Source organism: Curtobacterium sp. MCBD17_008 (assembly GCF_003234475.1).
Classification (GTDB): domain Bacteria; phylum Actinomycetota; class Actinomycetes; order Actinomycetales; family Microbacteriaceae; genus Curtobacterium.
The window spans coordinates 1-181,029 of sequence record NZ_QKTK01000006.1 but is presented as its reverse complement, the minus strand read 5'-3'; the positions used below and the strand labels follow the sequence as shown (position 1 = coordinate 181,029).

Annotated in this window: 177 protein-coding genes, 1 other RNA gene and 1 pseudogene; 95 read left to right on the top strand and 84 right to left on the bottom strand. The window is 71.5% G+C overall.

Features of this window, described 5'->3' with window-relative positions; all coding sequences use genetic code 11:
• Positions 1 to 915: 915 nt before the first annotated feature.
• The gene (locus DEI95_RS16670) at positions 916 to 1,134 is read right to left on the bottom strand and encodes a hypothetical protein (RefSeq protein ID WP_181436241.1); all 219 of its coding nucleotides are present in this window, start codon (positions 1,132 to 1,134) and stop codon (positions 916 to 918) included.
• Positions 1,135 to 1,542: 408 nt separating this feature from the next.
• Here DEI95_RS16670 and DEI95_RS08115 point away from each other — a divergent pair, with 408 nt between their 5' ends.
• Positions 1,543 to 1,782, top strand: a complete 240-nt coding sequence (locus DEI95_RS08115) for a hypothetical protein (RefSeq protein ID WP_111059927.1) — start codon at positions 1,543 to 1,545, stop codon at positions 1,780 to 1,782.
• Between the two features lie 43 nt (positions 1,783 to 1,825).
• Here DEI95_RS08115 and DEI95_RS08110 read toward each other — a convergent pair whose 3' ends face one another.
• The 4 genes from DEI95_RS08110 to DEI95_RS16445 all read right to left on the bottom strand — a co-directional run bounded on the left by DEI95_RS08110 (position 1,826) and on the right by DEI95_RS16445 (position 4,010).
• Positions 1,826 to 2,518 carry a hypothetical protein gene (locus DEI95_RS08110; protein WP_111059926.1) on the bottom strand — a complete coding sequence of 231 codons (693 nt, stop codon included), beginning with the start codon at positions 2,516 to 2,518 and terminating at the stop codon, positions 1,826 to 1,828.
• A 40-nt stretch (positions 2,519 to 2,558) separates the two neighbouring features.
• Entirely contained in the window at positions 2,559 to 2,759 is a 201-nt protein-coding gene (locus DEI95_RS16450) for a hypothetical protein (RefSeq protein WP_146243626.1), read from the bottom strand.
• Positions 2,760 to 2,846: 87 nt separating this feature from the next.
• Complete coding sequence (locus tag DEI95_RS08105) at positions 2,847 to 3,470, bottom strand: hypothetical protein (RefSeq protein ID WP_111059925.1); 624 nt, start codon at positions 3,468 to 3,470, stop codon at positions 2,847 to 2,849.
• A gap of 108 nt (positions 3,471 to 3,578) precedes the next feature.
• A complete protein-coding gene (locus DEI95_RS16445; protein WP_146243625.1) occupies positions 3,579 to 4,010 on the bottom strand; it encodes a hypothetical protein in 432 nt (143 codons plus the stop codon).
• Positions 4,011 to 6,424: 2,414 nt separating this feature from the next.
• Here DEI95_RS16445 and DEI95_RS08085 point away from each other — a divergent pair.
• The 10 genes from DEI95_RS08085 to DEI95_RS08040 all read left to right on the top strand — a co-directional run bounded on the left by DEI95_RS08085 (position 6,425) and on the right by DEI95_RS08040 (position 12,760).
• Positions 6,425 to 7,192, top strand: a complete 768-nt coding sequence (locus DEI95_RS08085) for a DUF4839 domain-containing protein (RefSeq protein ID WP_220036636.1) — start codon at positions 6,425 to 6,427, stop codon at positions 7,190 to 7,192.
• Positions 7,193 to 7,229: 37 nt separating this feature from the next.
• A complete protein-coding gene (locus DEI95_RS08080) occupies positions 7,230 to 8,066 on the top strand; it encodes a hypothetical protein (RefSeq protein WP_111059921.1) in 837 nt (278 codons plus the stop codon).
• 71 nt (positions 8,067 to 8,137) lie between these two features.
• Positions 8,138 to 8,620 carry a hypothetical protein gene (locus DEI95_RS08075; RefSeq protein WP_111059920.1) on the top strand — a complete coding sequence of 161 codons (483 nt, stop codon included), beginning with the start codon at positions 8,138 to 8,140 and terminating at the stop codon, positions 8,618 to 8,620.
• 2 nt (positions 8,621 to 8,622) lie between these two features.
• On the top strand, positions 8,623 to 9,327 hold the full coding sequence (locus DEI95_RS08070) for an alpha/beta fold hydrolase (RefSeq protein ID WP_111059919.1): 705 nt from the start codon (positions 8,623 to 8,625) through the stop codon (positions 9,325 to 9,327).
• Between the two features lie 23 nt (positions 9,328 to 9,350).
• Positions 9,351 to 10,037, top strand: coding sequence for a hypothetical protein (locus DEI95_RS08065; RefSeq protein ID WP_111059918.1), 687 nt, complete (start codon positions 9,351 to 9,353; stop codon positions 10,035 to 10,037).
• Positions 10,038 to 10,101: 64 nt separating this feature from the next.
• A complete protein-coding gene (locus DEI95_RS08060; protein WP_111059917.1) occupies positions 10,102 to 10,800 on the top strand; it encodes a hypothetical protein in 699 nt (232 codons plus the stop codon).
• A gap of 61 nt (positions 10,801 to 10,861) precedes the next feature.
• Positions 10,862 to 11,194, top strand: a complete 333-nt coding sequence (locus tag DEI95_RS08055) for a hypothetical protein (RefSeq protein ID WP_146243624.1) — start codon at positions 10,862 to 10,864, stop codon at positions 11,192 to 11,194.
• Positions 11,195 to 11,242: 48 nt separating this feature from the next.
• A complete protein-coding gene (locus DEI95_RS08050) occupies positions 11,243 to 11,647 on the top strand; it encodes a hypothetical protein (protein ID WP_111059915.1) in 405 nt (134 codons plus the stop codon).
• A gap of 52 nt (positions 11,648 to 11,699) precedes the next feature.
• Positions 11,700 to 12,278 carry a hypothetical protein gene (locus tag DEI95_RS08045; protein WP_111059914.1) on the top strand — a complete coding sequence of 193 codons (579 nt, stop codon included), beginning with the start codon at positions 11,700 to 11,702 and terminating at the stop codon, positions 12,276 to 12,278.
• A gap of 257 nt (positions 12,279 to 12,535) precedes the next feature.
• Entirely contained in the window at positions 12,536 to 12,760 is a 225-nt protein-coding gene (locus DEI95_RS08040) for a DUF4190 domain-containing protein (RefSeq protein WP_111059913.1), read from the top strand.
• Positions 12,761 to 12,788: 28 nt separating this feature from the next.
• On the opposite strand, the gene DEI95_RS08035 is transcribed toward DEI95_RS08040, so the two are convergent.
• Positions 12,789 to 13,604: a thioredoxin domain-containing protein gene (locus tag DEI95_RS08035; RefSeq protein ID WP_111059912.1), complete on the bottom strand. Its 816-nt coding sequence runs from the start codon at positions 13,602 to 13,604 to the stop codon at positions 12,789 to 12,791.
• A 201-nt stretch (positions 13,605 to 13,805) separates the two neighbouring features.
• Here DEI95_RS08035 and DEI95_RS08030 point away from each other — a divergent pair, with 201 nt between their 5' ends.
• Complete coding sequence (locus tag DEI95_RS08030; RefSeq protein WP_111059911.1) at positions 13,806 to 16,568, top strand: DNA methyltransferase; 2,763 nt, start codon at positions 13,806 to 13,808, stop codon at positions 16,566 to 16,568.
• Here DEI95_RS08030 and DEI95_RS08025 read toward each other — a convergent pair.
• A complete protein-coding gene (locus DEI95_RS08025) occupies positions 16,536 to 16,823 on the bottom strand; it encodes a hypothetical protein (protein WP_258367525.1) in 288 nt (95 codons plus the stop codon). The two genes, DEI95_RS08030 and DEI95_RS08025, sit on opposite strands and share 33 nt — an antisense overlap.
• A 139-nt stretch (positions 16,824 to 16,962) precedes the next feature.
• Positions 16,963 to 17,124 (bottom strand): hypothetical protein, encoded by a 162-nt coding sequence (locus DEI95_RS16665; protein WP_181436239.1) that lies wholly within the window; start codon positions 17,122 to 17,124, stop codon positions 16,963 to 16,965.
• Positions 17,125 to 17,458: 334 nt separating this feature from the next.
• Here DEI95_RS16665 and DEI95_RS08020 point away from each other — a divergent pair, with 334 nt between their 5' ends.
• The 5 genes from DEI95_RS08020 (at position 17,459) to DEI95_RS08005 (ending at position 19,717) form a co-directional block, all read left to right on the top strand.
• Positions 17,459 to 18,001, top strand: a complete 543-nt coding sequence (locus DEI95_RS08020) for a hypothetical protein (protein ID WP_146243623.1) — start codon at positions 17,459 to 17,461, stop codon at positions 17,999 to 18,001.
• A gap of 90 nt (positions 18,002 to 18,091) precedes the next feature.
• Positions 18,092 to 18,256: a hypothetical protein gene (locus tag DEI95_RS16660; RefSeq protein WP_181436238.1), complete on the top strand. Its 165-nt coding sequence runs from the start codon at positions 18,092 to 18,094 to the stop codon at positions 18,254 to 18,256.
• A gap of 3 nt (positions 18,257 to 18,259) precedes the next feature.
• Positions 18,260 to 18,451, top strand: coding sequence for a hypothetical protein (locus tag DEI95_RS08015; protein WP_111059909.1), 192 nt, complete (start codon positions 18,260 to 18,262; stop codon positions 18,449 to 18,451).
• Between the two features lie 45 nt (positions 18,452 to 18,496).
• Positions 18,497 to 18,928 (top strand): hypothetical protein, encoded by a 432-nt coding sequence (locus DEI95_RS08010; protein ID WP_146243622.1) that lies wholly within the window; start codon positions 18,497 to 18,499, stop codon positions 18,926 to 18,928.
• A gap of 276 nt (positions 18,929 to 19,204) precedes the next feature.
• Positions 19,205 to 19,717, top strand: coding sequence for a DUF6998 domain-containing protein (locus tag DEI95_RS08005; protein WP_111059907.1), 513 nt, complete (start codon positions 19,205 to 19,207; stop codon positions 19,715 to 19,717).
• Between the two features lie 18 nt (positions 19,718 to 19,735).
• On the opposite strand, the gene DEI95_RS08000 is transcribed toward DEI95_RS08005, so the two are convergent.
• Positions 19,736 to 20,491, bottom strand: coding sequence for a hypothetical protein (locus DEI95_RS08000; RefSeq protein ID WP_111059906.1), 756 nt, complete (start codon positions 20,489 to 20,491; stop codon positions 19,736 to 19,738).
• 407 nt (positions 20,492 to 20,898) lie between these two features.
• Here DEI95_RS08000 and DEI95_RS16950 point away from each other — a divergent pair, with 407 nt between their 5' ends.
• On the top strand, positions 20,899 to 21,021 hold the full coding sequence (locus tag DEI95_RS16950) for a hypothetical protein (protein ID WP_258367523.1): 123 nt from the start codon (positions 20,899 to 20,901) through the stop codon (positions 21,019 to 21,021).
• 42 nt (positions 21,022 to 21,063) lie between these two features.
• Positions 21,064 to 21,246, top strand: coding sequence for a hypothetical protein (locus tag DEI95_RS07990; RefSeq protein WP_111059904.1), 183 nt, complete (start codon positions 21,064 to 21,066; stop codon positions 21,244 to 21,246).
• A gap of 58 nt (positions 21,247 to 21,304) precedes the next feature.
• On the opposite strand, the gene DEI95_RS07985 is transcribed toward DEI95_RS07990, so the two are convergent.
• From DEI95_RS07985 to DEI95_RS07970, 3 genes are all read right to left on the bottom strand, one after another.
• A complete protein-coding gene (locus tag DEI95_RS07985) occupies positions 21,305 to 22,021 on the bottom strand; it encodes a hypothetical protein (protein ID WP_220036635.1) in 717 nt (238 codons plus the stop codon).
• Between the two features lie 334 nt (positions 22,022 to 22,355).
• Complete coding sequence (locus DEI95_RS07975; RefSeq protein WP_146243621.1) at positions 22,356 to 23,408, bottom strand: hypothetical protein; 1,053 nt, start codon at positions 23,406 to 23,408, stop codon at positions 22,356 to 22,358.
• A 460-nt stretch (positions 23,409 to 23,868) separates the two neighbouring features.
• Positions 23,869 to 24,555 carry a hypothetical protein gene (locus DEI95_RS07970; protein WP_111059900.1) on the bottom strand — a complete coding sequence of 229 codons (687 nt, stop codon included), beginning with the start codon at positions 24,553 to 24,555 and terminating at the stop codon, positions 23,869 to 23,871.
• Between the two features lie 804 nt (positions 24,556 to 25,359).
• On the opposite strand from DEI95_RS07970, the gene DEI95_RS07965 reads away from it, so the two are divergent.
• Positions 25,360 to 25,872 carry a hypothetical protein gene (locus DEI95_RS07965; RefSeq protein ID WP_111059899.1) on the top strand — a complete coding sequence of 171 codons (513 nt, stop codon included), beginning with the start codon at positions 25,360 to 25,362 and terminating at the stop codon, positions 25,870 to 25,872.
• The gene (locus tag DEI95_RS07960; RefSeq protein WP_111059898.1) at positions 25,869 to 26,285 is read left to right on the top strand and encodes a hypothetical protein; all 417 of its coding nucleotides are present in this window, start codon (positions 25,869 to 25,871) and stop codon (positions 26,283 to 26,285) included. The genes DEI95_RS07965 and DEI95_RS07960 overlap by 4 nt, the downstream gene beginning before the upstream one ends.
• 58 nt (positions 26,286 to 26,343) lie before the next feature.
• Here DEI95_RS07960 and DEI95_RS07955 read toward each other — a convergent pair whose 3' ends face one another.
• From DEI95_RS07955 to DEI95_RS16655, 4 genes are all read right to left on the bottom strand, one after another.
• Entirely contained in the window at positions 26,344 to 26,910 is a 567-nt protein-coding gene (locus DEI95_RS07955) for a DNA N-6-adenine-methyltransferase (protein ID WP_181436237.1), read from the bottom strand.
• Between the two features lie 671 nt (positions 26,911 to 27,581).
• A complete protein-coding gene (locus DEI95_RS07950; protein WP_181436236.1) occupies positions 27,582 to 29,129 on the bottom strand; it encodes a choice-of-anchor D domain-containing protein in 1,548 nt (515 codons plus the stop codon).
• Between the two features lie 203 nt (positions 29,130 to 29,332).
• A complete protein-coding gene (locus tag DEI95_RS07945; protein WP_111059895.1) occupies positions 29,333 to 29,581 on the bottom strand; it encodes a hypothetical protein in 249 nt (82 codons plus the stop codon).
• Between the two features lie 30 nt (positions 29,582 to 29,611).
• A complete protein-coding gene (locus DEI95_RS16655; protein ID WP_181419585.1) occupies positions 29,612 to 29,896 on the bottom strand; it encodes a hypothetical protein in 285 nt (94 codons plus the stop codon).
• A 424-nt stretch (positions 29,897 to 30,320) separates the two neighbouring features.
• Here DEI95_RS16655 and DEI95_RS16650 point away from each other — a divergent pair, with 424 nt between their 5' ends.
• From DEI95_RS16650 to DEI95_RS07925, 4 genes are read left to right on the top strand one after another with little or no spacing between them, the layout of a single operon-like run.
• On the top strand, positions 30,321 to 31,325 hold the full coding sequence (locus tag DEI95_RS16650; protein ID WP_181436234.1) for an ABC transporter substrate-binding protein: 1,005 nt from the start codon (positions 30,321 to 30,323) through the stop codon (positions 31,323 to 31,325).
• On the top strand, positions 31,322 to 32,110 hold the full coding sequence (locus DEI95_RS07935) for a trans-aconitate 2-methyltransferase (RefSeq protein ID WP_111059893.1): 789 nt from the start codon (positions 31,322 to 31,324) through the stop codon (positions 32,108 to 32,110). The genes DEI95_RS16650 and DEI95_RS07935 overlap by 4 nt, the downstream gene beginning before the upstream one ends.
• Complete coding sequence (locus DEI95_RS07930; RefSeq protein ID WP_258367522.1) at positions 32,107 to 33,126, top strand: iron ABC transporter permease; 1,020 nt, start codon at positions 32,107 to 32,109, stop codon at positions 33,124 to 33,126. The genes DEI95_RS07935 and DEI95_RS07930 overlap by 4 nt, the downstream gene beginning before the upstream one ends.
• Positions 33,123 to 33,968, top strand: coding sequence for an ABC transporter ATP-binding protein (locus DEI95_RS07925; RefSeq protein WP_111059892.1), 846 nt, complete (start codon positions 33,123 to 33,125; stop codon positions 33,966 to 33,968). Before DEI95_RS07930 ends, DEI95_RS07925 begins: the two co-directional genes overlap by 4 nt.
• On the opposite strand, the gene DEI95_RS07920 is transcribed toward DEI95_RS07925, so the two are convergent.
• The 4 genes from DEI95_RS07920 to DEI95_RS07905 all read right to left on the bottom strand — a co-directional run bounded on the left by DEI95_RS07920 (position 33,913) and on the right by DEI95_RS07905 (position 38,787).
• A complete protein-coding gene (locus DEI95_RS07920; RefSeq protein ID WP_111059891.1) occupies positions 33,913 to 34,764 on the bottom strand; it encodes a hypothetical protein in 852 nt (283 codons plus the stop codon). The two genes, DEI95_RS07925 and DEI95_RS07920, sit on opposite strands and share 56 nt — an antisense overlap.
• Before the next feature lie 23 nt (positions 34,765 to 34,787).
• Positions 34,788 to 36,446: a long-chain fatty acid--CoA ligase gene (locus DEI95_RS07915; RefSeq protein ID WP_111059890.1), complete on the bottom strand. Its 1,659-nt coding sequence runs from the start codon at positions 36,444 to 36,446 to the stop codon at positions 34,788 to 34,790.
• Between the two features lie 75 nt (positions 36,447 to 36,521).
• Positions 36,522 to 37,631 carry an acyl-CoA desaturase gene (locus DEI95_RS07910; RefSeq protein WP_110825380.1) on the bottom strand — a complete coding sequence of 370 codons (1,110 nt, stop codon included), beginning with the start codon at positions 37,629 to 37,631 and terminating at the stop codon, positions 36,522 to 36,524.
• Positions 37,632 to 37,764: 133 nt separating this feature from the next.
• Positions 37,765 to 38,787, bottom strand: a complete 1,023-nt coding sequence (locus tag DEI95_RS07905) for a hypothetical protein (RefSeq protein WP_146243619.1) — start codon at positions 38,785 to 38,787, stop codon at positions 37,765 to 37,767.
• 66 nt (positions 38,788 to 38,853) lie between these two features.
• On the opposite strand from DEI95_RS07905, the gene DEI95_RS07900 reads away from it, so the two are divergent.
• Entirely contained in the window at positions 38,854 to 39,411 is a 558-nt protein-coding gene (locus tag DEI95_RS07900) for a TetR/AcrR family transcriptional regulator (RefSeq protein WP_110899992.1), read from the top strand.
• A 50-nt stretch (positions 39,412 to 39,461) separates the two neighbouring features.
• On the opposite strand, the gene DEI95_RS07895 is transcribed toward DEI95_RS07900, so the two are convergent.
• From DEI95_RS07895 to DEI95_RS07845, 11 genes and pseudogenes are all read right to left on the bottom strand, one after another.
• Entirely contained in the window at positions 39,462 to 40,604 is a 1,143-nt protein-coding gene (locus DEI95_RS07895) for a glycosyltransferase (RefSeq protein ID WP_111059888.1), read from the bottom strand.
• Between the two features lie 117 nt (positions 40,605 to 40,721).
• Positions 40,722 to 42,095: an FtsX-like permease family protein gene (locus tag DEI95_RS07890; RefSeq protein ID WP_111059887.1), complete on the bottom strand. Its 1,374-nt coding sequence runs from the start codon at positions 42,093 to 42,095 to the stop codon at positions 40,722 to 40,724.
• Positions 42,092 to 42,826 carry an ABC transporter ATP-binding protein gene (locus tag DEI95_RS07885; RefSeq protein ID WP_110889668.1) on the bottom strand — a complete coding sequence of 245 codons (735 nt, stop codon included), beginning with the start codon at positions 42,824 to 42,826 and terminating at the stop codon, positions 42,092 to 42,094. Before DEI95_RS07885 ends, DEI95_RS07890 begins: the two co-directional genes overlap by 4 nt.
• Positions 42,827 to 43,013: 187 nt before the next feature.
• Positions 43,014 to 45,806, bottom strand: a complete 2,793-nt coding sequence (locus tag DEI95_RS07880) for a LuxR family transcriptional regulator (RefSeq protein WP_111059886.1) — start codon at positions 45,804 to 45,806, stop codon at positions 43,014 to 43,016.
• Between the two features lie 80 nt (positions 45,807 to 45,886).
• Positions 45,887 to 46,402 carry a MarR family winged helix-turn-helix transcriptional regulator gene (locus DEI95_RS07875; protein WP_111059885.1) on the bottom strand — a complete coding sequence of 172 codons (516 nt, stop codon included), beginning with the start codon at positions 46,400 to 46,402 and terminating at the stop codon, positions 45,887 to 45,889.
• Positions 46,403 to 46,480: 78 nt separating this feature from the next.
• Entirely contained in the window at positions 46,481 to 46,849 is a 369-nt protein-coding gene (locus tag DEI95_RS07870) for a nuclear transport factor 2 family protein (RefSeq protein ID WP_258365965.1), read from the bottom strand.
• A 34-nt stretch (positions 46,850 to 46,883) separates the two neighbouring features.
• Positions 46,884 to 47,345 (bottom strand): nuclear transport factor 2 family protein, encoded by a 462-nt coding sequence (locus tag DEI95_RS16645; protein WP_181436233.1) that lies wholly within the window; start codon positions 47,343 to 47,345, stop codon positions 46,884 to 46,886.
• A 110-nt stretch (positions 47,346 to 47,455) separates the two neighbouring features.
• Positions 47,456 to 48,415 carry an alpha/beta hydrolase gene (locus DEI95_RS07860; RefSeq protein ID WP_110889671.1) on the bottom strand — a complete coding sequence of 320 codons (960 nt, stop codon included), beginning with the start codon at positions 48,413 to 48,415 and terminating at the stop codon, positions 47,456 to 47,458.
• A 96-nt stretch (positions 48,416 to 48,511) separates the two neighbouring features.
• Positions 48,512 to 49,471 carry an SDR family NAD(P)-dependent oxidoreductase gene (locus DEI95_RS07855; RefSeq protein ID WP_111059883.1) on the bottom strand — a complete coding sequence of 320 codons (960 nt, stop codon included), beginning with the start codon at positions 49,469 to 49,471 and terminating at the stop codon, positions 48,512 to 48,514.
• Positions 49,472 to 49,489: 18 nt separating this feature from the next.
• Positions 49,490 to 50,218 (bottom strand): annotated as a pseudogene (locus DEI95_RS07850) (NADPH-dependent F420 reductase); the annotation flags it as partial.
• Between the two features lie 90 nt (positions 50,219 to 50,308).
• On the bottom strand, positions 50,309 to 55,768 hold the full coding sequence (locus tag DEI95_RS07845; RefSeq protein WP_146243618.1) for a discoidin domain-containing protein: 5,460 nt from the start codon (positions 55,766 to 55,768) through the stop codon (positions 50,309 to 50,311).
• 255 nt (positions 55,769 to 56,023) lie between these two features.
• Between DEI95_RS07845 and DEI95_RS07840 the strand changes: the two genes are divergently transcribed.
• The 3 genes from DEI95_RS07840 to DEI95_RS07830 are packed head-to-tail and all read left to right on the top strand — an operon-like array spanning position 56,024 to position 59,222.
• The gene (locus tag DEI95_RS07840; RefSeq protein ID WP_111059881.1) at positions 56,024 to 57,355 is read left to right on the top strand and encodes a sensor histidine kinase; all 1,332 of its coding nucleotides are present in this window, start codon (positions 56,024 to 56,026) and stop codon (positions 57,353 to 57,355) included.
• Entirely contained in the window at positions 57,352 to 58,014 is a 663-nt protein-coding gene (locus tag DEI95_RS07835) for a response regulator transcription factor (RefSeq protein ID WP_220036634.1), read from the top strand. Before DEI95_RS07840 ends, DEI95_RS07835 begins: the two co-directional genes overlap by 4 nt.
• Positions 58,015 to 58,040: 26 nt before the next feature.
• Positions 58,041 to 59,222, top strand: coding sequence for a low temperature requirement protein A (locus tag DEI95_RS07830; protein ID WP_258367521.1), 1,182 nt, complete (start codon positions 58,041 to 58,043; stop codon positions 59,220 to 59,222).
• A gap of 75 nt (positions 59,223 to 59,297) precedes the next feature.
• On the opposite strand, the gene DEI95_RS07825 is transcribed toward DEI95_RS07830, so the two are convergent.
• Together DEI95_RS07825 and DEI95_RS07820 are read right to left on the bottom strand one after the other, a co-directional pair.
• Positions 59,298 to 60,482, bottom strand: a complete 1,185-nt coding sequence (locus DEI95_RS07825) for an APC family permease (RefSeq protein WP_375342346.1) — start codon at positions 60,480 to 60,482, stop codon at positions 59,298 to 59,300.
• Between the two features lie 163 nt (positions 60,483 to 60,645).
• Entirely contained in the window at positions 60,646 to 61,107 is a 462-nt protein-coding gene (locus DEI95_RS07820; RefSeq protein WP_110858055.1) for a BLUF domain-containing protein, read from the bottom strand.
• Positions 61,108 to 61,283: 176 nt separating this feature from the next.
• Here DEI95_RS07820 and DEI95_RS07815 point away from each other — a divergent pair, with 176 nt between their 5' ends.
• From DEI95_RS07815 to DEI95_RS07795, 5 genes are all read left to right on the top strand, one after another.
• Entirely contained in the window at positions 61,284 to 63,416 is a 2,133-nt protein-coding gene (locus tag DEI95_RS07815; RefSeq protein WP_111059879.1) for an acyltransferase family protein, read from the top strand.
• 77 nt (positions 63,417 to 63,493) lie between these two features.
• Positions 63,494 to 64,219, top strand: coding sequence for a hypothetical protein (locus DEI95_RS07810; RefSeq protein ID WP_111059878.1), 726 nt, complete (start codon positions 63,494 to 63,496; stop codon positions 64,217 to 64,219).
• 10 nt (positions 64,220 to 64,229) lie between these two features.
• Entirely contained in the window at positions 64,230 to 65,192 is a 963-nt protein-coding gene (locus DEI95_RS07805; RefSeq protein ID WP_111059877.1) for an SDR family NAD(P)-dependent oxidoreductase, read from the top strand.
• Between the two features lie 95 nt (positions 65,193 to 65,287).
• On the top strand, positions 65,288 to 65,935 hold the full coding sequence (locus DEI95_RS07800; RefSeq protein WP_111059876.1) for a copper resistance CopC family protein: 648 nt from the start codon (positions 65,288 to 65,290) through the stop codon (positions 65,933 to 65,935).
• A gap of 52 nt (positions 65,936 to 65,987) precedes the next feature.
• Positions 65,988 to 66,524 carry a phosphoribosyltransferase family protein gene (locus tag DEI95_RS07795; RefSeq protein ID WP_111059875.1) on the top strand — a complete coding sequence of 179 codons (537 nt, stop codon included), beginning with the start codon at positions 65,988 to 65,990 and terminating at the stop codon, positions 66,522 to 66,524.
• A gap of 22 nt (positions 66,525 to 66,546) precedes the next feature.
• Here the strand turns inward: DEI95_RS07795 and DEI95_RS07790 are convergent, their stop codons facing one another.
• The 4 genes from DEI95_RS07790 to DEI95_RS07775 form a co-directional block, all read right to left on the bottom strand.
• Positions 66,547 to 67,203 carry a hypothetical protein gene (locus DEI95_RS07790; protein ID WP_111059874.1) on the bottom strand — a complete coding sequence of 219 codons (657 nt, stop codon included), beginning with the start codon at positions 67,201 to 67,203 and terminating at the stop codon, positions 66,547 to 66,549.
• Between the two features lie 98 nt (positions 67,204 to 67,301).
• Complete coding sequence (locus tag DEI95_RS07785) at positions 67,302 to 67,727, bottom strand: RidA family protein (protein WP_111059873.1); 426 nt, start codon at positions 67,725 to 67,727, stop codon at positions 67,302 to 67,304.
• Positions 67,724 to 68,158 (bottom strand): HIT family protein, encoded by a 435-nt coding sequence (locus DEI95_RS07780; protein WP_111059872.1) that lies wholly within the window; start codon positions 68,156 to 68,158, stop codon positions 67,724 to 67,726. Before DEI95_RS07780 ends, DEI95_RS07785 begins: the two co-directional genes overlap by 4 nt.
• Entirely contained in the window at positions 68,155 to 68,679 is a 525-nt protein-coding gene (locus tag DEI95_RS07775; protein WP_110889681.1) for a heme-degrading domain-containing protein, read from the bottom strand. The genes DEI95_RS07780 and DEI95_RS07775 overlap by 4 nt, the downstream gene beginning before the upstream one ends.
• A gap of 236 nt (positions 68,680 to 68,915) precedes the next feature.
• On the opposite strand from DEI95_RS07775, the gene DEI95_RS07770 reads away from it, so the two are divergent.
• The 4 genes from DEI95_RS07770 to DEI95_RS07755 all read left to right on the top strand — a co-directional run bounded on the left by DEI95_RS07770 (position 68,916) and on the right by DEI95_RS07755 (position 74,136).
• Positions 68,916 to 70,229, top strand: a complete 1,314-nt coding sequence (locus tag DEI95_RS07770; RefSeq protein WP_220036633.1) for a reverse transcriptase family protein — start codon at positions 68,916 to 68,918, stop codon at positions 70,227 to 70,229.
• A 123-nt stretch (positions 70,230 to 70,352) separates the two neighbouring features.
• Positions 70,353 to 71,627 (top strand): LLM class flavin-dependent oxidoreductase, encoded by a 1,275-nt coding sequence (locus DEI95_RS07765; RefSeq protein ID WP_111059871.1) that lies wholly within the window; start codon positions 70,353 to 70,355, stop codon positions 71,625 to 71,627.
• On the top strand, positions 71,624 to 72,988 hold the full coding sequence (locus DEI95_RS07760; protein WP_111059870.1) for an NtaA/DmoA family FMN-dependent monooxygenase: 1,365 nt from the start codon (positions 71,624 to 71,626) through the stop codon (positions 72,986 to 72,988). The genes DEI95_RS07765 and DEI95_RS07760 overlap by 4 nt, the downstream gene beginning before the upstream one ends.
• On the top strand, positions 72,985 to 74,136 hold the full coding sequence (locus DEI95_RS07755; protein ID WP_111059869.1) for an LLM class flavin-dependent oxidoreductase: 1,152 nt from the start codon (positions 72,985 to 72,987) through the stop codon (positions 74,134 to 74,136). Before DEI95_RS07760 ends, DEI95_RS07755 begins: the two co-directional genes overlap by 4 nt.
• 256 nt (positions 74,137 to 74,392) lie before the next feature.
• On the opposite strand, the gene DEI95_RS07750 is transcribed toward DEI95_RS07755, so the two are convergent.
• The 4 genes from DEI95_RS07750 to DEI95_RS07735 form a co-directional block, all read right to left on the bottom strand.
• On the bottom strand, positions 74,393 to 75,412 hold the full coding sequence (locus tag DEI95_RS07750) for a transporter substrate-binding domain-containing protein (protein ID WP_111059868.1): 1,020 nt from the start codon (positions 75,410 to 75,412) through the stop codon (positions 74,393 to 74,395).
• A gap of 52 nt (positions 75,413 to 75,464) precedes the next feature.
• Entirely contained in the window at positions 75,465 to 76,238 is a 774-nt protein-coding gene (locus tag DEI95_RS07745) for an amino acid ABC transporter ATP-binding protein (RefSeq protein WP_110825409.1), read from the bottom strand.
• The gene (locus DEI95_RS07740) at positions 76,235 to 77,770 is read right to left on the bottom strand and encodes a GNAT family N-acetyltransferase (protein ID WP_111059867.1); all 1,536 of its coding nucleotides are present in this window, start codon (positions 77,768 to 77,770) and stop codon (positions 76,235 to 76,237) included. Before DEI95_RS07740 ends, DEI95_RS07745 begins: the two co-directional genes overlap by 4 nt.
• Before the next feature lie 210 nt (positions 77,771 to 77,980).
• Positions 77,981 to 78,949, bottom strand: a complete 969-nt coding sequence (locus DEI95_RS07735) for an acetylxylan esterase (RefSeq protein ID WP_258367519.1) — start codon at positions 78,947 to 78,949, stop codon at positions 77,981 to 77,983.
• Positions 78,950 to 79,075: 126 nt separating this feature from the next.
• Here DEI95_RS07735 and DEI95_RS07730 point away from each other — a divergent pair, with 126 nt between their 5' ends.
• The 4 genes from DEI95_RS07730 (at position 79,076) to DEI95_RS07715 (ending at position 81,794) form a co-directional block, all read left to right on the top strand.
• The gene (locus tag DEI95_RS07730) at positions 79,076 to 79,270 is read left to right on the top strand and encodes a zinc transporter permease (protein WP_111059865.1); all 195 of its coding nucleotides are present in this window, start codon (positions 79,076 to 79,078) and stop codon (positions 79,268 to 79,270) included.
• A 158-nt stretch (positions 79,271 to 79,428) separates the two neighbouring features.
• Positions 79,429 to 80,031 carry a hypothetical protein gene (locus tag DEI95_RS07725; RefSeq protein ID WP_111059864.1) on the top strand — a complete coding sequence of 201 codons (603 nt, stop codon included), beginning with the start codon at positions 79,429 to 79,431 and terminating at the stop codon, positions 80,029 to 80,031.
• Between the two features lie 10 nt (positions 80,032 to 80,041).
• Positions 80,042 to 80,719: an RES family NAD+ phosphorylase gene (locus DEI95_RS07720; RefSeq protein ID WP_111059863.1), complete on the top strand. Its 678-nt coding sequence runs from the start codon at positions 80,042 to 80,044 to the stop codon at positions 80,717 to 80,719.
• A 73-nt stretch (positions 80,720 to 80,792) separates the two neighbouring features.
• The gene (locus tag DEI95_RS07715) at positions 80,793 to 81,794 is read left to right on the top strand and encodes a hypothetical protein (protein WP_111059931.1); all 1,002 of its coding nucleotides are present in this window, start codon (positions 80,793 to 80,795) and stop codon (positions 81,792 to 81,794) included.
• A 118-nt stretch (positions 81,795 to 81,912) separates the two neighbouring features.
• Here the strand turns inward: DEI95_RS07715 and DEI95_RS07710 are convergent, their stop codons facing one another.
• Positions 81,913 to 82,488 (bottom strand): GIY-YIG nuclease family protein, encoded by a 576-nt coding sequence (locus tag DEI95_RS07710; RefSeq protein ID WP_110889691.1) that lies wholly within the window; start codon positions 82,486 to 82,488, stop codon positions 81,913 to 81,915.
• A gap of 68 nt (positions 82,489 to 82,556) precedes the next feature.
• Positions 82,557 to 83,417 (bottom strand): siderophore-interacting protein, encoded by an 861-nt coding sequence (locus tag DEI95_RS07705; protein WP_111059862.1) that lies wholly within the window; start codon positions 83,415 to 83,417, stop codon positions 82,557 to 82,559.
• Positions 83,418 to 83,492: 75 nt separating this feature from the next.
• On the opposite strand from DEI95_RS07705, the gene DEI95_RS07700 reads away from it, so the two are divergent.
• From DEI95_RS07700 to DEI95_RS07665, 8 genes are all read left to right on the top strand, one after another.
• Entirely contained in the window at positions 83,493 to 84,161 is a 669-nt protein-coding gene (locus DEI95_RS07700) for a heme oxygenase (biliverdin-producing) (RefSeq protein ID WP_110889693.1), read from the top strand.
• A 141-nt stretch (positions 84,162 to 84,302) separates the two neighbouring features.
• A complete protein-coding gene (locus tag DEI95_RS07695; RefSeq protein WP_111059861.1) occupies positions 84,303 to 86,960 on the top strand; it encodes a phosphoenolpyruvate carboxylase in 2,658 nt (885 codons plus the stop codon).
• A 110-nt stretch (positions 86,961 to 87,070) separates the two neighbouring features.
• Positions 87,071 to 87,409: an STAS domain-containing protein gene (locus DEI95_RS07690; RefSeq protein ID WP_110825419.1), complete on the top strand. Its 339-nt coding sequence runs from the start codon at positions 87,071 to 87,073 to the stop codon at positions 87,407 to 87,409.
• Positions 87,400 to 87,828: an ATP-binding protein gene (locus DEI95_RS07685; RefSeq protein ID WP_110825420.1), complete on the top strand. Its 429-nt coding sequence runs from the start codon at positions 87,400 to 87,402 to the stop codon at positions 87,826 to 87,828. Before DEI95_RS07690 ends, DEI95_RS07685 begins: the two co-directional genes overlap by 10 nt.
• A 102-nt stretch (positions 87,829 to 87,930) precedes the next feature.
• Positions 87,931 to 88,854 (top strand): AraC family transcriptional regulator, encoded by a 924-nt coding sequence (locus DEI95_RS07680; protein WP_181419581.1) that lies wholly within the window; start codon positions 87,931 to 87,933, stop codon positions 88,852 to 88,854.
• A gap of 120 nt (positions 88,855 to 88,974) precedes the next feature.
• Entirely contained in the window at positions 88,975 to 90,159 is a 1,185-nt protein-coding gene (locus DEI95_RS07675; protein ID WP_111059860.1) for a hypothetical protein, read from the top strand.
• A gap of 38 nt (positions 90,160 to 90,197) precedes the next feature.
• Complete coding sequence (locus tag DEI95_RS07670) at positions 90,198 to 91,031, top strand: Nif3-like dinuclear metal center hexameric protein (protein WP_110825422.1); 834 nt, start codon at positions 90,198 to 90,200, stop codon at positions 91,029 to 91,031.
• 2 nt (positions 91,032 to 91,033) lie between these two features.
• The gene (locus DEI95_RS07665; RefSeq protein ID WP_110825423.1) at positions 91,034 to 91,768 is read left to right on the top strand and encodes a zinc ribbon domain-containing protein; all 735 of its coding nucleotides are present in this window, start codon (positions 91,034 to 91,036) and stop codon (positions 91,766 to 91,768) included.
• A gap of 60 nt (positions 91,769 to 91,828) precedes the next feature.
• Here DEI95_RS07665 and rnpB read toward each other — a convergent pair.
• The 3 genes from rnpB to map form a co-directional block, all read right to left on the bottom strand.
• Positions 91,829 to 92,189, bottom strand: an RNA gene (gene rnpB, locus DEI95_RS07660) — RNase P RNA component class A.
• Between the two features lie 15 nt (positions 92,190 to 92,204).
• A complete protein-coding gene (gene ppgK, locus DEI95_RS07655; RefSeq protein WP_110825424.1) occupies positions 92,205 to 92,957 on the bottom strand; it encodes a polyphosphate--glucose phosphotransferase in 753 nt (250 codons plus the stop codon).
• A 43-nt stretch (positions 92,958 to 93,000) separates the two neighbouring features.
• Positions 93,001 to 93,864 (bottom strand): type I methionyl aminopeptidase, encoded by an 864-nt coding sequence (gene map, locus DEI95_RS07650; RefSeq protein WP_110889698.1) that lies wholly within the window; start codon positions 93,862 to 93,864, stop codon positions 93,001 to 93,003.
• 69 nt (positions 93,865 to 93,933) lie between these two features.
• Between map and DEI95_RS07645 the strand changes: the two genes are divergently transcribed.
• A complete protein-coding gene (locus DEI95_RS07645; RefSeq protein WP_110825426.1) occupies positions 93,934 to 94,119 on the top strand; it encodes an SPOR domain-containing protein in 186 nt (61 codons plus the stop codon).
• A gap of 4 nt (positions 94,120 to 94,123) precedes the next feature.
• Here the strand turns inward: DEI95_RS07645 and DEI95_RS07640 are convergent, their stop codons facing one another.
• On the bottom strand, positions 94,124 to 94,378 hold the full coding sequence (locus tag DEI95_RS07640; protein WP_309146378.1) for a CDGSH iron-sulfur domain-containing protein: 255 nt from the start codon (positions 94,376 to 94,378) through the stop codon (positions 94,124 to 94,126).
• Positions 94,359 to 95,450 carry an iron-containing redox enzyme family protein gene (locus DEI95_RS07635; protein WP_258367518.1) on the bottom strand — a complete coding sequence of 364 codons (1,092 nt, stop codon included), beginning with the start codon at positions 95,448 to 95,450 and terminating at the stop codon, positions 94,359 to 94,361. The genes DEI95_RS07640 and DEI95_RS07635 overlap by 20 nt, the downstream gene beginning before the upstream one ends.
• A 187-nt stretch (positions 95,451 to 95,637) precedes the next feature.
• Between DEI95_RS07635 and glnA (DEI95_RS07630) the strand changes: the two genes are divergently transcribed.
• The 5 genes from glnA (DEI95_RS07630) to DEI95_RS07610 all read left to right on the top strand — a co-directional run bounded on the left by glnA (DEI95_RS07630) (position 95,638) and on the right by DEI95_RS07610 (position 105,026).
• Positions 95,638 to 96,975 (top strand): type I glutamate--ammonia ligase, encoded by a 1,338-nt coding sequence (gene glnA, locus DEI95_RS07630; protein ID WP_110889700.1) that lies wholly within the window; start codon positions 95,638 to 95,640, stop codon positions 96,973 to 96,975.
• Positions 96,976 to 97,009: 34 nt separating this feature from the next.
• On the top strand, positions 97,010 to 99,985 hold the full coding sequence (locus DEI95_RS07625) for a bifunctional [glutamine synthetase] adenylyltransferase/[glutamine synthetase]-adenylyl-L-tyrosine phosphorylase (RefSeq protein ID WP_110889701.1): 2,976 nt from the start codon (positions 97,010 to 97,012) through the stop codon (positions 99,983 to 99,985).
• Positions 99,986 to 100,499: 514 nt separating this feature from the next.
• Positions 100,500 to 102,074, top strand: a complete 1,575-nt coding sequence (locus DEI95_RS07620) for a glycosyltransferase family 2 protein (protein WP_110889702.1) — start codon at positions 100,500 to 100,502, stop codon at positions 102,072 to 102,074.
• Positions 102,067 to 103,611, top strand: a complete 1,545-nt coding sequence (locus DEI95_RS07615; protein WP_146243616.1) for a glycoside hydrolase family 26 protein — start codon at positions 102,067 to 102,069, stop codon at positions 103,609 to 103,611. Before DEI95_RS07620 ends, DEI95_RS07615 begins: the two co-directional genes overlap by 8 nt.
• Complete coding sequence (locus DEI95_RS07610) at positions 103,608 to 105,026, top strand: UDP-glucose/GDP-mannose dehydrogenase family protein (protein WP_111059858.1); 1,419 nt, start codon at positions 103,608 to 103,610, stop codon at positions 105,024 to 105,026. The genes DEI95_RS07615 and DEI95_RS07610 overlap by 4 nt, the downstream gene beginning before the upstream one ends.
• Positions 105,027 to 105,337: 311 nt before the next feature.
• Here the strand turns inward: DEI95_RS07610 and glnA (DEI95_RS07605) are convergent, their stop codons facing one another.
• Positions 105,338 to 106,762 carry a type I glutamate--ammonia ligase gene (glnA, locus tag DEI95_RS07605; RefSeq protein ID WP_110825433.1) on the bottom strand — a complete coding sequence of 475 codons (1,425 nt, stop codon included), beginning with the start codon at positions 106,760 to 106,762 and terminating at the stop codon, positions 105,338 to 105,340.
• A gap of 142 nt (positions 106,763 to 106,904) precedes the next feature.
• Between glnA (DEI95_RS07605) and DEI95_RS07600 the strand changes: the two genes are divergently transcribed.
• Positions 106,905 to 107,342, top strand: coding sequence for an RDD family protein (locus DEI95_RS07600; protein ID WP_111059857.1), 438 nt, complete (start codon positions 106,905 to 106,907; stop codon positions 107,340 to 107,342).
• Between the two features lie 134 nt (positions 107,343 to 107,476).
• Here DEI95_RS07600 and DEI95_RS07595 read toward each other — a convergent pair whose 3' ends face one another.
• Positions 107,477 to 108,190, bottom strand: coding sequence for a DUF4191 domain-containing protein (locus tag DEI95_RS07595; RefSeq protein WP_111059856.1), 714 nt, complete (start codon positions 108,188 to 108,190; stop codon positions 107,477 to 107,479).
• Positions 108,191 to 108,318: 128 nt separating this feature from the next.
• Here DEI95_RS07595 and DEI95_RS07590 point away from each other — a divergent pair, with 128 nt between their 5' ends.
• On the top strand, positions 108,319 to 109,143 hold the full coding sequence (locus DEI95_RS07590) for a hypothetical protein (RefSeq protein ID WP_146243615.1): 825 nt from the start codon (positions 108,319 to 108,321) through the stop codon (positions 109,141 to 109,143).
• An 80-nt stretch (positions 109,144 to 109,223) separates the two neighbouring features.
• On the opposite strand, the gene sucB is transcribed toward DEI95_RS07590, so the two are convergent.
• From sucB to DEI95_RS07575, 3 genes are all read right to left on the bottom strand, one after another.
• On the bottom strand, positions 109,224 to 110,756 hold the full coding sequence (sucB, locus tag DEI95_RS07585) for a 2-oxoglutarate dehydrogenase, E2 component, dihydrolipoamide succinyltransferase (RefSeq protein ID WP_110889708.1): 1,533 nt from the start codon (positions 110,754 to 110,756) through the stop codon (positions 109,224 to 109,226).
• Positions 110,757 to 110,823: 67 nt separating this feature from the next.
• Complete coding sequence (gene lpdA, locus DEI95_RS07580; protein WP_110825438.1) at positions 110,824 to 112,197, bottom strand: dihydrolipoyl dehydrogenase; 1,374 nt, start codon at positions 112,195 to 112,197, stop codon at positions 110,824 to 110,826.
• Between the two features lie 168 nt (positions 112,198 to 112,365).
• The gene (locus tag DEI95_RS07575; RefSeq protein WP_111059854.1) at positions 112,366 to 113,871 is read right to left on the bottom strand and encodes a leucyl aminopeptidase; all 1,506 of its coding nucleotides are present in this window, start codon (positions 113,869 to 113,871) and stop codon (positions 112,366 to 112,368) included.
• A gap of 95 nt (positions 113,872 to 113,966) precedes the next feature.
• Here DEI95_RS07575 and DEI95_RS07570 point away from each other — a divergent pair, with 95 nt between their 5' ends.
• The 5 genes from DEI95_RS07570 (at position 113,967) to DEI95_RS07550 (ending at position 119,780) form a co-directional block, all read left to right on the top strand.
• A complete protein-coding gene (locus DEI95_RS07570) occupies positions 113,967 to 114,881 on the top strand; it encodes a proteasome assembly chaperone family protein (RefSeq protein ID WP_111059853.1) in 915 nt (304 codons plus the stop codon).
• Positions 114,882 to 114,944: 63 nt separating this feature from the next.
• On the top strand, positions 114,945 to 116,264 hold the full coding sequence (locus tag DEI95_RS07565) for a nitrate/nitrite transporter (protein WP_111059852.1): 1,320 nt from the start codon (positions 114,945 to 114,947) through the stop codon (positions 116,262 to 116,264).
• A 171-nt stretch (positions 116,265 to 116,435) separates the two neighbouring features.
• A complete protein-coding gene (locus DEI95_RS07560; RefSeq protein ID WP_111059851.1) occupies positions 116,436 to 117,740 on the top strand; it encodes an RNA polymerase sigma factor in 1,305 nt (434 codons plus the stop codon).
• Between the two features lie 7 nt (positions 117,741 to 117,747).
• Entirely contained in the window at positions 117,748 to 119,010 is a 1,263-nt protein-coding gene (locus tag DEI95_RS07555; RefSeq protein WP_111059850.1) for a MurT ligase domain-containing protein, read from the top strand.
• Positions 119,007 to 119,780 carry a hypothetical protein gene (locus DEI95_RS07550; protein WP_111059849.1) on the top strand — a complete coding sequence of 258 codons (774 nt, stop codon included), beginning with the start codon at positions 119,007 to 119,009 and terminating at the stop codon, positions 119,778 to 119,780. The genes DEI95_RS07555 and DEI95_RS07550 overlap by 4 nt, the downstream gene beginning before the upstream one ends.
• 102 nt (positions 119,781 to 119,882) lie before the next feature.
• On the opposite strand, the gene DEI95_RS07545 is transcribed toward DEI95_RS07550, so the two are convergent.
• Positions 119,883 to 120,110, bottom strand: a complete 228-nt coding sequence (locus tag DEI95_RS07545; protein WP_110825445.1) for a hypothetical protein — start codon at positions 120,108 to 120,110, stop codon at positions 119,883 to 119,885.
• A gap of 178 nt (positions 120,111 to 120,288) precedes the next feature.
• Between DEI95_RS07545 and DEI95_RS07540 the strand changes: the two genes are divergently transcribed.
• Complete coding sequence (locus tag DEI95_RS07540; RefSeq protein WP_110911237.1) at positions 120,289 to 122,496, top strand: type IIA DNA topoisomerase subunit B; 2,208 nt, start codon at positions 120,289 to 120,291, stop codon at positions 122,494 to 122,496.
• Positions 122,497 to 122,640: 144 nt separating this feature from the next.
• On the opposite strand, the gene DEI95_RS07535 is transcribed toward DEI95_RS07540, so the two are convergent.
• The gene (locus DEI95_RS07535; RefSeq protein WP_111059848.1) at positions 122,641 to 125,127 is read right to left on the bottom strand and encodes a DNA topoisomerase (ATP-hydrolyzing) subunit A; all 2,487 of its coding nucleotides are present in this window, start codon (positions 125,125 to 125,127) and stop codon (positions 122,641 to 122,643) included.
• Between the two features lie 25 nt (positions 125,128 to 125,152).
• On the opposite strand from DEI95_RS07535, the gene DEI95_RS07530 reads away from it, so the two are divergent.
• Positions 125,153 to 126,307, top strand: a complete 1,155-nt coding sequence (locus DEI95_RS07530) for an alkaline phosphatase family protein (RefSeq protein ID WP_111059847.1) — start codon at positions 125,153 to 125,155, stop codon at positions 126,305 to 126,307.
• Between the two features lie 119 nt (positions 126,308 to 126,426).
• On the opposite strand, the gene sepH is transcribed toward DEI95_RS07530, so the two are convergent.
• On the bottom strand, positions 126,427 to 127,446 hold the full coding sequence (gene sepH, locus DEI95_RS07525) for a septation protein SepH (RefSeq protein ID WP_181436232.1): 1,020 nt from the start codon (positions 127,444 to 127,446) through the stop codon (positions 126,427 to 126,429).
• Between the two features lie 262 nt (positions 127,447 to 127,708).
• Here sepH and DEI95_RS07520 point away from each other — a divergent pair, with 262 nt between their 5' ends.
• Positions 127,709 to 128,008 carry a DUF4193 domain-containing protein gene (locus DEI95_RS07520; RefSeq protein WP_110825450.1) on the top strand — a complete coding sequence of 100 codons (300 nt, stop codon included), beginning with the start codon at positions 127,709 to 127,711 and terminating at the stop codon, positions 128,006 to 128,008.
• Positions 128,009 to 128,143: 135 nt separating this feature from the next.
• Here the strand turns inward: DEI95_RS07520 and DEI95_RS07515 are convergent, their stop codons facing one another.
• Positions 128,144 to 128,605, bottom strand: coding sequence for a DUF3093 domain-containing protein (locus DEI95_RS07515; protein WP_110825451.1), 462 nt, complete (start codon positions 128,603 to 128,605; stop codon positions 128,144 to 128,146).
• A 77-nt stretch (positions 128,606 to 128,682) separates the two neighbouring features.
• Between DEI95_RS07515 and dut the strand changes: the two genes are divergently transcribed.
• The 5 genes from dut to dxs all read left to right on the top strand — a co-directional run bounded on the left by dut (position 128,683) and on the right by dxs (position 135,804).
• Positions 128,683 to 129,246 (top strand): dUTP diphosphatase, encoded by a 564-nt coding sequence (gene dut, locus DEI95_RS07510; protein WP_375342345.1) that lies wholly within the window; start codon positions 128,683 to 128,685, stop codon positions 129,244 to 129,246.
• Positions 129,243 to 129,962, top strand: coding sequence for a DUF3710 domain-containing protein (locus DEI95_RS07505; RefSeq protein ID WP_111059844.1), 720 nt, complete (start codon positions 129,243 to 129,245; stop codon positions 129,960 to 129,962). The genes dut and DEI95_RS07505 overlap by 4 nt, the downstream gene beginning before the upstream one ends.
• Positions 129,963 to 130,003: 41 nt before the next feature.
• Positions 130,004 to 130,774 carry a DUF3159 domain-containing protein gene (locus tag DEI95_RS07500; RefSeq protein ID WP_110889719.1) on the top strand — a complete coding sequence of 257 codons (771 nt, stop codon included), beginning with the start codon at positions 130,004 to 130,006 and terminating at the stop codon, positions 130,772 to 130,774.
• Between the two features lie 129 nt (positions 130,775 to 130,903).
• Entirely contained in the window at positions 130,904 to 133,741 is a 2,838-nt protein-coding gene (locus tag DEI95_RS07495; protein ID WP_111059843.1) for an aconitate hydratase, read from the top strand.
• 128 nt (positions 133,742 to 133,869) lie between these two features.
• Positions 133,870 to 135,804, top strand: coding sequence for a 1-deoxy-D-xylulose-5-phosphate synthase (gene dxs / locus DEI95_RS07490; RefSeq protein WP_110911242.1), 1,935 nt, complete (start codon positions 133,870 to 133,872; stop codon positions 135,802 to 135,804).
• Positions 135,805 to 135,968: 164 nt separating this feature from the next.
• On the opposite strand, the gene DEI95_RS07485 is transcribed toward dxs, so the two are convergent.
• The 4 genes from DEI95_RS07485 to DEI95_RS07470 all read right to left on the bottom strand — a co-directional run bounded on the left by DEI95_RS07485 (position 135,969) and on the right by DEI95_RS07470 (position 141,395).
• The gene (locus tag DEI95_RS07485; protein WP_111059842.1) at positions 135,969 to 138,107 is read right to left on the bottom strand and encodes a 3-hydroxyacyl-CoA dehydrogenase NAD-binding domain-containing protein; all 2,139 of its coding nucleotides are present in this window, start codon (positions 138,105 to 138,107) and stop codon (positions 135,969 to 135,971) included.
• Between the two features lie 2 nt (positions 138,108 to 138,109).
• A complete protein-coding gene (locus DEI95_RS07480; RefSeq protein WP_110889723.1) occupies positions 138,110 to 139,321 on the bottom strand; it encodes a thiolase family protein in 1,212 nt (403 codons plus the stop codon).
• Between the two features lie 126 nt (positions 139,322 to 139,447).
• Positions 139,448 to 140,806, bottom strand: a complete 1,359-nt coding sequence (locus DEI95_RS07475) for an HRDC domain-containing protein (RefSeq protein ID WP_111059841.1) — start codon at positions 140,804 to 140,806, stop codon at positions 139,448 to 139,450.
• Complete coding sequence (locus DEI95_RS07470; protein ID WP_110825460.1) at positions 140,799 to 141,395, bottom strand: DUF3000 domain-containing protein; 597 nt, start codon at positions 141,393 to 141,395, stop codon at positions 140,799 to 140,801. The genes DEI95_RS07475 and DEI95_RS07470 overlap by 8 nt, the downstream gene beginning before the upstream one ends.
• Before the next feature lie 98 nt (positions 141,396 to 141,493).
• On the opposite strand from DEI95_RS07470, the gene DEI95_RS07465 reads away from it, so the two are divergent.
• Positions 141,494 to 142,738 carry a S9 family peptidase gene (locus DEI95_RS07465; RefSeq protein WP_181436231.1) on the top strand — a complete coding sequence of 415 codons (1,245 nt, stop codon included), beginning with the start codon at positions 141,494 to 141,496 and terminating at the stop codon, positions 142,736 to 142,738.
• 94 nt (positions 142,739 to 142,832) lie between these two features.
• On the opposite strand, the gene DEI95_RS07460 is transcribed toward DEI95_RS07465, so the two are convergent.
• Genes DEI95_RS07460 through DEI95_RS07440 form a run of 5 tightly spaced genes read right to left on the bottom strand, consistent with a single transcriptional unit; the run spans position 142,833 to position 145,625 of the window.
• On the bottom strand, positions 142,833 to 143,627 hold the full coding sequence (locus tag DEI95_RS07460) for a hypothetical protein (RefSeq protein ID WP_111059839.1): 795 nt from the start codon (positions 143,625 to 143,627) through the stop codon (positions 142,833 to 142,835).
• 48 nt (positions 143,628 to 143,675) lie between these two features.
• The gene (locus tag DEI95_RS07455) at positions 143,676 to 144,071 is read right to left on the bottom strand and encodes a DUF6188 family protein (protein ID WP_111059838.1); all 396 of its coding nucleotides are present in this window, start codon (positions 144,069 to 144,071) and stop codon (positions 143,676 to 143,678) included.
• Positions 144,068 to 144,442, bottom strand: coding sequence for a hypothetical protein (locus DEI95_RS07450; RefSeq protein WP_111059837.1), 375 nt, complete (start codon positions 144,440 to 144,442; stop codon positions 144,068 to 144,070). Before DEI95_RS07450 ends, DEI95_RS07455 begins: the two co-directional genes overlap by 4 nt.
• A complete protein-coding gene (locus tag DEI95_RS07445; protein WP_110825465.1) occupies positions 144,439 to 144,849 on the bottom strand; it encodes a DUF6188 family protein in 411 nt (136 codons plus the stop codon). The genes DEI95_RS07450 and DEI95_RS07445 overlap by 4 nt, the downstream gene beginning before the upstream one ends.
• A complete protein-coding gene (locus DEI95_RS07440; protein ID WP_146243614.1) occupies positions 144,846 to 145,625 on the bottom strand; it encodes a hypothetical protein in 780 nt (259 codons plus the stop codon). The genes DEI95_RS07445 and DEI95_RS07440 overlap by 4 nt, the downstream gene beginning before the upstream one ends.
• 312 nt (positions 145,626 to 145,937) lie before the next feature.
• Here DEI95_RS07440 and DEI95_RS16440 point away from each other — a divergent pair, with 312 nt between their 5' ends.
• Positions 145,938 to 146,228, top strand: a complete 291-nt coding sequence (locus DEI95_RS16440) for a hypothetical protein (protein ID WP_146243613.1) — start codon at positions 145,938 to 145,940, stop codon at positions 146,226 to 146,228.
• Here the strand turns inward: DEI95_RS16440 and DEI95_RS16435 are convergent.
• The 5 genes from DEI95_RS16435 to DEI95_RS07410 form a co-directional block, all read right to left on the bottom strand.
• The gene (locus DEI95_RS16435) at positions 146,212 to 146,541 is read right to left on the bottom strand and encodes a hypothetical protein (protein WP_146243612.1); all 330 of its coding nucleotides are present in this window, start codon (positions 146,539 to 146,541) and stop codon (positions 146,212 to 146,214) included. The genes DEI95_RS16440 and DEI95_RS16435 overlap by 17 nt on opposite strands.
• Before the next feature lie 32 nt (positions 146,542 to 146,573).
• Complete coding sequence (locus DEI95_RS07425) at positions 146,574 to 146,882, bottom strand: hypothetical protein (RefSeq protein ID WP_111059833.1); 309 nt, start codon at positions 146,880 to 146,882, stop codon at positions 146,574 to 146,576.
• On the bottom strand, positions 146,879 to 147,301 hold the full coding sequence (locus DEI95_RS17085) for an EndoU domain-containing protein (protein ID WP_181436230.1): 423 nt from the start codon (positions 147,299 to 147,301) through the stop codon (positions 146,879 to 146,881). Before DEI95_RS17085 ends, DEI95_RS07425 begins: the two co-directional genes overlap by 4 nt.
• A gap of 519 nt (positions 147,302 to 147,820) precedes the next feature.
• Entirely contained in the window at positions 147,821 to 148,270 is a 450-nt protein-coding gene (locus tag DEI95_RS07415) for a SufE family protein (RefSeq protein WP_110825471.1), read from the bottom strand.
• Positions 148,267 to 149,178, bottom strand: coding sequence for a sulfurtransferase (locus DEI95_RS07410; protein ID WP_110825472.1), 912 nt, complete (start codon positions 149,176 to 149,178; stop codon positions 148,267 to 148,269). The genes DEI95_RS07415 and DEI95_RS07410 overlap by 4 nt, the downstream gene beginning before the upstream one ends.
• 135 nt (positions 149,179 to 149,313) lie before the next feature.
• Between DEI95_RS07410 and zapE the strand changes: the two genes are divergently transcribed.
• A complete protein-coding gene (gene zapE / locus DEI95_RS07405) occupies positions 149,314 to 150,384 on the top strand; it encodes a cell division protein ZapE (RefSeq protein ID WP_258365956.1) in 1,071 nt (356 codons plus the stop codon).
• Positions 150,385 to 150,560: 176 nt separating this feature from the next.
• Positions 150,561 to 151,835 carry an ammonium transporter gene (locus DEI95_RS07400; protein WP_110889731.1) on the top strand — a complete coding sequence of 425 codons (1,275 nt, stop codon included), beginning with the start codon at positions 150,561 to 150,563 and terminating at the stop codon, positions 151,833 to 151,835.
• A gap of 69 nt (positions 151,836 to 151,904) precedes the next feature.
• Here DEI95_RS07400 and DEI95_RS07395 read toward each other — a convergent pair whose 3' ends face one another.
• Both DEI95_RS07395 and DEI95_RS07390 read right to left on the bottom strand, forming a co-directional pair.
• Positions 151,905 to 152,228, bottom strand: coding sequence for a hypothetical protein (locus DEI95_RS07395; RefSeq protein ID WP_146236301.1), 324 nt, complete (start codon positions 152,226 to 152,228; stop codon positions 151,905 to 151,907).
• 68 nt (positions 152,229 to 152,296) lie between these two features.
• Positions 152,297 to 153,268, bottom strand: coding sequence for an aldo/keto reductase (locus DEI95_RS07390; protein WP_111059831.1), 972 nt, complete (start codon positions 153,266 to 153,268; stop codon positions 152,297 to 152,299).
• Between the two features lie 89 nt (positions 153,269 to 153,357).
• On the opposite strand from DEI95_RS07390, the gene DEI95_RS07385 reads away from it, so the two are divergent.
• Together DEI95_RS07385 and DEI95_RS07380 are read left to right on the top strand one after the other, a co-directional pair.
• Positions 153,358 to 153,747 (top strand): ChaB family protein, encoded by a 390-nt coding sequence (locus DEI95_RS07385; protein WP_110889734.1) that lies wholly within the window; start codon positions 153,358 to 153,360, stop codon positions 153,745 to 153,747.
• 63 nt (positions 153,748 to 153,810) lie between these two features.
• Positions 153,811 to 154,779 (top strand): beta-ketoacyl-ACP synthase 3, encoded by a 969-nt coding sequence (locus DEI95_RS07380; RefSeq protein ID WP_110889735.1) that lies wholly within the window; start codon positions 153,811 to 153,813, stop codon positions 154,777 to 154,779.
• 79 nt (positions 154,780 to 154,858) lie between these two features.
• On the opposite strand, the gene DEI95_RS07375 is transcribed toward DEI95_RS07380, so the two are convergent.
• The 5 genes from DEI95_RS07375 to DEI95_RS07355 are packed head-to-tail and all read right to left on the bottom strand — an operon-like array spanning position 154,859 to position 158,955.
• Entirely contained in the window at positions 154,859 to 155,695 is an 837-nt protein-coding gene (locus DEI95_RS07375) for a hypothetical protein (RefSeq protein WP_181420337.1), read from the bottom strand.
• Between the two features lie 59 nt (positions 155,696 to 155,754).
• Positions 155,755 to 156,147 (bottom strand): flagellar assembly protein FliW, encoded by a 393-nt coding sequence (gene fliW, locus DEI95_RS07370; protein ID WP_110825478.1) that lies wholly within the window; start codon positions 156,145 to 156,147, stop codon positions 155,755 to 155,757.
• Complete coding sequence (flgL, locus tag DEI95_RS07365; RefSeq protein WP_110889736.1) at positions 156,144 to 157,028, bottom strand: flagellar hook-associated protein FlgL; 885 nt, start codon at positions 157,026 to 157,028, stop codon at positions 156,144 to 156,146. Before flgL ends, fliW begins: the two co-directional genes overlap by 4 nt.
• A gap of 2 nt (positions 157,029 to 157,030) precedes the next feature.
• Positions 157,031 to 158,467: a flagellar hook-associated protein FlgK gene (gene flgK / locus DEI95_RS07360; protein WP_181436229.1), complete on the bottom strand. Its 1,437-nt coding sequence runs from the start codon at positions 158,465 to 158,467 to the stop codon at positions 157,031 to 157,033.
• Positions 158,468 to 158,469: 2 nt separating this feature from the next.
• Entirely contained in the window at positions 158,470 to 158,955 is a 486-nt protein-coding gene (locus DEI95_RS07355) for a flagellar protein FlgN (RefSeq protein WP_110825480.1), read from the bottom strand.
• 371 nt (positions 158,956 to 159,326) lie between these two features.
• Between DEI95_RS07355 and DEI95_RS07350 the strand changes: the two genes are divergently transcribed.
• The 17 genes from DEI95_RS07350 (at position 159,327) to DEI95_RS07270 (ending at position 174,062) form a co-directional block, all read left to right on the top strand.
• The gene (locus DEI95_RS07350) at positions 159,327 to 160,145 is read left to right on the top strand and encodes a sigma-70 family RNA polymerase sigma factor (protein ID WP_110825534.1); all 819 of its coding nucleotides are present in this window, start codon (positions 159,327 to 159,329) and stop codon (positions 160,143 to 160,145) included.
• Positions 160,146 to 160,276: 131 nt separating this feature from the next.
• Positions 160,277 to 161,437: a flagellin gene (locus tag DEI95_RS07345; protein ID WP_110825481.1), complete on the top strand. Its 1,161-nt coding sequence runs from the start codon at positions 160,277 to 160,279 to the stop codon at positions 161,435 to 161,437.
• A gap of 122 nt (positions 161,438 to 161,559) precedes the next feature.
• Positions 161,560 to 162,963 carry a flagellar filament capping protein FliD gene (fliD, locus tag DEI95_RS07340; protein WP_111059830.1) on the top strand — a complete coding sequence of 468 codons (1,404 nt, stop codon included), beginning with the start codon at positions 161,560 to 161,562 and terminating at the stop codon, positions 162,961 to 162,963.
• 17 nt (positions 162,964 to 162,980) lie between these two features.
• Positions 162,981 to 163,463 (top strand): flagellar export chaperone FliS, encoded by a 483-nt coding sequence (gene fliS / locus DEI95_RS07335; RefSeq protein WP_111059829.1) that lies wholly within the window; start codon positions 162,981 to 162,983, stop codon positions 163,461 to 163,463.
• The gene (locus DEI95_RS07330; protein ID WP_111059828.1) at positions 163,453 to 163,779 is read left to right on the top strand and encodes a hypothetical protein; all 327 of its coding nucleotides are present in this window, start codon (positions 163,453 to 163,455) and stop codon (positions 163,777 to 163,779) included. The genes fliS and DEI95_RS07330 overlap by 11 nt, the downstream gene beginning before the upstream one ends.
• Before the next feature lie 159 nt (positions 163,780 to 163,938).
• Complete coding sequence (locus tag DEI95_RS07325; protein ID WP_110825485.1) at positions 163,939 to 164,283, top strand: flagellar basal body protein; 345 nt, start codon at positions 163,939 to 163,941, stop codon at positions 164,281 to 164,283.
• The gene (locus DEI95_RS07320; protein WP_258365955.1) at positions 164,280 to 164,675 is read left to right on the top strand and encodes a flagellar basal body rod protein FlgC; all 396 of its coding nucleotides are present in this window, start codon (positions 164,280 to 164,282) and stop codon (positions 164,673 to 164,675) included. The genes DEI95_RS07325 and DEI95_RS07320 overlap by 4 nt, the downstream gene beginning before the upstream one ends.
• Positions 164,675 to 164,980: a flagellar hook-basal body complex protein FliE gene (gene fliE, locus DEI95_RS07315; protein WP_110825486.1), complete on the top strand. Its 306-nt coding sequence runs from the start codon at positions 164,675 to 164,677 to the stop codon at positions 164,978 to 164,980. The genes DEI95_RS07320 and fliE overlap by 1 nt, the downstream gene beginning before the upstream one ends.
• Positions 164,980 to 166,644, top strand: a complete 1,665-nt coding sequence (gene fliF / locus DEI95_RS07310) for a flagellar basal-body MS-ring/collar protein FliF (RefSeq protein WP_110900063.1) — start codon at positions 164,980 to 164,982, stop codon at positions 166,642 to 166,644. The genes fliE and fliF overlap by 1 nt, the downstream gene beginning before the upstream one ends.
• On the top strand, positions 166,641 to 167,678 hold the full coding sequence (fliG, locus tag DEI95_RS07305; protein ID WP_110825488.1) for a flagellar motor switch protein FliG: 1,038 nt from the start codon (positions 166,641 to 166,643) through the stop codon (positions 167,676 to 167,678). Before fliF ends, fliG begins: the two co-directional genes overlap by 4 nt.
• Positions 167,671 to 168,300, top strand: a complete 630-nt coding sequence (locus DEI95_RS07300; protein WP_111059827.1) for a hypothetical protein — start codon at positions 167,671 to 167,673, stop codon at positions 168,298 to 168,300. Before fliG ends, DEI95_RS07300 begins: the two co-directional genes overlap by 8 nt.
• Complete coding sequence (locus tag DEI95_RS07295; RefSeq protein WP_110889744.1) at positions 168,297 to 169,637, top strand: FliI/YscN family ATPase; 1,341 nt, start codon at positions 168,297 to 168,299, stop codon at positions 169,635 to 169,637. Before DEI95_RS07300 ends, DEI95_RS07295 begins: the two co-directional genes overlap by 4 nt.
• Complete coding sequence (locus DEI95_RS07290; RefSeq protein ID WP_110825491.1) at positions 169,637 to 170,062, top strand: flagellar FliJ family protein; 426 nt, start codon at positions 169,637 to 169,639, stop codon at positions 170,060 to 170,062. Before DEI95_RS07295 ends, DEI95_RS07290 begins: the two co-directional genes overlap by 1 nt.
• Positions 170,059 to 170,793: a C40 family peptidase gene (locus DEI95_RS07285; protein ID WP_111059826.1), complete on the top strand. Its 735-nt coding sequence runs from the start codon at positions 170,059 to 170,061 to the stop codon at positions 170,791 to 170,793. The genes DEI95_RS07290 and DEI95_RS07285 overlap by 4 nt, the downstream gene beginning before the upstream one ends.
• Complete coding sequence (locus DEI95_RS07280) at positions 170,790 to 172,376, top strand: flagellar hook-length control protein FliK (RefSeq protein ID WP_111059825.1); 1,587 nt, start codon at positions 170,790 to 170,792, stop codon at positions 172,374 to 172,376. Before DEI95_RS07285 ends, DEI95_RS07280 begins: the two co-directional genes overlap by 4 nt.
• Positions 172,377 to 172,402: 26 nt before the next feature.
• Positions 172,403 to 172,843 carry a flagellar hook assembly protein FlgD gene (locus DEI95_RS07275; RefSeq protein ID WP_110889747.1) on the top strand — a complete coding sequence of 147 codons (441 nt, stop codon included), beginning with the start codon at positions 172,403 to 172,405 and terminating at the stop codon, positions 172,841 to 172,843.
• A gap of 43 nt (positions 172,844 to 172,886) precedes the next feature.
• Positions 172,887 to 174,062, top strand: coding sequence for a flagellar hook protein FlgE (locus DEI95_RS07270; RefSeq protein WP_111059824.1), 1,176 nt, complete (start codon positions 172,887 to 172,889; stop codon positions 174,060 to 174,062).
• Positions 174,063 to 174,142: 80 nt separating this feature from the next.
• Here the strand turns inward: DEI95_RS07270 and DEI95_RS07265 are convergent, their stop codons facing one another.
• The 6 genes from DEI95_RS07265 to DEI95_RS07240 all read right to left on the bottom strand — a co-directional run bounded on the left by DEI95_RS07265 (position 174,143) and on the right by DEI95_RS07240 (position 179,227).
• Positions 174,143 to 175,306, bottom strand: a complete 1,164-nt coding sequence (locus DEI95_RS07265) for an MFS transporter (RefSeq protein WP_220036632.1) — start codon at positions 175,304 to 175,306, stop codon at positions 174,143 to 174,145.
• Positions 175,307 to 175,423: 117 nt separating this feature from the next.
• Positions 175,424 to 176,407 carry an aldo/keto reductase gene (locus DEI95_RS07260; RefSeq protein ID WP_111059822.1) on the bottom strand — a complete coding sequence of 328 codons (984 nt, stop codon included), beginning with the start codon at positions 176,405 to 176,407 and terminating at the stop codon, positions 175,424 to 175,426.
• Positions 176,408 to 176,414: 7 nt separating this feature from the next.
• Positions 176,415 to 176,741 carry a carboxymuconolactone decarboxylase family protein gene (locus DEI95_RS07255; protein ID WP_111059821.1) on the bottom strand — a complete coding sequence of 109 codons (327 nt, stop codon included), beginning with the start codon at positions 176,739 to 176,741 and terminating at the stop codon, positions 176,415 to 176,417.
• Positions 176,738 to 177,160, bottom strand: a complete 423-nt coding sequence (locus DEI95_RS07250) for a cupin domain-containing protein (RefSeq protein WP_111059820.1) — start codon at positions 177,158 to 177,160, stop codon at positions 176,738 to 176,740. Before DEI95_RS07250 ends, DEI95_RS07255 begins: the two co-directional genes overlap by 4 nt.
• Before the next feature lie 29 nt (positions 177,161 to 177,189).
• Positions 177,190 to 178,209 carry a zinc-dependent alcohol dehydrogenase family protein gene (locus tag DEI95_RS07245; RefSeq protein WP_111059819.1) on the bottom strand — a complete coding sequence of 340 codons (1,020 nt, stop codon included), beginning with the start codon at positions 178,207 to 178,209 and terminating at the stop codon, positions 177,190 to 177,192.
• A gap of 148 nt (positions 178,210 to 178,357) precedes the next feature.
• Positions 178,358 to 179,227 (bottom strand): helix-turn-helix transcriptional regulator, encoded by an 870-nt coding sequence (locus DEI95_RS07240; RefSeq protein WP_110825499.1) that lies wholly within the window; start codon positions 179,225 to 179,227, stop codon positions 178,358 to 178,360.
• A 298-nt stretch (positions 179,228 to 179,525) separates the two neighbouring features.
• On the opposite strand from DEI95_RS07240, the gene DEI95_RS07235 reads away from it, so the two are divergent.
• The coding region (locus DEI95_RS07235; RefSeq protein WP_309146531.1) for an MFS transporter at positions 179,526 to 181,029 on the top strand (1,504 nt) is incomplete at its 3' end.

Here is a 181,029-nt window from a genome sequence, read left to right as displayed (position 1 = left end):
GCGGCAACGTGGCCTGGGGAAGTTGACCCCGATCGAGTACGAGACGATCATCAACCCACAGGTCGCTCTCGCGGCCTAGACGAACGAGTCAACGAAACCTGCAGCAGTCCCCTACCCCGGGAGTATAAGAGTGCGCGTCTACCGCGCGCGCTCTCATACTATGTGCGGTGCCGTACGCCCATCACGGTTCGAACGTGTCGTGGATGAAGATGCGGATCAGTTCGACGGTGCCGTCGGGCAGCTTCCAGTAGTGGAGACGGCGGGCGGAGGCGGCGTCTGAATCAATGCTTGCGCGGAAGCAGACGGCGCCGTCGTCGCGGACCCACGCGGGTGCTCCGCCGGTGTCGCTGGTGCGCAGCGGGTGGACGCGGCGTGCAGCGAGGTCGTCACGGCCGGCGAGGATGTTGAGGACGCAGCCGAGCGCTTTCGTCGCCTGCGTGTCGCGAGGGTTTCGAACGAGTCGGTGAGGCCGTCACCGAGCCAGAAGTCAGGGAGCGGACGGTCCGTCTTCCCCGCGGCGGGGATGCGGTCTGCGGTCCGGTCAATCTTCCCACCCGGGGGACGCGCGGGACGCTCTCGCGACGGCGAGCTAGCTCACCGACCGGTGCCCGTTTCGCGTCGCCTGGTACAGGGTGACGATCACGAGAACGGCCGCGCCGAGGAAGCACAAGCCCGCCAGCACGAGACAGACGATGTCACCTGCATCGGGCTGCCAAGCCATCACGTGCCTGTGGCACCGGAATCCCAGAGAAGTGCTCGTGCAGTCCCTTCGTAGACCAAGTCCTCTCGAAGCCCTTGCTGGAGCGCGCTGTAGCCCAGACCGAGGAGCACGACGAGCGAAGACATCCAGAAGAACAAGACGCCGAGCGCCGAGGTCAGAGGCATCGCAGTAAGTGTCTCGCGCGTCGACAGGATTTAGACGGAACCGTCAACGGAACTGAGGGGTGACGATCGTCCGATGCGGCGTGCATCGAACTCCTGACGGAGGGCTCGCTCGTCAGCAAGCAGAGCCTCGGCGCGTTCAGCCGAGATCGGTGGATTGAGGCGCCGCCGCACCACGCTGTTGCGGACCTGCTGCACGAAACGACGAAACTCCTCGTCCTCGGCGGCCGACGTCGCCTGAGCGTCACTCACCCCAGCACCATAGCGTCGCGCCGGCGGAGCGTTCGCCGTACCACGGCACCAGAACGTGTCACCGTCCGCCCATAGGATCGGCGAGCCGACCAACACCACCACGGGGAAACTGATGACGCTGGCCGATGACCCGATGACCCGATGACCCGATGACCCGATGACCCGATGACCCGATGACCCGATGACCCGATGACCCGATGACCCGATGACCCGATGACCCGATGACCCGAAGACGCTCGACGAGTTGGTGCGACGCATCACCGAACTCGAGCGCGACATCTCCGTGATGCGTCGAGCTAATACGACCGCGGCCGCACGCGCCGCTCATCCGGGGGTCCGAGGCGTCGTGCTCACCCCACCGGAGGGCGTCGAGGCCGAGTTCATCGGGACCCCAATCGACGACTCGGCATGGCTACGCGCTCGGGCGGAGAAGCTGCGGCGTCAGTCGGCACCCCGACGAGTCGGCTCCTGCTCCACGATGGCACAGTCACCGACGACCCGGACAAGGCGTCCGCCATCGACGCCATGTTCACCGACGGCTACTTCACCGACGAACTTCCCGTCACGGTGGCGGGCGGACTCACGGGCGGCGGAAGCAGTGCGGCTGACTGTCATGCCCAACATGTGGGCGGCGACGGCACCGCTTGAGCCCGCACGAGGTGGCGATCACGCGCGAGCGCTGAAGGGACGGCTACCAGCCGAGGTCTGCCGTGCCCTGCTGGGCTATCTCGGGCAGCAGGTGTAACCCGTCGAACTCGTACTCGTCCCGCCATGGCCCATCGAGGTCGGCGGGGTTCTCAGTGGTGGGGCTAATGCTGCGAGAGCGGCCGCGGACGGCTTTTGCTGCTTCAGCGCGGAGCCACGCCTCGTGGTTGACGAGGCTGTCGGCGTAGAGAACCCCGGCGCGCTGCGCATAGGAGAACGCTTCAGCGCCGTCGTAGGTGCGGCGGAGCCGAACATCGAGGCCGAGGTCGAGGTCACCGAGGCGGTCCTTCTCCCGATTGAGGTAGCTGCCGAAGACGCGGATCCGGGCGATGATGGTGGCGCGAGTGTCGTCAGCGTTGAACGCCTTCGCGCGCGTGACTGCTTCGTCAAGGAGCCGGTCCGCGGTCTTTCGCGTGATTGGCTTCGTCCACCGGTGGTTCGCGACTGCGTTCCCGGAGGTGGTTGTCCGGTACGACGGTCCCCACTGGTGGTCGGCTATGTGCTCGACGTAGCCGTCGGCTTCGAGTCGCACGAGCGCGTCTCGGTCGGTGCCGTGCTCAGGGTCCAGGAGCGGCGTCCCCAACGGGGCCATCGCGCCTGGCCCCCTGAAGTACCGGAGGAACTTCACCGCGACAGGTGCGGGAAGGCCGGAGATGACGTCGGTCTGCTGCAGGTCCACGTCGTCATCGTGGCAGACGCCACCGTCGACGCAGGTCCTGTCAGACGGTGGACCGGAGCCGCTTCGGTGGCTTGGTGGCTCCGGACACTCCGTGTCCCTGCCCGAGGGGCTTGGCCTTGTACGTCTCGGGTCGGGACGCGGTGGGGACGGGGATGCCGGGGTAGCCGAGTTCGGACACCTTCTGCGGCCACAGTGGGGGAGTGTCCTTCCGGCGGAGCCAGTGCGGGACACCGCGAAGCATGGACGCGTTGCGGAGGATGGCGGTTGCGGTGTCCGGGCTGGTCGGGGCGAACGGGACAACCCGTGGCTCGAGCAGCAGCGCCGGCTTTCACAGCTGGTCCGCGGGCCCAGACGGCTTGTACGCCGCGAGGGTGAGGAATGACCGGTCAACGTGGCGGGGCTCCGGGAACCAGGACGTCCGCTCGGCGACGAACATCCGGTCCGCGGTCCGGTCGAAGTTCACACCCGGGTAGGCGCGGGTCGCCTTTGCGACGGCCTTGCGGACGGCGACGGCGACTTCCTTCACCTGGACGTGCTTGTCCGGTCGTGGGGCGACGACGAACACGACGACGATGCCGGAGTCGGCGAGGCGATGCTTCGCGAGAAGCTTCGCCCACCGTTCCACCTTCGCTTCGAACGACGCACCGGTGGATGCGGGACCTCCACGGCGATGCGGAGCCCGTCCTCCCGGACGACGGTGACGTCCGCTGCTGCCTGTGTCCCACCCGACGGAGTGGTCCGCCGCTCCGGTGTGGGACAGCAGGTCGAAGCCTGAGAGCTTCTCCCCGAGGACCGTCCCGACACCGGGGCACCATTCGGCGGTGCGGAGGCCGAGCTCGACGGCGAGGAGGTTGAGCCGGTCGAACTGGGAACCGGACTCCCACGGGTACCCGCCGGTGACGGACACCATCTCCGGGTACGTCAGATGCGGGCGGACCTTCTGCTGGAACACAGTCGTCCGGCTCGGGCGGTACAAGGTGCCGCGGGCGGTGCCCTGGGTGTTGAACAGGCCGTTGGAGAAGATGCCGGTGTCTGCGACTCCGGCTGCGAACAGGTCCGTTCAGGTGCGGGCCTTCCCCGCGAGTTCGACGTCACCGGTGAGAGCAGCAGCCTGCTCGCCCGTGAAGGTGCGCCACATGTTGAGGGCGCCCATCGCGTTCAGACGCTTCGGCAGCGCCGGTCCGGTGAGACGTTCAAGCGCGGTCTTCCGGTCCACGTCGAGGTGTGCAGGAAGCCGGCCGAGGCCTTCACGCTGCTGCGCGTGTGCCTGTTCGACGGACAGCCATGAGGCTTGCGAGCCGGTGGCCCAGAGGCCTGCGTAGAACGGGTCCACTCGGTTCGCGGTCGCGACGTCCGGAGTTGGGCACGCGGAGGGCACCTGGTTGAACGGGACGACGCGAGCCGCGGTCGGGGCGGTTGCGGTGATGGCAACTGGAAGAGCTCTCCGCGCGGCCACCCCAAATGGCGTGCTCCCGTTCATGCGTTCGAGCACCACAGATGCGGCGAAAAAGGCGACACCTGATACCCCTCCAGCGAATCTCTGACATACCAATAACGCCCAAGCCGCGCCGCCGAAATCCCCCGCCGCCTCACCCGTCTCCCGCTGCCCTTTCGTGCCTCAGGGTGGTCGTCTGGGTTCGCACCGTGCGGTGGGCGCCCCGTCGTTCGTGCCTCTCTTCGGGGGCTCACGTCCTCGTTCCTCGTCGTTCGCGCATCGCGTCGCTTCGCTCCAAGCGATGCCCTCGTCCGCTCGTTCCTCGCGTCCGAGGCGGGTCCCTCCTTGAGCGCTGTCGCCCTCAGTGCAGGAGTGTCCCGTCGTCCCCGTCTCGCAGGCTCATCGCTGCCGAGTCGCTCCCTCGGGGTCGCTCCGTCGTCGTTCCGGTCCCGTCCCGGAACCGTCACGACTCCACGGTCCGCTCAGCGTCCCGAAGCGTCACGCCCCGTGGCTGGTTCCGCCTCGGAGCCTGACGCCCCAGAGACCTTCGTCACGGATGCGTCCCGCCACCGTCCCGACGTCGTCGCGCCCCTCATGTGTGGTCAGCGCTCCGCGCGGACACCAGGTCACGTCAACGACGCACCGCCACCGCACCGCCACCACACCGACACCGTCACGCCCCACGCTCACGCATCGACACCGCACCGACCCCGTCCCGAACCGTGACGATGACGTGCGCGCAGCGCTGCGAGGGAGGAACGACCGAGCACCGGGGCACGAGGAACGAGAGCCCCGGTCAGGACCTCACGCCAGCATGTCCACCCGCACCCCACCGACCCTGCTCCTCGTCACGCCGACGCACCGCCACCGTCCCGACGACGTGACGCAGCCCTGACGCTCCGACCACACGCCGCCACCACGTCGTCCACGCACCGTCACCCGCCCGCGCAGCGGCTCGCGACCGAGGAACGAGGGAGCGACCCCAAGACCCCCAACCCCGTCCGAACCCGCAGCGTCCCAGCCTCCGTGACGACACGTCCCGCAGCCGTCCAGCATCCGCAGCCGAGACGACGCACCGCCCACCGCCCAGACCTCGACCCGTCAACGCCCCGCAGACGCTGACGGCGCAGCCGACAGAGGGCCGACCCCCAGGGAGGCCCGCGACCCGCAGGGGAGCGCGAGCGAGGAACGAGCGAGCATCGTCAACGAACCGACGCACGTCCCGTCGACGTTCCCGACCGCACCCGGGGGAGCGCAGCGAGCCCGGGACAAGCAGACGCCACGCAGACGCTTCCGAACACGCACCGGCAACGCCGGGGACGCGCCAGCGGACCCGGACAGAGTCCGACCCGCTGACCCGTCCCGGCTGCCGGTCCGTGAACGTCGCGCCCGCTCGCCCGTGACGAAGTCGCGGGCGGACGTCAGCTTGTCCCGGCTTCTCACTCCGAAGAGCTGTCCCGGTTGTCCGCGTCGGTCGGCTGACGAGGGTGTCTCTTCTCACCTACGACGTGTCCAACGTCCGGCTGCTCTTCCCCTCCCAGATCTCACCTCTCCTGTCCCGGAAATCCCGCGTCCTGGAATCTCGCCTCGACCCTGCGGCTACCGCCGGACCACGGGCCGCTTCGCGTCCCGGGAAGTTCGCCGGCTGGACATCCGCGACCGCGGCAGTGCGGTCGGTGCCGCGCGGCCCGAACGTGGGACTGCTGCCTTGACCCGGGGCCGCGCATAGTTGCAGCAGACCGGAAGGACGCACCACCGCATGGCCCGATGGACAGAACCGCTCGACGCAGTGCTCCGGCGACCGCCGAACCTCGTGCCGGTACGACCCGTCGAAGTCCCACCGGTGCTGCCCTTCGACGACGCGCTCGAGCGGCTCCGTGCGCAGGCACTCGCGGACTTCACCATCCGTCGCTGCGGCGGGGTGTTCGATGTACGGCCGGCCGACCTTGTCCGTCTGCCCGTTGTGCGCACGGGTGGCAACGTCCCGCGCCAATGCCGCCGTGTCCGTCATGGCTTCAGCGTCCCGCGACCGGCCGACAGGTCACCGGGCGGACCCGACCCTGCCGGACACTTCGCTGCCGTTCCCGTCCGGCCACCATGCAGACACACGCTGTCCGTCCTAGTCGGCAAGTGTCTCCTCGAACGCTGCGACCACCGCCTTGGCCTGACGCTCTGTTGGGACGACCGCGGTCACCCCGGACCCGGACACGGACAGCTTGCTGAGGTCCGGATGCGCAGCAGCAACCGCGGCAGCCGTCGCGACGGTCGTGTCCGACGCGGCCATGACCCCGGTGACGGACACGTATGTCGTCCAGGTCTTCGCCGTCCCGACGTACACCGACGACAGGTCGTCGCCGTCACGATGCGCGCGCAGCCACGCTGCCGCTGCAGCAGGGACGCCGGCGTCTTCACTCGGATGGCTACCCTGAGAGAAGCTCGGCAGATTGTCGGCGGGAATGCGAAGGGCCGAGATGACCGAGGAACAGCCGACGTACGAGACACGGACGGTGAAGTCCGTGCGTGGGATGGAATCCCGGACTCGGACGAGGTGGGAGCAGGACGGCTGGGAACTGGTCTCGATGACCCAGGGGCGGCTGCAGTCGCAGCTGGAGTTCCGACGGCCCAAGAAGCGCATCGGTCGTCGTACGCTCCTCGCAGCCGGAGCGGGAGCCGCAGCGCTCGTCGTCGTCATCGTGCTCGGCGTCACCGGGGTGTTCGGCAGCGACGAAGACGCACCGGCTCAGGCGGGAGCGCCGGCCAACTCGGTGGCGCCGAGTTCGGAGCCCGCACGCACCGCCGCGAGCCCGTCGGAAATCGTGGCGCCGAGCCCGAGCCCGACCACGGACACTACGGAGGTCATCACGGCCGAGAACTCGCCCCAGTTCGCAGCACTGCTGCAACTCACCGACACCTGCGACGCATCGATCGGCGCGTTCGCGGACGAGAACGAAGGACGAACCGTCCGATTCGACGGTTCTATCGGTGCGATGGCTCCGCACGACGGGGCGAAGACACGGTACGACATCCTTGTCGGCGCGGGCGACTTCAGCGAGACGTCCGCGCCGGGCCCGGCGTTCCAGTTCAACGACGTGAACACGACGTACGACATGCACTACACGGGTGAGACCCCGGACGGCATCGGTGTCGGGACGAACCTCGCCATCACCGCTGAGGTCAGGGAGTACAACGCCGACCAGTGCCTCTTCCACCTGCAGCCGGTGGAGACCGTGTTCCGGTAGATGTCGTGCCCGCTGTCTCAGCCGCTACGGTCGAACCATGACCGACGATGACGACGTCTCCTCGGCCGTCGCCCCTGCGGAGCTCCGGGCGATGCTCGAGCGGGCTCCGCTGGAAGCGGCGGGACGGAATCTCCGGCTGCTGCCGGCGATGGTCGTGAAGAACACCGATGTGTTGTTCGCAGCTCCTGGGGTCACTCTCGACGACGCGCTCGACATTGCAGTGCACGTGGGCGCAGCGTTCGTCACACTCGGAGAGCGGATGTTCGACCTGGCGGAGTTCCTCGGCGACGCTGAAGGGGTACCCGCCGGCATCCGGAACAATGCGGCCAGTCATGATGGTGACCTTGAAGGGATGGACCTGCGGTTCATCGGCGCGGGTGTCTCCTACGCATGGTGGGCGGCCGTGGACTGGTCGCAGGAGCTGACCGCCGAGCTCGAGGAGTGGCAGGAGGACGCCGACGAGAAACGCGACCGAGAGCGACGGGAGCGGTTGGCGCGGGCGCAGCAGCTCATCCAGGCCGCCATCGACGACGCCGGAGTCCGTGCGGCTAAACCTATGTCGAGGAAGCCCGTCGTCGAAGCGTTCATCCGCAGCCGCATGGAATCGAAGAACGACGTCGGCGCCGATTACGCGCTCCGGTGGGCGCCGCAACGGGTCGCCGAGGAGTGGCGATCTGCGTACGCGCTCCTCGACAACAGCGCGAAGGTGTTCATCGCCGACCTCCAAGAACTGGCTGAGTGGCAACGGTCGAAGTGGAAGTCCGCCGCGCGCCGAGATGTGCTCCTGCGGTACGCGATGAGCCGCACAGGCGGCTGGGCACCCACCGATAAGTGGCTGAAGGATATGGACGCGAAGTCCGCACCCTCAACCTGACGCCGGCTGACATCCCACAACCGCGGCGGCAGATGCGGAGCGGTGACGGACTCGGCCGCTACGCTCCGGCCATGTCACTCACCCGGAACTCGTTGCACATCGGCGCTGGCGGGGAACTTCTCGTCCAGTACCAGCTGCTGAAACTCGGCATCGACTCCGCCCGGCTGACGACCGACGCCGGCATCGACCTCGTCGTCTACGCACCCGGCGCTCGCAAGGCCACGACAGTGCAGGTGAAGACCAAGGACCGCGCCCGTTCGTCCGGCGGCAACGGGAAGATGGCGATCGGGTGGTCGTTCCCGCACGAGACGCCGGCGGAACTGCTGGCGTTCGTCCTCCTCGAGCGCGACCTTGTCTGGCTGTTCACCCGCGACCAAGCACGAGCGACCGCGCAGCAGAACAACAAAGGCACCCGAGAGCTCTACTGGTACACCGACCCCACCGTCCGGAAACGCCCAGACGGCTCCCCGCTCATCGAAACGGACGTTGACCAGTACCTCCTGGAACGTCAGGCGCCGCTGCTGTTCCCTGGAGCAAGCGCCGCATCGAGTTGAGCATGCTGCCCGTCGTCTTCCTCCACGCGTCGAATCGACCCTTCGAGCGAGCATGGCCGGTCGCAGCCGGCCTGTCGAAGAGCACCGCGGCAATGATGCCCGGGTACACCCCGGGTGAGGAGGCGCAACCGTTCAGCCAGGACCGCTGGGAAGCACGACTCCTCGATGCGTGCGGAAACGGCGCCATCGTCATCGCGCACTCCTTCGGCGGCCCAGTCGCGATGCGAACCGCCGCACGAGCGCCGGAACGGGTACTCGGACTCATCCTGCTGGAACCCGCCGCGTACGCGCTTGCAGCCGACCATCCAGCAGTCGCCGACCACATCTCCCGCGTGCAGCCGGTCCTCAACCGGGCAGGGACCATGTCGCCGGCGGAGTTCATCGTAGCGTTCGAGGAAGCGGTCACCGGCGGTCCGGCGCTCACCTCGAGCGAAACGGACGTCTTCGCCGCGAGCCGACAGCAGCGGCTCCCTGGCCCGTGGACGCTCGACACTCCACGTCGGACCGGGGTGCCCACCCTCGTCGTCACCGGCGGCTGGAACGCCGAGTACGAAGCCATCGCCGACGCGATGACTGACGTCGAACACATCATCCTTACCGGTCACGGACACCGACCGCAGGACCACCCAGACCTCGTCGCCATCGCACGGGACTTCATCGAACGGGTCACCGAAACCGGTGCGGCGTCCGCGCATAGCCCGACGTGAGAGCACGACGAACCGGAGGTACCGTGACCAGCTACCGCGACGAGCACGCCCGCGAGCACCTGAACGAGCACCACTTCGAGATGCCGGCCGGGTTCGCGGACGGCCCCACCGAAGGCATGTCCAACGTCGTCTACTGGTGGCTGTCGATGGCGCTGCTCGTCACCCCTCAACAGGTGCAGGCGCAGCGGCTGTGGCAGATGAGCGTCCGCATCCTCAGCAACGAAACCGCCGACGGTTTCGACGAGGACCGCTGGGATATCCTCGAAGACTGGCTTGCCCGGGCGTTCAAGGACATCAGCGCCGGACTGCCCAGCACGATGGCGAAGCCCATCCGCGCCGCCGCGCGCCTGCGGACGTTGGACGCCATCGAAGCGGCACGTCACGCCGTCCTGCACTCCGACGAGGTCGCCGCCGAGTCGGCATTCGACGACGAGCGGGGACCGTTCACGTCGCTGTACTGGGCACTCGACGGATGGGCGCTGTTCACCAGCCAGTACGCCCGGCCAGCCGCCGACCGGCACCCGGAGGTGCTCCGGTCCGCCGCGAACGCCGCAGCGGAACTTACGCCGCTGCGGCGCACTGCGCCCCTCACCCACAACGTCGATGGGCTGCTGACCTCCCTCGCGTTCCCACGCAGCAACCCCAAGCGCGCAGACGGCCGCCGTTCCGCCCGCCGCGACCCGTCACCGCTCACCGACGGCCTGTACTGAGCGCACAGCAACGTCACCCGTCCGCGCATAGCCATCACAACCGCCTGAACGACAAGGAGCGACGATGACCGACCAGCAGACGAACCCCGCTGAGCCGAAGGTGCTCTACCGCGCGGAGATGCCTCCCGGATTCGAGAGCGGCCCCGCGCCGACGATGTCCCACACCGTCTACTGGCTCCTGTCGCTGCTGCTCATGGACACGCCCCGCAACGTGCAGGACCAGCCGTCGTGGCAGGCGCAGGTCAACCACCTCATCGAACACACCGCCGACGGCCTCGACGCCGACCGGTGGGACATCGCCGACGACTGGCTGGCGCGTGCGTTCAAGGACATCAGCGCGGGCCTCCCCGAGCACCTCGCACAGCCGCTCCGTCGTGCAGCCGCCCAACGAAGCATCGACACCATCGAGGCTGTCAGGCTCATTGTGCAGGACTCCGATGAGTACGCGACGGAAGCCCGGAAGGGCGTCGGCGCAACAGGCGACGGGTCCGGGCCGCTCAATCGGCTGATGCCCGCACTGGCCTGCTGGGTGTCGTTCGCCGTCGAGTACCGTCGTCCGCTCGAAGGGCGGAGCGCCGGCGTGTTCCGGCAGGTTGCCGCGGTCGCGACCCTCGTCGCCCCGCTTCGCCAGAAGACGGAGCTGACCTACGGTGTGCAGGACCTGATGGACTCCCTCGGCTGGCCGAAGCGGAACCTGAAGCGGATGGACGGACCACGCTCTGCGAAGAACCCGCAGCACCCGGGAAGCCGCTACCCCTACTGACCTCGCTACCCTGGTCAGCAGGGGGAACACGATGACGGAAGACCAGCGCCCCATCTCTGTGATGGACCGAGACCGACAGACGTACCGGCTCGTCTCACGCATCGGTTTAGTCGCCGCTCCGGCGATGTTCTTCCTGCCGCTCATCTACCTGATGGTCACCGCTGACTATCAACCGTGGGCGGTCATCCGCATGACCGCGGCGTTCGCCGTGCTCGTCTCCGCGTCGTCATTCGCTGCGATGGCGAACACCCCGCCCGACAAGAGTCCCGGTACGCATCAGCTGTGGGCGGTCCCGGTCGCCATCGTCGTCTTGTTCCCCGGCGCTGTGTTCTCGTTCGGTCTGGCCGTGATGATCGTCTCCCTGCTGAGCCGGGCATACGCAGCATCAGCCTGATGCAGCAGCGTCCGTAGGACGCCCGTACATCCCTGGAAGGAACCATCCGTGACCGACACCGCTGACGGCGGCCCGTTCCCGTCCGGCTCTTGGCCGGAAGAAGGACCCGACCAGCGCACCATCGCCGCGATGAACACGCGCCGGAAGGCCTTCCGGGTGACGGCACGGACGGGGTTCATCGTCGCGCCGGTGATGTTCCTCCTCCCGCTACTCATCCCACTGCTCTCCGGCCGTTACTACTTCCCAGCCATCATTTGCATGACCGCAGCGTGGGCGGTGCTCGTGTCCGCAACCTCGTTCCAAACGATGGCGCACACGAAGCCGGGTGACCAGCCCTGGCTGCATCAGGTGTGGGCGGTTCCCGCCGCCATCATCGCCATGCTCCCCGGCGGGCTCGCCGCCTTCGCTCTCTACGCGTCGGTCGTCCAAGCGGTCTACCTGGCGACGAAGTAACACCGGCCACCCAAGCTCCGCCGCCAACTACCACGGAAGGAACCACCGCCCCATGTACGACTCCGCTGACGCCGCCGCTGACCTCCGCCACGCAGCCGCCGCCTGGTCCGGCTCCTTCGACGGCCGCACCACGTTCACCCTCCCCGCCTCCGCCGCACCGAACACCGTCCACCGGTGGTCGGCGACGTTCGGCATCGACTACGACGACCAGCAGCGGACCCTCACCGCCGTGGCTGCGTCCGGGCACCTCGTCCACGCCCCGACGTCGCAGCGGAATCTCCTCGCCACCATCACCGACGACGGCGACGCCGCGTCATTCGCCGCCACCGTCCACGAGCTCGACAGCGACGGCCCCGACCGCACCATGTTGCTGTTCGCTGGCATCGACGGCGGCGACATCCTCCACCTCGACGACCTCACCGCCACCGTCATCGGCGACATCACCGCCACGGCAGCTCTCCGCACCATCCTCAACGACCTCGCCGCCGGCACACCGACACTGCTCCTCACCCGCCCCAATCGATGGGGTATCGGCTCGACCGACGTCGCCATCGCGGCAGCGGCGGAAGCCGGCCTCGAGCAGTGGGGCGACACCGACGTGTGGACGTACTTCGGCGGAGAAGACGAGTGACCGCCTGGCTCCTGCGGCAGGTGTCGAGTTGACCCCGGAAAGTCGCCGCACCGTCATCCTCGTCGCCTGCATCATCGCCGTGCTCGTCGGGCTCACCGTCGTGATGTCTGTCTACGCCGTCGCCGCAGGTAGCCGCTGACTGGAACATGCAGCTCGAGGAAACGCGCCCAATGGCTGCTCCGCCGCATCACCTGCATCATCACCGACAGCCTCGTCGGTCAGTCGGCCGCCCTCATCAACCGCGTCGAAGGAAGCCCATGACGTCCACACCGTCGAAGCCCTACTACAGCACGTACGCCATCGTCGGATTCGTGCTGGCGTTCGTGCTCCCCATCGCCGGAGCCATCGTCAGCACCATCGGAATCCGGGACACCCGGAAGAACAACCTCCGGGGCCACAAACTCGCGATCGCAGGGCTGCTCATCGGCATCATCGTCGCCGTCACGTTCATCGGCACAGGAGCCAGCGGCGTCTTCAACTGACCGGGCGAAATCCCAGTCGCCGCCGCCCCTAGTCGGCGTCTTCGATGGAGCGGATGAAGTCGCGGCCGCCGTTCCACCGCTTCCCGTTGATGAGCGCCGTCGGAGTGCCGAAGCCGCCGCTCGCGGGGTTCACCAGTGCCTTGTCGGTGAGGCCCTTCGCCGTGTACTTCTCCACCCAGCCGCGGTACGTCTCGTCGCGGATGCAGGAGTCGAGGGCGGCGCCGGTGGCGCCGCCGGCGTGGACGAGTTCGAGGATGCGGGAGGTGGTGAGCCCGCGGGTGCCTTCCTCCGGCTGATTGTCGTACATCTGCTGCTGCACGTCGAGGAACGACGACGGGGAATGGTCGGCGACGCACGCGGCAGCGTTCGCGGCGCGGGACGAGAACCGGGAACCGAGGTAGGAGCGGTCGAGGATGGCGACCGGGTGCACGGCGAGCGTTGCTTGCTCCGAGGCGACGAGGGTCTGCAGGTCAGCAGATGTCGCCGTCTCGAACTGCTTGCAGACGGGGCAGGACCAGTCGATGTACAGGTCCACCTTCGCCGGCTTCTCCGCCGGCGGGGCGACCGTCGTGGTCGGGTGGTCCACCGTCGGGGTGAGCGCGCCGTCCTCACCGTGGAACGAGATGGCTCCAGCGGTGGTGTTCGCCGGTGCCGTGCCGGCGGGTGCGGGTGCGTTCACCGACGAGACGATGAGGAGGGTGACGCCGGCGGCGGTGAGGATGCCGGCGCCGATGCCGCCCTGCAGGAACCACCGGTTCCGCCGCTGCCGACGCTTCGTCTGCTCCCGGTTCGCGCGAGCGTGCTCCCGTGCCTGCTCACGGCGCTGCTTTTTCGTCTCACCCATGCTGGGCCCTCCTTGTCGTCTTCGGCAAGTGCAGAAGTGCGCCTCCGGTCGCGTCGTCTATGCAGGAACGCAGACTCTGGCCCGTCCGGTGGCGCGGGACCGTCGCTCGCTGGTCGGTAGGGTCGACACGAGCAGAGCGGGGGAGCGGCCATAGACGGCAGCTCAGAGGCCCTCGACTCGCGGTGCAGGAAAGGCGTCGGGGTGGCGACCAGGTCTCTCAACGAGATTCGTAAGCAGGCCAGCAAGTTCGTTTCCGAGTGGAAGAACGAGGCAGGCGAGGAACGGCAGCAGGCGCAGTCGTTCGTCCGCGACCTCCTCGCCGTCTACGGCATCACGGAGACGAAGGCCGCCTCCTACGAGAAGCGTGCGAAGCGCTCCACCACCGGCGGCGGTGGCTACATCGACGCGTTGGTTCCCGGCCTTGCCCTCGTAGAGATGAAGTCGTCCGGCAAGAACCTCGAAGACGCCGAGCGGCAAGCACTCGACTACATCGACGACCTCACCGACGCGGAAGCACCCCGGTGGGTCATCACGAGCGACTTTCACCGGTTCCGAGTCCTCGACCTACACGACCGCACCGACAACGCCGTGGTGGAGTTCACCCTCCGCGAGCTTCCCGTCGAAGCGGAGAAGCTCGCGTTCCTCGCCGGGTACCAGGTGCGCTCCTTCGGGTCCGCGGAACAGGAGACAGCGTCTATCAAAGCGGCTCGCATCATGGCGTCGCTGTACGAGACGTTGGAGAAGTCCGGCTACCCGGACCATGAAGCGTCGGTGTTCCTCGTCCGCGTGCTCTTCGCGTTGTACGCGGACGACTCCGGTCTCTGGGACCGCGACCTGTTCATGGAGTTCATCGAGGACCGCACGCGGGAAGACGGGTCCGACCTCGGGCCGCAGATCGCGATGTTCTTCCAAGTGCTGAACCAGCGCACGCACCACGCGAACCTCGACGAATACCTGAACCGGCTCCCGTACGCCAACGGTGGAGTGTTCGGAGAGTCCATCAGCATTCCGTCGTTCGACTCCGAGATGCGCGGCAAGCTGCTCGACGCGTGCCACTTCAACTGGTCCACCATCAGCCCCGCCATCTTCGGTTCCCTGTTCCAAGCCGTGAAGGACAAGGCGGCCAGGCGGAAGCTTGGTGAGCATTACACGACCGAGACGAACATCCTCAAGACCCTCGGCCCGCTGTTCCTCGACGAGCTCCGTGCCCAATTCGCACACGAGCAGCACTCCATCCAAGGGCTGAAGAAGCTGCGGAAGCACCTCGGCGAACTTCGAGTGATGGACCCAGCGGCGGGAGTGGCGAACTTCCTCGTCGTCGCCTACAGGGAACTTCGTGCCCTCGACCTCGCCATCCTCATCCGTCTCCGCGAACTCGGCGACACCAGCGAACTCCCACAGATGTTCTTCACTCGCGACGACCTCGTCGTCCGCCTAGAGCACTTCGCCGGCATCGAGATCGAAGAGTGGCCGGCGCGCATCGGGTCGACAGCGCTGCACCTCGTCGACCATCAGGCGAACCAGGCAATGGAACTCGAACTCGGCATGGCCCCCGAGTCGCTGCCGCTCGACACCATCACCACCATCCACGTCGCGAACTCGCTCCACACCGACTGGACCAAGGTCCTCCCGCCGACGTCGAACACGATCATCGTCGGCAACCCACCCTTCCTCGGCCACGCAACCCGCAACGACGAGCAGGCAGCGGACCTACGGCAGGTCTGGAACCGCGACGACATCGGCCGGCTCGACTACGTCACCGCCTGGTACAAGAAAGCCATCGACTACTTCGGGACGGTGCCCGGACGATTCGCATTCGTCTCCACCAACTCGATTGTGCAAGGTGAACCCGTCCCCGCTTTGTTCCGACCGATCTTCGACGCAGGATGGCGGATCCGATTCGCCCACCGCACCTTCGCCTGGTCCTCGGAAGCACCCGGTGCCGCCGGCGTGCACTGCGTCATCATCGGGTTCGACCGAGGCGGCCGGTCCACCCCAGCACCGACGCTGTTCCTTTACGACGACCTCAAGGGTGAGCCACGTGCGGAAGTTGGCCGCAGCATCAACGGCTACCTCATCGACGGGGCGAACGCGCTCGTTGAACAGCGGCGCACACCCGTTGCACCTCAACTCGCTGCAGCGACGATGGGCAGCATGCCGCGCGACGGCGGCAACCTCATCGTCAACGCAGACGAGTACGACGAAGTGGCGTCCGACCCAGCAGCAGCGAAGTACCTCCACCGGTACGTCATGGGGGACGAGCTCATCAACAACATCGACCGGTGGTGCCTCTGGCTCGTAGACCTCGATCCGCGAGACGTCACCCACTCCGCAGTCCTGCGGAAACGGCTCGCGGCGGTGCGCGACCTCCGAGCGCAATCGAAGGCGGCGTCCACCCGAAAGATGGCGGACACGCCACACCTCTTCGGGCAACGGTCCCAGCCCGCGACGGCGTACCTCGCCATCCCCAAGGTGTTCAGCGAACGACGCAAGTGGGCCACCGGAGCTCGCCTAGACGCGAACGTCATCGCTGGCGACAACGTCTACAAGGTGGACGACCCTGACGGGCTTGCCTTCGCCATCCTGTCCTCAAGCATGTTCATCACCTGGCAGAAGTCCGTCGGCGGCCGCCTGGAAAGCCGCCTGCGGTTCTCCAACACCCTCGTCTGGAACACTGTCCCACTGCCTTCCCTCAACGACACGACCCGTGCGGCGGTCATCGCCGCCGGCGCGAAGGTCCTCGCTGCACGAGATCTCCGACCGGAACGCTCCCTCGCCGAGCACTACAACCCGCTCGCAATGGAACCTGCGCTGCTCGCTGCTCACAACGCTCTCGACCGAGTGGTTGACAAGGCTTTCGGTGCGAGGACGGCGATGACGTCCGAGGCGGACCGACAGCGAGTCCTGTTCCAGCGGTATGCGGAGCTCACCTCAGCAGGGCAACCGACGGACCCGAAGAAGTAGCGGCCCCCTAACAGCACGTCTAGTGCCGGGGTGATGAGACCCCGGTAGCGGGGTGGCCACGGTCCCCGCTGTCCGGGCTCTCGTGCAGAGTAGTGACGCTCTACCCCGAGCGGGGAGGGGTCGGTGGGTCACTGCTCTCAGCGGGGATGTTCCGTGTGCGTGGCCGTACGTGTTACGCTCGCTGATGCGGCGGTCGAGGTTCCGGATGAAGTGCTCTACCTTGTCCGCCTTAGCCCGTTCCCGACCGAGATGCACCGCGTCGTCCTTCGTCGCAGCGGCACCGAACACCTTCGACCTTGCTCTGCCACGTGCCGTCCTGGTGGTACGTCTCGATGTCTCCTCGCATGCACCGAACGTACGACCGGCCGGGCAGCAGGATCCTCAGGACGCCGCGTCAGCAGGTTGGTTCGCTGAGGAAGTCCTCGTATCGGATGTCTGCGTTCACCGGCGTCATCTCGAGACGAGCGGCGACCATCGCCCGAATCTCGGCGGGGGAGTGCATCCCGTGGCGGTGCCACAGGCGGGGGTTCATCGGGTCGGTGATGTCGGCGGTCATGAGACCTGCCCTTCGAGAAGCGCCACGCTTCGATGGTGTCGAACCGTTCCCGCTGTGTCAGCGCACCGCATGCCGCAGCGCTCATCGTGACGACGGGAGTCAGTACCAGTCCGACCATTTGACGGTACGACGGGTCGCCACCGCGGCCAAATGAACTTCCGCTTCGGAGTCCACTCAGCGCAGCTGCCGCATCCCCTACCGTGGATGAAGACCGAAGGGGAGCGATGGTGAGCAGGTACGACCGGGCCGGGTGCGAACGACAAGAGCTGTGGCCCTGGGTGGAGATGGGGTCGGAGTTGCACCGCACCGACGACACTCGCTGGGCGCCCCGAACGTGAGCCGTCTCAGCGAGTGGTGGCGGCGCTTGAACGAGCAGCCGCGACCGCAGCCGACCATCTGGGACTCCGGCCAGGGGACCATCCCGTATCCGGAGCTCAACCGGAGGGACCTCGCCGAGTTCCACCGCTGTGAGGAGTACCTCCTCCGCGAGATCGTCGACGCTCGTTCTTGGGGCCGGCAGGTAGACGCTCGTGGGGTGCCCTTCCCGACGAACGGGTGGCTCATCATGCCCGGCCGGGTGCACTCGTCGCTCATGGACGACACGAAAGGCTCGGGCCCGAAACGTGCCGTCACGGACTCCGTCGTCGCCTGGCTCGCCGACGCCGGTGCTCTTACGCCGTTGTCAGAGCAGACCCGGGACGACATCGCAGCGTCGAACATCGCCGACCGACGCAACACGTACGCCGGCTACACCCGCGACGACGGCACCCGCGACTGGGACCACGACATGTGGCAGGTGGACCCGGAACGGATGCTCGTCGTCTACCCGCACCTCGCGGACGCGAACATCGACTGGAAGCGAGCCGCCAGCGAATGACCGGCACACCCGGGAAGCGAACCACATCAGCGTCCACATCTGCGGCGACTGCCACAGCGTGCTCACCAGCACCGGAGAGGTCGTCCGGTGGTGACCAACCTCGAGCATGCCCTCACCCAGACCGCCGACGTCTCCGCGTACCCCGACCTCGGTGCTGAGACTCGCTCCCGGTTTGAGACGCTGCTCCGCGCCATCATCACCGACGACGACTACACGCCGACAGTCACCTCGGACGGGGACGGCTTCATCGTGTAGTGGATGGCCGGCCGACGGTACCTCTACGTCGAGGTGTACTCCGACGGCGAATGCGCGCTGTTCGGAACCGCCGACGATGGCAGCATCGTCATCAACGAAGCCGGCGACGGCCTCCCCAACCTTGACCGAGTCCGAGAACGCATCACCGCGCTCACCGCTCACGTGACAGCGGTCCTCGCAAGCCGAAGCCGCTGACCCCGGCAACACGTAGGCTCGGCTCGAAGCAAGCGAGGGGACGCGATGCGGAACAGGTGGGTGGTCGCGGCAGCGCTCGCCGCGGCGACACTGCTGACGGCGACGGGCTGCTCGTCATCGTTCTTCGAGCCGATGGTGGACCCCGTCGGGTCCTGGACGATGACGACAGCGGACTGGGACGGCACCCTTGACCTGCGGAGCGACCACACCTTCACTGCGGCAGGCGTCCCGCAGAGCGTCGCCTGCACGCACGACCTGCCGGCCAGCAATCCCGACGAGTGTCAGGGCAGCTACCCGGTGGGCTTCTCCGGCACGTGGAAGCTCGTCGAGAACAACCCGATCCAGATCTTCTTCTTCGACGGGGACACACTCGTCATGAGCGGCGTCCGCAGCGGGAAGACGCTCGGCTTCTGGGTCGGCGACCGTGAACGCCCTGACCCGACGTACGAGTACACCCACGACGCATCGCCCTCCTAGGAACGCAGGCGAGGATCCTGGCACAGCCGGTTCGGCATGGGCACGGCATGACCAACATAAGACACAAGCCCCGCACCGACACCGCGATGATAGTCGCCCTCATCGGCGTGAAAGCTGCGATGCTCGCCGCCGTAATCGCTGCCGTCCTCCCCTCGTAGGGCGCCCGGCGTGTAACCGAACACCTGGTGCTGCAGAGCCAGAGGACCGCGCCCGTCGCACGCGCCAGGGCGACGGTACGGCGAGGTAGCGTCGGCCCCCACCCGTACCCTGAACGTCATGCCCGCCGCGCAGCCGCCGTTCGATGCCGCTTCGATGTCGGTCCGGGAGCTCCTCGCCTCCTACGTCGTCATCCTCGACGAGCTCGAGACCCGTCACATCATCCGCACCCGGAACTCACCGCTCGGTGACCTCGCTGAGACACTGGCGCAGCGGATGTATGGCGGGACGTTGCAGAAGAACTCCGGGAAGAGCTTCGACCTCCTCACCGAAGACGGCCAACGAGTTCAGGTGAAAGCACGCGCCGTCATCCCCGGGAAACCCGCCGGCGCGTTCTCCGCACTCCGCACCTGGGACTTCGAACTCGGCCTGTTCATCCTCCTCGACGCGACCACCTACGACATCCTCTGGGCCCGCGAACTCACCCCCGAGAGCGCGGAACCCCTCGGCTACAAGTACGGGTACACGAACTCCACAACCATCGCCGTACGAAGAGTCGCCACCGTCGGCAGGGATGTCACCGACGCTCTAACCGCCGCGTACGACCGCATCGACGAACCAGCCGACGAGTAAGCGAGCACGGGCCGACGGTCACCCGAGGGCTTCCCTCAAAGCTTCCGTGTCATGAGCGCCGGGAGGTCCGGCGTACCCGGACTGCTTGACGACGATGAGGTCTTGCCCCGACGGCAACGGGAACACGTGCGCGCTGCGCCCACCGGACCGCCACGAAACCTGTAACTCCCGGCCGGGAGCGGTACTCACCGCAGCTCCGGATGTGAGCCACGGAGCGCCGAACGCGAACACCTGCGCCACGTCGCATTCAGCCAAGGGCTCCCACACGAACTCCGCCAGAACCGCAGGTGTGGGGTGCATCGAGCCGGTCACCTTGATGCTGTGCCACGGGAACAGTTCGACGTACAGCAGGTCCGCAGGTGTCACGTCGGCGGCGAGGAACCTGGACGCGAAGGCTGCCCGGCTCCGGTGGTAGCGGTTCCGGCCGTGCGTCCCCTCCCACGCCTCTGACGTGTACGGCGCCGACGACGCCCATTCGGTGTAGCCCACACGTCCGACGGCGTCGGTGAACACTCCGCCTTTGCCTTGGAACGTCAGATCTGCCCCACCGGGTTTCAGCCCCAACATGACCATGGCCGGGTCCCGGCCAGTTGCGAACGGACCGATGAACGGCTCCGGCATAGCGTCAGCTTGCACCGCACCGTCGCCGCGCCCCGAGTACGCCGCCTGCCACTGTTGCAGCCGAACATCCAGCGGGGAGCTGTCCAACCAGCCGCGAACCGCTTCGTCCCAAAACGCTGTCACCCGCTGCCGCGCCGACACCCCATCACCCATACCCGGCAGCCTTCCAGACACGGCGCCCCGGATCGCTCACCGCTTCGCCGGAGAAGACCGCCCCTAACGGACTCTGCGCATAGACAGTGGGTGCCGGACATCACAGACCAGAAGCGGCCGGCAGCAAGCCGCAGTGTCACACCCCACACGGTCAGCAGCCCCACGGGTGCGATAGTCGGTCGGGCCTGCCTCAACGGGCTTATCGACGCGCAGGAGGAAGCGGACGCGCTCACTGTGGTCCACGAACGGCTGCTGCGGATGATGATCGTCAATCGGCACCTCGCCTACATCAGCGGCGCACCCACCGGCCGGACTCCGACCAGGCGCCGCACTCCCGGCACGTCTTGGGCAGCGAGGCGCCGGACCCGGAGAACGTCGCGAACCTCCCTCACGAGACGCTGCTGCAGTTGGCTGCGTACATCGGCCGGCAGGACCGGAAGCACGCCATCCTCGAAGGGTTCATCTGGGTCGACTCGTACGACCAGACCCTCGAGGAGCGAGAGTGCGACTGCGGCTGCCAGGACGACTAGGAGACCGACGTCGACATCTTCCGCCGCGACGCCGACGAGTTCTTGGCGAAGATCCGGGAGGAACACGAGTCGTTCCTGCCCCGCTACATCGCCAGCGTCCGCGCGTTCATCGACTTCGACTTTCACCTCGACGTCCGCCGGAACGGCTACATCATGGGCCGTGACGCGGACAAGGTCCTCGCGTTCCTGCAGGAGGCGCAAGCAGCCGGCGTCGTCTTCGCCTGAACCTGAGACGAGCAGTTCTCCCGCGACCTGCCAATTGGTGCGCTGTAAGTCTGAACTATCAACGACCCCAGGAGTTGATGCGCGCTGCAAACTCCCACGCCTGCCGCTCAAGGGGCGACGGGAACGGCACCACGATGGTTTCATCGGGGGTAGCGATCGTGAGATACCGCTTAGACGTGTTTTTCTTCATGCCGGACCCGGCGACCGCACCAACAACAGCGCCCGTGCCTCCGACGAGCAGACCACCGACGAGCGCACCACCGAGCGTCCGCCCGGTCGAGGAGCGTTGCGATACCGTGCCGTCCACCGTCGCGGTTGCGCCTTCCATACGCCACCGGCGAGACCCGTGCGCGAGCTTGCTGCCCTCGAAGTAGTACCCCTGAAAGGCGCCGGCGGGTGCGATGAGACGACGTTCCGGCTGGTTCTCGCTCTCTCGACGCGCTTGCTCCTTTTGCTCCTGACGCCACTGCACGACGTCCGTGGTCAGGTCCGTAAAGGGGACACCCGTCGCGTTGGAAACCGCGTCCGCAAATGCCTCGCCGGAACCATCGCGGTTGAATCGGAACGTCAGCCCGTCCCGTTTCGGCTCGGGGGTGCGTGACCAGCCCTTAGCGCGCACACGGAGTTGGTGGTCCTCGTACTCGAGGTACTCCACCTTCGCCAGTGGTATCCGCACGCCCTTGGTCATCTTGGCGCTGCGGACGCTGAACGCAAACCTGAACTCGATGTGGTCATCGGTGAGGGTCGCGGTCCCGTCACGGCCTTTCAGTTCCATGGCGCTCATGCTGCCAAGGGGCAACGCCAGACGTCCAGCTTCAGAAGGGGCTCGGTGGCAGAACGAGGACAAGCGGCCCGCGCTCATTCAACGAGTGAAGCGGTCAGTGTCCGCTGCGCTTGGATCTCAGCTACCGATCGCAGACCTACGCCGTCGTCTCCTGGGTCGGCTACCACGATCTGCCGCATCCGGTCGGCGACCTCGGCTGAGTTCGGCGCCTGGACGGGTTGCGTGGTCGGGAACTTGCCGAGTGGGACGGTGGCGATGCCGCGGAGGGCGTCGAGTTGGAGTTGGCGAAGCTGGCGTTCCTGCCTCGAAGCCATGTCGAGTCCCATTAGTCCGGGAGCTGGTGAATCAGGTCGTAGTAGACATCGGCCTGGAAGTGAATTCGGCCGCGGACCTGGTTGGCGAGGTCGACCTCGTGGTAGCGGTGCATGAGAGTGGCTGCGGTGATGGTGTTGTCGGTGATGCCGCCGGCGGGGAAGTTCGAGGTGGCGAAGATGGTGTCGTCTTCGGGGACGGCGACGGTGAACTTCGGCCGCGCCGGTCCGTCTTTCGGAGGGACGGCGGGTGTGAACCCGAGAGCAGCCATGTCGGGCATTGTGCGAGTGAACGCGACACGGGTTCGTCCTGACTCGACGTTGCCGTCCCGTCCGAGATACGGCAATCCCGGGAACGGGGTCATTGCTGCCCATGCGCCGGAGACGAGTGCTCCGGCGTCGATGAGGAGACGTGCTTGCTCTTCCACGGTGCCGGGGTGGTCCCAGCTGGTGGCGATGCCGCCGGGCCCGTTGTAGGTCATCGCCCAGTCGGCGAGAGCGAACATGTCCACCGCTTCCCAACCGATGTCGACGTGCCGGACTGCGTCGCCGAGGATGGTGAGCGCGTCACCGATCCGTCCGACGCTCATGCCTGTGCGGGCCGCGAGTTGGTCGATGCGGCCGCTCGCCACGGGAAGGGTGCGCGCGACAGCGAACACCGCGTACCGGTCGACGCCGCGCATCTGAAACGCGCGCTCCCCGGCGATCTGTCGGCCGTCCTCCCACACCTGTGAGCCGTTGACGAGCAGCACGTTCGGCGAGGCGCGGGCGATTTCGACCATCGTTCGTGGGGCGACGTATGAGGACTTGGGTACGAGCAGCAGTTCCGGCTCGTTGGGATCAACTTCGGGTTGACGGCGGAGGGATGCTGCCGGTGCCACGCGGGCGCGGCGACCGTCGGCGAGACGGACCGTGTCGAATGTCTCGACGGTGGCCGGCAGACCTGCGTGTTCGAGGGCGACGAGCGCGGGAGTGACGTCGACGGGCCAAGTGGACCATTGGCCCAGGTCAAGGATGTCCGTCCGCTGCTGAGCTCGACTCCACCATTCATCGTTCGTGTTGCTCATCAGATCCTCTTCGAAATCGGGGCGGGTCGCCGTGTTCCGCCCTGATATGCGCGGAGGAAGATGGTGTCTTCGGTGCCGCCGCCAGCACCAACGACAAACCGCACCCCGTCGTGCGACCCTGGCGATCACGCCCGACGAAGTTCCTGCCACGGACCGATGAAAGCCTCGGCTGTCCGCGCATAGGCGTCGTGCTGCCGATGTCCGGCCGCCGTGAGGAAAGGAACAGCTATGGAGATCGCTGCCGGAACCGTTGTGGCTGCGAGCAAGGACCATGGTGGGACGAGTCGGACGTTCGTGCCTGGCGGGTGTCGTGGAATCGTCACGAGTGGCGGAGGGTGGCCATTCCAAGTCCGCTGGGAGGGTCTCACGTATTCGCAGCCCGCGTATCGCGACGAGGTGATCTGACCCAGACGATCCCAGCTGGTGGGTCGGCTGATGCTGGTCGGCCGACCCACCACCGTCACACGGCTCGCGATCGATTCAGCGCTGCACCGAGGCGTCGCCCGTTCGCGTTGTCGGCTTCAAGCGACGCGGAAAAGTCCGCGACCCAGTTCTCGCCGTCCGGGCGCGGGATTCGCATCTCGTTCCCGACGTAGTACGTCGAGTCCGGAAGCGGGACGACGTTGATGATGTAGTACAGCGACTGTCGAGCGCAGCCGATTTCGTCGGCGAGCCAGCCAAGGCCCACGGTCGCCCGGGACTCCTGCCGGTGCCGCGGGAAGGGGCGCCGCCTGCGGCTGCGCCGCTCTTCGACGAACGCGCGTGCATCCTCGAGGGGGATCTGGATGGACCGCCCGATCCGACGCGCGGATGCAGGCAACGCGCCCTCTGCACTGAGTGCCCACACCCGGCGTGTTGTCACGTTGAGCTGGGCAGCGAGCCACTCAAGCCCGACCGTTTCAACATCCGGCGGGAACGGTTCCGTGTTCTGACCGAAGAACCGCTGCTTGTCCGCACGCCGCTCTGCGATGAGCACGTCCGCGTCCGCTCGGGGGATCCACAACTTCCCGTCGACCTTGAACGAGGACTCGGGGAGGATGCCTTTGGCGTTCCATGCGTACACGGTGCCCATGGTGACGTCGGCCGCTCCCGCGAGCTCTCGGAGTGACATTGCGCCGTTGGTGGTTGGCTGGTTGATGGTGGACATGTGTTCGCTTCCTGGTGGTGGACGGACAGGCTGTTTGCTGTCCACACACACCTATGCGGCGAAACTCTCGGAGTGACCAAGACGGGCTGAGCTGACCTGTGTTTCGGTTCCATCCCTCGACGGCGATGCTGGCGCGTTGCAGCCACCGTCGTCAGGGAGGCAGGGGGCTGATAAACCAACTCAGCACGGGCTCCGGACGTGCATCCTGGGTGCCCGACCGTCGTTCCGGACGGATGCTGCTTGCCCGTCACGCGCCACGGAAGTTGATGAAAAGCCGTTCTGACCTGGGCAGACCTTGCCCGGCTTCCTTGCGTACCCGGTGCGGGGAGGTACGGCTATAGACCCTTTGGGAGGTATATAGGTATGGGGATCTAGGGTCGAACTACTTCTTCTTCTTCTTCTATATCTACCAAATACATAAGTCTTCAAGTCAAGGGGTCTCCTACCCCTTCCGATCGGCTTGCTAGCGGCGATCTGCGGCGACTTGACGAGCCCGTTCGTTCGTCGAGCAGGGGCAAGTCGCCGCTTGCTCCATACTGCCCAGATCGCGCCGATCACCGGGAAAGTCGCGTCGACGCCGCGGTTCGCCGCATAGACGTGGGCGTGATGAACTCAGCCCCCGCGGCGCATCGGGACCATCGGTCTGCGGACCCACCGCGTGCGGAGGATCAACACGAGATCCGATGCCGTCGTCAGTCCGTTCGTACGCACTCTCGTCTTGCAGTCCGCGCATACACCTCTCGTGAACCGATCAGGACCAACCGAGGTGCCACGCGCGATGGCGCCGACAGCTATGGGCCTCGCATGAGCCGCTACCCCGAGGCCAAGCAGCACCTCGCGGCCGAGACTCTCTCCGTCCTGCAATCGGGCAGCGGTACGTGGCGAGCCATCTCGTGGGCGTGCCTGCGGTCGATCGTCGATGCACATTCGTCGTCGCTGCCCGCTGGCGAGCCGATGCTCATCGAGTACCGCAGCGGGCCTGACGAAGACGCGGAGGTCCGCGTTCGCGCGCAGGTCCTCACGCTGGGTCGCGACGTCGGGCTGATCGTTGAGCTCGTCATCCCGCCGGAAGGGACTGGGGAGTACGCGCGCGTTGCGAAGCGGGATGCGCCCGACGAAGTCCGGCGCGTTCACATCCGCGCTGGTTGGACCGCGGTGGTCCGGGCAGGCGAGATCTTCTCACCCGCTGAGGCCACCGCTCTCCTCGGCTGGGCAATGCCGGAAGATGGCCACCTGCTCGATGCGCTGTGGTCGCTGCAACAACCACTCGACTACCTCGCCGACATTCGTGCGGGACGGCGTAGGCCGCCGTCGTGACCGCCGAGCCGTCAGCCCACACCCTCGTCCACATCAGCGGAGACTGGTTGCTGTTCAATGATCCGCGAGCCGCGCTGGTTCACCTGCTGCCGGGTGCGTCGAATAGCGTCGAGCTGATGGTTGCCGTCGCCCAGAGAGCACAGCACGCCGAACTGCAACACTGGGAGCGCGTGCATCGACGTCGTGGCACCGCGTCGATGACGGTAGAGGAGCTGGCCATCTACACAGCGCCGAAGGGCGAGCGGTTCGAATCCGACCTCCCCGAGCGGTGGGTCGGCAAGCCGGCGCTCTACCTCACCGTCGCGCAGCTGCACGGTGCCCCGTTACCGATGGGTTCGGTGGAGCGGGTGGGGCCGAACGTCGTGCAGATGCTCCTGATGCTGGAGCGCGCTGGCATCCTCGACGTGATGTGAGCGCGCGAAGAGGCCCTTGATGCGAAGTCGCATCGAGGGCCTCTGGGTCAGCCGGTGGTCAGCTCAGAACGGAGAAGCAGAGCCCGAGGTCGGCCTGGCGGAGCGCTCTCGCGGCTCGCTCTCCCCACGCCAGGAACATCGACCCCGCGCCAGGCGACCCCTGCGGCCGGCCCGTCCGGCCGTTGATGAACTTGATGCGGCCAGCGGTGAAGCAGACGACGTCGGCCGACGCCATCGCCTTGTGCGCCCACTTGGTGTCCGTTCGTGCGAAGACGAGTGCGATGCCATCGCCGTGTGCGGCCGGCTTCTCGAGCCATGTGTCCGTGTCGTCGTACGGCGGGTTCACCCAGCACATGCCGTGCCACGGGGAGGTCAGCCCGTCATCGTCGATGGTGAAGCAGCTCACGGCCGGGACGTTCGAGAGAGCGGAACCGGGGGAGCAGGGGTCGAGGTCGAACTCGACGCCCAGAGCGTTGAACACGGCGGCCGGGGTGTACCACTCGATGTTCGGGTTGTGCGGGCCCGACTCGTGCGTGAAACCGCGGCCACGACGAGAAGGTGCGGTCTCACCGTTCGACGTCTGAGCGCTGTGGGCCTTGATGGTGTGGGTGGTTGCGTTGGTCATGCACGCCCTATGCATGACCCGACGCCGCGGGATCTCCAATGAAGGAAAGCCCAGATCAAATCGGGTATCGTCGAGCTCCTGGCGCGGCCAATTCGTCGCGCGGACCTTCGCCGCCTTCGGCGCCGGCGCCGCGAGTCCTGGTGTGTGCGGTGGTGCTTCTGCGTGTCGGTGTGGTGTTGGTGAAGACGCGGACGCGGTGGCAACCAACCGCAAAGAACCGGACTTCAAACAGCTGCGATGCTTGCGGTTACTTGCCTACCGGTCCGGCTGCGCCCAGGGACAAGGACATTTACACCGTGGATGTCGTCGGTTCGATCCCGGCAGGGCCCACCGGAGGATCGTCGAGCGGGCCGGGCTGGATCCGGAAGCGTCGTCGGACCGGAGCCGCGGGGCCAGCCGGCGCCGCGCCTCCAGTCCGACAGGCGGTCGCGATGGCGCGTGCAACGCTGCGGAGGCGCGGGCCTCGGCGTGCACGACAGTCGAGCGCGAGTGCCGCCTCTTCGCGACCCGCCTCGGGACCGACGGGCCTCTGTCGCTTCCGCGATCGCGGCCATGTCCGTGCGGATCTCGAGCTCGCCGAACACGGCGCTGACACCGCAGCCGCGGAGACCGCGACGCACTGACGAACGCCCCGACCACGCGCAGTGGTCGGGGCGTTCGTCAGTCTGCTGTTACTCGACGGTCATCCCGACGGAGGAGGACGTCTTGCCCTCCCCGGCAGCGTTCCTCGGGGTGATGTAGACGAACCCATCTCCGGCGGGAACGCCGGTGAGGGTCAGCGGGCTGGAGGTGCCCGTGACCTCCGTGTGGCTGTCGGAGAGGGTGTAGCTGGTGGGGAGTCCGCCGTTGTCCGGCGACGGCGTGAATGACACGGTGACTGTTCCGGGTCCGGAAGTCACAGCGGTGATGGTCGGCCGGCCCGGTGCCATCACGGTGACTGGTGCGGTTCCGAACCGGGCGGTGGCTGGCTTGCTGACGTTCCCAGCGGTGTCGACGCTGAACAGCAGCACCGTGTACTGCTGTCCGGAATGAACGGACGGGACTGTCGCTGTCGTGCCGGAGACGGTCAGCGGTATCCCACTCTGCGCAGTGGCACCTGCGCCGGTGCCCTGCACGAGCCGTGCGACGACGGACTTCGCGTCCCTCGAGGCGGAGGCCTTCCAGGAGACCTTCCGCGGTTTGGTCGCGGACACCTCCACAGCGGTCGGCGCCGCGGGCGCGGTGGCGTCGGAACGGGCCTGCCACTTCAGCGTCCCCGTCTGCGGGATCTTGTCGAAGCAGTACTGGGTGAAGGACATGTCGGCCGTGTCCGGAAGGCCGGTGACCGGGTCGAGCAGGAACTGCTTCACCGTCTCGGTACCCGTGGTGTCGCAGCCGCTTCCGTTGACGGTGGTGAGGACCTCGTAGTCTCCGGCGGCCGAGGTCGAGGTCGTCTTCCTGGTACCAACCGCGAGCGGCTTCCGGTAAGGGCCTTCGACGTGGACACTGACGACAGTGCCGGAGCCGTCGAGTCGGTCAGCGATGAACGTCCAGCCGTAACCGTCTTCGGTGACGAGCATGGCGGTGTTCGAGCTGTTGACGCTCGTCGTCTTCCCCTTGTTGACGATGTCCTTCCCCGAGGACGTGATGCTGGTCGTGCCGAGGTATGCCGAACCAGTCAGCCGCACCGCTTTGTTCGCCGTGCCGATCTTCATCGCGACTTTCGCGGTCAGAGGACCGGCGGTCTTCGGCGCGAACCCGACCCTGAAGGTGCACGCCGCCCCGGCCGCGAGGGTGGTGCGGCAGGTGTTGCTCATGACGGAGAACGACGAAGCATCGGCGCCGGCGATCGATGGCTTCCCGAGCGCGACCGCCGTGGTCCCGGTGTTGTGCACTGTCTCGACCTGCTCCGCGTTCTTCTTCAGGCCGATGAACGTCTTCTTGAAGGAGAAGCTGTTCGCTCCGAGGAGGACGGACCCGGCCTTGTCTTCCCCGAATCGGAACTCGCCGATGCCGGGAACGACCGCGTCGAAGCGGGTGATGGTGCCGTTGGTCGGGTTGGAGGCAAGGTCGAGGATGTCGAATGCGCCGTACACGTAGTCGTCGTTGATCTTCAGCGTCGGAACCGATGCGAAGTCAGCCTGCTGCGACCCGACGAGCCGGTAGGAACCAGCGGCGAGGGGTTTCCCGTCCGGCGGCGTCAGCGTGAACGACGCGGTCGAAGTCGGTGAGCTCGTCATCCGAGCATCGATGCCGCGAGTGGTGTCCGCGACGAAGCGTCGCACGTTCGGCCCGTCGGCGAATTGTGGTGTTCCGCGGTCTGCGAGGTTCGGCGACAGGATCTGCAGCACCCCTCCGGTTCCGATCGGTGTCGGCGCCGCAGCTGACGCTGCGTGCGGTCCCGTGAGCCCCAGTCCGCTGGCGGTGAGAAGCGCGGCAGCTGTCATAGCTGCCGCGCGGGTGATGCGGTGCATGTGTCGTCCGTTCTGGTCCCCACGTCCGTCCCGACCCGGGACGACCACCCTGACGCTACCCGGGCATCCGCTTTCCGGGTCCCCACAAGCGTGGACTCGCACGGCTCGACGTCGACGCTCTTCTCCACCTCGTCGAACAGGACGTCGACGAACTGGTAGCCGGCCTCCGGGTCGTCGCTCGTGGATGTCGTCGGTTCGATCCCGGCAGGGCCCACCACGGCACAACCGTCGGGTGCGGTGCGGCGGCCTCAGGTCGCCGGCGGTGCGGTGATCGTGATGGGAAGCTCGGCGTCGATCAGGTCGCCGCTGTGGGTGTGCAGCGCGAGCACCGCGGGACCGACCGGGAGGTCCGCCGGGAGGTCGAAGGACTCGTCGACCGTGGACAGCGACCCCTGCGGTGTCGGCCGGCCGAGCAGGACCTCCTCACCGTCCGGGGAGGGCGTGACGACGACGGTGACGTCCGACGCCGCGCGGCTGGTGCCTCCGGTGTCCTCGCACGTCTCCCAGACCGCGTCGACCTGGAGCTGGACCACCCCTCCGGGGTGCAGGGACGACTCGTGGAGCTCCATCGTCGGTATCGCGCAGGACGCAGCCGGCGTTGTCCCGCTGCACCCGACTGCACCGAGTGCGATGCCCACCGCGATGACGACCGACATCGGCCCGCGTGTCCGGCTCTGCCCCATGCGGGTCAGTGAAGCACCGCGAGTCGCCGCCTACGGCACGAGCTGGACGAACGTGACCGGATCGTTGCCGCGCTGTCAGCGGCGGCGAGTCCGCGCGAGTGCAGCGACTGCCGCGAGTCCTCCGATGACCGCTGTGATCCACACGACCGCTGTCATGGTTCCCCTGTCGACGACGTCCTGCTCCTATCCTACCTGCCCCGTGGCGGACCGGCGCGGGCGCAGGGCAGGTCGACACGGATTTGGCGCGCCTCCGAGCATCCCCTACGGTGCTGGTGTGAAAACGATTCTCATTACATCGGTGGCACTCGCTGCGCTCACCCTCGCCGGGTGTGCGAGCCCGACCGCCGCAGACCGTTCCGGGACCGACCCGTCGAGCGCGACCAGCCTGACCAGCTGCGGCATGCCGCTCACCGTGTCCGCGCCTCCCGAGCGTGCGGTGACCCTCGAGCAGGGCGCCACCGAGGTGATGCTCGCCCTCGGTCTGCAGGACCGGATGGTGGGCACGAGCTACCTCACGGACGCCGTCGCGCCGGAGTGGCGGAAGGCGTACGACGACGTGCCGGTCCTCGCCGACCAGTACCCGACCACCGAGCAGCTCCGCGAGGCGGAACCCGACTTCGTCTACTCGATGCGTGCCTCCGCGTTCGCCTCCGAAGCCGCGGGGAGCCGCCAGGAACTGGTCGACCTCGGCGTGCCGGCGTACCTGTCGGCGAACGACTGCGAGGACCCCGCCCTCGTCCCGGACGAGGTCGGGTTCGACGCGATCCTCGACGAGGTGACGGACATCGCACGGGTGTTCGGGGTCGACCAGCGTGGCCGCGACCTCGTCGCCGAGCAGCGGGACACGCTCGAGCAGGTCACCGCAGCTGCATCCGACACCAGGAAGCCCTCCGTCGCCTGGCTCTACTCGTCCGTGAACGGCGCACCCGTGGTCGCCGGCGGGAACGGGCTCGCCGACACGATGGGGCGGGTCGCCGGCGCGACGAACGCGTTCGAGGACCTCGACGCGCAGTGGGGCGAGACCAGCTGGGACGAGATCGCCCAGCGCGACCCGGACGTGATCGTGGTCGCCGACCTGTCACGTGGCCTGCCCGGTGACAGCGCCGACGACAAGATCGCACAGCTGCGCTCGGACGCCGTGACGAAGGGGCTCAGCGCCGTCCGCGACGACCACCTCGTCGCCGTCCCGGCCACCGAGCTCGACCCGTCGGTGCGGAGCATCGACGCCCTGCAGACCGTGTCCACCGCCCTGACCGCGTACGCCGAGGAACGACGATGACCACCACCACGACCACGACCGACACCCCGACCACCGCCGAGACCGAGCGCGCGCTCGACCTCCTGTCCGCCTGGGACGCCCAGCAGGCGGCGTACATCACGCACCGTGAGCAGCGCTTCACGGTCATGCTCGACGTCGTCGACCACGTCGTGCCCCAGGGCGGTGTCGTGCTCGACCTCGCCAGCGGACCCGGCTCCATCAGCCAACGGGTGCTCGCCCGCCGGCCGGACGTCACCTGCATCGCCGTGGACTTCGACCCGGTGCTCCTCGAGCTCGGGCGGACGGCACTCGGCGGGCAGCCGGTGCGCTTCGTCGACGCCGACCTGTGGGACCGCGACTGGACGGCCGGCCTCGACGGGGCGGTACCCGACGCGGTGCTCAGCTCGACCGCCCTGCACTGGTTGCCGTCGGACGTGCTGAGCCGTGTGTACAACGACCTCGGAGGGCTCCTCGCTCCCGGCGGGGTCGTGCTCAACGCCGACCACCTGCGCCACCTGGACGGACGGACCCTGTTCGCCGAGCTCAGCGCCCGCGACGACGAGCGCACGCAGCGCACGGACCGTGCTGCGGGTGCCCTGGACTGGGACCAGTGGTTCGCCGAGGTCACCGCGGTCGAACGGTACGGCCGTCTCGCGGCCGAGCGGGAGCGCCGCTTCGCTCTCCGGCCGCCGAACCCGGAGCTCAGCCTCGCGTTCCACACGGCTGCCCTCCAGGTCGCCGGGTTCGCCGAGGTCGGGCCGGTCTGGCAGTACCTCGACGACTTCGTCGTGCTCGCCCGCCGGTGACCGCGACCGCCCTGCGGCGCACCCTCGTCGTGCCGGCGCTGGCGGTGGCGCTCGTCGGCGTCGTCATCGCCGGCGTGACGCTCGCCGGCGGCTCGATCACCTGGGCGGAGACGGTCCGCTCGATCGGCACCCACCTGGGCTTGCCGCTCACGCCGCTGCCGCCACTGGCCGACTCGGTCGTCTGGCAGCTCCGGCTCCCGCGCGTCCTGCTCGCCGCTGCGGCCGGAGCGGGACTGGCGGTGTGCGGATGCGTGCTGCAGGCGGTGACGCGCAACGTGCTCGCCGAACCGTACCTGCTCGGGATCTCCTCCGGAGCCTCGACGGGGGCGGTCCTCGTGCTCGTCCTCGGCCTCGGCGCCGGGTCGGTCACCCTCGCCGGGGGAGCGCTCGTGGGTGGCCTCGTCTCGTTCGCGCTCGTCTTCGCGCTGATGGGGCGGGACACCGCGAGCACGAGTCGGGTCGTGCTGACCGGCGTCGTCGTCGGTCAGCTCTTCTCGGCCGTGACGTCACTCGTCGTCACGGCCTGGGGTGACGCGGACGCCACCCGTGGCATCACCTACTGGTTGCTCGGCTCGCTCGCAGCAGCGCGCTGGTCGTCCGTCGTGGTGTGCACAGTCGTCGTCGCCCTCGCCACCATCGTGTTCGTGGCCGTCGCGCCGGCGCTGGACGCGTTCGTCTTCGGTCACGATGCCGCCGTGGCACTCGGCATCGACGTCCGGCTGCTCCGGATCGTGGTCCTCGTCGGCGCCGCGGCGACCACCGCTGCGGTCGTCGCCGCCGTCGGGGCCATCGGGTTCGTCGGACTCGTCGTCCCGCACGCGGCCCGCATGCTCGTCGGACCGGGACACCGGCTCCTGCTGCCGGTGTCCGCCCTCGCCGGCGCGGTGTTCCTCGTCGTCGCGGACCTCGCCGGACGTCTGGCGCTCGCACCGCACCAGATCCCGGTCGGCGTCGTCACGGCGCTCATCGGGGTGCCGACGTTCCTGGTCGTCCTCCGCCGGGGACAGCGCGCATGACCGCTGGGGACGGCTCCGGAGTGCTCGGCGCGCATGACGTGGGGCGGTCCGTCCCGGGCGTCGACCTGCTGGACGGCGTCGACCTGCTCGCGCCGAGCGGGCTGATGACCGGGATCGTCGGACCCAACGGGTCCGGCAAGTCGACGCTCGCCCGGTGCCTCGCGGGCGTCACCGCACCCGACCGCGGCACCGTGACACTCGACGGCGCCGACCTCCGGACGCTCCCGCGCCGGTCGGTCGCCCGTCGGCTCGCCTTCGTCGAACAGCAGGCGCACACGGACATCGACCACCGGGTGCTCGACGTCGTCCGGCTCGGCCGGCTCCCGTGGCGGTCCCGGCTCGGGACGCTGGACGACGACGCCGACGACATCTGCCGGGAGGCGCTGACCGAAGTCGGCATGGCCGGGACCGAGCAACGGCGGTGGAGCGGTCTGTCGGGCGGCGAGCGGCAGCGGGTGCAGATCGCCCGCGCGCTCGCCCAGGAACCCGCGGTGCTCGTCCTCGACGAACCGTTGAACCACCTCGACGTGCACCACCAGTTCGAGCTCCTCGACCTGCTCGCCGCCGGCCCACGCACCGTCGTGGTCGTGCTGCACGACCTCGACCTCGCGGCGCGCTACTGCGACCACCTCGTGGTCCTGGACGGCGGACGCGTCGCCGCAGCTGGTGCCCCGGAGGACGTGCTCACGCCGGATCTGCTCGCGGGCGTGTTTCGCGTCCGTGGCAGGACGGTCCGGACGCCCGACGGCCTCCGCGTCGACCTGAACGGGACGACGTCCGCGGAGGTCAGCGGAGCCCGTCGGCCGGGTCCACCTCGTACGCCTCGAACCGATGGTCCCTGACGATCGCGTCCACGAGTCGTCGCGTCCCCGCGACCAGCGTCGAGTCGCAGTCGATCTCCGTCGCGAGGACCCACGCGTGGTCCTCCGGCCACAACAGCTGCGGCGTGTGCGCGAGCGGCACACCGTCCGCGATCTCCGCCCGCTCGGTCCACGCCGGGTCGGCCCAGTCCGCGACCGTCGTGTGCACCAGGAGGTGCTCGCGGTGTGTGAGGTGCAGTCGCGGCACGGCGAGTGCGCGGCGGACGGCGTCGAGTGCCGCCTGGTGTGCTGTGCGGAGGCGGGCGGCCTCCGCCTCGGCGCGGGCACGCTCCGTCGCATCGGGCGTCCCGTCCTGCCACCCGGACACGAGGGTGGAGCCGCCGCTCAGGTCCCCCCATCCGTCCCACACCGCCGCCACCAGGTCGAGCGGGGTCGCCGTCGAGGCACTGAGGTGCGAGGTGAGTGCGGCCAGCAGGCGCGGATCGAGCCAGCCTTCGGCAGGCGGTTCGACCCGCCACCCGTCGTCGAACAGCACGTCCTCGTCGCGGTTCGCGCTGAGTGCGCTCCAGGAGACCCCGGCGTCCAGCGTCCGCCCGGTCCTCGCTGCGACGTCGGACCACCGCCACGTGCTCGTCTCGAGGACCGGAGCGTCGCCGTGCTCGTCGAGGACCGAGCGGTCCTCCCGGAAGGCCGCGAGCGGGTGCAGGACGCGGGCGTACCCGTCGAACCCGCCGCCGACGGTGCCGGCGACGGTCCCGAAGGCCTGGAGGCGTCGCACGAGCCAGTCGGCTCGACGCACGTCCGTGATCAGCTCCACCCGGCCGAGTGTACCGACGTCGGTCAGGCGCCGGCGTGCTCCTCCGGTCCGGGCGCCGGCTCCGAGCCGAACCGCTCGACGAGGGCACGCTTCAGCACCTTGCCGCTCGGACCGAGGGGGAGCGCGTCGACGACGTGGACGACCCGCGGGTACTTGTACGCGGCGATGGCGTCCGCGACGTACCGGACGAGCTCGTCCGAGCTGGTCGTGGCGCCGTCGGCGAGGACGACCGCCGCCGCGATCTCCTGGCCGTGCACGTCGTGCGGCACCCCGAACACCGCGGCCATCGTGACGTCCTCGTGCGCGGCGAGCACCTCCTCGACCTCGCGCGGGTACACGTTGTAGCCGTTGCGGATGATCATGTCCTTCGTGCGGTCGACGATCGTCAGGAAGCCCTCGTCGTCCTTCGTCCCGAGGTCGCCCGTCCGGAACCACCCGTCGACCACGGCCGCGGCGGTCGCGTCGGGTCGGTTGCGGTAACCGTTCATCAGGTTGTGGCCCCGGATGACGAGTTCGCCGATCGTGCCGCGCGGCAGCATGTCGATGCGGTCCTGCACGGCGGGGTCCGCGATCTCGACCTCGACGCCCCAGACAGGTGTGCCGATGGTGCCGGGACGGGGCGTCCGTCCGACGTGGTTGAAGCTCGCGACGGGTGAGGTCTCGGTCAGGCCGTAGCCCTCGTGGATCGGCGCCCCGTACACGGCCTCGAATCGTTCGAGCACCGCGAGCGGCAACGAGGCCCCGCCGGAGATCGCGTACCGGAGGTGCGGTCGGGCGTCGGTCCGGGTCGCTGCGTCGAGCAGACCCATGTACATCGTCGGAACGCCCATGAAGATGCCGCAGCCGTGCTCGACCATCGCGGCGAGTGCGGCGTCGCCGTCGAACTTCGGCAGCATGACGATGGTCGCGCCGGCGCGGAAGCCGGTGTTCATGGTGCAGGTCTGGCCGAAGGTGTGGAACAGCGGCAGCGCGCCGAGCAGCACGTCGCCCCGTCGCATGTCGAAGGTGCTCATGAGGAGCGTGTTCACCTGCTCGAGCAGGGCGAAGTGCGATCCCTCGGCGCCCTTGGGCTGCCCGGTGGTGCCGCTCGTGTACAGGATCGTCGCGGTGTCGAAGGGGTCGCGGGGCGTGAGGGTGGTGAGGGGCGCGCTCGACGCGGCGAGGGCCTCCAGGCTGGGCGGGGCGGAACCGTCGGCGTCGTCGGCCACGGGAGGCGTGAGGACGGTGACGACGTCGACCCCGGCCAGCGCGGCTCCCGCCGCACCCTCCGCGATGAGCGGGGCGGCGCAGACGAGCAGGGCGGCTCCGCTGTCGCGGAGCACGTACTCGATCTCGTGGCGCTTGAGGAGTGCGTGCACGGGGACGACGACGGCGCCGAGCGCGAGGGTCGCGTAGTAGACGCGGGGGAAGTCGGGCACGTTCGGGATGAGCATCGCGACGCGGCTGCCCTCGGTGACGCCACGGGCGCGGAGGGCGCCCGCGTACGCGAGGGTCTGGTCCCACAACTCGGCGTAGGTGATGCGCTGCTCGCCGACGACGACGGCGACGTCGTCCGGGTACCGGGCCGCTGACTCCGCGAGGATCGCGGCGACGGAAGCGGTCGCGTGGTGGTGCGGATGGTCGGCAGCGGGGCGTCCGACGCTCGCTGCGTCCGCCGGTGCGGCGAGGTCAGTGGTGGTCATGCCGGGCTCCGTCTCCGTCGACGATGGGTGTCCGTCGATCGTACGGGTGGGAGCGCGGTGCGGTTCGCCGACCCGTCAGTGGATGCGGAGCTCCGAGACCATCGGGCAGGTGAACGGGTCGCGGGCGGCCAGGCCGACGCGGTTGAGGTAGCGGACGACGATGCCGTACGAGCGCAGGAGCGTCGTCTCCGTGTAGGGGACGTCGAGCGTCTCGCAGTGCTGACGGACGAGCAGCCGGGCCTTCTTCAGGGCCGGTCGCGGCATCGACGGGAACAGGTGGTGCTCGACCTGGTAGTTCAGGCCGCCCATGAGGAACGACACCCACCAACCGCCGCGGATGTTGCGCGAGGTGCGCACCTGGCGCGAGAAGAAGTCGACCTTGGCGTCGTGCGCGATGGTCGGCATGCCCTTGTGGTTCGGGGCGAACGAGGCACCCATCATGACGCCGAAGACGGCGAGCTGCACACCGAGGAACGCGCACGCCATGCCGAACGGCAGGAACCAGAAGAGCACGGTCAGGTAGATGCCGAAGCGCAGGACGAGGAGCGTCGCCTCGAGCACGCGTGCCCGGACGTCGGCCTTGGTGTCGGCGCCGGTCAGCACGGTGTGCACGGCGGACCAGTGCAGGTTGATGCCCTCGAGCGTCAGGAGCGGGAAGAACAGCCACCCCTGGAACCGGGTGAAGACGCTCCGCGCACCCCGGGTCTCCGCTGCGTCCTCGGGCGTGAACCGGATGACGCCGGCGGCGATGTCCGGGTCCTTCCCGATCGTGTTCGGGTTGCCGTGGTGGCGGGTGTGCTTGGTCATCCACCACGAGTAGCTCAGGCCGACCAGGAACGTGCCGACGTAGCGGCCAGCGCGGTCGTTCCAGCGCTGTGAGGCGAACACCTGACGGTGCGCGGCCTCGTGCGACAGGAAGGCGAACTGGGTGAAGACCACGCCGAGCGCGCCGGCGACGATGAGCTGGAACCACGACTCGCCCAGCACGGCGAAGGCGATCCACGCGAGTGCGAGCGTGCCGACGAGCGAGCCGAACAGCGACCAGTAGAACCCGGTGCGGCGGCGGAGCAGGTCGTGCTGCTTGACCTGCGCGAGGACGGCCGAGTAGGTGGACGTGCTCGAGCCCCTGGGACCGGTTGCGGGCCGGGTGCGGGTGTAGCCGGGCTGGATCGGGGTGGTGGTCAACGCAGACCGACCTTCCGTCGCCGCCGGTCTGCACCGGCGTGGGGTGTTCGCGCGATCGCGCTGGTCGCCACGATAGGCGATGGAGATGCGGAGTCCTGTGAGTGCTCAGGAAGGACGGAGCATGTCGCTCGGCTCAGGCCGAGGGCGAGCGGCGGTCATGCCGGACGGCACGGCGACGGGCGGCGGCGGCGGACAACGCGATCGCGGCTCCGGTGATCCACAGGCCGAGCGTCAGGAGTGCGCGGCCGACGCCGGTGCCGTCGAAGTAGCTGGCCGCCGTCACCGCCCCGAACGCCGCTCCGGGCGGCAGGGCGCCACCGACGGCGGACAGGAACGGCGGCAGGAGGTGTGTGCTCACCGTCGCGCCGCTGGTCGCGTTGCCGAGGGTGGTGAACACGAGCGTGGACACGACGACGCCCATCGGGCCGAGGAGGGCGGTGATGGCCAGGGTCGACAGCGAGACGGCCACCGCGAGCAGCGCCAGCACGCCGACGACGACAGCGGGGGCCGCGGGGACGGCGCCGGCGACCGGTCCGGCGATGACGGCCACGACGACGGCCGCGGCGATGCTCCCGATGACGGTGACCGCGACGCGCACCCGCAGGCCGGCCAGGGCGCCGAGGGAGTTCATGATCTGGGCGAGGACGAAGGCGGCGAGCGTGGTGCCGAACACGAGGTAGAAGCCCGCGATGCCCTGCCCGTCCCCGGTCACGAGCGGGACGAGGTCCTGGGTGAGGGTCACCGGGACGCCGCCGGCCCGGGCGACACCGCTCAGCATGGCCGTCGCCGCACCGGTCGCGCTCCGCCCGTCCGCGCCGGCGACGGCGAGCGTCGATCCCTCGGCAGCGGGGACGAGCGCGGCGACGACGTCGTGTGAGCGGACGAGGGCGCGAGCGGCGGCTGCGGAGTCGACCGGACGGACGTCGGCGGAGTCACCGAGCGCCGTCGAGGCCGCTTCGGCGAGCTGTGCGCCGACGACCGCGACCGGCAGGTGGTGCGGCACGGGGGCCTTCTGCAGTCCGATGTAGAGGCCGGCGAACGCACCGGCGATGGCCATCGCGACGAGCACCTGTACGACGAGGACCGGGAGGACCCGGCGGAGCGGCGGGAGCGAGGGAACGGAGGAGCTTTGGTTAGTAATCGATTCATTACTCATGGAATCGGATGATGCCCTCGGGGCATGACGACGGCAAGGGGTCCGGTCCCCAGGGCAGCGGAGCGCATGGCGGGCAGTCAGCGGCGGGAGGCGACCCTGGCCGCCGCGGCCGCCGTGTTCGCCCGCGAGGGGTACCACGGGGCGACCACCGAGCGGATCGCGAAGGCCGCCGGGATCAGCCAGCCCTACGTCGTCCGGATGTTCGGGTCGAAGGAGAACCTGTTCCTCGCGGTCATCGACGGCTGTCTCGAAGCGGTCCTCGACACGTTCCGTGCGGCGCTGGACGACGGGCAACCGGGCACGGTCGAGTCCCGGCTCGGCGAGGCCTACCGGACGCTCGCGACCGAGGACGGCGTCCACCTCATCGTGATGCAGTCGTACATGCTCGGTGCGGACCCCGTGATCGGGCCGGTCGCACGGGAGGGGTTCACGCGGATCCTCCGGTTCCTCGTCGAGGACGCGCACCTCACGCCGTCGGCCGCCGAGACGTTCCTCGCGAAGGGCATGCTCATCAACACGTTGCTCGGCATGCGGCTGCACGAGCACGACGACGAGGACGCCCGTCGGTTCGTGGCGTCGGTCATCGGTCCGGGTCCCGGAGGACCCGGACCGACCGAGGCCTGACGCCGCCCGCCACGGGCCCCGGGCCGGTCGGCGGCCCAGGGCCCGCCGGGTCACCGCCCGGCGGCGCTCGTGGCGTGGGTCACGCGGTCCACGAGCACGGCGATCGCGTCCCCGGTGCTCGGACGCTGCTCGTTCTCCTCGCGGAGCCGCCGGGCCGCGGCGGCATGGCGCGACCCGGCGAGCACCGCGTGCACCGCCGGCCCGACGGCAGCGGGCTCGTCGACCACCACGGCGACGTCGGCCGCGGCAGCACGCTCGGCGTTGATGAACTGGTCGGCGCCCTGGGGGAGCAGCACCATCGGGACGCCGACACTCGCGGCCGCGAGCACCGTACCCGCTCCCGCAGCGCTCACCACGACGTCGACGCCGTCCAGCAGCTCCCGCATAGGCCGGAACGGCACGTGGTGGACGTGGTCGGTGTCCTCGAGGTGGTCCCCGATCACGCCGACCGTCGCGAGCACGTCCGCCTCGTCAGGGTGGAGGCCGTCGATGATCGCCGTCAGGAGTGCGGCGTCCCCGAACACCGTCCCGAGCGTGACGAGCACGCGCGGCCGCTCGGACGCCGGGAACGGCGCCAGCGGAGTGGTGTCGCCCGGACGGCTGTGCGGCTCCGCCCGGAACGGGATGGTCAGGGGGTGCTGCGTCCACCCGGACGCCTGCAGGGACGCCGGCGTCGGGTCGAGCAGCGCCACCGGGGGTGACGGCACCAGGCCCCGGCCCGCGTACCGGGGGAGCACGAGCTCCGTCATCGGACGTCGGAACGCATCGGGCACCTCCGGTCCGAACGCGACGACGGCGTACGGGACGCCGAGCGTCGCCGCGACGAGCGGTCCCACCAGGTCGACCGCGTCGGCCACGACGACGTCCGGACCCCACGTCCTCGCTTCGCGGACGGTGTCGTCGACGGTGAGGTCGACCCGCGTCCCGGCGAAGAACTCGGCGACGGCCGCGGGTTCCGGTCGGTTCGCCGGGTCGCTGCCGGGGAGGCGCCGGGCCACCTCCGCGAACAGCTCGGGAGGCATGGGACCCGCTGCCAGGACCGGTACCCCGGGCAGTTCGGCGGCGAGGGCGTCCCGCATGCCGCCGCTGGTGAGGACGGCGACGTCGTGCCCCGCCGATGCGGCGGCGCGGACGAGCGGGACGAGGGGGAGCAGGTGTCCGAGCGCGGGGACGCCGGAGAAGAGGATGCGCATGGTGCGTCCTTCCAGGGTTCGTGGGTTCGTGAGGATCGGGGAGGTGCGTCGGCCGGGCGGGCACGGCGGAGCAGCCTGTCCGGCCGGGAGGCCCGACACGGCCGTGGTGGACCGGGTTCAGTCCGCGGCGAGGACGAGCGGGATGCTGCGGCGGCGCCCGACGACGAGCGGGAGCGTGCTGGCGGCCACCATCAGGACGAGGCTCACCAGCGTGGCCGGGCCGGCCGCACCCAGCCCGACGTCGGGCGACGTGCCGGGGACGGTGACCCCGAGGGCGATCGCCTGCGCGACGCCGCTCACCACCAGGACGGCGGCCGACACGAGCACCGCGGTCCCGACGAGGACGACCGACTCCCAGGCGGCCCGTGCCAGGACGACCGACCGGGACCCGCCCGCGGCCTCGACGAGCGCGGCCTCCTGCTCACGGGTCCGCCCGGCCATGAGCACGGTCGCGGCGGCTCCGGACAGCGAGACGAGCAGCGGTCCGCCGAGCATGAGGAGGAGGCTCTGCGGATCGAGTCCGGGTCCGTCCCCGCCGGTGGACCGCCGGACGGCGTCGGCGGTGGTCGCGAACCCGCCCGTGATGCTGGCCGGGAGCGCGATCGTGAGGACGAGGGCACCGACCGTCGCGCTGCTCCGGCCGACCGCGGAGGCCGCGGCGTTCCGGGCCAGGAACCACGACGCCGACCAGTGCGCCGGCAGGACGGCGGTCCAGGCGCGCAGCACGACCGGGAACAGCGTCGGCCCGACGGCGACGGCGGCCGCGGTGAGGAACGGCCCGATGAGCAGGACCGAGGTCGACGCACGCACTCCACCGGCTGCGAGGCTCGACGTCAGCAGGGCGGCGAGCACGACGGCGACGCCCGCGAGCGTCCACCGTCCCCAGCTCGTCCGACCCGCCGCTGCGTCGGGGTCGCGGAGGACCTCGACGGGGCGCACCCGACCGGCGCGACGGGACGACCGGAGACTGCTGAGGACGACGACGGCCGTCACGGCGACGACGACGGCGACCCCGCCGACGACGTCGAAGCGCTCGTCGAGGTCGCGGAGCCCGTCCGAGGCGGAGAGCCCGAGGTGCAGGACGGCCGGCGCGACGGGCGCGACGACGAGGCACCCGAGGGTGCTCCCGACGAGGGCGACCACGCCGAGCTGGAGCCGGACGACGACCGTGACGGTCCGGGACGGGACGCCCACGAGCTGCCAGAGCGCGTACCCCCGGCGCTGCAGGTCGATCGTCAGTCGGGTCACGCTGCCGAGCACCGCGGCCACCGCGACGACCGTGAGCACCACGACCAGCGTCGCCAGGGTGCCCAGGCCGGCTGCACGCAGCAGGTCGAGTTCGTCGCCCGAGGCGATCAGCGCGATCCCGGTCTCGACCATGGCCGCCGCGACCACCAGGGCCGCGGCCGTCGCCGCGCTGACGGTCAGCGCCCCGACCCAGATCCCGGCGTTGTACCGGAGGTCGCTGAGGACGAGTCGGAGCATCGTCACGCCTCCTGGGCAGCGGCGGTGAGCGCGTCGAGGACCTGCCCCGCGCTCGGACGGACGAGTTCCCGGTGGATCGAGCCGTCCCGCAGCACGAGCACCCGGTCCGCGCGGGCGGCGGCCTCGAGGTCGTGCGTCACCATCACGACCGCGCGGTCGCCGGACGCCACCTGCCGCAGGAGTCCGAGCACCGCGTCACCGGCCGTGGTGTCGAGCGCGCCGGTGGGCTCGTCGGCGAAGACGACCTCCGGACGGGACGCCAGCACCCGGGCGATCGCGACCCGCTGCTGCTGCCCGCCCGACAGGCTGCCCGGACGGTGGTCCCCGCGGTCGGCGAGCCCGACCGATGCCAGTGCCGCGTCGACCTCGGCGGTGGAGACCGGGCGGTGCGCGAGGCTCGCGGGGAGCGCGATGTTCTGCCGGGCCGTCAGCGAGGGGATGAGGTTGAACGACTGGAAGACGAAGCCGACGGTGGAGCGGCGCAGGGCCTGCAGTTGCTTCGGTCGCAGGGTCTCGAGTCGCTGCCCGGTGATGGACACCGACCCGCTGTCGTAGGGCTCGAGGGCGGACAGGCAGTAGAGGAGCGTCGACTTGCCGGAGCCGCTCGGCCCGACGATCGCGACGAACTCGCCCGGCTGCACGGCGAGCGAGACACCGCGCAACACCTCGACCCGACCCTGGTCCGGGCCGGGGAACGACTTGATGAGGTCCTCTGCATGGAGGAGTGGTTCGGTCATGGCGTCAGTCCATCTCGGTCTGGTCGTCCGGTCACGGGTGCAGGCACGAGACGGAGGGTGGAGTGTGCTCCACCCCCGGAGGGCAGCTCCGTGCCCCTCGCCCCGGGCCTCCGACGAGCGTCCCAGGCGCGCCGCGCCGCCGGCATCCGTCGTCTGACGTACGCCGGGCCTCCCGGGCCTGCCGCTCCTAGTCGGCGTGTCCGGTCGCGGCGAGCGCCTCCGCGAGTCCGGCGCGGCTGCTGACGCCGAGCTTCGGGAAGACCTTGTACAGGTGGGTGCTCACCGTGCGGTGCGACAGGTAGATCCGGTCCGCGATCTCGCGGTTCGACATCCCCGCTGCCGCCAGCCGGGCGATCTGCAGTTCCTGTGGGGTGAGCGGAGCGCTCGCCGACGGCGCGCCGGAGGTGCCGTTGGGTGGGGCCTCACCGGCGGCTCGGAGCTCCGCGGCGGCCCGTGCGGCGAACCCGGCGGTGCCCGCGGCGACGAACTCGGCGAGTGCCTCCCGGAGGTGGGTGCGGGCCTCCACGACGCGGCGTTCCCGTCGGAGCCACTCGCCGAAGAGCAGGCGTGTGCGCGCGAGCTCGACGGGGGACTCGCTCAGCTGGCCCGCCTCGACGGCCCGGACGAACCAGGACTCGGCTCGGTCCCCCGGAGCGAGCAGCGCCCGGCTGCGGAGCACGAGGGCGGTGAGGTGCGCGGACCGGAAGGTGCTCGCCACGGCCTCGGCCTCGGCGAGGGTCTCGGTCACCGACTCCGGCCGACCGCCGTGCACGGCGGCCTCGGTGCGGTCCGCGATGGCCCAGAGCGAGCGTGTCGGGTGCACCGTCATGTGCGTGAACTCGATCTGCGCGTCCCGGTACCGGTGCTGCCCGAGCGCGACGAGGCCCGCCGCCCAGCGTGCGTCGGCACTGGCGAGTGCGAGCCGTCCGCCCAGGGAGCGGGCCGAGCCGTCCCGGAGCGCCTGCGCGGCGGCCTCGGCGTCGCCGAGCAGGGCGTGCGCCCGCGCGAGCGTGCCGTACGCCATCCCGGCGACGAGGGGGAGGTGGCTCTCGCTGGCCATCCGGACGGCGTACTCGGCGTCGGCGACGGCGTCGCGGATCCGCCCGCGGAGCAGGAGGACCGTGGCACGCCCGCGGAGGGCCTGGGCCTCGTCGGCCACCGCGCCGAGCTCGTGCGCGCGCTCGTAGGCGAGTTCCCAGCACGTCAGCGCGGTCTCGAGGTCCTGCAGGGACTCGGCGGCGATCGCGAGGGAGGCCATGCCGAGGGGCGAGTCGGTGAGCTGTGGGACGAGGTGCGGGAGGTCCGCCCGGGCCGCGGGAGCCGTCCCGAACGGGTTGAGCAGGGCGAGTGCGACCGGCTTCAGCGGACTCGAGGAGGACAGGCTGCGCAGCTGTGTCTCGATCGCGTGCCACTCCGCGCGGGGCAGGTTCCGCCCGCGGACGCTCAGTGCCCAGACCCAGAGGACCTCCACGAGCCGGTCGGTGTGCTCGGCGCCGCCCAGCACGGACCGGACGCGGTCCGTCTCGATGCGGCCAGCGACGGGTGACCCCGTGGTGAGGCTGAGGACGGTGCGGGTCACGGCGGTGGCGGTCACGGTGTCCGGGTCGCCGGCCAGGGCGTCCACCTGCTCGAGGAGCTCGATCGCCTCGTTCGTCATGCCGGCGGCCCGCGCGGTCTCCGCCGCACGTCCGAGCCGACGGGCCCGCCCGACGTCCCCCTGCGACAGGGTGGCGGCGCGTTCGTACGCGCGGACCGCCTCCGGCCGTGCGCCGCGCTGCTCGGCGCGTCGGGCGACCGTCTCGAGGTCGGCGGCGATCGTCTCGTCGCGCTCGAACGTGGCGGAGGCGCGGTGCCATGCGGCTCGGGTCTCGTCGCGGGCGACCGACGCGAGCGCGCGGTGCGCGGCGGCGAGTTCCGCGGCGGTCGCGCTCCCGAGGACGGCGGACCGGAGGAGCGGGTGCCGGAAGTGCAGGGCGGCCAGGTCCGTCCGGAGGAGTCCGCGGACCTCGAGCGGCCCGAGGTCGGCCAGCCCGAGGTCCATGGTCCGCGCCGCCGCCATGACGTCCTGGAGCACGGCGTCGTCGGCGGCCGCCGCGAGGACCAACAGTGCCCGGCTGCCGGCCGGGACGGCGGAGAGCTGGTCGAGGAAGGCCTGCTCGAGCCGACGGGTGGTCGGGAGCCGGGTGGCGAGGGAGGTCCCGGCGGCGCCGGTGGCGGCGAGCGCGGCCGGGAGTTCGCGGAGGGCCAGCGGGTTGCCGCCGGCCTCGGCGAGGATGCGCCGACGCGCGGTCTCGGTCAGTCCGCCGGCGCGCTCGGCGAGGAGGGCCTCCGCGGCGTCCTCCGGCAGGGGGCCGAGCTCGAGGCGGGCCGCGGAGCAGGGGAGGGTACCGGTGGGTTCGTGCCCGGTGCGTGCGGTCGCGATGACCACGATCGGCGCGTTCGAAAGCCGCAGCCCGATGAAGTCGAGCACCTCGGCGCTCGAGCGGTCCACCCAGTGCAGGTCCTCGACGCGGACGAGGACCGGTCGACGCGCCGCGGCCTCCTCGAGCAGGCCGAGGGCCGCGGTGCTCACGAGGAGGCGGTCCGGCACGGGGCCGTCCTCGACGGCGAGGGCGGTGAGCAGGGCGGCGCGCTGCCGTCCCGGCAGGGCGTCGGCGTACGGGAGCAGGGGGTGCAGCAACTCGTGCAGACCGTCGAACCCGACGGCGTTCGACCCCTGGACGCCCGTGCACCGGAGGACGCGGTGTCCGGCACGGCGGGCGTGTGCCTCGACCGCGGCGACGAGGGCGGTCTTGCCCACGCCGGCTTCGCCCTCGACGAGCACGGCGGTGCCGCCTCCGCCCGACCGGTCGAGCAGGGCGGTCAGGGCGGCGAGCTCCTCGTCGCGGCCGAGGAGCGGGCGCTGGTCGTCCGTGCGGAGGCGCAGGACGCCGTCGTCCGTCCCGCCCTGGAGGCTCGCAGCGAGTCCGTCTGCACCCATCGTCGGTCCTCCCCGCCGGTTTGCGTGATCTTTCACTCAAACGTACGGGGTGCGGTCCCGGTGGGCAAGCCGAGCGGTCGCTACGGGTGGTCCGCCGGCCGCGGGAGGGTGCCGTGGTCGATGACGGTCTCGTACACCCGCTCGAGGACGTCGGCGAAGCTCGGCAACTCCGCGCTGTCGAGCCCGCTGAAGAACATCTGCTTGACGAGTTCCGTGTGGGCGGGCGTCGCGTCGCGCAGGGCCTGCCAGCCGTCGTCCGTCAACGCGACCGCGGTGCTCCGTCGGTCCTGTTCCCAGCGGCGGAGCTCGAGGAGGCCGCGCTCGGCGAGGCGCTTCGTGTGGTGGGAGGCACGGCTCCGCTCCCAGCCGATGCGCGTCGCGAGGGCGGTCATCGTCATCTCACCGCCGGGCTCGCTCGTGAGGGCGACCAGGACGTCGTAGTCGGCGAGCGAGATGTCGCTGTCCGCGCGGAGCTGCCGGTTCATCTCGTACCGGAGCCGGAGTTGCAGCTTCATCCAGGCGTACCAGACCCGGATCTGCTCGTCGGTGAGGAACGCGTACGGCGACTCCGGGGGCACCTCGCCGTGGGCTGCCATCGTCCGTCACCTCCCGTCGCCCGACCGCCGGACGCCCGACCATCATGGCAGGGCGTCCGACGGGGACTGGTCCGATCGTCAGGCGGGCGGTGCGCTCGTCAGCAGGGTGTACACCTTCGCGATGACGTCGCCCTCGATGAAGCAGATGTCCATCCCGGACACAACCGGCGGTTGGCCGTCGGGGCCGAAGTGCCAGGCGAGGTACCCCATGCCGTGGTTCTCGTACACGGGGCCGGCAGGCGAGAAGACGAAGCCGGGGGCCTCGTCGAGCAGCCGCTGGGCCTTGGCGTGCAGGGCCTCGTGCCCGACGACGACCTCGTCGGGGTCGAGGAAGGCGACGTCGGGTGCGTAGGTGCGCGCGATCGCCTGCCGTCGGCGCTCGGGGTCGCGTTCGCCGAACACGTCGAACAGGTTGGCGTGCATGAGGGACTCGAGGGGTTGGGACACAGCGGGCTCCGGACGGGTCGTGGGTGGTCGGGGATCAGGGGTGGGACGGTGCGCGGTCGGTCCAGTCGAACACCAGGTGACGGACCGCGATCGCCCAGGCGCCGTCCACGCGGACGAAGCGGTCGAGGTAGCGGATCGACATCGTCAGGAGGGTCCGCTGCTCGCCCTCGTGCAGGACGTGGAAGGCGACGCAGTACGTCTCGCCCTCGGCCTCGTCGTCACCCGTGAAGCGGATGGTCGACTGGCCGGTGAGGTAGGTGGTCACGTCGTACTGCTCGACGAGGCCGGCGAACGTCTCCTCGAGGCGTTCCCTCCCGCGGATCGTGTCGACCGGCTCGGACGTCGACGGGTCACCCTGGAAGAGGGCGACGACGCCGTCCTCGGTGAACACCGACGCCTCGAGGCGGGCGTCGCGGCGGTCGGCACCGCGGGCGTAGGTCGCCAGGAGGGTGCGGATCTCCTCGCGGGCGACGAGGGTCTCGAGTGTCTCGGTCACGGCTGCTCCTCGGTGGTCGTGGTCGTGCTCGCTGATGGACGGTCGGACGGACGCACGGACGGACGGGCGGGAGGGCGCGGTGGGTCGGGTCACCACCGCGCCCGTCGCCGTCAGGCCAGGGCCGCGCGCAGGGAGGCGGTGGCCAGCAGGAGCGCGTGCTTCGCGGCCTCGGTGTCGTGCAGCGAGTTCACCATCACGAAGTCGTGGGTGATGCCGCCGAAGCGGGCGTTCGTCGCCTTGACCCCGGCCTCGCGCAGCCGCGCGGCGAAGGCCTCGCCCTCGTCCCGGAGGACGTCGGCCTCGGCCGTGATGACGAGCGTCTCGGGCAGCGTCGCGAGCGTCTCGAGCGGCGCGCGCAGGGGCGACACCGTCGGGAGCGCGCGGACCGTCTCGTCGGTCGTGTACTGGTCCCAGTACCACTGCATGCCGGCGCGGGTGAGGAAGTAGCCCTCGGCGAACTCCTGGTACGAGCCGGTGTCGAACGCGGCGTCGGTCACCGGGTAGAAGGCCACGAGCTTGACGAACTCGACGTCCCCGCGCTCGGCGGCGAGCAGCGACAGTGCGATCGCCATGTTGCCGCCGACGGAGTCGCCGGAGACGGCGAAGCGGGACGCGTCGAGGCCCTTGTCGCGGCCCTCGCGGACGACCCACTGCGCCGCCGCGTACGACTGCTCGAGGGCGACCGGGTGGCCGGCCTCCGGCGATCGGTCGTACTCGGGGAAGACGACGGCGGCGTTCGACCCGATCGCCAGGTCACGCACGAGTCGGTCGTGGGTGTGGGCGTCGCCGAAGACCCAGCCGGCGCCGTGCACGTACAGGATGACGGGCAGGTTCGCCGTCGTGCCGGCCGGCTTCACGAGGCGGATCTTCACGGTGCCGGTGGGGCCGCCCTCGATCTCGAGCCACTCCTCGTCGACGTCGGGCTTGAAGATCGGGGTGTCCTGGACCGCGTCGACGGCCTTCCGGCCCTCCGCTGGCGGCAGCTCGTTGAGGAAGGGCGGGGTGGACGTCGCGTCGACGAACTCCTGCGCGGCGGGCTCGAGGGCGATGCCCTTCGGGTTTCCGGCCATGGTGTTGCTCCTTGTCGGGGTGTCGGTGGGAGGTGGGGCGGTCCCCACGTTCGCAGCAGGGCCGACGGTGCGGCATCCGTCAGCTGACGTATCCGCTCAGAGCACGCTCGTGCCGAGCTCCCAGAGGCGGTCGGCGTTCCCCCGGTCGAGGGCGTACCGGGCGACACCGCGGTCGTGACCCGTGCCGTCGTCGAGCACCGGGGCCTCCTGGTTGTCCTCGAAGTACCGCCCGGTCACGCCGGACACGGTCGGCGAGGCGACGAGCAGCGTCGAGGTCGCGGCCCCCTGCGCCGGGGTCTTGTAGAACGGTTGCTCGATGCGGTTGCCCGCCTCGTCCATCGCGCCCATGGCGCGCAGGGTGTCGTCGTCGAGGTGCCGTTGCAGCCCGGTCGTGATCCACCCCGGCATCAGGCTGTTCGCGACGACGCCGTCCGCCGCCCACCGTTCGGCGACGCCCACGGCGAGCAGGACGTCGGCCGTCTTCGACTGCGCGTACGCCGCCCACCGGTCGTAGGGACGCTCGTCGAACTGGGGGTCCTCGAAGTGGAACGGCGACCGCAGATGGGCTGTGGAACTCACCGTGACGACCCGTCCGTCGCCGGCCTCGACGACGGCGTCGCGGAGCCCGAGGAGGAGCGCGAGGTGTCCGAGGTGGTTCGTCGCGAGCTGCAGCTCCCACCCGACGGCGGAGAGCTGTCGATCGGGCAGCGCCATCACACCGGCGTTCGCGACGACACCGTGGAGCGCACCGACCCCGTCGTCGGCCCAGGCGTCGGTGAACCGGCGGACCGAGGCGAGGTCGGCGAGGTCGAGCGGACGCGCGTGGACCCGGTCCGCCGTCCGACCCGTGCGCTCGAGCGTGGCGGTGGCCCGGACGGGGTCGCGGACGCCCACGACGACCTCGGCGCCGGCACCCGCGAGGGCGAGCGCGGTCTCGGCGCCGATGCCGGACCCGCCGCCCGTGACGAGGTACCGCCGGCCGTGCAGGTCGACGTCGGCGAGGACGTCGGCTGCGGTGGCCGACGCCGGGAAGGGGGTGCTGACCAGCTCGGTCACGATGGTCGTCCCTCCCCGTCAGGACCGACGTGCGGCAGCGAGCGCCGCGGTCATGCCGTCGCGGTCGTGTCGGACGCCGTACGCGGGCTGGTCGCGTTCGTACCGCCACCCCTCGCTGAGGGGCCCGACGTCGACGACGTCGAACCCGAAGCGGTCGAGCAGACCGGCCACGACCGCCTTGGCGTCGGCGTCGTCGCCGGCGATCGTCAGCGCCCGACGGCCCGGGGTGCCGGCCGGGGAACCGTCGGTGGTGACGTCGGCGGCGCCGAGGTTGTTGAGCGCCTTGACGACGGAGGCGCCGGGGAGCGCGCGTTGCAGCAGCTCGGAGGTCGTGGGGTGCGGGTCCTGCTCGAGCTCGGCGACCGTGCCGGAGTACTCGGGGTAGTAGTTGCCGGTGTCGACGACGACCTTGCCCGCGAAGGCGTCCGCGGGCAGCGCCGCGTAGCCGGTGACCGGGATCGCGACGACGACCACGTCGCCGGCCTTCGCCGCGTCGGCCACCGACGCGGCGCCGGCGAGCGGAGCGAGCTCGGCGATGAGCGTCTCGAGCGTCTCGGGACCGCGCGAGTTCGCGATGACGACGTCCAGGCCGGTCTGGGTGGCGCGTCGGGCGATCTGCGAGCCGACGTTGCCGGCGCCGACGATGCCGAGGGTCTGGACGGGGGTGGGGCTGGCCATGCGGGTGCTCCTGACGTGGTGGGTGCCGTGGTCCCTCCAGGTTCCGCGGTCCTGCCCGGCCGGGGCATCCGTCGGACGACGTAACCGCGCCGCGGTCGGACCGTCGCGACACGACTGCCCGACCGCGGCACGGCGTGCGCCCTGCGATCCGGTCCTGGCCTACCGGATCTCGAGGTCGTACACCGAGTAGCCGTACGGCGTCGCGCGCTCGACGCCGTGCAGGCGGACGTACCGCCACGAGCCGTGCAGGTCGAGCCGGTCGGTCCCGCCGTCGCCGTCCGTCTCGGTCGCGAGCGTCGTCCACCCGTCGTCCGTGGCGTTCCGCGCCTCGATGCGGTAGGCGCGGCCGAACGCGTCCTCCCACCGCACGACGGCTCCGTGCAGCTCGTGCTCCGCGCCGAGGTCGACCGCGAGCCACTGGTCGTCGGTGTGCCCGCTCGCCCAGCGGGAGCCGGCGTCCCCGTCGACGGCGTTGCGGGCGGGGACGCCGTCCCCTTCGTCGGCCGAGGACGACACGGCCGCGCGGTGTGCGAGGTCGGGGGTCGGGGCGCCCTCGGTCGAGAACACGCGGAGGGCCCACAGGGAGACGCCGTACGCCGTGTGGCGGCGGTCGGCGAGCAGTCGGACGTACCGCGCGGAGACGTCCTCGAACGGGTGGGCCGCCGTGCCGCCGCTGCCGTGCTGCTCGTCGGCGACCGTCCGCCAGTCGTCGTGCGGGTCGTCCCGGACCTGGATGCGGTAGGCCTCGGCCGAGGCGGCCTCCCAGTCGACCTGGACCTGGTCGACGGGCACGACGGCGCCGAGGTCGACGGCGATCCACTGGTCGTCACGGGCGACGCTGGACCACCGCGTGGCCCCGTCCCCGTCCACCGCGTTGCGGCCGGCGAGGTCACCGCGCTCGTCGGAGGACGTGGTGACCGACTTGCCGACCGCGACGTCCCGCGACGGGCCGGGCAGGACCGCTCCGTCGTCGTCGGCGTGCTCGTCGAGGGTGGTCACCGCCGCCTGGGCGGAGGCCCGTCCGACGGTGGCGGTGACGGTCGCGGTGACACCGCCGTCACGTCCGGCGGTCACGACGCCGTCGCCGTCGACGCTGCCCGTGCCGACGTCGTCCCCGCCCGCGACGGACCACGCCGGTCGATCCGTGGCGAGGAGGCCGCCGTACCCGTCACGGTCGAAGCCGTACGCCCGGAGCCGGACGGTGTCGGCGGGACGGACGGTCGCCGACCGCGGTGCCAGGAGCACGTCCTCGACCTCGACGGCCGAGGCAGCCGGGGTGCCGGACACGTGCACCTCCCAGATCGAGTAGCCGTACCCGGTCAGCCGCTGCGTCATGTGCAGGCGGACGAACCGGGCACTCGTGCCGACCGCGACGGTGTCGGCGTCCGCGGTGGTCTTCTCGACCGTGCGGACGTCCCGCCAGTCGTCGTCCGCGGTGTCCTTCACCTGGACGACGTACTGCTCGGCGGCGGCGGCCTCCCAGTCGACCCGCACGGTGGTGACGTCGGTCATGCGCCCGAGGTCGATCGTGTAGTCGACGTCGTCGACCCCGTGCGCGCTCTCCCAGCGGGTGCTGCGGTCGCCGTCGACGGCCTTGCCGGCGGTGTTGCCGCCGTCCGACGAACTCGCGGTGACGTCGGCTCCGGCTGCGGCGTCCGGGATCGTCGTGACGGACGCCACGACGGCGGCGCCCTCGACGCCTGCGCCGGTGGCGACGACGTACCCGGAGCCGGCGGCGGTCGTCGTCACGGTGCCGTCGGCGGCGACCGTGCCGGACCCGGTGTAGGTCCAGCTGACGTCACCGGGCAGCGCGGCGGGGTCGCCGTACTGGTCGTGGCCGGCGGCGCGGAACCGCTGCGGCGTGCCGACGACGAGCCGCTCGGTGCCGGGGGTGACGTCGATCCCGGTGAGGACCGGTGCCGGGGCGACGCGGAAGGCGACCGATCCGTGCACGTCGCCGACGGTCGCGGTGACGGTCGCCCGGTCCGACCGCTCGCCGGCGCGGAGGACGCCGGAGTCGCTGATCGTGCCGGCGTCGGTGGACCAGGTGACGTCGTCGAGGTCGACGGTCGCGCCGTACTGGTCGCGGCCGGTCGCCGTGAACGTGGTGGTCGTCCCCGGGACGACGGTCTTCGGGTCGCCGTCGGCGTGCACCTCGATCTCGGCCAGGTGGGCGTCGAGGTGCGAGGTGATCTGCGTCTGCGCGGGGACCGCGATCTGCCCGATGACCTCGGTGCCGTCGTACACGTCGTACGTGTGCTGCACGGTGTCGGGGTTGTCGAGCACGTAGCTGATCGTCCCGTCGGCCGCGCGGAACACCTGGCTGAGCGGGTCGGAGGTGTGCCGGTCGGTGACCTCGGTGCCGACGGTGCGGTTCGACATGGCCTGGTGGTAGACGAGTCCGGCCATCGACTGTCCGGTCACGGCCGGGTCCTCGGCGTCCCACAGTGCGGCATGGACGTCGGCGTAGGTGTCCGGGTCGTACTGGCCGAGGAAGCCGAGGACGACGTTGCCGAGCGCGTCACCCATGCCGCTGAAGACCCGCGCGGCGTGCGCGGTGTCCGGCCCGGGGCTGTGGTCGGTCAGGTCGACGCCGTACAGCCCGTCGATGGTGGCGGTGTCGGCGCGGAAGTCGTCGACGAGGAACGGCATGAGCGGCGACGGCACCGGCCAGTCCTCCGGCAGACGGTCGGCGGTGCGTCCGTCGAGCTGGGCGGGGACGAGCGACGCCGGGAGCCTCTCCGGGGTCCAGTACCGGTCCGGGAACACCACCCGTCCGTCGTCGTCGACCGAGACCAGCAGCGTGTCGGTGGCCTGGACGTACAGGGGGTTCGCGGCGGTGCGCTGGGTGACGTACCCGGGGTGGTTCGTCTCGACGCTGCGGATCGCCTCCTGCAGTTCACCGATCGCAGCCGGGCGGTCGCGGCTGATCGTCGCGTCCCCGTAGGTCCCGACACCCCACCACTTCTTCGTGAGCATCTGGATCCGGCCGGCATTGCCGTCGGTGACCCCGGCCTGACCGAGCGCCCGGGGTCGGGCCGCCATCATCTCCCGCATCAGCGCCTTCGAGAAGTCGGGGTCCCACCCGAAGTAGTCGAACCAGGGAGCGGTCGGCATCCACTGGATCCCGGAGATCCAGGCGGGATCGCCGGAGAAGTACGTGGCGTGGGCCTGGCCGGAGTCGAACAGGATGCCGGCCTGTCCGTGCCGGTACGCATCGGGGAACGCGCCGTTGCCGTCGTACGAGGCCGAGGCGGGGTTGCCGCGGACGTTCTGCCAGTAGTCACGGACGGCGGCCCGTTCGGTGACGTACTGCATCGCGCCGGTCGCCTGCATGTCCTCGTCGCCGAGGACGGTGCCGAGCAGGAACAGGCCGGCTTCGGACTGGATCGCCTCGGAGGACGACTCCTGGTTGTTGCCGCCCGGTGAGGACACGCCGCCCGCGTTGGAGCGGCCCTCCCAGACGCCGAAGGTCCGGAGGTGTGGGAAGCGGGCGTCGTCACGGTCCCAGTTCGCGTACTGCTTGACGACGAGGGTCGCCATGCCCTCGTACCGGTCCGCCCAGGCGGGATCGACGCGGCCGAGCAGGGCGGTCGCGACGGCGAAGTAGCCGTAGTGGAAGTGGTTGTCGTTGAACTGCGCGGAGCCGTACGAGTCCGCGAACCCGATGAGGGCCTTCCACGTCGGGTACATGGCGAAGAAGTGCTCCTTCTCGCCGTCCGTGTACGTGTACCAGTCGGTCAGGGCCGTCTCGAGCGTCTCCTGCAGCTTCCGGGCGTCCTCGGTGGCGCCGATCTGCCGGGCGATGGTCATGTACTCGGCCAGTTGCAGGACGTCCTTGCCGCCCCAGTACGTGTCGCCGCCGTAGGTGGTCTTCGCGGCGTAGTCGTGCAGGTACCGCCGCATGACGTCCTCGGAGTACGGGTCGTCCCCGACGGCCTCCGGGGTGGCGCCGATCGGCGTGATGCCCGTGAACCGGTAGTCGAGCATCCACCCGTCGTGCCCGACCGTCGTCTTCATCGTGCCGCGCGGGGTCGCGTAGGTGGCGCCGGTGAAGCGCAGGTTCGTGGTGGCGTCGGCGTACTGGTGCTGCAGCCAGCCCTGCACGGTGTCGTGGTCGTCGCCCTGGAGCGTGTCGGTGTCGACCGACCACTGCTGCCGGACGTTCGCCGCGGCGGCGTCGTAGGAGTACGACATGGTCGTGTCGCGCGGGACGGCGAAGGCGGTCCGGTGCAGGTCGTCCAGCGTGAGCCCGGTCTCGGGGACCGCGCTGAGGACCAGGTACGGCGTGCCGGAGGACGCCTCGAGCACGTCGCCGGACCGGGTGAAGGTGGTGCGGTCGGGAGCGTGCACGCCGAAGACGTGCCCGTCCTGGCGGATCTCGAAGCGGTCCGTCGTCGCCGGCAGCCGGAGCGGCTCCCCGTCGCCGTCGGTGATCTCGGCACCGTCCTGCAGGGTGATCCGGGGCGTCATGCCGTGGAACTCGAACCACTCGTAGGGCGAGCCCTGCATGCTCGTGACGTCCATGTACTGGCCGCCGGGGCCGTCCTGCGGCATCCGCCAGCTGACGTTCCAGTCGCCCCAGCGGAGCGCGTCTGCCTGCTCCGCGGAGAACGTCGTGGAGAACCGCTCGGCCAGGCCCTCCGGCGCGTCGGTGAGCAGGACCTGGTCGACGAGGACGTGGGCCCACCCGGCACGGAGGTCGTCGATGACCCGCACCTGCGCGGAGCGGCCCTGGAAGCGGGAGACGTCCCAGCTGTCCCACCGCAGCCGCTCGCTGTCGGTCCCGGTGCTGCTCGCCACGACGTCGCCGTCGACGAGCAGCTGCACGGCTTCGTGGTCGGGGTGGTTCCCGCCGCCGACGAGGAACGCGAGCGTCGACCGGTCGATCGTGAAGGACGGGGAGGTGAGCGTCCCGGTCGCACCGTCGCCGTCGGCGTCGGTGAACGAGTCGAGGAACCGGTCACCGAGCCAGCCGGCGACCTCGCTCTGCCCGGCGGCCGTGCCCGACGCGGTCCGGTCGAACGCGTCACCCGTGGCGGTCCAGCCCTCGGGCAGGCCGTCCTCGAAGTCGGCGAGCACGCGGTCGGACGCGTCCGGGGACGGGTCGACGGTCCCGCCGACGGTGACCGGCGCCTCGAGGCGCATCGCCGTGCCGTCGCTGTTCCACCGGGTCGGGATGGTGACCTTCGTGCCGGCGGCGCTGTTCGACGACACGAACGGGTACGCCCACATGTCGCCGGAGTACTTGCTGACGAGCAGGTCGGTCCACCACTGGTTCGTCGGGACCGGCTTGCCCGCCTGCGACGGGTCGATGTACAGCCGCTGGTCGAGTGTCTTCTGCACGTCGGCGCTGTCCGTGATGCTCGCCGGCGGGGTCGGGGCGTAGGACCCGTCACCGACCCGCACACCGTCGGCGGCCGGACCGACCGCCCGGGTCCCGGCGTCCCGCTCGCCGACGGCCGCGGTCGCCTCGGCCGGTGACCGCGGGACGTCCGCGGTTGCGGTGGTGGCCGCTGCGGGCGGACCCACGAGCGCGAGCAGGGTGGCCGCGGTCAGGGCGGAGGCGGTGACGGCGAGGAGGGACCTCGTGCGGACGGCGGGACGCGGTGAGCTCACCGGGGACTCCTGTCGGAGGGGCGGGCCGGACACGGCGGACTCCGCGGCGCTCGGCTGGGGCTGGTGGTGCGGGACCTGCACTCGGACTGATCGGCAGGGCATGACGATCCGTCAGCGATCCCACGTCCCGATCATGACCGCGTCCGCGCCGGACCGCACGGGTGTGGACCGGACACCCCTGGTGGAGCTGGCTCCACCGTCGACCGGACGCCGTCGCCCTGGTGGTGCTGCCGCTCCGCGCCCTACCGTGGGCGGGTGACGAGCACGGACCGGACCGATCCACCGACCCGCGTGGGCGACCCGGTCCGCAGGGCGGGTCCGTCAGACGGGCTGGCCTGGTCCGTCCCGCCGTGGACGTTCCTCCTGTCGGCCACGCCCTGGCGGTCCCTGCTCGACGTCACCCTCACCGCGCTGGTCGGGCTCGTCGTCGTCGCACCCGTCGTGGCCACCTGGTTCCTCGCCCCCGTCTGGGCCGTCGCGATCGCCCGGCTCGGTCGCCGCCTGCCGGTCGTGCTCGGACTGCCCCGCATCCCGGACCCCCGGTCGTCCGGACGGGACCGCCCCACCGCGCTCCGCGGCCGGTTCCGGGACCCGCTCGTCTGGTCCGAACTCGGCTACCTGCCCGTGTTCCTCCTGGTCGCCGCGATCGGCTTCGCGCTGGTCGTCCTGACCCTCGTCGCCGTCGGCGTCGCCGTGGGGGCCGCCACCGGGGCCCACCCGCAGGACGACGACGTCATCCGCACCTGGCTCGACGGCCTCCGGCTCAGCCCACCCGTGGAGCTCGCGGGCGCCCTCGTCGTGCTCGTCGTCCTGCTGTACGCGGTCACCGCCCTCGCGACCGCACACGACCTGGTCGCCCGGGCACTCCTCGGCGACCGGACCGTGGAACTCGAACACCGCGTCGAGGAACTGACCGACTCGCGGCGTGCGCTCCTCGACGGGTTCGACGCCGAGCGGCGACGCATCGAACGTGACCTGCACGACGGCGCACAGCAGCAGCTCACGGTCCTGTCGATGAACATCGGCCTGCTCGCGGTCGACCTCGACGCCGCCGAGCGGGACGGCCGTGACCTCGGCGCCCTGCGGCAGGCCCTCGACCGCATCAGCGGCAACGTCGACGACGCCGTCGAGGCCCTGCGCGCGAGCATCCGCGGGATCCACCCCCGCGTCCTCGTCGACCACGGACTCGGGGCGGCGGTCGACGAACTCGCCGCGCGCTCGCCGCTGTCCGTGCACGTGGCCGTCGACCTGCCGGTCCGACCGCCCGCTCGCGTCGAGACCGCGGCCTACTTCGTCGTGAGCGAGGCCCTGACGAACGCCGCCCGTCACGGCGGAGCGGCCGCCGTGCAGGTGACCGCCGGGACCACCGACGACCGGTTCTGGCTCGAGGTCGCGGACGACGGCGTCGGGGGAGCCGTGGCCTCACCCGGCGGTGGACTCGACGGCCTCCGGGAACGCGCGGCCGTCCTCGGCGGGTCGTTCCGCGTCGACAGCCCGTCCGGTGGCCCGACCGTGCTGCGGTTCAGCGTGCCGGTGCACGGGGAACACCTGCGGGATGGTCCCGACGTGGTTCGATGGCGCTCGTGAAGATCTTCGTGGCCGAGGACGCCGTGCTCCTGCGGGAGGGCCTCGTCAGCCTGCTCGAACGCTCCGGGCACACCGTGGTCGGCACCGCGGAGGACGCCCGAGCCCTGGTCCGGGGTGTGTCGGCGCTCGCCGCGGCGGGGGAGCGGCCGGACCTCGTGCTCACCGACGTCCGGATGCCGCCGTCCGGTACCGACGACGGCCTCCGCGCCGCGATCGCGCTCCGCCGCGAACACCCGGACCTGCCCGTCGTCGTGCTGTCCCAGGTCGTCGCGGACGCGTACGTGCAGGACCTGCTCGACGACGGACGCGGCGGCGTCGGGTACCTGCTCAAGGACCGCGTCGGCAAGGTCGCCGCCTTCCTCCGCTCGCTCGAGACGGTGGCCGACGGCGGTGTGGTCGTCGACCCGGACGTGGTGCGGCACCTCGCCCGAGGTCGCACCACCGACAGCCCGCTGGCCCGGTTGACGGCACGGGAGACCACGGTCCTGACCCTCATGGCCGAGGGCGCCGCGAACGCCGACATCGCCCGCGAGCTGCACCTGTCGGACGCCGCGGTCGCGAAGCACGTCGGCAACGTCTTCACGAAGCTCGACCTCGCCCCGGACGACGCGAACCGCCGGGTCCGCGCGGTGCTCACCTACCTGCGCGAGACGCGCTGACGTGCCCACGACCGAGGAGGCGTGACGTGACGACGATCGGCCTGCGGCGGATGGTCCCCCGCGACCCGACCCAGCGGCACCGCGCCGCGAGTCCGCTGGAGCTGCTGTTCGACCTCGTGTTCGTGGTCGCGGTCGGCCTCGCGGCCACGAACCTGCACGAGATCGAGGCGGAGGGCGAGGTGACGTCGGCGGTCCTGTCGTACGGCCTGGTGTTCTTCTCGATCTGGTGGGCGTGGATGAACTTCACGTGGTTCGCCACCTCGTTCGACACCGACGACTGGCTGTACCGGGTGATGACGGTGGTCCAGATGGCGGGCGTGCTCGTCCTCGCCGCCGGGGTGCACGCCGTCATGGTCGACGGCGACTTCACGGTCGGGATCACCGGGTACGTGGTCATGCGGCTGGCGCTCGTCGGCCAGTGGGTCCGGGCCGCGGTGTCGTCGGCGCGCTACCGCCCGAGCGCCGTCCGGTACGCCGTGGGCGTCACCGGCGTCCAGGTCCTCTGGGTCGCGTCGCTCGCCCTGCCGCACGACCTGCGGCCGTTCGCGGCGCCGTTGCTCATCCTCGGCGAACTGCTCGTGCCGGTCTGGGTCGAGTCGCGGTCGGAGACGACACCGTGGCACACCCACCACCTGGCGGAGCGGTACTCGCTGTTCACGCTCATCGTCCTCGGCGAGGGGCTGCTCGCATCAGCGAACGCCGTGATCGACGCCCTCGAGCACACCGAGCACCTCGGCTCCCTGCTCACCCTCGCGGGCTGCGGACTGGTCATCACCGTCGGGATGTGGTGGATCTACTTCTCGCGCGAGCAGCACGACCACATCCGTGACCTGCGGTCGGCGCTCGTGTTCGGCTACGGGCACTACCTCGTCTTCGCGGCCGCGGGTGCGTTGCCGGCGGGGATCGAGGTCGCGGTCCTCGCCGACGACGGTCGGGTGCACCTGAGCTCCGTCGCCGTCGCCGCGACCGTCGCCGTCCCGGTCGCGCTGTTCGTGCTGTCCATCTGGGCGCTCGCCATCCGACCGTCACTGCCGCAGCGGGCGAACACGGCCGTCGTCGTGCTGTCGGTCGCGGTGCTCGCCTCGATCGCGGTCCCGGCGGTGTCGCTGCCGGTCACCGCCCTGCTCGTCGCGGCCGTGGTGGTGACGCTCGAGGTCGCCTCTCCGCGGGGTGCCCGGGCGCAGAGCGTCCCCGTCGCCGCGCACTGACACGTCGACCGATCGGCGGCGGCCGCCAGGCGGCAGCGCGTGGGAGGATGCCGCAGCCGCCCGGACCGGCGGTGCTCAGCGCACCCGCCGTCGCGCCAGCGCGAGCCGCCCGGCCCGGTACGCCAGGCCGACCGCCGTCACGGCCACACCGCCGACGATCGATGTGAGCGGCAGCGCGGCGACGAGGACGACGCACCCCACCACGCCGACGACGGCCAGGAGGCGCGGGTACCGCCGGTCCTGCCGCTCCTGCGTCCACGCGGCCACGTTCGCGACGGCGTAGTACAGCAGGACGCCGAAGGACGAGAAGCCGATCGCCCCGCGCAGGTCCGTGACGGCGACGAGCACGCACACGGCGACGCCGATGGCGAGTTCCGCCCGTGCCGGCACCTGCCAGCGCGGGTGCACGGCGGCGAACCAGCCGGGCAGGTCCCGGTTCCGCGCCATCGCCAGGCTGGTCCGGCCGACGCCGGCGATCATCGCGAGGAGCGCGCCGAGCGACGCGGCCGCCGCCCCGACCTGCACGACGACGCCCGGCCACGGCAGTCCGGCGGTGTCGACGACGGACCGGAGGGGCGCGGCGGAGGAGGCCGTGCCTCCCGGCCCGAGCGCGTGCACGGTCGCGACCGCGACGAGCGCGTAGACGACGAGCGTGATCGTCAACGCGGTCACCACGGCCCGCGGGATGGTCCGGGCGGGGTCGACGACCTCTTCCCCGAGCGTGGCGATGCGGGCGTAGCCGGCGAAGGCGAAGAACAGGAACCCGGCGGCCTGCAGGACGCCGAGCGGTGCCGCGGGCGTACCCGGGTCGGCCGCGGTCGACCCGGTCGAGGTCGTGCCGATCACGACCACGACGGTCAGCGCGACGAGCGAGACGACGACGAGCACGCGCGTGAGCAGCGCCGTCCGCGTGATGCCCAACGTGTTCACGACCGTGAGCACCACGACCGCGGCGATCGCGGCGGGCTTCTGCCACGGCTCCGGTACGACGTAGGCGGCGAAGGTGATCGCCATCGCCGCCGAACTCGCGGTCTTGCCGATCACGAAGCCCCACCCCGCGGCGAAGCCGGCCCACGGCCCGAGTCGCTCCCGCCCGGACACGTAGGCGCCGCCGGACGTCGGGTACCGGGCTGCCAGCTGCGCCGACGAGGTGGCGTTGCAGAAGGCGACGACGCCCGCCAGGACGAGGGCGGGGAACAGCCCCGTCCCGGCAGCGGCGGCCGCGGGGGCGAACGCCGCGAACACGCCGGCGCCGATCATCGAGCCGAGACCGATCGTGACGGCGTCGGACAACCGGAGACGACGGGCCAGGGGGCCGGTCAGGGGAGCGTGGTGCACGTCCGTCACCGTGCCACAGCCGGGTGAACGGGGCGTTGCTCGGTGGCTGGCGGCGTTGCTCGGTGGCTGGCGGCGTTGCCCGGTGTCAGGCGGCGTGGCGTCCCAGCGAGACGGCCTCGAGCGGGGTGTCCTGCAACTGCCGACCGCGGAACCACCGGAGGAGCCAGTCCGCCGGTGACCCCGAGAGCCCGGCCGGCAGACCACCGCGTCGCTGCAGGAAGTCGCTGAAGCCGGGCTCGTCGCGGACCTCGACGTCGGAGGGGGTGCCGAAGGCCATCGACCAGCCGTCGAAGCGGCGCGTGTCGATCTCCTCGCGGCTGAGCGAGCGGACGTCGGTGTGGCGGGGGTCGCGCTGGATCGCGCCGAAGCGGTCCTCGACGCTCCACGCCGGCCCCTCGAGGACCTGCATGAAGCGTCCCTCCTTGGCGACGAGGAGCCCGGAGACGCCGAGCGCGTCGTTCTTCAGGCGGGCGTCCCGCAGCAGGTCGACGAGCTGCGCGTCGGTGAGGTCGTCGACGGCGACGGACATGTAGACGAGGGAGAGCATCGCTTCACTCTCGTGCACGACCTCCGGAGGGGTCAACCGAGCGTCCACCGGATCGCCGGATCCCGCACCGAGCCGTCCGCCGCGACCGCACCGACGGTCGCACGGTCCTGACCGGCGCGGCGCGGACGCCGACCGCGTCGCCTGCCGTTCACCCGTCCTGCCTACCGTCGCCGGTGATGCCCTCGCCGCAGCACGGACCCTTCCGCACCGACGTCCACGCGATCCGCGCCCTGGCCGTCGTGCTCGTGGTCGGCTACCACCTCGACGCCGGGGTGGTCCGGGGCGGGTTCGTGGGGGTAGACGCCTTCTTCGTGGTGTCGGGCTTCCTGATCACCGGGCAGCTCGTCCGCGAACTGCAGGCCCGCGACGGCGTCGACCTGCCGGGCTTCTGGGCACGCCGGGCGCGTCGGCTCGTCCCGTCGGCGCTCGTCGTCCTCGCCGTCACCGCGCTGGCATCGTGGCTGCTGTCCCCGCGGGAGGACTGGCCGGGCCTCGGCCTGCACCTCGCCGCGAGCGTCGGGTACGTGGAGAACTGGGCACTCGCGGCGGCGAGCACCGACTACCTGGCCGCCGGCAGCCCCTCGACCCCGTTCGAGCACTTCTGGTCGCTCGGCGTCGAGGAACAGTTCTACGTCGTGTGGCCCCTCCTGCTGCTCGCCGCCTGGCGGGTCGTCCGCCTCGTGCGACGACGGCACCCCACCCCGCGACCGTCCGGCCGTCCGCAGCTGGCCGCCGTGGCGGTGGTCGTCACACTCGTGTCCGTCGCGTCGGCTGTCTGCTCCGTGGTGCTCACCGCGACGGACCCCGCCCCCGCCTACTTCTGGCCGCACACCCGCGCTTGGGAGTTCGGCGTCGGAGCGCTGCTCGCACTCGTCCCGGCACCCGGGTCGGCGTCCGCCAGAGCCCGGGTCCGGACCGGTCTCGCCACCACCGGGTGGCTCGGTCTGGTCGCCTGCGGGGTGTTCCTCCACCCGGACGTGCCCTACCCCGGCACCGTTGCCGTCCTGCCCGTCGCCGCCACCGCGATCGTCATCGTGACCCGCGCCGAGACCGGCGTCCTCGCCCGTCTCGCCGTGCTGCCGCCCGTCCGCTGGCTCGGACGGGTCTCCTACCCGCTGTACCTCTGGCACTGGCCCGTCGTCCTGCTGCTGCCACGCGCCCTCGAGCGCGTCGGGGTCGCCGACCCGCCGTCGCCGGTCCGTACCGCCGCGGTCGTCCTGCTGTCCGCGGGGCTCGCGCACGGCACCGCCGTCCTCGTGGAACGTCCGGTGACGGCCGGGAGGCTCGCCCGCCTCCGCCCACGGGCCACCTTCGCCGTCGTGGCGGCGGGCATGGCCCTGGTGCTGCTCGCGCCGGCCGCCGGGTGGACCGTGCTGACCGGTCAGCTCCGCGAGGACCGTGCACTCGCCGCCGAGCTCGGCGGCGCCCCCGGATCCTCTCCGGGGACGACCTCCGGTCCCGCGACGGGGTCCTGCTGGGGAGCCGCCGCCATCGCACCGGGGAGCGGATGCGCCGTCGGCGGAGACCCGGACCGGGGGACCACCCCTTCGACCATGACCGCCGCCTACGACATCGACCCCACGTGGGACGACTGCCAGGCGGAGGCGACCGCCGCCCGCAGCTGCGTCGTCGGAGTCCGCGGGGGCACCCGGGTCGCGCTCGTGGGCGACTCGCACGCGCACCAGTGGTCATCCGCCCTCATCGCCCTCGCCGATGAACGGGGATGGGAACTGCACCTCATGGTCAAGGGCGGGTGCGAGTTCTCCCACGTCGTGTGGTCCGATGTGTCCGGCGCCGACCGCAACCGGTGCGGAGCGTGGAACGACGCGGTCGACCGGTCGTTGGCGGCAGGAGCGCCGTACGACCTCGTGTTCACCTCGTCCCGGGCGGACCTGCGGGGCACCCCGGAGGGACCCGACCCGGTGGGCCGCGCGCTCGAGGGGTACCGGGCCTCCTGGCAGCCCCTCATCGCACGCGGCACCACCGTCGTCGCGATCCCGGACACACCCGCCGTCGGGAGCGGCGTCCAGCGCTGCGTCGACCAGCACCCAGCGAGCCGGCAGACCTGCCGGATCAGCACCGGACGGGCCTTCGCCACCGACGACCGGCTCGTCGACGCCGCGCGGGCCACGCCGGGCGTGGTCGTCGCCGACATGACGCCGTGGTTCTGCGTGGACCAGTCCTGCCCGGCGGTGATCGGCAACGTGCTCGTCTACCGGGACTCGCAGCACCTGACACGCACGTACGTGTCGACGCTCACGGCGCCGCTCGGCCGGGCCGTCGACAGAGCCCTCCGTGCCCGCGGGTGACCTCCGGAGGGTCCGGACACGAGCACAGCCACGCGGCCCCGGCGGACGCCGACCGTCTCCGCTGCCAAGCTGGGCCCGTGGAACACGACGGGGACCGATGGGTGCAGCGACTGCGGGACGGCGAGGTCCCTTCGACCTGGCGGATCGTCCTCGTCACGGTGCTCGTCTCGGCGCTCGGCGCGTTCCTGCTCGTCGAGATGTTCGTGCAGCCGGACGTCACGCGCCGCATCGCGGACGCGACGCCGCGCAGCGGGGTGTTCCTGCTCGTCCCACCGATCCTCCTCCTGACGGGACCGGGCGTGGCGCTCGCCGCATGGTCGTCCGGCCGACGCGACCGTCGCACCCTCGCCCGGATCCGTGCCGCCGGTGGCCGGCCGGTGTTCCACCTGCCCGTCGAGACGGCCGCCCTGGTCGCGGGCGAGGAGTTCGCCGACCCGAAGCCGGAGGTCTGGACCGTCGACGACACCGGGCTGCACGGCTGGACACCCGACCACGCCCGGCCGGTGCATGCGCTGCCGTGGGAGCGCATCCGCGCCTTCGGCCTCGCGAACACCCTGGTCAAGGGGGTGCGACAGGACTGCGGGATCTGGGTGAGCACCGCGAACGGACACGTCGTGCTCGCTCCCCGGACGACGCTCGGTCGGCCCTTCGCCGCCGGTGGGCTGAAGCGACCCGTGCTGGTGCGGGTGCTGCGCTCGCTCCGCGCGGAGCTCGATCCCGCCGGCGCCACCCGGACCGCCGAGCGCCCGGGTGCGCGGCCGGGGGACACGCCGCTCGGCTCCCCAGCAGCCCCGACCGGGTAGGGAAGAGCCCATGGGTTCACGATTCCGCGGCAAGGTCGTCGTCATCACCGGAGCATCGAGCGGCATCGGCCGGGCTGCTGCGCACGAGTTCGCGAAGCAGGGCGCCACGCTCGTCCTCGCGGCCCGAGGGAAGCAGAGCCTGGAGGAGGCCGCCGCCGAGTGCCGCAAGCTGGGCGCCGAGGCCGTCGCCATCCCCACCGACGTCGCCGACGAGCGACAGGTGAACGACCTCGTCGGCACCGTCACCAGCCGCTTCGGCCGCATCGACGTCTTCGTCGGCAACGCCGCGCTGTTCGTCTACGGCCTGTTCGAGCAGACCCCGACCGAGGCGTTCAAGCGCGTCGTCGACACGAACCTGCACGGTCACGTCCACGCCGTGAAGGCGCTCCTGCCGCACTGGAAGCAGCGTGGTGAGGGCACGTACGTCCTCGTCGGCTCGATCCAGTCGCTGCTGTCCGCGCCGTACCAGTCGGCCTACGTGACGAGCAAGCACGCGGCCCTCGGGCTCATGGACGTGCTCGCCGACGAGCACCTGGGCACGCGCATCCGCTTCGGCGCCGTCCTGCCGTCGACGATCGACACCCCGATCTACCAGAACGGCGCGAACTACACCGAGAAGGCGTCGCACCCGCTGCCCCCGACCGTCTCCGTGCAGCGCGCGGCGAAGGCCGTCGTCGCCGAGGCCCTGCACCCGAAGCGCAACCGTTACGTCGGGCGCATCCAGGCCGCGCTCGTGCCGGCCGAGTTCATCGTGCCGTGGCTGTTCCACCGCATCACTCGTCCGGCCGTCGAGGTCTTCGCCCTGCGCGGGAAGCAGGCGCCCACCGACGGGAACATCTACGCACCGACCGACGCGGGCAACGCGACCGACGGCGGCTGGGTCGCGAAGCGGCGTCGCGTCACGCGGCCGCTGGTCTGGCTCGGCGTCGCCGGTGCCGCCGCGCTCTTCCTCCGCGGCGGCTCGCGCCGCTGACGCGGGCGTCCGTCGGACGGGAGGCCCGGTGCCAGCTGGCTCCGGGCCTCCCGTCCGTCCGCCGGGCGCACACCTCGGACCCGTAGAGTCGGTCTGTGCCACGGACCGGACGCAGCAGCTCTTCCTCCCGTCGCGTCGGAGGCTCCGCCCTCGCGCTGGCGGTCGTCCTCGCGGCGGTCGTCGCCGGTCCGGGCGGTGCTGCGCCCGCCGCGGCGCACTCGGCGCTCATCGGCAGCAACCCCGCGGACGGGGCCACGGTGACGACGGCCGTGCGGCAGGTCGACCTGACGTTCAGCGAGGCCCCGCTCGCGGGTCTCGACGCCGGACTCCGCATCGAGGTGCGGGACCAGACCGGCCAGGACGAGTCGACGGGCGAGGTCCGCGTCGAGGGGACGACGATGTCGAAGCGCGTCGACCTGTCGGCCGGCCCGCACACGGTGCTGTGGCGGTACGTCTCACCGGACGGTCACCCGGTCGACGGCCAGGTCGCGTTCACCGTCGAGGCCGCTCCGACCCCGTCGAGCGCCCCCACTCCAATCTCCTCGCCGTCCGCCACCGCGAGCCGGGAGGCCCGGTTGGACACGTCCGCCACGGCGACGCCGACCCCTGCTGCTGCCGCTGACCCGACCGCGACCGGTACCGGAGCGCGCGTGCTGCCGTGGGCGCTCGGCGGGGTGCTGCTCGTCGTCGCCCGTGTCGTCGTCCTCGCCGTCCGGCGGCGATCCTCCCGGGCCGGCGGGTGATCCAGAGCATGGGCCGGGTCCTCCGCAGGACCGCCCCGGACACCGTGTCGTCATGACCGACGAGGACGCCGTCGACCGCGCTCGCCGGGCGGTGGTGCGCCGGTTCCGGTGGCTCGACGGCGACGCGGACACCTGGGCGGTGCTCGCTGACCCGGACGCCCTCGCAACGGTCGTCGCGGGGCTCGCGGCGCTCGTCGCGGAGGACCGTGCTGACCTGGTCCTCGGCATCGAAGCGCGCGGATTCGTGCTCGGACCGGCCGTGGCCCTGGCGCTCGGCGTCGGGTTCGTCCCGATCCGGAAGGACGGTGCCCTGTTCCCGGGTCCGCTCGTGCGTCAGGTTACCTACCCCGACTACCGCGGACGCCGCTGGACGCTCGCCACCAGACGGGACCTCGTCCGCCCGGGACAGCGGGTGGTGCTCGTCGACGACTGGATCGAGACGGGCGGGCAGACGACGGCCGCTGCGGCGCTCGTCGACGCGTGCGGCGGGGCACTCGTCAGCGTCGCGGTCGTCGTCGACGAGGCGTCAGCGGCTGCGCGGGACGCGCTACCGCCGATCCGGCACCTGGTCCGGGCCGCCGACCTCTGAGGAACTACTGGCACGCGCCGGATCAGTTCGCCAGGTCGTCCAACCAGTTCGACCGCAGCCGGAGCGCCCGCTCGATGCTCCCCACAACCGTCGCGACACCGGCCGCGATGTTGACCGCGAGGGGGATCTCGATCGCCAGTTCGAATGCCCCGACCGCCTGTTGGACGGGCGGGATCGCCGTGATCCCCTCGAGCAGCTGCGGCACTGCGAGTCCGACACCTGCCAGCACGACCAGGGTCGACGTCGCTCCGATCGCCCGGCTCAGTCCGGGGCGCTCGGCCGCCAAGCGGGCTCGGCGGCCCTCGGCGCTCCCGGCCAGCGGCGTCAACTGGTGCACGGCACCCGTGGCGGCGACGAAGTGACACCGGCGCAGTCCGAAGGTGCCGACGGCGACCTCGATGTTGCCGCCGGGGACCGGGAACCGCGCCGGGAGCGATGCGAGGGACAGCAGCCGGCCGTCCCGGTACAGCCGGGCACGGACCGCACCGTCGGCACGGTCGCCCAGGTGGTCGACGTCGACCGTGTAGGTCGCCGTGATCGTGGTGCCGGGGTCGGTCAGGTCGATGCGGAGGAGCGACCGCGTCGCGACCTGCCACCAGCGCAGCGGCGGGAGCGGCTCCCCGTTGCCCTTCCGCACGCGCCGTTCGCGTCGGCGGTCGCGCCACCCCTCGGTCCCCATCGGCCCCCGCCTCCGCCCGTGGCGCTCTCCGCGCCGCCGTCACCGGTGTCGGCCACGCGACTGCGGACCGACCGGCGCGACCAGTGTCGCAGGCCGGGTCAGTGTGCGTCGAGGACCACGGCCACCGCCTCCACCTCGACCAGCTGGTCATCGTAGCCGAGGACGGTGACGCCGAGCAGGGTGCTCGGCACCTCGTGCTCGCCGAACGCGTCGCGGACGACCCGCCACGCGGTGACCAGGTCCGCTCGGCGAGCCGACGCCACGAGCACGCGGGTGCTGATGACGTCCGTCATGCGCGCCCCGGCGTCGGTCAGCGCCTGCCGCAGGTTCGCGACGCACTGCGCAGCCTGTGCCGCGTGGTCGCCCGGGGCGACGGTCGCTCCGTCCGCGTCGAGCGGGCACGACCCGGCGAGGAAGACGAGCCGGGCATGAGCCGGCGCTGTGGCGGCGTGCGCGTACTCAGCCGGGCTGAGCACGTCGGACCGGATCAGTTCGACCGCGGTGGGTCGTCCGGTGGCCGTCACTCGAACATCTCCGCGAGCAGCGCCGACGGGTCCCCGTCCACGACGTGCGCGGAGCGCTGTTCCGGCCAGCGGAGGACACCGTCGTCGGGCCAGCACGGCACGACGTGGAGGTGCAGGTGCGGCACGCTCTGGCCCGCGTCCGCTCCGGTCGCACTGAGCACGACGACCCCGGTCGCACCGAGCGCGGCCCGCATGGCGCGCCCCACCCGCTGCGCGAGCAGTGCCGTCGCTCGCAGGGCGTCCGGGGCGACGTCCAGGAGGCCCGTGGCGTGCTCCCGCGGGACGACCAGCGTGTGCCCGGGCGCGAGTTCCGACTCCGGCAGCGGCCGGAACGCGACCGCGTCCGGCTCCCGCTCGATCCAGACGGTGTCCGGGTCGTCCGTCGCGATGATCCGGCAGAAGACGCAGTCGTCGGGGTCCACCGTCTTCACGGGCGCGACGCCCGGTGTGCCCGGAGTGCCTCGACCACGAGCGCGTGGTCGTCGTGCATCTCGAGGCCGCTGACGCCGACGGCGCCGATGAGCGACCCGCGGACCACGAGCGGGAAGCCCCCGCCCGCGGCCTGGTACTGCCGGGGGTCGAGCGCCGCGGCCTCGTCGAACGTCGAACCGCCGACCTCGTACTGCGTCCGCACCGCGAGGGTGGAGTGGGCGAAGTGCCGCACCACCCGGAACTTCCGTTCCAACCAGGCGTCGTTCACCGCGCCGGAGCCCGGGGTCGCCGCGTGGAACACCCGCTGCTCGCCGAAGGACACCGCGAACCCGACGCCGAGCCCGCGCTCCAGGGCGGTCGCCCGCAACCAGGAGCCCACCGCCCAGGCGTCGTCGAGGTCGAACGAGTCGTGGTCGAGTTCGCGTTCCTCCGCGAGCAGGACGGCGAGCTTCTGCTCGGTCCCGAGTTCGCGGTACCGGGCTCCGGTGGTGGTGTCGGTGGTTCCGGTGGTGTCGGGCATGGTGCTCCTCACGGGGACGGCGGTGTCGCTCGTCACGGTAGCGCGATCCTCCGTATGGTGAGCACGTGGAGTTCCCGGGGGAGGCGGACGGCGCGCGTGACGCGTCGACCTCTCCGGGGTCACCCCGGGGTACCCAGGACCAGCAGCACCACACGCCCCGAGAGGCTCGGCGCGCTCCGCGCGCGCGACCTCACGGAGGCACCGACAGGTCCCCCGGGAACCCCACGCCCGTCGAGGTGGTCGCGACCGCCCTCGCGGACGCCTTCCTCGCCGCCGACGCCTGGGACACCGGACCGCTCACGGCCGCGGGCTTCGACGTCGTCGGACCGGAGCGCGCGTACGTGGGCCACGCCGTCCGCACCGCGCTCGAGACGTACCCACGGCCTCCCGTCGACGCACCCCGGCAACTCGCGGCGGTGATCGCGGCGTCACCGCAGCTGGTGCGACTGCACCGCACACGGTCCACCCGCCGACCGGTCCGGGTGCTGCTGCGGCGGGCGGTCCCCGTGCGCGCGGTGCCGCGGGTGTCGAGCCGCCTGCTCGTCGACACCCTGCCCGAGCTCGCCCGCGAACTGGACCTGACGGTCGGCCGGCTCCTGTGGCTCGCCGACACGCGCGGGTGGAACCGCCGACCCGGCTCCGCCAGCCCGCTGCACCACCACCGGCACGAGTGGGTCCGCCGCCCGGGGCGCACGCCGCGCCTGCTCGAGAAACCGTTGGACATGCTCCGCCGGACCCAACGGACGGTCCTCGACGAACTCCTGGCGGTCCTGCCGGTGCACGATGCGGCACACGGCTTCGTCCCCGGCCGCAGCGTGGTCTCCGGCGCCACGCTGCACGTCGGGCAACGCGTCGTCATCACCGCCGACCTCACCAGCTTCTTCGCGAGCGTCCGCGCACGGTCCGTGTACGGGGTGTTCCGGGCGGCCGGGTTCGCGGAACCCCTCGCCCACGTCCTCACCGGTCTCTGCACCCACCGGGTCCCGACCCACGTGCTCACCGCGATGCCGCCCGGCGGGGACGTCGACGAGCGGGCTGCCCTCCGCCGCGCCCTCGCCGACGCGCACCTGCCCCAGGGAGCGCCGACCTCCCCGGCGCTCGCGAACACCGTGCTGCGGCACCTCGATGCGCGCCTCGCCGGGTGGGCCGACGCCGCCGGTGCCGTCTACACCCGGTACGCCGACGACCTCACCTTCAGCGGCGACGACCGTCTCGCGCAGCGCGCCGACGCCTTCCTCCGGGGTGTCGACCGCATCGTCACCGACCAGGGCCTCCGGCTCAACGCCCGCAAGACCCGGGTCCGACCCGCGAGCGTCCGCCAGAGCGTCACCGGCGTCGTCGTCAACGACCGCACCGCTCCCGGCCGCCGCGAGGTCGACCGCCTCCACGCCGTCCTCCACAACTGCGCCGAGCACGGACCGGAGTCGCAGAACCGCTCGGGTCATCCGGACTTCCGGGCGCACCTCCTCGGCCGCATCGGCTGGGTCGAGCAGACCAACCCCGGACGAGCCGACCGCCTCCGCCGGGAGTTCGTCCGCATCACCTGGTGATCGAGCCCCGTCACCACCTGCGTGACGGACGGACGCCGGACGTCATCCGACGCAACACCCCGTCACGGACCGCAACCCACGCCCCGGTCCGGCGTCCGTCGCCGTAGCGTCGACGCACGCCCGATGCCCCGCATCCCGCACGCCGTGACCACCGACAGAGCCGAGGAACCCGTGCCCGACCGCATCACCCTCGTCACCGCCCTGCAGGGCGCCGGATGGCACCCGGCAGCCTGGCGGACCGACCCGGTCGCCGCGCGACGCCTGCCGACCCTGCAGCACTGGCGCGACGTCGTCGGGGAGCAGGACCGCCTCGGCGTCGACGCCGTCACGCTCGAGGACTCCTTCACCGCCGGCCCGGTGGACGCGACCGGTGACCTGGACACCAGCACGGTCGTCGGGCGCCTCGACGCACTGCTCGTCGCCGCCGCCGTCGCACCGGCCACCCGCCAGATCGGCCTCGTCCCGACCGTCTCGGTGACGCACACCGAACCGTTCCACGTCGCAACGGCCCTCCAGACCCTCGACCACGTGTCGACCGGCCGGGCCGGGTGGCGACTGCAGGTGAGTCCCACCGCCCGCGAGGCCGCGCTCTTCGGCCGCCGGACCCTGCCCGACGGAGCACCGGGACCGGGCACGGTCGAGCCGCTGTTCGACGAGGCGCGCGAGGTGGCCGAGGTCGTTGCGCGTCTCTGGGACAGCTGGGACGACGACGCCGTCATCCGCGACGTCGCCACCGGCCGCTTCATCGACCGCGACCGCATCCACGACGCCCGGTTCCGGGGCTCGTACCTGTCGGTGCACGGCGCGTCGATCGTCCCGCGGTCCCCGCAGGGTCGGCCGCCGGTCCTCGCACTGGCGCACCGCGAGGACACGGCCCGGTTCGCGGTCGACGCCGCGGACGTCGTGCTCGTCACGCCCGGCGCGGGCGGCCTGGAGGACCGGGGCGCGCTGGCCGTGGTGCGGGACGCCGAGCAGGCGGCCGGATCGGACCGGGAGCGCCCGGTGCTCGCGGACCTCGCGGTGCTCATCGGGTCGTCGTCGGCGGAGGCGGCGGACGCGCTGGCGGCGCTCGACGCGGCGGCGGGAACCGTGGCGGCGGGGCCTGCGGCAGCGGGTCCCTCCTGGTCGGACGCCGCCGTGCTCGCGACCACCGTGCCGGAACTCGTGTCCCGCATCGGCGACCTCCGTGCCCTCGGGTACGCCGGCGTCCGACTGCGCCCGCTGCGGATCCCGCTCGACAGCACCGCCGTCGCCCGACAGCTCGTCCCCGCGCTCGTCACCGCCGGGCTCCGCGCGGACGTCGCCTCGCGCCCCGTCGCCGACCTGCGGACGCGGTTCGGGCTGCGCCCCGCGGTCAGCCGGTACGCCACCACCACACCCGAGGGGGTCCCCGCATGAGCACGAAGCGACAGGTGCACCTGGCCGCCCACTTCCCGGGCGTCAACAACACCACGGTCTGGAGCGACGACCGCGCGGAGAGCCAGATCGCGTTCTCGTCGTTCGAGCACTTCGCGCGGAACGCCGAGCGGGGCCGGTTCGACTTCCTGTTCCTCGCCGAGGGGCTGCGGCTCCGCGAGCAGAAGGGCCGCGTGCACGACCTCGACGTCGTCGGTCGTCCGAACACGCTGGCCGTCCTGGCCGCCCTCGCCGGGGTGACGTCCCACATCGGGCTCGTCGGCACGCTGTCGGCGACGTTCAACGAGCCGGTCGAGCTCGCGAAGCAGCTCGCCACGCTCGACCACCTCACCGAGGGCCGCGCCGGGTGGAACGTCGTGACGAGCTCGGACGCCTTCCACGGTGCCAACTTCCGACGCGGGGGCTTCCTCGACCACGCGGACCGGTACACGCGCGCCGCCGAGTTCGTCGAGCTCGCCCGCGAGCTGTGGGACTCGTGGCAGCCGGACGCCGTCGTCGCCGACGTGACCTCCGGCGTGTACGCGGAGCGCTCCCGCATCCGGGACGTCGACCACCACGGCCCGCAGTTCGACGTCACCGGCACGTTCCCGGTGCCGCGCAGCCCGCAGCGTCACCCCGTGCTCGTGCAGGCCGGCGACTCCGACGAGGGCCGCGACCTCGCCGCCGCGCAGTCCGAGGTCGTCTTCTCGCTGCACACCGAGTTCGAGGACGCCCGCCGGTTCTCCGACGACCTGGCGGCACGGCTGGAACGGGTCGGACGTTCCCGGGAGGAGCTGCTCGTCCTGCCCGGCGCGACCTTCACGCTCGGCGACACCCGGGCCGACGCCGAGGAACGCTCCCGGGCGATCCGTCGCGCGCAGGTCAGCCCGGCGACCGCGATCGCGTTCCTCGAGCAGGTCTGGAACCGGGACCTGTCGTCCTACGACGTCGACGGACCGCTGCCCGACGTCGAACCCGACGTCGACGCGGACACGATCACCCGCGGCAGGGTCCGGCACGTCCGGGACCCCCGGGCGGTCGTGCAGACGTGGCGCGAGCAGGCCGCGGCGGACCGGCTGTCCATCCGCGAGCTCGTCATCCGGGTGTCGACACGGGGCGGCTTCGTCGGCACGCCGTCGAGCATCGCCGCCGAGATCGACCGGTACGTGCAGGAACGGGCGACCGACGGGTTCGTCGTCGTCCCGCACACGAACCCGCACGGCCTGGACGAGTTCGTCGACAGCGTCGTCCCACTGCTGCAGGAGCGCGGTGTGTACCGGGAGCAGTACGAGGACGGGGCGACCCTGCGCGAGACCCTCGGGCTCTCCGGGCGGGTCCGTGACCGCCAGGGGGTGCTCGCGTGAGCGGCGTCGACCGCGGGGCGCCGGTGCCGCTCTCGGTGCTCGACCTCGTCCCCGTGCGCAGCGGTTCGTCCGCCACGGCGGCCCTGCACGAGACGGTCGACCTCGCCGTCGTCACCGAGCGCGCCGGCTACGCCCGGTACTGGCTCGCCGAGCACCACCTCAACCCGGGCGTCGCGGGCAGCGCACCGACCGTCGTCATGGGTGCCGTCGCCGGTGCCACCACGTCGATCCGGGTCGGCAGCGCAGCGACCCTGGTCGGGAACGTCCGCGGACTGCAGATCGCCGAGACCTTCGGCACCCTCACCGGGCTGTACGGGCCGCGGTTCGACCTCGGTCTCGGCCGCTCGGGCGCACCCGCTCCGGGCACCCCGAAGCCGCCCGCGCTCGCCCCGCGTGCCGACACCGACGTGGACGGGCTGCTCCTGCCCGCGCCCTTCGACCTCCGCATCGCCCCCGGGAGCCGGTTCGCCCTGCAGGGGGAGCTCCTCGGCCGCGTACCCGGTGACGTCGACCGGTTCGAGGACGAACTCGCCCTGGTCCGTGCCCTCTTCGCCGGCACCTGGGAGCGTGACGGCGCCGTCGTCGAGGCGCCACCGGCGACCGGTGCGGACGTCGAGCTCTGGGTCCACGGTTCGACCGGCGGCGAGAGCGCCCGGATCGCGGGGGCGCTCGGTCTGCCCTACGGCGCGAACTACCACTCCACGCCCGGCACCGTCCTGGCGTCCGTCGGGGCGTACCGCGCGGCCTTCCGCCCCGGCGTGCTCGACGAGCCGTACGTCATCGTGTCCGCGGACGTCGTCGTCGGCCGCTCGACCGCCGAGGCCGAGGAACTCGCGCACGGCTACGGGCAGTGGGTGCACTCGATCCGGTCCGGCATCGGCGCGATCGCGTACCCGACGCCGGACGAGGCCCGCGCGGCCCCGCTCGACGCAGCCGCCGCCGCGTCCGTCCGCGACCGCATCGCCGCCCGCTTCGTCGGGGACGCCGGGCACGTCGCGGACCGGCTCGAGGTGCTCCGCCGGGTCAGCGGGGCGGACGAGCTCCTCGTCACGACGATCACGCACGAGCACGCCGCACGGGTGCGTTCCTACGAGCTGCTCGCCGCCGAGTGGGCTCGCCGCACCGCCGAGGCGGTCGTCGTCGCCTGAGGCCCGGCGTCACCTGAGGCCTGGCGTCGCCTGGAGCCCGGCGCGCCGCGCGACCCGGTCGCGCCCGCTCGCGCGGGGTGCGGTCCTGCCGTCGGACGGGAGGCTCCGTGCCGGCGCACACCGCGCCTCCCGTCCGCCAGCGTGCGTCCCGGCGGAACGTCGGCCCGTCGCCGCTGCGCGGACGACGGCGGCAACGCACGACGCGCCGCCCACCGGGGAGGTGAGCGGCGCGTCGTGCCAGCGCGGGAGCCGCGCGTCAACTGTTGTCGAGCGGCAGTCCCTCGGGGTTGACCTCCGAGTGCTCGACGGCCTCGTTCGACAGGCCGTACGCCCGCAGCCACTCCGCGTAGGTGCCGTCCTCGATGAGCTCGTCGAGGGCGCCCGCGATCGGATCCGCGAGACCGCTGCCCTTCTTCGTCGTCGCCGCGATGAGCCCCTGCAGGTCCGCCCCGGCTCCGGAGTACGTGCCCGCCGTCTTCGTGGGGTGCGCCCCACCCGCGCTCTGCCTGTTCTGGTAAGCGATCGTCGGGTTCGGGCCGAAGTACCCGTCGATCTTCCCCGAGTCGAGGGCCAGCTTCACCGCGTTGCCGTCCGGGTAGTACTTGACCGTGACGGTCTTCCCGTCGGCCGCGAGCTGCTCCTGCCACTCGAGCAGGATCTTCTCCTGGTTCGTGCCCGAGCTCACGGCGATCGTCTCCCCGGCGAGGACGGACGGGTCGCCGTCGAAGGACAGGTCGCTGTCGGCCGGTACCTGCAGGGCGAGTTCGTCCTGCCGGTAGGACGCGAAGTCGTACTTCTCCTTGCGCTGCTCGGTCACGGTGATGTTCGAGAACCCGGCGTCGAACTTGCCGCCGTCGATGCCGACGAAGAGGTTGTCCCAGGTCGCGTTCGACACCTCCGCCCGGAGCCCGAGCTTCGCGGCGACGAGGCGGCCGAGGTCCGGCTCCGAGCCGGTGAGCGTCTTCTGGTCGTCCCCGGTGAAGGCGAGCGGCGGGAACCCGGCGGGCAGGGCCCCGACGCCGATGACGAGCTTCCCCGAGGCCTTCACATCGGCGGGGAGGGCATCGTGCAGGGCGGGGTCGGCCGCGACGTCGAGCGTGGTCTCGGTCGCGGCACCGTTCGCGGCGGCGCCGATCGTGACCGAGCCGTCGAACGCGCCGGCGGATTCGGCCGAGGCGTTCGCTGAGCAGCCGGCGAGTGCGACGACGACGCCGGCCGCGAGGACGAGGACGCCGGCACGGTGCCGCTGGCGGAGGGAGACGGGGTTCGAGGACATGGTGCTCCAGACGAGGGGATCGGGTGGGACGGGGTGTGGGAGAGCCGCGCGGTCAGCGCACGCGGGCGAGGAAGTCGCGGGTGCGCGGGTGCGCCGGCGCATCGATGACCTGCGACGGCGGTCCCTGTTCGACGACGCGGCCGCGGTCGAGGAACACGACGTGGTCGGCGACCTCGCGGGCGAAGGCGACCTCGTGCGTGACGACGACGAGCGTGGTGCCGGACCGGGCGAGGTCCGCGATGACGGACAACACCTCGCCGACGAGCTCCGGATCGAGCGCCGACGTCGGCTCGTCGAGCAGCACCACCGAGGGCTCGAGCGCGAGCGCCCGGGCGATGGCGACGCGCTGCTGCTGGCCGCCGGACAGCTGCCGTGGTCGGCTGTCCGCGCGGTCACCGAGCCCGACCCGGTCGAGGAGCTGTCTGCCGCGTGCCCGGGCAGCGTCGGCGGGGACCCCGGCGGCCACCGGCCCCTCGACGACGTTCTCGAGCGCGGTGAGGTGCGGGAACAGGTTGAAGTGCTGGAACACGAACCCGATCCGGGAGCGCTGCCGCAGGATGATCCGTTCGGGTAGCTCCTCGAGGCGCTCACGGCCGTCGCGGCCGCGACGGACGCGGACCCCGACCGGCTCGCCGCCGATGGTGACGACGCCGCGGTCGAGCGGCTCCAGGTGGTTGATCGCGCGGAGGAGCGTCGACTTCCCCGACCCGGAGGGTCCGAGCACCGCCGTCACGCTCCCGGCGGGCAGGTCGAGGTCGACGCCGTCGACGACGACGTGGTCGCCGAACGCCTTCACGGCACTCCGGACGGAGACGGCGGCGGTCATCGGGTGCTCCTGACGGCGGTCGATGCGACGGACGGGTCGGACGCCGTGGTCGCGGGACGGGTGGCGGCGGTGCGGCGGGCAGCCCGCAGCGCGGCACGGATCCGCTGCCAGGGGGTCGGCGGCAGCTCGCGCACCGAGCCGCGGGCCGTCCACCGCTCGACGTGGTACTGCACGACCGACACGGCGCTGGTAAGTGCGAGGTACCAGAGCGTCGCGACGACGAGCAGCGGGATGACGTCCGTCGGGTAGGTGCTCGACAGGTTCTGCACCACCCCGAACAGGTCGAGCAGCGAGACGTAGAACAGCAGCGAGGACGCCTTGAGCAGCCCGATCAGCTGGTTGACGAACGCCGGCACGATCGAGCGGAGGGCCTGGGGCAGCACGATCCGCAGGAACTGTCGGTGACGGGGGAGTCCGAGCGCCTGCGCCGCCTCACGCTGCCCGGTGTCGACGGCGAGGACCCCGGCGCGGACGATCTCCGACGCGTAGGCGATCTCGCTGAGGCTCAGCGCGAGCACCCCGATCGCCAGGTCGCCGAGCAGGTCGGTCGTCGGCACGGTGAACTGCGGCCCGAAGGGGATCCCGACGCCGATCGACGGGTACAGCGAGCCGAGGTTGTAGAGGAAGACGAGCACGAGGATGAGCGGCACCGACCGGAACAGCCAGACGTAGCCCCAGGCGAGCCCGGACAACACCGGGTTCGGCGACATCCGGGCGACCGCGACGAGGACTCCACCGGCGAAGCTGATCACCGCGCTCAACGCGGTCGCGACGAGGGTCAGCTGCAGTCCGGTGAGGATCGCCGGGCTGAACAGCCACGTCCCGACACGGGGCCACCCCCAGGACGGGTTGGTGAACAGCGTCTGCACCAGGTTCAGCACGAGCACGAGGACGACCGCGGCGGCGAGCCACCGCAGCGGGTGCCGGAGCGGCACGACGGGCCGGTCGAGCGCGGCGCGCCCCGCCAGGACGACGTCCGGGTCGGTCTCCGGACGGGAGGCCCGCTCCGCCTCCGCCTCGTCGAGCACCTTCTCGAAGGGGTGGATCCCGATCTCCTCCGGCGGCCGTCCGCGGTCGAACCGGGGGGTGTACCCGGAGCGGAGGTAGAGCCGGACCGCCTCGGGCTGCCGCGGCCCGGTGGTCAGGTGGACGCGGCGGAACCCACGGCGGCGGGCTTCTGCCTCGAGTTCGGCGACGACGAGCCCGGCGAGCCCCCGCCCGCGTGCGGCCGGCGCGGTCCAGATGCGCTTGAGCTCGACGGTCTCCGCGTCGTACGGCTTGAACGCGCCGCCGGCGACGAGCTGGTCGTCCTCGAACAGCAGGACGAAGGCACCGCGGGGGGCGACGAAGTCCTCCGCCGGCCAACGCCGGAGCTCGACCGAAGCCGGCTCGTCGGAGGAGTCGCCGTACCGGGTGTCGTACTCGTGTTCCAGGTCGGCGAGCAGCGGGGCGACGGCAGGGTCGTCGGGGTGCACCGTGCGGAACACGAGCGTGCGGGAGGAGGCGGTGTGCGCCGGGGCCGTGTCGGTCATCGGTGTCCCTCACGTCGGTGACCCGGCCGGCGGGTGCCGGTCGGTGGCCCGACGGTACGAGGGCTCCGCCCCGCTCACAACGGAGGACGAAACACGGCGGCACACTCCGCAACACGGCGCTACACGGCGCAACGCAGCGTCACATCGTGGCCCTCCCCGGTGACCGGACCGGTGCTCGCCCGCTGGCCGGTCGCCGCGGTCGCACCGGTGTCAGCCGAACAACTCCCGGAGCCGCGGCAGCGTGTCGGCGTCCTCGTGCGCCCCGCCGCCCTCGTGGCCGTTGTACTCCCAGACGGTGATCTCCTTCGGGCCAGCCCAGGCGTTGTATGCCGCGTAGACGGTCGAGGGCGGGCAGATCGGGTCCATCAGCGCGACCGAGAACCACGCCGGTGCGGTCGCGCGGGCCGCGTGCAGGACGCCGTCGAAGTACGCGAGCGTGCCGAACACCTGCTCCGTGGCGGTGCGGTGCGTCGCCAGGTAGTCGACGACCTCGTGGTACGGGTACGCGTCGGTGATCTGCGTGGCGTGCCGGTGGTCGCAGAGGAACGGCACGCGGGGGAACACCCCGGCCAGTCCCTCCACCAGGCCGGCGACGGCGATCGCCATCCCGCCGCCCTGGCTGCCGCCGAGCACCGCGACCCGTCGGCCGTCGACGAGGTCGATGTCGCGCACGGCGTCGACGGCGCGGACCGCGTCGGTGGTCAGGCGCCGGTAGTAGTACGTGTCGGGCGACTCGATGCCGCGGGTCATCACGCCGGGGATCGCCGGTCCGCTGCCGTCCGGGTCCGGGGTGTCGCCGGTCGCCCAGCCGGAGCCCTGGCCGCGGGTGTCCATGAGCAGGTGCGCGACGCCCGACGACGCCCAGAGCAGGCGTTCGGTGGGCAGGCCGCGTCCACCGCCGTAGCCGAGGTACTCCACGACGGCGGGGAGCGGAGCGTCGGCGCTGCTGCCCGCGGGGACCGTCAGCCACGCGGCGATGCGCTGCCCGTCCCAGCCGGCGAACGAGACGTCGTAGGTGTCGACCGTCGTGAGGCCGGTGTCGACCCGCTCGGTCCGTACGGCGACGGGGTGTTCCCGCGCTGCCGCGAGGGTGCGTCGCCAGAAGTCGTCGAAGTCGTCCGGTTCGGCGACGCTGCCGCGGTACGAGGTGAGGTCCGGTCCGGTGATGTCGGTGTACACGGTCCGACCCTGGCACGGCACGGCGTCCCGGGGAAGGTCCGACGGGTCTGCCGGTCCGCCGGCGGACATCGGGGGGACGAGCCCGTACGGTGGCCATGAGAACCGATCTCACGAAAGGACGGCACCATGACCGACACGACCGACCCCACCGTCGACGGACCCACGGAGGGCGAGCACCGCGTCGCCGAACACGGCGTCGAGGAGCACGACCACGAGCGCGACGGCGGCGAGCACGAGACCGTCGAGCACGACGACCACGTCGACTTCGTCCACGACGGGCACCGTCACGCCCGTCACGAGGACCACTACGACGAGCACTGACACCCGCTGACGCGGGGTCGCCGGACGGGAGGTGCGGCGCCGGACGCGCACCGCGCCTCCCGTCCGGCGGTCGGGGAGCGGAACCGGCAGGACGGGTTGACACGGTTGTCGCCCCGCGCGTAGCGTGTGGTTGACACGGTTGACGACAGGAGTCCGGTTTGGAATCGACACTGCACCGCTCGGCCACCCGCGGTGCGAGCGCTCAGCGCTCCGGCGCCACGGCCGACGCGGACCGCCGCGCGGGCCGGGGGCTCTCCGCCACCGAGACCGCACTGGTCGAGGCGGTCACCGACCTCGTCCGGCAGGGCCGGGCGGACGGCGCGCTCTCCGACTCAGCGGACGTCGACGCGCTGGCCGAACGCATGCTCGCCGCCCTGCCCGCGGTGAAGCACGAGGCGGACGCCCTCATCGGGCCGTTCTACGACACGACCTCGCTCGCGACCTGGCGTGGTGTGAGCCGGCAGGCGATCCACAAGGCGAGCCAGAAGCGCGACCTGCTCGGCCTGAAGATCGGGGACGGCACCCGCATCTTCCCGTCGTTCCAGTTCGGTGCCTCCGGCGCCCCGCTCCCGCACCTGCGGGAGGTCCTCGACCTGCTCGACCGCGACGGCATCGACCCGTGGGGCAGCGCGCTCTGGTTGAACACCGTCGCCGACGAGTTCGGCGGGACGACCGCCGCCCATGCGCTCCGGGACGGTCGCGTGCAGCCCGTGCTCGCTGCCGCCCGTCGCGCGGCGAACGCCTGGCACGCGGACGCCTGAGCCGCACGCGATGACCCCGGCACACGAGCCCCGGCGCAGCGACGTCGCCCAGCAGCCCCCGGCCGCGGGCGTCGACCTGTCGGCCTTCCCCGCGGTGGAGTCGCGCGGCACCACCTTCTACCGGGCGAAGCGGCACGACCGCGGTGCCTGGTGGTTCGCCTCCACCCCGGCGGACGCGGACGGGATCGACGGCGGCCGCTTCGACCTCGCCGCTCCGCGGGGCACCTGCTACTGGGCGGACTCGGTGGAGGTCGCCGTGCGGGAGCGTCTCGCACACCACACCCTGACCACGAACACCGTGTTCGCGGCACGGGCTCGGGAGATGGTCGTCGTGGCCGCGCGCGCCTCCCGCGGCCGGCGTTTCGCCGACGTCACCGACCCGCTCGCGGTCCGGTCCGGCGTGGGGGCGGAGCTGCAGACGATGGGCGACTACCGGGTGCCGCAGGCGTGGGCCCGGGCCTTCGACGCAGCGGGTTTCGCCGGTGTCCGGTACAGCACCCGCTTCACGAGCGCCGCGGCGGCGAACGCGTGGGCCGTCTTCGGCAGCGCCGGCGTACCGAAGCGGCCTCGGCCGGAGCGCGTGCACCGCGACGGCATCACCGCCTGCCGTGAATCCGGCATCCGCGTGCTCGACGACGGGTCCGACGCCGGTCCCGAGCGGTTCACGTTCGTCACCCCGCCGACCTGAGCGAAGCGGTCCCGGTCGGTGTCGGCGAGGGCCGATCCGGTCGGTGTCGGTGGCTCGTCCTACCGTGCCGCTCGTGGCCGAACCAGTCGATGCGTGGTGGCGCCGCCGACAGTGGTCGCGCGGCGTCCCGGTGCCCTACGCCGTGGGGGAGTTCCGAGCCGAGTGGGCGTCGTGGCCGGTCCTCGTGCGGCAGTACCACCCGGAGTGGAACGCCGGTGTCGTCCTCACGCAGGTGCCGCCGGCCGCCGACGTCCTGCTGACGTGGGAGTGCGACGTCGGCCACGTGTTCGTCGCGACACCGTCCGAGCAGCGGTCCCGGCCGGGCCGTGAGCGCCGACGGTCCGTGTGGTGCCCGGAGTGTGCGGTGCTCGCCCAGCCGCAGCGCTGGCCGGTCCTGCCGGAGGACTGGCCGAGCGGGGTCCCCGTCCCGCAGCGCGCCGTGCGGACGACCGGTCGGCAGACGCTGCCGGCCGCGCCCGCGCGCGGTGGTGCCCGCGCCGTCGCCACCGGGGCCTCCTCGTCCGCGGTGCCGAGCGGCGCGGTGGCGTCGACGCGCCGGGGGAGCCGCCGCACCGGACGGACCGGCGGTGCCCGCTCGGCCGCACCCCGGACCATCTGCCCGAAGACCCCGCGCCTGCCGTCGGGGGAGTCCTTCGTCAGTCGGTGTGCCCCGGCGCCGGCCTCGGCGGTCGAGGCGGAGCTCCGCGCAGCGCTGCGCGACCGGCTCGACCTGACGTTCGACCACACCGCGATCCGCCTGGACCGGCCGTTCCACGAGCACGTCGAGGTCTGGCCGGACATCGTGCTGCCCGAGCTCCGCGTCGCGATCGAGTACGACTCGACCGGGCGGCACGGGCTCGAGCACGTGGGCTCCCGCGAGGACTCCGACCGCCGGAAGGACCGCGCCACCCGTGCCGTCGGGTGGGAGGTCGTGCGCATCCGCACCGGGCGGCTGCCGGCACTCGGTCCGTGGGACCTCCAGGTGTCCGGCGTGTCCGGCCGGACGGTCGACCGGCTCGTCGACGTCCTGCGGGAGATCCGCGGCACGCTCTTCGTCGACGCCTACGCCCGCTGACCGCGGTCACCGCCGACCGCGTGTCGGGCGCGGGACGCCGGTCGATGCCTCGGGTCCGGAACGCCGCTCGCTGCCTCGGACCCATCGCTGCCTCGGGACCAGAGCGCCGCTCGCTGCCTCAGGCCCGGAGCGCCAGCGCCTCGCTGACCCACCGCGTGTGCAGCGCCCACGGGTCCGGGGCGCCCGCGGCGACCGTGCCCACGTGCGCCAGGAGCTCCGGCGTCACGCGGAACCACTCGGTGCCCGGGTAGCGCGAAGCCGCGAACTCGGCGTGTCGCCGTCGTTCGAGCGTCCGGTCGCCCCGCTCGAACCCGAGCAGGTCCTGGTGCGCGATCCGCCCGAGCCGTTGCCGCGGGTTCGCGGTCGTGCCGATCTTGACCCGGTCCCCGCTCTCGTCGCGCATCCGCAGGTAGTAGACGACGTCGACCCGCGGCGCACCGAGTTCGCCGTCCGGCACGTCGCCGAACCGCCACTCGCACACGGCACAGAGGGTCCCGGTCGGGAAGCGCACGCCGATGCGTCCGCCGCACACGATGCACGGGCCGGGCAGCAGGTCCTCGACGCCGACGTGCTCCGCGGCGAAGTCGCCGACCAGGGTGACGTGTCCGAGGCACAGCGGCACGGGCACGCCGTCCGTGGTCGTGCGGTCGCAGCCGGGCACGCAGCAGCGCGGGACGTCTCGGGGCCGGACCATGCGCGGGACGCTACCGGTGACCACCGACGCGCGGCGGGCCTCCCGTCCGACCGGCCGGTGGCGGCAGCTCAGTCGGGGAAGACCACCCCGACGGGTTCGCGCTTCTCCTCCTGGAACCGGTCCTCGGCGCGCCCGAGCGCCCAGTAGGCCGACAGTGACATGTCCGTTTTCTCGAGTCCCCAGTCGTCCTGCAGGACCCGACGGATCGCCTTGATCGCGGCACGCTCGCCGTGCGCGAAGACCCGGACCGGCCGGGAGGCCCTGGGCAGCTCCCGGGTCGCCGCCAGCAGCAGCGTGCCGGGCTCGGCCCCGACCGCGTCGCGGTGCAGCCACCGCAGCGTGACGCCCGTCGGGTGCACGAGCGGCTGTTCGTCGGCGGGGCCGGCCACCTCGACCAGGGCGACCCCCGTGGCGGTGGGGTGCATCGCCTCCAGGGCGGCACCGATCGCGGGCAGGGCGCTGTCGTCGCCGAGCAGCACGTGCATGACGGTCGGGTCGGTCGGTGGTGCGTACCCGCCGCCGGGACCGGACAGTGCGATGCGGTCCCCGGGCTGCGCGGCGACCGCCCAGGGTCCGGCGAGTCCGTCGTCGCCGTGCCCTGCCGACGAGTGCACGACGAAGTCGATCGCGATGGTCCGTGCGAGCGGGTCCACGGCGCGCACCGTGTACGTGCGGCGGGCGGGCAGGTCCGACTTCGGCATCGTCGCGCGGAGGGCCTCCAGGTCGTACGGCGGTCGCAGCCCGGAGCCCGGTTGCGGGAGCAGCAGCTTCACGTACTTGTCCGTCATCGCCAGGCGTTCCGGGTCGGCGTCGCCGACGAAGGCGTCGTACCCGGGTCCTCCGAGGTGCACGCGCACCATGTGCGGGGTGAGTCGTTCGGTCCGGACGACGACCAGGACGTGCTGCGGGCGGTTCGGCTTCGGGCTCATCGGGGACGAGCCTCCTTTCCTGGGTCTTCCCGTCGGTGCGTGACGACGGGCATCAAGTGAGGTTAGCCTCACCTCATGAGCACGAACGTCGTCCCGTTCTCCGAGGCGCTGCGGGCCCGGACCCGGCGCTCGCACGGCGTCTCGGCCGGGCACGGCTTCATGCACGACCTCGTCGAGGGGCGGTGCGACGTCGCCGACTACGCGGCACTGCTCGGGCAGTACGCGTTCGTGTACGACGCCCTCGAACGCGCGGCGGACCGGATGGCGGACCACCCCGTCGCGGCCCCGTTCGTGACGAGCCGACTGACCAGGATGCCGGGCATCCGTGCGGACCTCGAGTACCTGGTCGGGCCCGACTGGGACGAGCTGCTCACGCCGCTCCCGGCGACGACGGCGTACGTGCGACGGCTCAACGAGGTCGCGGCGACGTGGCCGGGCGGGTTCGTCGCACACCACTACACGCGCTACCTCGGCGACCTGACCGGCGGCCACGCGATCGGCCGGTTGCTCGCCGACCAGTTCGGGTTCGAGACGAACGGCGTCCTGCTGTGGATCTTCGACCAGGTGGCAGACCCGGCCGCGTTCACGGACACCTACCGGGCGGAACTCGACGCGGCCCCGTGGACGGAGGACGAGCGGGAGCGCGTCATCGCCGAGGTCGAACTCGCGTACCGGCTCGACGCCGGGCTGCTCGCGGCGGTCGACGGCACGCGGCTGCCGTCCGTCCTCGCCGACCCGGCCTGACCCACCCAGCGGACCGCCGTTGGTCCGCCCGTCCAGACGGTCGTCGTCACGAGGCTGCGCTGCCCGGTACGCTGCTGCCACGCCGGGACAGCCCGGACCGACCCGGGCGGGACAGCCCGGACCGACCCGGGAAGGACCTCCATGACGACGATCGACGGCTCGACGCGCCACGGACGGGCGCGTGACGACGTCAGCGGAGCGGTCGACAGCGACCTCCGCGCCGACGTCCGGTACCTCGGCAACCTGCTCGGCCGGGTGCTCAGCGAGACCGGCGGGCCCGACCTGCTGCGCGACGTCGAGGCGCTGCGCCAGGCGGTCATCCACGCGTACGAGAACACCGACGCCGACGGAGCCGCGCGGGCCGAGGCGGTCGTCGCGGGGTTCTCCGCGGAACGCGCCGAAGAGGTCGCCCGCGCCTTCACCTCGTACTTCCACCTCGTCAACCTCGCCGAGGAGCACCACCGCGTCCGCGTGCTCCGCTCCCGCGGCGACGACGGCGGCCTGCCGGGCGACTCCTTCCCGGCCACGTTCGTCGAGCTCGTGGAGCAGGTCGGCGCCGACGAGGCCGCCGCCCGGCTCGAGGGGCTCCGGTTCCACCCGGTCCTCACCGCGCACCCGACCGAGGCCCGCCGTCGTGCGGTGACCACGGGCGTCCGTCGCATCACGGACCTCATCGACGAACGCGACCGCACGAAGAACGCCACCGCCCGTGCCGAGAACGAGCGACGTCTGCTCGAGGAGATCGCCACGCTGCTGCGCACCTCGCCGCTGCGGACGACCCGGCCCACCCCGTTGGACGAGGTCCGGACCGCGATGAGCGTGTTCGACCAGACGCTCTTCGAGATCGTGCCCCAGGTCTACCGACTGCTCGACGACCGGCTGCAGGGCGACGACGCCGGCCGCGCCCCGGTGCAGGCCCCGGCGTTCGTGCGCTTCGGCACGTGGATCGGCGGGGACCGCGACGGCAACCCGCACGTCACCGCCGACGTCACGCGCCAGGCCGCCGAGATCGCGGCCGAGCACATCCTGCTCGGTCTCACCCGCGCCGCCACCCGCATCGGCAGCGCCCTGACGCTCGACGCCGACCACACCCCCGCGGACGCCGGCCTCACCGCCCTCGTCGCGGCGCAGGAGTCGCTCGACCCGGAGGTCGCCGAGCGCATCGGCATCCGCGCGCCGAACGAGACGCACCGTCGGGCACTGCTCTTCATCGCCGCCCGCATCGACGCCACCCGCCGCGACGACCGTCCGCTCGCGTACAGCGGTCCCGACGAGCTCCTCACGGACCTCCGCGTCGTGCAGGCCTCCCTGACCGCCGCCGGTGCCGTCCGGGCCGCGAACGGCGAGCTGCAGAACCTCGTGTGGCAGGTCGAGACCTTCGGCTTCCACCTCGCCGAACTCGAGGTCCGTCAGCACTCGCAGGTCCACCGCACCGCCCTCGCGGAGATCCGGGCCGGCGGAGCACGCAGCGAGATGACGGAGGAGGTCCTCGCCGTCTTCCGGACCATCGCGGACCTGCAGCGTCGGTACGGCGTCCGTTCGGCGAGCCGGTACATCGTCTCGTTCACGCAGTCCGCGGCGGACCTGGCGAACGTGCACGAGCTCGCGGTCGCCGCGCTCGGCTCGGTCGAGGCCGCCCCGGTGCTCGACGTGATCCCGCTGTTCGAGACCTTCGCCGACCTGCACGCCAGTGTCGACATCCTCGACGAGGCCGTCCGGACCGAGCCGTTCCAGCGACGCCTGGCCGCGACCGGTCGGCGGCTCGAGGTCATGCTCGGCTACTCCGACTCGTCGAAGGACGTCGGCCCCGTGTCGGCGAACCTCGCACTGTACGACGCGCAGGCGCGCATCGCGACGTGGGCCGCGGCGAACGACGTCGAACTGACGCTGTTCCACGGCCGTGGCGGCTCGCTCGGTCGCGGCGGCGGTCCCGCCAACGAGGCCGTGCTCGCGCAGCCGCCGGGGTCGATCGACGGCCGGCTCAAGCTCACCGAGCAGGGCGAGGTCATCTTCGCCCAGTACGGCGACCAGGACATCGCCGCCCGGCACCTCGAGCAGATGGCCTCCGCGACCCTGTTCGCGTCCTCGCCGTCGAACGAGTCCCGCACGGCGGTCGCAGCCGAGCAGTTCGCCGACCTGGCGCAGCAGCTCGACGACGTCTCCCGCGCCGCGTTCTACGACCTGGTCAAGGCGGACGGGTTCGCGCCGTGGTTCGCCCGGGTCACGCCGATGGAGGAACTCGGGCTCCTGCCGCTCGGATCACGTCCGGCTCGCCGCGGCCTGAGCGTCGAGTCCCTCGAGGACCTGCGGGCGATCCCGTGGGTGTTCTCGTGGACGCAGGCGCGCATCAACCTCGCCGGGTGGTACGGCCTCGGGTCCGCGCTCGAGGCGGTCGGCGACCTCGAGCTGCTGCGCACCGCTGCTGCCGAGTGGCCGCTCTTCGCCGCCCTGCTGAAGAACGTCGAGATGTCGCTCGCGAAGACCGACGTCCAGATCGCCCGCCGCTACCTCGAACTCGCGGACCGCGGTGACCTCGGACAGAAGGTCCTCGCCGAGATGGACCGCACCCGCTCGTGGGTCCTGCGGATCAGCGGTGCCGAGGACGTCCTGCAGGACCGTCCGGTGCTCGCGCGTGCGGTGCGACTCCGCTCCCCGTACGTCGACGCCCTGTCGCACCTGCAGCTCCGGGCGCTCCGCTCGATCCGCACCTCGGGCAGCACCGACACGACCGACGCGGACCACCGCCTGCTGCTGTTGACGGTCAACGGGATCGCCGCCGGACTGCAGAACACGGGCTGATCCCCCCGGACCGGGGTCGCGAGAGTCAGCGCGTCCTGTTCCCCCGGTCGTCGACAATCGGTAGCCTCGCTGGAAGGCACGCGCACGTTCTCGAGGAGGACCCGGAGACAATGGACATCGTCGTACACGAAGCCGGCACGGAAGCGGCGGTGCTCGAGTGCTCGGGCCGCCTCAACATGGTGTCGGCCCCCGCATTCCGCGAGACGGTCGCGTCCGTCATCGAGGGCGGTCGCCCCCGCGTCGCCGTGGAACTGTCGAAGGTCGAGTTCCTCGACTCGTCGGGTCTGGGCGCACTCGTGGGCGCACTGAAGACCGCGCGCCAGGCCGGCGGCGACCTCCGGATCGCCGCTCCCTCCGAGCAGGTCGCGATGGTCCTGAAGCTCTCGAACATCGACAAGATCCTCCGCAGCTACGCGGACGGCGACGAAGCCGTCAGCGAATGGGTCTGACCGGGGCCGTCGTGGGGGAACACCGGCTCGACTTCGCGTCACCGCCCGACGACGTCTCGTCCGTGCACGACTTCCTCGCCGACGTCTGGACGTCGGAGCCCGCGATCAGCGTCGAGGATCGCATGGCCCTCGAGCTCGCGATCATCGAACTCGCGTCGAACGTCATCGAGCACGCCACCGCCGGCGTCCCGTTGACGTGCTCGCTGACGTTGGCCGTCGCGTCCGACGGGCTGGAGGCCCGGATCACCGACGACGGTCGTCCCGCCGCGGTCGACGTGGCCGGAGCGACCCTGCCCGACGAGTTCGCGGAGAGCGGCCGTGGGCTGGCCCTCGTGCAGATGGTCGTCGACGAGCTCCGCTACGACCGTCACGGCGACGAGAACCGGTGGACGGTGCGGAAGGCCACCCGCGCGGCGTGAGCCGTTTCCCGCACCTGGTCGATCCGGATTCATAGACTCGGTCCAAGCCGTGTCAGCATGCCCGTGATGTGCGTGCCACCCGACCCTCGGAACGTCGTCGAGATGACCGGGAACGACCTCGACGCCGCTCGGACCTTGTTCGAGGACGCGTACGACGCCTCGGGCTTCCTCCCCGAGCGATCGGAGCGACCGTTCGGGTACCGCTTCCGCACCGTCGGCGACGCGACGATGTCCTTCCGCTCGACCCGGTACGACGCACGGATGGTCGGCGAGGTCGCGTCCCCGGACGAGTTCGTCGTGACCTGGGTGAGCGACGGCGGCGGCGTGGTCGACGTCGGCCGCGACGAGGTCGCCCTCGTCCCGGGCCGTCCCGTCGTGTTCCCCTCGGACCGTCCGTTCCGCTTCGACCTGATGGACGTCCGGCAGAACCTCGTGCAGGTGGACCGTGCCGTCGTCGAGCGCGTCGCCGCCGAGGTCCACGGCGCCGAGCCCGGCACGGTCGTGCTCGACCACGCGGTGGCACCCGGGGTCGAGGCGGCCCGTGCCTGGAACCTGCACGTGCAGGAGTGGGCGCCGGTCGTCCTCGGGGCCGCTCCGATGTCCGTGCTCGCCCTCGCCGAGGTCGCACGGCGCACCGCCCTCGCCCTGCTCAGCACGTTCCCGCACCACGTCCTGACCCGCCAGGTCCCGGTCCCCGTCGGCGCCTCCGGACGCGTTCGTGCGGCCGTGGAGTACATGCACGCGGTCGCCCACACCCCGATCACCACCACGGACGTCGCCGAACAGGTCGGTCTGAGCGTCCGCGGGCTGCAGCAGGCCTTCCAACGGCAGATCGGTGTCGCCCCGAACGCGATGCTGCGCGGCATCCGGCTGGACCGGGTCCGGGACGAACTCCGGGCAGCGTCACCCCTCGACACCACCGTCGCGACCGTCGCCCTGCGGTGGGGGTTCGCGCACCTCGGCCGGTTCTCCGCTGCGTACGCGCGTCGCTTCGGCGAGTACCCCCGCGACACGCTGCACGGCTGACCCCGCGGATCGCTCCGAGCGACCGACACGCCGCTCACGTCCAGTGCGACATGCCAGCCGATCGCGCGACACTCCGCGGATGTCCGCCGATCCGGACCGCGCGATATTCATACTCCTCACATGGAGACGCAGTCCGGTGCACGCACCCCCCTCGTCGACCCCTTCGGTCGGGAACTCGAGGAGTGGTTGCGCGACGCCCCGGCGACGCGCTCCCCGTACGTGGCCGACCTCGTCGTGCCCCCGGTCACCGGTCCCGTCCGCCGCCCGGTGCTCCCCGCCGTCGACGCTCCGGACGTCGACGATCCGGCTGCGCATGCTCCGGTCGCGGATGCTCCCGTCGCCGTCGCTCCCGTCGCGGACGCTCCGGTGGTGGACGCTCCCGTCGCGGACGCTCCGGTCGCCGACGAAGGTGCCGTCGAGCAGCGCGACGACCGTGCCTTCCGCCGTTACCGCGCGCGCCACGTCGCGGTCTGCGCCCCCTCCTTCCCGGAACCGCCCGAGCGTCTCGCCCTCCGCCTCGACGACCTGGCCGTCGCCCTGAGCGCGACCAGCGGCCGCACCACGATCGAGCGCATCGACCTGCTCGAGGACGAGGTCCGTGTCCGCGACGAGGACCTCGCCCGTCTCGCTGCCTGGGAGGCCGTCGTCGCCGGACTGGCCGGTACCGAGGTCTCGGCCGCCGAGATCGACGGGGCACGCGCCTTCGCCCGCGAGGTCTTCGCCGACCTCCTCGCCGACGCCGCCCTCGAGGCCGACCGCCGCGAGCGGGCCGCGCTCCGCCGTGCCGCGACCGCACCGGTCCTGGTCGGTGCCGTCCGCCCGTTGCTGCCAGCACCGCACCGCGCGGTGGCCGAGCCCGTCGCGCTCGACCTGCCCGCCGACCTCGACGGAGCCGACGACGCGGACGCACCCGCGCCGAGCGCTGCCACCGTGACCGCCGTCGGGCCGCGCACGGCCGTCCGCCCCGTGTCGGGCCTCCTGTCCGGCGCCCCGGTCTCACCGCCGCTGTCGGCCTCGGGCCGCCCCACCCCGCTGGTCCAGCCGGCCACCGGCCCGACCGTCGTCGACCGCGAGGCGTTCGCCGCGGTGCTCCGCGCCCACACGGGCGAGACGCCCGTGGTCTCGGTCGCCGTCCCGGCCGCACCGCCCGTCGTCTCCGACGACACGGTCGGCGGGCCGACGGACTCCGCGACCGACGTCGACGGGTCCGACCGGGAGGCCCGGGACGCCGCCGACACGACCGCCGGCCCCGGCTGGCGGTCGCGTCTCGTCGCTCGCGTGCTGCGCCTCGTCGGCCGCCGCTGACACCCGGAGCGGGCCCCGCGCCTCGGTACACTGACGGGATGCCGACGCTCCGAGAACTGCAGTCCGTCGTCGAGTCCCTGTGGCCGACCGCCGGAGCGGAGTCCTGGGACTCCGTCGGCCTCGTCTCCGGCGATCCGGACGCGGTGGTCGAGCACGTCCACCTCGCCGTCGACGCCGTCCCCGACACCGCGCGGGAAGCGGTCGCGGCCGGCGCGGACCTGCTCCTCACCCACCACCCGCTCCTGCTGCGTGGGGTGACGACGATCGACGAGTCCACGGTCAAGGGGTCCGTGCTCGCCACGCTGGTCCGTGGCGGCTGCGCGTTGCTCGCGGCCCACACGAACGCCGACGTCGTCACCACCGGAACGTCGGCGGTGCTCGCGGAGCGGATCGGGCTCGTCGACCAGCGCCCCATCGACCCGGCGGCGGACGGCATCACCGGGATCGGCCGGGTCGGCGTGCTGCCCGAGCCGATGCCCCTCGGCGCACTGGCCCGACGGATCGTCGACGTGTTGCCCGCCACCGCGACGGGCGTCCGCGTCTCCGGGGAGTACGACCACCCGGTCCGGACGGTCGCGCTCTGCGCCGGGGCGGGGGACTCGTACCTCGGGCACCCGGCCGTGCGGGCCGCCGACGTCTACGTGACGAGCGACCTCCGGCACCACCCCGCGTCCGAGTTCCGCGAACAGGCACTGCTCGCGGACGGACCGGCGCTCGTCGACACGTCCCACTGGGCGACCGAGTGGCTCTGGCTGGACGTCGCCGCCGAGCAGCTGCGTGCGGCCGCCGGTGTGCACGTGACCGTGAGCGACCTCCGTACCGACCCGTGGGACTTCGCCGTCCTGCCATCCGCACCCAACGAAGGAGCCTGACCATGAAGGCAGCACCCGAGGACCAGGCCACCCTGCTCGACCTGCAGCGACTCGACAACGACATCACGCGTCTGGCGCACCGGATCAGCTCCCTGCAGAAGGGCGAGCACCTCACCGAACTCGGCACCCGCGCCGCCGCCCTCCGCGCGCAGCTCGTCGTCGCCGTCGGCGAGGTCGAGGACGCCGAACGCGACCTCGCCCGGCTCGAGTCCGACACCGCGACCGCACAGGCCCGTGTCGAGCGGGACACGACCCTGCTCCAGAACGTCGGCAACGCGAAGGACGCCGCCGGGCTGCAGAACGAACTCGACTCGCTGAACCGGCGCATCGGTGACCTCGAGACGCAGGAGCTCGAGGTCATGGAGACGCTCGACCGCCTGCGTGCACGGGTCGGCGACGTCGAGGCGCAACTCGCTGAGCTCGACGGCGAGCGTGGACGGCTCATGGGCGTCCGCGACGACGGCATCGCCCGGTTCGAGAAGGACCGCGTCGCGGCCGTGCAGGCGCGGGCGGACGTGGCTGCTGCGGTCCCGGCGGACCTCCTCGCCCTCTACGAGCGGCAGCGTGCGCGGTACGGGTTCGGCGCGTCGCTCCTGCAGGGCGGCGTCTCGACGGCGTCCGGGGTGACGCTGACGAACTCCGACCTGGCGGCGATCCGAGCAGCGGCACCGGACGACGTCGTGCTCTGCCCGGACAGCGACGCGATCCTCGTGCGGACGGCGGAGTCCGGCCTCTGAGTCGACGACGACGGCCCCCGACACCTCGCGGTGTCGGGGGCCGTGCTGTGTGGATCGAGGCGAACGGGCCGGCCGTACGCCGGGTTCTGTCCCGCGACTTCCGCCGCGGTGACGGCCATCTCTCTCGGACCGACGTTGCCGTCGGCCTCCAGCGGTCCACCCGAGGACTCGGCGAGCAGCCTCGACGTCCTCTGTCTGACCTTGCTCCGGGCGAGGTTTACCGAGCGGATCCGGTCACCCGGACCCCTGGTGGTCTCTTACACCACCGTTTCACCCTTACCGACGTCGCCGCCAGCGGTCTGCTTTCTGTGGCACTGTCTCGCGGATTGCTCCGGGTGGGTGTTACCCACCGCCCTGCTCTGTGGAGCCCGGACGTTCCTCGGCACTCCTGGGGGAGTGACGCGACCGTCTCACCGACCCGTTCGCTCCGAGCAGTCTAGCCGTTACTGCGCGCGGCCAGGGTCGCGGCACCGATGATGCCGGCGTTGTTCCGGAGCGTCGCCGGGATGATCTCGGCCTGCAGGTCGAGCAACGGCAGGAACTCCTCGTGCTGCTTCGACACCCCGCCGCCGACGACGAACAGCTCGGGGGAGAGCAGGGCCTCGAGGCGCGAGTAGTACTTCTGCAGCCGCTTCGCCCAGTGCTTCCACGACAGGTCGTCGCGCTCCTTGGCGGCGAACGACGCCTTCGTCTCGTAGTCGACGCCGTCGATCTCGAGGTGCCCGAGTTCGGCGTTGACGATGAGCACGCCGTCGTTGATGAGGGCGGTGCCGATGCCGGTGCCGAGGGTGGTCACGATGACGAGGCCGTCACGGCCCTTCGCGGCACCGAACTGCTGCTCGGCGAACCCGGCGGCGTCGGCGTCGTTGACGAAGTGGATCGAGCGACCGAGTTCCTTCTCGAAGAGCGCCTCGGCCTCGAAGCCGATCCACTTCTTCGACACGTTCGCCGCCGACATGGTCTTGCCGCCGCGCACGATCGCCGGGAAGCAGACACCGACGGCCACGTCCGACGCCGGCGAGAGATCGTCGAGGATCGACTTGGCCACGTCGACGATGTCCTGCGGCTTCCCGCCCTCGGGCGTCGCCTTCTTGATGCGGTCGGTCGTGAGCTGACCGGACTCGGTGTCGACGATCGCGCCCTTGATGCCTGTACCGCCGATGTCGACGCCGACTGCGAGTGAGGTCATGAGGAACGGTGCCTTCCGGTAGACGTGCTGAGGGGTGGTGCGGTCAGGAGACGGTGAGGAGTTCGGCGCCGCGTTCGGTGACGACGAGCGTGTGCTCGAACTGCGCGGTCCACGACCGGTCCCGCGTGGTCACGGTCCAGTCGTCGTCCCAGATGTCGGCGTCGATCGCGCCCAGCGTCAGCATGGGTTCGATCGTGAAGACCATGCCGGGCTCGATGACGGTGTCGTACCGGACGTCGTCGACGTGCGGGATGATCAGCCCGGAGTGGAACGCCCGGCCGACGCCGTGACCGGTGTAGTCGCGGACGACGCCGTAGCCGAAGCGCTTGGCGTACGACTCGATGGCGCGGCCGATGACGTTCACCTGCCGGCCGGGGGCGACGGCGCGGATGCCGCGGCGCAGGGCCTCCTCCGTCCGGGTGACGAGGTCCTGGACCTCCTGCGACGCCGAGCCCACCACGAAGGTGCGGTTCGTGTCGCCGTGCATGCCGTCCTTGTACGCCGTGATGTCGATGTTCACGATGTCGCCGTCCTGCAGCACCGTGTCGTCCGGGATGCCGTGGCAGATGACCTCGTTGAGGGACGAGCAGAGCGACTTCGGGAAGCCGCGGTAGCCGAGCGTGGAGGGGTAGGCACCGTGCCCGACGACGAACTCGTGCCCGATCCGGTCGAGCTCGTCCGTCGTCACACCCGGGCGGATGGCGGCACCCACCGCGTCGATGGCCTGCGAGGCGATGCGCCCGGCGGTGCGGATGCGGTCGACCTCGTCGGGCGTGTAGATGTCACCGAGGCCGTGCTCGTGCGGTTCCACCTTGCCGACGTACTCGGGACGCTCGATGTCCTTCGGGACCGGCCGCTGCGGGGAGATCCGGCCGGCGGTCAGGTGTCCGTGTTCGTCCCGGGGCATGCGCTCCACTCTAGCGGCGGGTCGGAGCGGCCTGCCCGCGCCGTGCGGTCGGCGGGTACGGTCGGGCTCATGAGCGACGAACGCATCGAGTCCCAGTGGTGGTACAACGACAAGACCGGCGAGGTCGAACAGGGCCTCAAGTCGACGAACCGACACCACATCGGTCCGTTCGCCACCCGCGACGAGGCAGCGCACGCCCTCGACCGCATCCGCGCGAACAACGAGCGCGCGGACGCGGCCGACGCCGAGGGCTGACCCGCTACTCGGCGGAGCGGTCGCTGCCGTCCGCCGGGAGCTCGGGTTCGGTGCGGAAGCCGATGAGCTTGTGCGTGCCGTCGCAGTACGGCTTCAGCACCGACTTGCCGCACCGGCAGAGCGCCACGGTGCGGCGGCGCCGGGGCAGCTCCTGTCCGTCCGGCCCGAGCACCGCGACGTCGCCGCGGAGCAGGAACGGCCCGTCCGGGTAGGCGACGATCGACGGCTCGTCGGCCTGCTCACGCGACAACCGTGACACCGCCCGACGTGACGGCGACGTCGCCGAGCGGACGGCGGAGCGAGCTGCGTCCGGCCTCCCAGCTCGAGAGCAGCTGAGCGCCGGCCATCCCCTCGACCGTCAGGCACGCCGCCGCGCCGAACATGACGTCGTCCAGGAGGGTCGGGTCGGCCTCCACGAGCCCGCCGGCGAGGTCGCGACCGGCGATCTGCTCGTGCACGGCGTCGGCCTCGACGTGCTCGTCGAAGTACCAGGTCGCGTCCTCGTCGAACCCGTTCCGGCGGAACCCGTCCCCGTAGAGCTTGCTCGGGATCGAGGACGTCATCTCGAACGCGGCGAGGTGTCCGACGATCGCGCCGCGCAGGCGCCGGTGCAGCCCGAACATGGTCATCATGTTGAGCGCGCCGAGCGTGATCGCCGGCAGGTGGTCGACGTAGGCGCCGTACGAGTCGTCGAGCCCGGCGGCCCGGAGCGTCCGGGCGAAGATCGCCGAGTGCATGCGCTTGGGCCGTCCACCGCCGTACTCGTCCGACTGGATCTCGACGAGCGCGGCCTTCGCGCGGCCGGACAGGCGGGGGATCGCCCAGCTGTGCGGGTCGGCCTCCTTCAGCGTGTAGGCGGTCTTCTGCACGAGGAACTCGCGGATCTGCTCACGGTCGGCCTTGCGTGCCACCCATCGGGAGACACTCGGTCCGCTGTCGGCGGCGGTGAGGGCGAAGAGGGCTGCCGACACCGCCTCGGCCGTGGCCTCCGGCCGTTCCGGTACCGGGACGACGGCGCGCACGGCGGACTCGAGCGCCGTCTCGAGCACGGCGCGCGTCGCGAGCAGCGTCGTGTCCCACTCCAACCGGTCGTCGACCCCGTGGACCCCGCCGTGGTGGAGTTCGTACAGGACGAAGAGCGCGAGCTGGACGTCGTCGTCGTGCAGGACGTCGGACGCGGCGGCGACGGCGGCGGCCGCGATGGTCGGCAGCGATTCCCCGGGCGCACCGGAGAGCAGGGCGTCGAGGACGGCCGCGCTCAACGGGCCGCGCGGCTCCGGCGCAGGCATGGGGGTCTGGGTGAGGACTTCGGTGGCGTCGAGGACGGCCATGACGGTGCTCCTTCGCGGATCGGTACCACTCCGATACTGGTCGGTACCCCTGACAACCGGCCGCGCGGGACGTCGACCGCGCGCGTCCCGCCCACGACCAGCGGCTCGGGCACTAGCCTGTGAGCACGGTCGCGATGCGGCCTCCGGCGAGCCGCGACGCGGCCCGGCGAACACGGAAAGGTCGTGCATGGACAAGCAGACGGACTTCGTGCTCCGCACCATCGAGGAGCGCGGGATCAAGTTCATCCGACTCTGGTTCACCGACGTGATCGGCACGCTCAAGTCGGTCGCCATCGCACCGGCCGAGGTCGAGGGTGCGTTCGCCGAGGGCATCGGGTTCGACGGTTCGGCGATCGAGGGGCTCACCCGGTCGTACGAGGCCGACGTGCTCGCGCACCCGGACCCCTCGACCTTCCAGATCCTGCCGTGGCGCGGTGAGGTCGACCCCACCGCGCGGATGTTCTGCGACATCACGACGCCGGACGGGCAGCCCGCCGTGGCCGACCCGCGCAACGTCCTGAAGCGGACCCTCGCGAAGGCGAGCGACCGCGGCTTCACCTTCTACACGCACCCCGAGATCGAGTTCTACCTGCTGAAGAGCCGTGACTGGAAGGACGGCGGCCCGCAGCCCGTCGACCAGGCGGGTTACTTCGACAACGTCCCCGGCGGCAGCGCACACGACTTCCGTCGGCGCTCGGTCCGCATGCTCGAGGACCTCGGCATCTCGGTGGAGTTCTCCCACCACGAGGCCGGTCCCGGGCAGAACGAGATCGACCTCCGCTACGCCGACGCACTGACCATGGCGGACAACATCATGACCTTCCGCACCGTGGTCAAGGAGGTGGCGATCGAGCAGGGCGTGTACGCGACCTTCATGCCGAAGCCCCTGTCCGGTCAGCCCGGGTCCGGCATGCACACGCACGTCTCGCTCTTCGAGGGCGACCAGAACGCGTTCTACGAGCCCGGCGGCGAGTACCAGCTCTCGCCGACGGCCAAGCAGTTCATCGCCGGTGTGCTCCGGCACGCGCCGGAGATCACCGCGGTGACGAACCAGTTCGTGAACTCGTACAAGCGGCTCTGGGGCGGTGACGAGGCCCCGTCCTTCGTCACCTGGGGCCACAACAACCGCTCGGCGCTCGTCCGGGTGCCGCTGTACAAGCCGAACAAGGGTCAGTCCGCCCGTGTCGAGTACCGCGGCATCGACTCCGCCGCGAACCCCTACCTGGCGTACTCGCTGCTGCTCGCCGCCGGCCTGAAGGGCATCGAGGAGGGCTACGAGCTCCCCGCCGAGGCCGAGGACAACGTCTGGAGCCTGTCCGACTCCGAGCGGAAGGCCCTCGGCTACAGCCAGCTGCCGGCGAGCCTCGACCACGCACTGTCGCTCATGGAGGACTCCGAGCTCGTCGCCGAGACCCTCGGTGAGCAGGTCTTCAACTTCGTCTTGCTGAACAAGCGCCAGGAGTGGAAGCGGTACCGCGACCAGGTGACGCCGTTCGAGCTGGACACGAACCTCGGCATGCTCTGATCCACCGGCAGCGCACCACGGGAGCACTCGCGAGATGACGGGCAGGACGGCGACGTCGCGGTCACAGCTGGCGCGGCTCGGCTTCGCCGACCTGTCCGGCACGCTCGAGCGGATCGCCGCCCTGGAGGCCCGCCCCGCGTCGGACCCCCGTGTCCCGATCGCGGATGCCGAGTCCGTCTGGGCCGCCACCGCGGACCCGGACGGTGCCCTGCTCGCGATCGAGCGTCTGGTCGAGGCGGTCCCGGACCGGCTGCGTCCCGTCCTCGCCGACCCGGCCGCCACCGAGCGTCTGGTCCGGCTGCTCGGCTCCTCGATCGGCCTCGCCGAGTTCCTGCAGCGACGCCCGGAGGAACTGACGCTGCTGCTCGACCCGGTCACCCCGCCGCAGTCCCAGGAGCGCTACACGGCCTCCCTGACCGAGGCCGTCGACGGCAGCTCGGGCGAGACCGCGCGCCGCCGCCTCCGGGTCCGCTACCGCCGGCACCTCGCCCAGATCGCCCTGTTCGACGTCCTGCACCCGGTGCCGACCGAGGCGTTCCCGGCCGTGGCAGCCGGGCTCGCCGACCTGGCCGGCGCCGCGCTCGACGTCGCGGTCGCCGTGGCCCGTCGCGAGGTCCCGTTCCCCGCCGCCGAGGTCGCCGCGACCCCCCTCGCGGTCATCGCGATGGGCAAGGCGGGCGCCCGCGAGCTGAACTACGTCAGCGACGTGGACGTCATCTACGTCACCGAACCGACCGAGCCGGCGGAGGGCGACGACGCGCCGTCGATCGGGACCGACCGCGCGGTCCTCATCGCGACCCGCCTCGCGATCGCGGCCACGCACGTCATCACCGACCTCGCCGCGGAGCCCGCGCTGTGGGAGGTCGACGCGAACCTCCGCCCGGAGGGCAAGGACGGCGCGCTCGTCCGGACGCTGGAGTCCCACGTGGCCTACTACGAGCGGTGGGCGAAGGGGTGGGAGTTCCAGGCGCTGCTCAAGGCGCGGGCGATCGCCGGGTCGATCGACCTGGGGGAGCGGTACGTCGCCGCGGTGGCGCCCTTCGTGTGGGAGTCGTCGAAGCGCCCCGGGTTCGTCGAGTCCGTCCAGCGGATGCGGGAGCGGGTCACCGCGCACATCCCGGACGGTCAGGTGGACCGCCAGCTGAAGCTCGGCCCGGGTGGCCTGCGCGACGTCGAGTTCACGGTGCAGCTGCTCCAACTCGTGCACGGCCGGGACGACGAGTCCGTGCGGGTCCGGTCGACGCTCGAGGCCATGGACGCCCTGGCGGCCGCGGGCTACGTCGGACGTCCCGAAGCGGCCCGGTTCGGGCCGGACTACGCCCTGCTCCGGGTGCTCGAGCACCACATCCAGCTCCGACGGCTGCAGCGGACGCACCTCATGCCGAGCGACGAGGACGAACTCCGCGTGCTCGCCCGGTCGACGCGATTGGCGTCCTCGGCGTCGGCGCTGCAGGACCGCTGGCGATCGGTGAAGCTCGAGGTGCGGGGGCTGCACGAGCGGCTCTTCTACCGGCCGATGCTCTCGGCGGTGGCGGCGACCGACGGTGAGATCGTCCTGACGAGCGGACAGGTCCGCGACCGCCTGACCGCGATCGGGTTCCTCGACCCGGACGGCGCCGTCGCACACATCCGTGCCCTGACGCAGGGGACCTCGCGCCGTGCGGCCATCCAGCGGAACCTGCTGCCGGTGCTCCTGCGGTGGATGGCGGAGGGACCGGCACCGGACCGCGCCCTCCTGGCCTTCCGGCGACTGAGCGACACCCTGGGGGAGTCGAGCTGGTTCCTCCGGATGCTCCGCGACTCCTCGGGCGCCGCGCACAGCCTCACGACGGTGCTGTCGGAGTCGGCGTTCCTGTCCGGACTGCTCGAGCGCTTCCCGGAGGCCGTCGCCTGGCTCGACGAGCCGGAGACCCTGCTGCGCCCCCGACCGCTGCCGGCCCTGCTCGCGGAGACCGGAGCGACGACCGCCCGTCACGGGGACGCCGTGGACACCGCGGCGGCCCTCCTGCGCAGCGTCCGTCGGAGGGAGACGCTGCGCCTGGGCATGGCGGCGGTGCTCGGGCACCTCGACGTCGACGGGCTCGGTCCTGCGCTGAGCGACGTGACGGAGGCGACGCTGAGCGGCGCACTCGACCTGGCCCGTCGGGACGCCCCGGAGGGCCTGGAGTTCGGCGTCATCGCGATGGGGCGGTACGGCGGCCGCGAGCTCGGGTTCGGGTCCGACGCGGACGTCCTGTTCGTGTACCGGTCCGAGACGGTGCCGAACGAGGTCGCGTCGCGGGCGGCGCAGGTGGTCGTGCGCGAACTGAACCGGTTGACCGAGGACGCCCTGCACCCCTTCGAGCTCGACATCGGGCTGCGGCCGGAGGGCGGGAACGGCCCGGTCGTGCGCTCGTTCGACTCCTACGCCGCGTACTACGCCCGCTGGTCGCTCACATGGGAGGCCCAGGCCCTGCTACGGGCACGCGGTGCCGTGGGGGACCCGCAGCTCCTCCGGGACTTCGAGCACCTCGCCGACCGCACGCGGTACCCGGAGTCGATCGAGGAGCGCGAGGTCCGTGAGGTCCGGCGCATCAAGGCCCGCGTCGAGTCGGAGCGGTTGCCGCGCGGAGCCGACCCCGCACGGCACCTCAAGCTCGGACGTGGTTCCCTCAGCGACGTCGAGTGGTTCGTGCAGCTCCTGCAGCTGCAGCACGGGCGCGCGCAGCCGTCGCTCCGGACCACCTCGACGCTCGAGGCCCTCGACGCCGCGACGGACGCCGGTTGGGTCACCGCGGAGGACGCCGAGAAGCTCGCGGCCGCCTGGCGGTTCGCCTCACGCACCCGGAGCGCGCTCGTGCTCTGGTCCGGCCGCACGACCGACGTCCTGCCGGTCGAGCGCACCCAGCTCGAGGGGATCGCGCGTCTGCTGGAGTACCCGCCGGGCTCGGCGTCGCAGCTCGAGGAGGACTACCTCGCCGTGACGCGCCGCGCGCGACAGGTCTTCGAACGCGAGTTCTACGGCACCTGAACACCCGACGGGCCGCGCGACACGCCCGGGACGCTCCGTTCGGGCGGAGGAGCGCGAGTTGTCTTCCGCAATTTCCACGACGACGCCGTCGTACCCCGAGTGATGGAATACCGTACCCCGTTCGGTTCAGCCGCGGTACCGCTGTCAGCGCGCGACCAGGGTTTCGGAACACGCGCGGCCCACGCCGGAACGGCTGTCGGCGGTCACTGCCGATGTGCCTGCTGACCGGGGGTTCCTCGTCTGCTGGTGCCGGGCCTCCCGGCCGGACTCCCCGTCGACGGCCGGGCCGCGAGCCGTGGGACCGGTCCACGGAACTGCTGTCAGCACCAGTGCGGACACGGCCCTGTCCGGCGTGCAGTGGACGCCGGTGTACCCCGGGGCACAACGCCGTCACCCCCGGCCGAGGGGCACGTTGCGCGGCGCGTCTGCGTTCTGTCTGAATGAGGACACCCGAACCGACCCCCGATTTCCCGATGGCGCGGAATCTCCCCTTCGAACGTTGCAGCAGGGATCGATGTTCACCTTCATCCTCCAGATCCGGCAGATGGTCGACGGCCACCCCGAGTTCTACCTCTTCACCGTGTACTCACTGGTGATCTGGTTGCTCTGGTTGCTCAAGGTCGTCCTCTCCGCCCGGTACCGCCCCTTCACCGGCACGTACACCGGGACGACCAGCGTGGTCGTCCCCGTCGTGGACGAGCCGCTCGACCTGTTCCGTGACGTCATCGGCCGCATGGTCGAGCAGCGTCCCGGCGAGATCATCGTCGTCATCAACGGCGCCCGGAACGAGGCACTCGAAGCGGTCTGCGACGAGTTCGCGCCGCTGGTCCGCTGGACCCACACGCCGATCCCCGGCAAGCGCAACGCCGTCAAGGTCGGCACCGAGATGTCCACCGGCGACATCACGGTGCTCGTCGACTCGGACACCGTCTGGACGCCCGGCACCCTCGTCGAACTCCTCCGGCCGTTCGCGGACGAGTCGGTCGGCGGCGTCACCACCCGCCAGCGCATCCTCGAGCCGACCCGCTCGTGGATCACCCGCTGGGCGGACTGGCTCGAGAACTCCCGCGCGCTGTACTCGATGCCCGCGCAGAGCGTGCTCGGGCAGATCGGCTGCCTGCCCGGTCGCACGATCGCGTTCCGCCGCAGCATCCTCGTCCGTGTGATGGACAAGTTCATGCACGAGGAGTTCATGGGCGTCTTCCTCGAGGTGTCCGACGACCGGACGCTCACGAACCTGACGCTCAAGGAGGGCTACCGGACCGTCTACCAGTACACGTCGCTCGTGTACACGGACGCCCCGCTGCAGGTGAAGAAGCTGTTCAAGCAGCAGCTCCGCTGGGCCCGCGGGTCGCAGTACAACACGCTGCGGATGCTGCCCTGGATGCTCGGCCACGCGCCGGTCCTCGCCCTGTTCTTCCTGACCGACATCATCCTGCCGTTCATGCTCTTCGGCGTGATCGCCGGGTGGGTCTACCGGGCGCTCACCGGGCAGGGTCAGAACCTGTACGAGGGGATCCTGCACCAGTACGGCTTCTCGACGGGGTTCGTCTACGTGGCGGGGCTCATGGTCGTCTCGAGCGTGCTGAGCATGGCGATCCGGCAGATGCGGCACCTGGCCGAGAAGCCCTCCGACTTCTTCCGCCTGCCGATGTTCATCATCGTCTCGACGTTCTTCCTCATGCCGATCCGCCTCATCGGGTTCTTCCGTCTCGCCCACGCGAGCGGTTGGGGGACCCGTGCCGGTGCCTACGCCGGCGGTCCGGTCGAGGAGGACCCGGCGCAGCCGCAGCCCCGCGCCGCGGCCGTCCCGGTGAGTCCGGTCGACCACGACCCGTCCGCCCCCGTCGGCGGCACGGACGAGCAGGCCGCCGTCGACCGCGCGTTCGACGAGATCTTCGGTCCGGACGCCACCACGGCCTCCACCACGACCGTCCTCGCCACCCGCCGCGACGTCGCGACCGCGACCGAGCGACAGGCACAGCGCGCCCCGAAGCCCTCCCGTCCCCGTCGTCTCAACCCCTACGCGTCGATCCCCTACGTGATCGGGATCGCGGTCTTCGCTCTGGAGGCGTTCCTCATTGTCTGATCTCCCTCGCTCCACCGGCACCTGGTGGGCACCCTCGACCCGACACGCCAAGCGCACCGCCGTCGGCATGGCGGCCATCGTCGCCGTCCTCTCGCTCATCACCTGGTCGGTGTGGATCTCGCCCTCCGGGCCGGTCTCCTCGGCCGTCAGCCGAGCGCTCGGCGTCCCGACCAAGCAGGAGCAACCGGCGGACGCCGAGGCGCTCGAAGCGAAGCTCACCGCAGCCCAGGAGCGGATCTGGAAGCTCGAGGGCAAGCTGCAGAGCACCACGGCGCAGGCCGGCTCCCGCGGCGACCAGCTCACGCAGCTCAAGGGCCAGATCGCGGACCTACGGTCGCAGCTCGCGCACGCCCGGTCGGCGTCCGGAGCGGACCACTCCTCGGGAGGCTCGTCCTCCTCCGGCACGTCGTCCTCCGGCGGCCACGCCGACAGCTCCGGGTCCGGGTCCGGATCGGGGTCCGGCTCCGGAGCGTCCGGGCAGGGCGGCGGTCCGACCGTCGTGCCCGGCAAGGACGGCCCGTCGACGGACCCGGACCCCGCGGTCCCCGTCGACGTCCCGACCAAGGCCGAGGTGCTCGCACAGCAGTCCCGCTGGTACGGCCTGTACACGGCGCAGTCGCCCTTCAACTGGGCGGAGTACGACCAGGTGTCCCAGCAGGTCGGTACCGCCACGAACATGGTCGGCTACTTCCAGGGCTTCGACCAGGACTTCAACGCCGACGCCGTCCAGCGCTCCTGGACGAACGGGCGCGTCCCGATGCTCACCTGGGAGAGCCGTCCCTTGAAGACCGGCAACGACCAGAAGTACGTGCCCGGCTACACGAACGCCGACGTCACCGGCGGGGCGTTCGACCGCTACCTGACGCAGTACGCCGAGGCCCTCGTGGCGAACGGCCAGCCCGTCGTCATCCGGCTCGACCACGAGATGAACGGCAGCTGGTACAACTGGGCCGACGGCACCGTCCAGCAGAACGCACCGGGCTCGTTCGTCGCGATGTGGCAGCACGTGCACGACGTCTTCGACCGTGCCGGCGCGAACGACTACGTCATCTGGAACTGGTCGCCGACGCGGATCGACGCCCTGGGCAACCCGAAGTACCAGACGCTCGACTACCTGAAGGCGTACTACCCGGGCGACGACTACGTCGACTGGGTCGGCATGAGCGGCTACTACCGGAAGGCGGCCGAGGCGCCGACGTTCGACACCACCTTCGCGAAGACCATCGAGCAGCTCCGGCAGATCGCGCCCGAGAAGCGGATCCTGCTCAGCGAGATCGGCGCGACCGAGACCGGTGCCACGGTCACGGACGGCCAGAAGGCGCGCTGGATCACCTCGCTCTTCGACGCCCTCGCCGACCCGGCGAACGCCGACGTCATCGGCTTCGCGTACTTCAGCGAGACCGCCACCACCATCGTCGACGGTGCCCGCACGACGAACGACTGGCGACTCAACTCCCGGGCCGACAGCATGGCGGCCTTCGCGGCCGGCATCGCCCGGAACGACATCGACTACGACCTGCAGGAGGTCAAGAAGTGACCACATCGCCATCCCGGGACCACGCCCGCCCCGCTCCCGTCATCAGCGTCATCGGCACCGGCTACCTCGGTGCCACGCACGCCGCCGCCATGGCCGAGATGGGCTTCGAGACCATCGGCGTGGACGTCGACCCGGCGAAGCTCGCGGCCCTGTCGGCCGGGCAGGTGCCGTTCTACGAGCCCGGACTGCCCGAACTCATCACGAAGCACGTCGCCACCGGGCGGCTCCGCTTCACCTCCTCGATCTCGGAAGCGGTCGCTGCGGCCGACGTGCACTTCGTCTGCGTCGGGACACCGCAGAAGGCCGGGTCGCACGCCGCGAACCTGTCCTACGTGGAGGCCGCCACCCGCGGTGTCGCCGAGCACCTCACCCACCCGGGGCTCATCGTCGGCAAGTCCACGGTCCCGGTCGGGACGGCAGCGCGCCTCCGCGGCATCGTCAGCGAGTTCACGCCCGCCGGCATCGACGCCGAACTCGTCTGGAACCCCGAGTTCCTGCGCGAGGGCAAGGCCGTCGAGGACACGCTCCACCCGGACCGCTTGGTCTGGGGCGGTGCGTCGAAGGCAGCGGACGCGGTGATCCGCGAGGTGTACGCCGCCCCGATCAGCGAGGGGACCCCGGTCATCACGACCGACCTCGCCACCGCCGAGCTCGTGAAGGTGAGCGCGAACGCGTTCCTCGCGACGAAGATCTCGTTCATCAACGCGATCTCGGAGATGTGCGCGATCACGGGCGCGGACGTCTCGACGCTCGCGGACGCCCTCGGGCACGACGCCCGCATCGGCCGGAAGTTCCTCAACGCCGGTCTCGGATTCGGGGGCGGATGCCTGCCGAAGGACATCCGGGCGCTCATGCACCGCGCGGCCGAACTCGGCGCCGGGCGGGTCGTCGGGCTCATGCAGCAGGTCGACGAGATCAACATGGGCCAGCGCCAGCGGGTCATCGACATGGCGATCGAGTCCGCCGGGGGATCGGTGCTCAACCGCCGGATCGCCGTCGTGGGGGCCGCCTTCAAGCCGATGACCGACGACGTCCGGGACTCGCCGGCGCTCAACGTCGCGGCGGCGCTGCACCTCCGCGGCGCCCAGGTGACGCTGTGGGACCCCGAGGCGATGGAGACGGCGCGTCGCTCCTTCCCGACCCTCACGTACGCCGGATCGATGACGGAGGCGATCGAGGGCGCCGACCTCGTGCTCGTCCTCACGGAGTGGGACGAGGTCGTCGAGGCCGACCCGGTCGCCCTCGCCGCCCTCGTCGGTCAGCGGGTCGTGATCGACGCGCGCAACTGCCTCCCGGCCGCACGGTGGGTCGGGGCGGGCTGGACCGTCCGCTCCCTCGGCCGACCGAGCCCGGCCGCTGCACCGGCCACGAGCGTCGCGGCCGGTGTGACGGACGCGCTGGTGACCGCGCGCTGAACAGACCGCGGTCGAGCGGGGCCCGTGCCGGCGACGGCGCGGGCCCCGCTCTTGTCTGCCATGGTGCGGTGCGGTGCGGTGCGGTGCGGTGCGGTGCGGAGCGGTGCGCGGCCCGGTGCCGGTCCGCAGGGCCGCCACCGCGCCTCCAGGCGGACGCGCACGGCGGTCCCGCCGCGGAAGCGACAGATCAGCGGAGAAGTTCGGCCGCCATCTGTCGCTTCGGCGCAGGGGACGGCTCCCTGCTCTGCGGACGCGCACACGAGGAAGGGCCCCGCACCTGACGGTGCGGGGCCCTTCCTGGTGTGCGGAACTCAGACGCCGAAGTACAGCTCGTACTCGAACGGGTGGGGACGCTGCGCGAGGGGGAGGATTTCCTTCTCACGCTTGTAGTCGATCCAGGTCTGGATGAGGTCCTCGGTGAAGACGTTGCCCTTCGTGAGGAATTCGTGGTCCGCCTCGAGCGCGTCGAGCGCCTGCGACAGGCCGGCCGGGACCTGGGGGATGTTCTTGGCTTCCTCGGGCGGCAGCTCGTAGAGGTCCTTGTCGACCGGCTCGTGCGGCTCGATGCGGTTCTGGATGCCGTCGAGGCCGGCCATGAGCTGCGCGGCGAAGGCGAGGTACGGGTTGCCGGACGCGTCGGGCGCGCGGAACTCGATGCGCTTGGCCTTCGGGTTCGTGCCCGTGATCGGGATGCGGATCGCAGCCGAACGGTTGCCCGCCGAGTAGACGAGGTTGACGGGGGCCTCGAAGCCCGGGACCAGGCGGTGGTACGAGTTCACCGTCGGGTTCGTGAAGGCGAGCAGGGCCGGGGCGTGCCGCAGGATGCCGCCGATGTACCAGCGCGCGACGTCGGACAGGCCGCCGTAACCGTTCTCGTCGTAGAACAGCGGGGTGCCGTCCGACCAGAGCGACTGGTGGGTGTGCATGCCCGAACCGTTGTCACCGAACAGGGGCTTCGGCATGAACGTGGCGACCTTGCCCCACTGCTCGGCCGTGTTCTTGACGATGTACTTGAACTTGAGGATGTCGTCCGCGGCGTGGACCAGCGTGTCGAACTTGTAGTTGATCTCCTGCTGGCCGCCGGTGCCCACCTCGTGGTGCGCGCGCTCGAGCTCGAGGCCGGCGTCGATCAGCTTCAGCGAGATGTCGTCGCGAAGGTCGGCGGTCTTGTCGACCGGCGAGACGGGGAAGTAGCCGCCCTTGTACGGGGTCTTGTTGGCGAGGTTGCCGCCCTCTTCCTCGCGGCCGGTGTTCCACGCGCCCTCTTCCGAGTCGACCGAGAAGAACGACTCGTTCTGCGTGACCGAGTAGCGGACGTCGTCGAAGATGTAGAACTCGGCCTCGGGGGCGAAGAACGCCGTGTCCGCGATGCCGGTCGAAGCGAGGTACTTCTCGGCCTTCTTGGCGACCTGGCGCGGGTCACGGCCGTAGATCTCGCCGTTGCGCGGGTTGTAGATGTCGAACACCATGATCAGCGTGCGCTCCGCGCGGAACGGGTCCACGTAGGCGGTGGTCACGTCGGGGATGAGCTGCATGTCCGACTCGTGGATCGACGCGAAGCCGCGGATCGAGGAGCCGTCGAAGAGCTGACCGACGGCGAAGAAGTCCTCGTCGACCGTTGATGCGGGGATGTTGAAGTGCTGCTGGACCCCGGGGAGGTCCGTGAACCGGATGTCGAGGAACTTGACGTCCGTGTCCTTGATGAACGCGAGCACCTCGGAGGAATCACTGAACATGCGAGTCGGTCTCCTGTGGCGTTGGGTGGTGTCGAGGGAACCAGGAGGCACCCTCCGACGAGGCTAGAGACACCGGGTTTCCCGGACGTGACTGCGTTGTTTCCAGCGTGTTACGCACCCGCCGACCGCCTACGCTGGGGACATGGCCCGCTCCGCTCCGTCCACCCCGCCCGCAGCCGGCTCCGGTCGGACCGAGTGGCCGGGCAAGGTCCTGGGGCTGCCGGAGTCGGGTCCGCGGAGCATGGGCAGCTTCGGCCGGCGGTTCCTCGGGCTGGTGATCGACTGGGCGCTGGCCTCGCTCGTCTCCCTCGTCATCGGCACGTACGGCGCGGCGGGCAACTTCATCACGTTGGGCATCTTCGCCGTGCTGCAGGTCCTGTTCATCGCGCTCGCGTCGGGGTCGTTCGGGCACCTCTGTGTCGGGCTGCGCGTGGTGCCGATCCGCGGGGGCTACGTCGGCGTCTGGCGCCCGGCGGTCCGCACCGTGCTGCTGTGCATCGTCGTCCCGGCGCTCATCCACGCGAAGGACGGCCGTCCGCTCCACGACGGCGCTGCCGGTACGGTGCTCGTCCGCCGCTGACGGCGCGGGTCCTCGTGCGGCGGTGCCGTCCGAGCCAGCCGGTGCCGTCCGAGCCGGCCGATGCCGTCCGATACCGGAGGACGACGATGCCCCCGACCAGGACGGTCGGGGGCATCGGGACGCGGCGGTGACGGTCAGCGCGGGCGACCCGCTCGGACACGCGTGGGGTCGATGCCCTTCGGGATGGACGCGGCAGGACCGTGCGTCAGCGAGTCGAGTCGGTTCGACACCGCCAGCACCTCGTTCCGGTTCAGGGCCTTCTTGTGCTTGTTCATGGCCCTCGGCAGCTTGTGCAGCGTGACCTGGCCGTCACCGTCGCCGACGTTGACGACGTGGATCGGCACGTTCGGGACGATGCGGGCCACCTTGCGGCGCTCCTCCTCGACCTGGCGCGTGAGGTTGCCGACCTGACCCTCGGTGATGAGGATGACGCCCGGCGTCCCGACCGCGCGGTAGACCGCAGCCTGCGAGCGACCGTGGACGGCGACCGGCATCTCGCTCGACCGCCACTGACGCCGCAGCGAGTTCGTCAGCACGGCGCCGACGGCACCGGGCTGCCCCTCGATCTGCGAGTACGCGGCCCGCTCGGCCAGACGCCCGAGAACGATGAGGAACAGCAGCACGCCGAGCAGGACGCCGGCGAGGATCCAGAGGACGATCGCGAGCCAGTTCTGACCCGGCAGGAGCAGCGCCAACAGGACGCCCGCCACGACCGGACCGAGGAACGCGAGGGCGAACCACCAGACGGACGACGGGTCGGCCCGGCGCGTCATGGTGAAGACCTGGTACATCTGCTTGAGACGACCGGGCTCCTTCGCCGGGGTGCTTGAGGAACTGCTGCGTGCCATGCCGTCAAGGATACGGCCTGGCACGCGGATCGGAGACCGCCCGCCCTCAGGCTGTGGGCGAACGGGACGTCTCCACCGGTCCTGGTCGCGGACGGGAGGCCCGCCCCACCGCCGGCACGCTGGTCACCGTGGACCTGGAACAACCGACCGACCGCTGTTGGCGGACCGCGACGCCCTCGGACGCCTTCTGGGAGTGGGTCGCGGACCGCAGTTGCCTGGCGCACGACCACCTCGTCGCCGTCGCGCAGGTGGGTCGTGACGAGACCGGGACGCTCGTCGTGCGGACGGCCGGACCGTCCGGGCTGGCGCTGCCGACGGCACTGGACCGCATCGGGTCGCCGACACCGGGCGTCGCCGTGACGCTCACGCTCCCGCTGCTCGAGGTCGCGCTGCTGGCGGACGCCGGCGCGCTGCTGCTCGGCTCCGCCCGCGTGGAGGACGTCGTCGTCGACGACGCGGGCGCGGTCGTGCTCGTCGACCGCCCTCCGGGCGCGGACGGGCAGCAGCCCGCGGGGTCACTCCCCGGGGTCGAGGCGCTCGTGCTCGCGGTCCGTGCCGTCTGGGACCGTGTCGACGCCCGGGACGCCGGGATCGCGGGCCCGGGTGCGGACGGGATCGACGAACGGTGCTCCCTGGCGCGGACGCACGGCGGCGCGGCCCTCGTGGAGCTCGACCGCGCGGTCCGGGCGGCGGCACCACCGCGTCCCGTGCGGTGGGACCCGCCGCCGCTGCCCTACGCCTTCGAGACCGCAGACCGCCACGGCACGGCGACGGGCGGGCGTCCGGGAACGCAGGGAACGCTGCCGGTCGGCCGCCTGCTCGTGGCGTGTCGGGAGGTCCTGACATCGGGCGTGCCGCTCGCCGGCCGACGGGTCGGTGTCCGTGCGGTCGTGACCGTGCTGGTGGTCGTGGCGGGTCTCGTCGTCGCCGTCACGCAGGGTCGGGGCCGATGACCGGGCCGGGGACGCGGAACGGCCCCGCCTCCCGGGTGGGAGACGGGGCCGTCGGCGTGGTGTCCGTCCGACCTGGGTGGTCAGTACCCGAGGTTCGGAGCGAAGTTGCCCTCTTCGAGGCGGTTCTTCACGGCCACCAGGTACCGGGACGCGTCCGCGCCGTCGATGATCCGGTGGTCGTAGGAGAGCGCCAGGTAGACGAACGAACGGATCGCGATGGCCTCCTGGCCGTCGACCTTCACCACGGCCGGACGCTTCGTCACGATGCCCGTGCCGAGGATCGCCGACTGCGGCAGGAAGACGACCGGGGTGTCGAACAGCGCGCCGCGCGAACCGGTGTTGGTCAGCGTGAACGTGCCGCCGGCGAGCTCGTCCGGCTTGAGCTGGTTGTTGCGCGTGCGCTCCGCGAGGTCCGCGATCGCCGTCGAGAACTGCGCGAGGTCGAGCGACGCCGCGTCCTTGATGACCGGGGTGAGCAGTCCGCGCTCGGTGTCGACCGCGATCGAGACGTTCTCGGTCTCCGGGTAGACGATCTCCTCGCCGTCGACGGTCGAGTTGATCTTCGGGTGCGCCTTGAGCGCCTCCGAGGCCGCGAGGGCGAAGAACGGCATGAAGGAGAGCTTCGAACCGGTCTTCTCGAGGAACTCGGCCTTGTGCGCGTCGCGGAACTGCGCGACCTTCGTCACGTCGACCTCGACGACACTGGTGAGCTGCGCGGTCGAGGTCATCGACTGCACGGCCCGCTCGGCCACGACCTTGCGCAGGCGGGTCATCTTCTCCCGCGTCCCACGCAGCGGCGAGACCTCGGCGACGAAGGGACCGGACTGGGCCGGAGCGCTGGTCGACGCCGACGCTGCCGGGGCGGCCGCCGCTGCCGAGGCCGCGGCGAGCACGTCCTCCTTGCGGATGCGGCCACCGACACCGGTGCCGGCGACGGTCGACAGGTCGACGCCCTGCTCGTTCGCGAGCTTGCGGACGAGCGGGGTGACGTACCCGGATGCCGCACCGTTGGTGGTGGGGTTCGGGACCTCGGCCGAGGGCGTCGACGCCGGGGCGGCCGCGGCGGGGACGGCCGCGGGAGCCGGGGCTGCCTTCGCCGGAGCGGGGACCGCGGCCGGCGGGGCGGCGGCGGGCGGCGGGACCGGAGCGGCCTGCGGCACGGGCGAGGCCGCCGGCGGCGCGGACGGAGCCTGCGGGGCCGCGGGCTGCGTCTGACCGGCCGGTGCGGGCTCGGGCTCGGTGGGCTCCGGGGCCTTGGCCTCGGTGTCCTGCTCCGTGCTCGGCGCGGTCTCCGGCTCGGACTCCTGTGCGACCGCCTCGGTCGCGTCGTCGGTGGACTCGGAACCGCCCTGGTCGGAGGAGTCGCCACCGCCGGAACCGTCACCGATCTTCACGAGCGGGGTGCCGACCTCGACGGTCTCGTCCTCCTGGACGAGGATCTCCTCGATGACGCCGGCGACCGGCGACGGGATCTCGGTGTCGACCTTGTCGGTGGAGACCTCGAGCAGCGGCTCGTCGACCTCGATCCGGTCACCGACGTTCTTCAGCCATCGGGTGACCGTACCCTCGGTGACGCTCTCCCCGAGCGCCGGGAGGTTGACGGATTCGCTCATCGGGTGGACTCCTCTTCGCAGGCGTGGTTCGTGGTTGTGGTGTTCGTCGTGCGCACGTGCGTGTCGATCACAGCGCGTGCAGCGGCTTGCCCGCGAGGTGCAGGAAGGCCTCGCCGAGGGCTTCGTTCTGCGTGGGGTGGGCGTGCACGAGGGGAGCGACGTCCTCCGGGTGCGCTTCCCAGTTCACGGCGAGCTGGGCTTCACCGATGAGCTCGCCGACGCGCGCGCCGATCATGCTGACGCCGACGACCGGGCCGTCGATGACGCGGACGACCTTCACCGCACCGGCCGTACCGATGATGTGGCTGCGGCCGTTGCCGGCGAGGTTGTACTCGTAGGTGTCGACCTTGTCGGCGCCGTACTGCTCCTCGGCCTTCGCCTGGGAGAGCCCGACCGAGGCGACCTCGGGGTCGGAGTAGGTGACCTTCGGGATGTTCGTGTCGGAGATGACGACCGGGTTGAGACCGGCGATCTCCTCGGCGACGAAGATGCCCTGCTGGAAGCCGCGGTGGGCGAGCTGCAGGCCCGGGACGATGTCGCCGACGGCGTAGACGTTCGGCAGGTTGGTGAGGAGGCGCTCGTTCGTCGTGACGAACCCGCGCTCCATGGCCACGCCGACCTCGTCGTAGCCGACGTTCTGCGTGACCGGGCCACGGCCGACGGCGACCAGGAGGACGTCGCCCTCGTAGGTCGCGCCGTTCTCGAGCGTGACGACGACGCCGTTCTCGTGCTGGTCGACGTGGTCGAACCGGACGCCGAGCGAGAACTCGATGCCGCGCTTGCGGAACGCGCGTTCGAGCTGCTTGGACATCGACTCGTCCTCGGCGGGGATGAGGTGCGGCAGGCCCTCGACGATCGTGACTTCGGCGCCGAACGACTTCCACACGCTGGCGAACTCGACACCGATCACGCCGCCACCCAGGATGACGACCTTGTTCGGGACGTAGTCCATGCGGAGCGCGGTCTCGGAGGTGATGACCCGGCCGCCGATCTCGAGGCCCGGCAGCGACTTCGAGTAGGAGCCGGTGGCGAGGACGACGTTGCGACCGGTGACCGTCTGGTCGCCGACCTGCACCGTGTTCTGCGAGGTCAGCCGGCCCCACCCCTCGACGACGGTGATGCCGCGGGCCTTGATGAGCCCCTGCAGGCCCTTGTACTTCGAGTTGATGACGCCCTGCTGGTACTCGATGACCTTCGGCACGTCGACGCCGGTGAACTCGGCGATGACACCGTACTTCTCCGCGTCACGGGTACCGTCGGCGATCTCGGCCGAGTGCAGCAGTGCCTTCGTCGGGATGCAGCCGCGGTGCAGACACGTCCCTCCGAGCTTGTCTCCCTCGATGAGCGCGACGCTCATGCCGAGCTCGGCGGCCCGGAGCGCTGCGGCGTAGCCGCCGCTGCCGCCACCGAGGACCACGACGTCGTAAGTCTGTTCCGTCACCTGGTGCAACTCCCTCGTGCGTGTCAGGGGCGGCTTGGTGTCTCTTGGACGCCGTCCCGGTGGACACCGCGCGGCGGCGTCCGGCGGTCGGACCGTCTGTACCGGTCCCGTCCCGTCAGTTCCGGCGGGGAGCACGCTGACGCGGCGGCCCCGCCGGAACCAAACCTACTACTTGCCCTGCAGGTCTTCTGCGAGTGCGACCAGGGTCCGGACCATCACACCGGTCGCGCCCTTGCCGAGCCAGCCGTACCCGGCACCGCGGTTCTCGGACGGGCCGGCGATGTCGAGGTGCGCCCACGGGATGGTCGTGCCGTCGGCGGTCGTGCCGACGAAGCGCTCGAGGAACTTGGCGGCGAGGAGCATGCCGCCCGCGGTCTGGCCGACGGTGGCGTTGACCATGTCGGCGACGTCGCTCGCGAGCCGGCCGTCGAGCTCCTCCGGCATCGGCATCGGCCAGACCGGTTCGGCGACGGCGTCGGCGACCGCGCGGACCTGCGCGACGAACGCGTCGCTGCCCATGAGACCGGTCGTCCGGTCGCCGAGGGCGACCATCTGCGCGCCGGTGAGCGTCGCGACGTCGACGATCGCGTCGGGCTGCTCGAGCGAGGCCGCCGCGATCCCGTCACCGAGGACGAGGCGTCCTTCGGCGTCGGTGTTGGTGACCTCCACGGTCTTCCCGTTCTTGAGGGTGAGGACGTCGCCGGGGCGGATCGCCGACCCGGACGGCATGTTCTCGGCGAGGCAGAGCCAGGCCGTGATCTTCGTGTCGAGACCCAGGCGTGCCGCGGCGACCGTCGCGGCGAGCACGGTCGCCGCGCCGGTCATGTCGGTCTTCATGCCGAGCATCGACGCGGCGGGCTTCAGCGAGAGGCCGCCGGTGTCGAACGTGATGCCCTTGCCCACGAGCGCGAGGTGCTTCGCCGCACCGGCCGGCTCGTACCGGACGACGACGAGTCGCGGCGGCCGCACCGAGCCCTGACCGACCCCGGCGATGCCGCCGAAGCCCTGCTGCTCGAGCTCCGCCTCGTCGAGGACCTCGACCGTGAGGGGCAACCCCTCGGCGACCGCGGCCGCGACGTCGGCGACGTCCGACGGACCGAGGTCGCCGGCGGCGGTGTTCACGAGGTCGCGCACGAGCGATGCCGCCTCGGCCACGACGGCCGGACGCACGGTCGCGTCGGCGTCCACCGATGCGGGGGCGAGGACCGTGATGCGCTGGTCGCCGCGGACCGGACCGGTGGTGCCGGTGCCCTTGTGCCGGGTGAAGGCGTACGAGCCGAGGGCCGCGCCCTCGAGCGCGGCGGCGACGGCGTCGTCGTCCTCGGTCGTCAGCGCGAGGGCGATCGAGCCGACGTGCGGGAGCTGCCGGACGGCGCTGCCCGCGGCGGAGCGGACGGCGGCGGTCCCGGTCGCACTCCCGAGCCCGACGAGGGCGACGCCGGCAGCGGCGACCCCGGCGGCGGCACCACCGGGGATGCGGACGAGCTGGTCCTTCGCGCCGGTGGCGCCCACGGCCTCCAGGTCGAGCTGTTCGAGGCCGGGGACGGGGCCGACGGCGGTCGGTGCGAGGGTGGCGGGGCCGCCGTCGGTGCCGGGGCGGACGCCCACGACGAGGACGTCGGCGTCGACGGAGGCGGGGGAGGAGGAAGTGGTGGAGAGCGTCGGTCGGACCATCGCACCAGCCTACTGACGGTGCTCTGACGGCCTGTTCGCTGTCGGCGTGGGCGGCGGTCCGGGCCGCGTCGGCGTGCCCGCCTAGCATTGGCCGGGTGAACCACCCCGAGGACCTCTACACGCTCGACGAGTCCGCCCCGACGGTGCCCGCCGGGCTGCACCTCGTCGCCGCCCTCACGGGCTTCGCGGACGCGGGCTCGGCGGTGGCGCAGATCACGACGTCGATCACCGGCTCCCTCGAGTCGCAGCTCGTGGCCGAGTTCGACCCGGACGTCCTGCTCGACTGGCGCGCCCGCCGCCCGGTGATCACGTTCGAGCACGACCACATCACCGCCGTGGAGCCGCCCCGGCTCACCCTGCACCTCGTGCGCGACGAGCTGGGCCAGCAGTTCCTCTTCCTGTCGGGCTACGAACCCGACTTCCAGTGGAACCGCTTCGTCCGCGCCGTCGTCGACCTCGCGGAGGACCTGCAGGTCGCCGACACCACCTGGGTGCAGGCGATCCCGATGCCGGTGCCGCACACCCGGGCGATCGGCATCACCGTGTCCGGCACACGGGCGGACCTGGTCGAGTCGATGAGCGTCTGGAAGCCCGAGACGCAGGCGCCGGCGAACGTCCTGCACCTGGTGGAACACCGCCTCGCCGAGCTCGGGCAGCAGGTGACCGGGCTCGTCCTGCTCGTCCCGCACTACCTGGCGGACACCGAGTACCCCGACGCGGCCGTCGCCGCCCTGTCCGGGATCTCGGCCGCGACCGGGCTCATCTTCCCGACCGACGCCCTCCGCGAGGAGGGGCGGGAGTTCCTGTCCCGGGTCGACGAGCAGGTCGCCGGCAACGCCGAACTCCAGCGCCTGGTCGGCGCGCTCGAGCAGCGCCACGACACGTACATGGAGGGCAACCCGGTGGCCTCCCCGCTGACCGGCGCCGACGGTGAGGTGCCGACGGCGGACGCGATCGCCGCGGAACTCGAACGGTTCCTCGCGGACCGTCGCACCGCCGACGACGACTGACGTCGGCGCGGGGTCACGGTCCGCCCGCGCGGACGGTGCCCGCGTGGTGGCTAGCCTGGTCGGGTGAACTCCCGCCGCGCCTTCGTCGTCTGGGGCGTCGCCGTCCTGGCGTACGTCCTCGCGGTCGTGCAGCGGTCGTCCCTCGGGGTCTCCGGGGTCGACGCGCAGGACCGCTTCGCCGTGTCGGCCGCCGTGCTGTCGACGCTCGCGGTCGTGCAGATCGCCGTCTACGCCGGACTGCAGATCCCCGTCGGGATCGCGCTCGACCGCGTCGGTCCGCGCCGCCTGGTGCTCCTCGGGGCGGTGCTGCTCACGGTCGGGCAGGCCGTGGTCGCGGTGTCACCGACCATCGGCCCGGCCGTCATCGGGCGCGTGCTCGTCGGAGCGGGCGACGCGATGACGTTCATCTCGGTGATGCGACTGCTGCCGATGTGGTTCAGCGGGACGCTACTGCCGCAGATCTCGCAGTGGACGGGCAACCTCGGCCAGATCGGCCAGATCGTCTCCGCGTTCCCGTTCGCCCTGCTCCTGCACTCGGTCGGGTGGGACGCGGCGTTCGGCGTCGCAGCCGTCGCCAGTGCCGTCGGCCTGGTCCTGGCGGTGGTCTTCGTCCGTGCGGGGCCGGTCGCGGTGCGCACGGACACGATCCCGATCCCGCACTCGTGGGGTGCGGCGTTCGGCACCTTCGGCCACGCCCTCCGCCGGCCGGGCACGCAGCTCGGGTTCTGGTCGCACTACGTGACGCAGTCCTCCGGCACCGTGTTCAGCCTGTTGTGGGGCGTCCCCATGCTGCGGGGGCTCGGGTACTCACCGACCGAGGCGGCGAGCTTCCTGACGGTCATCGTGGTGGTCGGCTTCGTCGCGGGGCCCGTCCTGGGACTCCTGTGCGCGCGCTTCCCGATGCGCCGGTCGAACCTGGTGCTCGGGATCGTCACCGCCCTGGGCGTCGTCTGGACCGCGGTGCTGCTCTGGCCGGGGCAGCCGCCGACGTGGCTGCTCGTCCTGCTCGTCGTGGCGATGGGCGTCGGTGGTCCGGGCTCCCTCATCGGCTTCGACTTCGCGCGGTCGTTCAACCCCGTCGGCTCGCTCGGATCGGCGAACGGCGTCGTGAACGTCGGCGGGTTCCTGGCGGCCTTCGTGATGATGTTCGCCATCGGGACGCTGCTCGACGTCCTCGCCTCGGCCTCCGGCACCGACACGTTCGCGTGGCAGAACTTCCGCGTCGCGATGACGGTGCAGTACGTCGTCGTCGGGTTCGGCGTCGTGATGCTCCTGTCCGCCCGTCGCCGGACCCGCGCCCGTCTGCACGCCGAGGACGGAATACGGGTGGGACCGCTGTGGGTTGCACTCGTTGCACGCCTGCGGAAACAGCGCGTGCAATAATGACCACGGACCCTTTCGGGTTCCCCGCGTCCGACGTCGGGGGACTTGACATGGGTCCTAGTGCTGCCCGGAACGGTAGGACCAGACGACGTGGGGGACCGCGGCGGTGGCCCTGGGCGGCGAGGGAAGGCCACGACCCCAGGAACGTGGCACGACGAGGAAGGTGATCGCATGGCTGCCCGGAGCACGACGGTCGATCCCACGAAGGACACCACGCCCGACGGCGTCGTGGCGGAAGACGCCACGGAGACGGAGGGCACGGTCGCGCCGAAGAAGCGCGCCACCAGGACCACCACCGCCGCCAAGAAGGCCGCGCCGAAGAAGGCGGCCCCGAAGAAGGCCGCGGGCAAGAAGGCGACCGCCGCCGCCGACGACGAGGACGGCGACGTCGAGGACGACGCCCCGGTCGAGGTCGTGGAGGACACGACCGACACCACCGACGAGGTCGCCGAGGACGAGTCGGCTGCGAAGCCCTCGACCGAAGCCGCCGCGGTCGCCGCGGGTGCGCTCGTCATCTCGCAGACCGACGACGACGAGGCTCCGGTCTACTCGACGACCATCACGGGTGCCACCGCGGACCCGGTGAAGGACTACCTCAAGCAGATCGGCAAGGTCGCGCTGCTGAACGCCGAGCAGGAGGTCGAGCTCGCGATGCGCATCGAGGCCGGCCTGTTCGCCGAGGACAAGCTGCAGCACTCGACCGGGCTCTCGAAGCCCGAGGAGCGCGAGCTCCGCTGGGTCGCGCGTGACGGTCAGCGTGCCAAGTCGCACCTGCTCGGGGCGAACCTCCGTCTCGTCGTCTCGCTCGCGAAGCGCTACACGGGCCGCGGCATGCAGTTCCTCGACCTCATCCAGGAGGGCAACCTGGGCCTGATCCGTGCGGTCGAGAAGTTCGACTACACGAAGGGCTTCAAGTTCTCGACCTACGCGACGTGGTGGATCCGTCAGGCCATCACCCGTGCCATGGCCGACCAGGCCCGCACCATCCGCATCCCGGTGCACATGGTCGAGGTCATCAACAAGCTCGCCCGGGTGCAGCGGCAGATGCTGCAGGACCTCGGCCGCGAGCCCACGCCGGAAGAGCTCGCCCGCGAGCTCGACATGACGCCCGAGAAGGTCGTCGAGGTGCAGAAGTACGGCCGCGAGCCGATCTCGCTGCACACGCCGCTCGGCGAGGACGGTGACTCGGAGTTCGGTGACCTCATCGAGGACACCGAGGCGGTCGTCCCGGCCGACGCGGTGGGCTTCACCATGCTGCAGAAGCAGCTCGAGAGCCTGCTCGACTCCCTGTCCGAGCGCGAGGCCGGCGTGATCCGGATGCGCTTCGGCCTCGGTGACGGCCAGCCGAAGACCCTCGACCAGATCGGCGACACGTTCGGGGTCACGCGCGAGCGGATCCGTCAGATCGAGTCGAAGACGATGGCGAAGCTCCGCCACCCGTCCCGGTCGCAGTCGCTCCGCGACTACCTCGAGTAGGCCGCCCGTGCGTTTCGCGATCCCGATCCTGGTCGGGCGGATCCTCCGTGCCCTCGCTCGTGCGCGGGGCGGCGGATCCGCCTACCCGGGCTACGTCGTCCTCAAGCTCGTGCCGGACTTCCTGCAGCACGTCACCCGGCAGTTCCCGAACGGCGTCGTGTTCGTCCTCGGGTCGAACGGCAAGTCGACGACGACGCACATGATCTCGGAGATCGTGCGTGCGCACGGGCTCCGGGTCTTCACGAACCCGTCCGGGGCGAACCTGCCGCAGGGGATCGCGTCCGCGCTCCTGTCCGAGGTGTCGCTGACCGGCAAGCTCAAGGCGGACATCGGCATCCTCGAGGTGGACGAGGCCTTCGCCGTCGAACTGGGGGGCATCCTGTCGCCGTCGACGGTGACGATGCTCAACGTCCAGGTCGACCAGCTCTACCGGTTCTTCGAGACCGAGCGCGTCGCCACGATGATGCTCGACACCGCGGCGCTGTCGTCCGCGAACGTCATCACGAACCACGACGACCAGTTCCTGGACGCCTACACGCCCGTCGACGGTCAGCGCGTGCTCCGCTTCGGTGCGAGCTCCGAGGTCGTGGCCGCTGCGCCGAACGGCCTGCAGAACGCCGACGACTTCGTCGCCGGGACGGACCGTGCCCAGACGACGGCCGACGCCGAGGTCGTCGTGTTCACCGGCGACGGCGCGACCATCGCCTTCGACGGCGACGAGGTGCCGGTGCGCCTGCCGGCTCGCGGCCTGCACTATGCCGTCGACGCCGCGGCGGCGACCGCGACCGCGAGTGCCGCGCTCGGCGCCCAGTTCCGTGCCGACGCCGTGACGAAGGCGTTCCAGCGGATGAAGCCGGCGTACGGGCGTGGTGAGCGTCTGCCGATCGCGGGCGAGTCCGCCGAGTTCACGATGTTCAAGAACGCCGCGAGTCTGCAGCTGAACCTGGACGCGCTGCCCGCGCACCCGGAACAGGTGCTCATGGCGATCGACGAGGGCACCCCGGACATCTCGTGGATCTACGACATCGACTTCTCGAAGCTCGACCACGTGGACGTCGTGTCGGGTGACAAGGCGTGGCAGATCGCGATCGCCCTCGAGCACGCCGGCGTCCGCATCGGCCGCGTCGAACCCGACGTCGAGTCCGCGATCCGGCACATGCAGGGCCTCGGGGCGACGACGACCGGCACGAAGAACTTCATCGTCAACTACGAGATCATGATGATCGCCCGGAAGGCCCTCGGCCACCCGGACCTGGAGAAGACCGCATGACGGCCGATCGCCTGACCATCCTGCACGTGTACCCGCGCCAGATGGGGGTCTCCGGGGACCGCGGCAACGTCGCGGCCCTCGTCCGTCGCGCCGCTGCGGCCGACATCGACACCGAGGTCGTGGAGTACGCCCCGGGCGACACGCTCCCCGCGTCCGCGGACGTCGTGCTGGTCGGCAACGGACCGCTCAGCGCGATGCGGTCGCTCGGTGCCGACGTCACCCGCGTCGGTGCGCCGCTGCGCGACTTCGCCGCCGCCGGCGTGCCGGTCGTCGCGGTCGGCGGCGGGTTCGACCTCGCGACGAACCAGGTCGTGCCGACCGAGGGCGCCCCGGTCGACGGGTTCGGGGTGTTCGACGCCCGCGCCGTCCGCGGTGCCGAGCGCCGGGTCAACTACTTCGTGCTCGAGACCCGGTACCCGCTGCTCCCCGGCGCCTCCACGCGCCTCGCGGGCTTCGAGGACCACGCCGCGCGCATCGAGCTGGCCGACGGCGTCGAACCGTTCGCGGACGTCGTGTCCGGTGGCGGCAACCAGGCCGGTGCACCGGTCGAGGGCGCGATCGCCGGCACGTCGTTCGGCACCCACACCCAGGGGCCGATCCTGCCGCTCAACCCGCAGCTCACGGATGCGGTCCTCGCCGCGGCGACCGCCCGCCTCGGACGGACGTACGCACCCGACGCCGAGCGCACCGCGACGATCGACCGGTACGCGCGCGAAGCCCGCGCCACGGTCGACCGCTACGTCGACAAGGCGTTCAAGCGCATCACCTGATCCCGCCGTCGGGCAGCGCCCGACGACAGGACGACGCACCGGAGGCCCGGTGCCGGTCTCGTGAACCGGCACCGGGCCTCCGGTGCGTCGCGGCGGTGCCGCCTACTTGGACTCGTGGAGTCGCGAGGACTCGTCGTGCCACTCGAGGGCGGTGGCTGCCAGCTTGTCCTTGAACTCGGCGCCGTGGTGGGCGCAGAACAGGAGTTCACCACTGGCCATGGTGGCGCGGATGTACGCCTGCGCACCGCAGCTGTCGCAGCGGTCGGCCGCGGTGAGCTGGTGGTTGTCGTTGAGTTCGTCGACGGAGAGGTCCTGCACGGTCTGGGTCATTGCTGTGCTCCTCACGGATCGCAGTACGGTGCGGTGAATGCACCCATTCCAACACGTCCCGCCTGGATGCCGTGCATCCTGACCGGCTCGTTCGCTGAGCGCGGAGCGCTTGTCCCCTCGCCGAGGCACACCGCTCGTGCGGCCCGCTGGTGTCGGTGCGGCTCGGTACCCTGATCACGTGAGCTCCGACTACTCCGCACGGCATCTCTCCGTCCTCGAAGGACTCGAGGCGGTCCGGAAGCGTCCCGGCATGTACATCGGCTCGACGGACTCCCGTGGGCTCATGCACTGCCTGTGGGAGGTCATCGACAACTCCGTGGACGAGGCCCTGGCCGGACACGGGGACGAGATCGGGGTGACCCTGCACGCCGACGGGTCGGTCGAGGTGTCGGACGTCGCGCGCGGCATCCCGGTGGACGTCGAGCCGAAGACGGGGCTGACCGGGGTCGAGGTCGTGTTCACGAAGCTGCACGCCGGCGGCAAGTTCGGCTCCGGGTCGTACGCGGCCTCGGGCGGCCTCCACGGCGTCGGCGCCTCGGTCGTCAACGCGCTGTCCGAACGACTCGACGTGCAGGTGGACCGCGGCGGCAAGACGTACGCCATGTCGTTCCACCGGGGCGAGCCGGGCGTGTTCGACGACTCCCGGGGCATCGGGCCGGACGCCCCGTTCGCACCCTTCACCTCGGGGAGCGAACTGCGGGTGGTCGGCAAGGTGAAGAAGGGCGTGACCGGGACGCGGGTGCGCTACTGGGCGGACCGACAGATCTTCACGAAGGACGCGGCCTTCAGCACCGGGGACCTCGTCAACCGCGCGCGGCAGACCGCGTTCCTCGTGCCGGGACTCGGGCTCACCATCACCGACGCTCGCCCGGCGTCGATCGCGGCGGCCGCCCAGCGTGCGGCCCTGGCGGCGTCGACTGCCGGCGCCGGGGCGTCCGGGACGACGGACGACGGGACCGGGACGGACGGGCCCGCGACCGACACCGCGCCGGCCCTGGCGGTCGAGCAGGGGCCGGTCGTCGAGCGATTCCGCTACGAGGGCGGGATCGGCGAGTTCGTCGAGCACCTCGCCGTCGACGGGGCGAAGACCGACGTCTGGCGCATCCAGGGCTCCGGCACGTTCAAGGAGACCGTGCCGATGCTCGACGACAAGGGCCACATGGTGTCCACCGAGGTCGAGCGCACGTGCGAGGTCGACGTCGCCCTGCGGTGGGGCGACGGGTACGAGACGGTGTTCCGGAGCTTCGTGAACATCATCGCCACCCCGAAGGGCGGCACGCACCAGGCCGGGTTCGAGTCCGGTCTTGTCAAGGCCGTCCGTGCCCAGGTCGAGGCGAACGCGCGCAAGCTCAAGGTCGGGCAGGACAAGCTCGAGAAGGACGACGTGCTCGCGGGCCTCACCGCGGTGCTGACCGTCCGGCTGCCCGAGCCGCAGTTCGAGGGCCAGACGAAGGAGATCCTCGGCACGCCGGCCGTCCGCCGGATCGTCGACTCCGTGGTGGCCAAGCGCATGACGGAGATCCTCACCTCGACGCAGCGCACCGAGAAGGCGCAGGCCGCGGTCGTGCTCGAGAAGGTCGTCGCCGAGATGAAGACGCGCATCTCCGCCCGGGCGCACAAGGAGACGCAGCGCCGCAAGAACGCGCTCGAGAACTCGTCGCTCCCGACGAAGCTCGCCGACTGCCGCTCGAACGACGTCGACGGGACCGAGCTGTTCATCGTCGAGGGCGACTCGGCACTCGGCACCGCGAAGCTCGCCCGCAACAGCGAGTACCAGGCGCTCCTGCCCATCCGCGGGAAGATCCTCAACGTCCAGAAGGCGTCCGTTTCGGACATGCTCTCCAACGCCGAGTGCGCGTCGATCATCCAGGTCATCGGCGCCGGGTCCGGGCGCACGTTCGAGCTCGACCAGGCCCGCTACGGCAAGGTCATCATCATGTCCGACGCCGACGTCGACGGTGCCCACATCCGGACGCTGCTGCTGACGCTCTTCTTCCGGTACATGCGCCCGATGATCGAGCAGGGCCGGGTGTTCGCCGCCGTGCCGCCGTTGCACCGGGTCGTCGTGGTCAACCGCGGCAAGCCGAACGACACGCTGTACACCTACTCCGAGCAGGAGCTGACGACGCTCCTCAAGAAGCTCGAGCGCTCGAACAAGAAGTACCTCGAGCCGATCCAGCGCTACAAGGGCCTGGGCGAGATGGACGCCGACCAGCTGGCCGAGACCACGATGGACCGTGCGCACCGCACCCTGCGACGCGTCAACGTGTCGGACGCCGAGTCGGCGGCGAAGGTGTTCGAGCTGCTCATGGGGAACGACGTGGCCCCGCGCAAGGAGTTCATCCTCGCCGGCGAGGGTCTGGACCGCGAGCGCATCGACGCCTGACGGCGCCCTGCCGGACAGGAGGCGCGGGGCCGCCCGGCCCCGCGCCTCCTGTCCGTCCCGGTGCGGCCACGCTGGCGTGCGCCCTGCTGCGACGCTCGTGTGCGCCCTGCGGCGACGCTGGCGTGCGCTCAGCGCGCGTGAGGCTCAGGCCTCGCCGCGCGTCCCGTCGACGGCCGCCGCGCTCCCACCGATGGTCACGACCTCGGCGTCGAGCGGACTGCCGGAGCCGTCACGCTTCGACAGCCAGTCCGGCAGCGTCCGGGCAGCACCGTCCGCCCCGACCGCGTGCGGCGGAGCGACGCCCGCCCACGCCACGGTCAGACCGTCCTCGCCCTTCAGGAACGCGTGCGCCCGGACCCCCTGGGTCCCGCGGCCCTTCGCCGGGAACTCGGTCAGCGCGGACACCTTCGCCCGTCCGGCGTCCGTCCCGGGCAGGGCGGTCGACGTCGTGGACACGGTGGCGACCACCGAGTCCTCGGTCAGCGCGACCGATCCGAACCAGATGACGGACGCGCCGGCGGCCAGGGACACCCCGGCGACACCGCCGGCCGGCAACCCCTGCGGGCGGACGGCGGCGGACGGGAAACGCAGCAGCTGCGCGTTCGAGGTGATGAACACCAGGTCGTCCGACTCGGGTGCCTGGGTCGCACCGACGACGCGGTCGCCCGGCTTGAGCCCGATCGCGACGACCTCGGGCTTGTCCGGCCACGCGCCGGGCACCACGCGCTTCACGACGCCCTGCGCGGTCCCGATCGCGAGCGACTCGGTCACGGCGGCGTCGAGCGACACGAGTGCGACGACGGTCTCGGACTTCGGGATGCCCAGGTAGTCGGTGACGCGGACGCCGGCGTCGAGCCGCACGGACGCGGGCGGCACGGCGGGGACGTCGACGGGGGAGAAGCGCAGCACACGGCCGGTCGAGGTGAGGGCGCCGACCTGCCCGCGCACGGTGCTCACCACCGTGGAGCGGACCGCGTCGTGCTTCGACCGCTTCGGGACGTGCACGATGCCGGACTCGGCCGCGGGGATGTCGACGCGGACGAGCCGCCCGGTCGTGGAGAGCAGCACGCGACAGGGAGCGTCGGCGACCTGGAGCGACTCGGGGTCGACCGCGGCCTTCCGGCCACCGCGGACGGGGGCGTCGGCCTCGGTCAGGAGGGTGCGCCGGGGCGTCGCGAACCGGTCGGACACCTCGCTCAGCTCGGTCGCGACCTGGCTGCGCAGGCGGTCGTCGGACGCCAGGAGTTCCTCGAGCGCGGCGATGTCGGCGAGCAGCTGGTCACGCTCGCCCTCGAGCTCCATGCGCGAGAACTTCGTGAGTCGTCGCAGGCGCAGTTCGAGGATGTACTCGGCCTGCACCTCCGACAGGTCGAACACGTCCCGCAGGCGACTGCGCGCGGCCTCGGAGTCGTCGGACGTCCGGATGACCTGGATGACCTCGTCGATGTCCAGGATCGCGATGAGCAACCCCTCGACCAGGTGCAGCCGTTCGCGACGACGGGCCAACCGGTACTCGGAGCGGCGGGTCACCACGGACAGGCGGTGCCGCACGTAGACGTCGAGCAGGTCGCGGAGGCCGAGCGTGCGCGGCGACCCGTCGACCAGGGCGACGTTGTTGATGCCGAAGTTCTCCTCGAGCGGGGTGTGCTTGTACAGCTGCTCGAGGACGGCCGTGGGGTTGAAGCCGGACTTGATGCCGATCACGAGCCGCAGACCGTGGTTGCGGTCGGTCAGGTCGTTGACGTCGGAGATGCCGACGAGCTTCTTCGCCTGGACCCCGTCCTTGATCTTCTCGATGACCCGTTCCGGACCCACCAGGTACGGCAGCTCGGTGACGACGAGCCCGGACTTGCGCGGCGTGAGGTTCTCGACCGAGACCTTGGCCCGCGTCCGGAAGCTGCCGCGGCCCGTGGCGTACGCGTCCCGCACACCCGAGAGCCCGACGATCGTGCCGCCGGAGGGCAGGTCGGGGCCCGGGACGAACTCCATGAGCTCGTCGAGGGTGGCCTGCGGGTGCATGAGGAGGTGCTTCGCGGCCTCGACGACCTCGCCGAGGTTGTGCGGCGCCATGTTCGTCGCCATGCCCACCGCGATGCCCGAGGCGCCGTTGACGAGCAGGTTCGGGAACGCCGCCGGCAGCACGCTCGGCTGCATGATCTGGTTGTCGTAGTTCGGCACGAAGTCGACGACGTCCTCGCCGAGCCCCTCGGTCATCGCCATCGACGGCTCGGCGAGCCGGGCCTCGGTGTACCGCGCCGCGGCGGGGCCGTCGTCGAGGGACCCGAAGTTGCCGTGTCCGTCGACGAGCGGGACGCGCATCGTGAACGGCTGCGCGAGGCGCACGAGCGCGTCGTAGATGGCACCGTCGCCGTGCGGGTGCAGCTTGCCCATCACCTCGCCGGTGACGCGGGCACTCTTCACGTGGCCGCGGTCCGGCCGGAGACCCATCTCGGCCATCTGGTACAGGATCCGCCGCTGCACCGGCTTCAGGCCGTCGCGGGCGTCCGGGAGAGCGCGTGAGTAGATGACGGAGTACGCGTACTCCAGGAAGGAGCCCTGCATCTCCTCGGAGACGTCGACCTCCTCGATGCGCTCACCGTCGGGCAGTCCGACGACGTCCGTGCGTGCCATGGCACCTTTCTGGGAGAGTGGTGGGATGGCAACCAGCGTACCGACGGCCCCCGACGACACCGCGAACCTCGCCGACGTGCTGCCGAGTTGCCTGGTCGCACTCGGCGCGGCCGACGACGACTGGCTCCGGGCGCGCGGCCTGGAGGCCCGGATCCCCCTCCGCCCCGCCCGTTCCGCGGTCGTCGTGCTCGTCGACGGCCTCGGCGCGAACGCCCTCGCCGCACGGGCCGGCCACGCACGCTTCCTGACGGCCACGAAGAAGCGGCTGCGGAGCGGGTTCCCGACGACGACCGCCGCGGCCCTGACGACCCTGACCACGGGCCGCCCGCCCGGGACCCACGGCGTCGTCGGCTACAGCGGCTGGGACCCCGACCGGCAGCGCGTGATGAACCTGCTCAGCGGGTGGGACGACGAGGTCCCCGCCGGGTGGCTCCGTTCCGAGACGTTGTTCACCGCGGCGGACGGACTCGGCGTCGAGCCCGTCGTGGTCGCCCCGGGGCGCTACCGGTCCTCCGGGATGACCGCCAACGTGCTCGGCGGCGCGCGCTTCGTGTCGGCGGACACCGTCTCCGCCCGGGTCGACGCTGCGATCGAGGCCACCGCCTCCGGTCGGCAGCTCGTCTACCTCTACGTGCCCGAACTCGACTCGATCGGCCACAAGCACGGCTGGCAGTCCGACCGGTGGACGGCGGCGCTCGAGCTGGTCGACGCCGAGGTCTCCCGGCTGGCGGCTCGCGTCGGACCCGACGTGGGTGTCCTCGTGACGGCGGACCACGGCGTGCTCGACGTGCCGCCGGAGGCGAACGTGTCGCTCGACCCGGACCTGCTGACGGACGTCGTCGGCGTCGCCGGGGACCCGCGCTGCCGACAGCTGACGGTCGCCCCCGGGACGGACGTGCCGGACCTGGTCGAGGCCTTCCGGGCCTCCCTCGGCAAGCGCGCGATCGTGGCGAGCCGGGACGAGGCGGTGGCAGCCGGGTGGTTCGGTGCGGTCGCGTCCGAGGTGCTCCCGCGCATCGGCGACGTCCTGCTCGTCGCCCGTGGCTCGTGGGCCTTCAACGACGACCGCGACGTCCGCGCCGGGACCGAACCGGGGCGGATGGTCGGCCAGCACGGCGCCATGAGCGACGACGAGTTGCTCGTACCGCTCCGGCTCGCCGGGGCGTTCGCCCAGCGGTAGCACCCGAGCGGACCCGGACCCGGACCCGGGCACGGGCACGGGCACGGGCACGGGCACGGGACGACGGGAGGCCGCCCCACCGAGGTGGGACGGGCCTCCCGTCGGTCGGCGGCGCGGGCTCAGACGGTGTCGTCGTCCGGACGGGTGCCGAAGACGATCTCGTCCCAGCTCGGCATCGCGCGGCGGTTGCGCTTGCGCCGGTCCTGTCGCGCGTCGCCGTCGTTCGTGGCGGCGGGACGGGCCTCGGGCTGCGGGGCGGTGTCGGAGTCGTCCGCGCCGTGCAGGGGGATGTCGACCACGCCGACGGCCGGACCGCGCGGTGCGTCCTGCTGCTCAGGGAACGAGGCGGCTTCGCGCTCACCGCGGCGACGACGGAGCGCCTCGAGCAGGTCGGCGGTCTCGTTGCCGGGCGCGCGTTCCTCGACGTAGGCGGTACCGATCCGGGGGAGCGGCGGGCGGAGCGGAGCGCGCTCGGCGGGTTCCGCGGCCGTGGTCTCGTCCGTGGCGGCCGGCTCCTCGACGTGGAAGGCCCCGGAGTCGAAGCGGGTGCCGTCCTCGTCCTGGCGCTCGTACTCGACGGCGCGGAGTCGGGGAGCGATGCCCTCGTCCTCGGTGTGGGACAGCCGGTGGGCGTCCCCGTTGTCCGGCACGAGCGTCGCGGTCTTCGGGTCGAAGCGCCACTGCGCGTCGTGCTCGACCTCGGCCGCGGTGTACCGGACCTGGACCTGCCAGCCGTTCTCCACGTGCTTCCAGCTGGACCACGCGATGTCCGTGGCGTCGCCTGCTTCCAGCCGGGCGGTGATGGCCGGGCCGAAGGTGTCCGGCGACGCGTCGTCGACCGGGGTGACGCCGACGCGTCGGGCGGCGTCGAGGATGAACGCGCGCTCGGCGAGGACAGGGCCCTCGAACCGCCGGACGTAGTCGACCTCGACCCCGAGCGCGGCGGCCACGTCCGCGGCGTCGGCGCCACTGCGGATGCGCGCCTGCACGTCCTTCGGGGACACGCGCTTCTGCGGACCGGACTCGGGGTTCGCCTGCCGGACCTGACCCGCGAGGGACGCCGTGACCGGCAGCCGGAACTCGGTCCCGCCGTCGGTCGCGAGGAGGAGCGACCCGGATTCGACTCCGATGACTCTCACGTCTTGCATGGTTCCGCCTTCCGCTGCCTGCGTACGGTCGTGCGTCGTACCCGAGGAGTATGCAGGCCGCCCGGGCAGTTTCCGGGGAGGCGCACGGCGTGCCGCGCGCAGGTCGTCGACTCCGGGAATGGCGCAGACGTGCGCCCGGTTGCACGGCCAGAACGCACCGCCCCTCGCTCCGGTTTGCACTCGGACGGGCCGTGGTGCAAACTGTCGCCGCCGATTCCGGCGACGACCCTCTCGATACGAGAAATGGATGGGCATGGCCACCGATTACGACGCCCCTCGGAAGACCGACGACAACTCTGACTCGGAGTCGATCGAGGCCCTCAAGGAGCGCGTTCCCGACAAGATGTCGGGGGTCGTCGACGACGATTCCGACAACCCCGGCAGTTTCGAACTCGCCGGGCAGGACCTCAGCGACGTCGACCTCGACGTCGTGGTCCTCCCCCCGCAGGTCGACGAGTTCACGTGTGTGGAGTGCTTCCTCGTGAAGCACCGCTCGCAGCTCGACCACGAGACGAAGCTCGGCCCCGTGTGCATGGAGTGCGCCGCTCTGTAGGGCGACGAGCGCCGGCGCACGCTGCCGAGTGCAGGACGGCCCGCATCCAGTCGGATGCGGGCCGTCCTGCATGTCAGGAGGTCCTGCGCGTCGGCAGGTCCTGCGTCGGGCTGCTGGCGCCGCCCCGGCGAGGCGTCAGCGCCGGTCGCTGCCGGGGGTGGCGGCGGAGCCGGTGAGTGCGCGGGTGACGGCATCCGGGTGCCGCACGCTCACGAGCCAGTAGGGCGTGGGGTCGGCGTCGTCGCGGACCTCGACCTTCACCACGCCGTGCACGTAGCCGCGGAAGAGCGTCCAGGCCCGCGCGTCGAGCTGCGGGCCGCGCTGACTCGTGGCGGCTGCGCCCGTGAAGCCCTCGACGGCACCCACCGCGGTGCGGGGCAGGTGTGCCCGGCCCGCACGGAACTCGGTCTCGGTCACCTCGATGACGGGGGCCAGGACCCACAGCAGCACGAGCACGGCGAGCTCCATCCCGATCGCGACGACGACTCCGGCCGTCACGCTGATGGGGAGGAACACGAGGAGGCTCGCGGGGACGACGAGCGCCGTCGCCAGGTACAGGGCGGGCGGCGCCCACAGTCGTTCGCGGTACACGGTCACCCCTCCATTCGACCATGCATCGCTGCGTGCTCCGAGCCAGGTCACGGATCGGTCACGGTCTGCACTACCCTCGACTCGTGACCGATGCAGTCGACGTGCTCTGGACCGGGGATGCCGCTCCCGTCTTCGCGAAACCCGGTGACGCCGGGGCCGACCTCGTCTCGGCCGAGGCGTTCGTCCTCGCGCCCGGACAGCGGCGCCTGGTGGGGACCGGTGTGGCGATCGCCCTCCCCGAGGGACACGTCGGGTTCGTGGTGCCCCGGAGCGGGCTCGCGGCGAAGCACGGCATCACGATCGTCAACGCCCCCGGCACGATCGACTCCGGCTACCGCGGCGAGGTCAAGGTGGCGCTGCTCAACACGGACGCCACCGAGCCCTACGCCGTCCAGGTCGGAGACCGCATCGCGCAGCTCGTGGTCCTCCCCGTCCCGCGGGTGACGTTCACACGGGTCGCCGACCTGCCGGAGAGCGTCCGCGGCCAGGACGGCTTCGGCTCGTCGGGCTACCGTGACGACGAGGGCGGGCACCCGGGCGTCTACGGCGTGGGGGACGCCCGACGGGACGCGGGCACCGACGGACACGACGGCGCGGCGACGCCCGTCGACACGCACGAACAGGGTCGAGAAGGGACGCGGTCATGAGGATCGGACGACGCAAGCGCGACGAGGTCGAGGTCGCCGAGGCCGTGGTGGACGACGTCGAGGTGGCCGGCCCGACGCCCGAGATCGAACTCGCCGACGACGCCGACGCCGGGCTGGACGAGGTGCTCGCCACCGAGTCGACCGACAAGTCCGCCCCCGCCGACCGCAGCGAGAACGGCCCGCTCGACGAGACCGAGGCGAACCTCGTGCGACCCTACGTGGACCTCGGCGGCGTGAAGATCCTGCCGCGCGAGGGCCTGCACCTCCGGCTCGAGGTGGAGGAGGACTCGAAGCGCGTCGTCGCCGTCGGGCTCGACTTCGACGAGTCCACCCTGCAGGTGCAGCCGTTCGCCGCCCCGCGGACCACCGGTCTCTGGCACGAGATCCGCGCGCAGATCGCCGAGCAGATCCAGCAGCAGGGCGGTGTCGTGACCGAGGTCGACGGCCCCTTCGGCCCCGAACTCCGCGCACAGGTCCCCGTCGTCGGCGGCGCCGGCGTCACGGACGGCGTCCGCGCGGCCCGGTTCGTCGGCGTCGACGGCCCGCGCTGGTTCCTCCGCGGGGTGATCGCCGGCAAGGCAGCCGACCGACCCGAGGACTCCGCGGACATCGAGGAGCTGTTCCGCAGCGTCGTCGTCGTGCGGGGCACGACGCCGATGCCGCCGCGCGACCTCATCCCGCTGCACATGCCGAAGTCGACGCAGTCGACCATCTGACCCGGCCGCCGGCCGAACGCTCGACCCAGCCTGGAGGCCCGGTGACGGACCACGACGATCGCCCACGTCCGGACGGGGTCGCGCCCGAGCGCGACCCGTACGCCGAGGAGCGGGCGGAGCCGCTCTCGCTCCAGGCCCAGCTCCGGGATGCCGTGCGGAGCGCCGGCATCGGGCAGGTCGCCCCGGGGGAGGCTCCGTCGGGCAGGGCCCTGCTGACCGCGGTCGGCGGGGTGCGCGGGCTCGCCGAGTCGGTGCTGCCCGGCTTCGCGTTCCTCATCGTCTACGCGGTGACGAAGGAGGTCGTGCCGAGCGTCGTCGTCCCGGTCGCGATCGGGCTCGTCTTCGTGGTGCTCCGTCTGGTGCAGCGGCAGTCGATCATGATGTCCTTCGCGGGCATCTTCGGTGTCGCGATCTCAGCGGGCCTCGCGCTGCTGACCGGCCGGGCGGAGAGCAACTTCATCCCGGGCATCGTCATCAACGCGGTGTTCCTCGCGGTGATCCTCGTGACCCTGGCGATCCGGCGACCGCTCATCGGCCTGGTCGTCGGTCTCCTCGTCCCGGGCGACGAGGACGGGCACGACTGGCGGGACGACCCGGCGAAGCGTCGGGTGCTCACCGTCGCGACGTGGATGTGGGCCGGACTGTTCGCCTTCCGCCTCGCCTTCGAGATCCCGCTCTGGCTGACCGCGCAGGTCGAGCTGCTCGCGGGCATCAAGCTCATCACCGGCGTGCCCCTGTACGCCGCGCTGCTCTGGGTGACGTGGCTACTCGTCCGGACCGTCTTCGTCCGGGACGAACCGGCCGCGGTGTAGAGTTGTCTCGACGTCAAGACACTTCCACCCGGGCACGACGGCGTCCTCGGGTTTAGGTTCACCTTGCTGGTGGGACGTCCCGCGGCCCGCGAGGATGAGGGCACACCGATCAACTCAGGAGGCGGCACAGTGGCTGCAGTCAACAGCTTCGGATCGAAGGACACGCTCTCGGTTGGGGGTGTCGACTACGCGATCCACCGGATCGACCGGGTGCCCGGGCACGAGAAGCTGCCCTACAGCCTGAAGGTGCTGCTCGAGAACCTGCTCCGCACCGAAGACGGCGCGAACGTCACCGAGGGCCAGATCCGCGCGCTGGGCTCCTGGCGCCCCGAGGCCGAACCGGACACCGAGATCCAGTTCTCCCCGGCCCGCGTGGTCATGCAGGACTTCACCGGCGTCCCGTGCATCGTCGACCTCGCCACCATGCGCGAGGCGATGGCCGAGATCGGCGGCGACCCGAACAAGATCAACCCGCTCTCGCCGGCCGAGATGGTCATCGACCACTCCGTCATCGCGGACCTGTTCGGCAGCACCGACGCCCTCCAGCGCAACACCGACCTGGAGTACGAGCGCAACGGGGAGCGCTACCAGTTCCTCCGCTGGGGTCAGACGGCGTTCGAGGACTTCAAGGTCGTCCCGCCGGGCACCGGCATCGTCCACCAGGTGAACATCGAGTACCTGGCGAAGGTCACCTACACGCGCGACTTCGACGGCGAGACCTACGCCTACCCGGACACCCTCGTCGGCACCGACTCGCACACCACGATGGTGAACGGGCTCGGCGTGCTCGGCTGGGGCGTCGGCGGCATCGAGGCCGAGGCGGCGATGCTCGGCCAGCCCGTGTCGATGCTCATCCCGAAGGTCGTCGGCTTCAAGCTGTCCGGCGAGATCCCCGCCGGTGTGACCGCGACGGACGTGGTGCTCACGATCACCGAGCAGCTCCGGAAGCACGGCGTGGTCGGCAAGTTCGTCGAGTTCTACGGCGAGGGCGTCGGTGCGGTCCCGCTCGCGAACCGCGCGACCATCGGCAACATGAGCCCCGAGTTCGGTTCCACGGCGGCGATCTTCCCGGTCGACGACGTCACGCTCGACTACCTGCGCCTGACCGGTCGTGACGAGGCGCAGATCGCCCTCGTCGAGGCGTACTCGAAGACGCAGGGCCTCTGGCACGACCCCTCGGTCGAGCCCGTCTACTCCGAGTACATGGAGCTGGACCTCTCCACGGTCGTCCCGTCGATCTCCGGGCCGAAGCGCCCGCAGGACCGGATCGTCCTCACCGAGGCGAAGGACCAGTTCGAGGTCGACCTCGCCAACTACGCGAGCATCGACCACACCGAAGAGGACAAGGCCGTGGCGGACACGTTCCCGGCGTCCGACCCGGTCGCCGCGGCCCCGGGTGACGAGCACGCCGTCGACGACCTGCAGGACGCCCCGGCGTCCGAGGTGCCGGTGCACGCCTCCAGCGCTCCCGGCTCGGTCTCGAAGCCGACGTCCGTCGCGATCGCCGACGGCGACCCGTTCACGATCGACCACGGCGCCGTCGCCATCGCCGCGATCACGTCCTGCACGAACACGTCGAACCCGTCGGTGATGATGGCCGCGGGCATCCTCGCGCGCAACGCATCGCGGAAGGGCCTCAAGGCCAAGCCGTGGGTCAAGACGACCCTCGCGCCCGGCTCCAAGGTCGTCACCGACTACTACGAGAAGGCCGGGCTCACCAGCTACCTCGAGGACCTCGGCTTCTACACGGTCGGCTACGGCTGCACCACCTGCATCGGCAACTCGGGCCCGCTGCCCGAGGAGATCTCGCAGGCCGTGCAGGACAACGACCTGGCCGTCACCGCGGTGCTCTCGGGCAACCGCAACTTCGAGGGGCGCATCAACCCCGACGTGAAGATGAACTACCTGGCGTCCCCGCCGCTGGTCATCGCGTACGCCCTCGCCGGGTCGATGCACTTCGACTTCGACACCGACGCGCTCGGCACCGACACCGAGGGCAACGACGTCTTCCTCAAGGACATCTGGCCCGACACGGCCGAGGTCCAGCAGGTCATCGACGCGTCGATCGACACCGACATGTTCACCCACGAGTACGGCTCCGTGTTCGAGGGCGACGACCGGTGGAAGAACCTGCCGACCCCGACGGGCGACACCTTCGAGTGGGACAGCGAATCGACCTACGTGCGGAAGCCCCCGTACTTCGACGGCATGACGATGCAGCCGGACCCGGTCTCCGACATCTCGGGCGCCCGCGTGCTCGCGAAGCTCGGCGACTCCGTCACGACCGACCACATCTCGCCGGCCGGCTCCATCAAGGCGGACAGCCCAGCGGGGCGGTACCTCGCCGAGCACGACGTCGACCGCAAGGACTTCAACTCCTACGGCTCGCGTCGCGGCAACCACGAGGTGATGATCCGCGGCACGTTCGCGAACATCCGCCTCCGCAACCAGCTCCTCGACGGCGTGGAGGGCGGCTACACCCGCGACTTCACCACGCCCGACGGCGCGCAGTCGTTCATCTACGACGCGTCCGAGCACTACCAGGCGCAGGGCATCCCGCTCGTCGTCCTCGGTGGCAAGGAGTACGGCTCCGGGTCGTCCCGCGACTGGGCGGCGAAGGGGACGAGCCTCCTCGGCGTCAAGGCGGTCATCACCGAGAGCTTCGAGCGCATCCACCGCTCGAACCTCATCGGCATGGGCGTCGTCCCGCTGCAGTTCCCCGCTGGTGAGTCGATCGAGTCCCTCGGGCTCGACGGCACCGAGGTCATCTCGATCTCGGGGCTCACCGCGCTGAACGAGGGCACCACGCCGAAGACGGTGCACGTCACCGCCGAGCCGAGCGAGCACTCGCCCGCCGGCAAGCAGACGGTCGAGTTCGACGCGGTCGTCCGCATCGACACCCCGGGCGAGGCCGACTACTACCGCAACGGCGGCATCCTGCAGTACGTCCTCCGGTCGCTCGTCTGACATCCCGACGCGGTCGTCGACGCGAGCACGACACCTCCGGGAGGCCCGTCACCAGCTGGTGGCGGGCCTCCCGTCTGCTGTCGGGTCACGCGCATAGAGTGGGCCGACACCGCACGAAAGGATCGCCCGTGAGCCTGCTCGCCAGCATCACGTCGCCGCGCGACCTGAAGCGTCTCTCCGACGCGCAGATGACCGACCTCGCAGCGGAGATCCGCAGCTTCCTGGTCGCCGAGGTCGCGAAGACCGGCGGGCACCTCGGGCCGAACCTCGGCGTCGTCGAGCTGACGCTCGCGATGCACCGCGTGTTCGACTCGCCGCACGACCCGTTCGTGTTCGACACCGGGCACCAGTCCTACGTGCACAAGCTCGTCACCGGACGGCAGGACTTCTCGCACCTCCGCGAACGTGGCGGGATCGCCGGGTACCCGCAGCGGAGCGAGTCGGAGCACGACATCGTCGAGTCCTCACATGCGTCGTCGTCGCTGTCCTGGGCGGACGGGATCTCCCGCGCGTTCCAGCAGACGGGGCAGAGCGACCGCACGGTCGTCGCCGTCGTCGGCGACGGTGCCCTCACCGGCGGGATGACTTGGGAGGCGCTCAACAACATCTCCGACCAGAACGACCGTCGACTGGTCATCGTCGTCAACGACAACGGCCGGTCCTACGCGCCGACGATCGGCGGCATGGCTCGCTTCCTCAGCTCGGTGCGGACCCGTCGTGAGTACCGCACGCTGTACGAGAAGAGCCGTGCGGCGGCCGACCTCTTCGGGGCGCCCGGCCGAGCGGTGTACCGGGGCCTCCGGGGTGGCCTGCACGGGTTCCTGTCCCGGTTCACGAACAACGAGGCGCTGTACTCGAACCTCGACATCAAGTACGTCGGCCCCGTCGACGGGCACGACCAGCAGGCGATGGAGGCGGCGCTCCGGCAGGCGAAGGGCTACGGGTCCCCGGTCATCGTGCACGCCATCACGGAGAAGGGCCACGGCTTCGCGCCGGCGCTCCGCGACCAGGCGGACCAGTTCCACGCCGTCGGGCACATCGACCCCGAGACCGGGGAGTCGCTCGACGTGTCGTCGGGTCCGTCGTGGACCTCGGTCTTCGCGACCACCCTCGCCGAGGTCGGGCACGAGGACCCCCGCATCGTCGCGATCACGGCCGCGATGCTCCGGCCGACCGGCCTGCACCTCTTCGAGCAGGCGCACCCCGACCGTGTCTACGACGTCGGCATCGCCGAGCAGCACGCCGTGACGACCGCTGCAGGGCTCGCCTACGGCGGTCTGCACCCCGTCGTCGCCCTCTACGCGACGTTCCTCAACCGCGCGTTCGACCAGGTGCTCATGGACGTCGCCCTGCACCGGGCCGGCGTCACGTTCGTGCTCGACCGCGCGGGCATCACCGGCCCCGACGGTCCGTCGCACCACGGCATGTGGGACCTCGCGCTCCTGCAGGTCGTGCCCGGCATCCGGATCGCCGCCCCGCGCGACGCTGCGACCCTCCGCGAGGAGTTCCGGGAGGCCGTGGCCGTCGACGACGCCCCGACCGTGCTCCGGTGGTCGAAGGGCCAGGTCGGACCGGACATCCCCGCGGTCGAACGGCTGGTGGACGGGGTGGACGTGCTCCGGAGGCCCGCCGACGACCAGGAACCGGACGTCCTCGTCGTGGCCGTCGGGTCGATGGTGCCGACCGCGCTCGAGGCGGCGGCGCTCCTCGAGGCGCAGGGCATCGGCGTGACCGTCGTCGACCCGCGTTGGGTCGTCCCGATCCCGGTGTCGCTCATCGACCTGTCCCGCGACCACCGACTCGTCATCACCATCGAGGACGGCGTCCGGGTCGGCGGTGTGGGCACCCGGCTGCGGCAGGACCTCCGCGCTGCCGGGGTCGACACCGGTGTGAACGAGCTCGGACTCCCGGACGAGTTCATCGACCACGCCAGCCGGACCCAGATCCTCGCTGACGCCGGGCTGACGGCGCAGGCCATCGCCCGCGACGTCATCGACCAGGTCGTCGGCACGAAGGTGCCCCAGGCGAAGCCGGCCCGCTCGCGGGAGTCCGCCGAGCGCTGAACGCCCGGCGCTGCCCGGCGCTGCCCGGCGCTGCCCGGGCGGACCCCGCCGACCTGCGCCCGCAGCCGTGGCGCACTTCGGCACGGCACAACGGGAACCGCCTCGAACCACGGACGTCCGTGGTTCGAGGCGGTTCCTGTTGTGCGGGTCCGGCTGGCGCCGGGCTAGCGGCTGGCGGGGCCGACGATCCGCGGCTCGTGGAACGTGCCGCCGAAGACGCGCTCCGAGGCTCCGCTGCGGTCGAGGTACGGGCTGATGCCGCCGGCCTGGAACGGGTAGCCCGCGCCGAGGATGAGCCCGAGGTCGATCTCCTCGACGTGCTCGACCACGTGGTCCTCGAGCATGCGGTGCACCTCGTCGGCCAGGGCGTCCTCGAACCGGCGCTGCATCTCGGCAGCGTCGACCGGCTTCGCGTCCTTCTTCGACGGCGCGACGAGCTTCACGGCAGCGGGGTCGTACCCGGTCGCGTTGCCCTTCTTGTCGCGGGTCAGGATCGTGCCGTGCTCGGCGATCCGCTTCAGTCCGTCGCCCGGGTAGAAGCGCTCCGGCCACGCAGCGTGGTGCGAGTCGAGCACGTGCGCGCCCACGGGCAGGCCGACGAGCTCGAGCAGCTCGAACGGCGACATCGGCAGGCCCAGGGGAGCGGCCCCCTCGGCGACGGTCTCGAAGGAGGTGCCCTCCTCGACGCCGCGCATGGCCTCGCCGAGCACCCGGGCGAGCACCCGGTTGACGACGAAGCCCGGCTGGTCGGCGGTGACGATCGCCGTCTTCTTCAGGGCCTTCGCGACCGCGAGCGCGGTGGCGAGTGCCTCGTCGGAGGTCTTCGCCGCCCGCACCACCTCGAGCAGCGGCATCACCGCGACCGGGTTGAAGAAGTGGAAGCCGACCAGACGCTCGGGGTTCGTCAGGACCGAGGCCATCTCGTCGACGGACAGCGACGACGTGTTCGTCGCGAGGATCGCGTCCGGCGCGATGACCTGCTCGATCTTGCGGAACACCTCCTGCTTGACGCTCATCTCCTCGAAGACCGCCTCGATGACCCAGTCGGCGTCGGCGAACGCGTCGTAGGACACCGACCCGGAGACGAGCCCGGTGATGCGGTTCGCGTCGTCGGGGGAGATGCGGCCCTTCTCGAGGAGCTTCGCGACCTCACCGGCGATCCGCGCCACGCCCGCGTCGACCCGCTCCTGCGACACGTCGGTGATGACGACGGGCACACCGAGACGGCGGGCGAAGAGCAGGGCGAACTGCGACGCCATGAGCCCGGCGCCGAGGACGCCGACCTTCGTGGTCTTCTTCGCGTCGACGCCCTCGGGGGCACCCACGGGACGCTTGGCCCGCTTCTGCACGAGGTCGAACGCGTACATCGACGCGGCGAACTGGTCGCCGGCCAGGAGGTCGGCGAGGGCGTCGTCCTCGCCCGCGAACCGCTCGTCGAGCGATCCCGACTTCGCCGCTGCGACGAGGGCGAGCGCACGGAACGGGGACTTCGGGACCGTGCCGATCTTCGACGCGACCTGGCTGCGTGCGACCTTGACGACCGTGCCCCAGGCTGCCTTCTCGAGCATCCCGGGTTCGTTCTTCCGCGTGACCTTGGTCCGGCCCGCCACGACGCCGTCGGCCCAGGCGACCGCGGACGGCAGGAACGTCACCGACGGGATGAGCGCGTCGCCGATGCCGAGCTCGACCGCGGCCTTGCCGTCCATCAGGCGGTTGTTCTTCAGCGGGTTCTCCACGATGACCCGGAGGGCCTTCTCGGGACCGATGAGCCGGGGGAGCAGCGTCGCGCCGCCCCAGCCGGGGATGATGCCGAGGAAGACCTCGGGCAGCCCGATGCCCTGCGCGGCGGACGAGAACACGCGGTACGTGCAGTGCAGCGCGACCTCGAGCCCGCCGCCGAGCGCGATGCCGTTGACGAACGCGAACGACGGGACCCCGAGCTCGCTGAACTTGCGGAGGGTGGCGTGCCCGAGGACGCCGAGCTCGTGCGCGACCTCGCGCGAGGGCAGTGCGGCAGCCTGCGAGAGGTCGGCGCCCGCGGCGAAGCAGTACTCCTTGCCGGTGACGGCGACGGCCTGGATGTCGCCCGCCGCCGCCGAAGCGCGGAGCCCGTCGAGCACGTCGGACAGCTCACGCATCGTGCGCGGCCCGAGGGTCGAGGGTCGCTTGTAGTCCTTGCCGTTGTCGAGCGTGATGAGCGCGAGGGTGCCGCCGGAGGGCAGCGCGACGTGCTTGACGTACGAGTGGGTGACGACCTCGTCCTCGCTCAGTGCCGTCAACTGGTCGGTCGGTGCGATGGTCATGGTCAGGCCGCCTTCCGTGCCGCGCTCTTGCTGAAGTTCGGGTTCTCCCAGATGACCGTGCCGCCCTGGCCGAGCCCGATGCACATCGTCGTGATGCCGTACTTGACGTCCGGGCGCTCGGCGAACTGCGCTGCGAGCTGGGTCATCAGGCGGACGCCACTCGACGCGAGGGGGTGCCCGACGGCGATGGCGCCGCCCCAGGCGTTCACGTTCGGGGAGTCCTGCGCGATGCCGTAGTTGTCGAGGAACGCGAGCACCTGCACGGCGAACGCCTCGTTGATCTCGAACAGACCGATGTCGTCGATCGACAGCCCGGCCTTCCGCAGCGCCTTGTCGGTCGCGGGCACCGGACCGACGCCCATGACCTCGGGCTCGACGCCGGCGAAGGCGAAGGACACCATGCGCATCTTGGTCGGCAGGCCGTGCTGCTTCGCGCCGTCCTCGGAAGCGAGCAGGCTCATCGTCGCGCCGTCGTTCAGGCCCGCGGCGTTGCCTGCGGTGACCCGTCCGTGCGGCCGGAACGGCGTCTTCAACGCAGCCAGGGCCTCCAGGGTGGTGCCCGGACGGGGCGGCTCGTCCTTCGAGACGATGTCCCAGCCCTGGCCGGTGTTCACCTCGACGGGGACGACGTCGGGCTGCAGCTTGCCGGCGCCCCAGGCGGCGGCGTAGCGCTGCTGGGACTGCACGGCGAAGGCGTCGGTGCGGTCCTTCGTGATCGCGGGGAAGCGGTCGTGCAGGCGCTCGGCGGTGTTGCCCATCACGAGCGCGTCCGGGGCGACCATGCGCTCCGCGACGAAGCGGGGGTTGGGGTCGGCGTTGAAGCCCATCGGGTGGCGGCCCATGTGCTCGACGCCGCCCGCGATGGCGACGTCGGCGGCGCCGAACGCGATCGCGCCGGCCAGGGTCGTGACGCTCGTCATCGCGCCGGCGCACATCCGGTCGATGGCGTAGCCGGGGACGGACTTCGGCAGACCGGCCAGCATGCCGACGGTGCGCCCGAGGGTCAGACCCTGGTCGCCCTGCTGGGTCGTCGCGGCGACCGCGACATCGTCCACGGCGGCACCGTCCAGCGAGCTGTTCCGGTCGAGCAGGCCGCGCATCGCGTGCACCGCCAGGTCGTCGGCACGGGTGCGCCAGAAGACGCCCTTCTCACCGGCGCGGCCGAACGGTGTGCGGACACCGTCCACGAACACGACGTCTGATGTCTTCGGCAATGCGAGCCTCCAGATCCACAACGATCGGGCCGGGGGTCCTGTCGCCCCGACCTGGCCGGGCCTCGCCCGGCGACGCTCCGACGCTAGTACCCCCGGCTGAGCGGCGGCACGTCGGTTGGGCGGTTCCTACGAGCCGGTCGTCCCGGTGGCGGCGTCGGGCTGTCCGTCTGCGACAAGAGCGGCGTCACCCTGCTGAGCGGCGTCGAGCGCCGCGTCGTCCGGCTCGCCGTCCGGCCGGGAGGCCGTGGTCGCGGTGACCACTGCCGCCGGGTCCGCGACGGACCGGTCCGCTGCCACCTCGAACGCGTGTGCGATGACCGACGCGGTCTCCTCGACCTGCCACGGCCGGGCGTCGTGCGACGCGAGCGTGGCACCGACGGTCTCCGTCGCGACGGTCGCCGGCGGGTTCCACGACACGAGACGGAGCGTCTCCGGGGTGAGCAGGTTCTCGACGGGCAGGTCGAGCTCGGCGGCCCGGGCCGTGACGGCGGCCCGCGCGGCGCGGTACCGACGGTCCGCGTCCGGGTTGCGGTCGGCCCAGGCGCGGGGCGGCGGGAGGCTCGGCTCACCCCCGCCACGCAGGCGCGGCAGGTTCTCGGTGGTCCGGCCTTCCTCGACCGCGGCCCACCAACGGTCGAGCTCCGACCGGCTGGCGCGGCCCGTGAAGGTCTTCAGTGCGCCGAGTTCCGCCCGCGAGGACGGAGCGGCGGCGGCAGCGGCGACGATGGCGGAGTCCGGGATGGTCCGGCCCGGCGCGATGTCGGTCTCCTGCGCGTAGGCGTCGCGTGCCTGCCACAGCGACCGTGCGATCGCGAGGGCACGGGCACCGCGGAGCACGTTCATCCCGGAGAGACGCCGCCACGGCTCGGCACGCGGGGGCTTCGGGGCACGGGCGAGGACGGCGGCGAACTCCTCCTCCGCGATCCGGGTCTTGCCGGCCGCCTCCAGCACCTCGGCGAGGGAGTCGCGCAGGTCCGGGAGCAGTTCGACGTCGAGGGCGGCGTAGACGAGCCAAGCCTGCGGGAGCGGACGGGTCGACCAGTCCGCGGCGGAGTGGGCCTTCGCGAGCGTGATGCCGAGGAGCTGCTCGACGACCGCGCCGAGTCCGACACGCGGGAAGCCGGCGATCCGGGCACCGAGCTCGGTGTCGAAGATGCGGGTCGGGACGAGGCCGACCTCGCGGAGGCACGGCAGGTCCTGCGACGCGGCGTGGAACACCCACTCCTCGTCGACGATCGCGGCCTGCAGGTCGCTGAAGTCACCGATCGCGATGGGGTCGAACAGGAACGAGCCGGAGCCGCGGCGGAACACCTGGATCAGGTAGGCCCGCTGCGAGTAGCGGTAGCCGCTGGCACGCTCGGCGTCGACGGCGACCGGACCGGTGCCGGCGGCGATGCGCGCCACGGCGTCGAGGTACTCCTCGCGGCGCTCGATCACGTGGACGGTGGCGTGCGCGTCTTCGTAGGCGGGGTCGGCATCAGTCACGGGCGAGCCTCCGAGGGGCCAGGAGCGAGACGCCGTCCGAGGCCGGGGGGAGTCCGGCGAGCATCGCCACGATCTCCTCCCAGGCCTGCACGTGCGGCGTCAGGTCGTCGTCGAGGGGCGTCCACGACGCCCGGAGTTCCAGTTGAGCACCGTCGCCCTGGGTCGCGAGCTCGCCGTACCCGCGGGAGATGATCTTCGTCGCCGTGCCGGAGGCGTTGGCGTACCGGGCGCCGTGCGCGTCGAGGGCGTCGACGAGCCAGCTCCACGTCACGTCGGCCACGAACTCGTCGACGCCGATCTCCGGCTCGAGCGGGGCCTGCGCGAAGGTGACGATGCGGTACGCACCGCCCCACCCCTCCGGCTCGTCCGGGTCGTGCAGGGCGATGAAGCGTCCGGTGCCGAGGTCGGAGTCGACGCCGTGCACGACCCCGGACACGTCCGCCGCGAGGGCGATCGAGTACGGCGCGATGCGGCTCGGCGAGGGGATCTCGGTGACCGTGGTCTCGGTGCGGGTCCTGCCCGTCGACACGAACGCACGGAGACGCGCGAACGCCTCCGGTTCGGCGTCGGGGACTCGGGGTTCAGGCACGGATGCAGACTAGGCTCCGGATCGAGCACCGGTGCGGGCGGCACGCCGTCCGTCGCGCAGTCGTGCTGCCCGCAGTCGTCCTCTGCCTGGAGGCCCGCATGCTCCGCCGCCCCGCAGCCGTCCGTCCCACACGTCGGTCGCGGCCGGGCCTCGCTGGACGCACGGCGCGCTCGGCCGGCGTCGTCGCGCTCGGCACCGGTGTGGCCGCCGCCGCCGTCGGCGTGGCGGTCATCGCCGGCTCCGTCGTGGCCGTCGCCCGCGCCGTCGTCACCCCGGACCGCAAGCGCACCGAGCGGGTCCCGATCACCGCGGTCGACCCGGAGGCCCGGACCGTCACCCTGCGCCGCAGTCCCGACACGGAGCTGCAGGGCCGGTACAGCCTGTGGTTCGGCGCCGCCACCGGGCACATGCGGGTCGGCGAGGTCCTGGCCGTGACCGACACCACCGTCACCCGGCGGATCATCGCCGTGGACGCCGGCGACCCGACCGCAGCACGCCGCGGACGCTGGGGCGGCTGGTTCTACCTGACTCCGGGGGAGCTCGGCGTCCCCGTCGAGGACGTCGACGTGCTCACCCCGAACGGTCCCGCGCCCGCCTGGGTGGTCCGCGCCGAGGACCCGGCCGCGCCCTGGGCGGTCCTCGTCCACGGTCGCGGCGTCACCCGTGCCGAGACGATCCGCGCCGTCCCGGTCTTCCGCGCGGCCGGGTACTCGGTGCTGCTGGTGTCGTGGCGCAACGACGGCGTCGCGCCCCCGAGTGCGGACGGGCGCTACGGTCTCGGCTCGACCGAGTGGGAGGACGTCGACGCCGCGCTCGACTGGGTCGCGCAGCAGGGCGCCACGAGCGTCGTCCTCATGGGCTGGTCGATGGGCGGCGCCGTGGTCCTGCAGACCCTGGTCCGCTCCGGGCTCGCAGGACTGGTCACCGGCGTCGTCCTGGACTCGGCGGTCGTCGACTGGAACGCCGTCCTCAAGTCGCAGAGCCGCGCGCTCCGGCTGCCCCGGCCGGTCCGCAAGGTGGCGCAGTGGGTCCTCCGCACCCCGGTCGTGCACCGGATCGCCGGGCTTGAGCGGCCGATCGACCTGCGGGAACTCGACATGGTCGCCCGCGCCGACGAACTCCACGTCCCGATCCTGCTGCTGCACAGCGACGACGACGGGTTCGTGCCCTCGTCGGCGGCACACGCCCTCGCCGCTGCACGACCGGACCTGGTGCGGCTCGAGGTCACGCACGTCGCCCGGCACACGAAGCTCTGGAACCACGACGCGGACTGGTTCGACGCGCGGATCCTGACGTGGCTCACCGACGTGGTCGAGCCGCGGCCGGCGGCCGACGTGCGGTGACCAGGGTCGGACGGGAGGCGCGGGACCAGCGGTGACGCGCCTCCTGTCCGACAGGTGGTGACCACCCCACCCGGGGTGGCCGCCCGCGCCCGCTTCAGCGCGCGGGGAAGAGGTCGACGGAGCGCGGTGTGGAGCGGTAGCGGAGATGCTCGAAGTCCGGGTGCCAGTCGACGAGGCCGACCACGGCGCGGACGGCGATGTCGATGAAGTACGGCGAGACGACCACGCGGCGGGGGACCGTCGTCGCCTCGATCTCGGTCGCGGGTCGGGAGCGGGACCCGTCGAAGTCCGTGACGTGCACGCCGTCGACGTCGGTGCCCCAGGTGTACGCGGGCAACAGACGGTCGGTGTCCGGGGCGACGGTGCCGACGACCTCCCACATGCCCGGCTGGAACCGTGCCGGCAGGGTGAGCCCGGCCACCACCGGCTGCGTGGCGAGCACGACGAGCGGGTCGGCGGGGCGCGGGAGGTCCTCGGGGCGCTGGAAGACCGCGACGTACACGGCATCGTGCAGCGTCGCGAGGACGTGCCCGAGCAGCACCCTGCCGCCACCGTCCGGGATGAGGAAGACGTCACCGGTCTCGGCCGTGAAGGGCTCGCGGCTGAGCGGGACCAGCTCGTCGGCGGAGGCATCGGCGCGTCCGGACGCGCGGTCTGCTGCTGCTTCCGTGGCCGGCGGACGTGACGCCGTCACTCCGGAGCGTCGGAGTCGTTCGACCTGTTCGTCGAGGTCACGGCCGGGTGTGCCGCGGCCGACGATGTCGATGGTGAAGACCTTCTCGGGGTCAGCCCTGGTCTCGGCCAGGAGCTGCGCGAAGAGCTGCTGCTCGCTGTCAGCCTGGTGGAACTCGGAGCCCGATGGCTGGTCCCTCTTGCGCTTGCCGAACACGTCGTCCGTTCCCCTCGTCCGATGGCGCCCTCATCGTGGCACGGCTGGTCAGTCGGAGGTCGCTGGTGGTCCGAAGACCGCCAGGCCACCACCGGGCAGGGCGACGATCATCCGGCGCTCCGGTCCGCCGCCGTCGTACTGCCACGACTCGTACGAGTCGTCGGGCCAGGCCTCGAGGACCGTTCCGGATGCGAAGTGGAGCCGGAGGTCGGGGCCGTCGAGTGTCGCGTTCGTGACCGTGTCACCGTGCAGGGCCAGGACGGGTGCGAGCGACGTCGGGTCCGTCGGGTCCACGATCCGGCGTTCCCCGTCCGGACCGGTGATCGCGAACTCGGCCTCGAACTGCATCGTCGTGCCGTTCGAGAACCCCAGGCTCGTCTCGAAGGTGAATCTGAGGACGTCCACCCGGGCGTCGGTGAACTCGAGTCGGTGGTCTTCGGTCACGATGTCTCCTTCCTCGGCCGGTCGGGCGATCTGGTGATCGCCGATCGGTCGTACGCCGTGGCGGAGAGGAAGACCCGGTCAGCAGCACGGAGGAGGACGGTGACGATCTCCGACCCGGACTCGACCTGGCACACGAGGACGAGTGCGTCCCCGAGCGGCCCGAGTGGTTCGACCAGTGGCAGCAGGTTGGGTTCGTCCTGTGCGTAGCTGCGCCGGACGACCTCGGTGAAGGAGCGTGCCGGCACGTCGTAGGTGAGGACCTCGGCATCGTCGGCGACAGCGGACAACACCTCGTGCACCCGGCCCGGGACGAGCGGGTCGGACGCCGGTAGGCGTCGGCGCAGGTCGTCGACCGACAGGTCGTCCGTCATGACGCCGTTCCTCCCGGCAGCGTTCGAGCGACGACCTCGCCGCCGGTCAGGACGTCGATGTCCAGGCGCGCTCGTCCTGGTTCGGACCAGTGCCACGAGGGCCGGTCGCGGTGTGACCACCCCTCCAGCAACGCACCCGATGCGAAGCGGACGGCGATGCGGGCGCCGGTGACGGTACCGCGTTCCACCACCGTCGTGTGCAGGGCGAGGAGCGGCAGGAGCGAGGGTGGGTCGCCGGGCTCCATGAAGGTGTGCGTGCCGTCCGTCTCGGTGAGCGAGAAGGCGGTCTCGAACCGGAGGGTCGCCCCGCTCGAGAAGCGGACGGTGACGGCGGTGTCGATCGTGACGGCGTCGACCGTGTCGCCAGCGAGGTGCAACTGGATGGGAACCGACGTGGTGTTCGTCACGGTGTCCTCTCGCCGTCGCCGGCGTCTCGCCCTGCGGGGAAGACGAGCTGATCGAGACGCGGCAGTTCGGTCGGCATCGCGTCGGTGCACCACGGGAGCTCGACCATCTGCATCCTGCCGTCGTGCACCCAGATGAGCAACTCGCCCCCGGCTGCCTCGGCGTCGGTCTGGTACCTGGCGGCTTGCGGCAGTGGTCCGTCGGGGAGGTCGACGCGGGGCGCGTCGTCGCGTTCGAGCGCGAGCGACCACGCGCGCGGCCCGGACGGCGTGACGTCGACCACTGCGTCGAGCTGGGTGAGGAGCGCCGGCGCCTCGTCGATCCGAGCGTTCTGGAGGCACGCCCGGACGAGTGCGCGGATCTGCTGACCGTCCCGTGCCTCCTGTGCGCGGCGCTGCTCGTCCGCGATCTCCTCGTCGCGGCTCCCGATGCCGGACGCGGGAACGCCGGGTCCGAGGAACAGGTCGAACTCCCAGGAGGTCCCGATCACCGAACGATCCAGGGTGACGGTGACCGTCGTGCTGTCGAAGAAGTCGATGCGGACCATGGCCTGCGACGCGTCATCGTCGGTGCTGTCGATCGGAGAGCCGAAGAACTCGCCATCGATCATCTGGTGGTTGTACCGGACGAAGCGCCGCATGTCGTCGTCGGTGATCCACAGTCCGGCGCCGCTGCTGTCGCGAACCTTCTGCTCCCACTCGAGGACGTTGATGTCCGAGTCCGGCAGCACCACCATGTTCAGGTCGGTGACGAGCCAGCGCAGCGGAGGGATGGTCATCCCGTTGACGATGTTGCGGAACGTCAGAACGCCGATCGGTTGCGAGCCGATCAGACAGTGGTAGGTGACGAACTCCGTCTCCGACCGCCGGGTGGCCGGGTGGCCTGATCTCCTGCGGAACGACATGATCTTCACTCACTCACTCGCACGGATCGCTCCTTACTGCCTCGTAGAGCGGTTCGCGAGTCTGCGGGAGCTTGTCAGACAACTCAACCACTTCGTCGAGGAGCGCGGGCGAGCGTTCATCTCGTGGGCGTGCGCGTCGGCCTCGGTCTTGTAGATCTCGCCCCATGCGATGCTCGGAGGCATGGCATGGACAGGCAGATCGACGTCAGGGAGACAGATCTGCACGAAGTGCGGGAAGGCGGGGAAGGTCCAGGGGTCTTCGTCTTCGAAGCGACTCCAGAGCAACAGCTCTCCGATGCCGAGTGGGTGGCCGAGTTCCTGTCCGTTCAGCGGCGGATCGCAGCTGACCATCAGTGCATGGTGACCGTTCGGGAGCTCGATCGGTCGTTCCACTTCGCACCGGAAGACAGACGAGAACCACTTGCTGTCCATGGACGAGAGAAAAAAGACTTCTTGCATGTCACAACTCCGGGTTGATGCCGCTGACGCGATCGAGCTGGATCGCGCATGCTCCGTCCACCACATCAATGACGATGACGGCTTCGTCGAGCTGACCCACATCTGCTTCCTCGAAGCCGATGAACTCGCCCTGGATGAACTGCACCGTGGCTGCGACGAGACGAGTGAACGTGGCGTGGTCGAGCACCGGATCCGGAAGACCCGGCGTGCCGGACACTTGTTCGAGTTCACGAAACTCCAATCCGGAACCAGGGAGGACGTTGACGTCTGAGATCGACTCATTGCCGACGTGAGTCAACGCAGCAGCAGATTCCCCTACCTTCGCGGCCACGCTGGTCGCGCGAATCTGAACGGAACCCTCGATCAGGTGCTCGGCCCTTCGGGTGGCACATCGCCGCGGAGGAGAACAGAGCCATGCGTCTCGAAATGTTCGGGAAGCTCAGCCAGTTCCTCTGGCCACGCTTGCAAGAGACGTTCGATGTCCTCGACGATCCACATGGGAACAGTGAGGTTGCGCTCCGCGATGATCCCTGCTGCGATGCTCAGACCGAGAGGGGCTTCGTCGCATTCAACGAGATCGCGCGCATCTTCCAGCGCTTGAATTCCGAGCCGATCCTCGAGTTCGCTGATGATGCGGAGTGCCTGATCTCGGTAATTGCCAAGGTCGTTCATCGTGAGTTCTTCGATGTGTTGGTAAGGAATCCGGAAATGATCTCATCGTTTCTGATGACTACTCGAATCGCGACGCCGACTCGCATGCCATTCGCGATGAAGGTCGTCCCGGCCTCACCCTGCGGCACCCACTCGAGATCTGGGTCAGTCGCGACGTCAGAGATGTCGTGGATGATCCTGCCATCGCTCCAAGACGCAGGGAACTCCGACTTGCCCGGGAACCCGGTGCCGTGCCGATGCCGGCCGCTGCCAGGGCTGCCGAGATCGAGGCGTCTAACAGTGTGGCGGGTCCGGTGCCACCGCCCGCGGCCTCGAACTGCGCTGCGACGGTGACCGCCCAGACGGCGTCCTGCCCGTTCGCGGTCATCCAGTCGTTCACGGCGGTCACGAGCGACTGCGCGCTGAGCGTGCCCCAGCACGGGTTGCAGCCGGACTCGTAGTCGGTCAGCGCGTTGCGGAAGGTCGAGACTGCACCAGCGAGTGACTCGTCGCACGACCGGATACCGGACTGGAACGACCGGAGGTCCGCGGGCACCGCTGACGACGTGCCGCCGCCTCCGCCACCCCCACCGGCCGGGATGGTCCGTCCGCGCACCGTCACGGTATCGGCCTGGCGGTGCGGCTCGGGCTCCGGTTCTGGTGGCTTCGGGTCGTCGTCGGCGCCGAACCACGTCCCGACCTCGTGGGTGGCAGCGACGAAGAGGTTGTCCTCGCGCTCCTTCTTACGCGCCGCCCACGCCTTCGCCTTCGCCTTCGCCCGGCGATCGTCCTCCTGCTTCGCGGCCTCGCGCAGCTGCTCGACGAAGCCGGACAGGCTCTGCAGAGCGTGCCATTCGGACCGGTCGTTCCACCGGGACGTCCTGCGTGCGGATGGCGGGGGACCACGGACGGGAGGCGCGGCACCAGCTGGCACCGCGCCTCCCGTCTTCCAGAAGCCGCTAGGCGGCGGCCGCCCGCACCTGCCGCTGCACCCGACCGAGCATGCCGACCATGCCGCGGATCCGCAGCGGGCTGACCGCCTCGTTCAGCCCGAGCGTCAGCGGGTAGTCCGCCGGCACGGCGAGCACCTGCTCGACGGTCAGGCCGGAGAGCCCCTGCGCCAGGATCGACGCGAAGCCGCGCGTGGTCGGTGCTTCACGCGGAGCCGTGGCGTGCATGCGGACGACGTCCGGGCCGTCGCCGTCCTCGCCCACAGTGACGGTGATGAAGACCGGCGACTGGCACTCCTCGACTCGTTCGAGTTCGTCCTCGTGGCCCTGCAGGCGCGGCGGGAGCGCCGGCAGTTCGTCGGAGAACTCGAGCAGGAGCTGCAGGCGGTCGTTCTGCGTCAGCGCGAGGAAGTCGTCGCGGATCTCGGCGAGGGGCTGGGGGAGCGCTGCGTCCGTCATCGAGCAGGCAGCGTACCCGGCTCGGAGCCCACCACGATCGGGACGCGGACGGCGCTGCCCCACTCGGTCCAGGAGCCGTCGTAGTTCTTCACGTCTTCGATGCCGAGCAGGTGCTGCAGGACGAACCACGTGTGGCTCGACCGCTCGCCGATCCGGCAGTACGCGATGACCTCGTCCGCGTCGCCGATGCCGGCGCCCTCGCGGTACACGGCGTCGAGCTCCTCGCGCGACTTGAACGTGCCGTCGGCAGCGGCGGCGGACTTCCAGGGGATGTTGACGGCGGTCGGGATGTGCCCGGCGCGCAGCGCACCCTCCTCCGGGTAGTCCGGCGCGGTCGTGCGGTCGCCCGAGTACTCCGGGGCGCTGCGGACGTCCACGAGCGGCTTGCCCAGGTGTGCGAGGACGTCCTCCTTGAACGCGCGGACGGTGGCGTCGTCGCGCTCGACCGCGGGGTACTCCACCGCGTCGACCGACGTCCGGTCGGTGGTCATCGCCCGACCCTCGGCGATCCACTTCGCCCGGCCGCCGTCGAGCAGGCGGACGTCCTCGTGCCCGAAGAGCGTGAACACCCAGAGTGCGTACGCGGCCCACCAGTTGTCCTTGTCGCCGTGGATGACGACGGTGGTGTCGCGGCCGATGCCCTTGCCGCCGACGAGCCGGGCGAAGGCCTCGCCGTCGATGTAGTCGCGCTGCACCGGGTCGTTGAGGTCGGTGTGCCAGTCGATCTTCACCGAGCCCGGGATGTGCCCGGTCTCGTAGAGCAGGACGTCCTCGTCGGACTCGACCACGACGAGTTCGGGCGACCCCACGCCGGCGTCGAGTTGCTCCTGCAGCCACTCGGTGGACACCAGGCGCTCGGGGTGCGCGTAGGAGCGGAACTTCTCGGACGGGTCGACCGGTGCGGTCATCGGGGGTACCTCCTGGGGATCGATGGCGCGCGGACTAGGATCGGTCCTTGCGCGTCACCCCCAACGGTACGCGGAAGCACCGTGTCGCAGCCGTGACGTGACACCAGACGACAGGCCGACGGAAGGTCCCGCACCGTGCCAGAACCGCGCCCCGCGCCGGAACACCTCGTCGACCGCGACCCGCAGGTCACCCCGCAGCAGATGGCCGCCGCGCTCGTGCCGCCGCCGCAGTTCGCCGAGGCGTCGTTCGCCTCGTACCGGCCCGACCCGGAGTACGCCTCGCAGGCCGAGGTGCGGGACGCGGTCGAGACCTTCGTCACGACGGTCCCCGAGCCGGCCAGGCGCGGGCTGTTCGGTCGGAAGCGCAAGGAGCCCGAGGTGCCCGCGAAGTCCGGTGTGTACCTGGACGGCGGGTTCGGCGTCGGCAAGACCCACCTGCTCGCCGCGGCCTACCACGCGGCCAGCGGACGGAAGACGTTCGGCACGTTCATCGAGTACACCGCGCTCGTCGGGGCGCTCGGTTTCCAGGGCACGGTCGACCTGCTCCGCGGGACCGCGCTCGTCTGCATCGACGAGTTCGAGCTCGACGACCCGGGCGACACGATGGTGATGACCCGCCTCATCAAGGAGCTCACCGAGACCGGCACGCGCTTCGCCGCGACGTCGAACACCCCGCCCGGGGCGCTCGGTGAGGGGCGCTTCGCCGCGCAGGACTTCCTCCGCGAGATCCAGGCGATGTCCGACCGGTTCGACACCATGCGCATCGACGGCCTGGACTTCCGTCGTCGTGCCGTCGACGAGTCGGCGTCGGTCGTCGACGACGTCCCCGCCGCGCTGGCGGCCCTGACCTCGTCGACGCCGTCCGGGACGGGAGGCCCGGCCCGCGTCACGCAGGACGACTTCCGGTCCGTCGTGGCCCACCTGGCGTCCGTGCACCCGTCCAGGTACGTCGCGCTCGTCGACGGGCTCGACGCCGTCGGGCTGACCGACGTGCAGGCGTTCACGGACCAGACCGACGCGCTCCGGTGGGTGGCGCTCGTCGACCGCCTCTACGACGCGCAGGTCCGGATCGTCGCCTCGGGCATCCCGCTCGACACGGTGTACCCCGACGTGATGCTCGAAGGCGGGTACCGCAAGAAGTACCTGCGTGCCGCGAGCCGCGTCGTCGCGCTGACCCGCGCGGAGGAGTCGCCCCGGGCCTCCTGAACGTCCCGGAACACCCCTGCCGGGTGCCGCTCGGGGCTGCGAAACACAGCGTTCACAGAACGCGCCGTGACGTTACCTCCGCGAAACAGAGCGCGCCTCCCGGTGAAACACGTCGTCGCCAGACTCGGTCGCACCCGAGGCGGACGGAGAGCCGCACAGCGACGAGAGGTGCACACATGCTTGATCAGGGCAACACGACGTTCGTGTTGGTCATGGCGGCGCTGGTGTTGTTCATGACACCCGGCCTGGCCTTCTTCTACGGCGGTCTGGTGAAGGCCAAGTCCGTCATCAGCATGATGATGATGTCCTTCGGGGCCATCGCGCTGGTGAGCGTCCTCTGGGTGCTCTACGGCTACGCGATCGCCTTCGCCAACCACGGGGACAACACGGCCGTGACGGGAATCGTCGGCTTCTTCAGCATCGACTGGAACCTGCTCGGCCTCGGCCAGGCGTTCGAGGAGGCGCAGTCGTCGGACATCCAGGCGGCCTACCCGTCGATGGCCTTCGTCGGCTTCCAGGCCACGTTCGCGATCATCACGGTCGCCCTCATCTCCGGTGCGATCGCCGACCGCGCGAAGTTCGGCGCGTGGATGGTCTTCGCCGGCATCTGGGTCACGGTCGTCTACTTCCCGGTCGCCTCGTGGGTGTTCAACCTGACGTCGGGATGGGCCGCCACGTGGGGCGTCATCGACTTCGCCGGTGGTACCGCGGTGCACATCAACGCCGGTGCCGCGGGCCTGGCCCTGGCGCTCGTGCTCGGCAAGCGCGTCGGCTTCGCCAAGGGTGCGCACAAGCCGCACAACCCGCCCTTCGTCCTGCTCGGTGCCGCGATCCTCTGGTTCGGCTGGTTCGGCTTCAACGCCGGGTCCGAGGGCGCTGCTGACGGCATCGCCGCGATCGCCTGGGTGAACACGCTCGCCGCCCCCGCCGCCGCGATCCTCGGGTGGCTGCTCATCGAGAAGCTCAAGGACGGCAAGGCCACCTCAGTCGGTGCCGCCTCGGGCGCCGTCACCGGCCTCGTCGCGATCACGCCGGCCTGCGCCAACCTGACGCCCGGCTGGGGCATCGTGCTCGGCTTCCTCGCCGGCATCGTCTGCTGCTTCGCGATCGACTGGAAGTACCGCCTGGGCTTCGACGACTCGCTCGACGTGGTCGGCGTGCACCTGGTCGGCGGTGTCTTCGGCACGCTGTTCCTCGGCTTCTTCGCCAACGACACCGGCCTGATCTACTCGGGCTCGTTCGAGCAGCTCGGCAAGCAGGCCGCCGCTGCCCTCGCCGTCGGGCTCTACTCCTTCGTCCTGGCCTTCGTGATCGGCTTCCTCATCGAGAAGACGATGGGCTTCCGCGTGAAGACCGAGGACGAGGTCGCCGGCATCGACACCGCGGTCCACGGCGAGGAGGGCTACGTCCTCTACGACCAGGAGGACAACAGCCCGGTCGGCGTGCGCTGACCGCTCCTGCCGCACACGACGACGGCCCCCGCTCACTCGGAGCGGGGGCCGTCGTCGTGCGGCCGGCGGTCAGTGCGTGTCGGCACCGTCCTCGCGCGAGCCGTCGGGGACCGCTTGGTCGTCGGTCTGGGTCCCGGTGGACGTGTCCCCGAGGTCGTCGCCGCCACCGACGAGGGCGTCACCTCCGCGGGCGTCGTTCCCGAGCGCGGCGAGCGCGGACTGTTCCTGGTCCCCACGGTCCTCCAGGTCGAGTCCGGAACGGTCGTCCTCGGCACGTGGTTGCTCCTCGCCCGACCCGGAGTCGCCGGTGGTGGCGGCTTCGTGCTGCAGCGCTTCGCCGAGCTCGGTGTTGCCGCCGTCCCCGCCGTGGTCGTTGGGCATGGAAGTGGTCATCGCGGTCGTCCTCTCGTCGGTGGTCCGGCTCCAGCGGGAGTCGTCGGTGCCCGGACCGGTGTGCGGTGCTACCAGGCGTAGTCCTCGGGTGCGGTCTGGTGGCCGGGGAACAGCTCGTCGAGGCGGTCGAGTGCGGCCTGGTCGAGGCGGATGTCGACCGCGCGGACGGCGGACTCCCACTGCTCCATGGTGCGCGGGCCGGTGATCGGGGCGGTGACGCCCGGCTGGTGCAGCAGCCACGCGAGGGCGAGTTCCCCCGGGGTGTGCCCGAGCTCCTGCGCGAACGACTCGTACGCGGTGAGCTGGTCGCGGTGGGCGTCGACGTACTCGGCGCTCCGCCCGGACAACCGGCGCGACCCGTTCTCGGTCTTCTCGATCACGCCGCCGAGCAGTCCGCCCTGCAGCGGCGACCACGGGATCACCCCGAGCCCGTAGTGCTGCGCGGCCGGCAGGACCTCGCGCTCGACGTCACGGACGACCAGGTTGTAGATCGACTGCTCGCTGACCAGACCGAGGAAGTTCCGGTGCCGCGCGGCCTCCTGCGCCTGCGTGATGTGCCACCCGGCGAAGTTCGACGACCCGACGTAGAGGACCTTGCCCTGGCCCACCGCGATCTCCATCGCCTGCCAGATCTCGTCCCACGGTGTCGCCCGGTCGACGTGGTGCATCTGGTAGAGGTCGATGTGGTCGGTCTGCAGCCGCTGGAGCGACGCGTCGATCGACCGGCGGATGTTCAGCGCGCTCAGCTTGCCGCCGTTCGGCCAGTCGGTCATCTCGCCGTACACCTTCGTGGCGAGCACCGTCTTGTCGCGTCGTCCGCCGCCCTTGGCGAACCACCGGCCGATGATCTCCTCGGTGGCGCCCTTGCCCACCGAGGCGCCGTACGCGTTGGCCGTGTCGAAGAAGTTGACGCCGAGCTCGTGCGCCCGGTCCATGATCGCGTGCGAGTCGTCCTCGCTGGTCTCCGGTCCGAAGTTCATCGTGCCGAGCACTGCCCGTGACACCGACAGCCCTGTCCGTCCGAGGTGTGTGTAGTCCATGCACCAGGTCTACGCCCCCGGCTCGACGCGCTGTCAGGGCCCGGGAGTACCCGTGGAGGCCTCGACGACCACGCGACGGAGGAACGACCATGCCCGACGACGACATCCCGAGCACGCTGCAGCGGTCCCCGGAGCACGCGCAGGACGTCTACCGCGCCACCCTGCGGTCCGCCGAGGCCGAGTACGGCGAGGGACAGCGCGCCGGCCGGACCGCGTGGGCCGCCGTGAAGCACGAGTACGAGAAGGTCGGCGACCACTGGGAGGAGAAGGACTCCGCCGGCCCGTCGGACTCGGGCGCCGCCGGCACACGCGGTTCCGGCACGACGCAGGAGGGCGTCGACGCGAACGCCTCGAAGGCGCACCTGCTCGACGTCGCGAAGCGCCTCGAGGTGAGCGGCCGTTCGAGGATGACGAAGGACGAGCTCGTCGACGCGATCAAGAAGGCGAACCGCCGAGCGACGGCGAAGGCGCGCGACTGATCTGCGCCCACCCCATGCCGTGCCCGGCATGCGACGTTGGACGACAGGCGTAGCGTTCTGCGGGTGAACATCCCAGCACTCCGAGGCAGCCGGATCACCGGGTTCGGCCACCACCAGCCCGACCGGATCCTCACCAACGACGAACTGTCGACGATGGTCGACACGAACGACGAGTGGATCACGACACGCACCGGGATCAGGACCCGGCGCATCGCCGGCCCGGACGACAGCGTGACGTCCATGGCGACCGAGGCGGCGCGCAACGCCCTGGCGGACGCGGGCGTCGCGCCGACCGACGTCGACCTGGTCGTGGTCGCGTCGACCACCCACCGGGACCGCTCGCCCTACACGGCCGGACGGGTGGCGGCAGCGCTCGGCATGTCGAACGGCCCGGCCCCCATCGACATCAACACCGCGTGCAGCGGCTTCGAGTACGCCATGGCGATCGCCGACCAGGCCATCCGCTCCGGGTCCGCCGACACCGCGCTCGTCATCGGCTCCGAGACGCTCTCGCGCATCGCCGACTGGACCGACCGCTCGACATGCGTGCTCGTGGGCGACGGCGCCGGCGCAGCGGTCCTGCAGGTCTCCGACGAGCCGCAGATCGGACCGGTGTCGTGGGGGAGCGTGCCGCACCTGCAGGACGCCGTCCGCGTCACGCACGACCCGGAGGTGTTCCAGCAGGAGGGCCGCTCCATCTACCGGTGGGCGATCACCGAGGCCGAGGGACACGCGCGCGCGGTCGTCGACCGGGCCGGCCTGACCCTCGACGACATCGGGGTCTTCGCCTTCCACCAGGCGAACCTGCGCATCATCGAGCCACTCGTCACGGCGCTCGGCGGCGAGGGCAAGTACGTCGTGCGCGACGTCGTCGAGTCCGGCAACACCTCCGCAGCGAGCGTGCCGCTCGGTCTGTCGAAGGCGTGGCACCGCGGGGAACTGCCGGAGGGTGTCCCGGCGCTGCTCTTCGGGTTCGGGGGCGGGTTCGCGCACGCCGGACAGGTGGTCACCACGCCGGTCCGTCGCCGCTGACCGCGAGCGCCGGCCCGCCCGGGCGACGGACGGGAGGCTCCCCACCGGGTGGTGCCGGGCCTCCCGTCCGTCGGGCGTGTCAGCGGTCGAGCTTGCGCTGCTGCCGCTTGCTGAGGGGCTTCGCGGAGTCCGAGCCGACCGGCTCGGCGTCGACCACGACCGCGAAGTGCGCGGGCGGCGGACCGAACGCGCTGCGGGAGGACTGGACGACCTTGCGCCCGAGCGCGTGGTTGCCGAGGCCGCCGACGACGGCACCGATCCCGAACGGGATGGCGCGGCCGAGGACGGACGTGCCCTGGCGGGTCAGGAACCGCTTGACGAAGGTGTTGCGCAGCTTCCCGCCGATGCCGCTCACGGCCTGCTTCGGCAGCGACGACGTGACGAGCTCGCCCCAGAACGCGGTGCGACCCTTGCCGCCGCGGGCCTGGCCCGCGAGCTGCTGGACGAGCTGCGTCCCGGGCGCGCCGAGCATCATCGCCATCACGAGGGCGCGGGCGCGCTCCGGGTCCTCGACGGTGATGCCGTGCACCTCGGTGACGGACTGGGCGAAGAGCGCGCTGGCCTCGAGGAACCCGACCGTCTCGGCTCCGCTCAGGCCGAGGCTCGCGACCATCCCGACGCCGGGGATGACGGCGCTCGCGCCGACGGCGGCGCCGCCGGAGGTCACGGCGGTCAGGTACTGGCGCTCGAGGATCTCGATGACCTCGGCCGGGGAGGCGTCGGGGTGACGACGACGGACACGGGCGACGTGGGCGACGACGACGGGCCGCTGCACCGAGATCGCCCGGTCCAGCCATGCGGTCCAGCCCGAGGTGTCGTCGGACTGGACGCGCTGACCGTCGGCGGACGGGGCGGTCTGGACGGGTGCGGGGGGCATCGGCACGATCGCGTCGTGGCCCTTGGGGGTGCGGGACATGACGTCGACGCTACGCGGGGGGTGCTCGGAGCGGCCGAGCGCGGTCGCTCTCCGGAGGGTCAGCTGTGGGCGAGCTCGGCCCGGATCGGCAGGTCCTGGTCCTCGAGGATGAACTGCGCGCCGACGGCGGTGCGGGCGTTGACGACGACCGGGGCGAGCAGGTTCACGGTGGTGCCGGCCGCGTCCGGGTTCGCGACGACGAGGAGCATGGCCTCCTCCGCGCGCTCGAGCCCGATGCGGTCGGCCTGCTCGTCAGCGAGCACCGGCGCGTAGTCGGGCAGGTGCACGGCGGCGTCGAGCAGGTACAGCCGCGGGTCGGTCACGCCGGAGTCCGTCGTGCCGGTGCCCACCAGGGCGAACAGGCCGTCGGCGCCGTCGACGGGGTCGAGGGTGAACGACCGCAGCGGCTCGAGGCCGAACGGTGCGACGGTGAAGGTCAGGTCGATGCTCATCGGAGGTAGTCCATCAGGGTCGGCTGCAGGACCTTCGCGGTCACGGCGAGGGCTGCCTGGTAGTTGGTGCTCTGGACCTGCAGGTCGAGGACGGCCTGGGCGAGCGCCTTGTCCTCCACGCCGGAGCGGCGACCCTCGAGTGTGGTCGAGAGCGTCTTCAGCGCGTCCTGTGCGGACAGCGCCGCGGAGTGCCGCACACCGACGTCGGCCTGCGCACCGCGGACGGCGGCCTGCGCCGCGTCGATCTCGTTCAGTCGGGGGTTCACGTTCGTCCCTGCCTGCAGGTCGGCGACGATGTCGTCGAGGAGTGCGAAGACCGACGCGTCGCCGGTCCCGAACACGGCGCTGCCGTCGGTGTCGACGCGGACCTCGTCGCCGGTGCCGACCGTACGGGTGACGCTGGCGGACGGGGAGCCGGCCCACGTCGTGTCCGGCGCGTACGCGGCCGCGGCGGGGGAGGACCCGGCGAAGACCGATCGCGTGCCGTACTTCGTGTTCGCCGAGCTGAGCAGGTCGGCCTTGAGGCCCTGGAGCTCGCTGATGAACGCCTGCCGGTCGGTGGTGCCCATCGTCCCGTCGCTCGCGGCCTGCACGGTGAGGTCCCGGACCTTGCCGAGCACCTTCGACACCCCGGCGAGGGCGCTGTCGGTCGTGGCGAGCCACCCGACGGCGTCGTCCGCGTTCCGGGCGTGCTGGGCGGCCTGCGCCTGCTCCTTCCGCACCTGCATGGCGGTCGCGGTGCCGGTCGGGTCGTCGGACGGCTTCCGGATCGCCTTGAGGCTCGTGGCCTGGTCGGTCAGGTCGGCGACCTTCGCGGCACCGGCCTGCAGACGCGACTGCGCGGCGGCCATGGTCATCTGGGTGGTCACACGGGTGATCACGGTCAGCTCCTCCCGACGAGGCCGAGGCGGTTGATGATGGTGTCGAGCATCTCGTCGACGGCGGTCAGGACGCGTGCCGCGCCCTGGTAGGCGTGCTGGTACGCGAGCAGGGACACGTTCTCCTCGTCCATGTCGACGCCGGCGCTCGACTGCTGCTGGGTGCGCGCGTTGGTGAGGGCGAGCCCGGTGAGCGTCGCCTCCGACGTCGCCGTCCGGGAGGCACTGCCCACGCCCGTCACGAAGGTCGCCCAGGTCGCGTCGGGACCTCCGGCACGGTCGCCGACCGCCGCGATGGCCGTCAGCACCGAGGCGTCGAACTGCCCGGTGGCGCTCCGGGTGGCGAGTCCACTCGCGTCCGTCGGGACGACGGACAGCCCCTGGGCCGCGGGGACACCGGCGGCGAGGGCGAAGAACGGGCTGCCGGTGGCCCCGGACGGCGTGGTGCCGGTGGCGTGCAGGGCGTTCACCGACGTCGCGAGGTCCGTGGCGACGGCGTCGTACGCGGCGGCGGCCTCGGCGAGGGCACCACCCGTCCGTGCGCCGTTCGCGGGCGCGAGCAGGGACAGCCCACCCGCGATCGACCCGCCGTCGAGGGCGACCGGACCCGCGGAGCCGCCGACCCAGGACAGAGCCGGTGCGCCGGAACCGCTGCGGGTGTCGGCCAACGAGCCGGCACCGGCGAGGGCGACGGCGCGGGCGGAGGTGCCCTGCACCAGCGCGTTCCCGCCGATGACGACGTCGACCGTGCCGTCGCCGTTGTCGCGGACGGTGGCTCCGGTCAGCGTCGCGATCGACTCGGTGAGCTGGTCGCGTCGGTCGAGGAGTTCGTTCGCGTTCCCGCCCGACGCCACCGTCGACCGGATCTGCCCGTTGAGGTCGGCGATCTGCGCGGCGGCGTCGTTGAGCCGGGTGACCTGCGTGGCGACGGTGGACCGGGTCGCGGTCCACTGCGCGTCGACGCTCTTCGACCCGGCGGAGAGGGCCGTGGCGACGGTCTTCGCGGCGCCGAGCAGCGCGCTCGCGGCACCCGGGTCGTCGATGTGGGTCGCGAGGTCGCTCCAGGCGGACCAGAGCCCGTCGAGCTTCGCGGAGAGCCCGTCGGCGCCCGGCTCGTGCAGCCCGGTCTCGAGCTGGTCGAGGGCGGTCGCGCGGGTGTCGGCGGAGGCGGCGGCGCCGGCGGAGAGCCGGACGCGGGTGTCGAGGGTGGCGGTCGCCAGACGGGCGATGGCGTCGACCGACACGCCCTGGCCGGCGAGGGCCGCGGTGCCGCGGAGGAAGCCGGTCTGTGCCGGTGCGCCGACCTCGGTCTGCACGAGGCGCTGCCGGGTGTAGCCGGTCGTCCCGGCGTTGGCGATGTTCTGGCCGGTGACGTCGAGGCCGGCACGGGCCGCGGCGAGCCCGGAGTAGGCGGTCTGGAGCGATCCGAAGGTGCTCACCATGGTCAGAGGTTCCCGTCGAACAGGCGGGCGCCGTCCGGGTTGGCGCCCGAGGAGCCGGTCGCGTCGTACGTGTCCGCGTCGGCGACCGTGCCCGCGAGCGTCTCCTGCGTCGCCTGGGCGGCGATGCGGAGGAAGCGGTCGTTCTCGTCGCGCAGGGCGCCGATGCGCGTGGTCAGTTCGAGCATGGCGGCGAGGTGGGAGGCGAGGATCTCGCTCCAGGGTCCGGACGGCGCGGCGGCGACGACCTCGCGCAACGGTGCGTCCGAGGACACGCCCCACTCCTCGGCGACGGCGGCGCTCTGGGCGCTGCGTTCGAGACCGGTGCTGCGCAGGCGGTCGAGGACCTGCTCGACCTCGCGGCTGGCGTGCGACACCCAGCGGGAGCGCCCGGCGGCGAGGATGAGCTGTTCCTCCTCGAGCTTGAACGTGAGCAGCTCGAGCAGTTCGCGTTCACGCCACAGGACGGCGGACAGGTCGTTCACGCTCATCAGCCCCCTCCGGGATCGGATCGACCGCCGGGTGCGGTCTCCAGGGGTTATCGACGCCGTCGGTCCCGGCGTAAGCAGCGCGCGCCCGGTCCGCCGATCGGGGGACACGGGCGGACCGTGTCCGCAGAAGGGCGGACCGGCGTGTGCGGCGCCCACCCCCGCACTGGGTACGGACAGGCACTCGTTCAGCCCCTGCACAGCCGATAGGTTCGGAAGCAGCACCGGGGGACAACCCCCAGGTCGCGCCCAGGGCGCGGGTGCACCGCGAGGACGGATCCGCGCGGTTCTTCGACGTACTCCGGCGGTCCCGACGCCGGTGGTCGTCATGCCCACGGACGGGTCAGCCGAACCAGGACGACCAGGGGAACACCATGGACCGGAACGCACGCAACGCGATGATCGTCGAGCACCTGCCGCTCGTCGGCTACATCGTCGCCGAGACCTGCGCACGCGCCACCCACCTCAGCCGCGACGACCTCGCACAGGTCGGCTCCGTCGCCCTCGTGCAGGCAGCCGACGCGTTCGACCCGACCCTCGGCGTCCCCTTCGGCGCCTACGCCCGGACCCGCATCACCGGCGCGATCGCCGACGACCTCCGCGCCGGCGACTGGGCCAGCCGTGGCACCCGTAAGCGCATCCGCGAGACGCTCGCGACGCAGGAGGCCCTCTCCGCCGGTCTCGGTCGGAGCGTCACGCCGCAGGAGATCGCCGACGCGATGGGCGTCGACCGGCAGACCGCGGTCGACGCGCTCACCGACGCGGCGCGGACGATCACCCCGATCGACGAGACGGTGCACGACACGGTCGCCGCCGACCTCCCGCTGCCGGGTGAGGACCTGCTCGAGGCCGAGAAGCGCCGGTACCTGCGCGCCGCCGTCCTGGCGCTGCCCGACCGCATGCGCCTCATCGTCGAGGCCGTCTACTTCGGCGACCGCACCGTCACGGACGTCGCCACCGAGCTCGGCATCACGCACTCCGCCGTCTCCCAGCAGCGGTCCGAGGCGATGCGGCTGCTCCGCGACGGACTCGCCGCGCACTACGGCGACGACGGAGTCACGCCCGAGCCCGCCTCGCGCACCACGGCCGCCCGCCGGAGCGCGTACCTCGCCCGCGTCGCCACGAACGCCGCCGCCGGGGTCGCCCGCGCGGTGCACGACGCCGCCCCGCTCGGCCGGGTCGCGGCCAGTTGACCGTCCGGCGGTCCGCCGGGCGGGAAATCGTCCGACGGATCGCCTAACGCCTCCGGCCGATCGGTCGAGAGGAGCACATGTCAGCCCACGGACGGGCTGACGATCGGCCCAGTTTCACGGAGGAACACACCATGGGTATGTCCATCAACACCAACCTCTCGGCACTCAACACGTACCGGAACCTCAACGCGACGCAGAACGACCTGTCGAAGTCCCTCGAGAAGCTCTCGAGCGGCCTCCGCATCAACCGTGCTGCCGACGACGCTGCCGGTCTGTCGATCTCCGAGGGCCTGAAGTCGCAGGTCGGTGGCCTCACGGTCGCCGCCCGCAACGCGCAGGACGGCATCTCCGTCGTGCAGACCGCTGAAGGTGGCCTCACCGAGACCCACTCGATCCTCCAGCGCATGCGCGACCTGGCCGTCCAGGCCGGCAACGACTCGAACAACGACACGTCGCGTGCGGCGATCAAGACCGAGTCCGACCAGCTCCAGAAGGAGCTCGGCCGCATCGCGTCGTCCACCAACTTCAACGGCACCTCGCTGCTCAACAGCAACGCGACGCTGAAGTTCCAGGTCGGCGCGAACGCCGGCACCGACAGCCAGATCGCGGTCGACCTGTCCGGTGCCAACGTCCAGAACATCGTCGACAACCTGAACGGTGGCAGCACCGGTACCGGGACGAAGTTCGTCATCGCCGACGTGGCGGCCCTGGCCGGCGCGGCGACGTTCGAGGTCACGAAGGGCGGCGAGACGACCAGCGTCACCACGGGCAACCTCGGTGCCGCGGGCTCGTTCGACAGCGTGCAGGAGTACGCCGACGCCCTCAAGGCCGACACCGCCTTCGCGGCGAACTTCACCGTCACGGTGGACAAGGACGCGAACGGCGCCGGCACCGGCATCACGGTCACGGCGAACAACGGTGGCGCAGTCGCCGTCGCCGCGCCGGGCACGGGTGTCGCGGCGGGCACCGCTGGTGCGCCCGTCACCGGTGGCGTCGCCTTCGACACCGCCGACAAGGCCCAGGCGTCGATCAAGCTGATCGACGAGCAGATCGCCAAGGTCTCCTCGGCCCGCTCCAACCTCGGTGCGATCCAGAACCGCTTCGACCACGCCATCAACGTGACGAACGTGGCCAAGGAGAACCTCACCGCGGCGAAGTCCCGCATCACCGACGTCGACATGGCGGAGGAGATGGTTAAGTACACGCGCGACAACATCCTCAGCCAGGCCGGCACGTCGATGCTCGCGCAGGCGAACCAGAGCACGCAGGGCGTCCTGTCGCTGCTCCGCTAGTCGCACCGGTCGTCACCACCGAGGAGCCGTTCGGGTGCTCCTCGGTGGTGGCGCCCACCCCCTCGGACTGACCGCGGTCGGTCCGCCACCACCTCGATCCGACGACCGCCGGGGAGCCCGCGATGTCCACCACGTCCGCGACGAGCACCTCGCTCGCTATCGACGGCCTGGTCTCCGGCCTGAAGACGTCCGAGCTCATCAACTCGCTCATGTCGATCGAGCAGGTCCCGCAGACCCTGCTCAAGGCGAAGGTCACGACGACCAACTCGTTCATCTCGTCCCTGCAGACGATCAACGGGCTCGTGCAGTCGCTCGCGACCAAGGCGTCCGCCGCAGCGAAGGCCGGCTCGCTCGACCTGTACACGGCGACGTCGAGCGCGACGAACGCCACCGTGTCGACGAGTGCGGCGGCCACGCCCGGTTCCGTCTCGTTCACCGTCGGGCAGACCGCCGCCGCGCAGGTGGGTGTCACTGCCGCGATGTCGTCCTGGGGGGACACCGCGTCGCCGCTGACGTTGACGAAGCCCGACGGCACGACCACGACGGTCACGCCGAAGACGGGCTCGCTCGACGACACCGTGACGGCGATCAACGCCTCCACCGCCGGTGTCACCGCGACGAAGGTCGCCGCCGGCACCGACGCCGCCGGCACGAAGCTCTACCGCCTGCAACTGACGAGCACCGCCACCGGCGCGGCGAACGGCTTCACCCTGCACCGGGGGACCGCCGCCGACGTCACGGCCGGGACCGCGACGGACGTGTTCGCGGAGACCGGCGCCGCCGTCGTGACCCGGGCCGCCGACGCCTCGGTCACGCTGTGGGCGGGCTCCGCCGCCGCCCAGACCGTGACGAGCGCGACGAACGCGTTCACCGACCTGCTGCCCGGCGTCAACGTCACCGTCTCGAAGGCGTCCGCGGAGCCCGTGACGATCACGGTGGCCCGCGACACGACGAAGGCGCAGGGCGTGGCGTCCGGACTCGTCGACGCGCTGAACGCCGTCACGTCCTACTACGCCTCGAACACCGGCGTGACGAGCACCACCAGCCCGACGAACGGGACGACCAGCACCACCGCCGGTGTCCTGCTGGGCGACGCGACCACCCGCTCGGCCGTGCAACGGCTGACGAGCGCGATGTCGACACCGGTGAACGGGAAGTCCCCGTCCTCCATCGGCATCGTCATCTCGAAGGACGGCGACTTCGACTTCGACGCTGCCGCCTTCCAGAAGGCCCTCGCGGCCGACCCCGCCGGGACCCAGGCGATCCTGTCCGGCGTCGCGGAGGCCGTCGCGGACGCCGCCACCACCGCCAGCGACAAGTACTCCGGCTCCATCACCACCGCGATCACGGGCAAGCAGTCCGTGGTCAAGGACCTCACCACGCAGATCGACTCGTGGAACGACCGCCTGACCATGCGTCGGGCGACGCTGCAGACCCAGTACGCCGCGCTCGAGACGAGCCTCAGCAAGCTGCAGTCGCAGTCGAGCTGGCTCGCCGGGCAGCTCGCGTCGATGTCCGCGAACTGAGCCGCAGGAGAACCGACATGAACGCCTACGACCTCAGCGGCGCGGCCGCCTTCCGGCAGGCAGCGACGCCACGTTCGGTGACCGAGCAGCGCCGTGCCCAGTACACGAACGAGGCGGTCCTGTCGGCGACCCCGGCGCAGCTCGTCACGATGCTCTACGACCGACTGCTGCTCGACCTGCACCGCGCCGAGACCGCACAGGTGGCGTCCGACTGGGACGCCGCCCGCGACCAGCTCATGCACGCGCAGGCGATCGTGGGGGAGCTGTCGTCCACGCTGAAGATCGACGTGTGGGACGGCGGCGAGGGACTGCTCGCGGTGTACAACTACGCGTCGACGTCCCTCATCACCGCGAACGTGCACCGGGACGTGCAGGCCACGCGTGACTGCATCCGGATCCTCGAGCCGCTCCGCCAGGCCTGGCACGACGCGGCCGCCTCGCTGCCGGCGACCCCGGCCGCACCGCAGCAGACCGCCGGCGGGGCCCTCGGTGTCGCCTGAGTCGGAGGCCGACAGCGCGGGTCCGTCCGACGCGGACGACGTCTCGCGCGCCCGCTGGGAAGCGGTGCTCGACGCCCTCGAGGCGACGCTCGACGGTGGCGCGACCGCCGACGAGCCGTGGACCGAACCGACCGGGCTGGGACCGGTCCCGCGCGACCTGGTGGGCCGCGCCTCCCGGCTGCTCGCCGCGCAGCGCGACCGCATCGTCGCCGTCGAGGACGCCCGCCGCACCGCCCTCGACCACCTCGGCGCACTGCGCGCCGTCGACGCCACGCGGCTGCCGTCCGGCTCCGTGTACCTCGACGCCAGCGCCTGACGCACCCGTCGGCCCCCCGTTCGGGGCGACGGCTTACACGGCTCGTCGGACCCGCCGATAGGCCATCCCGAGCACGGATCGCTCGACGACAGGCCACGGATCGGCCACCACCGCTTCGGCGACGTCCTCGGTGACGACGCCCGACGAGGGGACCCCTCCGTGTTCGACTCCGTGACGTCGGCTGCGCTGCAGAGCGCGCTCGACGGTCTCTCGATGCGTCAGCGTGTGATCGCCGACAACATCGCGAACATCAACACGACCGGCTACCGGGCGCAGAAGGTCCGGTTCGAGGACGCGCTCGCGAAGAGCATCGTCGACGGAGACGGCCACACCGCGCCGTCCGTCGCGCGGAGCCTCGAGCCGACCAACACGAACGGGAACAACGTCAACCTCGACGAGGAGACGCTCTCGAACGTCGACACCGTGCTCCGCTACCAGTTCGCCACGCAGGCGGTCGGCGGTGAGGCCACGAGCCTCCGCACGGCGATGCGGACCAACTCGTGACGACCTTCGACGCGATCGGCATCGCGAGCACCGGCATGACCGTGCACCGGAAGTGGCTCGACGCGATCTCCGACAACATCGCGAACGTCAACACCGTCCGGTCGATGGACGACTCCGCGTTCCAGGCCCGGTACGTCGAGGTCCAGGAGGGCAACGGCGTGTCCGGCGCGTACGTGAAGGGCGCCGCGTTCGGCAGCGCCGCCGGCCGCGTGACCTACGAGCCGGACAACCCGCTCGCGGACGCCGAGGGGTACGTCCGCATGCCGGACATCGACCTCGGGACGCAGATGGCGGACCTCATCATGGCCCAGCGCGGCTACCAGGCGAACGCCGCCGTGGTCGACCGTGCCAAGACCGCCTACGAGGCGGCACTGCAGATCGGGAAGAACTGATGCCCATCGACGCCGTGAACGGTGTGACCACCAACGCGATGACGAACGCCGCGACCAGCGTGTCCGGCACCACGAGCGACGGCGGCGACGGGTTCGCCGCGAGCCTCGGGTCGGCCGTCGACGGCCTGCAGCAGCTGCAGAGCGACTCGAAGACGCTCGCGCTCAAGGCGGTCACCGGCAACCTCGACGACATCCACGACGCCACCATCGCGTCCACCCGCGCGCAGGTCACCCTCGAACTCGTCGCCGCCGTCCGCAACAAGGGCGTCGACGCGTTCAACGAGATCATGCGGATGCAGGCCTGATGCCCGCGGGGATGCAGGGCGTGCTCGGCCGGCTCGGCGCGTACGTCAAGGGGTTCACCGCCGCGCAGCGGACCATCGCCGTCATCGGCATCGCCGCCCTCGTGCTCGGGGGCATCGCCTTGGCGTCGTGGCTCGGCAAGCCGTCCTACGCGCCGCTCTTCACCGGGCTGGCCGCCGCCGACGCGAGCTCGATCACCGACCAGCTCACCACCGACGGCGTCCCGTACCAGCTCACCGACGGCGGGGCGACGATCCTCGTGCCGCAGGACAAGGTGTACGGGGAGCGACTCGCGGCCGCGTCGAACGGGCTGCCGTCCTCGAACGAGGGCGGCTACTCGCTGCTCGACACGATGGGCGTGACGAGCTCCGAGTTCCAGCAGGACGTCACGTACAAGCGGGCGATCGAGGGCGAGCTCGCCAAGACCATCTCCGCGATGGACGGCGTGCAGACCGCGAGCGTCCAACTCGCCATCCCGGAGAAGTCCGTGTTCGTCGACGAGGAGAAGGACCCGACCGCGTCGGTGTTCATCGCGACGAAGAACGGTGCCGAGCTCGGCTCGGACCAGGTCCAGGCGATCGTGCACCTGACGAGCGCCGCCGTCGAGGGCATGCAGCCGACCGACGTGTCCGTGGTCGACCAGAAGGGGCAGACCCTGTCCGCGGTGGGCACCGGCGCGACCGGCTCGGGCACCGACCAGGCCGCCGACTACGACGCCGCCACGAGCAAGAAGATCCAGGACCTGCTCGACACGACGCTCGGCGCCGGCAACGCGAGCGTCGTCGTCTCCGCGACGATGAGCGACAACTCCGGCACCCGGACGACCGAGTCCTACACGACGCCGACGACCGGCCCCGTCGCGCTCAACGAGTCCTCCACGAAGGAGGAGTACGGCGCGGGCTCCGGTGCCGGCGCGAACGCCACCGGTGTCCTCGGTCCGGACAACATCGCCGTGCCGAACGGCACCGCGGGCGCCGGGACGGACGGCGGCTACCAGAACGAGTCGGCGACGAAGAACAACGCGGTCGACAAGACGACCGAGACCACCCAGATCCCGGCCGGGGCGATGGACCGTCAGACGATCTCGGTCGCGCTCAACTCCGGGGCGACGTCGGTGCAGGGCGTCAACCTGCAGAGCATCAACGACCTGGTCGCGAACGCCGCCGGCATCGACACAGCGCGGGGCGACCGGGTCGAGGTCGCGATGATGGACTTCGACACGAGCGCCGCGGACGACGCGGCGAAGGCGCTCGAGGCGCAGCAGAAGGCGGACGAGCAGGAAGCGCTCTGGTCGGCGATCCGCACGGCGGGCATCGTCGTCGGCGTCGTGCTGGCACTCGTCGCGGTGATGGTGTTCCTCGCCCGCCGCAGCCGGCGTCAGCAGCGTGAGCAGGTCGACATCGGCGAGCTCGACGCGTTCGGCGATGCGTTCCAGCTGCCGCTCGCCGTCGAACCGGCCGACCACCGCACGGGTCTGGACGCCGGGGACGCGCCGACCGTCGCCCTGCAGGCCCTGCCCGTCGAGGACGCTCCGACGGAGGTGCTCACCACCGACGAGATCACGGCCGAGCGTCGGCGCCAGGACATCTCCGCCCTCGCCGAGCGGGACCCGAAGCGCACGGCCGAGCTCCTCCGCGGGCTGCTCGACGACCGGGCGTCGGTGTGAGCGCCGTCGTCCCCGCGCCCGGCACCGACCGGCAGCTGACCGGCGCGCAGAAGGTGGCGCTCATCCTCATGCAGATGGAGACCGAGCGCGCCGCCGAGGTGATGAAGCAGTTCTCCGAACTCGAGGCCGAGGAGATCTCGGCCGAGATCGTGCGGATGCGTCGCGTCGACGACGAGACCGTCGACCGCACGCTCAGCGAGTTCCACCGCCTGACCCGCACCGGGCGCACCGGTCGCCGCGGCGGCAAGGACACCGCGCTCGGGCTGCTCGAGGCGTCCTTCGGGGCCGAGCGCGCCGCCGGCGTGATGGACCGTCTCGCCTCCAACCTGGCCGGTCAGTCGTTCGAGTTCCTCGACGACGCCGAGCCCGGGCAGGTGATCGCCCTGCTCGAGGGCGAGCTGCCGCAGACCATCGCCCTGGTCCTCGCGCACCTCAAGCCGGGGCAGGCCAGCGCCGTGCTCGCCGGCGTGGACGAGCGGGTCCGGACGGACGTCGCGCAGTCGTTCGCCACCATGGGCACCGCCACCCCGGAGTCGGTGGGCATCGTCGCCGGCGTCCTCCGTGCGCGTGCCGGTGCCGTCGTCTCGCCCCGCGAGAGCGTCGAGGTCGTCGGCGGCATCGCGCCGCTCGTCGAGATCATCAACCGTTCCGACGTCGCGACCGAGAAGGCCGTGCTCGACGGCCTGGAGGCCCGTGACCCGGAGCTCGCCGAGGACATCCGTTCCCGCATGCTCACCTTCGAGGACATCGTCAAGCTCGAGTCGCGCGACATCCAGCAGGTCCTGCGCGGCATCGACTCGAAGATCCTCGCCACCGCCATGAAGGGCGCCCCGGTCGCGGTCGTCGAGACGATCCGCGCCAACGTGTCCGAGCGCAACCGCGAGCTCCTGGACGACGAGGTGCAGTCGATGGGCCCGGTCCGGGTGTCGCAGGTCGAGGAGGCCCGCGCCGAGGTGGTCCGGTCCGTCCGCGAGCTCGAGGCCCAGGGCGTCATCACGGTGCACCGTGCCGAAGAGGACGAGCTCGTTGACTGACGCCTTCGCCCCGGTCGCGTTCCCGGTCATCACGGACGCCGCGGTCACCCGCCGCGCCGCGAGCGCTGACGTCCGTGGGCACGCTGCCGGCTACGCAGCCGGTCTCCGGGTCGCCCAGGTCGAGACGGAGGCGCTCCGTGCACGGCTCGTCGCCGAGCACGAGGCGCGCCTCGCGGCCCTCGACGCCGTCGTCGCCGAACGGGTCGCCGTCCTCGACCGCGCCGCGGCAGCGCTGCAGGCCCGGGTCGCACCGGTGCTGGCGGCCGCCGAGGAGTCCGTCGCCGCCGCGGCCGTCGACCTCGCCGAGGCCGTCGTCGGGTCCGCGATCCGGGCCTCCCGTCCGGACGGCGACGGCAGCGGTCCGACCGGCCGACGCGCCGCCTCGGCCGAGGAGACCGTCCGACGCGCCCTCGCGGCCGCGGACGCGCCGGTCGCGACGGCGGTGCGGCTGAGCCCGGCCGACGCGGCCGTGCTCGCCGACGTGACCCTGCCGGTCCCGGTGGTCGCCGACCCCGCGCTGCGGGACGGCGACGCCGTGGTCGACCTGCCGGACGGCGTCCTCGACGCCCGGATCGACGCAGCGCTCGCCCGCGCCCGCGTCGCGCTCGGGGTCCTCCGGTGACGGCGACCCTGCTCCGGCCACGCGGTCTGGACGTGGCCGTCGCCGCGGCCCGCCCGCAGCGCGTCGGGACCGTGACGAGCGCGGTCGGTCTCGGGCTGACGATCGCCGGGCTCGACGCCCGTGTCGGCGAGGTCATCACGGTCGGGGCGGAGGGCGGCGAGCAGACCGCCGTCGAGGTCGTCGCGACCGACGCGTCCGGCGTGCGCTGCATGCCCCTCGGGCGGCTCACCGGCATCACCGCGGGCACTCCGGCGCGGTCGACCGGGCGACCCGTCCTCGTCCCGACCGGGACCGGCCTGTTCGGGCGGGTGCTCGACGGGCTCGGACGGCCGATCGACGACCGGGGGCCGCTGGACACCGACGCGTGGGTCCCGCTCGACCACGACACGCCGAACGCGATGGCGCGCACCCGGATCGACACCCCGCTGCAGCTCGGCGTCCGGGTGCTCGACACACTCACGACGGTCGGGCGGGGGCAGCGCATGGGGCTCTTCGCGGGCTCCGGCGTCGGCAAGTCCTCGTTGCTGTCGATGATCGCGCGGGGGAGCGACGCCGCCGTCAACGTGATCGCCCTCGTCGGTGAGCGCGGCCGCGAGGTGCGCGAGTTCCTCGAGGACGACCTCGGCGCGGAGGGGCTCGCGCGGTCGATCGTCGTCGTGTCGACGTCCGACGAACCGGCCCTCATGCGGCTGCGCGCGGCCTTCGTCGCCACCCGGATCGCGGAGTCGTTCCGCGACGCCGGCCAGGACGTCGTCCTCATGATGGACTCGCTCACCCGCGTCGCGATGGCCCAGCGCGAGATCGGACTGTCGGTCGGGGAACCCCCGGCCACCCGGGGCTACCCGCCGTCGACCTTCTCCGTGCTCGCGGGGTTGCTCGAGCGTGCCGGCACCGACCGGGTCGGCAGCGTCACCGGGCTGTACACCGTGCTCGTGGACGGCGACGACCACAACGAGCCGATCGCCGACGCGGCGCGCAGCATCCTGGACGGACACGTCGTGCTCGACCGCAAGCTCGCGGTCACCGGGCACTTCCCGTCCGTCGACGCGCTCGGGTCGATCTCGCGCGTGGCTTCGAAGGTGACGACCCCCGAGCAGCGGGCGGTCGCGACCACCCTGCGGAAGGTCATGGCAGCGCGGCGCAGCGCCCAGGACCTGCTCGACGTCGGTGCCTACCAGCGCGGGACGAACCCGCTCGTGGACGCCGCCGTGGACCACCAGGACGCCATCGACGGGTTCCTGCGGCAGGGCATGGCCGAGCAGGTCACCGCCGCAGGGTCCTGGGAGCGTCTGGCCGGTCTCGTCCGCACGCTCGGCGTGTCCGGGAGCGTGTCCTGATGGCGCGCCGGTTCCCGCTCGCCGGGCTCCTCCGCCTCCGCCACGCCGAACAGGACCGTGCCGCAGCGTCCCTCGCCGACGCGAACGGACGGGTCCGCGACGCCGCCGACGCCCGGATGGCCGCACGCCGCACCCTCGACGACGAGCCGCAGACGGTGACCGACGCAGCGACGCTCAGCGCCGTCGCGTCGGCCCGTGCCGCGACCCGGGGGATGCTCGAGGAACTCGACGCCGTCGTCCGGTCCCGCCGTGCCGACGCCGAGCGGGCGCAGGAGACCTACAACGCCGCACGCCGGTCCGCCCTCGGGCTGGAGAAGCTCGAGGGGCAGCACACCAGCCGTGTCGCCGCCGAGGACCTGCGTGCCGAACAGACCGCGCTCGACGAGATCGCCGCGCGCCGCCGCACCGAAGGGGGAAGCCGATGAGCATCGACGCCGTGCTCTCGCGGATCAGTGAGATCCGCAGCCGGATCGAGACGCTGCAGGGCGGTACCACCGTGCCGACGTCCGCCGCGTCCTCGTCCGCTTTCGCCGACGCCCTGGCCACCGCCACGGGTACCGGCACCGGCTCCGCCACGGCGGCGCCCGCCGCTCCGGCGAGCACGGCCGCCGCGTCCGCCGCCCCCGCGACCTCCGTCGACGCCGGGCACGGCACCATCGCGACCGGCAGCGGCGCGACCGGGGACGACGTCGTCGCCGCCGCGAAGCAGTACCTCGGCGTCCCGTACGTGTTCGGCGGCGAGACCCGGGCCGGCATGGACTGCTCCGGTCTCGTGCAGACCGTCTTCAAGGACCTCGGCGTGAGCATGCCCCGCGTCGTGCCGGACCAGGCCGACATGGGCGTCGCGGTGCCGTCGCTCGCGCAGGCGCAACCCGGTGACCTCATCATCCCGAAGGGCGAGGGGCACATCGTCATCTACCTGGGCGACGGCAAGGTCCTCCACGCGCCGCGGCCCGGCAAGGACGTCCGGATCGTCGACAACTGGTACTCGGACGGCGACATCGCCACCATCCGGCGCATCGTCCCCTCCGGCCAGGAGGCAGCAGCCGCTGCCGCCGCGAAGTCCGTCCCGACGGTCGGTGCAGCGGGGATGCCGAGCACGACCGACCTGCAGACCGCGGCACTCAAGTCGCTCCTCGCCGGGAGCGCCGCATGAACGCCGTGACCGCTCCGCCGTCCGGAGTCGCCCCGGGGGCCGACGCGTCCCGTGGCCGGAGCACCAGCAGGCCGGACGCCGCTGCCGGCTTCGGACTGGCGTTGACGACCGCCGCCGCGCAGCTCGCCTCCGGGCGGTCCGACGAACGCGGTGTGGCCCGGGACGGCAGGACCTCGTCCGCGAGCCGGTCGTCGGCCGACACCGCCGCCCGACCGAGCGCCGACGCCACAGCCCCCGCCGGCGACCCGTCGGTCGTCGACGCCGGTGTGGTCGCTCTCGGCGGGACCCTCCCGGTCGTGCCGACGAGTGGGACGGTGGCGTCGGGCACGCAGTCCGGTCCCGCATCCGCTGCGCCGGTCCCGGCGGCGATCGGAGGGACCCCGGGCGCCGCAGACCCCGGCCAGCCGACCACGGCCGGCCCGGAGACCGTCGCGGTGACGACGGGCGGTCCGTCCGCCGCCGTCGCTGCCGCTCCGACCGGCTTCGACACGGCGGGAGCGCTCGCTCCCGCGTCCGGACCGTCCGCCACCGCCGCCGACCGGTCCTCGACCGGCAGCGAGACCACTCGTGCCGCCGACGACGCCACGGCCGACGGCACCGGCCGGCCCTCGGGCCCCTCCGCACCGATCGCCGCCGTGGGATCCCCGGACGCCGGCGCCGCGGTCGCGACGGGCGCGGTCCCGGCCATCGCGGTCCCGGCAGCCGCCGCCACCGGTTCCCCGAGCGGCTCGACAGCGGGCGCGACGGGCAGCGGGGTCGGTACGCCGACACCGGTCGCCACGGCACCGTCGGCCACCGGGCAGTCCGCTCCCGCTCAGGCAGACCCGGCACCGGCCACTCCCGCCCTGTCCACTCCGGCGCTGTCCACTCCGGCGCTGGCCACCCCGGCGCTGTCCACTCCGGCGCTGGCGGCCCCGGCCATGCCCGCTCCGACCATGGCCGGCGCGGCGGCCGACGGCGCGCAGACGGGCGCCGCTCGACCCGGCCACGCGGCGGGCGCAGCCGCTCCAGACCAGGGCGGGACGGGCCTCCCGGCCGTGACCGGAACAGACGCACCGGTCGTGCTCGCCGCCCCGGCGACCACCGGGTCGACCGCGTCGACCAGCGGCGCAACCGCACCCGCCGCCCCCACCGGCACCGCAGCGCCGAACCAGCCCCTCACCCAGCAGCTCGCGCGACCGCTGTTCTCGCTCGCGGCCGCCGGTCCCGGTCAGCACGTCGTGACCGTGCAGCTGACGCCCGACGCGCTCGGCCCGGTCACGGTTCGTGCCCACGTCACGGGGCACGGCATGCACGTCGAGCTGTTCGCCGCCTCCGACGCCGGGCGCGATGCCGTCCGCCAGATCCTGCCCGACCTGCGCCGCGAGGCCGCGGGTGGCACGACCCTCGACCTGTCCGCCCAGAACCGGCCGGGCGGTGACCCGGCCGACGCCGGAGCCCGCGACGGCCGCCGGGGAGCAGGTCCGGACCCGGTCCGCACCGACCCCCGCCTGGCCGGCCGGGAGGCGCGCCTCACCGCTGCCTCCGACCTCCCCTCCGCCTCGACCACCGTCCGCACCGCGGGACTCGACGTCCTCGCCTGACCGGCCACCACGACAAGGAACACGACATGCCACTCGACGGGATCACCGGCTCCGTGGACACCGCCACGCAGGCCGCCGCCCTCGCGGCCGACACGGCGTCCTCGCGGTCGCAGACGATGGACTCCGAGGTCTTCATGAAGCTCCTCGTGACGCAGCTCCGCAACCAGGACCCGTCGTCGCCGATGGACACGAACCAGATGATCAGCCAGCAGACGCAGCTCGCGATGATGGAGCAGATCACCAACCAGACCACGACGGCCAACGAGGGCTTCTCGTTGCAGATGCGCATGGCCGCCGCGAACCTCGTCGGGAAGCAGGTCAGCTACACCGACGCCACCTCGGGCAAGGCCGTCACCGGGACCGCGACCGCGGTGTCCTACGCCGAGAGCGTGCCGACCGTGACCGTGAACGGGAAGGAGGTCGATCTCGACGTGATCTCCGGTATCTCCACCGCCTCCGGCTCCTGACCCTCCCTCCTCCTCCGCTTCCTCGTCCACGAAGGGACGCACCATGCTCCGCTCGCTCTACTCCGGCATCTCCGGCCTCCGCTCGCACCAGCAGATGCTCGACGTCACCGGCAACAACATCGCCAACGTGAACACCGTCGGGTTCAAGACCTCGACCACCGTGTTCCAGGACACTCTCTCCCAGATGACCCAGGGTGCCGGTGGCCCGCAGACCGGCATCGGCGGCACGAACCCCGCGCAGATCGGTCTCGGCGTGCAGGTCGCCGGTGTCTCGACCAACTTCGCCCAGGGCTCGGCGCAGGCCACCGGCAAGGCGACCGACCTGATGATCTCCGGCGACGGCTTCTTCGTCACCCGCCTCGGCAACGACACCGTCTACAGCCGCGCCGGCGCGTTCGACTTCGACGCCGACGGTCGCCTCGTCACCGCCGACGGCAAGATCGTGCAGGGCTACTCCGCCACCAACGGCGTCGTGAACGACGGCGGGCAGCTCACCGACATCACCCTGCCGCTGCAGGCCGCCGCGCCCGCCACCGCGACGAGTGCCGCCACCGTGTCCGGCAACCTGCCGTCCGACACCGCGGTGGGGGAGACCCTGAACCGCGACGCCACCGTCTTCGACCAGTACGGGACGAAGCACACCCTCTCGCTCGCCTACACGAAGACGGCCACCGGCTGGTCCGTCGCGGCCTCGAACGGGCAGGGCACCTCGGCCACCGGGACGATCGCCTTCGGCACCGACGGCAAGATCTCCCGCGGCGCCACCCTGCAGGTCGGTGGCATCGCGGTCGACATGACGCAGCTCACCGGCTTCGCGGCGCTGAACACCGCGTCGATCTCGTCGCAGAACGGCCACGAGGCGGGGTCGCTGCAGAGCTACTCCATCTCGAAGGACGGCACCGTGATGGGGACGTTCTCGAACGGATCGTCGCTGGCCGTCGGACGGATCGCCCTCGCCACGTTCGCCAACCCGGCCGGCCTCGAGAAGACCGGGGCGTCGGGGTACCGCGCGACGGCGAACTCCGGCCAGGCAACCGTCGGCGTCCCGGGGTCTGCGGGCGTCGGCTCCCTCGCGGCGGGCACGCTCGAGATGTCGAACGTCGACCTGTCGCAGGAGTTCACGAACCTCATCGTGGCGCAGCGCGGCTTCCAGGCGAACGCGCGCATCATCACCACCTCGGACGAGGTGCTGCAGGAACTCACGAACCTGAAGCGCTGAGTCCACGGGGGACTCCGCCGACTCCTGTCCAGGGGTGCTCCCGCAGTCCTGCGGGAGCACCCCTGTCCCTGTGGCGCGGCCTACGCGTCGTCGCTGGCGGGCCAGCGCGCGGGGAAGGCGGTGCGTCGGCCGACGAGCGTGAGCACGAACGCGACGACGCCGAGGACGGTCATCGTGGCGGGGAGCACGAGCCCGTCGAACGCCGTCAGGAGCAGGGCGCCGACGACGCCCGCGGCGAAGATCGCGACGTTGAAGGCGACGGGCAGGAACGCGCTGGCGACGTCCGCGTCGTCACCGCCGGCGACGGTGAGGGCGGTCTGCAGTTGCGTCGACGCTCCTCCGAAACCGAGTCCCCAAAGCACCGCGGCGACGACGACCGCCGGGGCCGATGCGTGCACGGCGAGCAGGGTGACGGCGGCTGCGATGAAGACGAGGACGCTCGCGTGGAGGAGGGTCCGGGGGTGGCGGTCGATGACGGCTCCGGTGATCGCGACACCGACGACGGAGGCGATGCCGTAGAGCAGCAGCAGCACGTCGACCCCGATGCCGTTCCCCGCGACGCGCAGGTACGGCTCGATGTACGTGTAGATGGTGTTGTGGCCGAGCATCCAGGCGGCGATGACGGCGAGCACGACCGCGACGCCGGGCTTGCTGATGACGCGTCGGACGGGAAGGCGCGAGGCGGCTGATCGTCCCTCGACGTCGGGGACGACGACCACGATCAGCACCAGCACGATCACGCCGATGGCACTCAGGCCGCCGAATGACCACCGCCAGCCGAAGGCGGTGCCGAGTGCGGACCCGAGCGGTGTTCCGAGGGCGAACCCGAGCGGCGCACCCACGGACACGACGGCGAGCGAGAGGCCAGCACGGCTCGGTGGGCTGATCTTCCGGGCGTACGCGGCGAACATGCCCCAGACCACCCCGGAGGCGGCTCCTGCGAGCAGGCGGGATGCGAGCGAGAGCGCCACGACCCCGGACAGCGCGGTGAGGGTGTTCCCCAGCGCCAGTACGGTGATCGCGGTGAGGAGCAGGGGCTTCCGGCGGAATCCGCGGGTGAGGGTGATCGCGGGGACCGTGACGACGATCGTGCCGAGGGCGTAGGCGCTGATCATCAGCCCGATGGTGCTCTCGCTGGTGCTGAGGCCGCTGGCGATCGCGGAGAGCAGCCCGGCCGGCATCGTCTCCATGGTGACGAGCACGAACCCCATGGCGGTGAGGAGGAACAGGCTGAGCCATGGCATGCGTTCCGGTGCGGCAGTCCCAGCAGGCGCCGCCGTCATCGCGTCGTTCGTCATGTCGTTCCTCTCGATCGGGGGAAGAGGCGGCCCGGTGGGAGCGATCCCGCCGGGCCGCTGGGGTCAGCGGTAGTAGCTCGGTCGGCGCAGGGCGTAGTGCCGCTCGAGGGCGTGCACCTCGTCGTCGGTGAGCTCGATGTGCACGGCCGCTGCGGCGTCGGAGAGGTGGTGCTCCTTCGTCGCGCCGACGATGGGTGCCGAGACGACGGGGTTGTGCAGGACCCAGGCCAGGGCCACCTGCGCCATCGAGACGCCGCGGCGTTCGGCGATCTGCTGGACGGCATCCACGACGCCCTCGTCCTGATCGGTGAAGAGCGGGACGCCGTGCATGTCGACGTCGTCCTTGCCGGTGCCGCGGCCGGTGCCGGTCTGGTCCCAGGGACGCGCGACCATGCCCGCTGCCAGCGGCCCCCAGGGGATCGATCCCACGCCGGTGGACTGCAGGAGCGGGAACATCTCGCGCTCCTCTTCGCGCTGCAGGAGGCTGTACTGGTCCTGCATCGAGACGAAACGCGTCCAGCTGTTGCGTTCTGCGATGTGCTGCAGGGTCGCGAACTGCCACGCCCACATCGACGATGCCCCGATGTAGCGCGCCTTGCCTGACTTGACGACGTCGTGCAGCGCTTCCATCGTCTCCTCCATCGGCGTGGTGGGGTCGAAGCGGTGGATCTGGTACAGGTCGACGTAGTCGGTGCCGAGCCGGGTGAGGGAGGCGTCGATCTGCTGCATGATCGCCTTCCGGGACAGGCCGCGGTCGCCGGGGTTCGGCCCGGTCGGGAAGAACACCTTCGTGGCGAGCACGATCTGCTCACGGGAGGCGTACTCGCGGACGGCGCGGCCCACGATCTCCTCCGACGTGCCCTGGCTGTAGACGTTCGCCGTGTCCCAGAAGGTGATGCCGAGTTCGACGGCCTGTCGGAAGAACGGGGCTGCGGCCTGCTCGTCGAGCGTCCAGTCGAACTGGGTGCCCGGGGTGCCGAAGCTCATACAACCGAGGGTGATGCGGCTGACCTCCAGGCCGGAGGTGCCGAGATGGGTGTACTGCATGATGCTCCTAGTCGTGGAAGACGTCGCGGACGACGTTCGCGGCGGTCATGGCCTTCGGCCACCCCGTGGAGAAGGCGGGGTGGGTGATCGTCTCCACCAGTTCCTCCTCGGTGACGCCGTTCTCCTGCGCTCGGCCGAGGTGGAACCGGAGCTGTGCGGCGTCGCCGCCGGCGATGAGCGCCGCCACGGTGACGAGGCTGCGGTCCCTGGCAGCGAGGCCGGGCCGGTCCCAGACGTCGTCGAACAGCACGTCATCGGTGAGGGCGGCGAGCTTCGGGGCGATGTCGCCGATTGCGCGGCGACCACCGCCGACCTGGCGGGGCTGGTTGCTCATCGGGTGGTACCTGCGGACGTGTGCGCGGCCTGGTACTGCTCGTCGGTGACGGGCTCGAGCCAACGCGTGGGGTCGGAGCCGTCCTCGTTCACGTCCAGCAGGGCGAGGTGCGCCATCAGGGTGTCGTCGGCAGCACCGTGCCAGTGTTCTTCCCCAGGCGGGGTCCACACGGTCTCGCCCGCGCGGATCCGGACCACTCGCCCGTCGCGGGTGCCGACGAAGCCGCTGCCCTCGACGCCGTGCAACGTCTGTCCGACGTCGTGGGAGTGCCAGTTGGAGCGAGCTCCGGGCGTGAAGCGCACCAGCGCGGCAGTGAGTCGGGAGGGCGCGGTCGGCCCGGTGATGGGGGTCACCCACACGTCACCGGTGAAGGTGGCGCCGGGGCCGTGCGCCGTGGGCGCCACTGATCTGTGTTCCATGATGATTCCTTCGGGATGCTGGTGGCCGGTCAGAGGGTGAGGAGCACCTTCGTGGCGCGACGCTCGTCCATGGCCTTGTAGCCCTCGGCGGCCTGGTCGAGCGGGAGGGTGAGGTCGAAGACCTTGCCCGGATCGATCTCCCGGTCCCAGATGAGCTGGATCAGCTCGGGCAGGAAGCGGCGCACCGGCGCGGGGCCACCGTGGATGCTCACCCCGCACCCGAACAAGGTGTCGCCCGTGATGGTCAGGTCGTGGGAAACGCCGACGAAGCCGAGGTGCCCACCGGGGCGGGTGGCACCGATGGCCTGGTCCATGGCGCCCTGCGTGCCGACGGCTTCGACCGTGCTGTGCGCGCCGAGTCCGTCGGTCAGGTCCTTCACCTTGGCGATGAAGTCGTCGCCGCGCTCCTCGAGCACGTCGGTGGCGCCGAACTCGCGGGCCAGCGCCTGCCGGTCGGCGTGACGACTGGAGACGATGATCCGGTCAGCGCCCAGCTGCTTCGCCGCGATCACCGCGCAGAGTCCGACCGCGCCGTCGCCGACGATCGCGACGGTCTTGCCGGGGCCGACCTCGGCGGCGACGGCGGCGAACCAACCGGTGCCGAGCACGTCCGACGCAGCCATCAGCGACGGGATCAGGTCAGCGTCGGGCAGCCCGGGCGTCTTCACCAGGGTGCCGTCGGCGAGCGGAATGCGTGCCTTCGTGGACTGCGTGCCGATCGTACCCATCAGGACCCGGTGCGTGCAGAAGGACTGGTACCCGGCCTGACAGATCTCGCACGTGTTGTCGGAGGCCCAGAACGACCCGACGACGAAGTCGCCGGGCTGCACGGTCGTGACGTCGGCACCGATCTCCTCGACCACGCCGACGTATTCGTGGCCCATCGGCCAGTGGTCCACTGGCTCAGCGCCTCGGTACGGCCACAGGTCGGAACCACAGATGCACGTCGCTGCCAGCCGGATGACGGCGTCGGTGGGCTCGACGATCGTCGGGTCTTCGCGCTCTTCGACGGTGACGTCGCCGGGCGCGTTCATGACCACTCCACGCATGGGACTGCTCCTTGTTCGGGGACACGGCACCGGGCGGGGTGCCATGTCCTCCACTCAAGCGGTGGCTGCGCAGAAGAGGGAGTTCCTGGTGTGGGGTGTACGGAGAGAGGACCCCACACCGCCGAGGACGGATCGGGGACGGGAAGGATCAATCGGTGCGCGTCGCCGAGGCCGCGGTCCACGACGCGAGCAGCTCGAGGGCGTGCGCGGTCGGGGACCCGGGTTCGGCTGCGTAGATGGTCATCGACAGGCCGGGATCGGAGAGCATGTCGACGCTCTCGTACGCGAGGTCGAGGTCCCCGACGACGGCGTGGTGGAACAGCTTGCTGCCCGCGCCGTGGAGGCGTACGTCTTGGCGGCCCCACCGCTGCCGGAAATCGGCACTCCGCGTGGAGAGCTCCCCGACGAGGTCCTGCAACGCCTTGTCGTGCGGGTCGCGACCGGCCTCCGTCCGCAGGATCGCGACGGCGGTGTCCGCGGCGACGTCCCAGTTCGGGTAGAAGCCATGGCTGTCGTCGTGCAGGAAGGTGTAGCGGACGAAGTTCGGCGTCTCCCCCGGGTAGGCGTCGTAGAGGGCGGCGTGCATGGCCTGACCCAAGTGGTTCGCTGCGAGCAAGTCCATGCGACCGTTCCGGATGATGGCCGGGGCAGTGATGCTGTCGAGCACCCACTGCAGCGCCGGGCGTGGCTTCCACTGCTTCGCGGGACGCCGCCGAGGCCGCATGGCGGCGGCGGTGCCGTCGGCGGCCTGAGCGAGGTGGAACAGGTGCGCACGCTCGGCGTCGTCCAACTGCAACGCACGAGCCAGGGCGTCGAGCACCGACGCGGAGACGCCGGCGAGTGCACCGCGCTCGAGTTTGGCGTAGTACTCAGGGCTGACCCCGGCGATGGTCGCGACCTCACCGCGTCGGAGACCCTGGACGCGACGCACACCGGACACCTGGATGCCGGCCTGCTCCGGGCTGATGCGGGCCCGGCGCGAGGAGAGGAACTGTGCAGCGTCAGCGTGGTCGTCCATGTCGAAGCACGATAGGCGATCGGCAACCGGGCAGGCACACCCTGCCGGTACACGTCGCGGCCCCTGTACGGGACCATGCCAGTGCCATCGCAGGGCACGCCGCCGTCCATCCGCCACCAGACCCGGCGCTCTGGGCTGCACTCGTCGCGGGCGGCAACGTGGATCATCTCCGGCTGGCGCTCCGACGTTCCGTCGGTGTAGGGTCACGATCACTGAGGTAAAAGGCGCTGCTCTGTGTGGCGCACCAGCACGCGGCATCGAACGAGTCGCCACTTCTTCTCGCGAAGGAGTGTGCCCCGTGTCGCCCAGCCCCTCTCGTCTCTCCGATGCCTGGGTGGCACTGGCGGGTCTCTCGTCGGTGTTCCTGTTCGAGATGCTCGACAACTCCGTGCTCAACGTCGCCCTGCCGAGCATCGGCCGCGACCTGGGGTCGTCGACGACGGGCTTGCAGTGGGTGTCGGGCGCCTACTCGGTCGCGTTCGGCGGGCTCATGCTGCTGTTCGGCGCCGTGGCCGACCGTGTCGGCCGTCGCCGGGTGATGCTGTCCGGCCTCGTCCTGCTCGCGGTGGCGAGCTTCGCCACCGCAGCGGTCACGACGACCGGGCAGCTCATCGCCGTGCGCGTCGTGATGGGCATCGCCGCGGCGATGACCACCCCCGGGTCGATGGCGTTGGCGTTCCGGCTCTTCGACGACGAGGGGCTCCGCGTGCGGGCGCTCACCGTCATCTCGACCGCGGGGCTCGTCGGACTGGCCGTCGGCCCGACGGTCGGCGGGTTCGTCCTCGCCGTCGCCCCGTGGCAGGTGCTGCTGCTGGCCGACGTGCCGATCGCGCTGCTCGCCCTCGTCGGCATCCGACTCGGGGTCGCCCGTGACGAAGCGTCAGCCCTCCGGCGCGACCCGGTCGACGTCATCGGCGGGCTGCTGGGCACCGCCACCGTGACGGCAGCGCTCGTGACGCCCACCCTCCTCGTCCACCCGGGGAGCACCTCCCCGTGGGGGTGGACCACCCTCGCCCTGGCCGCGGTGGCAGCGGCGGGCTTCGTCGTCCGCGAACGGACGGCGCCGCACCCGCTGATCGACCTGCACCTGCTCGCCCGACCGCTGGTGTCCAGCGGTCTCGCGTTCAAGGCCGCGTCAGGACTCGCCGTGGCCGGGTTGTCGTACCTCGTGACGCTGCAGCTGCAGTTCGCCTGGGGGTGGCCGCCGGCACTGGCTGCGCTGGGGACCCTGCCGCAGGTCGTCGTCCTGCTGGCCGGCGGCAGGTTCGTCGGGCCGATCGTCCACCGGGTCGGCCTCGGCCGGGCTGCGTGGACGAGCGCAGCCGCGGTCGTGTCGGGCCTCGCCGTCTTCGGCGCCCTGAGCCGCCTCGGCTACGTGTGGGTGCTCATCGCGCTCGTGCTCGTCGCCGCCGGTATGCGGGTCGTCGGCGTCGTCGCCGGCGCTTCGGTGCTCTCGGGTCTGCCTGCGGACCGCACCTCGGTCGGTGCCGCTCTCGTCGACACCTCGAGTGAACTCGCCGGGGGCGCCGCGGTCGCCGTGGCGGGGACCGTCGTCGCCGCCTTCGTCACCGGGAGCATCACCACGTCCGGGTGGACGGCCGTCCGCTCGGGCGCGTTCCAGGACGGCCTCGCCGTCGCAGGGCTCGGGCTCGCCGCCGTCGCCGCCCTGCTCGTCGTCGTCGGGATGCTCCGGACACGGATCGGCGACCGACCGGAGGACGCCGGCGGCGTGGACACTCCAGACGACGGCACCGCCCCGTCCGCCCAGACCGCCCCGTCCGCCCAGACCGCCCCGTCCGCCC

Coding starts and splice junctions, on each gene's coding strand:
- DEI95_RS08115 (WP_111059927.1), top strand. CDS start 1,543: ATGGCTACGCGCTCGGGCGGAGAAGCTGCGGCGTCAGTCGGCACCCCG.
- DEI95_RS16450 (WP_146243626.1), bottom strand. CDS start 2,759: ATGCTTCGCGGTGTCCCGCACTGGCTCCGCCGGAAGGACACTCCCCCA.
- DEI95_RS08085 (WP_220036636.1), top strand. CDS start 6,425: ATGACCGAGGAACAGCCGACGTACGAGACACGGACGGTGAAGTCCGTG.
- DEI95_RS08080 (WP_111059921.1), top strand. CDS start 7,230: ATGACCGACGATGACGACGTCTCCTCGGCCGTCGCCCCTGCGGAGCTC.
- DEI95_RS08075 (WP_111059920.1), top strand. CDS start 8,138: ATGTCACTCACCCGGAACTCGTTGCACATCGGCGCTGGCGGGGAACTT.
- DEI95_RS08070 (WP_111059919.1), top strand. CDS start 8,623: ATGCTGCCCGTCGTCTTCCTCCACGCGTCGAATCGACCCTTCGAGCGA.
- DEI95_RS08060 (WP_111059917.1), top strand. CDS start 10,102: ATGACCGACCAGCAGACGAACCCCGCTGAGCCGAAGGTGCTCTACCGC.
- DEI95_RS08055 (WP_146243624.1), top strand. CDS start 10,862: ATGGACCGAGACCGACAGACGTACCGGCTCGTCTCACGCATCGGTTTA.
- DEI95_RS08045 (WP_111059914.1), top strand. CDS start 11,700: ATGTACGACTCCGCTGACGCCGCCGCTGACCTCCGCCACGCAGCCGCC.
- DEI95_RS08040 (WP_111059913.1), top strand. CDS start 12,536: ATGACGTCCACACCGTCGAAGCCCTACTACAGCACGTACGCCATCGTC.
- DEI95_RS08035 (WP_111059912.1), bottom strand. CDS start 13,604: ATGGGTGAGACGAAAAAGCAGCGCCGTGAGCAGGCACGGGAGCACGCT.
- DEI95_RS16665 (WP_181436239.1), bottom strand. CDS start 17,124: ATGACCGCCGACATCACCGACCCGATGAACCCCCGCCTGTGGCACCGC.
- DEI95_RS08015 (WP_111059909.1), top strand. CDS start 18,260: ATGGCCGGCCGACGGTACCTCTACGTCGAGGTGTACTCCGACGGCGAA.
- DEI95_RS08010 (WP_146243622.1), top strand. CDS start 18,497: ATGCGGAACAGGTGGGTGGTCGCGGCAGCGCTCGCCGCGGCGACACTG.
- DEI95_RS08005 (WP_111059907.1), top strand. CDS start 19,205: ATGCCCGCCGCGCAGCCGCCGTTCGATGCCGCTTCGATGTCGGTCCGG.
- DEI95_RS08000 (WP_111059906.1), bottom strand. CDS start 20,491: ATGGGTGATGGGGTGTCGGCGCGGCAGCGGGTGACAGCGTTTTGGGAC.
- DEI95_RS07985 (WP_220036635.1), bottom strand. CDS start 22,021: ATGGAACTGAAAGGCCGTGACGGGACCGCGACCCTCACCGATGACCAC.
- DEI95_RS07975 (WP_146243621.1), bottom strand. CDS start 23,408: ATGAGCAACACGAACGATGAATGGTGGAGTCGAGCTCAGCAGCGGACG.
- DEI95_RS07970 (WP_111059900.1), bottom strand. CDS start 24,555: ATGTCCACCATCAACCAGCCAACCACCAACGGCGCAATGTCACTCCGA.
- DEI95_RS07965 (WP_111059899.1), top strand. CDS start 25,360: ATGAGCCGCTACCCCGAGGCCAAGCAGCACCTCGCGGCCGAGACTCTC.
- DEI95_RS07955 (WP_181436237.1), bottom strand. CDS start 26,910: ATGACCAACGCAACCACCCACACCATCAAGGCCCACAGCGCTCAGACG.
- DEI95_RS07950 (WP_181436236.1), bottom strand. CDS start 29,129: ATGACGAGCTCACCGACTTCGACCGCGTCGTTCACGCTGACGCCGCCG.
- DEI95_RS07935 (WP_111059893.1), top strand. CDS start 31,322: ATGACCACCACCACGACCACGACCGACACCCCGACCACCGCCGAGACC.
- DEI95_RS07925 (WP_111059892.1), top strand. CDS start 33,123: ATGACCGCTGGGGACGGCTCCGGAGTGCTCGGCGCGCATGACGTGGGG.
- DEI95_RS07915 (WP_111059890.1), bottom strand. CDS start 36,446: ATGACCACCACTGACCTCGCCGCACCGGCGGACGCAGCGAGCGTCGGA.
- DEI95_RS07905 (WP_146243619.1), bottom strand. CDS start 38,787: ATGAGTAATGAATCGATTACTAACCAAAGCTCCTCCGTTCCCTCGCTC.
- DEI95_RS07900 (WP_110899992.1), top strand. CDS start 38,854: ATGGCGGGCAGTCAGCGGCGGGAGGCGACCCTGGCCGCCGCGGCCGCC.
- DEI95_RS07895 (WP_111059888.1), bottom strand. CDS start 40,604: ATGCGCATCCTCTTCTCCGGCGTCCCCGCGCTCGGACACCTGCTCCCC.
- DEI95_RS07885 (WP_110889668.1), bottom strand. CDS start 42,826: ATGACCGAACCACTCCTCCATGCAGAGGACCTCATCAAGTCGTTCCCC.
- DEI95_RS07880 (WP_111059886.1), bottom strand. CDS start 45,806: ATGGGTGCAGACGGACTCGCTGCGAGCCTCCAGGGCGGGACGGACGAC.
- DEI95_RS07875 (WP_111059885.1), bottom strand. CDS start 46,402: ATGGCAGCCCACGGCGAGGTGCCCCCGGAGTCGCCGTACGCGTTCCTC.
- DEI95_RS07860 (WP_110889671.1), bottom strand. CDS start 48,415: ATGGCCGGAAACCCGAAGGGCATCGCCCTCGAGCCCGCCGCGCAGGAG.
- DEI95_RS07825 (WP_375342346.1), bottom strand. CDS start 60,482: ATGATCGGCGCCGGCGTGTTCGCGGCGTTCGCCCCCGCGGCCGCCGCT.
- DEI95_RS07820 (WP_110858055.1), bottom strand. CDS start 61,107: ATGCTCTCCCTCGTCTACATGTCCGTCGCCGTCGACGACCTCACCGAC.
- DEI95_RS07815 (WP_111059879.1), top strand. CDS start 61,284: ATGCCCTCGCCGCAGCACGGACCCTTCCGCACCGACGTCCACGCGATC.
- DEI95_RS07805 (WP_111059877.1), top strand. CDS start 64,230: ATGGGTTCACGATTCCGCGGCAAGGTCGTCGTCATCACCGGAGCATCG.
- DEI95_RS07795 (WP_111059875.1), top strand. CDS start 65,988: ATGACCGACGAGGACGCCGTCGACCGCGCTCGCCGGGCGGTGGTGCGC.
- DEI95_RS07790 (WP_111059874.1), bottom strand. CDS start 67,203: ATGGGGACCGAGGGGTGGCGCGACCGCCGACGCGAACGGCGCGTGCGG.
- DEI95_RS07775 (WP_110889681.1), bottom strand. CDS start 68,679: ATGCCCGACACCACCGGAACCACCGACACCACCACCGGAGCCCGGTAC.
- DEI95_RS07765 (WP_111059871.1), top strand. CDS start 70,353: ATGCCCCGCATCCCGCACGCCGTGACCACCGACAGAGCCGAGGAACCC.
- DEI95_RS07760 (WP_111059870.1), top strand. CDS start 71,624: ATGAGCACGAAGCGACAGGTGCACCTGGCCGCCCACTTCCCGGGCGTC.
- DEI95_RS07750 (WP_111059868.1), bottom strand. CDS start 75,412: ATGTCCTCGAACCCCGTCTCCCTCCGCCAGCGGCACCGTGCCGGCGTC.
- DEI95_RS07745 (WP_110825409.1), bottom strand. CDS start 76,238: ATGACCGCCGCCGTCTCCGTCCGGAGTGCCGTGAAGGCGTTCGGCGAC.
- DEI95_RS07740 (WP_111059867.1), bottom strand. CDS start 77,770: ATGACCGACACGGCCCCGGCGCACACCGCCTCCTCCCGCACGCTCGTG.
- DEI95_RS07730 (WP_111059865.1), top strand. CDS start 79,076: ATGACCGACACGACCGACCCCACCGTCGACGGACCCACGGAGGGCGAG.
- DEI95_RS07720 (WP_111059863.1), top strand. CDS start 80,042: ATGACCCCGGCACACGAGCCCCGGCGCAGCGACGTCGCCCAGCAGCCC.
- DEI95_RS07710 (WP_110889691.1), bottom strand. CDS start 82,488: ATGGTCCGGCCCCGAGACGTCCCGCGCTGCTGCGTGCCCGGCTGCGAC.
- DEI95_RS07705 (WP_111059862.1), bottom strand. CDS start 83,417: ATGAGCCCGAAGCCGAACCGCCCGCAGCACGTCCTGGTCGTCGTCCGG.
- DEI95_RS07700 (WP_110889693.1), top strand. CDS start 83,493: ATGAGCACGAACGTCGTCCCGTTCTCCGAGGCGCTGCGGGCCCGGACC.
- DEI95_RS07695 (WP_111059861.1), top strand. CDS start 84,303: ATGACGACGATCGACGGCTCGACGCGCCACGGACGGGCGCGTGACGAC.
- DEI95_RS07690 (WP_110825419.1), top strand. CDS start 87,071: ATGGACATCGTCGTACACGAAGCCGGCACGGAAGCGGCGGTGCTCGAG.
- DEI95_RS07685 (WP_110825420.1), top strand. CDS start 87,400: ATGGGTCTGACCGGGGCCGTCGTGGGGGAACACCGGCTCGACTTCGCG.
- DEI95_RS07680 (WP_181419581.1), top strand. CDS start 87,931: ATGACCGGGAACGACCTCGACGCCGCTCGGACCTTGTTCGAGGACGCG.
- DEI95_RS07675 (WP_111059860.1), top strand. CDS start 88,975: ATGGAGACGCAGTCCGGTGCACGCACCCCCCTCGTCGACCCCTTCGGT.
- DEI95_RS07670 (WP_110825422.1), top strand. CDS start 90,198: ATGCCGACGCTCCGAGAACTGCAGTCCGTCGTCGAGTCCCTGTGGCCG.
- DEI95_RS07665 (WP_110825423.1), top strand. CDS start 91,034: ATGAAGGCAGCACCCGAGGACCAGGCCACCCTGCTCGACCTGCAGCGA.
- ppgK (WP_110825424.1), bottom strand. CDS start 92,957: ATGACCTCACTCGCAGTCGGCGTCGACATCGGCGGTACAGGCATCAAG.
- map (WP_110889698.1), bottom strand. CDS start 93,864: ATGCCCCGGGACGAACACGGACACCTGACCGCCGGCCGGATCTCCCCG.
- DEI95_RS07645 (WP_110825426.1), top strand. CDS start 93,934: ATGAGCGACGAACGCATCGAGTCCCAGTGGTGGTACAACGACAAGACC.
- DEI95_RS07635 (WP_258367518.1), bottom strand. CDS start 95,450: ATGGCCGTCCTCGACGCCACCGAAGTCCTCACCCAGACCCCCATGCCT.
- glnA (WP_110889700.1), top strand. CDS start 95,638: ATGGACAAGCAGACGGACTTCGTGCTCCGCACCATCGAGGAGCGCGGG.
- DEI95_RS07625 (WP_110889701.1), top strand. CDS start 97,010: ATGACGGGCAGGACGGCGACGTCGCGGTCACAGCTGGCGCGGCTCGGC.
- DEI95_RS07620 (WP_110889702.1), top strand. CDS start 100,500: ATGTTCACCTTCATCCTCCAGATCCGGCAGATGGTCGACGGCCACCCC.
- glnA (WP_110825433.1), bottom strand. CDS start 106,762: ATGTTCAGTGATTCCTCCGAGGTGCTCGCGTTCATCAAGGACACGGAC.
- DEI95_RS07600 (WP_111059857.1), top strand. CDS start 106,905: ATGGCCCGCTCCGCTCCGTCCACCCCGCCCGCAGCCGGCTCCGGTCGG.
- DEI95_RS07595 (WP_111059856.1), bottom strand. CDS start 108,190: ATGGCACGCAGCAGTTCCTCAAGCACCCCGGCGAAGGAGCCCGGTCGT.
- sucB (WP_110889708.1), bottom strand. CDS start 110,756: ATGAGCGAATCCGTCAACCTCCCGGCGCTCGGGGAGAGCGTCACCGAG.
- DEI95_RS07575 (WP_111059854.1), bottom strand. CDS start 113,871: ATGGTCCGACCGACGCTCTCCACCACTTCCTCCTCCCCCGCCTCCGTC.
- DEI95_RS07560 (WP_111059851.1), top strand. CDS start 116,436: ATGGCTGCCCGGAGCACGACGGTCGATCCCACGAAGGACACCACGCCC.
- DEI95_RS07550 (WP_111059849.1), top strand. CDS start 119,007: ATGACGGCCGATCGCCTGACCATCCTGCACGTGTACCCGCGCCAGATG.
- DEI95_RS07545 (WP_110825445.1), bottom strand. CDS start 120,110: ATGACCCAGACCGTGCAGGACCTCTCCGTCGACGAACTCAACGACAAC.
- DEI95_RS07535 (WP_111059848.1), bottom strand. CDS start 125,127: ATGGCACGCACGGACGTCGTCGGACTGCCCGACGGTGAGCGCATCGAG.
- DEI95_RS07530 (WP_111059847.1), top strand. CDS start 125,153: ATGGCAACCAGCGTACCGACGGCCCCCGACGACACCGCGAACCTCGCC.
- DEI95_RS07520 (WP_110825450.1), top strand. CDS start 127,709: ATGGCCACCGATTACGACGCCCCTCGGAAGACCGACGACAACTCTGAC.
- DEI95_RS07505 (WP_111059844.1), top strand. CDS start 129,243: ATGAGGATCGGACGACGCAAGCGCGACGAGGTCGAGGTCGCCGAGGCC.
- DEI95_RS07485 (WP_111059842.1), bottom strand. CDS start 138,107: ATGACCATCGCACCGACCGACCAGTTGACGGCACTGAGCGAGGACGAG.
- DEI95_RS07465 (WP_181436231.1), top strand. CDS start 141,494: ATGCTCCGCCGCCCCGCAGCCGTCCGTCCCACACGTCGGTCGCGGCCG.
- DEI95_RS07450 (WP_111059837.1), bottom strand. CDS start 144,442: ATGACGGACGACCTGTCGGTCGACGACCTGCGCCGACGCCTACCGGCG.
- DEI95_RS07440 (WP_146243614.1), bottom strand. CDS start 145,625: ATGACCATCCCTCCGCTGCGCTGGCTCGTCACCGACCTGAACATGGTG.
- DEI95_RS16440 (WP_146243613.1), top strand. CDS start 145,938: ATGGACAGGCAGATCGACGTCAGGGAGACAGATCTGCACGAAGTGCGG.
- DEI95_RS07425 (WP_111059833.1), bottom strand. CDS start 146,882: ATGAACGACCTTGGCAATTACCGAGATCAGGCACTCCGCATCATCAGC.
- DEI95_RS07415 (WP_110825471.1), bottom strand. CDS start 148,270: ATGACGGACGCAGCGCTCCCCCAGCCCCTCGCCGAGATCCGCGACGAC.
- DEI95_RS07410 (WP_110825472.1), bottom strand. CDS start 149,178: ATGACCGCACCGGTCGACCCGTCCGAGAAGTTCCGCTCCTACGCGCAC.
- DEI95_RS07400 (WP_110889731.1), top strand. CDS start 150,561: ATGCTTGATCAGGGCAACACGACGTTCGTGTTGGTCATGGCGGCGCTG.
- DEI95_RS07395 (WP_146236301.1), bottom strand. CDS start 152,228: ATGACCACTTCCATGCCCAACGACCACGGCGGGGACGGCGGCAACACC.
- DEI95_RS07390 (WP_111059831.1), bottom strand. CDS start 153,268: ATGGACTACACACACCTCGGACGGACAGGGCTGTCGGTGTCACGGGCA.
- DEI95_RS07385 (WP_110889734.1), top strand. CDS start 153,358: ATGCCCGACGACGACATCCCGAGCACGCTGCAGCGGTCCCCGGAGCAC.
- DEI95_RS07375 (WP_181420337.1), bottom strand. CDS start 155,695: ATGTCCCGCACCCCCAAGGGCCACGACGCGATCGTGCCGATGCCCCCC.
- fliW (WP_110825478.1), bottom strand. CDS start 156,147: ATGAGCATCGACCTGACCTTCACCGTCGCACCGTTCGGCCTCGAGCCG.
- flgK (WP_181436229.1), bottom strand. CDS start 158,467: ATGGTGAGCACCTTCGGATCGCTCCAGACCGCCTACTCCGGGCTCGCC.
- DEI95_RS07355 (WP_110825480.1), bottom strand. CDS start 158,955: ATGAGCGTGAACGACCTGTCCGCCGTCCTGTGGCGTGAACGCGAACTG.
- DEI95_RS07350 (WP_110825534.1), top strand. CDS start 159,327: ATGGACCGGAACGCACGCAACGCGATGATCGTCGAGCACCTGCCGCTC.
- DEI95_RS07345 (WP_110825481.1), top strand. CDS start 160,277: ATGGGTATGTCCATCAACACCAACCTCTCGGCACTCAACACGTACCGG.
- fliD (WP_111059830.1), top strand. CDS start 161,560: ATGTCCACCACGTCCGCGACGAGCACCTCGCTCGCTATCGACGGCCTG.
- fliS (WP_111059829.1), top strand. CDS start 162,981: ATGAACGCCTACGACCTCAGCGGCGCGGCCGCCTTCCGGCAGGCAGCG.
- fliE (WP_110825486.1), top strand. CDS start 164,675: ATGCCCATCGACGCCGTGAACGGTGTGACCACCAACGCGATGACGAAC.
- fliF (WP_110900063.1), top strand. CDS start 164,980: ATGCCCGCGGGGATGCAGGGCGTGCTCGGCCGGCTCGGCGCGTACGTC.
- DEI95_RS07290 (WP_110825491.1), top strand. CDS start 169,637: ATGGCGCGCCGGTTCCCGCTCGCCGGGCTCCTCCGCCTCCGCCACGCC.
- DEI95_RS07285 (WP_111059826.1), top strand. CDS start 170,059: ATGAGCATCGACGCCGTGCTCTCGCGGATCAGTGAGATCCGCAGCCGG.
- DEI95_RS07280 (WP_111059825.1), top strand. CDS start 170,790: ATGAACGCCGTGACCGCTCCGCCGTCCGGAGTCGCCCCGGGGGCCGAC.
- DEI95_RS07275 (WP_110889747.1), top strand. CDS start 172,403: ATGCCACTCGACGGGATCACCGGCTCCGTGGACACCGCCACGCAGGCC.
- DEI95_RS07270 (WP_111059824.1), top strand. CDS start 172,887: ATGCTCCGCTCGCTCTACTCCGGCATCTCCGGCCTCCGCTCGCACCAG.
- DEI95_RS07265 (WP_220036632.1), bottom strand. CDS start 175,306: ATGCCATGGCTCAGCCTGTTCCTCCTCACCGCCATGGGGTTCGTGCTC.
- DEI95_RS07260 (WP_111059822.1), bottom strand. CDS start 176,407: ATGCAGTACACCCATCTCGGCACCTCCGGCCTGGAGGTCAGCCGCATC.
- DEI95_RS07255 (WP_111059821.1), bottom strand. CDS start 176,741: ATGAGCAACCAGCCCCGCCAGGTCGGCGGTGGTCGCCGCGCAATCGGC.
- DEI95_RS07250 (WP_111059820.1), bottom strand. CDS start 177,160: ATGGAACACAGATCAGTGGCGCCCACGGCGCACGGCCCCGGCGCCACC.
- DEI95_RS07245 (WP_111059819.1), bottom strand. CDS start 178,209: ATGCGTGGAGTGGTCATGAACGCGCCCGGCGACGTCACCGTCGAAGAG.
- DEI95_RS07240 (WP_110825499.1), bottom strand. CDS start 179,227: ATGGACGACCACGCTGACGCTGCACAGTTCCTCTCCTCGCGCCGGGCC.